This window comes from Gemmatimonadota bacterium (genome assembly GCA_041390105.1).
GTDB lineage: Bacteria > Gemmatimonadota > Gemmatimonadetes > Longimicrobiales > Gaopeijiaceae > JAGQIF01.
Genome location: JAWKQO010000002.1, coordinates 230,686 through 461,371 on the forward strand (window position 1 = coordinate 230,686; position 230,686 = coordinate 461,371).

A 230,686-nucleotide genomic window follows, 5' to 3' on the forward strand; every position below is an offset into this window, starting at 1 on the left:
TGCTCTACCGCCCGATCACCGTCGAGGGTAGCAGCCTCGTGGGACTCCCGGAGCGCGGTGCTCCAACCTCCGTTCTCGTGCCCCTCGAGGACGTCGACTTCGTCTATACGCCCGAGTTCTCCGGACGGCGGACGGCAGCGCTCCTGCTCAGCGCACCGTTCGTGATCATCGGACTGCGGAGTCTGTTCTACAACCTGCTCACGCCGAGCACCTGAGTTCGGGCAGGTAGCGCAGCGTCATCGCTGGTGTGAGCGCAGTTCCACGAGAAGTTGCGCTGGCGTGCGCGCCGGAACGGGAGAGTGCACGAAGTCCTGGGTATTCCGGGTGGCGATCACCCGTGCGCCGCACGCATCGGCGGCTGCGACCTGCAGTGCGTCCTCGAAGTCGGCCATGGGAAGCACAGCGGCGTAGCGAAAGGCATCGGTGTGTGTCGGTGCCACGGTCACGAAGCGGGTCAGCTCAGACAGGAAGTGGCGCACGCCATCGCGACCTACCCGCGGGCGCAGCAGATAGGAGAGGTTCGCCAGCGTGTGCCAGGCCACGAACGCCAACGGGGGTTGAGCTTCCAGCCAGCGCAACAAGGCGCCCGATGCCTCCACGTGCGGTGTGCGGTCCAGCGCAACGTCAATCAAGACGTCGGTGTCCAACAGGATCACAGGTACTTGGCGGCCAGCGCCCGGTAGCGCTCGTCATCGAGTTCGGAGAGTCGGAAAGCGCCCTGCCAGCGGTCCACGAACCCTCCCGGTGGGCGAGTGGTCAGCCGGTCCAAAGCGGTTTCGATCAGCGACGAGAGGGAGACGCCCCGGCTGGCCGCATAGCGCTTGGCCCGGGGGATCAGGTCCTCCTCCAGGGTGATGGTCACCTTCCGCTTCATTGGTCGGCCCGCAGCTCCAGAAGATACGTATCTTTATAATGATGTACGTATATTGAGCCCACGCCAAGTGGGCAGGGTCAGGAGTGGGGTCCCAGGCGAGCTACGCGGCGGACGTGCTACAGGCGCTGGGTGAGCGAAACTCCGCGCTCTGGTGGACGCCAACGATCTCGCCGCTGTACGTGATGCATTAGCTCGGTGTGCCGCCATGGAAATGATCCAATCCGCCACGCTCTGGCCCGGACGGTTCTTCCGGCGGGGGCGGATGGTGCGGGCGCCGCGGTAGCCGGTCACCGGCCCGCCTCCGGCTCCACCCGCCACCACCACTGGGTGGGCAATGCCCGCTCTCGGGGCCAAACCTCGGTGAGCGTGTCTCCTTCGTAGAGCCGTCCGTTCTTCATCACGTAGCGGATGGACGTGCTGTTCTTCAGGTCGTCCAACGGGTTCCGGTCCAGCACCAGCAGGTCGGCCAGCTTGCCCGCTTCGATGGAGCCGATGTCGCCCGCCAGGCCGATGGCGTCCGCACTGGTGAGCGTGGCCATGCGCAGCGCGTCGTGGTTGTCCATGCCGCCCGAGGCCATCATCCACAGTTCCCAGTGGGTGCCGATGCCCTGCACCTCACCGTGGGAGCCAAGACCGAGTCGGCCGCCGGCCGCCATCCATTTGGTCAGCTGCGTGGCGTGCAGTGGGTGCACGTACTGGTCCTCTCGGTAGAACTGCGCGGTCTGCCACTTGTCCAACTCGTCGTGCGGGGTGAAGAAGCGCAGCTTCTCCATCTGGTCCACGTCCGTGTGGGTCAAGTAGTACTCACGACCGGAGGGGCCGCCGTACGCCACGATCAACGTGGGCGTATAGGTGATGCCGCTGAAGGTGCCGAGCCGTACCACATCTTCGAAGAACGGACTGATGGGAAGCGTGTGCTCGAGGCCCGGATAGCCGTCCTGCATCAGCGTGAGATTCATGGTGAAGTTTGAGCCACCTTCGGTCGTGGTGGTGAGCCCCAGCTCGCGCGCGGCCGTGATCACCCACTGGCGCACTTTGCGGTCGCCCGCCAGGTACTGCTTGATGGTCTGGGTGTTGTAGTGCTCCGAGTAGCGGCGCAGCACGTCACGTGCTTCATCGAGGCTCGAGATGTTGTCGGCGGAGAAGACGCCGGGACCCGTCGAGTACAGTCGTGGCCCGATGAGCTCGCCCAGCTCCATGCGGTCCGTGTAGGTGAGCACGTCTTCGGAGGACGTCTGGGGATCCCGCTGCGTGGTGACCCCGTAGGCGAGCTGCGCCAGGAACTGCGAGACCTGGCTCCGGTGCACGCCCCAGGCCACCCAGGTGTGCGCGTGGATGTCCACCAGGCCCGGCATGATGGTCTTACCGGACAGGTCACGAACGTCGGCGCCTTCCGGGATGGCGACACTACCACGGGGGCCCACGGCCATGATGCGATTGTCGCGGATCACGATGTCGCCTGAGGGGAGGATCTCGTCTCCCCGCATGGTGATGACGCGGGCACCGCTCAGCACCACGGTGCCGCGCGGCTTGTCCTTGAGCGCGGTGATCTCGACGTCGACGCGGGCCGCTTCGTAGACGGGGCCCTTCTTGTCAGCTCGCCGGGCGGAGTCCGCCGCCTGCTCGGGAGCGTCGGCCGCGGGTGCGCCCGCTGAGTCGGACGCGGCGCTGTCGCTCGGCTGGTCCGCGGCTGCGCGCGCCGCGACCACCGAATCGGCGATCAACGAGTCCGCACGCGCCACGTCGTAGCGGAAGAAGCTCCGCCCGATCGAGTAGTAGGCGGTCGATCCGTCTTCACTCCATCCCACGAAGTCCCCTCCCACCCGCGTCAGCCGCCGCGTGGGCACCACGGATCCGGATGCAACCGACACCGTAGGTGCCACACCGCCCACTGGGGGCACGGTGATCAGGAACACGTTCCGGTTGGCCCGCACGATGGCGCGCTTGCCGTCCGGAGAGAGGACCACCTCGTCCGGGGTGGGCGGGCTGCCCGGACCAGGGCGGGCGGGAGCGGTCACTTTGACCAGCGTCTTGATGTCGGTGCCGTCCCACCGCATGGAGAGCAGCCCCTCCGAGCCCGCCCACACGTAGACGCGGTCGGGATCGGGGCCTGCGTGGGGAGCGTTCTGGGCTTCCTGCGTGGTGCCGCGTCCCACCCAGGTGATGCGGGTGGGCTGACCGCCCGTTGCGGGAAGCCACACGTACTCGAGCTCGGAGGCGGGCGAGTGCTGGCCGAAATCCTCCAGCGTGCGCATCCGGTGCATCCTGGAGCCGCGCACGGCCATGAGCCGCGAGCCGTCCTTCGAGTAGCTCAGCTTGTCGAAGAACGCCGACGTGGGGGTGAGCCGCTCGGGGTCGCCACCGGTGGTGCGGATGCGCCAGATGTCCCCGCCGGTCGAGTCGTTCCAACTCACGTAGGCGATGTAGCGGCCGTCCGGAGACCAGACCGGTGCGTGCTCCACGTCGACGGACCGGGTGAGGCGGCGGGCGTCCCGAATCGTCGGGTGCATCGCGTTCCGCATATCGCCGGCGGCCGATAGATCAGGTTCCTGATCTCCTCTGCCAGCGGGCGCCTGACGCTGTAGCTCAGGTTCCTGATCTCCGCCGCCGGCCGGAGATAGGTCCGGCAGATCGGCGATCCAGAGCCGGTCGAGCGCGGCGAACACCACGCGGCGGCCGTCCGGCGAGGGCCGTGCGCCGCGGATCTGCGACACCGTGAGCACCGAGTCGTTGATCGGGTATTCGAACTTGGCCAGCGGGCCGAGCTCCTGCTGGACGCGGGCCGTGAACGGGATCTCGGTGGCCTCGCCAGACGGTACCTCCACGCGCCACAGCTTGCCGCCGTGGCTGGTGATCACCGCCCGGGAGTCGGCCGTGAACGCCGAGCCGGGATAGACGTCACGGTCCCGGAGTCCGCCCCCCTGGCTCTCGTCCCTCGCCACGTCCATGAGCAGCCACGAATCCTGACCCGTCTCCAAGTCAAGGAGCTTGAGCCCCTCGCGGGCGTCGAAGCGGGTGGCGTACACCAACCATCTGCCGTCGGGACTGGGTAGCGGGCGGAACGCGCCCGCCAACTCGTGCGTGCGCACGCGCACCCGTCCGTTCTCACGGTCGAGCTGCCCGATCTGATAGGGCCCCACCCGACGAGCGGAGCTGCGCGGGGCGTGCTCCGGACCGAACTCGGGCTCCCAGTCCTCGGGACCCTGGCGCGCGACTTCGAACCCGCCGCCCAGGTCCCCGCGCAGGTTCACCCACACCATGCGCGGGTCGTCCCCGAAGGCGGCGCCGAAGTGCGTGGGCGGCGTGCCTTCACCGCCCTGACCGGTCACCTGCACGCCGGAGCCGCCGTCCACATGGTAGAGCCAGAGCTGGTTGCCCTTGTTGGCCATCACGTAGTCGCCGTCCGGCGTGAAGATGGGCGACATGTAGCTCTCGCGTTCGCCGGTGGTGAGCGCCCGGGCATTCTGCCCGTCCGCGTCCGCGATCCACAGGTTCTCCGAGCCGTTGCGGTCGCTTACGAACACCAGGTGGCGTCCGTCGCGCGAGTAGCGCGGCTGCATGTCGTACGCCTGCCCGCTGGTGATGCGTGTGGCCTCGCCCCCCGTCACCGGCAGCGTGTACAGGTCGCCCAGCAGCTCGAACACGATGGTCTGTCCGTCCGGCGACAGATCCAACGAGATCCAGGTGCCTTCGTTGGTGGTGAACTCCAGCGTACGCGTGGTGATCAGCGGCAGTGCCTTGGCCTTGGCCGCGGCGCTGGAGGCACTGTCGTCCTGAGCGGGGGTCTGGGCGACGAGGGGTGGAGGGGCACAAAGCAGCGCGAGCGCCAAGACGGCGGGGAGGGCCGTCGCGGTCAGGCGGGCCGCCGACACACGGAAGTCAGCCGCGGAGAGAAGGGCGGCCGACCCGCGCGTGGCAGTCGCGGGCGGGAGGTCGAGCAACCCGCGGAAGGCTGTCTCGGTCAGGGGGGCGGACGGTCGAGGCATGGATGGATCCGGGTGGCTGGGGCCTTGGCTCGGCACGGGACTGGGGCAGAATCGGGCCGCTGGAGTGAGGCGGCAAGCAAAGGGGTCTACAGCGGAAGGCCGAGAGCGCCCGTTACCTTTCACGTGTCGGACTCAAGGCCCTGCAACGGCGGACTACGCTGCGATGAAACCTCGCGTCGCCCTGCTTCTGGGGTTCACGGCATGCTTCGCTTGCTCCGCCCCGCGTGACGAGGCGGGATGGCCGACCCTACGCAGCCCACTTCCCGCGGATCCTGGCCTCGAGGCCCGAGTCGAGGAGCTACTCGCTCGGATGAGCCTCGAGGAGAAGGTGGGGCAGATCATCCAGGCGGACGTTCGTCGGGTCAGTGCCGAGGACGTGCGGACCTATCATCTGGGTTCGGTGCTGAACGGGGGCGGCGGGTTCCCCAACGACGACAAGCACGCCACGGTCGGCGATTGGCTCGCGCTGGCGGACATGATCCACGACGCCTCGGTGGACACCACGGGCGGCCGGGTGGGCATCCCCATCCTCTGGGGCGTCGACGCCGTGCATGGGCACAACAACGTCATCGGTGCCACGCTCTTCCCCCACAACGTGGGGCTGGGAGCGGCCCACGATCCGGACCTCATCCGCCGCATCGGGGAAGTGACAGCGCGTGAGATCCGAGTGACCGGTCACGATTGGAACTTCGGACCCACGGTCGCCGTGCCGCGCAACGGCCGCTGGGGCCGCGCCTACGAGGGGTACGCGGAGGATCCGGACCTGGTCTCGGCGTACGCGGACGCGTTGGTTCGTGGACTGCAAGGCGAACCCGGCTCGCCCCAGTTCCTGGACGACGACCATGTCATCGCCACCGCGAAGCACTTCCTGGGCGACGGCGCCACGGACGGCGGAACGGACCAGGGCGACGCGCTCGTGACGGAAGAGGAGCTCCGCACCATCCACGGGGCGCCCTACGTGACGGCGCTGCGGGCCGGCGTCCAGTCCGTGATGGCGTCCTTCAGCAGTTGGCATGGCGTGAAGATGCACGCCAACCGCGCGTTGCTGACGGACGTGCTCAAGGACACGCTCGGTTTCGATGGCGTGTTGGTGGGCGACTGGAACGCCCACGGTCAGATCCCGGGCTGTACGAACGAAAGCTGCGCGGCCACCATCAACGCCGGCGTGGACGTGTTCATGGTGCCGGACGACTGGAAGGCGCTCTACGAGAACACGCTGGCCCAGGCGCGCGCCGGACAGATCCCAGCGGAGCGCCTGGACGACGCGGTGCGCCGGATCCTGCGGGTGAAGCTGCGCGCGGGCGTGTTCGATCGGGGTCGGCCCTCGAGTCGCCGCTACGCCGGAGACGAACGCGTGCTGGCTTCGCCCGAGCATCGCGCCGTCGCCCGGCAGGCGGTCCGGGAGTCGCTGGTCTTGCTCAAGAACAACGACGGGCTGCTGCCGTTGGCGCCCGGGCAGAGCGTATTGGTGACCGGAGACGGGGCGGACGACATCGGCAAGCAGTCAGGAGGGTGGACGCTGACCTGGCAGGGCACGGGGAACGTGAACACGGACTTCCCCGGGGCCACCTCGATCTGGCAGGGCGTGCGCGCTGCCGTGGAAGCTGCAGGCGGCACGGCCCAACTCTCTCCCGACGGCTCGTTCGATCCCGCGCGGCCACCCGATGTGGCCCTGGTGGTCTTCGGAGAGGACCCGTACGCCGAGTTCCAGGGAGACCGTGAGAACGTCGACTATCCACGTCAAGGCAAATCCGAGTTGGACCTACAGCGTAGGCTGCGCACGGCCGGCGTGCCGGTGGTGGCCGTGTTCATCACGGGGCGGCCACTCTGGGTCAATCCCGAGCTCAACGCCGCTGACGCGTTCGTGGTCGCCTGGCTTCCGGGCTCCGAGGGCGGAGGCATCGCCGACGTGCTGTTCACGGACGCCGCCGGCTCGACCGTCCACGACTTCACGGGCCGGCTCTCGTTCTCCTGGCCGCGCACCCCGGACCAGTCCGTGCTCAACCGGGGAGATACGCTCTACGATCCACTGTTCGCCTATGGATACGGCCTGAGCTACGGAGAGGACGGGAACGTCCCCGAGCTCCCCGAAGACATCGGGACGGGGGTGGACACAGGGCCAGCGGTGCGGTTCTTCGCGGGCGGGCCGGTGGCCCCCTGGCGACTGGTGGTGCAGGCGGCCGATGGCAAGCGCATCGAAGCGTCGACCGGCACCACGGCCAGCCCCGGTAGCGAGCTGGTGGTGCGCGTCGAGGATCGCCGCGTCCAGGAGGACGCCCGTGGCGTGGAGTGGGACGGCAGCGGCATTGGGCGCGTGGCACTGACGGGGCAGTCGAGCATGGACCTGAGTCAGGCCGCTGATGAGTCGATGGCGCTGGCCTTCGACGTCCGCATGGACCGGGCGCCCGAACGACCGGTTGCGTTGGTGGTGGCGCATGACAGCGGCGGAGGCGACGTCGAGACCCGTCTGGAACTGACGCCGTTGCTCGCGGCCCTCCCGGTGGGCGAGTGGGCCACCCTGCGACTGCGGCTAGCCTGTCTTGAGGATGCAGGTGTGGACCTGCAGCAGGTCACGGTTCCCTGGGCGCTCGAGACGACGGGACCACTCGCGTTGGCGTTCTCGGACGTGCGCTTGGTCGATGAGGACGACGGTCTGGCCGAGTGTCCGGCGGTCTTGGAGAGGTAGGGCGGGGGCCACTGCAGCGGATCGGAGAGTCCGGGACCGGTCAAATAGCCACTACGAACACCGGTATCCTCGAGCGCCCCTGCCAGCAGATCGATCTGAGGACCGTCTGTGCTCTGAACGAAGCGAGTGTCTCCGGCACCGGGTGCCCAATAGTGTCTCAGCAGTACTGCTGGGAACGCGCCGATCGCGGCGCGCGGTCCCTGAGTCGGATCGGTCAGGTAGTCCCGCACCCGAAACGAGGTAGGGGCCCGGCGACTCCAGGCAGTTGAACTGCGAGGCGACCTGGAACGCACAGCCTCCAGGAGCGGTCGCTTGCAGCCAACCGATGTCCGTAAGTGGGCTCGCTCCTTCGAGCACGAACAAGCGGAGGCGGCCCTGTGGTGACGTGGACAGCGAGCGGTCGAGCGAGGCGCGCAGCTGGCCGACGGACGGCGTCTCTAGGCGGCCGGCGCACCAGCGTCCGGCGTCCACCTGGAGGGTGGCGTTGCCATCGGCGTCCAATCGAAAGCAAGCGTCCGCGTCCGCTCCCACTTCTGATTCCGCGCGGGCGACCAGCGTCCGGTCACCGCGGTCTCGCAGGGCCCGCAGTTGACGGTAGGCGTCGGAAGCGGCGCTGGTGGCGTGCGTGTCGGAGTCGTCGAGGAGGATGCGGGAGAGAAAGTCGGTCATGGCCGCCGCTACAGCGCTCCCATTCCGATCGCGCTCGCGACCTGTCCCTGGCGTGCATCCACCGTGGCGAACGTGAGCGCGGTGGGGTCAGGTGATACGAACAGCGCACAGGCGACGTGCCATAGATCAGCGCCACGCAGGTACCCTGCGTCGAGCACCGTGGCGTACTCGGTGGTGAGCGGGCGGTCGGGCAGGATCCAACTCAGCGACGTCAGGAGGGCGGGCTCGAACGGAACGTCCTCACGGACGAACGCGGCGCGCAGCTCGGCTTCCAGGAGATTGCTGGTCACGAGCTCGTCGAAGCCAGCCAACGTCCGAGCGAGTTCCTCGCCTCCACTTTCCCCGAAGGCGATGGCGACCAGCACCGAGGTGTCGAGGTACGCGAGCTTCACTCGTCCCGCTCGGAGAGGAAGCGCTTCAGAGCGCCCTTCTTGCGTCGGACCAGCCCCAGTGAGGCCGCCCCTTCCGGGGCCCGCATCACCACGCCTTCGCCGGCCAGGCGATCCAGGCGAGTCGACAGGTCCTCGCCCTCGGGCTGGTACGGTCGGATCTCGGCGATCGGCTTGCCGTGATAGGACACGATCACGGTTCGCCCCTCCCGCACTTTACGCAGGACCTCGGAGAACCGGGCCTTGGCCTCGTACGTGGAGTAGGAATCGGGCATGGGGATAATCTAACTAGTCAGACTAGTCTTGGCGACGCCAAGGCGGGGTGGCGGGCCCGTCCATGTCTGGGTGGGACGTGGGATCTTGATGACGCCTACACCCCGATCACCGCGAGCCCCACAGCTTGAGCTGCGAGGCCCAGTGCGTTGTCGTGCGTAGCCATGACCAGATCGGCCTCGGTCTCCTCACGCCAGAGCATTGCGGTGGCCAGGTGAATCGCATCCAGAGTGCCAAGGGTGGTGGGAAGCGGAAGTGACGCCCGGTTCAGAATCGTGCGAGTGGGGTCCACCACGTGCATGGACTCGAACATCCGGATCAGGGCGCTTCGTCGCTCGGCGAGCACCGCGTCATCCAGGCCCTCGAGGAGTCGGAGCCGATCAAGGGTCCGCAGGCACTCGACTTCGGCCAACGAGCTCGTCACGCCCGTCTCGATCGTCCTCCACTGGGTGAGCCGGCCGGGCTGCCCCAGCACCATGCGGAGAAGGACGGAGGCATCCAGGTAGGCGATCACCGCGTTCCGCGCTCCTCGATGAGGAGATCGACGATGTCCTTGCTCACTCGGAGCGGCTTGGGGAGCGGCACCGCCTTGAGCGCCGGGGCGCCCGGCAGGGGCTCGCGGATGGCCAAGCCGGGCCGTTGCTCGTACGGGACCAGCCGTGCCACCGGGCGATCCCGCGCGACCACCGTGATCGAGCGGCCCCCGCGAACGCGACGGAGGTAGTGGCTGAGTCGGGCCTTGAGCTCCGCAATGCCTGCCTGCTCGTCCATGACCTTACAATAGTCATAAGTGGTCATAATGGGGAGAGCGGGGGAGGCCCTGTGACGCGAATCCGAAAGCGCCGGAGCCTACCGCACGTTGGCCACCCCGAACATTCGAAGCGCGGGACGGGCGCGGGGATGGCCGCCTGAGCCACTCTCGACCACCGTCCGCCCCCAGGGGTAGAATCGACCGCTCCGTGCCCAGCCGGGGCGCTGCCATCCCCGTACCGGTCAGGCCCGTCCCGCGCCGACCACCGCCCGCGGACCACGGCCAGCCCATCACCACATCGAGCGATCCATGACCGACACGCCCTTGTTCGAGCCACTGACGCTCCGTGGAATCACGTTCCGCAACCGGGTGTTCGTCTCGCCCATGTGCCAGTACTCCAGCGTGGCCGGACTGCCGAACGACTGGCACCAGGTGCATCTGGGCAGCCGCGCTGTGGGCGGCGCGGGGCTCGTGCTCGCAGAGGCCACGGCCGTGGTCCCTGAGGGCCGGATCTCCACCGCCGACACCGGCCTCTGGAACGACGCTCAGGCTCAGGCGTTTCGCCCCATCACACGGTTCATCCGTGAGCAGGGCGCTGTGCCCGGCGTTCAACTCGCCCATGCCGGACGCAAGGCATCGACCCAGGTGCCCTGGGTGGGCGTGGGCGCCGTGGAGCCGGCGGACGGCGGATGGTCACCGGTGGCGCCGAGCGCGGTCCCGTTTGCGACAGGATATCCGCAGCCTCAGGCACTGACGATCGCCGCAATCGACCTTCTGGTGGAACAGTGGGTCGCGGCCGCACGGCGGGCCCATGACGCCGGCTTCGAGGTCATCGAGCTGCACATGGCACACGGGTACCTGGCGCATCAGTTCCTCTCGCCACTCAGCAACAAACGCACAGACGAGTACGGCGGCGCGCTGGAGAACCGCATGCGCTTTCCGCTGCAGGTGGCGGCGGCCGTGCGGGCCGAGTGGCCCGAGGACCTTCCGCTCTTCGTGCGCATCTCTGCGACCGACTGGACGGACGGCGGTTGGGACGTGGAGCAGTCGGTGCGGCTGTGTCGGGAACTCCGCGAGATCGGTGCGGATCTCATCGACTGCTCGAGTGGAGGGAACGTGGCCGCTGCGAAGATCCCGGTCGCGCCGGGCTACCAGGTCCCGTTCGCGGAGCGGATCCGAGCCGAAGCAGGGATTGCGACCGCGGCGGTAGGCCTCATCACCGATCCGGTCCAGGCCAACGACATCGTGGCCGGCGGCCGGGCGGACGCGGTGCTGCTGGCGCGTCAGCTGTTGCGGGATCCGTACTGGCCGCTGCACGCGGCGCGGGCGTTGGGCGTGGATGTGCCGTGGCCGAATCAGTATCAACGGGCGAAGGTGGCGGGGTAGGTGTTCGGGTCCAAGTAGTCGGGTGAGCCGCAGCGCGTTCAGAGCCCGCTCAACGCTCGACCTGAGTACTCGACCTCAGTACGCGACCGCGACCAGATCCGTCTGGCTGAAATCGTCGCCTTTGAAAAGGAGCGGCTCACCCGTCGCGGCGCACGCTGCGTAGGCGAAGCAGTCGCCGTAGTCGAGCCCCGCCACGTGCCGTCCCTTGCCGAAGCGCCGGTAGGCGCGCCGTGCCAGCTCGGCGTGGGCGGCGTTCACGTCCAGGGTCACGGCGGCCATCACGTTCAACCAGTGATCGAAGGCCCACACACCGGGTTCACCCAGCTTGGCCTCGAGGACGATGGACACTTCGACCGTCGTCGCTGCCGAGATCAGACGTACCGAGTCCGCCTCGACTGCGGCCTCCATCCGAGCGGCCTCCGGCTCGCCCAACAGCATGCAAGTGATGGCCGAGGTGTCGAGCACCATCAGGTCGGCAGCCCTCGGTCGTCGTATCCCAGGATCTCTTCCGGAGTGCGCCGGTCCCGCACGGGGAGCTCCGCGACCCGCTCCCGCACCATGCGCAGCTCGTCACGCAGCGGGGGCTGGGCGTACCGGCTCACCCTCTGGAGGCGCTCCTCGAGCGCCCGCCGGATGGCCTCGGTCAAAGACTCGCCGGTGCGCTGAGCCAATTCCCGCGCCAGGCGGTCGGTTTCGGGGTCTTTGATGCTGAGGGCCATGGCGAAGCGTGGTCGTGAGGGAGTCAGGAAGGAATATAGACTACAAGACGGATTCTATACGACGTACCGTCGAGCCTCAGAGGTCGGGGCGACCTGCAGCCCACCCCTACCGCAGCACCTCGAAAGCTCTCCTCCGCCCCGGCCCCCACCGATAGACTGCGAAGTCATCGTCGAACGAAGCCGCCCGCTCGAGGCCGAGCCGCTCCATGATGGCGAACGACGTTCGGTCGGCCAGAGAGAAGTCCTGATCCGGGAAGGCTTCTCCGATGCTCCAGGCTGCTTCCAGATCGGCGGGGCCCACACACTCCAGCGTGGCGACGCCACGTCGGAGCCCACCCCAGAACGCTTCGGCGGCCCGCCGGTGGATGCGCCACCGCAGCAGCGTGAACGTCTCGAGCAAGACGTGATCAGATGTGATCAGGGGCTCGCCGGAGAGCAGGATCTCCTGAGCTCGGGCGTTGCTCACGTCGGCGGAGTCTGCCGCCGCGTACCAGACCGAGGTGTCGACAAAGAGACTCACCGACCGCGCCGCGAGAACGCCGTGCCCAGCATCGCGTCCTTCGCCCTGGCCACATCGGACTCGCCGGAGGAGCCCAGGTCGAAGACCGTCCGCGGGTCCGCTCCGGTGCCGGGCCGGGAGAGGTCGTCCGCCACGAGCCGTCGCAGGTACTCCGCCAGGGAGATCCCGAGTTGGCGGGCCCTGTCCTGAGCCTTCCTGAGCATCTCTCGGTCGAATGAGATCTGCGTGCGAGTCATCATGATGCTTACATCATGATGTATACCGATGGTGAACTGCAAGTCCGAAGGAGGACGGAGCCGCTTGGAGGTTGGTCAAGGGGAATGGTCGAACGGCCAGGCGGGCGCGGGGATGGCCGGCTAAGCCTCTCTCGTCCGCCGCTCAGCCTCCCGATGCCGACTTCGGCGTCAGGAATCTGCACTCGACGCTTGGTGCCCGCGCCATCCGCCCGTCGAGGGTCGCCAGGTCGGCGTCGAGGAGCTCGGCCAGGGCGATGTACCAGGCGGCGTACGTCGTGAGGTTCTCTCTCAGGTCCCCCGCTCGGCTCGCCGCGGGGGCATAGGCGAAGAGATCCACGGGAAGGGCCCCCGAGCTCCGCGTGAGCCAACGTGGCGGCTAAGGCAACTGTTGATATGTGATGCGTGATCGCGGGAGGCGTGGGCGGTAGGGGTCAGCTGCGCTGATCCCGCTCCTCGAAGAGTCTCAGATATCGGTCGAAGGCGAACAGCCGGTACTTCTTGCGCCCGGTGGTTTCCCTCAGCATTCCGATCTCTTCAAGCGCATTGGTGAGCGCGTTCGCGGCCGGCTGAGATAGATCTGTGACGTTGCTGACCCTCTTGACGTTCACGATGGGGTTGCGGAAGAGATCGTCGAGAAGGAGGAGTCCTGTACCGGCTCGCCGTCCCAACTTCTGGCTGATCTCTGCGCGAGCTTCCTCGCGCAGGCCGACAATCCGCCGAGCCGTATTCGTAGCCTCCTCAGACACGACGGCTACACCCTCCAGGAAGAAGGCAAGCCATCCTTCCCAGTCACCCGCCTCCCGGATGGCTTGCAGTCTATCGTAGTAGTCCTGTCGGTTTCGTTTGAAGAAGATGGACAGGTAGAGGAGCGGCTCGCTGAGCACGTTCTCGTGCGCGAGGAGGAACGTGATCAAGAGACGCCCGAGCCTGCCGTTGCCGTCCAGGAACGGGTGGATCGTCTCGAACTGAGCATGGGCGAGACCGACACGGATCAAGATCGGCAGCGGAGAATCGGCGTGGAAGAAGTTCTCCAGCTCGTGGAGTGCCGACTTCATTGGGTCCAAGGGGGGCGGTACGAAACGGGCGGTGGCCGGGCTCGGACCTCCAATCCAGTTCTGCGACCGCCTGAACTCGCCAGGCGTCCTGGCCGGTTCACCTCCCCGTACGCCCGTCATCAGTCGCTCGTGGATTTCGCGGATGAGGCGAAGTGAGAGGGGCAGCTCCTCCACTCGTTCGAGACCGAAACGGAGCGCGTCGATGTAGTTGGAGATCTCGCGGATATCGATTGGCCGCTCGATCTCCTCAGCCTGGGCTTCGTACTCCAGGAGGTCGACCAGGGACGCCTCTGTTCCCTCGATCTGGCTGGAGAGGACCGCCTCCCGACGGACGTACATGAAGACAAACAGGTCTGGATTCGGGAGGACCTCTGCGGCGCCGACGAGGCGGCCCAGGGCGAGGGTCGCCCTCTCGAGCAGGTCTGCCAGTGGGCCGAGGTTCAGGTCGGACGGAGGGAACGACGCTGGAATGAAGGCGTTGAAGCCCCCCGGCTGCCGCCGAAAGACACCGGCTCGTTCGGATTCTGACTGGACCAAGCGGGACCTCGGGGGAGCGGGAAAGGGGACCGTGCTGCCCTTCACACATAAGAATAGTGTCTAAATCTTATTTGTCGGTAGTCCTCACATAAGGCAAGCTTCTTTGGCTCGAGGCCGGGGACGCCATCTAATCGCCACTCCGCGAGCTCGGCGGCCAGGTCGGCGGCGGCCTCTTCCAGCTGGGGCCGGTTCTGGAGTAGACGTGCGGGCGGGGTGACCGGCGACCTCCTACCTTACCCGCCCCGAAGGACCCACGCGGGAGCCCGCCCATTCCCATCCACGTCACCACTCTTGGCGGCCCGTCCATCCAGGCGGACGGCGTCGACCGGTCGGACCTGCTCAACCGGGCCCGACCGTGTTCGCTGCTGGCCTATCTGGCAGTGGAGCGCAGCGGCACCCGGGACGGGTTGGCGGGCCTGCTCTGGCCGGAAAGCCCGCCCAAGAACGCCCGGCATTCCCTGAACCAGGCGCTGCACGAGCTGCGCAAGGAGCTCGGTGAGGAGTGGGTGGACGGGGCACGGGAGGTGGTGCAGGTCACCCGCTCACTCGAATGCGATGCGGTACGCTTCACCGACGCCGTCGAATCGGGGCGCTACCAGGATGCGTTGGCCGCGTACGGCGGCCCGTTCCTGGGAGGACTGGTCCCCCAGAGTGCGGAGTTCGAAGGCTGGGTTGAGCGACAGCGTTTGCGCCTGGAACGCCTCCGCAAGAAGGCCTTCCGCGCCCTGGTGGACGAACACCGGGTTGCGGACCGCACGGCGGAAGCGTTGGAGACGGCCCGTGCCTGGGTGGACGCCGACCCGCTGGATGACGAGGCCAATCACGCCCTGATCGAGTTGCTCGCGGAGGCGGGGCGGCGCGCCGATGCGCTCCGGCAGTACGACCGCTTCGCGGACGTGTTGGCCCGCGAGATGGAGCTGACGCCGGTCGATGACACCAAGGCGTTGGTCGAAAAGATCCGGGCCGCCGAAGTGGTGGCGAAGGCGGAAGCACCGGCCGGGCGCCCCTCGACGTCGATGGCGCGCCGACCCATGGGCACCGAGCTGGCCGAGCTGCAGGAGCGCTTCAACGATGCGTTCCAGCTGCTGCGGCTGATCGGTGAGGGCTCCATGTCCACGGTGCACCTGGCCCGGGAACCGGCACTCAAGCGTTTGGTGGCGCTGAAAGTACTTCGTTCGGATCTGGCGCAGGACACCTCCGCGCTCAAGCGCTTCGAGCGTGAAGCGCAGTCATTGGCCGGAGTGCTTCACCCCAACATCGTGCCCATCTTCCGGGTCGGCCTGCTCTCGACCGGTCTACCCTATCTGGTGCTGCCCTACCTCCGAGGGGTGAACCTGGCGGAGCGCGTGCGAGCGTTGGGGCCTCCCGCACCTGCCGACGTGCGCCGGATGATGCGGGACCTGGCGTCCGCGCTGGCCGCCGCGCACCGGATCAACATCGTCCACCGCGACGTCCGCCCCGAGAACATCATGGTGGAAGACGAGACGGGGCGGCCCTGGCTCACCGACTTCGGCATCGCCGCGCTCATCGAGTCCACCGATCCCCGCGATCGGCTGACGCGCACCGGTGAACAGCTGGGGCAGCCCGGCTACATCAGCCCGGAGCAGATCCACGGCGCCGAAGTGTCCGGACGGACGGACGTCTACAGCCTGGGCGTGCTCGGGATCTCGCTGCTCAGCGGTCAGCCCCCTCGTCTGCCGGGTGCGTTGCCTCAGACCATGATCGCGTCCGCCCACAGCCGCGATGCGGAGCTGACGGAACTGCTGACGCCATGTCTGGCGGAGAACGCTCGGCACCGTCCCGATGCGGCCACGCTGGTACGGAAGATCGATGCGCTCACCACCGGCCAGCCGGCGGCGGCGCCCAACGTCTTCCAGGGCCTTCGCGAACGTCGCATGCCGCTGATCGTGGGGAGCGTCTTCGGCGCCAGCGTGGTGGGGATGGGCATCGTCGACCAGCTCGTGCAGAATGCCTTGCTGCCCCGCGTGGTCTATCCGCTGGGGTTGGTCACTGCCCTGGCCGGTCTACTGGCCGCCCTGGTGGTATCCTGGTTCCATGGGAAGCCGGGACCACAGCCGGTGCGGGCACCCGAAGTGATGTTGTTGGTGGCGGTGGGGGTGGGGTGGATCCTCTCGGCCATCGTGCTCCTGACCAGTTGAGCGACAACCGCCCGGCACCCACGCGCGGGTCCGGGCGGTTCGCGGCACCAGCTGGAAGGGGCGCCCGCACCGGGAGGGTACGGGCGCCCGCCCGGTCAGCATCGGCCGATCCACTCGATGGCCAGCCGGTCGTCGATTCCCCCACGGTCGCCGCCCCCCACTCTGCAGGGATGGATGGTATCGGCGAGCCGCGGCTCACTCGCGATCGCCGTCTCCGGCTCTGCGAGTGCAACCGGATCGGTGCAGGCCAGGAATCCAGGCGTCGCCAGGACCAGCGCCAAGGCCTTCCAGTAGCCCCGCATCTTCCTCGCTCCCTGCAGCGTGGCCAGCCTCCCCGAACGTGCCCGTCGCCGGAGCCTCAGCCGAGTGACGGCGAACAGGAACGAGGCGCCCAGCAATTCGCCGTTCCCCGCATCCACCACCGGCTTCATCAGGAAGATCACCGTCAGGCCGAACAGCACACCGGCGCCGGCGCCGCCAAGGGCAGGAAGGATCCACTCTCGATGGAAGCGGCGTGCGCGTCTCTTCAGATGGGTGCTCATGGGTTCGTTCCTCGCAAGAAGTGTGATCGTCGATCGTTCGGTTGATGTGTGCTCTGCCTCAGTCGTGCAGTCCCTTCTCGACGTAGGGCATCCACTGCTCGAAGTCGTCGATCTCGATGTGCACACGGGCGTCGTTGTTCTCGTTGACCATCTCGCCCCGGCTGACTCCCGCCTGCTCACCGAGCCTCGGCCCCACGGGGTCGGTGCAACCGCCCAGGCCCAGGGCCAGGCCGGCGATGGACAGGAGGGCCAACGACGCGTGTGCGTGATGGGTGCTGCTACGGGGGTGCTTGCTGCGGCTCGACATCGTCTCTCCTCGACCCGATCGGGTCCGCTCCGCGGGGTCGGTCCAACGCCAACCCGCTGCGTGTGGAAGGAGGATCGGGGGGAGGGCTCAAGGGGGGGTCAGGGGTGGGTCAGGGGGGGCGCGAGCGTCCGAAGCACAGGCCGATCGACCCAGCGGCGGGGTGTGCAAATCGTTTTCCGACAGCGCTTTGACTTCGGTTGATCCAACGCAGGCGTCGGGGTCTGGTCCGCGAATCGAGCGACTGTGTCCCTCTAGAGGTCAGCATCCACCGCGGCCGGACCCTCGGCCGCCTCGAGCAGGTCAGGGGGGACGACCGAGACCCGGAGGTACACGATGAAAGCGCTGCGCTTGAAGCGTTCCAGAGAGGCGGGAGTCACACGTGCCGTTCCGCTACTCGTTCTGCTCGCGATCGGCTGTTCGGACGGGCTGGGCCCGGAGCCAGGGGTCGACTCGGATGGAGACGGGATTCCGGACAGCGCCGATCGCTGCCTTGGCGTGGCGGAGAACTTCAATGGCGTGTTCGATGGAGATGGGTGCCCCGACACTCCGACCGACCTCTACCTGGCGGTCCGGGCAGATGTCGAGCCGTTCGCGGCCCAGGTCTTCGGACTGCTCACCGGGGGATTCCCCTACCAACCGCTCCGGGCCTTCATCCTGTTTCGCGGCGTTGCCCCGAGCTCCTGCCCCGGCCAACAAGCGTTCTACTGCGGCAGGGACCTGGGGGTCTTCCTGGACGAGGCCTTCATGCTGGATCAGCTCCAGCGGATCGGCGACTTCGCGCCGGCGGTCATCATCGCGCACGAGATCGGCCATCACATCCAATTCCAGACTGGTGCTCTGAGCCGGTTCCCTTCCATTGTCACCGAGCTTGCGGCGGACTGCTTCGCCGGCGCGTGGGCGTCCACTGCGGGCGCACGCGGTCTGCTCGATGCGGGAGACCTCCAGGAGGCTGCGACAACGCTGTTCGAAGTGGGCGACCCCCTCGGCACTCCCTGGTTCAACCCGGGCGCCCACGGATCATCCCAACAGCGCCAGCAGGCGTTCTTCGCCGGCTTCCGTCTTGGGGTGACGGCGTGCTGAGAGGGCGCGTGCGAGCGACCTGGAATCGGCGCGAACGCCGGCGGCGGTTCGTTTAGCGCTACCGAGGGACGGTTCAACTGGCGAGCGGGCGAACCCGCCCGAGACCCCGAGAGGTCCCGGGCGGGTTTCAGAATTGGGCGACCTCGACCTGCTCCATCCTGGCCCGAAGCACCTCAAGCAGCCTCGCGAGCTGCCGGTAGAGCGGCTTCTGGGGCCACCCCATGGTTCGGGCGATCTCCGAGACCTTCATGTCCTCCCAGAAGCGGAGCCGGACCAGCAGTTGCTCGGGGAGAGGGAGGGTCTCGATCGCGTGCTCGAGCTGACGTGCGCGCTCCGCCTGACGGCAGCCTTCCTCGCGCTGGAGCAGCTCGCTCTCCGGCGTTGGTCCTCCGTTGCCATGTGCGCGAAGCTCTTCAAGTCGCTCGAACCTGCGGTGAGGGCGGTGGGGGAGCTGCGCCGCGACTCGAGTGAGCGCCCGGCGCCGGTCGGGATCCGCGCCGGAAGGCGTAACCACCGCCACCGCCGCCGAGAGAGAGAGCCCGTCCCGGTTCATCAACCGGCTCAGCTTGACCGCCTGCGCGCCCAGGCGACGGGTGGCAGTGCAGGGGCGCCACTTGCCACGCTCCAGGTCCAGGAAGTCGCGGTAGAGGTTCCAGATCACCGTTCGCAGGTAGGTGCGCCAGGTGCTACGGCCGCCGAAGGCGCGCAGGATACGGGCGTCGTCCTCGAGCAGCCGGAGGCGGACCCAGGCGGCGAAGTCGTCGGCGTCGGGGCCGTGGAGGCCTCGGCCCCGGCAGAGCGCCGAACGGGTGAGTTCGTCGATCTCAGGGAGGCGCTCTATGAAGAGTCCGTCACGCGTGGCATCGCGAGCCGGCTCGGCTGCGCGGAAGCCTAGAGAGCGAGCGCTGCGTCGTTGTCCGCTCCTCCGCGGATGCGCGTCCGAGATGGATCCCGACTCGCATTCATGGGCAACGGGAAGGCCTGACATGATGCATCTCCTCGGCTCGTGTGGTATTCGAGATGCGGGTGCATCTCCGTCTCGAGTCGAGGTTGGTCGTTGGGGATCAACGGAGAGTCAGGGGCGAGTCATGAGGACGAGGAGGGGCTAACGCAAATTCATCTAATCCTGGAATGGAGTCTGCAAGTGACTGTCAAGCCTGCATTTGGGCCAAGCTTGAGCCTCGTAGGCAAGATCCCAGGCAAGCCGGCAACGAAGCCCACCCCGGAACGAGTCTGGAGTGGGCTTCGCCCCAAGAGCGCTGAACTGCGCAGACCCCGGCTCCTTCGAGCAGGACATGCCCAGGGACGCACCAAGGGCCCGGATCGCACTACTGACTCCTAGTCCTCGCAAGCCCAGAAGCAGAAGAAGTGCCAGATCCGGAACGGGACGTAGGCGTAGATCGACGCGTCGACGCAGTCGACGAACTTTGACTTGATCTGCCCTTCTCGGTAGGCTACCCCCGCGAATCGATACCCGACCGGGCATCGTGCGTTGGCCGCCCCCCTCGATTCGTCAAGGTCTGCCGTGAGTACGTCGGAATCTTCTGCAAGGAGGACGAGGAAGTCGTTGCATCGATTCTTGTCGGGCGGGTTTCCACAGATCTCGACCCCAGAATCGGGGCACTTGATGCAGGTCCTGGGATAGTCGTATTCGCTCACGGATCTAGCTCCTTGATGGGGGTGAATGATGCACGACTGGGCCGACAATTCAGGGGGGAGGCACGGCGTCGAGGCGCGCGGTGCCCAGGGCTCCCGACGGCGCTGGATCGGCTCCCACCCATGAGCGGGTGAAGTCGGCGAAGAGGGGTACGGCCTCTTCAGCACGATCCAGGGCTTCCAAGCTGATGGCGCGGAGCCGCCACGAACGAGTCCGCAGCCCCCACTCCTCGCGGAAAGACCCTATCCCTAAGGGCATCGAGTCCAGCAGTGCTAGCGTGCGGATCGCTGACTCGTGCTCGCCGAGGTTCTGAGCTAAAACCCCGGTCAGAAAGACGGACGTGGGGCTAGCGTTTCCCGCAACCACTGTCGCGAGGGCTGAGTCGAGTAGTTCACGCGACCTCGCAGGGTCTTCAACGCCCAGTTGAAGGCCGCGGAACTCCGGCGGCGGGGCCTCGAACGCCGAGCGCCACTTCCGAGTCACGGACGTTGAGTCCCCGAGCAGCGCCAGCCGTAGCTGCCCCGCAAAGCGCCGCCGGAGCAAATCCGCCTCATCAGGTGAATAGCCTTCCTCAGCCCACGTCGCTTCGATCTCACGGAGTGTCGCCGGCACCTGCAATCCAACGACTCCGACGCTTCCCAGAACACGGAGTCGAAAGAGAGACTCCTCCGCCTGGAACCGCAGCGGCATCCCGTCGGGCGAACGGACAGTGAGCTCCTCTTGGGCGGCCGCCGGAAAGCCGACCTCATAGGCGTCTCCATAACGACCGGCGGCGACATAGGGATTCGCCGCTGCGGTGGAAAGGACCACCCTCCGCACGGAAGCTCCGGCGATCGAGCGTGCTCGGTCCACCGCCGCCACGGCTGCTGCGACATCTCCAGCGGCGAGCCGTAGGTTGGCGACAGCGACGAGTTGGCCTGCTGTCGTATCTCTGGAAAGCTCGATTCCACGCTCAGCGCGGGCCAGCGCCGGAGCCAGGAGTTCGGACCAGGGTCGCGTAGACCCGGCGGTCGCTCGGTATTCTGCGTCGTCGACGAGCCAATCCGCCGACGCCATGTATGCCCGGGGGTTTGCGGGCGCGAAGTCGAGCCATCGTTGCAGGTCCGCCCCGACCTCCTGGTGGAAGGCTCTCGCTTGGTCGACCAGCGCTTGATGGCCTTCTTGACCACTCACCGGTTGAGGAATCCACACAATGCTATCTGCCACTCTTGGACACAGGTAGACTCGCTCCTGAGCAGGACCGAAGTCGCCAATCAGCAATGTGCGGCCTGGTCGTTGAAAGCCGTAACACACCTGAAACCTGAGTCCGTCCGCAACCCGTTGATACGCTTCGGCGAGGTGTCCAAAACCGAGGAAGAAATCGGGAGCCAAGCGGACCGTGGTGCGGAAGGCACGAAGCGCCGAGTTCCAGTTGCCCCGTGGAACAACGCTCCCGTCCGAGCGCTCTGTTACGAAAGGATCGCGGTATTCGACGGCGCCCAACATCACCCAGGCAAACAGGTCTGTCGAATCCGCCGCAATGAGCGTCGACAGGGAACGCCGCGCTGCATCGTAGTCCCCGTTGAAGAAGCCATGCATCGCTTCAACTGCTGTGCTATCGGATGAACCCAATACGGCCGAGCGGCGCCGCGCTGACGCAATGTGGCTGCGCATCTCTCCCTGCAACTCAGGTAGCGTCGCTGGATCCTCGGAGCCGGACCAGTACAGGGTCGTCGCGAGGAACTGGTGGGCCCGAGCGAAGGTCGAATCGAGCGCGAGAGCCGTACGAAAGTCGGCTTCGGCTCTCGTGAGCAGCCATCCTTCCAAGTGTGACTCCCCACTCAGGTATAGGCGCACGGCGGCCAAGTACCGGGAGTCGCGTTTGAGCTCCGACAGATCGGGCGCTGCCGCTGGAATGCCGAGGACCGCGGCCGCAACGTGGGCCATGAGGTTGAGCGCCTCAGTCTTGAGTCCGCCCACCTGGGCAACGAGAGCGGTCTTGGGGCTGCCGCCGAGTTCGGTCGTTCGTGCATCCGCGAACAGACTGTCACTACGAAAGCTGAAGTAGAGCTCGAGGATGTGGGTCGCACCGGCCTCGGCCGCCTGCGCTGGACGGCTTCGTTCCTGCTCTCCAGCCCCCGTAGCGCCCGGAGCTTCAACGCGTTGGGGCATACCCGGCAGCACGTCCACTTCGTCCCATCCTGAAAGGAGCCGAGCCAACTCGCTCCCGGCTGCCGCCACAGTAGCCTCGTCGCGCTGGTCCAGCGGAGTCGGGGCATGCAGGTTGATCGAGTAGACCGATGCTGGCAGCTCAGATCTTCCACTCTCAAGCCGATCGAGCGCCGTCCACGCCGCCAGACCGATCGCGCCGGCGAGCGCTAGCACTGCGGCGGAACGGCCGAACACGTTTAGGTGCAGTCGGGGGGGGGCTGCGTGACTCCGGGAAGTGCTTCGGAGGGCCGTGTAGAACTCGCCGGCCGTTCGGTACCGGGAGGTGGGTTGCTTGGCCAGGGCCCGTCCAATGCTTTCGTCGACTGCGGGGCCCAAGTCGGGGCGTTTCTGAGCCAGTCGCGGCGGCGGCGCACTGATCTGCTGAGCGATGAGCGACGGTGAGGTTCTACCGCCGAATGGCGGTTCCCCGGTTAGCATCTCAAACACGACACAGCCGAGACTGTATACGTCAGCTCTCCCGTCGAGTCTTGACTCGCCAAGCACCTGCTCTGGGCTCATGTATTGGGGCGTGCCGAGAGCTGGTCCGGTGATACGATGCTTGTCAGCCGCCTCATCGCCCAGAATTCGCGTGATTCCGAAGTCCGCGAGGATGGCGTGCTGAGCAGAAATGAGGATGTTGCTGGGCTTGATGTCGCGATGCACAAAGCCCAGCCGATGCGCGTAGTCGAGTGCATCAGCCACCGGGCCGACTAAGGCCAAGACTGTGTCGAGACCCATGGGCGCTGAGCTGGAGATCCTATCGCTCAGCGAGTCGCCCTCGATGAAGGGCGTTATGAAATAGGGAAGTCCTTCCCAGTCACCCGAGTCTATTAGTGGCAGAATGTGCGGGTGCCGGAGCGCGGCGAGGGCTTTGACTTCTTTCGCGAAGCGCGAACGCATCCCTGGAGTTGCGATCTCCGGCCGCAGCAACTTGATGGCCACAGATCTCGAGTGTTTCACATCGAAAGCGCGAAACACTCTCCCCATGCCACCGGCAGGCAGCTCCTCCTCGAGGCGATAGCGGGGCGCGAGAGCCTCCCCTAGCCCTCGCCAAATCTCATCCTGACGCGTTTGCGGCATCAGCAGTCTTCTGGTCAGCTGTGGCTGGGGCCAAACAAGTAGGGATTCTAGACCTCTGGGCGCGGTGCGGCGAGCGGGGTCACCAACGGGGAGGGCCCTGGGAGTCTGAGCGGGGCGGCTCCCCACCGTGAGAGAGCGGCCGCTGGACTCGCCCGCCCGGTCGAGGCAGGGCGAGCCCAGCGAGAATGGAAGGTTCTGGTGACCGCCGACAAGGTGTCCGGCCGCCATCCATGCCCCTTCACTCACCCCGAATAGTAAGCACCGACGTCGACTCATATCCCCGCAGCGACCACTGCACCACCAGGTGGTAGCGGTCCACGGGCACCGACCGAAGTTGGCTGCAGGACGCCGCAAGAACAGCGACCGAGCGAAACTGGGAGACATGCCTAGCCACGGCGGGGATTGGAAGGTCCGGGTCTCGCCACTGGGTAGATCTCTCTCCACCGGGCGAGCTTGCCAGGCTGCCCCGGCACGACGCGGAGCACAACAGAAGTGTCGAAGCAGGCTACTGGATGCACCACGGTCCCATCACATCATTTGGGCGCGCCTTGGTGGGTACCAATCTGGCGGGTGCCCACCATCCTACGCCTCGGCCCCTATCGCTTCTACTTCTACAGCGCCGAAGACGGTGAGCGCCCACACGTCCATATCGATCGAGACCTATCGAGTGCGAAGCTCTGGCTCGACCCGGTGGAGGTGGGCGCGTCGGAGGGCTTTCCTCGACACGAGCTCCGTCGGCTGCGAGCTTTGGTTGAGGCTCACCACGACGCCCTCGTCCGGGCGTGGGACGACTTCCATGGATCGTGAGTACAGAATAGGGGCCGTCGCGGTGGAGTTGTCCGAGGCGACGCTGGATGTAACGCTGGAGGACGGGCGAACCGTCTCTGTGCCCTTGTGGTGGTATCCCCGCCTCCACACCGCGACACCTGCTCAGAGGGCAAACTGGGTCCTGCTCCCGGGAGGTTATGGGATCCACTGGCCGGAGATCGACGAGGACGTCGGTGTTTGGGCGTTGCTGGAAGGCGGACCTGCGCCGGGTGCGTTGCCGCCCACGGAGGAAGCGCGGGCGTTATGAACCCGCCCCACTAGCGTCAGGTTACGCCTGCCACTCGGTCGGTGGGACTCAAGTCTACGAGCCTCTGATGGACCCCGGGGCGGCTCAATCTGGGCTCGCGCGCTACGCCCTGCGCGCCTCCGAGAATGCGCGCTCCAGAAGATCTGCGACTCCGAGCCGGGTGGCCCACTCATCGAGCCGAGCGTGATCCGCCGCCGCGGCGATACCACTCGAGCTTGCGACACTGCGACGGGATCGAGTGCTCCGCGATCACTCACCTGGAGACGGTGCGTGCGGGAAGCAGAGAGCGAATAGCTCCGCGCCCAAACGCTGACGCGCCAGGCGAAGCCTCAGCTGGCCTTCGCACTCTCCGGGGTGACGGGACATGAGTCCCGCCAGGGCAAGGCGTTCGGTGGCCATTGTGAGCGAACTGACGCGCCGGAGCTTCTCCGCAGGCGTCATGCGGCGGTAGAGCTCGCTCATGCGTGCGAGAGTGTCGACGTCGGTGTCCTCGGTCGCTGACTTCATCCTGGTACCATAGCCGGGTGATGCTGCCCTCGTCGAGGTTCGCGTCGGGGACGGGGCTAAGCGATGGCGGCGTGAGTCGGGTATCTCCCGCCCTCACCCCACCTCCCCCCACACCCCCTCCGGCACCCCAGCCTTGAGTGCCCACCACACCGTGATCGGCTTCTCCCCCTCCCAACGTTGGAAGACCAGCTCCCCCGCATAGCGGAACGGCTCGGTCTTCCCGCCCACCTTGGCCGCCTTCCGTACAAAGAGCCGCACCGCCACGCCCCGCTCCTCGTGGTGGCGTAGGGCCTGCCCGAGCTTGCTGGCCTGCGACGTCTTGTTCTGGCTCTGCCACTGAAACTCGGTGGGTGACAGGAACCGGTCTTCGTAGCGGTGCTCCTCCGGCTTCCCTTTCTTGTCCAGGGTCACAAACAAGAGGATCTGATCGGGTCGCGGGACCACACCGACTTGCGTCTCGAACCCCTTGGGCTGGACCCCCACGGCCTGGAACGCCTCGGCTCGCGTGTACTTCCGCCACAGCACCGGCCCCTCCGCCAACACCTCCTCAGCCCGGACCGGCTTCATGCGGTAGCCCTGACCCACCGCCTCGAACACCACACGGTCGGTCCGGCCGGGCTGGCCAGCCTGGGGCCCGAACCAGCCGCGCAGCACATCCGCCAGCACGTTCTCCGACCGGCCGGGCTCGTTCATGACGTTGACGGCCACCTTCACGAACTTGGCCTGGTACCAGCGGTCGTCGGCCACCACGTCCACGAAGCCTTCGGGCAGGCCGGGCTGAGCCTTCCGATCGGGCAGGAACAGGATGGGCGTCCCACCCGAGTGGCTCACCTTGCACACGAACCGGTCGGGGCCGCTCACGCCGCCGGTCCGGTGCAGGTACTCCATCAGTCGCCACTCCACGAGCTCGGCGGCCAGGTCGGCGGCGGTCTCCTCCAGCTCCTCAGGCACCGAGAACGTGGTGGAGAACACACCCTCCTCGTAGCTGAAGTAGGACGTTTGTCCGGTGCCTGCTCCGCTCACCCAGGCGGCGATGGGGTTCTTCTCGATCAGCTTCCGGAGGGCCGCGGCATCCTCCAGGGGGGCACCCAACTCGGTGCGGAGCGCCGTGTAGCGGCGCGCATGGTGGGCGAAGCGCTCCACCAACCGCTCGATGCCGATGCGGCCGGGCAGGGCACCTTCGCTCAGCATCGCCTGCAGCACGAGCATCTTGTAGCTCTTGGTCATGGGCGTGCTGTCGAGCTGATCCAGGAACGCGCCGATCCGCTCGCCGACCTGCCGCTGGGGCTCGCTCAGGTCCCCCATGGCCTGGACAAAGTCCAGCCAGCTTCCGTAGCCGCCCTTCTTGGTGCTGCGCGGGTTGTAGCCGTCCAGGAACGCTTCGCTGGCCAGCGGGCGCACACCGCGGAGTTCACGGAAGTCGCGGTAGTACTCCTCCAACTGCTCGCCCGCAGTCGTGGTCTTGAGCAGCGAGCGCAGGATGTCCCGGACCTCGAGCTCGTAGGTCACCGAACAACCGGGCGGCAGCTCCAGGGTGCCCGCCTCCTGCTGCTCCAGCATCATCGCCACGTCCCGGTCCGCGTTGCCCAGGTCGAACAAGGCCTGGGCCTTGGTGAGGAAGACGCGGTGGTTGCCGATGTAGTCGATGACCTTGAGGCGTTTGCCCTCCCTCCAGCGCAAGCCGCGGCCGAACTGCTGGAGCCAGAGGATGCGGGACTCGGTGGGGCGGAGCATGAGCACGGTGTCCACCTGAGGCAGATCCACGCCCTCGTTGAACATGTCCACCGAGCAGATCACGTCCAGCTCGCCCGCCTCCAGGCGTTCCAGGGAGTGGGCGCGAGGGGCGCTGCTGGACCCCGCGTGCACAGCCACGGCCCGGAGGCCCTGCTGGCTCAGAGACTCCGCCATAAAATCGGCGTGCCGCTGCGACACGCAGAACGCCACCGTGCGCTCACCGCCCCGCTTCTGCAGTTGCTCCAGGGCGTTCTCTGCACGCGCCTGGGTGGCCACCGCTCGAGTCAGCGCTTCCTCATCGAACCGGCGGCTCCGCCAGGGGATCTGGTCGTAGTCCACCTGATCCGGCACGCCGTAGTAGTCGAAGGGGCAGAGCAGGTCCCGCCGAATCCCGTCGGCCACGTCCGCGCGGTAGACCAGGTTGTCTCCACAGAGCGCCAGCAGGTCGGAGCCGTCCGTGCGCTCCGGTGTGGCGGTGAGCCCCAACAGGAACCGCGGCTCGAAGTAGCCGATCACCTTCCGGTAGCTGCGCGCGGCGGCATGGTGGAACTCGTCCACCACGATGTAGTCGAACTCCTTGGGGTCGAAGCGCTGCAGGTGGTTCCAGCGGGACAGGGTCTGGATGGAGGCGAAGAGGATCTCTGCGTCCGGTGCCTTGGCCTTGCCCGAGTAGTGCCCGAGCGTGGCGGTGGGCCGGATGCGCCGGAACGTCTTCATGGCCTGCCCCAGGATCTCTTCCCGGTGGGCCACGAACAGAATGCGCCTGGCTCCGAGGCGCTCGGAGTCGAACGCGCTCAGCCAGGTCTTGCCGAGCCCGGTGGCCAGCACCACCAGCCCGGCGCTGTTGCCGTCCGCTCGCGTGCGCTCCAACGCCTCCAGCGCACGCAGCTGGATCTCGTGGGGCACGGGCACCGGTTCGAGCTCGGCTGGCGTGCCGGTCACGAGCGGTTCCGCCGGCCGGCGCCTCGCCTGATACGACTGCACCCACTGCGGATCCACCGTGCGCACCTGCGGGTGGGTCCAGAGCTGCTCGAACGCGCGCAGCACCTCGCCGAAGCCGTGTTCGTCCACGCTCGGCACAACCTGGTAGTTCCACTCCACGCCCCGACGGAGCGCGGTGCGGCTCAGGTTGGAGCTCCCCACGAACGCGGCGCCGCTGCCATCCTGCTGGCAGACGATGTAGGCCTTGGGGTGGAAGCTAGTCCCCGCGCTTTCGAAGATGCGCAGCTCGAGCTGCCCCTTGGATTCGGCGCTCTGGAGATCCAGCAAGCGATGGAGCGCCGGCGGCTCGGTCACGCCCAGGTAGTCGCCCGCGATCACCCGCACACGCCCGCCCCGGTCCAGCACGTCGCGGAGGTGCTCCTCCAACTCGCTCACCCCGGACTCCAACGCGAACGCCACCGCGATGTCCACGCGCGTGGCCTGATCCAGGTGCGCAATCAGGTGGGGGAGCAGCGGATCGTCCAGACCCCCGGTGAGGAGCGCCTTCCGGTTCGGCCGGCCCGAGTGGCCCGGCGCGGGAGTGAGCGCGTCCGCGGGCGGGGCCAGGTAGTTGCCCCTCCACGGGATCACGTGGCGCACGCCGCCCCGCGGATCCGGTACGTCGCCCGGGTAGCGCGGAATCACGTGCACGTGCAGGTGGGGCACGGTCTGGCCGGCTGCCTCGCCCACGTTGATGCCCACGGTGTAGCCTGCGGGCCGGTGCTTCATTTCGATGTGGGCGCGGACCAACGCCGTGGCCCGGACCAGCTCGAGCTGCTCGTCCGGGTCAGCGTCGAACCAGGAGGCCACATGGCGGCGGAGGACCAGCAGCGCGTGCCCGTCGGAGACCGGGAAGGCGTCCCAGAGGGCCAGCACGCGCTCCCCCTCGTAGAAGACCCGCTCCGGGTCCGGGGGACAGAAGGGGCAGCCCATTTCGGTCACGCGTCGGCGGCTGGGTCGGGCGCGAGTCGAGTGATTTCCAGCCTGCCGTCCAGGCCTGCGGCTAGGCACTCCGCGCAGCGCCACTCCGGGACCGGTCGCCGGGCCATGCGCTCGGTGTGGCAGACCGGACAGCGGTGGACATACCGGGGGCGGGGGCCGGTGGGCCGTGAAGGCGCTGTCGCGGTCGATGTGGCCGGGGCCCGCATACGCGCGGGGTAGCCGGCGGCCTCCACCAGCTCCCGCCAAATGGGACCATGCGGTGGGGAGCCGCGCCCCTGGAGCTGATGCACCGCCACGTGAGCCACCTCATGACAGAGCACCTCCTCCAGCAGCGCGGCGGGCCCGTCTTGCAGGTGGGCCGCCAACCGCACCCGCCCGCTGGCCGGCCGGCAGCGACCCAACGACCGGGTCATCCGATCGCTGAACCTCACGCTCAGGTGGTCCGCCAGGTCGGGCAGGCCCCAGCGACGGCCCCACTGACGCACCAGCGGCTCGAGATCGGGTGGGATGGCCGTGGGGGGGTGGGCAGACATGGGTCTAGGTGGCTTCGCGGCGGTGGTTGGGTGCGTCCGCTCCGGCGGGAGGGGCACCCGGGTTGGGACGGCTTAGAAGCCATTCTGCGAAGCGACGGTCGCTTGGCGCCAGCTCGTAGCTCAGCAGCTCCGCCACGGTGGGCCAGGCCAGGGCGGAGTGCTCCAGGCACTGGGGCGCTCCCCGGGCCTCCACGTCCAGGAACTCGATCACGAACTCCGAGCCGGGGTCCGTGACTGAGAACGCCACCCCGCGGACGGCGGTCACATCCAGGCCGAGCTCCTCGGCCAGCTCGCGCTGGGCGGCCTCGAGGTCACTCTCGCCGGGCTCGACCTTCCCGCCGGGGAATTCCCAGAGGTCGCCGTGACGCTTGTGGGCGGGGCGGCGGCAGATCAGGACCTGGTTGGCCCGGCGGAGGACGCAGGCTAGGACGCGGGTTGGCATGGGCGATCCCAACCGTAGCCATCCGTCCTTCGGAGAGTAAAGGGTTGACCGGACTTGGGAGACCTGTCGTCTTGGCATTATGTACTACTTTTCGACAATAGGCACGTCTCATACTGACCCTGGCGGGCTGCTGGACCGCCGGGCAACAAGGTTCTGCGGTAGGGGACCGTCGAGAAGGAACAGGCATGGCGAAGAAGCGCGCGAAGAAGACCACCAAGAAGGGCAAGAACGGCGTCGCCGGCCTGATGGACGAGCTGTTCCAGGCCGCGGTGGCATTGCGCGGCCCTATCGAGACGCCGGATTACAAGCGCTACGTCCTGCCCCTGATCTTCCTGCGTTTCCTGTCGCTCCGGTACGAGCACCGGCGCGCCGAGCTCGAGGCGATGGTCGAGGACCCGAAGAGCGACTGGTACGCCGACGACCCGGAGACGCGCGAGGCGATCCTCGAGGACCCGGACGCCTACGCCGCGGTCGGGGCGTTCATCGTCCCGAAGCCGGCCAGGTGGTCCGAGCTTGTTGCGCAGGCCCAGGCCGACGACATCAAGCTCAAGATCGACGCCGCGCTCGAGCTCCTCGAGCAGACCTACCCCGAGCAGCTCCGCGGGCTTCTGCCCAAAGTGTTCGCCCGCTCGAACATGGCGCCCGAGGACCTCGGCCAGCTCATCGCTCTGTTCTCGAAGGACGTGTTCCGGGAGGACCACGGCGGCGAGGACCTGATCGGGCGCGTCTACGAGTACTTCATCGGCGAGTTCGCCAGCGCCGAGGGCAAGCGGGGAGGGGAGTACTTCACGCCCGGCAGCATCGTCCGGACCCTGGTCGCGATGCTGGAGCCGACGGAAGGGGTCGTCTTCGACCCGTGCTGCGGCTCGGGCGGCATGTTCGTGCAGTCCGACGTCTTCACCAAGCACAGCGGCCGGCTGTCGTTCGTCGGTCAGGAGGCCAAGGACTTCACCTACCGGCTCTGCCGCATGAACCTGTTCATCCATGGGATCGGCGGGCACATCGAGCAGGGCAACTCCTATACCGACGACAAGCACGCGACGCTCAAGGCCGACTACATCCTGGCCAATCCGCCGTTCAACGACGGCGCCAAAGGAGAGAACGGCTGGGGCGCCGATCGAGTCCCCGACAAGGACCCGCGTGTCGCCGTCGGCGGCGAGCGGATGCCGCTCGCGCCGCGGAACGCGAACACCATGTGGATCATGCACTTCCTCCATCACCTGAAGGAGGGAGGCACCGCCGGCTTCGTGATGGCGACGGGTGAGCTCTCGAACGGTGAGACGGCGCGTCTGGCCGTGCGCAAGGCGCTCGTCGACGCCGACTACGTCGACTGCGTGGTCCAGCTCTCGGGTCAGCTCTTCGCCAACACCCAGATCCCGTGTGCGCTCTGGTTCCTCTCGAAGAACCGGGGTGGCGGTAAGGCCTACCGCAAGCGCAAGGGCGAGGTGCTCTTCATCGACGGCCGCAAGCTCGGAACGCTGATCGAGGGCTCGCGCAAGCAGAAGGCGCTCTCAGCGGAGGAGGTGGAGCGGATCGCGGCCGTCTACCGCGAGTTCAAGCGCGAGCGGGCGCCCGAGACCGTTCCCGGCTTCGCGGCCGTCGCATCCCGCGAGGAGATCGCCGAGCACCGCTACGCATTGACGCCTGGGCGCTACGTCGGCAACGAGGAGGCCCTCGACGAGGACGAGCCGTTCGAAGAGCGCTTCCCAGCGCTTCTCAAGCGCCTCGATGAGCAGTTTGCTGAGGGGCGCGAGCTCGAGCGCCGTGTGCGCAGGGCCCTTCAGGGGTTCGGCAGATGAGTGGTCACGACTGGGATCAGGTTGCGATCCGCGAGGCTGCCCTCGGCATCTTCGACGGTCCACACGCGACCCCGAAGAAGACAACTTCGGGTCCGGTGTTTCTGGGAATCAGCTCGCTATCAGACGGGCGGCTCGACCTCGGCGCCTCGGCTCACCTGTCCGAGGAGGATTTCGTTCGGTGGACTCGACGCGTAACCCCCCGGCCTGGGGACATCGTGTTCTCGTACGAAACCCGGCTCGGGCAAGCGGCGATCGTTCCAGAAGGGCTGCGCTGCTGTCTTGGACGACGCATGGCGCTGGTGCGACCAGACCCAGCACGCCTTGACTCGAGGTTCTTCCTGTATCAGTACCTCAGCCCGGACTTCCAGGACTTCCTTCGCTCACGGACCGTCGCCGGAAGCACCGTCGATCGGATTCTCCTGACGGAGTTTCCGGACTTCCCGATCTCGCTGCCGCCGCTAGCCGAGCAACGGGCGATCGCCGGTGTGCTCGGCACCCTCGACGACAAGATCGAGGCGAACCGTACGCTGAACGAGACGCTCGAGGCGACGTGCCAGGCACTCTTTCGGTCCTGGTTCGTCGACTTCGATCCCGTGGTCGCCAAGAGCGAAGGGCGTCGGCCGGCGCACCTGACCGACGACGTCGCGACGCTCTTCCCCGACCGCCTCGAGGACTCGCCGATCGGCCCGGTGCCGGCAGGGTGGAAAGTAGGCTGCCTTGCCGACGTCGCGGACCTCACGCGTGACGGGCTCCAGCCGAAGGACAGTCCGCTTGAGACGTTCCTGCACTTCAGCATCCCTGCGTTCGACGTGGCCAAGACGCCGGTGGCCGAGCTCGGAGGCCAGATTCGGAGCAACAAGTTCCTGGTGCCATCGGGAGCGGTGCTCTTGTCGAAGCTGAACCCTCACATACCGCGGATCTGGCTGCCCGACGACGACAGGGAGATGCGAGCCGTGGCGTCCACCGAGTTCTTGGTCATGAAGCCCAGCGGCTCGATGGAGCGGTGCGTGCTCTATGGGCTCTTCTCCTCGCAGGCGTTCTTGGTTGAGTTTTCGTCTCTTGTGACTGGAACGTCCAACAGCCACCAACGAGTCAAGCCCGAAGACTTCCTTCGGATGCCGATAGTCGTGCCGGACGAAGAGGTTGTCCGGGCCGCAGAAGGGGCGTTCCTCCCAATGATCGAGACCCAGCTCTCGAACCTGCGGGAATCACACACGCTTGCCGCTCTTCGCGACGCGCTCCTGCCCCGCCTGCTGTCGGGCGAGCTGTGGGTGCGAGAGGCAGAGCAGCTCGTCGAGGAGGCGGTCTGAGTCATGGGCAAGCGAGGAACGGAGACCGAGTTCGAGCTCACCACGATCGACCGGCTTCAGCTCCTCGGATACGACTACTGCCACGGCGAGGAGCTCGGCCGCGGGTCCCACGCCGATGTCGTGTTGAAGGACCGTCTGCGGACCAGCATCGCGGCTCGCTATCCGACGCTGCCGGCGGCGGCCGTCGAGGAGGTCGTCGGCGCGTTCACGCAGCCGGAAGGCGCTGATCCGCTGCGCCGGAACATGGCGTTCCACCGCATCCTCACACGGGGCTACGAACTCCAGGTCGAGCGTGACGACGGCACGCTCGAGGACCACCTGGTCTACGCGATCGACTGGGGCGACCCGGCCGCCAACGAGTTCCTCGTCGCCAACCAGGTCACGGTCGAGGGCGCGAACACGCGCCGGCCGGACCTGGTCGTCTTCGTGAACGGCCTGCCGCTCGTCGTCTTCGAGCTCAAGAACCCCTACAGCGAGCGCCCGACGGTGGGGGAGGCGATCAACCAGATCGCGCACTACCGAAACGACATCCCGCAACTCTTCGAGTTCAACGCCCTGGCGGTCGTTTCGGACGGGGTCACCACGCTGCACGGCATGTGGACCGCCGCGGAGGAGTGGTACGCGCCCTGGAAGAGCATCGACGGCCACGACATTGAGCCCGGCACGACGGGCTCCATGAAGACCCTGGTCGCCGGCCTCTTGCGCAAGGACCGGCTGCTCGCCTACGTGAAGAGCTTCGTCCTCTTCGAGGTCGCCGGCGACAAGATCACCAAGAAGGGCGCGAAGTACCACCAGTTCTTCGCCGTGCAGACGGCCGCGGAGCGAGCGCTCGCGGCCTTCGAGGACGCCGGCGACAAACGCCTTGGCGTCATCTGGCACACGACGGGCTCGGGCAAGTCGCTCTCCATGGTCTTCCTGGTCGGCTTGCTTCGCCGGCATCCGGCGCTACGCAACCCGACGTTCGTCATCCAGGTCGACCGCACCGACCTCGACGACCAACTCCATGACCAGTTCAACGCCGCGCGCGAGCTCGTGGGCCCCGTCAAGCACGCCGAGAAGGTCGTGCAGCTTCGCGACATGCTCCGCACCGAAGGCGGCGAGGTCGTACTCACGACCATCGAGAAGTTCCGCCTGCGCGAGGAGGAGGGCGAGACCGAGCACCCCGTGCTCTCGGAGAGCGCGAACATCATCGTGATCGCCGACGAGGCGCATCGCAGCCAGTACGGCTTCCAGACCGGCTACGCGCGCTACCTCACCGAGGCGCTGCCCAACGCGAAGCGCCTGGGCTTCACCGGAACGCCGGTGAGCTTCAGCGGGGCCGACACCGTGGACGTGTTCGGCGACGTCATCCATACGTACGACATCCGGCAGTCCCAGGAGGACAAAGCCACCGTCCCGATCTTCTACGAGCCCCGGCAGATCAAGCTCGGCTTGGTCGCGGAAGGTGCGGACGCCGTCTACGAGAACCTCACCGAGGATCTCGATCCGTACCAGCGGCGGCGCAGCGAGCAGCGGTGGGCGGCGCTCGCCGCGGCCGCCGGCGCGAAAGACCGAGTGGAAGAGCTGGCCCGGGACCTGCTCTCGCACTTCCAGGCGCGCACCGCAACGCTCAAGGGCAAGGCAATGGCTGTGTGCATGACGCGCGAGAACTGCGTCCGGCTCTACGACGCCCTGACCGCCCTCGAGGGCTGCCCGGAGGTGAAGGTCGTCATGACGGGCGACCTCGGCAAGGACCCCGAGGCTTGGAGCAAGGCGGGGCACATCACGACGAAGATACAGCGCGACGCCATCAAGCAGCGCCTGATCGACCCCGACGACCCACTCCAGATCGCGATCGTGTGCGACATGTGGCTCACGGGGACGGACATCCCGTGCCTGCACACGCTCTACGTCGACAAGCCGATGCGGGGCCACAACATCATCCAGGCGATCAGCCGGGTGAACCGCGTCTTCCGCGACAAGCCGCACGGCTTGGTCGTCGACTACATCGGGATCGGCGACGACCTGCGCGAGGCCACGAACACCTACACCAAGGGTGGCGGGAAGGGAAACCCGGCGCCGAGCATCACCGACGAGGCGCTACCGGTGTTCTTCGAGTGCCTGGAGACCGTCCGGGGTCTCCTGCCGGAAGGCATCGACTACGGCGATTGGCGCCGGCTCACACGCGTCGAGCTCGAGGACCGTTACGCGCTCGTGTACGGAACCCTCAGCGACGACGAGGAGCGCCGGGACGAGTTCCTCCGGGCAGAACTCCGGCTCAGCCAAGCCTACCTGCTCGTCAAACACCTCGACGAGTGCCTGCCCTTCGCTGACGAGCTGATCTTCTACCAGCGGGTCCGCAAGCAGATCCTCAAGACCATCCCGGGGCGGAGGACTGAGCGCGAGATCGAACAGGCCGTGCGCGATCTGGTGGACGACAGCCTGGCCTCCGAAGGAGTCGTCGACATCTTCGAGTCGGCCGGCATCGAGCGGCCGGACCTCTCGATCCTCGACGACCAGTTCTTACAGACCTTCAAGGACAAGCCCCTCCCGAACCTGCGCCTGAAGCTGCTCGAGAAGCTCCTCGCGGACGAGATCAAGGAGCGCCAGGCCCGCAACGTTGCCAAGGCCAAGAGTTTCCTCGAGCTTCTCGAGGCGACCTTGCAGAAGTACCACAACCGCCTGATCGACGCCGCGGCGGTCATCCGCGCGATCATCAAGATTCGCGACGAGATGAGGGCGGACGACCAGCGCGCTCAGGAGCTCGGCCTCGAGGAAGACGAGCTCGCCTTCTACGACGCGATCGCCGCCAACTTCAGCGAGGTCTACGAGCAGGAGTTCCTGCGCGACTTGATCCACGACGTCGTGCTCTCGATCAAGCGCAACCTCAAGGTCGACTGGACGGAGCCGCACCGGCACGCCGTCAAAGCCGCCGTCCGCGTGGCAGTGAGGAACGTCCTACGACGGCGCGGAGTGAAGGCTACTGACCTCGATGGCTTCGTAGGGGCAGTCATGGAGCAGGCGGAGGCGAGCTTCAAGGACTGGCCATGGGCCGCATAAGGGGACCGCGCGAGGCGGCTTGTTCCCCTTTCTCAGGGGTTTTATACGGGATTAGACGCGTAGGCGAATAGCGGCCTTCGATTTGGGTGCGAGGATGTGGGGACCGTTCGGCTCGGTGGGCGTGCCGTCGTATCAAGACGCCCACGTGGCGCCTTGAGTGCACTCCGCGCACCCTTTGTAGAGGCGTCCGTGCCGTGCCCGATAGGCGATGGAAGATACTCGGGGCCAGGGAGAATCTAGGCAGCAGCAAGAGGGGAGACGCGCCCCGGGCGTGCGCGATCTCCCCCCGGATGCCGTTGGAGACTAGGGCCCCTGAACGAGTATCCAAGCTAGGTCTCGGCAGAGGTAAACCGTGCTTTCGTGGGAGCTTGGCCCGGAGGTGACAACCCTGACGTTGGAGCGGCCCGGCCGCCGTTAGGGTCTGCCCTCCAAAGCTCGTCCGCGTCAATCCCGGCTATCCGGAGTAGCGACCGCCGCTGTACGTGGCATCAGACGATCCGGCCCGGCGGTGCTTCCCTAGTCTGGCGTTGCGCTAAAACAGCTTTCCGGCGATTGCCTCGATTCTCATCACCTCCTCGGTTGGAGTCGAAGGGTCGGGGGGTCAGCCCTCACAACTACTTGGACGCGCGATACCTCAGAACCCACTCCAGCGTTTCCGGATCCTGCTCCATGAAAGCCTTGAGACGCCGTTTGCTCCGGGTAGGCGGCCAAACCGACCAGTCTGCCAGCATCTCATCCAGGAGATGCTGAAACTCCTCGGCCACCGCACCCTTGTTGGGTCCCCGCACCTCGCCCGAAAAGCCGCCCATGAACCGCGCTCCGGATTAGCTCTCTACCCCGGGAGGTTCTACGGGGCTCACGCCGCCAAGCTTCAAACCGTCGCAGCGTTGGTCGCCCACTGTTCACTCAAACGGATGAAGCCGTGCCAGAGCGACCCCGGCACGGCTCCATCGCACTACTATTCAACCGCCTCATCAATCGGGACGGCCGGATTGTCCTCAACCAGGAAGCCATCCCCAACGGTGCAGCTGGGCCGAACCACCGCCGGATTGAGTTCCGGTCGCCCTGACGGGTGATCTTCGCTCGGCTCGCGTAGACCACTTCTGGCCCGATCTGGGCATCCAAGACCGGCGCATCGCCCCGAACCGGCGACCCGTTCGCTTCGCTTCCCGGTTGCCGGCCCGCACCCGGCGGACCAGAAAATGCCACAGCCCCCGGAACCCCTGCGGGGCCTCGGGTGTTGCGTCCAATCGGGACGGCCGGATTGTCCTCGTTCGCGAAGCCCAAAGTGTCCCTGGTAGCTGGCCTCACCCACGACCGGATTGAGCTGCGGTCGCCCTGGCGGGCGATCCTGGCTCGGCTCGCGTAGACCACCTGCGGCCCTATCGGGGACACCCTGGACCGGCGGATCGCCCCGAACCGGCGAGCCGGTTGGCTCCCCCGTCGCCGGTCCGCACCTGGCCGTCCGGGCGCGAATAGGCCCCGGAGCCATGGATGGCCCCCCGGAGCCCCTAGAAATCGGGACGGCCGGATCGTCCTCAACCAGGAAGCCATCCCTAGCCGTGCGGCTGGGCCCGACCACGGCCGGATTGAGCTCCGGTCGCCCTGGCGGGCGATCCTCGCTCGGCTCGCGGAGACCCACCTGCCGCCCCATCAGGGAGCCCTTTTCCGGACGCATCGCCCCGAAGCACGGGGGCGAGGAGATTGACCACTACGAGTTCGGGGGAGTGTCGCGCAAGCGCGCTGGGAAGGGGCGGTCAGATAGCTAGCGTGTGCTAGGCTATGACCGCGCGCGGGTGCTACAGAACCTCCCGCAAGTTTCGGCGTCCTCGCGCGCGAGGACTAGAGCAGTGGCGACGTAATATCCGTGAACCCGGCCCTTCGTAGTGCCTTCTGAGTGGCATCTCGAAACTGAGCGTCCTGCGAGATGAGATTGAAGGTGCCGCCGTCGGCGACCCGCTCCTCAATCCACGCTTTCATATCCGACTCGCCGTTTAGCCCTCCCGGTGACGCCAAATACCCGACAAGTATTGTTAACTCTCGGTGTCCCCTCTGGCCCTCAATGATCCTCTCAAGTCGGGACACCAGTGCGTCCGCGTCGCGACGGCCCGTCTGGTGCGCGAGGTTGACTCCTTCGATGAGTACGGCGGCCGACGTTCCGACTGCCGCCCGCGCGACGACTTCATCGCGGCCTCGATAGGCTCCCATCGTCGGTCTGGCGAGCAATCGACTCCTAAGGGGCTTGCCCAGGGCTTCGTTGATATACCCCGCGATCTTCCGCCGCGTCGCTGACTTCCTGGGACGCGCCACTGCTTCAAACAGAAGCGGGAACTCCTCCGCTGGATCGTGCATGCGTTGCATAGCGGCCGGAGCGTCGGCGCGAACTCCCGACGAAAGAAACCTATGCACCGCGCTCCAGAACTCTCCGGTCCAAGGCTCTGCTGACGATGTCGAGTAGGGGACGCGCCTCTTTGACGCCCAAGTCTGCAGGTCGCGCGCGGCTACCTTGGCCAGTGCCAGCCGATTCTTGGGAACTCCGGGCGGCACTTCCTTCTGGTCAAGCAGCCGTACGTCAAACCACCTACGCGAACTATCCCAGGCGATCACTCCCACCGGTTCCGGTGGACTGAAGGCGTCACCGGGGATGACTCGGAGGATCGAAAACCCATAGTCGATGTCTGAGGCGCTCATGAGGACCCCTCCAGACCAAGGAGCAGGCTACCGTCCTCGACGATCCTGCATCGTTCGAGCCAGCCGGTTCGGTCCGCGATCCGAGCGAGGTTTTCGGCCCGATACTCAAGGAAAGCCTGAGCCCCATCGGCATCCACGCTTCCACGATCAATCCACTCGGCCGGCACATCGTTTACCAAACGGCGCAACTCCGAACTCAAGTTTACGATCTGGCTAAACATCTGTTCCACCGCCGAGGCGCCTGCGTTGACTGCCACCTGCTCGGCCTGAGGCAGGTACCTTGCCCACAGCCCATCTTTTCCCGCTTCCAGGCACCCCGCCTCCTGCAGGCAACTGAATGCCCTGAACGCTTCGCTTTGGTCGATAGCAACAGTCTCAAACTTCCCCCTCCCCACCGGCCTCAACAGCACGTTTCCGGCGGTTAGCCGGTCGTTGTTACCGATAAGGACGTCGGCCAAGTAAATCCTGAACAGGTCGAGCCGATCGGCCAACTCGTCTAAGCGGATGGACGACGGGTCAGGGCCGTAGGAGTCCGGGATGAAGACGGTGCCCCAATGGCGGCCGGGCTGGACGGGTGGGGACATCTCGAACTCAGCCGATATGCCCGACGCCAACTCCTCTTCGATGTGAACGACGGCGCCTGTGGCTACCGGAATCCCAATGCGTCGGAGGACCCCATGCGACACTGCCTCTGCAAAGCACATGGCCGCCGAAGGTCCCGACCGCTGAGGCTTGGTCCGCACGACCAGCTCGGCGCCCGTGGACGGGTCCCGGCAAAGCAGATCGATCGGGTCCCAGCGGGTGGCCGGTATCGGCCCCGTGGCGGCCGTTCTAACCGCATGAAGTTCCGCGAGCATGGCCCCTGGCTTCGATCGACCGGCTTGGCGCCGCCTTCTGCCAAGCCAGCAGCATGAGGCTCGACCTTGGCAGTCGCAAGGCACGTTGCCGAGGGGGGGCGAATTTCAAGAGTCACGCCGGTAGCGACCGCTGCTGGGCGAGCCGCGACCGCGGTCAAAACCCTGCAATACGCGCGCGCGACTCCGGCGCACCGTAGATGCGGTGCTGGGGGGGCCATGCCCTAACGTGGTTACCTGGTGGTCACTCGTGGTAGCGAGAAAGGGCCGCACCCCGCGAAGCGGGGCACGGCCCATCCCGTTGGCCGGTAGAACGTTAGCCTCAAATCGGGACGGCCGGATTGTCCTCATCCTTGGAGGTCAACCAACCTGGCAGCTGGGCCCGACCGCGGCCGGATGGAGCTGCGGTCGCCCTCGGGCGATCCTCGCTCGTCTCGCGTACACCAGTTGTGGCCCCATTCGGGAGCCCGGACCGGCGCATCGACACGAACCTGCGGTTCTCATCCAGCCTTCCGGAACGAAGAAGGCCCCGCGGACCCAAATGGGTCCACGGAGCCTCCCCCAATCGGGACGGCCGGATTGTCCTCACCCTGCAAGTCCACCCAACCCGCCGGCTGGGACCAACCACGGCCGGATGGAGCTGCGGTCGCCCTTTGGGCGATCCTCGCTCGTCTCGCGTACACCAGTTCCGGCCCTATCCGGGACACCGCGGCCGGCGCATCGACTCGAACCGGCGACCCGTTCGCTCCGCTCACCGGTCGCCGGTCCGCACCCAGCCTTCCGGAACGAAGAAGGCCCCGCGGACCCAGATGGGTCCACGGAGCCTTCACCAATCGGGACGGCCGGATTCGAACCGGCGACCCCCTGAACCCCATTCAGGTGCGCTACCGGACTGCGCCACGTCCCGTAAATATCGAAACAACAACGACTTCACTGCCGCGGTGCCCCGCGAGCCGCTTGCCCTCAGTGCGGATTGGCGATCCGCTCCAAGCGAGGGTAGGCCAGCGGGGCCCACAAGATAGGCGACCTCGCACACGGCGGGTAGCCCGATCCGCCCCTTCGGGTCGCAGCCGATGCAGGAGCCGTGGCCGTTTTGTACAGTAGGACGTGGTCGGAACGTATAATAGACAAGACAACGCCTTTTACGGCAACGTCTTAGGGGATCACGTCCAACCATGTCCCATGTCTTGTCTGATGTCGCAAACGGCGACACATCGATCGGACATGTCGCCAGAATCAAGAATCTGCGACACGTCACCCTCGGGACGTCGCCTCGCCACGCTGGGCGGCCCGTCCAACCGACCAGGGTGCGCACTATTTCACGTTGTGAGATGATATTTATCACGACGTGATACACCGCGAATCACCCGACAGCGCTCGGGGGCGTTGGCGACGCAGATGGCCTGCGTGCCTTCCGGGACGTGGTGGGTGCGCGCTTTCACGGGAGTGTCTTGCTTCACGGCGGAACGGAAACCCGGACGCTCTCGGAGGACATCGTCGCGTTGCCGTGGTGGCGAATCCTGTAGAGAGGCACAGCGGACCCGCCTACTCCTCCGCGATCCGCTTCCGCACCAACTGCAGGAACTCCTCGACGGGTGCCAGCCGATCCAACGCCTGCACCACCAGCTCGTAGTCGATCCCCACGTATTCGTGGACAAGGATGTTGCGAAAGCCAGGAAGCCGTGACAGCTCCGCCACGAGTTCCGGCGGGAACTCGTCGAACCAGGTGAGGTTGCGGACAGCCGTCGTGTAGTCTTCGAAGCGGTGTCCCGCCCGCGCCGACAGCTCCCCCGCGACATCGATGACCACCTGAGCGATCGTCAGCAACGAGAACAGCACGTCGTTGTGGAGCGAGAGATCGGCGGCCAACGCTCGAGCGTTCACTACGCGAGGACGCAATTCTGCCAGGTGATCGAGGTGCCTGCGTAGCTCGACCAAGCGCTCGACGAGGAAGGTCATCTGGCGAGTGCCGCAAGCTTGAGCCGGCGCGCACGCCGCAGAAACGGCTGGAGGTCCGCGGCGCGCAGTTGGACGTCCCGCCGGAAAGCGAAATCGGTCTCGTCATCGAAACAGACCAATCGCTCCCCCTCTAAGACGATCGAGCGTGCCAAGCCCGGGGGGACATCGTTGAGCACCACCAGATCGATGTCGTTCTCTCCGGTCGCTGCGATGAGGTCGGCACCTACGGTCACGCGCACTTGCGCCCGTGCCTTCGCGCTCTGGGCGTGGAGGCGATCCAACAGGAGCCCGATGTCCAGGTCGCTCTCGGAGTGGCGCTCACCGCGAGCGGTGCTTCCAAAGAGGTAGACCGAAACGACGCCGAGGTCGGGCTGAGCGCCGAAGAACGTGCGGATGCGGTCCCGCAGTTCGAGCGCTTCCGCGCTGGCGTGGGGATCTCGTAGGTGGATCTCGAGCTCCTGCCCAGCGGCACCCAGCAGATGCTCGAGCGTCGTCACTCGAGGACTGGCGGTCCCCGCTTCGATCCGCGCCACCACGGATTGCGCGGTCCCGGCCCTCTCAGCGAGCGCACGTTGAGACAGACCCGAGCGGCGCCGGGCCTCCTTCAACAGCCCCGCCGAGGTGGGATCGACCTTTCCGGTGGACTTGCTCATGGATAGATGATAGCGTTCTCGCTATCAGGGCCGCCAGGGGGCTTGCTCCTTCACTCCCCCAGTACCGCCTTCAGCATCCCTTCCGCATCCGGCTGCTGGTAGACCGTCTTCAACGTGTAGGCGTCCTTCCAGCCTCCCGCCGCCGCCACGTCCACGTCCGGCAGCGCCTTCCGCGCCGTGGCCCACCCGCGCCGGTACGCATGCCACAGGCTCCCCGGCTGGGGCTCCACCCCGGCCCGTTGCTCCGCTCGCCGCAGCCAGTCGTCCGCCAGGTGTCGGGACACCGGCCGCATGGGATCCGTGGGAGAAGGGAAGAGCGGAGTGGCGCCGGAGCCTGGTCGTTCGTAAAGCACCCGGTCGATCGCGGCGCGTGCAGCAGGCGAGAGCGGCACCACCATCTCACGGCGCCCCTTGTCCGTCGCGGCCGGCCAGTGGATGGATCCGTGCGGCCCCACCTTCAGCCGCAGGTCCTGGTACGTGAGCCGGCAGATGGCGGATAGTCTGCGGCCCGTGTGGTAGGCCAGATCCAGGATCTCGGACAGGTGCGACCGGGCCCGTTCCCGTCGGCCGCGCCACCGGATCTCCATGGACACCTCGTCGGAGACCGCCCGGATCCGACAGTAGCGCTCCGACCCCGCGGTGGGCCGCCTCGGATTTCGTTCGCGCGGGGCGCGAAGTCCGGCCAGCGGGTTGTCGTCGAGCAACCGCCGCCCCGTCTCATCCCGCCAGGTTAGCGCCCACCGAAGGACCCCGTTCAGCCAGAAGCAGTCGGCCTGCACGGTCCGAGGCCGGACAGGGCGCCGCGCCCCGACGGAGACCGACTGTCCCCGCGGGCCCAATTCTCCGGAGCCGCGTGCCTGCACGAACGCCTCCCAGTCCCGGCGGGACACCGTCTCCAACGGCCGTCCCGGCCCGAGCACCCGTGCCCACATCTCGGCGCGTCGGCGGTCCTCCGCCTGGGCGGGGGCCCCCTTCGCGGGGGAGACGTTTCGGAGATAGAGCGTGAGAAGGCCTTGGAGAGGCGGCACTCCGGCAGCATGAAGAGGACTGAGGCGAGGCGACGAGGGCGATGCCCGCGCTCTTGGTCGTCCTGGGACGTTCGAATCGACGCGCCGGGGTGGGGCGGAGGAATGGGCGGACCGGCCGGCCCCCTATGTCGTACAGCCTTCAACAAGGACGACTGCGCGGCGCCTTATCAAAGGCTGATCGCTCTAGCCCACCGCTGCCCGTCCCAAGCCGGCATGTCCCCGCCCGCCCGTTGCACCCACATTGCCGTACAACCATACGTACTGTATGGTAATCCATATGAAGACCACGCTGAACATCGACGACGGCGTCATGAAGCGACTCAAGGAGGAGGCGGCCCGGACGGGTCGGACCATGTCGGAGCTCATGGAGACTGCCCTACGCCGGCTCCTCGACGCGTCCCGGGAGCCCGTGGAGCTGAGTCCACTCCCCTCGTTCGACGGGGGCGGCGCCCTGGTCGATGTCTCGGACCGCGATGCGCTGTACCAAGCGATGGAGGGGCGCTGAGGACCCGTGTTCGTCGTCGACACCAACGTTCTGATCTACGGAGCCGACCGCAGGGCTCCGGAGCATGCCCGTTGTCGTGAGCTCCTGGACCGATGGCGCCACGGCAGCGGTGCCTGGTACCTGACCTGGGGGATCTGCTACGAGTTCCTCCGAGTCGTGACGCACCCGCGAGTCTTCAAGACCCCGTGGACCGCGGACGCGGCCTGGCGGTTCCTGGAGGCACTTCGTGAGTCTCCGGCGTTCGGAATGCTCACCCCCACGCACCGACACGCTGAGGTTCTCCGCGAAGTCCTGGATAAAGTGCCGGCGTTGTCCGGCAACCTCATGCACGATGTGGCCACGGCGGTCCTGATGCGGGAGCATGGCATCCGCCGGATCTGCACCCGCGACATGGATTTCCACCGCTTCCCCTTCGTCGAGGCGGTCGATCCTCTGGTTGGCGACCCGGGGGCCTGAGCGGAATGTCCCAGCGCCCGGATCTCACTCCCCGAGACGTGGGGGTTGAACGGCCGACATCGCCCGCCACCAGGGAGCCACCAGCACGCGTTCGTTGAGCCAGTAGACCTCCTGGCTGGAGGTCCCTCGTTACTCCGCGTCCTGGCATTACTCAGTTTATTGAGTAATTTTACTCACTATGTTGAGTAGCAATGGACTGCCCGCCTTCGTGCGGGCCCCAGGCCGGGTCCTCGAGGAGCGTCTGTCCGAACCCCGCCGTTTCATCCAAGTGGTGGCGGGCCCTCGGCAGGTGGGGAAGACGACCCTGGTACGACAGGTCCTGGCCGGGTGGGAATCGCGGGCCCGCTACGCTTCCGCCGACGAGCCCTCGTTGCGGGACCGGGGCTGGATTGCGGCCCAGTGGGAGGCGGCGCGCGCGGAGGCGTCGGGCGCTCGGAGCGCCGTGCTGGCTCTGGACGAGATCCACAAGATTCCGGGCTGGTCCGAAACGGTAAAACGACTCTGGGATGAGGACACGGCAGGTGCCCTTCCGCTTCACGTCATCCTGTCTGGCTCAACTCCGCTGCTCCTCCAACACGGATTGACTGAGAGTCTCGCTGGACGGTTCGAGCTCATACTGTTGGGCCACTGGTCGTTCACCGAGATGCACGAGGTCTTCGGGGTCACGCTCGACGAGTTCGTGTACTTCGGCGGATATCCAGGTGCCGCACCCCTCGCGAGTGACCTCGACCGCTGGATGCGCTACGTACGCGATGCGCTCGTCGAAACCACGGTCGCTCGCGACGTGCTCCTGCTCAATCGCGTGGACAAGCCGGCCCTGCTTCGTCAGCTCTTCGATCTCGCCTGCCGGTATTCGGGCCAGATCCTCTCATACAACAAGATGCTCGGGCAGCTCCAGGATGCGGGCAACACGACTACGCTGGCGCACTATCTCGAACTACTCGCCGCCGCCGGGATGGTCCGCGGGATCGAGAAGTACTCCGGTTCATTCGTGCGCCAGCGGGCGTCGAGCCCGAAGCTCCAGGTGCTGAACAACGCTTTGATGACGGTGTCGTCCGGGCGCACCCTCGTCTCTGCTCGCGAGGACTCCGAATACTGGGGCCGCCTGGTGGAGTCGGCCGTCGGTACCCATCTGGCGAACGCCGCAAGCGCGGGCCTCTGCGACCTTTGGTACTGGAGGGGCGGGAACCTCGAGGTCGACTTCGTCGTTGCCGCAGGGGAGGACCTACTGGCGATCGAAGTGAAGAGCGGCCGGAGATCGAAGTCGGTCCGAGGACTCTCCGCCTTTGCGGACGAGTTCCCCGACGCGCGCGCCCTGATCGTGGGCCAGGGCGGCGTGGGGATCGGTGAATTCCTGGAGTCGGACGTCCGCCGGTGGCTTCGAGGGCTGAACGGGAAGTGACCGAGGCGAGCTTCCTGATCCCTTTGCTCGCTTCTCGGCATCCGGAGCGCGGCGGACCTCGACCTGCACGTGTCACGAGGTGCGGTCTTCGAGTCCTTCGCGGTTGCGGAGGTGATCAACTTGCTAGGCTCTCCTGGCGGAGACGGCTTCGGAACCTACCCCACAGCCCCGCCCGTTTCGTGTATGGAGGCCGGGAAAGCTTTCGCACTGAGGGGGTCGACGTCTGGTCGTGGCAGGCGCTCTGACTCACCAGCGGCTCTCTCCGCGCCCTAACCCCACTCCCCCTCCCGCTGTCTCCTCACCCAGGCAGGGTCGCCCGCCGCGGGGGGCGGATCTAGGTTGGGCCGGTGGTGTGGGGATGCCCGGGCGGCCCTGCCGCGCCCCGGACGAGCCGCCGTCCGTGCTCCCCCCAGTCGCTCGAGCGTCGGCAGACAGCAGGACCCTTTGGACCATCCCTTCCTCAACGAGCTGAAGCGCCGCCGGGTCTACCGGGTGGGTGTGGGCTATGCGGCCTTCGCCTTCGTGGTGCTGCAGGGCGCCGATCTGGTCTTCCCGGCACTGGGTCTCTCGGACACCGCCTTCCAGCTGCTGGTCATCCTGATGATGGCCGGCTTCCCGGTGGCCTTGGTCCTGGCCTGGTTGTTCGATCTGACCCCCAAGGGGTTGGTGCGCACCCAGGGCGAGGAGGCGCCCACCCTCCCCGAAGGACGTCACTCCTGGGTCATGCTGTGGGCGGCCGCCCTGGTGGTGAGCATCGTGGCCATGGGCGCCACGGGCTGGTGGTTCCTCCATGCCGTGGAAGACGTCGAAGCGGAGGCCCGGCCCAGTCAGCGCGTGTTGGACGCCAAGTCGCTCGCGGTGATGCCGTTCGTCAACCTGAGCGGCGACGCGAACGAGGAGTACTTCAGCGACGGCATCACCGACGCCGTCATCACGGCGCTCACACGGGTGCGTGGGATCAAAGTGGCGTCCCGCACCTCCTCGTTCGCCTTCAAGAGCAGCGCGCGGCCGGTGCAGGAGATCGGCCAGGAGCTGGGCGTGGCGTCTGTGCTGGAGGGCAGCGTGCGCAAGGACGGCGAGACCGTACGTGTCGACGTCCACCTGGCCGACACGCAGGACGGCTTCGAGATCTGGACCGAGCGCTACGCGCGGCCGCTGACCGACGTGTTCGACGTGCAGGAGGAGATCGCGCAGGCGATCGTGCGTGTGCTCGAGGTCACGATTGCGGAGCGCCCGGACGAGCCGCTCGTGCACGGCACCACCGCCAACGCCATGGCCTACGACAAGTACCTCTGGGGCGAATACAATCGCAACAAACGGAGCCCCAGCGGCTACGACGACGCCATTGCCAACTACGAGGACGCCATCGGGCTCGACTCGACGTTCGCGCTGGCCTGGGCGGGCCTGGCCCGCACATTGATCGGGCGCTCGGCGTTCCCCGGTGCGGCGCGGGACGAGGTGCTCGCGCGCGCGGACACCTCCGCGGAACGCGCCCTGGCGCTGGATGCGAACCTGGCGGCAGCCCACGCCGCGCACGGCGCGGTGCTCTTCGAGTACTTCAACCGCTGGGACGAAGCGGAGAGCGAGCTCCGACGCGCCATCGAGATCGAGCCGCAGGCGGCCGAGCACCGGCAGGAGCTCGCGGTGATCCTGGCCGTGCGTGGGCGCATGGAGGAGGCCCGCGCCTTGGCGATGGAAGCAGTGCGCCTGAATCCGCTCTCGCCCGGCGCTCACGCGGATCGTGCGGCCGTGCTCCAGGCGGCGGGTGACGTCGCCGGCGCCGAAGCAGCCTACCGGCAGGCCCTCGACATCGACGAATCGTTCGGCTCGGGCCGCTTCGGCCTGGAGTTCCTGCTGGTGGCGGAGGGGCGGATCCGTGAGGCGCGGGAGCTCAGTGCCGACCGGCCCGACGCGGATCGGCCCGGACCGCGGACCGGGGTGCCCGTTGGAGGCGCGCCGGCCGGTCCACCGCGCGACGCGCAGACGGATGAAGCGTTCCTCGACGTGATCGAGGCGCGTGCGCTGGGAGAAGACGAGGTGTCTGCCACCATCCGCGCGCCGCTGCTCGCGGCCATCGGCAGGGTGGACGATGCCGTGGCGGCGCTCCGGGCCGCCCATGACGCGCGTGACCTGTCGCCGCTGGCGATCCTGCGCGCCATGGCCGTCCCCGCGTTTCGCGCCGATCCGGACGTGAAGACGTTCCTTCAGGAGATCGGCTTGGCGGAGGCGTAGGCCCCGGTCTGCGCTACATGCCCGGCTCGTCCGCCGTGGGTCCGTAGACCTGGGGAAGCGGTACGTCGAGCAAGCGTAGATAGACCGTCATCTGTCCGCGGTGATGCGCCCAGTGCCGCATCACGAAGCTTTCGAACGACGCGATCCTCGGGATACGGAACACCACCTCGCCGCCGTTCAGGAACGTCCACGGAGCCTGGAAGGCCGCGTCCGTGGTCTCCTTCAACGCTGCCGCTGCCATCCCCACGTTGCGGTCGAACGTCTCCAGCAGCTCGGCTCGCGACTGAGCCAGCGGAGGAGGCGTGTAGGCCGCTCCCCCGGGTGGATTGATGTCCAGCGCGTCCTGCTTGAGGATGCCCATCGCCCAGGTGGGGAGGTTGGCGATGTGCGTGGCGAGCTGTGCCGCGCTCCACGACTTGGCATGGGGCCGCCACCCGAACTTCTCCTCGGGGATCCGTTCCAGGACACGGCGCGTGCTGGCCGCCTCCTGCTGGAAGTCCATGGCTTTGACGTCGCCCAGATTCATGCGTAGCCCTCCTGTCGGGGTGGGGAAGTCCAACCTACTACGGTCGACGCGCGTGCGGCATCGCCGTCGGGCGCTCCCTTTCAGTCGCCCGACTCCGCCAAGGTCCGCAGCAACGCCGCCGACGGCTCATCGGCGGGGAGGAACGACTCCAGTCGCAGCTCCTCCAGTGCCACGTCGATGGCGGTACCGAAGCTGGCGATCAACGTCACGAGTCGGATGGTCTCACCGGTGACCAGCCGTAGCGACAGCGGCACCCACGGTCCGCTGGGTTCGGTGGGCGCCACCACGTCCAGGCGGCGTACGTCCGCGCGTCGGGACAGCTCCTCCAGAAGGAGAACGAGCCCGGGATGGGTGGGGCGCTCCGCCAGTTCCCTCTGCAGTCTGCGCCACAGCACCGCCGCCGCTTCTTCCCAGTTCAGCACCGCCGGCTTGAGGCCGTCGGCATCGAAGAAGGCCCGCACCAGGTTGGGCCGCTCCAGCGAGGGCAGCGGGGGCTGGCGCAGGCAGCGGGCGTGCAGGCGGATCTGCGCGCGATTGGCCATCAGGACGTTGAAGGCAGGGTCCACGACGACGGCGGGGTAGGGCTCCGTCCGCTCCAGGAGGAGTGCGAGCATCCGCTGCGTATGCGCCATGCCGGGCGCGTCCAGCGGCGTCTCGCGAAACTCACGACTGAGGCCTGCGGCCTCCAGCAGCGCATTCTGCTCCCGGAGCGGGACTTCCAGCGCATCGGCCAGTCGCAGGAGCACGCTGCGGCTGGGGCGGGAGCGGCCCGTCTCGATGAAGCTCATGTGTCGCGCGGAGATGCCCGCCGCATCGGCCAGCGCACCCTGGGTGCGACCGCGCACGGCCCGCCAGTGACGGAGCCGTTCGCCGAGCTGGGCACTGTCCCTCACCGTGCCCCCTCGCGTCGGCCCTCCAATACGTAGAGATAGGCGGGCAGCGCGCAGGAGAGGCCGATCAGCAGGTTCACCACGATGAACCCCCAGGGTCGCGGGCCACCCCTCCGGGTGGCCATCCAGGCCCAGAACGTGACCGAGGAGATCACCAGATCGGTGCTCAGCCCGCCGGCGGCCGGGTTGGCGAAGGCGGCGGCCAGGAAGCCCGGATCGCCCGGAGCCGAGCCGGAGAAGAAGCGGACGAAAAACACCATGGGGAGGGCGGCCCCGAGCAGGGCCAGAACGGCGTAGACGGGTCTCACGGGCACCTCCAGAAGGAGTGAAAACCGAGGATCTTCGACCCTCGCAGCGGCAGCCCCTTTCTTCCACTACGTCCGGGGTAATCTGGCGTGCCTGCGGCCTCCGGGAGCGCCTCTCAGGAGGGGGTCCACTCGGTTGACACCCCCTCCAGCCCTGGGTAAACTACCCTTCTTGCTGCGGGGTGGAGCAGTCTGGTAGCTCGTCGGGCTCATAACCCGAAGGTCGCGGGTTCAAATCCCGCCCCCGCTACTCGTGGAAGCGTCGCCGAACAGGCGGCGCTTCCGGCTGTAGGAAGGGCTCGATCTCTCCGAAGATCGGAAACGGGACCGAACGGATTTGACGACGACACTCTCTTCGAGCACGCACCGGCGGGATGCCGCCTGGGCGGAAGTCTCCTGGGGAACGTCGACGAACCCGTGGGCCCCTCGATCCGAGGGGGCGGGGGACGCGAGCCGCTAGGCGCGCAGCCGGCTTGGAGCCTGGAACCCGCCCTAGTCGGAAGGACTGGGCGGGTTTTTTGTCGGCCAGGTAGCTCAGTTGGTAGAGCACGTGACTGAAAATCACGGTGTCGGCGGTTCGATCCCGTCCCTGGCCACTGCGGACCTCCCGAGAGGGAGTGAACGCTAGGTCCGTAGCTCAAGTGGTAGAGCACCGGTCTCCAAAACCGGGGGTTGGGGGTTCGAGTCCCTCCGGGCCTGTACAGACAGGTGGAGTGCGAGCCCCCATCGTCTATCGGTTAGGACACCACTCTTTCAAGGTGGAGAGCGGGGTTCGATTCCCCGTGGGGGCATAGGGCAACACAAGGGGCTGTAGCTCAGTCGGTTAGAGTGCCGGTCTGTCACACCGGAGGTCGCGGGTTCGAGTCCCGTCAGCCCCGTTGCCGTGCTTGTTGAAAATTCGGGTCGTGTTCGAGTTGGGGCCGTAGCTCAGTTGGGAGAGCGCCTGAATGGCATTCAGGAGGTCAGGGGTTCGACTCCCCTCGGCTCCATCATGGAACTCGTGAGCTTCGCGCTCGGGTGGCGGAATTGGCAGACGCGCAGGATTCAGGATCCTGTGGGGGTTAACCCCGTGAGGGTTCGAGTCCCTCCCCGAGCATGGTTTCTTTCTGAAGAGCCAGCACCAGGAGCGCGAAGCTCACACTGGAATTGCGAACGAAGGCCCACGTGCTGGAATTGGTAGACAGGCTGGTTTGAGGGACCAGTGCCGGAAACGGCGTACAGGTTCGAGTCCTGTCGTGGGCATGTTTTCGGAGGCGCTGTGGGCGCAATGCTGCGTTGGGCTGCGGTCGCGCCTTCCTGCGGCGTATCTCGATACGCCTCGGTCGGCTTGCCTTGCCCGCCTTGCCTTGCATCCCACATCACCGCCGAAAACGTGGGAAAGAAACACCATCACAGTCGGTGCACTTGGGCCGAAGAGACCAAGTGCGCGATAAGCGCCCGTAGCTCAATTGGATAGAGCGCTTGACTACGGATCAAGAGGTTGGGGGTTCAAGTCCTCCCGGGCGCATGCAGGGCGCATAGCTCAGTTGGTTAGAGCGCTACGTTGACATCGTAGAGGTCAGAGGTTCGAGTCCTCTTGCGCCCATCACGGTGTGGCTGGAGGGCCTGGAACTTGCCATCTGCGGGTTCTCGGTCAGATTGGCATAGGGAGCGGGGCCGTAGCTCAGTTGGGAGAGCGCTTGAATCGCACTCAAGAGGTCAGGGGTTCGACTCCCCTCGGCTCCACTTGACCCGCCACCATAGCTCAGTTGGTAGAGCACGTCACTCGTAATGACGGGGTCGTCGGTTCAAGTCCGACTGGTGGCTCTGGTCCCAATGGGACATTTCCGGAGCGGCTCTGACGCGCGTGCTTCATTGAGCGCGGCTCGCGACGGGAGGCTGTTTGAAACGATGTTGGTCCTGCGGTGAGACGAAGCCGTTGGAGGCGTACCCCCAGAACCGGGGACGAGTCGACGGGCGCGGAAGCACCTGTCGGACGTGTCATCGAGAGTTGTGCCGGACGTGGTACCGCCGCAATCGAGCGGATGCACGTGACCGGGCTCACGCCGGACGCCTCCGGCGCCGCGAGCAGGGGTTCGAGCGGATCAGAGAGTACCTGGCCTGCCATCCCTGTGTGGACTGTGGTGAGTCGGATCCCGACGTCCTCGGGTTCGACCATCGAGCGTTGGCGGAGAAGTCCTTCAACGTCTCGACGTTGCTGAGTGCCGGCTACGCCTGGGACAAGGTGCTCGCTGAGATCCGCAAGTGCGACGTCCGCTGCGCGAACTGCCATCAGCGCCGAACGGCGCAACAGTTCGAGTGGCCTCGAGCAAAACAGTGATACTGCCCCGTGGTGTAATGGCAACACGTCCGGCTCTGGACCGGAAGACTCTAGGTTCGAGTCCTAGCGGGGCAACTTTGGAGGGGTGGCCGAGTGGCTTAAGGCGGCGCCCTGCTAAGGCGTTGGTCCGAAAGGACCTCGTGGGTTCGAATCCCACCCCCTCCGTTAGGTCTCAACGGCGTGGAGAGCTCAACGGGTGGAAAGGCCCTGGGTTCGAGCCGAGTGACCGAGCGCAGCGAGGGAGCGAGACGAGCGAGGATCGCCGCAGGCGACCGGAGCTCCATCCCACCCCCTCCGTCGAATCGCGAACGGTGAGGAAACCTGCCTGCTGAGGCGGGAAAGGGTTCGAGCCGGAGCGACCGAATGAAGTGAGGGAGCGGAGACGAGCGAGGATCGCCGCAGGCGACCGGAGCTCCATCCCACCCCCTCCGTTCAGTCTCAACGGTGTGGAGAGCTCGACGGGTGGAAAGGCCCTGGGTTCGCGCCGAGCGACCGAGCGAGGCGCCTGCCCCGCCGGAACGGGCAGAGCCGCACGGGACGGGTGGCCGAGTGGCTTAAGGCGCACGATGCTTCGCCCTACGGGCTCAGATCTCGCGACCTGACAGGGAGATCTTCGGGAGCTGGATGTCGCATCGGTTGGAAATCGTGTAGGCTCACGCCCGCGTGGGTTCGAGCCGAGTGACCGAACGAGGCGCCTGCCCCGCCGGAGCGGGCAGAGCCGCACGGGACGGGTGGCCGAGTGGCTTAAGGCGCACGATGCTTCGCCCTACGGGCTCAGATCTCGCGGCCTGACAGGACGATCTTCGAGTTCTGGATGTCGCATCGGTTGGAAATCGTGTTCGTGGTGGTGAAGGCGCCTGCCCCGCCGGAGCGGGCAGAGCCGCACGGGACGGGTGGCCGAGTGGCTTAAGGCGCACGATTGGAAATCGTGTGGGCTCACGCCCGCGTGGGTTCGAATCCCACCCCGTCCGTTTGAAAACCGGCGTGGGTTCGCGCCGAGCGAATGAACGGAGTGAAAGAGCGAGACGAGCGAGGATCGCCGCAGGCGACCGCAGCTCCATCCCACCCCGTCCGTTGAAAGCTGCGTGGGTTCGCGCCGGAGTGCCCGAGCCAGGCAGGGGCGAGGAAACGGAGACGAGCGAGGATCGCCGAAGGCGACCGGAGCTTCATCCCACCCCGTCCGTCAGGAATCAGCGTGGGTTCAGAAGCGAGGGGGGCCAGAAGTCGATGTGGCCTGAAGGTTGTTCGGGGCGTGGCTCAGTCCGGTAGAGCGCTGCGTTCGGGTCGCAGAGGTCCCCGGTTCGAATCCGGGCGCCCCGATTGGTGTCGAAGAGCAGTCAGGTAGTCGCACGGATCTGCGAGGATCGCCGGAGGCGACCGGAGCTCCATCCGGGCGCCCCGATTGGTGTCGAAGAGCAGTCAGGTAGTCGCACGGATCTGCGAGGATCGCCGGAGGCGACCGGAGCTCCATCCGGGCGCCCCGATTGGTTTGGTACGTTGTTTGAAGCGCTACCAGTTGGATGGGAGGCGTAGTCTAATTGGTAAGGCACCGCACTCGAAATGCGGCGGGCGCAAGCCCTTGGGGGTTCGAGTCCCTCCGCCTCCGTTGAAATCGAACACGACCTGAAGCAAACAGCCCGGCAAGGAGACTTGCCGGGCTTCGTGTAGGCGGAGGGCGAGGACCCCCACCGGGGTTCGAACCGATGCGCCGGTCGGGTGTCGCTAGACCCCAGGTGGTGTACGCGAGATCGAGCCGCAGGCGAGGCACCGATGCCCTTTGTGTCCCTCAGGCGCTCGTCCCTCCCGGCCGCGGCCCGTCGATTCCAAGTCCTCGCATCCAATCCCGGAACGCCAGCAGCGCGTCCCGGTCCCACTGCAGTCCGGCGGTCCTCCGCTCCTCCGCAGGTGGCCGTGCTGGGCTCCGGTAGGCGGCGAGGGCCGCGTCCACCGTGGGGCGGTGCGCGGGCGGGACGTGGTCTAGCGCCCACTGGCCGGCGCCCTCCTTGCTCGGCACCAGACCGGGCCAGGCCCCGGCCCGCACCATGAGGATCCTGCAGCAGTTGAGCACCGCGTAGAACGGACTCACCAGGATGTTCTCCGCCTTGAGGAGCCACTCGAGATCGGCGAGCACCGCCGCCTCGAAGTGGGCCGGGGCCACGGCGCCAAACACCGCGTGGACCGGAGGTCCCAGGAGCGCCACTCCGGACTCGCGCACGGACTGGAAATGCGCGGAGAGGTCGGGATCCACCCGCTGTCGCGCCCAGTCGAACGTGCTGTCGAGGATCTGCGCAACGTGTTCGTCTCCGTAGTGCACCTCGTACGGCACTGGATACATCGGGCGCGCGGCCGCGTCCCGGGTGACGACGCTCAGCTCGAGGCCGCCCACCGTCGGACGTCGGCGGCCGGAGACTTCGGCCAACGTGAGACCGAGGTCGCGCCGTACATCGGGAGGGAGGCTGCCTGCGCTCACCACCAACACGTCCACGTCGCTCTTGGGAGGGTGATAGCTGCCCTGAGCCAGCGAACCGTGTACGTACAACCCCACCAGCCGACTCCCGAGCGCCGAACGCACCGCATCCTGGACGTCGCCGATCCACGCCCGAACCAGGCGGTCACAGGTTTCCAGCGACTGGCCGCGTTCGGTCTCCATGGCTCCTTGCGGGTCGGGCGGGCACCGCAGCGTCCGCAGGCATTTGGCTTGGCGCACCGTACGGCGGCAGCGCAGCGGTGCTTACCCGCGTCCCCCTCGTCGCACGGTGCGGGGGGAATGTAGCTTCGTTCATGTCAAGCCAAGAACGCGGGTCCGCGATGGCTGGCCGACTGGGACTTCAGGTCCTCATCGGCGGAGCACTCGCGGCACTAGCCGCGGGGTGCGGAGAGCCCACTGTACCGCTCGACACCTCGTTCCTGACGCTGGAGGCGCAGGGCGCAGGACAGGTGGATACCATCGACGCCGACCTCCCCGTCCGCATCGGTGTCCGCGTGCTCGACGCGAAGGGTCGACCGGCGGAGGGGCTTCGCGTGACCTTGACGGCAATGCGGTCCAGCGGTCACGAGTTCGGTGGCGATCCCGTGCTCCTGGTGCGGAACGTCTCGCAGCCTGGCGGCTTCGCCACCGACGTTCTACGCCTGACCAATCCGCTGGGGCTGGCGGTCGTGGAGGCTCGCTTCGCCCGAATCGTGGGTGAGGCGGTGCTGGAAGCGCGCGTTCTGGACTACAATGCGGTGGATACCCTGCGGTTCACGGTCCTGCCCGGGAACCCCGTGCGCATCGAGGGTTTCCCCCAAGACACGACGGTCACGCTCAACGTCCCCTTCACGTTTTCGCCGGTTGCCCGGGATCGCCTTCGCAACGACGCCGGAGTGCCGGTCACGGCCGGCTCCGGGGACCCGAGCGCGGTTGCCGTATCGCCGAGGAGTGCAACGGGTTTGCGAATCGGCGAGGCCCACATGTTCTTTCACGTGGGACAGGTCTCCGAAATCGCGCGAGTACACGTCGTTCCCGATGCCACCCTGTTGGTGAGTGTCCAGAGCGGGGCCAACGTCGAAATGGCGACCATGAAGCTCCACGGCTCGGCGCGGACCACGCTTCGTCAATGGGTACAGCCGACCACGCCTCGCTGGTTGCCCAGTCCCGTCTGGTCGCCCGACGCAACCCAGGTGGCCTACGTCTCTCTCGACACGCTGGTCGTGTCCGACCTGCAGGGCGCTCGCAGCAACGTGACGGTGGCGCTTTCGTACGGCCGGCCGATCTCGTGGACCCGCGACGGCCAGTGGATCTACTTCAGTCGGGGTGGCGTCTGGCGCATCGCGCCCGACGCGTCTGCGCGGCAGCTGCTGGTCCCCGAAGATCGTGCTCGTGTGAGCCCCGATGGCCGCTATCTGGCCCTGCGTTCCCTGAACGGAAGCCTGGCGGTCCGCGACCTGACCAGCGGCGTGCAGGTGCCTCTTCCCTCCACGGACCCCAGCGAGTGGCTCCCCGTGTGGGCGCCCGACTCGTCGGAGCTGGTCTACAACGACCGTGGGGTGCTCCGCTTCTGTCATCCGGACGGGACGCTCATCGAAACGGTGGGCATCGGGTCCTCCGCCGCGGCTCCCCTGACGTGGTCGCCGGACGGTCACTGGATCGTTCTCGCCTATCGGGAGAGTTGGCTGCTGTTGGAGCGAAGCTCGGGCGCGTTCTTCCCGATCCTCCGCGAGATCTTCGCAACCGGCCTTCATCTCGCCGAACCGGACTGGAGACCCTGAACGGGTCTGCGAGGCGCCTCGGCCGCACGGTGTGCGAGGCAAGGCTCGCGGCGCTCCGCCGTATCTTGACGGGACCGGGGAAAGCGCGCGGACGTCGAGTGCAAAGGGGGGGGCGAGTGGGCGGAACAGCGGTGCGGGCGGATAGCGCGCGAACTCGGGCGGTGGTGCTGGCCTTGGTGGCGGTCGGCGTCGGAACAGCGTGTACCGAGCCCGAAGGTCGCTCGTTGCCCGTCGCCGCGGCGGCGGATGCCCTGGCCCAACTCCAAGGCACCTGGCAAGGCGAAGGCGAGCTTCTGGGGCGTCCCGCTCAGTTCCGCATGCGATGGAGCGAGCTGGCCGACGGTCGCTACGTGCGACTCGAATTCGAGAATCGCTTCGCCTCCGATGCGGAGGCCGCGCTCAGCGCGGTCGCCTACTACCCCACGGGGGAAGGGCAAGCGGCCGGCTGGTGGTTCGATTCCCGCGGCGAGCGACTGTCCCTGCAGATCGACGCGGGCGACTCCCGGTTGGCCGTGGAGTGGAGCTCTCCTACAGAGCGGGGCCGCACCATCTATCAACCGACGCAGGATGGCGTGCTCGTCGTCGACTCGGTGGTTCGGGGGGGTGTACTGACGGAGTTCGCCCGCGCGCGCTATACGACGCAGCCGGACCCTCGGCCTGAAATGGAAGGTTGGATCACGACGGAAGACGGTGCTCGCATGCACTACCGCGTCGTCGGCGAGGGCGAGCAGACCGTGGTGACGCCGATGGAGGAATTCCTCACGGCCGCGCTGGAGCCGCTGGCCCGCGATCGTCGGCTGGTGTTCTTCGATCCACTGGGGCGGGGCGCCTCCGACGCGACGCCGCTCGAGGCCGTCTCGGAGGACCGCCAGTTGCGCGACCTGGAGGCGCTACGCGTGCAGCTCGGCCTGGAACGCTTCACTCTGCTGGGCTGGTCGGGTCTGGGCAAGCTGGTGGCGCGCTACGCGATCGCCCATCCCGAGCGGGTCGAACGCATCCTGCTGGTTTCTCCGGTTGGCCCCTCCTCCGATCCCTGGCCGCTGGAGCCCGGCATCCCGACTCGGGACGAGAAGGTGGACCGCGTGGCCTATGAGCAGCTGCAGGCCGACCGCGCCTCGGGCGCCTTCGGTGCCGACTCGGCCTTGGCCTGCCGCACGGAGAACCTGATCCTGCTTCCCACCAGCTTCGTGGACCGGTCGATGGCGCACCTGGTCCCCGACGTGTGTCGATTCCCCAACGAGTGGCCGGAGCGCTTGTATCCGTACTTCGGAGCCCTGCTCGGTTCCTTTGGCACGTTCGACCACCGTCCGGCGTTCCGCGCCTTGGACATTCCCACTTTGGTGATCCACGGCCGAGAGGATGGCATCGCCGTCTCGGGAGGCCGGGCCTGGGTCGAGGGTCAGCCCGGGAAGCGTATGGTGGTGCTCTCGCCCGCGGGGCACTTCCCGTTCCTGGAGGCGCCCTGGGCGTTCCTGGATGCAGCGGAGGCCTTCCTGGCGGGTGACTGGCCAGAGAACGCCGAGCTGGTCCCGGCGGGCTCAGCCGCCTAGGCGATGGGCACCTCCCCGCGCCCGAGCACGGTGCGCAGGTAGGACGGCACGTCCACGGGTGCTCCGTCCACGTCCGCGAACGTCAGACCTTCGTCTGCGTCGCTCCAGACCTCGGCCAGCGCGCGGTAGTGCGACAAGGCCGCGTCCAGCGACGCCTGATCCTCCTCGATCCGGCCCAACCAGAATCGCGACAGCAGGTAGGGCTCCTGCGCCTCCCAGCCCAGCGCGTTCTCGCGCCCTAGCTGGGCGCATTCCTCGCGCGCTGTGTTCGTGTCTCCGCGCAGCAGGGCCAAACGGCACGTCCAGATGCGCGTCCGAGAGCCGGGGAACACATCCGCGGCCCGACGGGCCTGTTCAAAGGCACCCGCGGTGTCGCCGTCCGCGAGTTGCAGGATGGCCCGCACCAGGACCACGGCTCCCTGCGTCGCTGCTCCGGTGGCCAGCGTATCCGCCTCGACCCGTGCGAGAATGGCGGCGACCTCATCACGGTGGCCGAGTCGCTGATGGTACTCGGCCGCGTAGGCCAACCAACTGGGGTCGGTGTAGAAGCGGGTGCTGAGGGCACCGATGCGCTGGAGCTGCGCGGCTACGGCCTCGGGCTGACCGAGAGCGGAGTACACACCACTCAAGTACAAGCGGTCGCGCAGCTCACTCAGGCCTTGGTTCAGCGTCTGTCGCTGCCGGACCGCCTCCTGGAGCAAGGGCAGGGCGGCGCGATAACGGCCCTGGTAGAGGTTCAACAACGCCAGCGATCGCCGAGCGAAGGCCTGCTGTTCGACGGACCCTTCGAGTTGTCGCTCGAAGAGCATGCGCGCTTCCTCCGCACGCCCCTCCCCGACCAGGACGAAGCCGTACTCGTGGTTCAGGTTGGGGATCTGTAGCCAGGTGGGTTGTAGATCGAAGGCGACCTGGTATTGGGCCAGTGCGCTGTCCCGGCGACCGACGGTGGCCAGGCACGACGCGAGGTTGATGCGGGCGGGTGCGTTGGCCGAGTCCAGTGCCAGCACCCGCGCAAAGGCATCCCCTGCGTCATCGCAGCGTTGAGCACGGAAGAACTGAGATCCGAGGTTGTACCAGCCGGAGGCGTCGCCGGGCCAACGATCGAGATAGGCGGTGTACAGCGTGACCGCCTGGTCGTGATCGTCGCGACTTCCCGCCCAGGTCGCTTCGATCCAGAGCCGGTCGCGCTCGGCCAACCGCTGCGGGTCCTGCAGCGCGGCGCGGAAGTGGCGCTCGCCCGTGGGTCGGTCTCCCTGCCAGTAGGCCCAGTTCCCGAGGGCCGAGTGCGCGCGGGCGAACAGCGAGTCGCGCTCCAGCGCGGCCAGCATCAAGCGTTGGGCCTGCTCCAGATCGCCCCGATCCTCCGCGTCCAGGGCCAGCGTGTAGTTGCGGAGCGCCTCGAGCGACGGTGTGGTGACCACGGCCAGGGGACGATCGGCCTCGATCGAGGACAGGGATTCGCCCAGCGCCGCGCGCAGGTCCGAAGCCATGGCATCGATGGCGGTGAAGAGCTCACGATCTTCCCGGGCTTGGCGGGTGAGAACGGCCAGGTCCGTGGGCCCACGGGGCTCCGTCAGGCGCGCCGAGATCTGGTACCCCTCACCGATCGGCCGGATGGCGCAGTGGATCGCCACCTTGTAGCCGCCGCGAATGGCGATCTCGTTGGCGAGTGCTACATCGACCGTCACCGGGGGTTCGCGCTGCAGGTAGCGCACAGCGAAAGAGCGGGCCGCGTCGGTCGAGGTGATCTCCACGTAGCGGGATTGCCGAAGCACGGCGTCGAGGGCGGTGTTCAGCACCCGCCCCAGGTCGGGATCCGACGTGGCGTTCTCACACTCGCTGATGAGCGTGGGATCGCCGGGCTCGAAGTCGGGGACGGCAGCGCCGGTGGTGGGCCAGAGCAGGAAGGCCAGCAGGGCGCTGAGCGACAGTGCCGGCAGGCTGACCACCATCGCGTTGCGGCCGAGATGCTGGGCCTGCGGCTCGGGGTCCGGCGCTTCCAGGGAAGGTGTGGGCTCCGCATCCAGCCGCTCCGGGCGCAACTCCAACAGCCAGGAGAGAGCCAGAACGACGGGCGCGAGCGCGATGGCACCGACCACGACGAACGTGAGGACGCGCTCCGGCCAGCCCAGCGCCGGTGTGACCACATCGACCACTTGCCACACCGCCCAGGCGCCGATTGCGTAGGCGATGGCGGTTCGGGCGACCTTCCGCCGTCGCAGCTCCTGCCAGAAGCCGGACATGGGGGCTCGCTTGCCCCGCGTTGCACCGGCCGCGCGGTGGGGGCCGGTCGGCGGGGCGCTTCGGATTTCGTCCGAGCGGCAGAGCTCGTCGCTCTCCCGCGTGCTTCTATATGCGCGAGCGCGCCCCGGCAACGGACAGGGAGCGCGATCGCCTCGATCGAGGACGTTGCCCCCTGGCCCGACGGACCGCAAGCGTGGAGCGGCCCCGCTCTGGGGCACCGACCCGGCGGACCCTCGGGCACCCCCGGGCCTCTGGGCCAGGACTGAAGCCCGATCTCCGGGTTTTCCGTATATTGCACGGCCTGAGCGCTACGGCCCACCGCCGCCCGGAACTGCCCGATGACCGACATCCGACGTAGCCGTCTTCTGGCGCTTTGCTTGGCCGCGGCCCCGCTGATGGGCTGCGCGAGCGGCGGCAGCCCCGCCTCTGAGACAGCGCCGCCCCCCGATCCTTCGCTGTCCCGCCTGGAGGCCATCTACCAGGCCCGGGCCGACAGCGCCCGCATGAACGTGAGTCCGGCGGATGTGGCTTTCATGACGGGGATGATCCACCACCACGCCCAGGCGCTGGTGATGTCGGGCTGGGCTCCCACGAACGGGGCCAGCGCCTCCATCCGTACCCTGACGGCCCGGATCATCAACGCGCAGAAGGACGAGATCGGCATCATGCAGCGGTGGCTACGCGAGCGAGGACGTCCCGTCCCCGAGGTGGGTGCGGGCGGGGAGATGGAGATGGGCGGCCACGCCATGCACATGCCGGGCATGCTCAGCGAGCAACAGCTCGCCGAGCTGAAGGCAGCCAGGGGCGGCGACTATGACCGCCTCTTCCTCACTTACATGATCCAACATCATCAGGGAGCCGTGACCATGGTCCACGAGCTCTTCGCGACCGACGGGGCAGCCCAGGACGAGTTCGTCTTCAAGCTGGCCTCCGACATCCAGGTGGATCAGACCACCGAGGTCGCGCGCATGCAGCGCATGCTGGACGCGCTGCCCCCGGCACGCGACCGCTGACGACCCGCACGTCCATCACGCCAGAGGAACACGACATGACTTCATCCGCTTCACGGCGGCATCCCGCCTCCTCCACCCGGTCGCCGCGCGCAGGTGCGCTGGCTCTGACGGCCGGGCTCCTGACCCTCGCCGGCTGCGCGTCGCAATCGCCCTCGATGGACACGAGCATGTCCATGGCGCCGCAGATGGCCATGCAGCCGCTGCGCGTGACGCCCCCCAGTCCCGATCCTCGGGTCGGGTTGAGCCCGGGCCTGTTCGATGCGGGCGAGGCGATCTGGAATCTCGAGAAGACGTCGGCCACGCCGCCGCCGGAGCAGTTCGTGGGGGTCACGAACTCGGACCTGGCCTTCAAGGGACAGTACGCGATCCAGGGCAACTACAACGGCGTGCAGATCTGGGACATCTCCAATCCCCGCGCGCCCAAGACGGTCATCACCTACGTGTGCCCGGCGTCCCAGAGCGACGTGTCCGTGTACGGCAACCTGCTCTTCGTCTCCGGCGAGGGCATGACCGGACGGTTGGATTGCGGCACGGGGGGGGTGCGTGAGGCGGTCAGCCACGACCGGCTGCGCGGGATCCGCATCTTCGACATCACCGACATCAAGAACCCCAAGTACATCGCCAACGTGCAGACGTGTCGCGGATCGCACACGCACACCGTGCTCGCGGATCCGAACGACAAAGACAACGTCTACATCTACGTCTCCGGCTCCGCGCCGGTGCGGCCGTCGGACGAGCTGCCGGGCTGCTCCGGTGGGATGCCGGACGAGGACCCCAACTCGGCGTTGTTCCGGATCGAAGTGATTCGGGTGCCGCTCGCCCATCCGGAGCAGGCGGCCATCGTCAGCTCGCCCCGCATCTTCAACGACCTGGTGGCGCCACCCACGCACGGCCTGGCGCCCGAAGACCTGAAGATGGTCGAGGAAGCCAAGGCGCGTGGCGCCTTCATCATCGAGTTCGGCGGCCAGGCGCAGGTGTTGCCGGACCGCTATGCGCGCAACCTGCTGGACAGCATCGTCACCGCGCGCGGTGGCAGCGGCGACCCCACATCGGCGGACAGCACGGCGCTGCGCGACTATCTGCCCAAATGGGTGGCCTCCATCGTGGGCGCCAACGATGAGCGCGCCAACATGGGCCCCACGCAGTGCCACGACATCACCGTCTACCCGGCCATCGGCCTGGCCGGCGGTGCCTGCGAAGGCTACGGGCTGTTGCTCGACATCAAGAATCCGACCGATCCCAAGCGCCTGGCGGCGGTCTCCGACTCGAACTTCTCCTACTGGCACTCCGCCACGTTCAACAACGACGGCACCAAGATCCTGTTCACCGACGAATGGGGTGGAGGCGGCGGTCCCAAGTGCCGAGCCAGTGATCCGAAGGAGTGGGGCGCGGATGCCATCTTCACGCTGAACGGCCAGCGCATGGACTTCAAGAGCTACTACAAGCTCCCTGCGCCGCAGACCGCGCTGGAAAACTGCGTGGCCCACAACGGCTCGCTGATCCCGATTCCCGGTCGGGACGTGATGGTGCAGTCCTGGTACCAGGGCGGCATCTCGATCTTCGATTGGACGGACCCGTCGAATCCCGTCGAGATCGCGTTCCACGATCGCGGTCCGGTCGATGGCAGCCGCATGGGCAACGCGGGCAGCTGGTCCGTCTACTGGTACAACGGACTCATCGTGAGCTCCGAAATCGGTCGCGGTCTGGACATCTTCCAACTGGTGCCCAGCGAGGCCCTCTCCCAGAACGAGATCGACGCCGCGCTCTCGGTGCGGCTCGAGCAGCTGAACTCGCAGGGGCAGCCTCAGTTCGTGTGGCCGCACACCTTCGCGCTGGCCGGTGCCTACGTAGACCAGCTCGAGCGCTCGCACGCGATGAGTGCCGACTGGGTGCGGCAGGTCCGAGCGGACCTGGCCGCGGCCGAACGCCTATCCGGCGCCCAGCGCCAGGCGGCCCTGCGCGCGCTGGCCACCCGGCTGGACGGGGAGGCGAGTCGATCCGCGGATGCGGCCAAGGTTCGCAAGCTGGCCGACGCGGTGGTCGGATTGGTCGGCTAGCAGGTCGCTCGACAAGGAGGGTGCCCCCCGCGTTGCGCGGGGGCCGCCTGCAGCCGGGCCCGGTGGGAACGTTCCACCGGGCCCGTCGGTTTCTCAGGAGCTCAGCGGTAGGAAGCGGCGCGCTCCGGTTGCCCCAACGCCGTATAGATCTCCACCAGGACGCTGCGCACGTCCTGGGTCTGGCTGTGATCGTCGCCGAAGGCGGTGCGGAAGATCCGCAGGGACTCCAGGGCGGCCTCCTCGGCTTCCCTCAGCTTCTCCCGGCGGATCAGGAGCCGTGACAGGTTCTTCAGGCCCAACCCCAACAGCGGATGCTCGGGACCCTGCAGCCGTCGCTGGAGGGCGATCGCTTCCTGAGCGTAGGCCTCCGCTTCCTCGTAGCGTCCCAACCGACTCATCACCTGGGCCAGGTTGTTGAGCGGAGCCCCCACATCCGGGTGGTCCGATCCGTAGAGTGCGCGTCGACGCCGGAGCACATCCTGAAGCAGCGTCTCTGCTTCCTCGTAGCGGCCCTGTCGGAAGTAGAGCGTGGACAGGTTGTTCAGGTTGGTGGCGATGGTGGGGTGAGCGTCCCCCAGCAGAGCACGGTTGATGTCCAACGCTTGTTGCAGGTAGGGCTCGGCGCGCTCCAGCTCATTCAGCCGGACCAGGGCCAATCCGAGGTTGTTCAGCGCTCCCGAGTAGTTCTCGCGGTCCGCCTTCTCCAGATCCTCGGGCGCGACGCCGTCATAGGCGGCGATCACCTCTTCGAAGAATGGTAGGGACTCGTTCAACTCTCCGCGGGCGGCGCGGGTCGCTCCCAGGGACAGGACCGAGGCGATGGCCTTGGAACTCCGCGGCCCCTCCAACGCGGTATACAGGTCGCGCAGCGCTTCGTACTCACGTTGGGCCCCGTCGTAGTCGCCTTGCCCGAAGCGCAGAAGCGCCAGCTGCCCCTGCGTCTTCGCTACATCGGCGCTGGCGTCTCCGTACAGCTCCCGACGCAGGTCCAACGCGTGTCGCAGGAGCGAGTCGGCCTCGGGGAACTGCCCGAGATTGCGGTAGGCGGAGCCGATGGTGGTCAGCATCTCCGCGTACACCTCGGGCTGATCGGCCAGGGAGTCGGCGCGCTCCGCTCCGCGCCGCAGCAAATCCGCCGCGCTCAACCGGTCCTGCTCCTGGGTAGGGTCGCTCGCCTGGAACAGCCCCACCAGGAACTCCTGCACCTCCTCGGCGCGAGCCAGGGCCACCTGCGCCCGGTCGCGCTCGGCGGTAACGCGAGCCGATTGAAGCGTCATCAAGGCCGCGAACGCTCCCAGCACCACCACGAACCCCGCCGACGCCCCGACGCCCCACCGATGTCGGCGGACGAACATGCGCGTGCGGTACCGTCGCGAATCGGGTTGGGCCCACACGGGCAGCCCGTCCAGATAGCGTCGGATGTCCTCGGCCAAGGCCCCCGCCGAGGGATAGCGCCGCTCCGGCTCCTTGCGTAGCGCAGTCAGCACGATCTGATCGAGATCCCCGCGCAGCGCATGGTACAGACGCGCTGGACCCACGCCCCGCAACGTGGCGATGTCGGTGGCTTGATCCGAAGGAGGCCGCCGCGTGAAGGCCAGCACGCCGTCGCTGGGCCGGGTGGGCGGCTCTTCACACACGCGGCGGTGGAACTCGAGGGGGCTGCCCGCGCCGGCGCGGAAGGGCGGCTCTCCCACGAGCAACTCGTAGAGCAGGATGCCCAGAGCGTAGACGTCGGTACTGGTGGTGATGGCTCCGCCGGTGATCTGTTCGGGTGCTGCATACTCGGGCGTGAGCATCTGCACGTCGCGCGTCTGGGGCGCCGACTCGAGCGCGGCGTTCTCCAACAGCTTGGCGATGCCGAAATCCAGCAGCTTGGGCCGCCCCTCGTCGTCGACGACCACGTTCGACGGCTTGATGTCGCGGTGCACCACCAGGTTGGTGTGGGCGTATTGGACCGCGTCGCAGATGGTGGCGAACAGCTCCAGGCGCCGACGGATGGTCAGCCCGTGCTCGTCGGCGTAGGTGGTGACCGGGAGGCCGGCCTCGAACTGCATCACCAGGTAGGGCCGGCCGTCCTCCGTCGCGCCGCCGTCCAACAGGGTCGTGACGTGAGGGTGCTGCAAGGTGGCCAGGATCTGGCGTTCGGTGCGGAAGCGCGCCGCCAAGGCGGGAACGGCCAGGTCGCCGCGCAGCACCTTGATGGCGACCTGCTGGCGATACTGGTCGTCCACGCGCTCTGCCCGGTAGACCTCACCCATCCCGCCGGTGCCGACCTGTTCGATGATCTCGTAACGCCCGACCCGCTCGCCCCGCGTCAGCGGACCCCGCCCCGAGCGCTGGGCGAGGGGCAGGCGCTCCAGGACGCGCAGCTCGTTCGGCGACTCCTCGCCGGCGAGCATGGCCTCTACCTCGGCCCGCACGTCCGGGACGTCGCAGGCACCGTCCAGGAAGGCTGCGCGCTCTCCCGGGGGGAGCTCCAGTGCCTGGATGAACAGCTCCTGGATCTGGGTCCAGCGGGGATTCGACATTCGCTTGTGCGTCCGTGGGATTCCGCAGGGGTCCGCCCGCGGAGAGTAGGACGAGGGCCGCCCCGACCGCGAGGCACCCCTCGATCCTCATCGCGACGAAGCGGCCGCGGACGGGTCGAGGGGCGCCCGAGCGGCCGTCTCAGGGCGGACAGTCCCTACGGCCCCAGCGGATCTCGAAACCGCGGGCCCCATCCAACGTCTCGGCCCGGACGCCCAGGGAGTCCCTCGCGATCCTGAAGTAGCGCAGGCGCTGCGGGAAGTCGTGCTCCGGGTTCTCGAACGTGATCGAGTCCCCCCCCGCCTGCACGGCCGGGAAGGCCGTCAACGCTTGGCCCGACGGTAGAGCGTAGTAGGTGAGGCCGTCTTCGCCGGGGCCGATCCGGAGGAGCTCCCAGGCCCTCAACTCATCGCCCACCATGGTGTGGGACAGCCCGAACAGGGTGTTGCCGAACGCCGGGGTCCAGTCTTCCCCGGTGCTGCGCTCTCCGGCCCGGCGTTCCCAGCAGCCGCTCATCCAGGTCGGCAGGGCCAACGGCTGCGGGGCGAGCCGCCGCCCCAGGAAGGGAAGAACCGAATGGGTGAGGTGGGCGCGCACCCCCTCCACGTGCCCTCCTGGGAACTCGACGACCGTCGCCGACACGTGGAGTGAATCGAAGGCCTGTGCCAGGGCCAAGGTCTCCGCCCGCACCGGGTCTCCTTTCCCCACATCGAGGCGGACGCGGGCCTCGCGCAGCGCGCGCTGCCGCGCGGTCTCAGCCAGCAGTCCGCGAATGGTGTTCTGCTGCCAGCGCTCCCACAGCCCCGGCACCAGGTGCACCTCATTGCCCGCGGTTTCGGCGGGGAGGCGTGCGAAGAACGGGCCGTTGGGGTCCGGCGTGAACGCGGCCGCCTTGGACCAGAGCACCGCCGAAAGCGGAGAGGCGTTGGGTAGGTCGGTGGGTGAATCCACCTGAAGCGCAGCGCGCAGCGCGCCGATACCCAACGGGTTGGGGTCGACCAGACTGGGCCCACTGACGGCCACGACCGTTCCGAACACGCCCGGGTTACCACTGGCTACACGCAGCGCTCCGTACGCGCCCATGGACTGCCCGACCAGCGCCCGCTGGCCGGCCCGCGCCGACGTGGCGAAGCGACCGTCGATGGCGGCGATCAGATCGACTCCGATGAAGCGCTCCCAGTCGCCGATCGTCGGCGAGGACGCATACCAGCTTCCACCGTAGCGGGTGCGGGCGTCGGGCATCACCACGAGCAGAGGAGGGATGGATCCGACCGCGATGAGGCTGTCCAGAACGGCGGCGAGGTCCATGTCCTCGTACCCGTTGACCCCTCGCCAGCTCTCCGGCCCGCTGCCGAAGGCATGCAGCAGATACACCACCGGGTAGCGACGGCCCTCCGCGGCGTGGTAGCCATCGGGTAAGTAGACGAGCGCCGCTCGCGCGGGGCCCTCACCGATACGGTTGCCGGCGAGACTCGGCGCCTCGACCTCGATCTCGATCACGTCCCCCGACTGGGCTGTGCCCAGCGTCGGAAGACCGATCACCATCGCGGTCAGCCAGACGCTCGACCGGAATCTCACGCGCCGGCCCCTGACGGCACGTGCTCCGGCGTCACCTCTTCCCCGAAGAGCCGCCCCAGGTCGACGAGGTAGGAATCCATGGTCCCGTGATAGCCCATGAGGAACCTCGAGACGAAGCGGTAGATCGGGTTGTAGATCTCGCCGTCCTCCGTGACGGTCAGCGTGGCGCCGCCTCCGGCCGGAGAGATCTCGTAGGTCCACCGCCCTCCGAAGGGCAGGCCTTCGCCGATGCGTGTAACCAGGCGGTGCGGCGGCTCTTCGCTCTCGATGTGGATGGGCAGGCGGCCCACCCGGGGGCCCTCTTGGATCCACGTCTCTCCCGACGCGCCCACTTCGCGCTCGGAGGACGAGAGCTGCGACCACCAGGACGGGTAGGTCGCCATGTCACGGACCAACGCCCAGACAGAGTCCGGCGGCTGCGAGAGGCGGGCGCGGCTCTGGGCCACGTGGTCCTGCGGCAAGGAGAAGCCGATCAACGCCACCAGCAGTGTGAGGGCGATCAGGCCGCCCACTCCCAGCGCGATCCAACGGATCATGTCGATGCTCGAGGGTTGGAGTCCGGAGGGCGGCCCCGCCGCTCGCGCCGTCGCCGTTCCGGGTCAGGACGGGGGGAAGACCAGGCGATCGGGGCCCAGGAGCTTGTGAATGTGGCAGCGGCAGAGGTCGGTCGCCATCACGAAGTCTGCGGACACTGAATGGACTCCGTCCGCTGCAACGAAGCGGACCCGCTCCCCCGATGCTGCCACGTCGAACCGAGCGCGGTCGTCGAGGACCATGTAGGTCCCGCTACCGCCGTTTTCCCGCGAGCGCAGCACCAGCCCGTCCTGGAGGCGTGTGACCACGACCGACAGCCCTTCGACCGGTGCTCCCGAAGGATCCACCACTTCTACGGTGACCGAGCGGAACTCCTCCGTGCAGACGCACTCGGTCACGGAGGCTCCGTCGCACGCCGCAACCGCCAGGGCCAGAACACCCAGGAGAGCCACTCCCGCCGGAGCGGGCCTCCTCCGAGGCGGGCCCTGTGGAAAGGAGTTGGCCAGAGGAGCCTCCTTGTCGGTGATACCCCCCGGAGAACGAATGAGCGCGGCCGGATGGGACGGAGTCGGGGGGGCGCTCGCGTGCGCGCCGGATCTTCCGGTCCGTCCCGTCCTGACGAAATCCTCAGGAAGATTTGAGGTCTTCGGCATGGAGCCCGGGCCTCCCGGAGAGCATCCTCGGCTGTCCAGGCGGATGGCCCATCACCAGGGAGGCAGGGATGAGGATGCTCGCGGGCGTGCTGGCCTTGGCCAGCTCAGCGCTGTTCGTGAACCACGGGTCGCGGTCGGCGCCGGCGGCCCAGGAAGGCGTGGGTGGCGAACGGTCGTCCGTCCCAGGCCCGGCCGCCACCCGCACCCTGGAGGAGCACAAGGCCGAGTTGGCGGCGCTCTCCGGAGGGGTGTGGATCGCCTCCAATGCCGACTACCGGGAGGCGGACGGCGGCATGGACGAGTACGGGCTCGCCTGGTCGGTCCAGCCGGGTGGGGTCTCGGCCAGCGGCTGCCTGTGGGGCCTCAAGGGCGGCGAGGTCACTCAGGTCTTCTGGCAGTTCTTCCAGGGGTGGGACCCCACCCGCGAGGTGGCCATCGTGTATCAGAGCCACCCCGCCGGTCTGATCGGCATCGGCACGCTCGAGGACCGCGGTGAGGGGGAGCCGGAGCTGGTGCAGGACTTCTGGACTCCGGGGAGCGGGATGGCCCGCAACGGCCACTTCGAGCGGTGGGACGGCACCGATCGGCGGATCTCGCAGAGCGTGGAGTGGTCCGACGATCGCTGGGTTCCGCGGCGCTCCTACACGTGGGTGCGAGACCGGAATCGCAGCAGCCCCTGCTGACCATGGCTGCTCGAACGATGGTCACTCCGGCTCAGGATCGTCGGGTTGGCCCTGCCGACGAGTCCGTGGACCGTGCGCCCCGCTCGACCTGATCGAGAAGCTGCCGGAAGGCTGGCTGGTCGCGCAGGGGTCGAGACGAGGGTCGGAGCCGGCGGTCAGCACGCCGAAATCGCGCAGGTCCGCGGCCCGACGGAGGGCACCAGCGCCTCCGCCTGGCGTCCCTGGGCCACGTAGGCCAGTGCCAAGCCGAAGGGGAGGCCCCCGGGCCACCGCGGCCTCCCAGCGATCGAGCCGCCATGCTTCCACAGCCGCCACCACCGCTGAAGGCGACGTCTCGGGCAGCGCGGGGACGTGGTCCCCCTGCTGCGCGAACAGGCGCCGGCCCCAGCGAGCCGCCTTCCGTGCGCCCGGCCAGAACCATCACATCGAAAAGGCAGTCGGTGGCCCATTCCGAGTCGGGCTGGAAGCGCAGCGTCTCGGTGCAGTAGCGCTCCGCCTGCTCGAGGTCTCCGGACAGCAGGTAGATCAGCCCCGCGTCCTCGTACAGGAAGGCGGCCAGCGGGTCGACCGCCAACGCCTGCTGGATGAGCGTATCCGCAGCGTGAGGGCGGCCTTGGGTCACGCGCCAGTAGGCCAAGGTGGACAGGGTGCGGGGATCGTTGGGCGCCAGCGCCAGGGCCCGTTCCAGCGCGACGTCCGCGGCCCGCCAGTCCCAGCGACGCATGGCCAGTAGGCCTCGGGCCCGATGAGCCACCGGATGGTCGCGGTCCAGGGCCAACGCCCGCGAGACCGCATCGGCTGCCGCCTCCAGGTCCCCCGCGTAGATGCTGAGCTCGGCCCATTCGGCGAGGATGGAGGGCTCCCGCGGGTAGCGAATGCGCGCACTGTCGAGCACGGCGCGCGCGGCCCGACGATCATGGGTTTCCTGGGCCAGATAACGCGCTCGCTCCAGTGTCTGCTCCACCGAGCGGTGCTCGGCAGTGGACCCGGCGCCCCGCACGAGCAGGGCCGCCGCGACCATGGCCAACGCCAGCGCGACCCCGCCCCCGTAGGCGAGCTGCCTGTGCCCGAAGCGCCGCGCCGGGGTGGGTCCGGCGCCGCCCACACGCAAGCGATACCCGCGTCCGCGCAGCGTCTCCAGCTGCACCGCGCCGGCCGCTTCGGTCGACAGCGCCTGCCGGATCTGGTGAACGCAAGTATTCAGGGACTGTTCGGCCGCCCCGGGGAGCCTGGGCCATCCCAACTCCAGGAGCTCGCGCCGCGAGACCATCGTGCCCTGCCGCTCGGCCAGACAGAGCAGGATACGCGCAGGAAGGGGCTCCAGGGGCAGCAGGCGCGCACCACAGCGGAGCTCCAGGGTCCGCCCGTCGATCGCGAAGGGGCCGAAGCGTACGGATGGGGCGTCGTGCGGGGTGGCGGTCATGCCCGTTCCTACGAATCCGGAAGGGTGGCGTTGCGGGCGCCGGAAACGACGAGGACCCGGCGGAGCGGCCGCCGGGTCCTCGAAAGATCGTTGAGCAGGGGCTCGCGCGCCTCAGCCGCCGCGCGGCTTGGCCTTGCGTCCGGTGGACGAGCTGCTGCCGCTGCTTCCACTGCTTCCCGCCGCCGAGCCGGATCCCGAGCCGGAGGGGCGCGAGACCTGCCCGCCGCCGCCCGCCGAGCCGCTGCTCCGCGTGTACCCGCGCCCCCGCACGACGCGACCGCGGCTGCCCGAGCTGGGCGTCGGGTCCACGACCACCACGGTGGGGCGGTAGCCCCAGTAGCCGTAGCCGCCGTAGTAGCCGTAGCCGCCACCGTAGTAGCCATAGCCATACGGCGAGTAGTCCCAGTAGCCGTAGGGGCTCCAGCCGAACCATCCACGGTAGCCACGGTAGCCGAAGCGGTCGTAGCCGCGGCGGCTCTGTTCGATCTCGCGCTGCTCGGCGGACATCTCGCCCCGACCGCCCGTCTGGATCGCGAAGATCTCCGGGTAGCTGGTGGCCACCACCATGTCGATGACGCCCTCGCTGACTCCAGCGTCGGCCAGGCGCACCAGGCCGTCCGCATCGATGTCGAAGCCGCCTCCAGTCTCCACGATCCACGCGGAAAGGGCTTCGGGATCGAGGGTGGCACTGGCCGCCACCACATCCTCCACCGTGAGCGGCTCCGAGGCCGCGATGCGGGCCAGGCGCAGGGCGCGCTGCCGCTCGGCGTTCAGCGCCCCGTGGCCAGCCGCCTCGGTGGCTGCCTCACTCGCGATCTCGTAGCGCATGACTCCCGTCATGCGGTCCTCAGCGCCGGAGACCACCTGGACGTGGATCCATTCGCTGGGGCTGACCAGGGCCATGAGGCCCTCGACGGTTCCGGAGGCTCCGCCCTCGCACGTGTAGCGGGAGCTGCTGGAGATCCAGCGGCCGTCGAGACCGACGTCCAGACGGTCCACACTGTCGCAGCCGTCCTCGCGCACGGTGCGCTCGCGACCGTCGGCGACGAGCAGCTGCGTATCGACCAGCGCTCCGTCCTCGAAGCTCTGCATCTCGACGCCCTGCCCGGACGGTACCACGCACAGCAGTGAGGGTTGACCCTCGGTCGGCTGCTGCAGGGGCTGCCAGCAGCCTGTGAAGGGCAGCCAGCCGTCGGCCACCTGCGCCTGGCCGGCCGCCGGGGCCATGAGGGCAGCGCCAGCCAGGAGACCGAGCGCCGCGCCGAAGATCCTGTTGCGTCCAATCATCGTCCTGTCCCTCTCGAGGCGTTCTCGAGGATACCTAGAAGCGGAACTTCAAGCCAGCAGTGACCTGGAAGCCTGCCAGGTCCAGGTCGTCGAAATCCACGAAGTCGGCGCCCATGGGGCCCTTCGCGTATTGGTAGCGTGCCTCCCCGGTCAGCGCCGCGCGAGCGCTCAACGAATAGTCCACGCCCGCGAGGGCGTGCACGGTGCCGGAGTGACCTTCGGAGATGAAGTTATCGACGAAGATGTCCAGCGTCTCGAAGTCGACGAAGTCACCCACCTGACTGAAGCGATACCAGATGATGCCGGCCCCGGCACCCACATACGGGGTCCATTTGGCGGGCACCCAGGCCAGAGACGAGATGCGGCGACCGGTGTCGCCGAGGTAGTACTTGAAGCCGAGCGAGACCGGCACGCGACGGAACATGGTGCGTTGCTCGATCGGCAGATCGTTGGTGTCCGTCCAGTCGCGAAACTCGGAGTCGCGCTCGCTGCGGCTGTACGCCACGTCGAACAGCACATCGACGCGGTCGCTGACACGCACCCCGATCTCTCCTTCGAACCACGGTGCGTTGAAGTCTCGCTTGCTCAGCGTCAGCTCGTCGCTGACGAAATCGAAGATCTGGCTGCCCGCGGTGGGCATCGCATATCCCGCCTTGAACGCGATCGAGCCACGGGGGCTACCGAAGAGGAAGCCCTCCCCGCTCTGCCCTGCGGCCGGTGCCGGGAGCAGGAATGGGAGCGCCACGAGCGCGGGGGCCAGCCGGCGAAGAACGCTAGAGAAGCCAGTGCTCACGAGGAGCCTCCCGTTGGGGGTGGTCACGTACCCACTGGAGGGCAAGGTCCGGACCGACCGGAAAACGCCGCCGTTGTGGGATGTTTCCCGAATCGGGGGCCCCTGGGGAGGACAGGCGCCGACCTCCTGGGTGGACAGCCACGCCCCACCCGGGCCAGGGCTTCCTAGCCGAGGAGGGCCAGGATCGCCTCGGGCGGCCTCCCGACCACGGCACGACCCTCATACACCGCGATGGGGCGTTGGATCAGGGTAGGATGCGCGGCCATGTGCCGGATCAGGTGGGCGTCCGGCTCCGAGCCGGTCAGGCCCAGCTCCTTGGCCACCTTGTCCGTCCTGCGCAGCAGCTGCTGGGGGCCGATCCCCAGGGCCTTCAGAACCCGTCGGAGTTCGGCCGCGCTGAGCGGCTCCTGCCGGTAGTCGCGGTAGCGGTAGGGCACACCGGCTTCGTCCAACAAGGCGACCGCCTTGCGACACGTGCTTCAGGTTCGCGTGCAGATCAGCTCGATCATCGTCCTAGACGGTCTCCAGCTCGCTCATGATCCACGCCCGCGCCCAGCGCACGTCGCGTTTGATGGTGCTGGCCGACAGCCCGGTCAGCTCCGCGATCTCCGCCACGCCCAACCCGGCGAGGTGACGCAGCTGCAGCAGCTCGGCCTTGCGGGGGTCGAGCGCCTCCAGGCGCACCAACGCATCCTCGAAGGCCACCAGGTCGAGCGGGACACCGGTGGCCGCGACCATCCGGGGGTCCAGCGTGACGTGGCGCGCCTGGCCCCCCCGCTTCTCGCGGCGTCGACTGCGAGCCCAATCGATCAGGACCTGGCGCATCACCCGCGCGGAAAGGGCCAGCAGGTGCCGCCGGTCATTGACGTCCATCGGGGAGGAGGCACCGAGCCGCAGATAGGCTTCGTGCACCAGCGCGGTGGGCTGCAACGTGTGCCCGGCGGGCTCCCGCCGCAGCACATGGTCGGCGATCTCGTGCAATTGGTCGTAGATCCGCCGAAAGAGCGCGTCCTCCGCCTCTCGGTCCCCTTCCTGCCAACTCCTCACGAGGGTGGTGATGTCGATGGCGTCACCGCTCATGCGGCCTTCCTTTCGGGATCGAGGCTTTCGCGGCACGATGAACCTACAGCCATGGGGGTTGGCGTGCTCGGGCCCGGTCGCCGGCCAGGGGCCCCCTCCCGGACCGCGCTACGCGCACGACCCTCGCACGGTCGGCTGGAGCGCGGCCCCGACCGAGGCCGAACGACGCTCTAGGGGTGTCCAGCCGGGTCCCCGCGGGAAAGAGCAGGAGGCAGAGGGAAGCCAATGGAGCGCTACTCGGAGCTGGAGCGCCTGTTCGCGCGCATCGGAGAGGTGCCGGAGCGCGAGCGGGAGGTGTGGCTGCGGCAACAGTGCGCCGGTCGTCCGGAGTTGATGGAGCGCGCCCTCGCCCTCCTCGCGCACTACCACGAGACGGAGGAATGGACCGCCCTGGATTCCGCGGTCCGCGAAAGCTCCGGGGGGGCCACGGCCAGCGGCGGGTCGGACGGCTTCCCCGAGTTCGTGGGGCCCTATCGCGTGCTGGAGGAGTTGGGCCGAGGTGGCATGGGCCGTGTGCTACTCGCGGAGCGCGAAGGACTGGGCAAGCGTGTGGCGCTCAAGGTGATCAGCAGCCCGTTCGCAGGCGCCGACGCACAGCGTCGCTTCGATGAGGAACAACACATCCTCGCTCGTATGGAGCATCCGGGCATCGGCGCTCTGGTCGATGCCGGGGTCACGAAGCAGGGTCTCTCCTGGTTCGCCATGGAGTTGGTGCAAGGGCTGCCGATTACGCGCTACGCCCGGGAGCGAACGCTCGGCGTGGAGGGCCGGGTGCGCCTGATCCTCGAGTTGTGCGCGGCCGTCGAGTACGCCCACTCGAACCTGGTGGTGCACCGGGACATCAAGCCCAGCAACGTGCTCGTCACCGGCGACGGGCGCTTGAAGCTGCTCGACTTCGGTGTGGCCAAGCTGCTCGACGTGTCGGAGACGCAGTCCAAAGGTGCCCACACGCGCGTCTTCACGCCCTCCTACGCCTCCCCCGAACAGGTTCGCGGAGATCGCATCACGGCGGCCACGGACATCTACCAGGTCGGTGCGCTCCTCTACGAGCTGCTGTGCGGGGTGACGCCCTTCGATGTCGACACCCTCACACCAGCCGAGGCGGCCCAGCGCATCACCGACGAGGAACCCCGGCCTCCGTCGGAGAACCCCCGGGCGGGGGAGCGAGGTCGGGAAGACGACCTGCGCCGCCGCGCTCGCGGCGACCTCGATCGCATCGTGCTGAAATGCCTGGAGAAGGAGCCGGATCGCCGCTATGCCTCCATCGCGGCGCTGGCGGACGACCTGCGTCGCTATCTCGAGGGGCGCCCCGTGTTGGCCCGGCCGGGAGGCCTGGGCTATCGGTCGCTCAAGTTCGTGCGGCGTAACCGCACCATGGTCGCGGCCCTCGTGCTGGGAGTGGCCTATCTGGGCACGCTGGCAGCGCAGAACCGGCGCGTGGCCGCCGAACGGGATCGGGCCACCGAGTCTGCTGCGGTGGCGCAGCGCGAAAGCGCGCGACTGCGGACCGTGACGGACTTCATCGTGGGGCTCTTCCAGGCGAGCGATCCCGAGGTGGCGCCGGACCCTCAGGTCTCGGCACTGGAGCTGTTGCGCCGCGGCGCTGAGCGCGTGGATTCACTCAGCGACGATCCCGCCACCCAGGCGACGGTGCTGCTGGCGATCGCGCAGAGCATGCACAATCTCCAGATCAGCGCCGATGCGGAGGTGCTGCTGCGGAGAGTGCTGGCGTTGGCAGAGCGATCCGATATGGAGCTACCCCAGGGCGCTCGATTGTCCGACCTGCGCCTGGCCTTGGCCCAGAACCTCAGCCTGCAGAACCGATTCGAGGAGAGCGCGGCGCTCTACCGACGACTCGCGGATCCGGATGCCGAGTCGGTCGATCGCGGAACCGCGCTGCAGGCGCTCGAAGGGTTGGCGAGCGTGCTGCACATGGAAGGGAAGCCGCAGGCTGCGGATTCCGCCCAGCAGAGGTGGGAGGCCCTGCTGGTGTCGACCCCGGATCTCTCCGACCGCGAAACCGTGCGCCAGTTGGGGCTGTTGGGGCGTACGTACCTCTTCCGCGGGGAGATCCGCAACGATCACGCTGCCTTGGAGCGGGCTCGCGACCTGCTTACGCGTAGTGTATCCGCATACCGAAGCCTGGTTCCCGCCAGCAGCCCCGAGTTCCGCGGAGTGCTGGCCAATCTCACGCGCCTGGCCCTGGACCTGGACGACACCGTGGCGGCCGACTCCCTGTCGGCGGAGGGCCTGCGCCTGGTCCGCGAAGACTACGACGCCACCGGAGATCTGTTGAGTTGGCCACTCACGTTGCGCGGGCTGTCGCTGGAGCAGCAGGGCCGCTATCAGGAAGCCGAGCCTCTCTTCCGGGAGGCCGTCGCACGCGAATTCGAAGCGCAGGGCGAAAGCATGGCCTGGGCCACCCGCGGAGACGAATACGCGGGCTTCCTACGCAGGCGGGGTCGCTTCGACGAAGCCGTGGCCGTGCTGGAGGGAATGCTCCCGTTCAACCAACGCCAGTTCGGGGCGGATCATGTGATGACGCTCACTGCCCAGGCCCAGATCGGGGTCACTCTCGGCGAGGCCGGACGGTATGCGGAGGCGGAGGGCTACCTGCTGGAGGCGTACCAGAAGCTCGCCGCCGACCGACCGCTGACCGACGGCATGGTCCAACTCCAGCTGAGGCATCTGTGTCGGCTGTACCGACTGTGGGAGCGCACCGAAGACGCAGGCCGCTGCGAGGCCAAGATGACGGCGGACACCCGGGCCGGATACGACCCCGAGCCACGGCCCGGCCGCTGAGCGCGGCCGGGCGCCGTGGACGTCGAGGGGGCTATTCCGCCCGCAGCGCTTGGTTCGGCTGGACCGAGGCCGCGCGCCGGGCCGGCAGCAGCACCGCCAGCGCCGCCACGGCGAGCAGCACCAGCGGCACGCCGACGAAGGCGACCGGGTCCACGCCACTCGTGTTGTAGAGCAGGCCCTGCACCAGGCGTCCCGCGCCGAAGGCGGCGAGCATCCCGATCAGGGCGCCCACCGCGACCAGGCGCAGTCCTTCGCCCATGACCATGCCCACCACAGTGCGGGACCGGGCGCCCAGCGCCATGCGGATGCCGATCTCCCGTCTCCGGCGTGAGACCGAGTACGCCATCACCCCGTAGAGCCCCACGGCCGCCAGCGTCAGTCCCAACAAGCCGAAGATCCCGAGCACGGATCCGCCCAGGCGGGCAGGCATGAGGGCGATGCCCATGTGGTCTTCCATGGTGCGCACGTCGTAAAGCGGCATGTCCGCGTCCATCTGCTGCACGAGTTGTCGGACCCGGCCCAGAGTCACCATGGGATCGGCGCTCGTGCGGGCCAACAGGGTCATGCCGGAGCTGAAGCGCTCGCGGAAGGGAAGCCACATGAACTCGGTTTCTTCCTCACCCAGCGATCGATACTTGCCGGTGGCCGCCACCCCGATGACCGTGCGCTCCTCCCCTGCGGTCTGCACCACCTTTCCGAGCCCCGACTCGCCGGGCCAGAACCGATCGCGGAACGCTTCGTTGACGATGATCACCGGAGCGGCGTTCTCGTCGTCGCGCCGCTCGAAGGAGCGCCCTTCCACCAGTTGCACGCCGGCGGCCTCGAGGTATCCCTCCGTCACCGTGGCGTACATCAGACTGCGAAGCTCGCCCTCGGCGAACTCGTATCCCGGAATCTCGACCCCGCGGTCGGAGCCGCCGAGACCCAGCGGGAGCGCGTCCGTGAGACCCACCGCCTCCACGTCGGGCTGCGCGGCCAGCTCTGCGAGGAGACGATCGAAGAACTCACGCGTCTGCGCCTCGCCGTAGCCACGCAGCGCTGGATCCAGGGAAGCCGTGACCAGGTGACTGGGGTCGCGGATCCCGGGGTCGATGGCCGAGGCGCTCTGCAGGCTGCGCAGGAACAGGCCGGAACTGATCAGCAGCACCAACGAAAGCGCCATCTGCACGGCCACCAGCACACGGCTCGCACGTGATCTTCCGGCGCGTTGGCCTTCGGCACCCTTGACGGCGGCCGCCAGATGGGGGTTGGCCGACTGGAGTGCCGGGGCCAGGCCGAACAGGATGGCGGCCCCGATCGCGACTACGAACGTGAACAGCAGGACGGTCCGATCCATCTGGACGTCGAAGTTCCAGGGACCGTCCATGGGCGGACGGATCTGGCCCAGGAAATGGAGGGCGACCCAGGCCAGGCCGAGTCCGGCCAGGCCGCCGGCGACGCCGAACACGAGGCTCTCGGTGAGAAGCTGCCGCAGGATGTGCCGGCGCCCGGCTCCCAGGCTCATGCGGATCCCCATCTCCCGCCGCCGATCCTGAGCGCGCGCCAGGAACAGGTTCGCCACGTTGACACACGCGATCAGCAGCAGGAGTGCCACCACGGCCATGATGACCGCCGACATGCCGAACTGCGCGTCGCGCAGCGTGGGGTGGAAGCCGGCTTCGTTCTGCGGGACGATCGACGTGCCCAACTGTGTGTCGTACTGGTCCGGATACTCCTGCCGCAGCTCGGCCAGAACGGCGTCGAGGCGCTGCTGGGCCTGATCGATCGTGACGCCGGGCCGCAGGCGCGCGACGACGTTGGAACTGTTGCTGCCGCGCGACTCGAGCGCGTTGAACCCCCCCGGTTGCAGCTCGCGCTGCATCATCAGCGGCGCGTAGAACGGGATGTCCGCGAACGTGGCCGGTCCTTTGAAGTCGGGGCGCACCACGCCCACGACTTCGAAGGGGTGCCCGTTGATGTCCAACGTGCGGCCGATCACCGAGGGATCCGCGCCGAAGCGGCTCTTCCAGTAGGCGTTGCCCAGCACCACCACCGGGTGCCCTCCGGGTCCTCGATCTTCCTCGCCGGGAATGAAGGCCCGTCCGTGCAGCATCTCCGCGCCGTAGGTCTGAAAGAAGTTGGCGCTCACCATCAGACCCATGAGCCGTTCGGGCTGCCCACCCGCCGACAGGGCGGTCTGCACGAACGTCCAGTCGGCCACGCCGGAGAACACATCGTCCGTCCGGTCCCGTAGGTCCTGGTAGTGGGGAAGGGAGTTGGAGCCGTAGTCCATGCCGGGCCACTTCCGGTAGAGCTGCACGAGCTCCTCGGGATTCTCCGTTCCTCCGAGCGGTCTGAGCAGGATGCCGCGCACCGCGGAGAAGGTGGCGGCGTTGAGTCCGATGCCCAGCGCCAAGGTCAACACGGCCGCAGCCGTGAAGACCGGGCTCTTGACCAACATGCGGAGGCTGTAGCGGAGATCTCGGGTGAGTTCGCCCATGGGCGGCCCTCCGGGGCGGTGGTGGACAGTCCGACCCCCTACGGAGGGGGGTCGGACGTGGATTCAGGCCGCACCGTCGGCACGCGGTCGCGCCCTCCCCCGGCGCGCGCCTCATCCACCCGCCAGCCAGGCGAGCGCCTCTCCACGCGCGCCGAAGTAGGCGGTCAGGTACTCCGCCGGGCCCTGCCGGACCGGGGGCGCTCCGACCGGGGGCGCGTGCGGAGGGACCAGGAAGGCGAAGCGCTCAACCCCGGCCGCGTTGTAGCGCGGCACGATGTGCAGATCCCTCCAGGCTCCATCCATCCGCTCCGCAGGCAGGCCGAAGTGCGCGGTGTCGACGAGGACCCTCGGGCGCCGCGTCGCCTCGACCTCGGCCGCGAAGCGGGTGAGCCATTGGTTGAATCCCTCGCGCGACATGTGGCGGGTCTCATCGAACCAGCGGATCTCGAGGATCTGTGCGGCCGGTCGGTCGATCACCTCGCCCCAGGCATCGGAGTGCAGCACCCTGTCCCCGGTCATCGGCCGGTCGCCATGGCGGCCACGATCTTCTCGGGCGGGGTCGCATAGCCGAACGCCTTCTGGATCGTCGCGATGCTCCCCAGGTGGTAGCCCTCATGGAAGGCGTCGAACGCCAACCGGTCCAGTACGGTCTGCTCGCCGTGCGGCCCGGGGAGCGAGCCAGCGAGCTGCCCGGCGCTAGCTTCGGACAGTGCCGCATGGAGACGCTGGCTCAGGGCCTGCCAGGCTGCACGCATCTCTGCCACCGAAGGGTAGTCGGCGCCGTCGCTGGCCGGCTCCTGGAACGCCTGCCAGGGGTTGTCGGCCTCGACTCCCAGTCGGGTCAGGGCCGCGGCGCGGTGGGCGAGAAGGTGGCCGAGGTGCCATACGATGGAGGGCCCTTCGTTTCCGCGGACCCTCCGTCGAGCATCGGCGTCGGAGAGCCCATCGAGGATCAGCGGGACCAGCTGGTCCGAGGTGCGAAAAATGCCGGCGAGCGGTGCGGCGCTGTTCATGGGTGCCTCCAGGCGAACAAGGTGGGTACACCTGGAACGACGGTCGAGCGCTCCCAAAGGATACGGCCGCATCCTCGCGGGGGGCCCGCTCGTCGTAGTGTTGAGACCTCCGCGACCGGCGCGGGGGGCGCAGCACCCGACTGCACACAGCGAGAAGCCCGATGGTCGATCCCGTACAAAGCGCCGCCCGGGGCGCCTTCGACGAACTTGTTCGCGAGGTCCGACCCGACCTGCACCGCTATTGCGCCCGCATGGTCGGCTCCTCGATCGAGGGTGAGGACATCGTCCAGGACGTGTTGGCCAAGGCGTTCTACCAACTCAGCGAGCTCGATCAGATCGACAACCTGCGCGGGTGGCTGTTCCGTTCGGCGCACAATCGCGCCCTCGATCACCTGCGCAGTTACGGGCAACGCTTCGCGGAACCGCTCGACGACGGGCTTCCCGCCCAGGAGGAGACCGCGGCCTTCGCGCGGGCCGAGGCGGCCGCGATCGGTCTCCCCTACTTCGCGAAGCTGACCCCCTTGCAGCGCGGCGCGGTCATCCTGAAAGACGTCCTGGGGTACACGCTCGCCGAGATCGCGGAGGTGCTTGACTCCTCCCTCCCGGCGGTGAAGGGTGCCCTACACCGTGGTCGCGGCGGTCTCCGTCGACTGGTGGTGGGCGCCAGCGAAGGGGGGAAACCGATACTCGACGGCGGCGAGGTGGCCTTGCTGCAGCGCTACGCAGAGCGCTTCAACGCTCAGGACTATGACGGGCTCCGTGAGATGCTGGCCGAAGACGTCCGCCTCGACCTGGTAGGGCGCTTCCAGGCGGCGGGCGCACGCTCCGTGGGACAGTACTTCACCAACTATGCAAAGGCGCCCGAGGTTCGCGCTCGGATCGGACACGTCGAGGGGCGGGCGGTGCTCCTGCTGTCCGACACCGTAGGCGAAGAACCGAGCTACTTCGTGCGACTCGCGTGGCGAGAGGGCCGGTTGGCCTCCATCCGCGACTACCGCTACGCGCGACACGTGTTCCGCGAGGCCAGCGAAGTCTTCGCGCCTGAGTGAAGGCCGCTCCCGGCGCCGTCGGGATGCCACTCCGCGGCGCAGAGCGCAGCGCGCTTTCGGTAATGCCGGTTCCTCGGGGAACGTAGGCTCGGGCGTCTCCAGGCACTCCCACACGTCCAGCCCAAGCCCGCCCGATGCCGATGTCCATCGTCTCCAATCGCCTCCACCGGGGAGCGCTGCTGCTCGTCACAGCGAGCGGCGCCGCCCTGTCCCCGCTCTGCGCCCAGACCGCCATCCCCCCGGACTCGGTGGTCACGGTATTCACGTCCGACACCCTCTCCGAGTTCGGGGCAGTCGGAGGTGTGGCGGTCGATGCGCTGGGCTTCGTGTACGTGGCGGACTTTCGCAACGCGGTCTGGCGCATCACCCCGGAGGGGCACGTCTCCCGCTTTGCCGACGGGCTGTATGGGGCCTCGGGCAACGCGGTCGGGCCCCGTGGCTTCCTGTTCCAGTCCAGCTTCAACGGCAACTACGTGTCTCGCATCTCCCGCGACGGACGCGTCGAGACCTGGGCATCACAGGGGCTGAGCGGGCCCGTGGGGATCGCGGTGGACGCCGGAGGCGATCTCTTCGTCTGCAACTGCGTGGCCGGGACCATCGGTCGCATCGGTGCCGATCGAGTGGCCCGCACCTTCTCCGAGAGCGAGCTGTTCGCCTGCCCCAACGGGATCACCTTCGACGACCGGGGCGACCTCTACGTGGTCAACTTCAACAACGATCAGGTAGTGCGGATCACGCCCGACGGGACGGCCACCTCGTTCGCTCGCGTCCAGGGTGCTGGTGGCAACGGCCACATCGCCTTCGCGCGGGGGGGCTTCTATGTGACGCAGTTCCGCGGCGAGCGCGTCTTTCGGCTCGATCGCGACGGGGCCGTGTCTCGGGTGGCGGGCACGGGAGAGCGGGGAGAAACGGACGGAAGTGCCCTGGAAGCCACGTTTTCTTCGCCCAATGGGATCGCGGCCTCGCCCACCGGCAACCAACTCTGGATCAACGACTATGCAGGACCCCTCACGCGGGGAACGGGGGCGTATGTGGCCATGCGGCGCATCGATCTCGTCTCCCTGCGCGAGGTCCTGGGTCGCCTGCCGGCGGGAGGAACGGACGCAGTCCGTTCAGCGTACTCAGCCTACAGGGAGAGCCGCCCGGGCGTCGACACACGCAGCGACGCGATCGCGCTCGGGTTCCTCTGGCTCTCGACGGGCCGCTTCACCGAGGCACTGACGTTGTTCCAGTTGAACGCGGAAGCCCATCGGGATGATCCGTCGTCCCAGTTCAATCTCGGGGAGGCCTATCGGCACCTGGGCCAGCCGGAGCAGGCTGCAGCGCAGTACGAGCGGACGCTGGAGCTGGACCCCGATCACCCCCAGGCCCAAGCGCGGCTGGAACTCGTACGAAGCGGTCCACCGGCCCTTTGACGGGAGGAGGATCATGAAAGCCCTCTGCACGACCTTGGCGAGCGTGCTGGTGTTGGCATTGGCCACACCGGCCTCCAGCCAGATCGTCACGCTGGGATTGAAGGGTGGCGCCACGTTCGCGAGCGTCTCCGACCCCGATGGCGCCTTTGAAGACGTGGGTGGTCGCACGGGGAGCGTGTTCGGTGCCTCCATCCAGCTGGGTGGGCGCCCGATCGGCCTGCGCGGTGAGGTGTTGCTGGTCCAGAAGGGGTTCGATGCCCGTGAAGCGGGTGACGACTACGCGTACAAGGTCGACTACGTCGAGATCCCGGTGCTGTTGGTGGCGCGACTTTCCTCCGGGCCCATCGCACCCTCGCTCTACGGCGGCGTGGCCGCCGGCTTCGAGCGGAGCTGCACGGTCTCGGTGAGCGGAAGCCAGGCCAGCGCCAGCGGCGACTGCGACGCGCCCAGCCTGGAGCTGGAGCGCGAGACCATGGATGCGGGCGCCGTCTTCGGGGCGGAGCTCGCCTTCGGGCTGGGCGGGATCCAGCTCGTGGCGGATGGCCGCTACACGGTGGGTCTGACCACGCTGGACGCCAGTGATGACCCCGACAGCGTGAAGAACAGGGCGTTCATGCTGATGTTCGGTCTGGGGATCCCGGTCGGCTGAAGCGGGCCCCAGCCCTCAGTCTGAACGTAGCGACGAGATCGGATCGACCCCGGCGGCCCGTCCGGCCGGTATGACGGACGCAAGCAGGGCGGCCGCCGCCAGGGTGAGGGCCACGATCGCGTAGGTGAGCGGTTCGCTGGGGCTGACGCCGTAGAGCAGGCCCGTCAGCCCCCGCGCCGCCCCGTAGGCGACGACCACTCCCACGCCAACGCCCAGCGCGATCATCCGGGCCGCCTCGCCCAGCACCAGCACGACCACGTCGCGTGGGGTAGCCCCCAGCGCCAGGCGCACGCCGACCTCACGCCTGCGTTGGCTGACCAGATAGCTGAGCACGCCGTGCACGCCCAGCAGAGCGAGCAGCACGGCCACTCCGGCGAACACCGTGAGCACCAGTGAGGCGAAACGCTCCCGCGCCAGAGCCTCGGCGTGCGCGTCCTCCATGGTGGAGAGGTTGTAGACCGGGACCTCGGCGTCCAGAACGTGGACGACGTCGCGGACGCCGTCTGCGAGTGCCAGCGGTGGGGCGCTGGTGCGCACCAGCAGGGTCAGGTGACCGCTCCGGGGGGGATTCTGCAGCAGGCTGATGTACATGGCGGGCGGCGGGTCGACCGTGATGCCCTGGATCCGTTCGTTCTCGACCACTCCCACGATGCGACGGGAGCTCCCCCAGAACGAGATCCGACTGCCCAGCGGGTCTGCGCCGGGGAAGTAGCGGTCGGCTGCTCGTCGGTTGATGACCACGACGGGTTCGCTGTCGCTACGGTCCGACGGATCCAGCGCGCGACCGCGGACGCGCGCCAGGCCAACCGCCTCGAAGTAGCCCGACGTGACCATCCGTACCGACATCTCGCCTTGCTCGGGGTCGTAGGGGCGTCCGTCGATGAGGAACGAGTTGGTGAAGCCGGGATCCAACGGATGGTTGAGGACCACAGCGCTGGCCTGGGCTCCCGGCAAGCGAGCGGTTTCCGACTGCAGGCGGCTGAGGAACCCCGTCATCACCGGCCAGTCGGGCCACGCGTCCATGGGGCCGAAGTAGCGCGACGTCGGCAGGGCCAGCTCCGCTTTCAGCGTGTGGTCGGGCTGGAAGCCCAGGTCCACCTGCTGGAGATGCAGGAGTGTGCGGATCAGGAGTGTGGCGCCGAGGAGCAGCGCAACGGCCAGCGAAAGCTGCGCGGCGACCAGGCCCCGTCGGAGCAGCGCACCGCCCCTGCCTCCGGAAGCGCGGCTCCCCTCTTTCAACGGGTGCTGCAGATCGAGGCGGCGGGTCTGGAGCACGGGGAGCAATCCAAACAGGCTGCTCACCAACACCGCGATCGCCAGCACGAAGCCGAGCACGGAGGCGTTGAGCTGGGGTGACCCGAGGGCGCTGGCCTCGGGAGGTGCCGCCGCCAGGAGCGTGCGTACGCCGATCAGGGCCACGAGCACACCTCCGATCGCGCCCGCCGCGGTGAGCAGCGCGCCCTCCACCACGAATTTGCGGGTGAGCTGCGGACCCGCCGCCCCCACCGCACTCAGCACCGCCAGCTCCTGTGTGCGACCGGTGCCGCGCGCCAGCAGGAGGTTGGCGACATTGACGCAGGCGATGGCCAGCACCACCAGGACGGAGGCGAACAGCACCCAGAGCGTGGAGCGCAGCTCTCCGCGGCCTACATCGGTGAGGCGCTCCACGAAGGCTCCCCGATTCACGTTGGCTTGCGGGTATTCTGCCTCCAGCTCCGCCATGATGCGGCTCAGATCGGTCTGAGCGTCCTCGACCGTCGCACCCGGGGCGAGGCGCCCCACGACTTCTACCCAGTGCGAATAGCGGACCGCGGTGGACTGAGCCTCCTGCAGCGGGATCCACACGTCCGTGCCCGCGTCGGGGTACTCGACATCGGGCGGGAGGATGCCCACGATCTCGTAGGGCCGCTCGTCGATGCGTAGCGCGCTGCCCAGCACCGACGGGTCGCCTCCGAGCTGTGTGCGCCAGAAGCCATCGCTGAGGATGGCCCGGGCCGGTCCACCCGGCACGTCGTCGGCGTCGACGAAAGGCCGGCCCATCTGCAGCTCGATCCCCAGGACTCCCGGGAGCGAAGCGGTGACGGCGGCGACGTCGATCTGGATGGGGTCACTCGCGGAACGGGTGAGCACCGCGGCCCGCTCGGCCACCATGGCCAGGTCGGACAGCGTGCGTGCCCGCGCACGGAAGTCGAAGTAGTCCGCCGGTGAGGCCAATTCCCTCGTGGTGCCGGTGGCCCGGTCGTTCTCCCAGATCACGACCAGGCGGTCCGGCTCCGCGAAGGGCGGTGGCCGCAGCAGGACGCTCTCCAGAACGCTGAAAACGGCCGTGCTGGCGCCGATCCCGAGCGCCAGGGTGACGATCACCACGGTGGTGAAGCCCGGGCTACGCCTCAGGCTCCGTGCGGCCCAACGGGCCTCCCGTACCCATGCCTCCACCATCCACCGCCTCCCCCGGGCTGACACCCGCTGTTGATCGTAGTGCTGACACGCGGCCTCGATGGACCCCACGTCCCCGAACTGGCGCAGGACCTCGGCCCGCGCCTCCGCATCGCTCCACCCACGGTCCTTGAGCTCACGGATCCGCTCCTCGATGTGGAACGTGATCTCGTCGTGGACGTCCGCTTCGATGTGCCTGCGAGGGAAGAGCGCCCTCCAAGCGTCCCGCCACTCCATCCCCTCCTCCTCCCGCCCCTGGGGAAGCGCTGCACACGGGGGGCACCATGCGCTCAGGCCTGGGCGGTCACGCTCCCAGCAGTCGTGCGACCACCTCGGTGTGGCGGACCCAGCGCTCGGTCTCACGCTCGAGATGACGCCGCCCCGTGCGGGTGAGTCGGTAGAACTTGGCGCGGCGGTTCTCGGGGGTTCGGCCCCACTCTCCCTCGATCCAACCGTCCCGCTCCAGGCGATGGAGTGCGGGATACAGGGCGCCCTCTTCGATCTTGAGCGCTCCTCCGGCCTCGTCCACGATGCGGCGGATCACCCCCAGCCCGTGGAGGGGCCCCGCCTCCAACGCGCGCAGGACCAGCAGGTTCAGCGTCCCGTAGAGAGAATCCGCCTCGATCCCACCCACCGTGCCTCCCGTAGTCTAAACAGCTTAGGTTAGTCTAGCCCGAGAGCGCGCTGCGGGCAATCGGGGTGGAAGGGCCGGTCGACGGATGGCTGGCCGGTGGGTGGGATGTACGTGCGGGGCGGCGCCACCGGGCCGGTGCGCCTGGGTTGGCGGCAGGCTCGCCTCAGAGGGCCATCGACACGCGCAGGCCCACCAAGCGCTTCTGCGAGTAGAGCAGTGACACGGAGGCATTGAGCCCCGGATCCGGATCCCACCAGGTATGAAGGGTCTCGTCGCCTTCCTGTGTCACTTCGTACGAGTCCCACTCCACGTGCAGACCGCGCTCCGACGCGTAGCGCTCCAACAAGCTCCGCGCCTCCGCGTCGGCACCCAGTCCCTGGGGAGCCCGCAGGGTCAGGATGCTCGACTCCGGTGGAAGCGTGGTGAGCTCCAGCGAGGCACCCTCGGCGAAGCCGAGTCGCACCGTCCCGAACACAGCGCCGGCCTCCTCCATTCCGATGCTGCCTTCGCAACGGAGCGGAGGGCCGAACCGTTGCACTGCGTGTCCGGCCAGCCGGTCCTCGGCGAGCAGGCGATCACGCGTCTCGACGAGCCAGGGATGGGCGCCCGGCCCGTCGCAGGGCTCGACGCGCGCGAGAAGGTCCGCGGAGGCGTCTCGGGAGGTCTCCGCCCGGACGGGTCCGAGCCCGAACAGCGTCCAGAATGCGCAGGTGCGGTAGACGAAGCGGCGCCACTGCACCGCCTCCCGGCGCCCCGCGGACGACGGCCGGCCGGCCGCCGGGCCCGCCTCGCCCCCTGGCCGACGGTTGGCTAACGTGAGCGTTCTCACCTCCTCCAGTACCCGTGATCCAGACGATGATCCGATTCGCAACTGAGATGATCTGCTTCCGGAGCGGCCGGGCCCTTGGCCGCCGCTCTCGCTCCGCGGCCACCCGCCTGGTGCTCCCCTGGCTGCTCTGGTGCGGCGCGGCGCCGGTGGCCGGGCAGGGGCTCGGCCTGGACCGACGCATCACCTCCGCCCTCAACCAGGTCTCTCCGGAGCGGCTGGCGGAGTACCTCGAGACCCTGACGGACTTCGAGACCCGGCATTCCCTGTCGCTCTCGGACCGTGACGACTGGGGAGTTCGCCCCGCACGCGAATACATCCTCGAGACGTTCCAGAGCTTCAGTCCCCGCCTTCAAGTGGACCTCGACTGCTACCAGGTGACACCTCAGGGGCGGATTCCGGAAGAGGCGGAGCTGTGCAACGTCGTGGCGGTGCTTCCTGGCCGCAGCGCACGCCGCATCTATGTGAGCGGTCACTACGACTCCGTGGCGCGCCGAGGCGACGGCAGCTTCGATTGGGGTCGCTGGGACAATCCGGCGCCGGGCGCGAACGACGACGGCTCCGGCACCGTGCTGACCATGGAGGTGGCACGCGTGCTGTCGCAAAGCGGTCTCGACTTCGACGCCACGTTGGTCTTCGTGGCCTTCGTCGCCGAGGAAGAAGGATTGGTGGGGGCCAGCCTGCACGCCGCTCGCGCGCTGGAGGAGGGCTGGAGCATCGACGCGGTCTTCAACAACGACATTGTCGGGAACAGCACAGGTGGCAACGGCATCCAGGACTCCCGCACCGTACGCGTCTTCTCTGAAGATCCGATGGACTCGCCCTCACGGCAGTTGGCGCGCTACATCCGCCGCTACGCGTCGCTGTACGTGCCGGGACACGAGGTACGGCTGATCGCCCGCGAAGACCGCTTCGGGCGGGGCGGGGATCACACCGCGTTCAACCGACAGGGCTTTACGGGCGTGCGCTTCTCGGAGTCCCGGGAGAACTACAGTCGCCAACACATGCCGGAGGACACCTTCGACGGCGTGGACTTCGCCTACCTGGCGCGCAACACCCGGGTCAACGCCGCCGCGGTGGCCAGCCTGGCACTGGCGCCTCCTGCACCCGACGTCATGGGGCGCGGCGGTCCGCGCCTCACCCGAGGCGAGAGCGGCTACGACGCGGAGCTCGCCTGGGCGCGCTCCCCTGGCGCAGTCGGATACCGGATCGTGTGGAGGGAAGCGTGGACTCCGGACTGGCAGTACGAGGTGTACGTGGGTGACGACGACGGCCTCACGCTTCCAGACATCTCCATCGACGACTACGTATTCGGAATCGCCGCCGTCGGTTCGGACGGACACGAGAGTCTCGTAGCCGCCTATGTGCGACCCCCCCGTCCTCGCAACGACGTTCAGACCCGATGACCCATCCTTGGCTCGACTACGATCCACACGGAGCTTCTCGATGATCCGCATCCGGCACGCGGTAGCCGCCGTTCTGCTGCTTCTGCCCCTGCTGCCGACCTCGGGCGCAGCGCAGGGGACCCGCTTCCTCCGGCAGCCGTCGGTCGGTGCCGACCAGATCGCCTTCGTGCACGCCAACGACATCTGGGTCGTGGGTCGCGAGGGTGGACTGGCTCGGCGCCTGACCAGTGACGACGGGGCCGAGACCGACCCGGCCTTCAGTCCGGACGGCCGCTGGATCGCATTCAGCGGCGAGTACGGTGGCAATGTCGACGTCTACGTGGTCGCCGCCGCGGGCGGACAGCCGACGCGCCTGACCTGGCATCCGGGTGCGGATGTGGTACAGGGTTGGACGCCGGACGGGCGGGTCATCTTCCAGTCGGGGCGGGAGGGTCAGCCCACCCGGCTGTGGCGCTTCTTCACCGTGGCGCGCACCGGCGGCTTCCCGGAAGCCTTGCCCGTGCATCAGGCCTATCTGGGCGAGATGAGCGATGATGGCCGCATGCTGGCCTATCAGGAGATCGGGTACTGGGACCCCGAGTGGCGCAACTACCGCGGAGGACAGGCCCAACCGATCCGCGTGGTGAACCTCTCGAATCTGGAGCTGACCAACACGCCCTGGCAGGGCGAGCGTCACATGGATCCGACGTGGATGGACGGCGTCGTCTACTACATGTCGGAACGGGATTGGGCCAGCAACGTGTGGTCTTTCGATCCGAGCACGGGGCAGGAGCGACAACTCACGCATCATGCCGACTTCGATGTGAAGAGCCTCGACGCGGGGCATGGCGTGGTCGTGTACGAACAAGCGGGCTACCTGCACGAGTTGAATCCGGCCACCGGTGCCACGCGGCAGTTGGAGATCCACGCGGCCGGCGACCAGAACTGGGCGCGCGCGCGTTGGGAGGAGGTGCCCGCGACTCAGCTCTCCAACCCACAGGTCTCCGCCGACGGGAAGCGGGCCCTCTTCGAGTACCGGGGTGACGTGTTCTCGGTGCCGGCGGAGCACGGGAGTTGGCGCAACCTCACCCGCACGTCCGCAGTGGCTGATCGCTACCCGGCCTGGTCTCCGGACGGCGCACGCGTGGCCTGGTTCAACGACGAGGGCGGTGAGTACGCCCTGGTGATCGCCGACGCCGATGGAGGGGCACAGCGACGCGTGGCGATCGCCGATCCCACCTTCTACTTCCGCCCCACCTGGTCTCCGGACGGCTCGCACATCGCGTTCACGGACACCGATTTCCGCGTCCGGATCCTGGATGTGTCCAGCGGCCGCACCTCCGATGTCGACGGAGAGTTGTACGCGGATCCGCGTCGCAGCATCGAGCCCGTGTGGTCTCCGGATTCCCGCTACCTCACCTACACACGCCGGCTCGAGAATCTTCTGCGCGCCGTGATCGTCTACGACACCCAGGACGGCTCACTCCATCAGGTCACCGACGGCATGGCCGACGCCCTGAGCCCGGTCTGGGACATGTCGGGCAAGTACCTCTACTTCCTGGCGTCCACCGATTTTGCGCTCAATTCGGCCTGGCTGGACATGACGGCCTATGACCGACCGGTCACACGCAGCCTCTACGTGACGCTCCTGCAGGCGGACGGGGCCTCGCCCTTTCTCCCACGCTCCGACGAGGCGGGGACGGCCGCAGAGCCCAAGGCCGATACCACCAGCGGGCCGATGCGCATCGACTTCGACGGCATCATGGGGCGCGTGCTTTCTGCACCCGACCTTCCGGCGCGCGACTACTCCGGGCTGCTCGCCGGACCCGCCGGTATGGTGTTCGTCACCGAGAGCGTGGCCAATCAGCCGGGATCCGTCTTACACCGCTACAGCCTGAAGGACCGCAAGCCCACGACCTTCGTGGAGCGCGTGAACACTGCGGTTACGTCCGACAACGGCAAGAAGCTCCTGTTCCGCACCGGCTCCAACTGGAGCATCGTCGACGCCGGAGCAGCACCGCCGAAGAACGGGGACGGTCGACTCTCCCTGGGAGACCTGCGCATCCACATCGAGCCTCAGGCCGAGTGGGGGCAGATGCTGCGTGACGGCTGGCGCTTCATGCGCGACTTCCTGTATGTGGACAACACGCACGGGGCGCCCTGGGACGACGTATGGACCTGGTACTCGGCGTGGCTACCGGATGTCGAGCATCGGTCGGACTTCAACCAACTGCTGGACATGGTCTCCGGGGAGATCTCCGTGGGGCACTCCTACGTGCGCGGGGGCGATTACCCGGAGTTGGCCAATCCAGAGACCGGACTGCTGGGTGTCGACCTGCAGTTGGACGGCGAGTACTACCGTATCACGCGCATCTACAGCGGCGAAGCGTGGAACCCGGGTCTGCAGGGACCGCTTTCCGTACCTGGCCTGGGCGTGCGCGAGGGGAACTACCTGCTCGCCATCGACGGCCAGCCGCTGCGGGCGCCCACCAACCCCTATGCGCTCCTCGAGGGCACTGCGGGTAGGACGATCACGGTAACCGTGGGCGACCGCGCCGACCTGGCGTCGGGCCGTGAGATCGTGGTGGCGCCCGTGTCCAACGAGGGACAACTGCGCACGTGGGCCTGGGTCGAGGACAACCGGCGCAAGGTCGACGAGATGAGCGGGGGACGACTCGCCTACGTCTGGCTGCCCAACACGGGGCAGGGGGGCTATACCTACTTCAACCGCATGTACTTCGCGCAGCAAGACCGCAAGGGCGCGGTGCTCGATGAACGCAACAACGGAGGGGGGTCGGCCGCCGACTATATCATCGAAGTGCTGGACCGCGAATTGACGGGGTATTTCAACTCCCGGACACCGTCCCACAAACCGTTCACCCAACCCATGGCGGCGCTCTGGGGCCCCAAGGTGATGGTGATCAACGAGCGGGCGGGCTCGGGCGGGGACCTCATGCCCTATCTGTTCCGCTTCAAGCAGATCGGTCCGCTCGTGGGCATGAAGACCTGGGGTGGCCTCGTACACACCGCGGACACGCCGCCCCTGATCGACGGCGGGCGCTTCGTGGCGCCGCGAGGCGGCTTCTACGATGTGAACGGCGAGTGGCGCGTGGAGGGGGAGGGCATCGCTCCCGACATCGAGGTGGCCAATACGCCGCGGGAGGTCAGGGACGGAAGGGACCCGCAGCTGGAAGCCGCCGTGCGCGAAGCGTTACGCTTGCTGGAGACCCAGGCGGTGACGCTGAAACCCGAGCCACAGGCGCCGGTCCGCTACCGGAGGCCGGGAAGCCGCTAGGGAAGCGTCCGCCCCCAACGCGGGCGTCTGAGCGCTCCTTGGACTGCTGAGCGGGGCCGTCCCGGTGGGGACGGTCCCGCTTTCTATCCTCAGGGGGTCGTAGCGGGCGAGTCTGCGGTGGCGAGAGGGAAACACACCCGCTCGGCATCGGCCCCCGATCCTTCGATCCACCGCGAGCGCTTCCCGTTCTGACGCGCGATCTCCCTGCTGAAGGCGTCACGCTCCGTGCCCAGCACGTGGGCAGAAAAGATCCAAGCGCACCCGGTGCGGGCATGGGCACGGATGCGGGTTACCTCGCTGGATGCCCAAGCAGGGTCGAGAAGGTGGCCCCGGTCCGGTGGGACGGTGTGATTGATCCGGAACCCGCTCGAGCGGCCCATCAGGACGGTGCGTCCGGCGGAGTCATGGCGCGTCAGCAGCGCCAGCTGCGGCTCCGTGACCGGACCCATACCCCAGGCGTTGACGTAGATCGGGCCTCCCGGCCTTCCCAGCTCGAACAACTCGGCAAGATCCGCGGGTGGAGCCGACCAGTCCGTTGTGTAGAGGAGCCAGGCCGGCGCGCTGCGCGCGAACACGTAGGTGATGTCCTCGCGCTCGATCTGCGCCTTCAGGTCGTCGATGACCGGTCTGGAGTGCTCGCCCAGCTCGGGATGGCGCGCCAGGTAGAAGGCCTCTCGCCCGCGCGTGCCCAGCACCACCAGGGACAGTAGCACGGCGACGGCGGGCTTCAGGATGGCGGGCCGATGGGTCAGGAGCAGGTAGACACCCGCCACCGCCAGCAGGCTGAAGGTGGGTAGCGTCCACAGCCAGGTGCGGCCGGCGAACGGGTATTGGCGGGCCATGGTGGCCGCGGTCGCAGTGAGGAGCGGGACCACCACCAGAGCCACGCCTCGTTCCCCCGCGGTGCGCTTCACCTGCACCACACCCAGGAGGAGCAGCAGCACGAAGGCACCGATCTGGACCAGGTCGCCGCCCGGGAGCGGGATCAGGGTCACCCGGCTGAATCCACGGAGGACCTCCTGGGCATACGACCATTGGGCTCCAGGGTCGATGAGGAAAGTCCCCTGCCAATACCGGAGCATCTCGGTCTTGGTGGCGGCGTCGCTGCTGAGCAGGACCGAAGCACCCGTTCCCGCCATCCAGGCGCCGCCGGCCAGCAGCGAGGATCGATCGATGCGAAGCGTTCCCTCGCGCAGGAGCAGCGCCGTCACCACGCCGGCACCGACGAAGGCTGTGGGAAGGGAGAGGAACGGAAGCAACAAGAGCGCCCAAGCCAGCCGCACGGCCGTGCCTTCGCGCTCCAAGGCCCTCAGCGTCAGCACACACAGGAGCACCGCGCTGAAGACGTCGAAGATGTACGGCTTGGCCTCGTTCGAGTAGCGGACCAGGATGGGCATGCAGGCCAGGGAGGCCACCACGGGCAGAGCAGCCGACGGGTGGATGAGTCGGCGCGCCACCGGGATCATCAACCACAGGACCGCGATGCCCAGGAGGAGGGGAACGATGCGGAGCGCCCATTCGGAGGGACCGGCCAGGGACGTGACCACGCGTTCGATCCAGAGAAAGCCGGTCGGAGCGACCTGGAGCCAGTCCAGAGGCGGGCGCAACTCCCGGAGGTCGCGGCTCAGGATGTTGAGCGCGAGGAAGGCTTCGTCGATCCAGAGCGAACGACGATACAGGTATTGGACGATCCGTAGGCCCGCCCCGAACAGCACGGCGAGCAGGAGTGCCATCTCCAACACACGCGCGACCGGGTCGCCCGAGGGGGGCGTCCGGACGTCGGGGGGGCGCTGTGTAACAGCGCTCGCGGGGCGGTTGGCGGCGGTCTCAATCATGGCGCAGTCGGTTGGCCTAGTCGCGCAGGCGCTGCGCAAGACGGGACACATGCGACACGATGGGGCGAGATTCCCGACCCGATCTCCCCCACCCAGGGCCGAACTCCCGGCGCGATCCGCTCCGAATCCATGTGGTCCTCGGCTGAGCCCTTGGCTCTAAGTGGTTGTAGCACAACTTCTTACGAAATTGCTCCCGCCCGGCACACGCTCTGCCCCCCACTCCTGCGGACCTACAACCCCGGAGGACGCATGATCGAGAGGGGCAAGTTGGGGGCCGCCGTTCTGAGTTGCGCCGCGGTCGCGGCCCTGGCGGCATGGACGTCGGAGACACCGGTACGTGCCTGCGAGGCGAGTTTCACCCCGTCGGCGGTGCGCGTTTCTAGCGATCCCGTGTCGGTGCTCGTCGAGATGAGCGAGCCGATCGGCATGATCCAGGAGGTGGCGGCGGAGGATGGCAGCGGGATCGAGCCCGGCGGCTATGACGCGCAGATGAACGCGCTGGAGTTGTCGGTGGCCGAAGCTCATGCGGGCGACTGGGAGATCACCTTCCACGGTGCCGAGGAGATGACCTGCACCGGCTCGCTCACGGTGGAGGAGGGCGACTAGTGCGCCTGGCCCGGACTCGAGCTTCGGTCGCGCCGGCGACGGGCTCGTTCGCTGAGATCGTACGACTTGAGCTTGGTACGTACGGTCTTGACATCCATGCCGAGTCGGCGGGCGGCTTCGGTCTTGTTGAAGCCGGTCTGCTCCAGCGTCGCGAGGATGAGCCGACGCTCCGCGTCGGCCGCCGTGATCCCGATCGGGATCACCAGGCGTGCCGGGGGGGAAGCCGAGTTCGGGCCCTTCACTTCGCCCGGAAGATGGTGCGGTCGGATCCAGCCGGAGCGGGCGCGGATCGCCGCGTGCTCCACGGCCCGACGGAGCTCCGGGATGTTGCCGGGCCAGGGTGCGCCGCGCAGGCACTCCGCCGTGGGTTCGTCGAGCCCGTGGACGGTGAGCCGATGAAGGGCATTGGCACGGGCCACGACGTGCTGGGCCACTGCCAGCACATCCGTGGGGCGCTCACGCAGGGGCGGAACGCCGATCACGAACACCCCCAAGCGATAGTACAACTCTTCACTCAACTCTCCGTCCTCCACCAGCGCCAGGGGAGGATCCGTAGCCACCGCCAGGACCCGCGGGATCTGGTGGGACTGGTCCGCGCCGACGGAGTGGAATCGATCCAGGAGCACGATCAGTTGTTCCTGCGCGAGGGCGGGAAGATCGGAGAGGCCCTCGAGGAGAAGCGTTCCCCCCGGTCCATCGGCGATGAGCTCGGCCAGTCCTTCCGCAGACATCACACGAGCTGGGCCATCGGCGGGGAGTGTTTCCACCGAGAAGGCCGGCGCGCGGGGCTCCTGCTGGGCAACCGCACGGACACGCAGCAGGGTCTGGGCGCGCCGGCGGCTGAGCGCATGCACCGCCAGGGCCAGCGTGCGCCGACCCGTGCCGGGTTCCCCCCAGAACACGGCAGGTGCCTCCGTGGCACTGAGCATTTCGAGGTCGCGCAGCACGCCGAGCATGGGCGAGTCGGGACCGACCGCGATGGAGGGGCCCCCCGCCTCACAGATGCTGCGCAGTATCGCTGGACGAGGCTCCTCACCCGTGGGGGGAACCGGTCGCTGGGTTTCCGAAAGCATGGACGACGCCAGGGGGACGGTACCAGATCCGACGGGGGGTGTGGACTCTTCTGCTTCAACGCACGATGCGTTCCGGATGGGACAGCGCGTGGTGAGGAGGTCTGTCGGGAGGGGCGGCGACAGGTGAATCGGCCCGAGGTTCGGCCGCTTGCCAGGGGTAGGGCCTCGGCCGCCCCTGGAGTGCGGCGCGCAGCGTAGACGGCACAGGTGGACCGGGATAGCGCAGCGTCGTTTCAGAATCGCTACAGCGAAAACACGACCGGGGGCCGGGTGGGACTCCGGTGGCACCGATGAACGTAAGGAGTGTGCGATGAAAGGGGTGGTGATGCGATGGGCGCTGATCTTGACGGCGCTCACCTGGGGAGTCGGAGCGTGCGACGATGAAGGACCGCTGGAGCCCACGACCGGCACGATCCGGGTGACGACGGTCACCTCGGGGGCCGATCCGGACACGGATGGGTACACCGTTTCGGTCGATGGCGGCGCGGCCTTGGCCATCGACACGACGGCAGGTTTCCTGGTGATCGGTACTGTGGACCCGGGCTCCCATTCGGTGGAGCTGGGGGGAGTGGCAGCGAACTGCAGCGTGGATGGCTCCAACCCGCTTTCGGTATCCGTGGTGGCTGGAGATACCGCCCTGGCCGCGTTCTCTGTGACCTGCACCGCCCTGGGCGGCACCGTACAGGTCCGCACGGTCACCACAGGGGACAGTCTGGATGCGGACGGTTATCTGGTCCGTCTGGGCGGTGACAGCGCGACTGTCGGCGCCAACGATTCAGTGACGTTCGCGGATGTACCCGCCGGTGATCAGGCCGTCACGATCGAGGGGATCGCGCCCAACTGTACGGCGGCAGCGACCTCGCAAACCGTGTCGGTGAGTGCGGGCGCCACGGCGACAGCGGACTTCTCGGTCGCTTGCGTGGCGCCGGTGACCGTGACGGGCACGGTGATCGTGGCGACCACGACCACGGGTGACAGCCTGGACACGGATGGCTATTCGGTGACCATCGGGTCGCTTTCCGATAGCATCGGCATCAATGACACGCTCACCATCGAAGGCGTGCCGGCGGGCCTCAGCCTCGTGCAGCTGGGGGGCGTGGCAGCCAACTGTAGCGTGGCCGCGGCGGACACGGTGTCGATCACCCTCCTGGGCGACGACACCGCCAACGTGTCGTACGCCGTGACCTGTACAGCGCCCGCTCCTGTGAGCCCGGACCGGATTGCCTTCACCAGCGACCGGGACGGCAACGACGAGGTCTACATCGTCCAGACGGATGGGAGCGGCGCCTTCAACCTGAGCAACGACGCGGCGGCGGACGGACAGGCGGCCTGGTCGCCTGATTCGACGCGCGTGGCCTTCCGATCGGACCGCGATGGCAACGGTGAGATCTACGTGGTCAATGCGGATGGCACCGGGCTGATCAACCTCACCAACGACGCGGGCGACGACCGGCAGCCGGCGTGGTCGCCCGACGGCACCCGGATCGCATTCGTGACCGACCGTGACGGCAACGACGAGGTCTATCTCATGAATGCCGATGGAAGTGGGTTGGCCAATCTGACCGGAGATACCGCAAGCGATTCAGCGCCGGCCTGGTCGGCCGACGGCACCCGGATCGCGTTCGTGACCGAACGCGACGGCAACGCCGAGGTCTATGCAATGGATGCGGACGGCCAGAATCCCACGAATCTCACCAACGATGCGGGTGCGGACAGCGCACCGGCGTGGTCACCCGATGGGACCAAGATCGCCTTCTCCACCGACCGCGACGGCAACGCCGAGGTCTATGTGATGGATGCGGACGGCCAGAATGCCACCAACCTGACCAACAACGCGGGCGCGGACTCCGCGCCCAGCTGGTCGCCGGATGGCCTCGCGATCGCGTTCGGGTCCGATCGCGACGGGAACGCGGAGATCTACTGGATGAACGCGGACGGGACCGGGGCTGTGAACCTCACGAATGATCCCGCGTCCGACCGCGATCCGTCCTGGGGAGCACAGCGATAGGAGGGGATCCACCGGCTCGATGCCGGCCCAACCCGAACAGGGAGCGCGGGGCCCGCGGAGGGGAAGCACCACCCTCGCCCATCGTGGCGTCCGACTCGACCCCCCCTTTGTGGAGGTCCCGCCTCCCGATCGGTCTCCTCGCCTTCGGGCGAGGAGGCCGATTGCGTTCGCGGTACGGGTGCCACGCACCGAGGAGCCGTGCTATCCTGCGTGGTCGGGCCGCACGAACCATTGGAGAGGCGGGCATCATGGCAGAGGATACGATCTTCGCGCGCATCGTTCGGGGCGAGATCCCGGCGGACATCGTCCACCAGGATGAGCTCGTCACTGCCTTCCGGGACATCCATCCGCAGGCACCCACGCACATCCTCATCGTCCCCAACCAGATCGTCCCCACCGTCAACGACGCTTCTTCCCACCACGAGGCGGCCCTCGGTCGCATGTTCACGGTGGCCGCCGACCTCGCTCGCCGAGAGGGGATCGCCGAGGACGGATACCGCCTGATCGTGAACTGTGGAACGCACGGCGGTCAGGAGGTCTTCCACGTACACATGCACCTCCTGGGAGGCCGTCCACTGGGCGCCATGCTGGACCGACGGGGCCTCTGAACGGGCAGGAGAGGCGGGGCGGCTGCCCGCCACCCCCCGTGGTCCTCAGCTGACCGGGCGACGTTCCGTCCGTGGGGGCACGACGATCGGGTCGATGCCCAACTCCCGGATCAGCCGATTGAAGGCGGCGACGTCGTTGGCCAGGAGCGACTCCAGCGCAGCGCGGTGTCCCGCCCATTCGCGCTGAACGTCCCGCAGACGCGTCTGCGCTCCCTGCGTGAGGGGAGGCTCGGTGCCGTCCACCGACGCGATCAACTCCAGGACCTGGGCGTCGAGGCGGTTGGTGAAATTGATGACGTCCTGGAACGTCTTCTGGCGTCGTTGCACCAGCGGATCCTCCCAGCCCGTGATCTTCTCCACCAGCGCTTCGCCCGCGGTCCGGATGGTGTCGGCGCGGGGATGCTCCCCGGTGCTGGCGATGAGCGCATCCACCTGCTCCGAGACCGTCGCCAGGCTGCGCACCGACTCGTAGAGCTCGCCGACCAGCGCCTGGGCCTCGGCCAGGAACCGGTCTTGTGCCACGAAGTCCGACGTGGTCACCTGCCAACGTGGGTCGGGCAGCAGGTCGAACATCGCGGTCTGGACGTCGGGTCCGTGCGTGAGTCGCACCTGGTAGGAACCGGGTGCGGCCACTCGACCGTTCAGGCTCCCATAGTGCTGGTAGCCCTCCAGGGCTTCGAGGCCTTGGTGGCGGAAGTCCCAGGCGAATCGGTTGAGGCCGGCGTGCGGCGCCGGCAGGCTGTCCCGCTGGGAAAGCCCCGCGCGTTCGGGATCGGTGGCCCAGGCGCGCACGATCCGTCCCTCACCGTCCAGGATCTCCAGGGTCAGGAGGCTGTCGGGCGCGTTGGCGAAGTGGTAGAAGATCTGCGGTCCGGTGGGCGGATTCTGGCCAGCACGCCCGTCACCGCCGCCGCCCCACGCCACCAGCGCTGCGGGCCGCGGGGCCAGCAGGGTCATGGGCGGTAGCGGCTCGCGTCCGCCGAGCTGCTGCAGGGGCGAGAGGTCGTCCAACACCCAGAACCCACGTCCCTGTGTCGCCGCGATCAGATCGTTGCCCTGGAAGGCAAGGTCGGTCACCGGCACGATCGGGAGATTCAGCTGGAAGCGCTCCCAGTGCTCGCCATCGTCCAACGACAGGAACATCCCCATCTCGGTACCCGCGTAGAGCACTCCCGCGCGCAGCGGATCCTCCCGCACCACGCGTACCCAATGCTCGTCGGGGATCCCGCGCACGATGCGGTCCCAGGACCGTCCGTAGTCCTCGGTGCGGAAGATCAAGGGGCGGAAGTCGTTGAACTTGTAGCGTGTGGCCACGACGTAGGCACGCGCGGGGTCGTGACGGGAGACCTCGATCGAATTGATGATCCCCTCTCCGATGTCGTCCGGGGTCACGTCGACCCAGTTCGCCCCTCCGTCGCGCGTCAGGTGCACGAGGCCGTCGTCCGAGCCTGCCCAGAGCACGCCCACCTCATGGGGCGACTCGATCACGTACATGATCGTGTTGTAGTTCTCGCCGCCCGCGCCCTCGTTGGTGAACGGCGCGCCGCCCGCGCCTTGCTTCTCCAGCTCGTTGCGCGTGAGGTCCGGAGAGATCTCCTCCCAGCTCTGCCCCCGGTCCGTGCTCTGGAGAAGGACGTTGCCTGCGTGGTAGAGCACACGCGCGTCGTGAGGAGAGGAGACGATGGGCGCGTTCCAGTTGAAGCGATACTTCTGGTTCTGCGGATAGGTGCCCAACCCAAGGAAGGGGTAGGCCATGACCGGCTTGGAGCGAAGCGTCTGGCGGGACCAGCGATCGATCAGTCCTTGATAGCAGCCCCCGAAGACGTCCCTGGGATCGTCCGGGTCGAACGCCAGATAGGCGCTCTCGCATCCCGACACCGAATAGAAGTCGCTCCAGGTGATACCACCCGGTGCGGCGCTGGCGATTCCGATGGCGGAGTTGTCCTGCTGCCCGCCATAGATGTGATAGGGGAACTGATGGTCGGTGATCACACGGTAGAACTGTGCGGTCGGCTGGTTCTGCTGCGTCGACCACGAGCGGCCACCATTGAAGGTGATGTTGGCGCCACCGTCGTTGGCGTTGATCTGGATGTCCGAGTCGTTCGGGTTGATCCAGAGATCGTGGTTGTCGCCGTGCGGCACCGGCACGTTGGAGAAGTGCTCCCCCGCGTCGACCGAGCGCAGGAAGGGTGCGTTCAGGACCACGACGGTGTTCTCGTCGTTGGGGTCGGCGAACACCTCCATGTAGTACCAGGAGCGTGTCTGGATCTCGCGACTGGCGTTGACGTGACGCCAGCTCCGGCCTCCGTCGTCCGAGCGGTAGAGTCCGCCCTGCTCCGACTCGGCCTCCACGATCGCGAAGACGCGGTCGGGATTCGCGCGTGAGACATCGACGCCGATCTTGCCCATGAGCGCGGGGAGTCCGTTGCCCAGGCGCTCCCAGGTGTCGCCTCCGTCGCGGGATTTCCAGATGCCGCTGCCTTCACCGCCCGACCGCATCTGCCAGGGGAGACGCAGGTGGTCCCAGTACGCTGCGTACAGGATGCGGGGATTGGTCATGTCCATGGCGAGATCGGCCGCGCCCGCCGTCTCGCTCACGAAGTGGACCCGCTGCCAGGTGGCGCCTCCGTCCCTGGAGCGATAGATGCCGCGTTCTTCGGTTGGTGCCCCGGGGGCGCCCTGTGCGGCAACGTACACGAGGTCCGGATCACGCGGATGCACCCGGATTCGTGAGATCTGGCGGGTGCGCTCCAGGCCGAGGTGGGTCCAGGTTCGGCCGGCGTCGGTCGAGCGGTAGACTCCGTCCCCGTGCGAGTTGGCGACGCCGCGCACGGCGTGCTCCCCCATGCCCACGTAGACCACGTTGGGGTCCGACTCCGCGACGGCGACCGCTCCGACCGAGCCGGTGCGGAAGTATCCGTCGGAGACGTTGCTCCACGTCTCGCCTCGGTCGGTGGTCTTCCACAGGCCGCCCCCCGCCGCTCCGAAGTAGTAGACCGCAGGGTCCGCGGCGACGCCGGAGACCGCCACGGAGCGGCCGCCCCGGAAGGGGCCCACCAGACGCCATTGCATGGCCCCCAGACGCTCCGCCTGTGGACCGTCCGGGGGTTGCTGTGCCGACACGGGAGGCGGCGCGGCGAGCCACAGGAGAGCAGGGATGACCACTGCGTACAGCCCACCGACCACGCGGCGGGAGCAGGGCGCGGCGTTCGGGACGGAGCGGATCATGGGGACCTCCACCTCGGATTCCGGAGCGACGGGGCGCTCAGCCTACCGAGGTGGGAGTCGTGCTGGCAAACCGGCGGAGGCGCCGGCTGGGTCGCTCAGACGGTGCCGGGCCCTGGGCTGATCCGCCCGTTCCCGCCGTCCGGCCGCCCTCGCGGTTGCTCCGAGCGTCTCTGCTGCCCGGCGGCCCGTGCTGCGTCCACGTCCAGGATGCGACGGATGGCCTCGAGCTTCGCTTCGACTTCGCCCGGCGTGTCATCCATGGAGCCACGGCCGGTCAGCAGCCAGTGGCCGTTGATTCCGAGGGCTTCGGGGAGACGAAGAAGCTGGTCCGCCTTGGGCTCAGAGGGATTGGTGCGGCTGAGCCATTGGCTCACAGTGGCCTGTCGCACGCCGATGCGTTTTCCGAGTTCCGTCTGGGTCACGCCACGGATGCTCATGGCGAGACGCAGACGGTCGCGAAAACCGGCGAGGACGTCACCGTCGGGGGCGTTGGTCAATTCCGGTTCGTCCTGATCCGATACTCCAGCAACAAGCGGGGCGGTCTTGGACGACCGAACCGCCAACAACTTACACGACGCAACAACCTAGACCCCTTTCCGGCCGCCTCGCAAGCGACAGGAAGAGCGTTCGCATCGACCCGGAGAAACCCTTGGGCTGGCTCGACATCCTGCTGCCGATCGCCCTGGGTCTCGGGGGAACACCTGACGTCGCCGGGGCCTGGCGAACGCCCCGGATCGTCCTGGCCGGGGACGGCTACCATTGCCTGGCTGAAAACGTCGTTGTCCTGATCGAGCTCGAAGCCGAACAGGGGCTGGGCGGCCAGTACTGGGCCGAAGTGCGCTGCAGTTACCTGGGCGCCGTCCTGTATCAGGAAAAACGCAACGGAGTGATCGAGGGCGTCATGCGCGCGGACGGCTCCCTGGAGTTCACCGTGGAGGGCGGACCCGTCTACCGCGGACGTGTGCTCGGGAACTCGCTCCAAGCGAACGGAAACTGGGAGGTCAATGGCGTGCATCTGCGGGGGCGGATCGAAGCCATCCGACCCGCGGAGCACCGTGGGGCCACCCTGCGGATGCGAGCCCAGACCGGCACCAGCGGGGGCAACCCCCCGCGCTGAGCCCCGCCGGGCCGGGACCCCCCGCCATCCCCGGGGACCGCTGCTGGCCGGGTCCCTCCGGCTCCAGTGACCTGCCCCAAGGGGGCGCTGTGCCCGTCCGACGGCCCCCCGCCTTGTCCCCCCGGGGGCGCCGCGACTACCTTTCCAGGCTCGAAACCACTGGAGCCCGGATCAGAGCGGTATGGCCAAGAAAGGCAAGATCGAAAAGAACGACAAGCGTCGCGAGCTGGTACAGCGCTTCGCGGACCGGCGGCGCGAGTTGGTCGCGGTGCTGAAGGACCCCAACGCCACGCCCCTCGAGAAGCGGGAGGCGCAGGCCAAGATCCGACGCATGCCCCGCGACGCCTCCAAGGTGCGGATCCGCAACCGCTGCCAGTTCTCCGGGCGTCCCCGGGCCTACCTGCGGCGGTTTGGACTCTCCCGGATCGCGTTCCGCGACAACGCTCTGGAAGGCCTGATCCCTGGAGTCCGGAAGTCGAGCTGGTAACCAGACCTCCGCACCCCGCATCACAGAAGAGGCCGCCGGCTCAGGGAGCCGGCGGCCTCTTTCGTTCGGTACCGCCGGGTGAGCCGGCAGCCCCTGGTCTCAGAAGTTGGCCACGATCGCGACCGTAAAGACCGAGTCGGTCTTGCCCAGAGGGGCCAACACCGTGCCGCCGGCGCTCAAGGGCACCGAGACCAGGGCCGGCTGGTTGTCGAACAGCAACTGCAAGCTGGTCTTGAGGGCGAGGCGCTGCGACATCGCCACGGTCAACGAGTTGACCCAATCGGCGCGCAGGTCGGACGTCTCGTTCAGGTTCTCGTCCATGGTCAGAACGCTGGCGAACGCGGTCGTCTCGGTGAGCTTGCGGAAGGCGTCGTAGGAGGCTCGCAAGCCGAGGAAGGAATCCTCCACGCTGGGGTCGGCCACCACGTCATCCTGGATGGTGTAGGTGACACCAAGATCCGTCTTGAAGCGGCGCTCCTCCGAGTCCACCCAGGCCTTGCCCGCGCCGGACACGAATCCGTAGCGGTTCTGGATACCCGCGAAGGTATTCCGGTCCCAGCCCGCCCCGCCGAAGAGGTACGCTCCGTCGAGCTTGTGGTCGTAGCGCGACCGCACGAAGTAGTTCTCGGCCGTGAGTTCCTTGTCGGTGGTCTCCTGGATCTGGAAGCTCTGCTGCGAGCCCGTCGCCGTGCGCGTGGTGAGTCCCGACTCGGTGCGGACCCCGCCCGCCGACAGCTGGAACGACGAGGTGGGCCAATAGTGCGTCAAGGCGTTCTTGAGTCCGAAAGTGCTCGAGGAGGCGTTGCCTGCGGTCATCACGAACGTGAGCTCGGCCTGGTCTGTCCACCCGACCGGCCGGTCGTCCTGGGCCGCTGCGGAACCGGTCCCGAGCGCGAGGATGGCGACGACCATCAGCCCGGGAGTGCTGCGCCTGAACCCTGCCATGTCCTGACTCCTTCTCCACTGTGTTGGACCGCAGGCGCCACGTCCGGCGCCCAGCGGTTCAGAAGCACATCATGGGAAGAAAGTCACATTCGGCAGGGTGCCTGAGAAGGGGAATCGTGCCCTACCCCTGCTTCACGACCTCCTCCAGAAACGTGGAGTTGGCCACTGCGACCGTGCGACCGGCCTGGTCGAGGATGGTCTGCGTCGGTGTGATGGCGGTCAGCACTCCCCGCTCGCCACGGATCTCCATCTCCTCGCCGATCTGGAAGGTCTTTCGAGCGTAGAAGCCGGCGATGATGTTGCGCGTGACCTCACGGCTTCCCAGGCCGAAGGAGAGTCCGAATCCCAGGACCATGGCCGCGAGCAGGGAGGTGACCACGATGCGCACGATGTCGGTCTCCACCTGGAGTTGGCCGATGGCCATGATTCCGACGATGGCCAGCACCACCCCACTGACCATCCCGCCCAGCGAACCGGCGAACTCGATGCCTGAGTTGGTGGCGGCTTGGGTGACCGCCCGCCCCGCGAACTGGGCCGCGGCGCTGCCCAGCACCAGGATCACCACGGCGGCGAAGACGTTGGGCAGATAGCCCATGAAGGTGCCGATGGCCTCGGAGACCGACGTCAGCCCTAGCCCGTCGGCGGCGGCCCGTGCCAGCAGGACGAGGAGCAGGTAGTACGCCACCTTGGGCAGGATCACGCTGAGCGGCGCCCCCACGCCCAGGCGCTTCAGGGTCTGGTCCAATCCGGCCCGCGCGATCAGCGCGTCGATGCCCACGCGCCGCAGCACCGTTCCCAGAATCCAGGCCACGACCCGGGAGACCACCACTGCCAGGATGAGGAGGAGCAAGGCCACGACGGCCTTGGGTACTCCGGCTGCCAGCGCCAGTCCCAGATCGCGGAAGGCCTGGATAAGCTGTTCACGCATTTCGTTCATCTTGCCCGCTCGCTGTGGTTCACGGCTGGAAGGCTAGCTGGACTCCTGATCGGGCCCGGAGCCCGGTTTTGGCCCGAAGGCCTCGAAGAGCACGGTCAGGTACTCGAGGAGCACGAGAAAAGGGGTCCAGAGCGAGAAACGCGTTACGTCCGCGGCCAACTCGCGACGTCGGATCGAGTTGTGCACGCGCCCCAACAGCGTCGATGGCACCGGGTCGCGCAGGGCGCGCAACTCCCCCACGGGGGCCCCGAGGGCGTCCTCTCCGGGATCCTCGTTCGCGTCGCTCGTGTCGTCCACCATCCGTCCCTCAGCTCGCCATCGCGGTGACGTGGTGCAACTCCTCGTAGCGACGTCGGAACTCCTCCCGCCCGCGCTTGATCCGCATCTTCACCGCGGAGAGCCCGATCCCAAGCTCATCGGCGATCTCCTGATACGAAAGCTCGTCCATATCGCACATGACCAACGGGACCCTCAAGGTGTCGTTCATCTGATCCAGCACCCGGCGGATCGTGTGCCGCTCGGACTCCAGCTGCAGCGTACGCTCCGCCTGCGGTGCGACGTGCAACGCCTCGGATGCTCCGGTCGGGATGTCGTCCAGAGGCTCCAGCCGTTGGCGGCGGCGGCGTTTCATGAAGTTGAGGCAGTGGTTCACCTTGATCCTTTGCAGCCAGGTGCTGAACTGCGACCTCTGCTCGAAGCGCTGCAGTCCGAAGTAGGCCTTGACGAACACTTCCTGGGTCAGGTCCAGGGCATCGTCGGGCGAGCCGGTCAAATACCGGCAGTTTGCCGCGGTACGCTCCTGATAGCGGTGGACCAGCTCGTCGAAGGCGCCCAGGTCTCCCTGGCCACCTTCGCGGCTACGTTGCACCAACTGGTCGTCCGTCAGGGAGGAGAGGCCAGTCCGATCGTCCTGCATCGGGCGTGTAGTCCTCGGGGGGTGGGGTCCAGGGTCGGCATCCAAGGCGCCGATCGTGTCCATTGCGGTGGAGCAAACAACGCAGATGGGACCGGAGGCGCAAGGACCGAAGTGTGGTGGGGCGTGGCGGGCCTGCAGCGACCAGCCTAGGTTGCCCGCACGCTCCAACGCAGGGGAGTCGGGCACCGGCGGAATCGCCGGGCTCGGCTGGACACTGGCACCTCAGAAGGGAGGTTCAGGTGCTCAAGGAGTTCAAGGAGTTTGCCCTGAAGGGCAACATGTTCGACATGGCGGTCGGCATCATCATCGGTGCCGCGTTTTCGACCGTCGTGGGTTCGTTGGTGGCCGACGTCGTCAGCCCCGTCGTCGGGCTGGGGGTGGGAGGCCTCGACTTTTCCCAGTTGTTCCTGGTCCTCAAGGAGGGGACTCCCGCCGGACCGTATGCGACGATGGCCGCAGCGGCGGAGGCCGGGGCCGTCACCCTCAACTGGGGCAAGTTCATCAACGAGATCATCACGTTTCTGATGGTCGCCTTCGCGACGTTCATGCTCGTCAAGGGCTACAACGCCGCGAAGCGCAAGGAGGAGGCTGCGCCGCCCCCGCCGGCAGAGCCTCCTGCGGACGTCAAGCTGTTGACGGAGATCCGCGACCTGCTGGCCAAGCGCTGATCACAGGCTCGCGCTCCAGAAGGAAACGGGGTGGAGGATTGTTCCTCCACCCCGTTCGTGTTTCAGGGGCGCCCGCGTTCGTGCTCAGGGTCGCCCGCTGGCGTCCAGGCGCGTTCGTGGAGCAGGCGCGCCCGCCGGCTTCGGCCCGCCCCGTGCCGACCCCTGCGGTCCTAGGCGTCCTCCCGTGCTCGCTTCTCTGCGTTGGCCACCGCCACGCGCACCCGGATCAGTGTGTCCGGAGTCACGGACATCGAGGTGATCCCAGTCTCCACCAGGAAGGCCGGGATCTCGTCCGGGTAGTCCGACGGAGCCTGGCCGCAGATGCCGATCTCCAGGCCGCGCGCCTGGAAAGCCCCCACCGCGCTCCGGATCATGGACTTCACGGCCGGCGAGCGGGCGTCGACCGGGTGCCGGTAGTGCTCGAGGTCGTCGCGTGACACCGCGTACACGGTCTGGACCAGGTCGTTCGATCCCACCGAACCGCCGGCGAGCTGCATCTCGTCGATGAAGCGCTCCGCCTCGATGACGTTGGACGGGAGCTCGATCATCAGGAACAGGGGCACGCCGGCCCGATAGGAGAGGCCGCGTTCGTCCAGCAGCTGGACCACGGCCTTGCCCTCCTCGGGAGAGCGGCAGAAGGGCACCATCAGTTGCAGGTTGTCGAGCCCGATCTGTTGGCGGACGAAGCGGAGGGCGTCACACTCCATGTCGAATGCCGGAGTAAAGGCGGGATCCAGGTATCGTGACGCACCTCGCCAGGCGATCATGGGATTCTCTTCGACCGGCTCGAACAGGCGGCCCCCCAGGAGGTCGCGGTACTCGTTCGACTTGAGATCGGAGAGTCGGACCAGCACGGGACGTGGATAGAAGGCCGCGCAGATCAAGGCCACACCGTAGCGGACCTGGTCCACGAAGAACTCGCGCCGGTCGGCATAGCCCGGGGTACGCCGCTCGATGGCTCCCACCAGAGCGCGCAGCTCCTTCCTGCCTTCCCGTTCCAACCGTTCGCGGTAGGGCTCCAGCTCGGGCGCCAGGCTTCCCCCTCCCGCATAGTCGCGCAGCTCCTCGAAGTACAGCAGCGCCAGCGGGTGGATACCCACCTGTGCGGTCAGGATGAACTCGAGGCGTGCCAGACCCACGCCGTCGGAGGGCAGCATGGCATCGTGCAGCGCCTTGTCCGGAAAGCCCACGTTGAGCTTGACCTGGGTGTCGAGCTCTCCGATGTCGCCGATGTCCACTTCTTCGACCGTGAAGGGGTGACTTCCCTCGTACACATAGCCCGTCTCTCCCTCCGCGCAGGAGCCGGTCACCGTCATCAAGGGCTGCAGGAGCTTGGTGGCGTCCTCGCAGCCGACGATGGCAGGGATCCCGAACTCACGGGCCACGATGGCCGCGTGCGAGGTTCGCCCACCCTTTTCAGTGACGATGAGGGAGGCCTCCTTCATCAGAGGTTCCCAATCCGGCGTGGTCATCTCGGTGACCAGAACGTCCCCGGGATCGAACACATGTTGCTCGGGCGGGATCTCCGACAGCGCGCGACCGTCCTTGATCTGATTGCGGAGAGCACGCTTGCGGACGATGACCTCCTCGTAGCTCTTGTAGACGCGCACCTTGCCGGATGCGATCCGGGTGCCCACGGCGCTTCCGGTCGCCAGCACCTTGCCGTGGCTCTTGAGGGAGCGCACCAGCGCCGCATCCATCTTGTAGGTGCGCAGCCGGCTCCGCCCGTTCTCGCCGTGCACGGTCTCGGGTCGGGCCTGCACGATGAACAGCTCGCCCGTGTAGCCGTCCTTGGCCCATTCGATATCCATGGGCCGCCCATAGTGCTCCTCGATCAGCAGGGCCATGCGCCCCAGCTCCACGACCTCCTCGCGGCGGAGCGACCACTGACGCCGGCGGCTGGCCTCGACGTCGACGCTTTCGGTGGCCGTGCCCCCCTGCATCGAGTAGACCATCTTGCGGTCCTTGGCCCCCAGGGTGCGGTGCACGATGGGGAAACGGTTCTTGCGCAGCGCGTCCTTCCAAAGCAGCACGGTGTCCGGCGACACGCTGCCCTGCACGACCAGCTCTCCCAAGCCGTAGGTGGAGCTGACATGGATGATGTTCGGATTCCCCGAGTCGGGATCGATCGTGAACATCACGCCGGAAGAAGCCAGGTCCGAGCGGACCATCTTCATGATCACGACGGAGAGGGCGCCCTCGAGCGGGTCCATGCCTTTGGAGAGCTGGTAGCCCACGGCCCGCTCCGTGAAGGCGCTGGCGGCGCAGCCCTTCCAGGCGTCCAGCACCGGCTGCATGCCGCGGATGTTGAGGAACGATTCGTATTGGCCGGCGAAGGAGGCCATGGTCGAGTCTTCACGCGTGGCCGAAGAGCGCACGGCCACATCCACATCCGGGCCGTACTCGTCGATCAGCCGTTGGTAGCCGTCTCCGATGGCCTGGCGCACCTCTTCCGGTAGAGGCGTAGCCCGCACGAAGGCACGGGCCAACTCCGTGCGGCCGTGCATGGCCAGGTGATCGTCCGTCGGTGCATCGTGGAACAGCAAGCCGAGGGCCTCGCGCAGCGTACCCGCGCGCTGCGCTTCCAGGCGCGGGCGGCCTACATGCTCCACCTCGGGCACCGCGTCCCAGGTCCCTCGAGGCATGGGAGCGTCCAGGAAGCGGCGGTAGGCCGCCACCGTGGTTGCGAATCCGTTGGGTACCCGGAGCCCCTTCGCCACCAGCGCCGTGTACATCTCGCCGAGCGATGCGGCCTTTCCCCCCACCACTGCGGTGTCGTTCATCCCCACCTCCCGGAACCAGAGGGTGAGACGTTCGGCGTCGCGGCTTCGGGCCTTGGCTGAGACCGCCGCTGTCTCGGCGAGGCTGGAATCGGGGGAGGGGTGGGCGGCGGTCGTGGCGGTCGGGCCCGCGGCCGGCCGGTCCGAATCGGGGATCTGGCTCATGGGGCGCCCTTGGCACGGGGATGGTGCGGTCCTGCAACACGCTCGGGCGGTCGCTCCCCAGGATCAACCCTCAGGTGGGGGGGCAACGCCCGCGGCAGCGTTCGGGTGCAAGCCGCGTTCCGTCCGTAGCGCGCCTTTCGGGGCGGGGATCGGACAGGTGGGAGGGCAGCGGGCAGGGGCCCCGGGCGCCCAGTCGCTCGACCGCGTACGGAGCGGTGGCCCCGTCGAGCTCGGCTAGGCGGACCGCTGGAGGCTCACCCGGGCCCGAGCCGCCTCCACCACCGCCTCGGCCGTCACCCCGAATCGGCGGTAAAGCTCGTCTGCCGGTGCGGAGGCGCCGAAGTGGTCGATGCCGATGCTGGCGCCTTCCGGGCCGACCCAGCGCTCCCAGGCCAGCGTGGTCCCGGCCTCCACCGATACTCGTGCACGCACTGCGGAGGGCAGGACCGATTCCCGATAGTCGGCGCTTTGCTCCGCGAAGAGGCGCCAACTGGGCATGGAGACCACGCGGGTGGGGATCCCCTCCCGCTCGAGCTGGGCGCGGGCCTCGATCGCCAGACCGACCTCCGAGCCGCTGGCGATGACGAGTGCGTCCGGGGTGCCTCCGGAGGCCTCGACCAGGATGTACGCGCCCCGCCGAAGCCCTGCTGCCGCGCCCCCCTCGACTGCCCGATCCAGGATGGGAACGCTCTGCCGGGTCAGCGCCAGGAAGGTGGGACCCTTTCGCTCCACGGCGACCCGCCACGCTTCCAGCGTCTCCGGCCCGTCGCAGGGGCGCAGGTCCACCAGTTCCGGAATCGACCGCAGAGCCACGAGCTGTTCGATGGGTTGGTGCGTGGGACCGTCTTCGCCGAGCCCGATGGAGTCGTGCGAGAAGACGTAGACGACCGGAAGCTCCATGAGCGCGGCCAGGCGGATGGACGGCCGCATGTAGTCGGAGAAGATCAGGAACGTGCCCCCGAACGGCCTGAGGCCGCCATGCAGGGCCATGCCGTTCATGATGCCGCCCATAGCGTGCTCGCGGACGCCATAGTGGACGTTCCGTCCAGCGGGAGAAGCCGGCAGCAGCGGTTGCGTATCCTTGATGGTCGTCTTGTTGGAGCCGGCCAGGTCGGCGGAGCCGCCCACGAGATTGGGGATGCGGGCCGCAAGGCCCTGGATGATGCGACCCGAGTGGTTGCGGGTGGCGTCCGGCTTGGCCGAAGTGCCCAACCCTTCGAGCTCGGCGTCCCAGCCGGCGGGTAACTCACCAGCCATCAAGGATTCGAGCTCGGCGGCGAGCTCCGGATGCTCGGCGCGGTAGCGCTCGAAGCGAGCGCTCCAGTCCGCCTCGGCCGCGCGGCCGCGCTCCGCGGTCTTGCGCCATTCGGCACGGGCTCCTGGATCGACCCAGAACGGCTCGGTGCTGGGATACTCGAGGTTGGCCTTGGTGGCGGCGATCTCGGCCTCGCCCAACGGCGCGCCGTGCGTCTGCTCGGAGCCGGCCAGGTGGGGGCTGCCGAATCCGATCACCGTCTGGAGCGCGATCAGGGAAGGCCGACTGGTTTCGTTGGCGGCCGCGGTCAGCGCCGCGTCGATGGCCGCCAGATCGTTCCCGTCCTCGACCCGCTGCACGTGCCACCCGTATGCGGCGAAACGAGCCAGTTGATCGGTGCGACTGGCCAACGTGGTGGAGCCGTCGATGGTGATGCCGTTGTCGTCGAAGATCCAGATCAGCTTGCCCAGCTCCTGGTGACCCGCGATGGCGCCGGCTTCGTGGGAGATGCCCTCCATCAAGTCGCCGTCGGAGCAGAAGACCCAGGTGCGGTGGTCGATGATCGTGTGGCCCGGTCGGTTGAAGCGTGCGGCCAGCCACCGCTCCGCCAGAGCCATCCCCACCGAGTTCGAGACTCCCTGCCCCAAGGGACCGGTCGTGGTCTCGACGCCGGCGGTGTGCCGGTACTCGGGGTGGCCGGGGGTGAGCGATCCCCACTGCCGGAAGTGCTTCAGGTCCTCCAGGGACAGGCCGTATCCGGTCAGGTGAAGCAGCGAATACAGGAGCATGGAAGCGTGACCACAGGAGAGCACGAAACGATCGCGGTCGAGCCAGGCGGGGTTCCCTGGATTGTGCTTCAGGTGCCGCGTCCAGGTCAGGTAGCCCAGCGGTGCCAGGGCCATGGGCGTCCCCGGATGCCCGGAGTTGGCGCGTTGCACCGCATCCATCGAGAGGACGCGCACCGCGTCGATCATCAGTCGTTCGAGGTCGGGGGCGGGACGGGACGCGGGCTGCTGGCTCATTTCGGAGTCTGGACCGGTTCGGCGGAACGGGGGGGGCGACGCGCGCTAAGGTACGGGCGCGAGCCGGGTGGGGGGAGGGTTCGGTCTCCCATCGCCGTCCGAGCCCGGTCCGGTCGCGCAGTCCGGCGTTCCCCACGCACCGCGTACCGCTCCCAGGTGTTGCCGCGCGCGCCAGCGGGACCAGTTCCAGCCGCGCCACCCGTCGGTGGCGGCGTGGCCCCAGCGCTCCTGCAGGCGCGTCCTCACAACGCAGGCCTGGTCGGGAGGGAGCGACGGGAGGACAGACAGGAGCGCCGGGACGGCATCGGCGCTGAGCGACGCGGCGTAGTCGACGTCGAAGCCGGTGGGGTCTGACGAGATCGCGAGGCCCTGGACGCTGCCCGGGCCGCGTCGGGCGTTCGCACGCACGAGGACCGCATCGGGATTGGCAACCGTCACGGCGCCGAGCAATACGAGGGCGCTCCACGCGCACACGGGCAGGAACGCAGAGCGACGGCCTCGCGCGATCGTAAGACCCGTCCACACGAGCACGAGCGCCAGCCACGCCATGAACACCTGCGTGTAGAACCGCAGTTCCGTGAGACCGAAGAAGCTCTGGTACAATCGCATCCGCGCGAACGCCGAGACCAGCATCACGCCTGCGGAGGCGAGCAGCAGTGCAGAGAGCGTGTGCACCCGACTGCGGCGGTCCGGCGCCCTCGCCCCGGCCACCCAATCCGCGGCGACCAGCAGGGGCACGCACAGAGCCACGACCGCGACCAGCTGGAAGAATCCGCTCCGTGCGTACGCCGAGTAGGTGAGATCCAGCGTGTGGAGCACGTAGTCGGCGCCACCGAACAGCGCGCTCGCCTGTACTGCCAGGAAGGCGGCGAACAGCAGCTGGAGCAGCGACAGCGCCACCACGATCTCCGTGCCGCCCAGCCGGGGCGTCGCGGGCTCGGGCGGCGGCCCCTCCTGCCGGGACGACCAGAGCGCCATCAGGGTCCCGGCGGCCAGCCAACCGAACACGGTGATGATCCAGCCCCGGCGCAGCAGCGCATCGAGATCCCAGGTGAACAGCCCCTGGACGTAGTAGTTGAAGACGGGATCTCCGGAAGCGAGGAGAAGACCGAACACCGCCACCAGAGGAAGCCCGAGCAGGATCCCACGCAACACGGAGGCGCGTCGGGCGCGGACGGCTGGGGGGGTCCGACCGCTCGCCTCGCGACCTCCCTGCCACAGCACAGGAAGCATGGGGAACGCCCCGGCCGCACTCGCCCTCGTCAGGCGGCGGACTGCGCCCAGGAGCGCGGCCGAGCCGCTCGCCAAGGGTCGGCCGGTCCCGGCACCGGACACCGCCAGTGCCATGCCGCCGGCGATCAGGCCCAGATAGGCGAGGCGGAGGAAGTCTGAATCCCGCCACATCACGCCCAGCCCCGCGCCGACCACGAGAAGCAGCGGCCACAGAGGCGCCGGTGGGGCGGTGCCCGCGCGCGCCTCCAGGCGGGCGGCCAGCGCCCACGCCAGCAACCACAGCAGCACATTCAGGCCGGGCGCTTGCGAGCGGAGAAGGAGGTCGGCCAGCACGCCCAGCGCCAGCGCTGAGCGGGCCAGCCGCGCCGCCTCCCGGAACGAGGGACGGGATCGGGGGGACGGCCAGGGGTGGGTACCAGGGCCAGCGACGTTCGCCATGGGGACCTCGCAATGTAGAGTACTCTACAACACAAAGTATCGTCGTCGGGAGGTTCGTCAATCCCGGCGATTCCACTCCGCCCCCTCTGTACCTAGCTTCTCTGCGCTCCACGAGCGGGATGTCCCCGTCTCGGAGGCGGGCAGTCCGACTCCATGCGTCTCGTCTCCTTCGATCCCCTGCGCACACTGGGCCTACCGGGCGTGCGTGCGCTCAAGCCCGAAGCCTGGTTCCGCGAGCAGGAGATCGTGCGCGCGGCGGAATGGGTGTTGTTTCCTGCCTATTGGCAGGTGAACGCGCTCGCCTATGCGTGGAAGAAGCGCATCTTCCCCAACGTGGCCACCTACCATCTGGGGCACGACAAGGTGGAGATGACCCGCGCCTTCGAGGCGGCCTTTCCTCGGCACACCCCTCGTACATTGATCCTCCCCAACGAAGCCTGGGCACGGGAGCAGGTCCTGGACGAGCTGTCCTTTCCCTTCGTCGCCAAGGACCGCAGGAACAGCATGGGGCGGGGCGTCTGGCTCGTGGGCGGACGCGCCGATTGGCGTGCCTACCATGAGCATCGGGACGAGCTGTACGTGCAGGAGCACCTGCCCATCGACCGTGACCTGCGGGTGGTGTGGGTGGGCGATCAGGTGCTGACCGCGTATTGGCGGGTGGCTACCGAAGGTGCCTTCTACAACAACGTGGCCCAAGGTGGAGCGGTGGTGTTCGGCGGTGTGCCTGCTGAAGCGCTCTCCTTCGCGGAGCAGGTGGCCACCACACTGGGTCTCGACCACGCCGGATTCGACATCGCCTGGGTGGACGGGTACCCCTACCTGTTGGAGTTCAACGTCCGCTTCGGCACGCGGGCCCTGGAAGAGCAGGGCATCTCTCCGGTGCCGGCCATGCTCTCCTGGCTGGAGCGCCGTAGCGACTCCCCCATCGAACCGGACCGACCCCTCTGGCCCCGGGCGGGCTGACCGCACCGCGGCGGCCCCTGGCCCCCGCCTATGCCGCGGCTTCCAACCCCCGCGGTGTGAGGTAGCGCTCGAGCCGGCCCAACAGCGCATCCGCAAGCAGGGCCAGCACGGCGGCCGGGAGTGCGCCCGCCAGGATCAGCCGGGTGTCGTTGAGATAGAGGCCGGTGACGATGGGCTCACCGAGGCCGCCTGCACCGATGAACGCCGCCAGCGTCGCGACTCCGATGCTGATCACGGTCGCGGTGCGGATGCCCGCCAGGATGGTGCGGGTGGCGATGGGCAGTCGGATCCGGAGCAGGATCTGCCGCTCCGTGAGTCCCAGGCCGCGCGCCGCGTCGACCAGCACGGGGTTCACGTCCCGAATTCCGGTGAAGGTGTTCCGCAGGATGGGGAGCACCGAATACAGGAACAGCGCCACGATCGCCGAGCGAGCCGAGAGGCCCAGGCCTGGCACCGCGATCATGAAGGCGAGCAGCGCCAGGCTCGGGACGGTCTGGACGGCCCCGGCCGCGCCGAGGCTGAGACGCTGGCTGAGCGGGTGGCGGGTGATCCAGATCCCCAGCGGCACCGCCAGGAGGGTCGCCAGCAGAACGGAGATCAGCGTGAGCTGAAGGTGCTCGAGGCTCAGGCGTCCAGTCTCCCGCCAGCGGGAGAAGAAGAACTGCAGGAAGCTCCCCTCAGAGCGTGACTGTCGGGCTTCCTCGGAGGCGGCCGTCGCATCGAGAAGGCCCTCCTCTTCGAGGAACTCCCGCGCGACGTCGGCAGCGTCCGCACCCTCCGCTTCGACGGCGTCGTTCAACGCCATGATGCGGTCGTTGGGGAGCCTGAATGCCAGCAGATCCAGCACGCCCCGAATCTCGGGATGTCGCTCGAGGGTAGCCGCGCGAATCAGCGGCGCCGCGTTGTACGGCGGAAAAAAGCCGCGATCGTCCTCCAGCACTCGGAGATCGTATCGCAGGAGCTTCCCGTCGGTGCTGTACGCGTCGATCAGGTCGACCGCTCCAGTTCGGATCGCCTCATAGGCGAGGCCATGCTCCAGGGAGCGGGCACTGCTCAACTCGAGACCGTAGAACGGGGCCAGACCCAGCCACCCATCCTGACGGCTCATGAACTCGATGCTGAACCCCGCTGCGACTCGGTCACCGACACGCGCCAGATCCGAGATGCGCTGTACCCCGAGCTCGTCGGCACGCGCAGGAGACATGGCCAGGGCGTAGGTGTTGTTCAGCCCGAAAGGGGACAACCAGGTGAGTTGGTAGCGGTCGGCGAAGGCCTCTTGGACCTCGAGGAAAGTGCGGAGGCGGTCGGAGATCCGCTCCTGGCGCTCGAGGATGATCGACCATCCGGTCCCGGTGTACTCGGGATAGAGATCCACTTCTCCACTGCGCAGCGCCTGGAAGCACACGAGCGTGCCACCGAGGCCGCTGCGGTGCACGACCTGCAGGTCCGTGCGGGCCCGCAGCAGCTGCGCCATGATCTCCGCGAGCACCGCCGATTCCGTGAAGTTCTTGCTCGCGATCGTAATCGTGGATTCCTGGCCCTGCAGATCCACCGCGCGAAGCGGAGTGAGGGCCAGCGCCAGCAGCGCCGTCAGGGCGGCCCTACGCGGTGACACCCGCTTCCTCCAGGTGACGCACGAGGAAGCGGTGCACCTCGCGCGTGGCGGGGGAGTGCCGGAAATCATCGATGGTACCGGTTTGCAGCAGCTGACCTCGCGCCATGAGCGCGACGCGATCGCCCAGGAAGAACGCCTCGTTCAGGTCGTGGGTGACGATCACGAACGTCTTTTGCACGGTGTGCTTGAGCGCATGGAACTCCTCCTGCAGCTCCCGTCGCGTGAGGGGGTCCAGCGCACCGAACGGCTCGTCCATCAGCAGGATGTCCGGATCGAGGGCCAGGGCGCGGGCAACGCCTACCCGCTGGCGTTGACCGCCGGACAGTTCGGACGGAAACCGGTGCCCGAAGTCGCGCGGCGAGAGTCGAACCAACTCGAGCAGCTCGTCCACCCGTGCACGGACCCGTGCCCGTTCCCATCCCTCCAGTCGCGGAAGCAGACCGATATTGGCCCGCACCGTCAGGTGCGGGAAAAGGGCCCCGCTCTGGACCACGTAGCCCATGCGTCGCCGCAGGGCGATGGGATCCACGGTGGCCGTGTCCTTCCCTTCGACGAGAACCCGGCCCGCGGTTGGCTCGAGCAGGCGGTTGATCAAGCGTAGGGTGGTGGTCTTGCCGCAGCCGCTTTCTCCGATCAGGCAGAGGCTTTCCCCGGCAGCGACGTCGAGAGAGACATTGTCGACGGCGGTCGTCTCACGCCCATCCTGCGTGAAGGAGCGGGAGAGCCCGTCCAACCGGATCACGCGGGTGCGTGCTCCGGCACGATCTCGTTCAGCGAGAACCAGCCCCTCCGGTCGAGCCACTGCTTCCGGAGCCGCATGCCGGCCACCGCGGCCAGCCGCCGCAGCGCCGCCGGCGTGAACTTCCTGGAAATCCCCACCTGGATGGGGTGCCCGGGCTCCAGCCGCACCTCCTCGCCGAGCGCCCGAATCCAGCTGCTCTGCGCCGACCGTGGTGCCACTCGCAGGTTCATGCGGCGCGTGCCGATCCCCTCGTACTCCGCTTCCTCGACGTACGTGGAGGCCAAGTCGAATGCGCGGGGATCGAAGTCGGCTCCCAGGTGACGGTTCACCCGCCGGATCATGTGGACGAAGAACTTCCGGCAGGCCTCGTTCTGGTTGTAGGCGGCGTCCAGCACGCTCGAGTCCTTGTCCAGGTCGACGCCCACGATCAGGCGATCCTCGTGCCCCATCCGATCCCGGATACTACGCAAGAACGCCACGGTCTCCTCCAGCGACTCCAGGTTTCCGAGCGAGGATCCCAGGAAGAACAAGAGCTTCTTGGGGCTCTTGGGAATCGCGGAGAGCACGTCCTCGAACATACCCTGCCGCGGTTCGACGCGGACCCGGGCCCCGTACCGCCGCCCGATCTCCGCCCGAGTCGCAGCCAGTGCGCCGTGCGAGACGTCGATCGGCATGTACCGCACCGGCGCCGCCGAGGCCTCTGCGCATACCGCCAAGACATGGGAGATCTTGCGGGCCGAGCCACATCCCAGCTCGATGAGGAGGGATTCGTCCTCCCAGATCTCTTTGGCGTGATCGCGTAGGATCTCTTCCTCGCAGTCCGTCAGATAGTACTCGTCCGAGCGAGTGTAGCGCTCATACAGGCGGGACGCCGTCGAATCCCAGATCCATGCGTGGTCGAAGTGGACCACGTCCGAGTCGGGGTCGAACGCTTCGCGAGCCGCGTCTTCGAAGGCATCCCCTGGTGGAGGAAGCACCGCACCCGTGACGCGATAGCACCAGACGGAGAAGGTGGCGTCGGGGTCCTTGCCGGGCAGGTAGGGGGCAGGCTCGGTCCGTTCCACCAGCGTCCAGGCCCCGAGCTCCTCGAGCTGGTGCATGTGGGTGCGGAAGCCCATCGCGTCCTCTTCGTAGAAGTCGGAGCGCATCGTGAAGGTGATGAGACCGCCGCGGCGAACCAGGCGCAACACCTCGTCCAGCGCCGCCGCCGGTGCCTGCCCATAGGAGAACACACCCACCAGGACGGCGGCGTCGAACGCCCCCGCTCGGTATTTGTCCACCGGTAGACTCAGATCGGCCACACCGAGCTCGGAGTAGACGCCCTTTGCGCGCGCGACCTCCAACATCTCGCTGGACAGATCCAAGGCGTGGATCTCCTGGAAGCCCACCTCCCGGAGGGCCTCGCCGCCGGCGCCGGTTCCTGCGCCGGCATCGAGCACGCGCGCGACATCAGGCCGGGTCAGGTGGCGCGCGAGGACATCGGCGGTCCTGTGATGGCCGAAGAAGCCTATCGCTTCGTGGTCCTCGTCGTACGTCGTGGCCCACTTCGCGTAGAGGCGCTTGAGGTCGTCTTTGGTCCGGGCTTGGTAGGCCATCGACCAGATCTGGTCGACGCGCGCTGCGACTGCAGGAGAGAGGTCGGTGGTGGAGATCGGAGTGGTGTCGGCTGGTCGGTTCATGACTCCCTTTGATCGACACGGGCCACCGCATTGTCGGCAGCGCCACGGCTCGATTGCCTTCGAGGATGCGCACTCGGCAGACTTCAATGTCTACCGCAAGTGTCCGGCATTGTCCACTCGCAGCATAGAAGCCTCGCCTCGTTCCGTGTTTCCGCTCCAGCGCCATATGGCCCGGGTGGGCCGAATTCTCGACGGCGCATCCTGGTGTCGGATCAGCGCCGCCCTGGGCGCATCACGACACGGGCCGCCGGCCGAACTCGAACTCCTTGGGTGGTTCTGCTCCCAGCAGGTGCTTCACGAAGTAGTCCCAGCGCCGTCGCATCATGTACGGCTCCATGGCGAACCCATGACGACGGTTCGTCATCATGATGAGATCGAAGTCCTTGTTGGCCGCGATCAGGGCGTCTGCGACCACCAGGGTGTTGGACGGGGGCACGTTGTCGTCCATGGTGCCGTGGGCAAGCAGCAGCTTGCCCTTGAGGTTCCCGGCCAGCAGCTGGTTGGCCTGGTTGTCATAGGACGTGGTGCTGTCGGAGAGGGTCTTCAGCAGGCCCTGCCACTTCTCACCCCAATCGTCTTCGTAGTTGCGATTGTCGTGATTGCCCGCCTGCGAGACCGCCACCTTGTAGAAGTCGGGAAAGCGCAGAATGCCCGCCGTGGACGCGAAGCCACCCCCGCTGTGGCCCCAGATGCCCACGCGGTCGAGGTCCATCCAGGGCCGATCGGTAGCGAGCTGGCGGATGCCGGCGACCTGATCGGGCAGACCGTTGTCACCCATGTTGCCGTAGTAGGCGGTGTGGAACGACTTGGACCGCATGGGCGTGCCCATGGCATCGAGCTCGACCACGATGAAGCCCAGCTCGGCCAATGCCTGATGATCACGACGCGCCGAGTTGAAGGTCCGACTCCCGACCGAGCCCGTCTGCGGGCCCGGGTAGATGTAGTTGACGACCGGGTACTTCTTGGCCGGATCCAGGGTGCTGGGCGTGTACATGAGCCCGTACAGATCGGTGACGCCGTCGCGCGCCTTTACCGTGAACGGGATGGGGGGCTTCCAGCCCGCCGCCAGGAGGGCCGCGCTGGACGGTCGCTCCAGCACCATCCGTTCGCGCCCGCGTGCGTCCCGGAGCACCACCCGCCCAGGATCGACCGGGGTCGAGCCGGAATCCACGAACCAGCGACCCGTGGGTGAGGTGGCGATGTCGTGGTGCAGGCTGTCCGGCGACAAGAGCGAGACCCGTCCGTCGTCCAACCCGACGCGGTAGAAGTACTCGAAATAGGGGTCACCCGGCTCACGACCCGCCCCGGTGAAATACACCTGACGTTGATCATGGTCGATGTGTCTGACCTGGAGCACGTTCCAGTCACCGGAGGTCACCTGTCGCTTCAAGCGGCCGCTGGCCAGGTCGTACAAGTAGAGGTGGCCCCAATCGTCCCGCTGCGAATACCAGAGCACTTCGTTGGACTCCGGGAGGACATGCCAGTTGACCATGTCGTTGCCGGATTCGAAGAACGTCTCCACCCGCTCCATCAGGACCTCGCGGACCGCACCCGTCTCCGGGTCGGCCATGCGAAGGCGGGCTTCCTTGTGGTCCCGGGTGCTGGAGACGAACGCCAGTTCTTCGCTGTCGGGCGTCCACTCCACGTCGGAGAACTCGCCGCCACAGGAGATATGGTCACAGATGGTGGAGCGATGCACGTCAGGGGGGATCTGCAAACGGACTACGCGGCCGTCATCGACATGCAGCACCACCCGCTGGATGCGGAAGACCACCGAATCCTCAGGGAGCGGGTACTTCCAACGGTCGAGCTCGGGGTGCCCCACGCCCGTGCTGACGAGATACATCTCGCCCACACCGCGGGCGTCGTGTTGAAACGTGGCGATCTTCTTGGAGTCGGGCGACCAGGCCAGGACAGGTCGGTCCGAGCGCACCCAGCCCGCGTTGTTGGTGGCGTAGCCGAAGTCTTCGACACCATCGCTGGTCAGTGCGCGCTCACTGCCGTCGCTCAACTCGCGGACCCACAGGTTGTGGTCGCGGATGAATGCAGCGCGCCGTCCGTCGGGGGAGACGATGGAGTTGGGCGGCACGCTGGTGCGATCCTCCCGACAGGGTCCCTCGGTGGGGCAGAACCAGAGCTGACGCTGCAGGGAGAAGCGAATGCCGCCTTCGGCGTACTCGAAGCTCCCGAAGGGGAGGTTGTAGGGATCGATCTGGAAGCGAGTGGCCGCCGACAGCGCACGGGCCAGGGCTTCCTGATCGAACGCGGGTGTCTTCCGGCGCCGTTCGGCATCCACCCGCAGGAACTCCCACCCCCGCTCCGTGCGTCCGCGGTACCAGAAGCTGTTGTCGCTGATCCACGTGGGTCGGATGGAGCCCGAGACCATGGCGGCGCCGAGGCTCGAGCCCAGCAAACTCTCGGCGTGACGGTAGTCGTCGGCGGTGAGCGAGTCAGGTGCGTAGGCCGCCGGGGCCGGGGTCTGGGCCGACAGGTCGCTCACGCCCAGGCAGGTGGAGAGGGCGACGACCGGTAGCAGGCGCGTGCACTGGAGCTCGAGCGAACTGAACATAGCTACCCCACCACGAAGTTGAGGAGACGCTCCGGAACATAGATGACCCGCCGCACGTTCGTTCCTTCCAGGTGTCGTGCCACACCGACGTCTGCCCGGGCGGCGGCCTCAGCCGCTGTCTGGTCGGCCCCGGCGGGCACCTGGATCGTCGCGCGCGTCTTCCCATTGACCTGAACGGCCACGGTCACCTGCGTCTCGCGGGCCTTGTCCGAGTCGAAGGTCGGCCAGTTGCCACCATCGAAGATGCTGGTGCCGTGGCCCAGGCGGGACCACAGTTCCTCGGCGATGTGCGGCGCGAAGGGGGCCACCATGACGATCAACGGTTCGATCTCCGCACGGCAGGAGGCCCGACCGCCGGCGCGCACGACATTCAGGCACTCCATCATGGCCGCGATGGAGGTGTTGTACTGGAGCTGCCCGAGCTGATCGGTGACCTGGGCGATGGTCTGGTGCAGCTTGCGCTCCACGTCCGGGTCGGCTGCGGGAGCGACGCCGTTGGCTTCCGACTCCGCGACGGAGACAGCGGTGTCCCACAGCCGGTGCAGGAAGCCGAAAGGACCCTGGATGCCCTCGTCGCGGTAGTCGCCGCCCTCCTCGAAGGGGCCCAGGAACATCAGGTAGAGTCGGAACGTGTCTGCTCCGAACTCCTCGATGATCGGATCGGGAACGATGACGTTGCCCTTGCTCTTGGACATCTTGGCGCCTTCACGGATGATCAGTCCGTGCGCGCGGAAGCGTGTGAAAGGCTCCTCGAACTCCAGGTGGCCCAGGTCACGCAACGCCATGGTCACAAAACGCGAGTACATCAGGTGCAGGACCGCGTGTTCGTTGCCGCCGATGTAACAGTCGACGGGCAGCCAGTTCTTCGTCACGCGCTCATCGAAAGGGCGGTCGGCGAAGTCGGTGGACGGATAGCGCAGGAAGTACCACGCGGAATCCAGGAACGTGTCGGAGACGTCCGTTTCGCGACGCGCTTCGGCTCCACAGGACGGACAGGTGGTCCGGTACCAGCTCTCCACACGCGCCAGCGGACTCACACCGGATTCGTCCGGCTTGAAGTCGTCCACCCGGGGCAGGATCACCGGCAGTTCCGACTCCGGCACGGCCACGGGTCCACACGCATCGCAGTGGATGACTGGAATGGGCGGGCCCCAGTAGCGCTGGCGTGAGATGCACCAGTCGTGCAGCCGGTAGTTGATGCGACGATCGCCGAGATTCTCGTCGACCAGCCAATCGATGATGGTGGCCTTGCCGTCCGCCACCGACAGTCCGTCGAAGCGACCCGAGTGGACCAGGCGCCCATTCTGGTTGTCCACGTAGGGCTCGGTGAGCGGGTCGTCCGCCGACCCGTCCGGAGGGGCGACCACGCGCACGATCGGCAGCCCGAATGCCGAGGCAAACTCGAAGTCGCGCTGGTCGTGTCCCGGCACCGCCATGATGGCGCCACTGCCGTATCCCATCAGCACGTAGTCCGCCACCCAGATGGGGATGTCCTCGCCGGTCGCCGGATTGCGGCAGTGTCCACCCGTGAACACGCCCGTCTTCGACTTGTCCGTCTTCTGCCGCGACACCAGGTCGGTGCGCCGTGCCTCGTCGCGGTAGGCGGACACGGCCGCGCGCTGCTCCGCCGACACGACCTGATCGACCAGTGGATGCTCCGGAGCCAGCACCATGTAGGTGGCGCCGAAGATCGTGTCGGGCCTCGTGGTGAACACCTCGATGCGAGCGTCGCTGCCCACCACGGGAAAGTGGATGGTGGCCCCTTCGCTACGCCCGATCCAGTTCTGCTGGGCCTTCCGTGTGGTGTCCGACCAGTCCAGCGTCTCCAGGTTGTCCAGGAGTCGACCGGCGTAGTTCGTGATCTTGAAGAACCACTGCGCGATGCGGCGCTGCTCCACCGGGGTGTCACAGCGCTCGCAGCGGCCTGCGATCACCTGTTCGTTGGCCAGCACCGTCATGCAAGACGGGCACCAGTTGACCGGCGCCTCCTTGCGTTCGGCCAAGCCTGCGTTGAAGAGCTGCACGAAGATCCACTGCGTCCAGGCGTAGTAGGCCGGGTCGGTGGTATCGACGGTGTGCGTCCAGTCGAACATCCCGCCGATGCGACGCAGCTGGCGCGTGAAGTTGGCCACATTCTTCGGGATCAGGTCCATCGGGTGCACGCCCACTTTGAGCGCGAAGTTCTCCGAGTGGATCCCGAATGCGTCGAAGCCGATGGGCTCGAAGACCCGGTGTCCGAGCAGGCGGCGGTAGCGGCCGTGCACGTCCGCCCCTGTGAACGCATAGATGTTGCCCACGTGCAGCCCCTCGGCGGAGGGGTAAGGGAACATCATCAGGTTGTAGTAGGGCCTCTCGGGCGTGCCGCTCAGTTCCGCCAGGGTGAAGCGGTTGGTGCCGCGTTCCTCCCAGGTCGACTGCCACTTGTGTTCGACGGCGGAGGGGGAGTAGGCCGTCCGGGTCTCGCTCGCCATGGGGTCATCCGAGTCGTTGGGGCTGAACCAATCCGTAACCTAAGGCGGCGGTCCAGAGGCGCGAACCCCCGTCAGGCTGCGTGAGCCCGCGGCGCCCGGCCGCGGAAATCAGCGGCCCGTCGGCAGCAGCTCCCAGGGGTCGGCGACGGTCGCTGCCTGGGCCCGCAGCGCACGCAAGACCCCAGGGAGGTCCTGATCCATCCCTCGCCACAGCTGGTCGAAGTCGCCGAGGCGGTGGTAGTACCGCATGCGGCCCAGTAGGGTCGCGTTGTTCAGAGGCTGGTCCAGGAAGCTCTGGTAGCGGCCCGCCTCGAAGGTGGGTTGGACCTCGGACGCGAAGCGTTCGCGGTGGCGCTGGAACACCGCTTCGCGACCGGACAGCTTCTCCGCTTCCGACAGGTCGGTGCGGCCGTAGAGCGTTTCGAGCTCGGCGACCAACCCATCGATGAACTGCGAGAAGCGGATCTCGTCCCGCCAGCGGGCCTGGGCGCGTCGGCACCACACGGTGTCGGCGCCTCCCCCCGGACGTGTGCAGAAGAACCGCATGGCGCCCACGTTGCCCACGAACTGCGCGAAGCTCTCGTTGAAGGTGACCTGGCCCGGAACGAACAGGTGGTTGTGGGAGAGCTCGTGCAGCACCGTCTCGACCAGCGACACCTCGTCCGCGCGAGCGGTGGTGGACAGGAGGGGGTCGGCGAACCAGCCGAGCGTGCTGAACGCCGAGGTGGGGCGGAGGAGTGCGTCGAAGCCCTCCGCTTCCAGCTTGGCGCGTTCTCGGGCACCTGCTTCGAAGTCGAAGTAGGCGCGGTACGGTACGTGTCCCACGATCGGGAACCACCAGGTCCTGGCGGCCAGCCGCGTGCGATAGGCCGCCGAGACGACCATGGCCAGCGTATCTCGCTCGAGCGCGGAGTAGCTCGTGAACGCGTCTCCAGCGTCGAGGCCGAGCTCCTCGACGGCATAGATGCGCGCCTCACGCGTCAGGGTCAGCTTGCCTTGCAGCCGCGCATCGGTCTGGCCGTCCAGGATGACCTCGGCCAGGGGCCGCCGCGCGGACAAGATGCGAGCTTCGGCCAGTCCGGCCCGGATCACGTAGAGGGGCGAACAGGCTGAGGTCCCCAGCCAGAAGGCGAGCCCCACGAGCAGGCGGCTCCCGTGGCGCCGGGCGGAGTCCGTGCACGGGCCGCGCCGGAGTGCCGCGCTGCCCCCCGCGCCGGGACGGTCCATGGCGCCTACGCGCTCATCTCGCTGCGGATCTCCAGGTAGCGCCGCTCCTGGGCCTCCGGGGTCGGATCGCGGAACCGGATGAGGCCGGCCGGAAAGCGCTGGGTGGACAGGCCCAGCACGCGACTCATCTGCACGGAGGATTGGTCCAGGATCTCGGCCACCATGCGCACCGAGGTCGGTGTGCTGCCGTCGCGGAGGGACCGAAGGCCGAGGAGCTCGGTCAGTCCGGCGCGCAGCGCGGGAGAGAGCGCCAGCGTGCGGGGCTCCTTGTCCATGAGCTCTTTGCTGCGATGTCCGAGGTGGACCAATAGCGCCTGTGCGCTCTCCGACGGCTTGTCGTCCGCCTCGATGGAGGAGATCAGCCCGAGCAGCTCGTCCGTCTCCATGCCCGGCGGCCCGCCCTGCCACACACGCACCACCCGCTCGATGTCGTGCAGGAAGCTCCAGGCCAGCTCCCGCGCGCGGTCATGCAGGCGTCGGCGCTCGAATAGCCAATCCACCACCGCTACGGTCACCACGATCCCGAAGAACTCGGTGCCGAGGTTGACCAGAATGGAGCGAGCTGTCTCGAGATCCGGCCGGCCGCGGAGCAGCCAGGCGATGGCGATGGTCGACCCGGAGAGCAGCAGGGTCGCCAAGGCCAGAGCGGTTCGCACCACGGCCGGCCGGTCCTCCGCTACCGCAGGTTGCGGATGAGCGGGATCCCGCCTTCGGTGGGCACATAGACCACGTTGCCCTCACCGAGGCTGGAAAGCTGCTGGATGTAGAAGAAGGTGAGGTATTCGGGGGTCAGGCCCTGTGAGATGATCCGTTGGGCTTCCGCGATGCCCTTGGCCTCTTCGGCCTGCTGGCGTGCCTTCTCCTGGATGATCTCCGTCTGGAAGCGCTCCGCGGCCACCTGCTGCTCGCGCTGCAGCTTCTCCTCGATGGCGGACCGGACCAGGTCGGGCGCCTGGATGTCGCGCACGAAGACGTCCAGTACCTCGATGCGGTCACCGGCTTTGGCCTGGATGGCCGACTTCATCTCGGTGGCGATCTCCCTCCGGTTGGGCGAGAAGATCTCGTTGATGGACTTGGTGGCCACTGCGTCGCGCACACCGTTGCGGACGGCGTTCAACACGATGCTGCTCTTGATCTGTTCCTCGGTGCCCAGGCGCTGGTACAGATCCGGCGCCCGCGCACCGTCCAGCTTGAAGAGGATCGAGACCTCCAGCATCACAGTGAGCTGCTCCGAGGTCTGGGCCTCGATCCGCTCCACGCCTCCGTCCGACGGGAACGCCTGCTCGCGGACGGACATCTTGGTGATGTTGGCGAAGGGGTTGATGACGTGCACGCCCTGGAAGAGCGGATCGGTGTCCACCCGCCCGAGGAAGTGCTTCACCCCCACCTCACCGACGTCCACCATGGTCACGGTGTTGGCGAAGGCCAGGAACAGCCCGAAGAGCATGATCAGATAGCTCGCGACCTTGGTGCTCCCCGGTGCCTTGGTTCGCGTCCCCGCCAGGCGCACCAGGCCGCCTACCAGGATCACCATCACCGCCAGGATCATCAGGCCCATCGTCGACTCCTTATGATTCGGTCAACCCTTGGGAGCGCGCCCTGCCGCCCCGCGGGTCCGTCTTGTTACGTGGTACACTAGCTACGGGGCACGGGCCGGGGGGCTTCACGCGCCCTCCAGCATGGGGCGGCTATCGGGGTCGGGCGCTTCTCTCACCTCGGCCAGGTCGGCGCTGGCGACCAGCTCAGCCGGGAGGGCCCGGACGGCCGCCTCCAAGGCAGCGGCCAGATCGGGCGCCTCCAGCTCCAGGGTGTGGTACAGGTGCCTGGGACGACCGTGGCGGATCACGACGCGGTAGCGCACCCGAGCAAGGTAGGGCGGCGCCACTCGGCCGGGAACCGTCGGGCGGGGGCGGGCCACCCGTTACAATGGGGGGTTGCCAAGTCCAGCCAGGGCAGGCAGGGTCATGCACCTCGCCGACGAAAGGTCTTCCGCAGCCGATGAGCGACGCCGCCCGCCTTCCCGAGATGACTCCGACCGAGCTCAAGGAACGGCTCGATCAGGAGCAGCCCGTGGTGCTGGTCGATGTCCGCGAGCCACACGAGTGGCAGATCGCGGATCTCGGCGAATACGGTCCAGTGCGAATGCCCATGGGCGAGTTCCTGGAACGCATGCGCGAGCTGGATCCGTCCGCAAACGTGGTGGTGTACTGTCGTTCGGGGGGCCGCAGCGCCTGGGCGGTGCGCCAGCTGCTCCATGCCGGCTACTCGAAGGTGTTCAACCTCAAGGGTGGGATCCTCGCCTGGCGGGACGAGGTCGACCCTTCGCTGTCGGCCTACTGAGGGCGTGCGCGCGCCGGCGCCTGCAGCGTATCAAGCCGCAGACCGCACGAACTGCAACTCGTAGAGTCGGGCGTAGAGCCCTTCCTGCTCCAACAGCTCGGCGTGGCTTCCCTGCTCGACCACCTGCCCGTGGTGCAGGACCAGGATCCGGTCTGCGTTCTGTACGGTGGAGAGCCGGTGGGCGATGACCAGCGACGTGCGCCCGGCCATGAGGCGATCCGTGGCAGCCTCGATCTTTGCCTCGATCTCGGAGTCCACCGAGCTGGTGGCCTCGTCCAGAACGAGTACGCGAGGGTCGAACGCCAGCGCCCGGGCGAAGGAGATGAGTTGTCGCTCGCCCACCGAGAGCGACGCGCCCCGCTCTCCCAGCTTCTGCGAGTAGCCTCCGGGTAGGCGCTCGATGAAGGGCGCCGCCCCGATCTGTTCGGCGGCGAAGCGCACCCGCGCGTCGTCCACGTCCGGGGATCCCAATCGGATGTTGGCGTGCACGTCGTCGCTGAAAAGGAATACGTCCTGGAGCACCAGTCCGATGGAGTCCCTCAAGTCCCGTTGCCGCAGTTCGCGAATCGGGATGCCGTCCAGGAGGATCTCGCCGCGTTGGGGCTCGTAGAAGCGCATCAGCAGGTTGATGATGGTGGTCTTGCCTGCCCCGGTATGGCCGACGATGGCGAGCTTCTCGCCGGGCTCCACCACGAAGCTCACATCCCGCAGCACCCAGTCGGGCTCTGCGCCCTCCGCCTCGTACGCGAACCATACCCCCTTGAACTCCACGCGCCCTTCCACCTGAGTGGGGAGCGGGGTCGGATCGGGGACATCCCGCACGGCGGGTCGCCGGTCGAGCAACTTGAAGATGCGCTCGGATGAGGCCATGGCGCCCTGCAGCAGGTTGTACTTCTCGGACAGGTCCTGGATGGGGCGGAAGAAGCGCCGTGCGTACTGGATGAAGGCCACCATCACGCCGACCTGGATGGTTTCTGCCAGAACCTGGCCGCCTCCCCACCACAGGATCAGCGCCAGGGCGGTGGCCGTGAACAGCTCGATCAGAGGAAAGAACAGTGCGTAGTACGTGATCGAGCGGAGATGCGCTTCCAGATAGGCCCGATCCAAAGCCCGAAACGCGTCGGAGTCCCGCTGTTCCCGATTGAAGAGCTGGACCACCCGCATCCCGGTGAGGCGTTCGTGCAGGTAGGCGTTGATGCGAGCCAGGCGCAGGCGGATGTCCCGGTAAGCGACGCGGACCTTGGCGCGGAACACGAAGGCGGTCACGAACACCAGGGGGAGCACCGCGAAGGTGATGAGCGCCAAGCGCCAGTCCATGCGCAGCATGGCCACCACGATGAACACCAGAGTGAAGACGTCGCCGAACACCGTGACGATCCCGGAGCTGAACAGCTCGTTCAGCGTCTCGACGTCGCTGGTGATGCGGGTCATCAGCCGCCCGACCGGGTTCTTGTCGTAGTAGCGGAGGTCGAGGCGTTGCAGATGCGCGAAGATCTCCCGCCGCAGGTCGAGCATCACCTTCTGGCCCAACCAGGTGGTGAGGATCTGCTGGACGTACTGAGCCAGGAACACACCGACCAGCGAGCCGAGGAAGAGCAGCGCCAGTACCGCCAACTGGTGTCGGTCGCCGGCGGGGATGGCCTCGTCGATGGCCATCTGGGTGAGCCAGGGTCCCACGACCTCCAGGGCGGCGGAGGCCACCAGGACCGCGATGGCCAGTGCCACCAACGCTGCGTGGGGATGCAGGTAGCGGAGCAGGCGTCGCATCAGCGCGGCGTCGTACGCCTTGCCGAGCGCTTCTTCTTCCTGGATCGGGACGGGGTCAGCCATGGCAGAAGGGTCCTCGCTACCCGGGGCCGGGGAAGCCAGTTCCGAAAGCCAACCCCGCGCTGGGGCACATGGCTCTAACTTCGAGGAGCCCCGCCTGCGACCAGGAGAACGACATGCTTGCCCGACCCGCGCTGGTCTTCTCGTCCGCACTGCTGCTGGCCGCTTGCGGCACGGGGGACTCTCCCGGCCTCCCCGTCGTGGTCACGGACTCCGCTGGCGTGAAGATCATCGAGAATCCCGCTCCCACCGAGCTCGGCCCCTGGACCCGTACGGTAGGAGCGACACTCCTGCGCCACGCGCCCGGCGCCGATGCGCCCGAGCCTCCTCTCTACCGCATCTCGGGAGCCCGACGACTGTCGGATGGTCGACTCGCGGTCAGCGACCAGGGGGCCAAGGGAGTGCGGTTGTACAGCGCACAGGGGGTGTGGGAGCGCACGATGGGAGCGGAAGGGCAGGGCCCCGGTGAATTCCAGAATCCGGTGCTCCTCGGTCTGGTCGGAGAGGATTCGCTCGTTGTGGGCGACGTGGACAACCGCCGCATCACGATCCTGCATCCCGACGTGGGGCTGGTCCGCACTGCGGCGATTCCTGACGCGGCCGGCGGCTACCCGATTCCACAGGGCCTGTTGGACGACGGCAGCGTGCTGGTGGGCGGCGGGTTCTTCTTCTCGTCCGGCCAGGGTCGCCAGATGCAGAGCGGTGTGTCGAGGGGCCCGACCACGTTTGCCGCGTTGTTCCCGGACGGAGCATTGCGTGCGGCCCTCGGTGAGTTCCCCGGGATCGAGATGTACTGGGAGGTCAGCGCCTCGGGACTGCGGGGCCGCCTGATCCCCTTCGGCAAGATCCCCGTGGCGGCGGCGGGTGCGTCGAGGATCTACCTGGGGACTTCGGACCGCTACGAGATCCTCGCGTTCGACCAAGAAGGAGCGTTGCGTGAGATCATCCGCAGCCGGTATCAACCGCCCGCGGTCAGTGCCGAAGATCTGCGGCACTACCGGGATGAGCGGCTCGAGGATGCGGATGACGCGGAGGAGCGCCGCCAGATCGAGGACGATCTGAACCAGACGCCTCCGGCCGAGCGTTGGCCGGCCTACCAGAGTTTTCTGGTGGACGGCGCTGGCCGTCTGTGGGTCGGGGCCTATCGCGGTCCCGGGGACGACGATCCGGTGTACGCGGTCTTCGCAGCCGACGGCAGGATGCTGGGTACCGTGGCGTTTCCCCCGCGCTTCCGGCCCTTCGACATCGGGGACGACTACGTGCTGGGGAGTCGCTTCGACGAGCTCGATCAGGAAACGCTGGAGATGGTCGCGCTGCAGGGCGGGTGACGGTCGGCGCTGGGTCGCCGCTTGCGATGCCACGCGCGCCCTGACGACAATGGGCCGGCCGGGCTCCTCCGCGGAGCAGGGCACCCACTCCCTCCGTCGGAGCGCACCCATGAAACGCACCTTGCTCCAGAGCGCCTGCGTCGCGGCCGCGGCGCTGTGCCTGGCTGCCCCTCACGCGACGTCGGCGCAGCAGACCGGTGGCTACGACCCCGAACAACGACTGGTCGAGTTGGGGATCACCCTCCCGCCGGCACCGAGCCCCGTGGCCAACTACGTGAACGCTGTCCGCACAGGGAACCTGGTCTTCCTGGCTGGGAAGGGACCGAGGCGTGCGGATGGATCCGAGATCCATGGCAAGCTCGGAGCCGACGTCTCCATCGAAGAGGGATACGAGGCGGCACGTCTCACGGCCATCAATCAGCTGGCAGTCCTCAAGTCCATGCTGGGTGACCTCAGCCGCGTGGAGCGGGTGGTGAAGGTGTTGGGCATGGTCAACTCGACTCCCGACTTCCTGGAGCAGCCCGCGGTGATCAACGGGTTCTCGGACCTGATGGTGGAAGTGTTCGGGGAGCGCGGCCGGCACGCCCGGGCGGCGGTGGGGATGGCGTCGCTGCCGCGGGGGCAGGCCGTGGAGATCGAGATGATCGTGGAGGTCCGGGACGGGGCGCCTCGGCCAGCGGAGACCGCCGAGCCCATCCTGTTGAAGTACTTCGGTGCCGCCGGATGGGAGATCCGGGACGGAAACGTCGTGGTGCTGGTCGACCCCTACATCTCTCGCTTGAAATACGCCGGGGAAGGACATCCGGACGACACCCGGACTCAGTTTCCGCGGACCGGCCCGGGCCAACCCGACACGGCGTTGATCAACTCACTGGTCACCGAGGCCGATTTCATCCTGGTGCACCATTCACACTACGATCACCTGGGTGACGTGCCCTACATTGCGGCCCGGACGGGGGCCAAGGTCATCGGCACCGAGACCACCACCACGATCCTTCGTGCCTATGGCATCCCCGAGGAGCAGCTCTACGCCGTGCGTGGCGGGGAGGACTACCAGTTCGACGACTTCTCGGTGCGGGTGGTCCCGGGGATCCACTCGGCCCTGAACGACAAACACTACTACGACGGCCGCCAGTACTCGGCGGCCAGCGGCCTGAGGGCGCCGCTGAGGATCGATCAATTCATCGAAGGAGGCTCACTCCAGTTCCTCGCGCGCTTCAAGAACCACGAGGTGCTCACCATGGGATCCATGAACTTCGTGGAGCGCGAGCTGCAGGGCCTCCGCCCCGACATTCTCCTGGCCGGGATCAACGGGTCACGGCTGGGGCTCTACCAGTATGACGAACGGCTGCTGAAGGTGACGGGGTATCCGCGCGTGGTGATCCCGACTCACTGGGACAACTTCCAGTATCCCTACGGCTTCTCGCAGCAGGCCAACTACGAGAACAACCTCGTTCCGTTCATGGAGGCGGCGAGGATGATCTCTCCGGGCACCACCGTGCTGCCGCCCACCCACCTCGAGACGTTGGTGGTTCGCTGAGGCTTCGGCCGGCCCCGCCGGCACGCAGGTGCCGGCCGGGGCGGTGGCGCTGCCGACGCGGAGTGCCCCGTGTTCAGGGGTCTGCTACGGCCGTTCCCTGCGGCTCAGCTCCTCCAGGACGCCGGCGAGCGGGCGACCGGCACCCACCAGTGCGACCAGCACGTGATAGAGCAGATCCGCGGCCTCCTCGTCGATGCGGTCTCTCTCACCACGTGCCAGCGCCACGACCAACTCGGCACACTCCTCGCCCAGCTTCTTGAGCCTCCGGTTCTCGTCCGCCAACAGCTCCGCCGTGTAGCTGGTGGCCGGGTCCGCGGTCCTGCGCGACTCCAGTCGCCGCCACAGCCGGTCCACCACCCCGGCGGTCAGGTCGTTTCCGAAGCAGGTCGCCGCGCCCGTGTGGCACACGGGACCGGCGGGCCGGACCTGGGCCAGCAGGGTGTCCCCGTCGCAATCGGCCTTGAGCGCGTGGACGTGCAGCACGTTTCCCGACGTTTCCCCCTTCCGCCACAGCTGCCTGCGGGCACGCGACCAGAAATGCAGCTCGTGCGTCTCCAACGTGCGTTCGACCGCCTCACGGTTGGCGTGCGCCATCATGAGCACGCGGCCCGTGTCGTAGTCCTGGGCGACGACGGGGACCAGCGCGTCGGCACCACCGAAGCGGAGTTGGTCCAGATCTTCGAGAGCGCGGATGGGCGTAGGCAGATTCATCGGATGGCCATTCCCCGGTCGAGAAGTTCGCCCTTGAGTGTGCTCACGGTGGTGAGCCCGTCGTGCAGGACGCCGGCGAGCAGTACGGCGGAGGCGCCGCCGAGTGTCAGGCCCTCCGCCAGATGAGCGGCGTTGGCGGCCCCGCCCGAGGCGATGACGGGTACGCGGACGCGGGCGGTCACCGCCTGCAACAACTCGATATCGTATCCGGAGCGGGCGCCGTCCTGGTCGATGGACGTGAGGAGGATCTCCCCGGCCCCCCGCTCGGCGCAGGCCGCGCACCAGTCCACGGCGTCCAGGGCCGTAGGCCGAGTGCCCCCGTGCGTGAACACCTCCCAGCGCACCGGCCCCTCCGACGGGACGCGCGCGGCGTCGACGCTCGCGACCACGCACTGCGCGCCGAACGCGTCGGCGGCGGCCGACAGAAGCTCGGGGTCGGTCACGATTGCGCTGTTGAGGCTGACTTTGTCCGCGCCGGCCCGCAGCAGCCCGCCGATGTCCGCGACCGAGCGTACGCCACCACCCACGGTGAGGGGAACGAAGAGGGTCTCCGCGGTGCGCGTCACGGTGTCGCGGAACGTTCCGCGTTCTTCCAACGAGGCACTCACGTCCAGGAACACGACCTCGTCGGCTCCGTCGGCCTCGTAGCGGCGCGCCAGCTCCACCGGATCGCCCACGTCACGCAGCCCCTGGAAGCGCCGGCCCTTCACCACGCGCGCGTCCCGTACATCCAGGCACACGATGAGTCGCGGTCTCAGCATGCTCGCCGCCCCCTCAAGGCTCGTCCCGCCGGATGTGGACGGCGCCCTTGGTGGAGAAGAGCTGGTCGCCCTCGGCGATCGCTTGCCGCAGCGCCATGCCGGTGGCTTTGATGGCCGCTTCGACGATGTGGTGGCGGTCGAAGCCGCGAACCACCTGGACATGCAGGGTAGCGTCCATGGCGAAGGCCAGGCTGCGCAGGAAGTGCTGGTAGAGGCGGGAGGGCAGCTTCCCGCCGTACCAGGCCCGTCCCCCCAGATCGAGGGCCGCGTCGACCCAGGCGTCGTCCATGGGGATCGCGGCCCATCCGTAGCGGGCGGCCCGGGCGGGCGTGAGGTCTTTGAGCGCGAGTCCCAGTGTGATGGCCACGTCCTCGACGATGTGGTGCTTCAGATCGCCACGAGCATGCACATCCAGCTCGAGTCCAGCATAGCGCCCGAACGTATCGAGCATGTGACGGAAGAACTCGTCTTCGACATCGATGCGCGAGGCGCCGTTCCCCACGGCCACGCCCACGCGGATCGTGGTCTCCTTGGTGGAGCGCTCCACGCGCTTCATCGGCCGAACTCCTCGAGGAGCGCGTCGACGTCGATCGCTCCGGTATAGATGGACATCCCCAGCACCAGTCCGTCCGCCCCCGCATCGTGCGCCGCCCGCACGTCGGTCAGGGATCCGATGCCGCCCGCCACCCACAGGGAATGGCGGGTGGCCTCCCGGGCCTGGGCCACCCGCTCGGTGTCGAGCCCTTCCAGCCGCCCCTCGCGGGAGACATCGGTCACCAGGACGCCGGCCAGCGGCAGATCCTGCCACCGCTGCAGCACGTCCTCGAGCGCCTGCCCGCTCTCGCGCGTCCAGCCCTGCACGACCACCGTGCCGTCGCGCACGTCGGCGGCAGCCACGACCCGACCCGGGTGGGCGCCGGCGAGCGTCTCCAGCCAGGTGGGATCGCTCAGCGCACGCGTGCCCACGATGATGCGGGCCGCACCTGCGCGTAGCAGCGCACCGGCGCGGCGATCGTCACGCACGCCGCCTCCGACCTGCACGTCGTCGCAGAGCGGGAGCAGCGAGTCGACCACGGCATTGTTGTCGCCCTCGGCGAACGCAGCATCGAGATCCACGACGTGCAGATGACGGAACCCTCTGCCGATCCAGGAGCGGGCGGCTTCGAGGGGGGACGGTAGCGAGATCCGCTGTACGTCGGGATCTCCCCCGACCAACTGCACACAACGTCCTTTGCGGATGTCGACGGCGGCAGCGACGATCAACGTGCCTCCTCCAGAAAGCGCTCAATCAGCGCGAGCCCCGAGCGGGAGCTCTTCTCCGGGTGAAACTGCACCCCCCAGGTGCGCGCGTGTCGAACGGCCGCGGCGAAGCGATCGCCTTCGTACTCGCTCCAGGCCACGACGCAACGGGGGTCTTCTGGTTCGCACACATACGAATTCGCGTAGTAGGCGACCAGGGGCGAGGGGTCGGGGAAGAGCGGGTCCGGATCGGCGCGCACGTCGTTCCAGCCCATCTGGGGCACGATCTCGGCGCGCAGTCGCCGCACCGTACCCGGGATCAATCCGAGGCCGTGCCCGGCGCCTTCCTCGCTGGCATCGAACAGGAGTTGCATGCCCAGGCAGATCCCGAGGCAGGGGAAGCCCGCGGACAGGGCGGCGCGCACCGGGGTCACGTCGGCCGGCAAGCTCCGCACTGCGGACTGGAAGGAGCCGACGCCCGGAAGCACCAGGGCGTCGGCGTGCAACGCCTGGCCCCAGTCGCGGGTGATCTCGACCGCGGCTCCATGACGCACGATCGCCTTCTGCAGCGAGTGCAGGTTCCCGGCCCCGTAGTCCAGGAGCGCGATCCTCATGGTGCCTCTCCCAGCTCGGCCAGCAATCGCTCCATCCAGGGCCAGGGACCGACGGTCAAACGCATCCAGCGGCTCCCGTCCGGGAAGCGTACGGCTCGCACCCCGATTCGGCCCCGAGCCAGGCGGTCCGCCACTTCGGACCACAGTGGCTCGGCGACCGGGATCAGCACGAAGTTGGCCTCGGAGGGGAGCGGTGCCCAACCGCGGCTGCGCAGCTCGGCGTCGAGGCGCGCTCGGTTGAGCAGGGTCTCGTGGATGATCTCGTCCAGCCACGACGACCCATCCGCCAGGGCCGCAGCGGCCGCGGCCTCCGCGGACCGGCCTACCTTGAAAGGCCCGCGGGCCTTGTTGAGCTCGAGAAGCACGGCAGGCGCGGCCACGCCGAAGCCCACGCGCAGGCCCGCGAGTCCGTACGCCTTCGACATGGTGCGCAGCACCAGGAGTCGGCCGTGCCCGGGTGCGCGCTCCAACCAACTCTGGTCCGTGAAATGCGCGTAGGCCTCATCGATGAGTACGATCGGAGCCTCCGCCAGGGTGGCCACGCGGTCGAGCAAGGCGTCGACCCAGGGCGCGGGCAGACCCGTTCCCGTGGGGTTGTTGGGTGTGCACAGGTAGACGAGGGCAGGCGCTCCCTCGAGCACTGCCTCGGGAGCGGGGAGGGCGCCCCCGCCCGCGTAGTCCACGAGGTACGGCCGACGCTCCAGGCTGTTGGTGAGGGCCGCGTGCTCGACCATGCTGAACGTGGGAGCCAGGTAGGCGAGGGCCTCCCCTGGAGCGGCCAGACCGCGAAACGCCGCGTCGATGAGATCGTCGGAGCCACAGCCGGTCGTCACGCAGTCCATGGGCACGCCGAACCGGGCAGCGACGGCTGCGCGCACCGCGTCGCCATACGCGGTGGGATAGCGCGCCACGGAAGCGGCGCTCTCCGCGAGCGCCTGCAGCGCAGCCGGATGGGGACCCCAGAGGTTCGTGTTGTCCGAAAGGTCGAGATCGACCGGTGTCGGATCCTGCGCGTAGGGCGCCAGGTCGCGGAGGTCGCTTCGGGGGAAGCTCATGAGTGGCCCCCTGCCGCCCAGGCCGCGGTCGCGTGCGCGGGGAGGCCTTCCAGCTCTGCCAGCCGGCGCACGTCGGCGGCCAGCGCCGCGGCCCCGACGGGGTCGATCCTCTGCACCGTGAACGAGCGCATGAAGTGGTCGGTGGCGAGTCCCGAGAACGAGCGGGCCCGGCCCGCGGTCGGCAACACGTGGTTGGCGCCCGTCATGTAGTCGCCGAAGGCCACCGAGCTGGTGGCCCCTACGAAGACGGTACCCGCGGTGCGCAACCGGTCGATGGCCGGGCCAGGCTCGTCCACGAGCAGCAGCAGGTGCTCCGGCGCGTAGGCGTTCGCGAACAGGAGAGCCTGCTCCGGATCCGTGGCCAGGAGCAGCGCGCCGTTCGCCGCCAGCGCCGCCTCCGCTACGTCGCGCCGGTCTGCGGCCGCGACCCGCGCCTCCAGGCGGGCCCGGGTGCTGGAGAGCAGCTCCGCCGCGGGCGTCACCAGGACCACGGCCGCATCGGGATCGTGCTCGGCCTGGGCGACCAACTCGCGAGCGATCACGTCGGGATCGGCACCCGCGTCGGCCAGCACCAGGAGCTCCGACGGCCCGGCCGGAGAGTCGATGCGCACCCACCCGGCGACCTGCTGCTTGGCTTCGTTCACCCAACGGTTGCCGGGGCCAACGATCACGTCCACCTGGGGGACGCTCTCGGTTCCGTAGGCCAGCGCGGCGATGGCACCGGCGCCGCCGAGGGCGAACAGCCGATCCGCTCCACCGAGCCAGGCCGCTGCGAGCACCCCGTCGCTCACCCGGCCGTCCGGCGACGGAGGTGAGCACACGATCACCTGGTCCACCCCTGCGGCCCGGGCCGCCACCACGCCCATGAGCACGCTGCTCGGATACGCGGCCCGCCCTCCGGGCGCGTAGACGCCGGCGCGCCCCACGGGAACCCAGCGCCGCTCCAGGGAGACGCCGGGTTCGCTGATGTGTCGGGTCGGCTCCGGCAGGAGCGCCTTGTGGAAGCGTTCGATGTTGACGGCGGCACGCTCGAGCGCGGCGCGCTCCGGTGCGGCCAAACGCTGCGCGGCCCGCTGCCATTCGTCGCGGGGCACGGCCAAGGTGTCGAGATGTGCGCCGTCCAGTCGGCGGGCGAGATCGAAGAGCGCGGCGTCGCCTTCCCGACGAACGCGCTCCAGCAGGCTGCGCACCGTGTCCTGGACGTCTTCCTGGTCCGGCAGCGCCCGGGTGAACAGATGGGCCTGCTCTGCCTCGCTCAGTCCGGCGATGGGTCCTGCGATCGCGACCTTCACGGCATCAGCCTCTCGATCCGGGTGACCAGGATTCCTTCGGCACCCAGCGCCTTCAGGCGAGCGATCGTCTCGAAGACGTCGTCGGCATCGACGACCGCGTGGGCGGCCACCCACGACCCCCGATCGAGCACGTCCACCACCGTGGGTCCGGAGATGCCGGGCAGGAGCGCTCGCACCTGCTCCAGACGCGACCGCGGCACGTTCGCCATGAGGTAGCGCTTCTTCTCCGCGCGCAGCACCGACTCCAATGCGGCGACCAGGGTGTCGATGGAGGAGCGTGTGGCGAGCCCCTCGGCTGCGGCACGGTTCGCGACCAGGCGCGCCGTCGACTCCAGGATCGTCCCGATCTCACGCAGCCCGTTGACGCGCAGTGTGGAGCCCGTGGACGTGAGGTCCACGATCACGTCGGCCACACCCAGGTGAGGCGCGATCTCGGCGGCGCCGCTCACCGGCGCGATCTCCACCGACACGCCGATCGAGTGGAAGAAGCTGCGGGCCAGGCGCGGAAATGACGTGGCCACGCGGGTCCCCGGCGGTAGGGCCGCCGGAGCGTCGGCAGTCGCGTCGTCCTTGACCGCCACCACGAGGCGACAGCGACCGAAGCCCAGGTCGAGCAGCTCCGTGATCTCGCGCCCGGACTCTTCGATCAGGTCCGCACCGGTGATCCCGAGCTCGGCGGCACCGTCCGCGACGAACTCCGGAATGTCCTGCGCGCGAACGAAAATGGCCTGATACCCTTTTCCCAGGCCGGCGACCAGGGCGCGCTCGGCGCGAAAGCTGGGCGGCAGGCCCGCCTGTTCGAAGAGGGCCAGGGCGCGCTCGGCCAGGCGTCCCTTGTTGGGCAGTGCGATCCGCAACGTCTGCATGCGTGTCTTGGGTTGTGGGCGTCGGGTACAAAAAGAACGAGGCCCGTCCTTCGGGACGGGCCTCGTGGTCGTCAGGTGAGCGGTCCGCGAGCTAGCGGCGCACCTCCACGACCCTCGAACCCGCCCGGGTCCAGGGATGGCCGTGGTGATGATGGTGCTGTCGCTGCGCGAGGCTCATGTAGGAACGGTTAGCCGTTCCCGCTGGACGGGTCAAGACGCGCGCGAAGCGGAAACCGTCGCCCCGGGCTTGCCCCTCACGCTGCGGAAGGGACTACACTCGAAGGGGGCCGCGAGTCGATGGAACGGGGCCGCGAGTCGATGGCCTGGGGCCGCGAGTCGATGGCCGGGGAACAACCGAAGAGGAGTGGATCATGGCTGGTGTGGAGCGAGTCGAACGCCGGGGCGAGGTGACCCTGAGGGGGACGGACGCCTGGCGCTTCGCGTCCGAATGCGCCGGGGTCGACTTCGAGATCCGGGTGGCTGAGCCCACGCCCGGCCCCATGTCGCCGCCCGCGGACCGCCACGGGGTGCTGTACGTCCTGGACGGAGACCTGTTCTTCGGGACGGCCACCGAGATGACCCGCCTGCAGAGCATGTTGTTCGGAGAGCTTCCTCCCCTGCGCGTCGTGGGCATCGGATACGGCACCAACGACCCGCGCATCCAAGGGGAGACCCGGAACCGGGATTTCACACCGACGGCCGACGCCCGCTTCGAAGCCATGGGGCGGCAGATGAGGCCGGACTGGGAGCCGCTGCTGCCGGAGGGGCAACGCATGGGCGGCGCCGATCGCTTCCTGGACTTCCTGGAAAAGGAGTTGAAGCCGTTCATCGAGGGCACCTACCCGGTGGACGGTCAGGACAGCACGCTGTTCGGCTCATCCATGGGGGGGCTGTGCGCTACCTGGGCTCTGCTGACGCGCCCGCAGGCGTTCCGGCGCTATGTGATCGCGAGTCCGGCTCTGTGGTGGGACGACGGCGTGGTGTTCCGCGCCGAGGAAGCGCGGGCCGAGCGCGGCGGAGACCTCGAGGCGCGGGCCTACTTCGGCGTGGGATCGCTCGAAGAGGGGGCCGGGATCCCGGGGCTCGACGCCTGGAAGATGATCAGCAACCCTCGACGCCTGGTCGCGCTCCTCGAGTCCCGCGCCTATCCATCCCTCGTTGGGACGTTCCAGGTCCTGGACGGCGAGTCCCACACGTCGGTGGTCCCAGTAGCGCTGACGCGCGGGCTCCGCCACCTCTACCGCCGCTAGCAGGTCGCTGAGGCACAGGGCCACTGCGGGCGTAGGGTCGCGGCGACACCGGTGTGGGATGGGCGCGGCGCTCGGGTCAGGGAGCGGGATGGCCGGTCCCGGCGCGGACGGCGCGGAGAGGTCCCCTAAGTACAATCACATCAATATCTTGAATGGCTTCGCTCCGCCCGGCCTTTGCCGGGTCCCTTGCAGAGTCCGCGATATTGCAGTGCATGGATGACCGATTCCGGGCCCCGACGTCGCATTGGTGGGTCCAGGCTGCCCATCACTCCCAGCAGGTACGATGCCCCGCAACGTCGTCCTCGGTATCTCAGCCTTCTATCACGATAGCGCGGCCTGCCTCGTCGTGGACGGGCGGGTGGTGGCGGCTGCCCAGGAGGAGCGCTTCACGAGGCAGAAGGGCGACGCGTCCTTCCCCGAGCATGCGGTCCGCTTCTGCTTGCAGCAGGGAGGCGTGGGCGTCTCCGACTTGGACGCGGTCGCGTTCTACGACAAGCCACTCCTGAAGTTCGAGCGCATCCTCGAGACCTACCTGGGCGTCTCACCGCGTGGCTTTGGTTCGTTCCTGAAGGCCGGTCCCCTCTGGGTCACCGACCGGCTGCGCATCGAGAAGCAGATCCGCGACGCGCTCGAGTTCGACGGGACGGTGCTGTACGCCGAACATCACGAGTCCCATGCGGCCTCCGCCTTCTTTCCGTCTCCCTTCACCGATGCCGCCATCCTCACCATGGACGGGGTGGGGGAATGGGCGACTGCGTCGTTCGGCGTGGGCAGCGGCAGCGAGATCGAGATCCAGAAGGAGTTGCACTGGCCGGACTCGCTGGGCTTGCTGTATTCGGCCTTCACGTACTTCACCGGCTTCAAGGTCAACTCGGGCGAGTACAAGGTCATGGGACTCGCTCCCTATGGCCGCCCCAAGTACGTGGATCTCATCCTCAGCGAGCTGCTCGATCTCAAGGAGGACGGCTCCTTCCGGTTGAATCAGCGCTACTTCAACTACCTCACCGGTCTCACCATGACCAGTGAGCGCCTCGGTGAGATCTTCGACGGACCCGCGCGCCGCCCGGAGAGCCCGCTGACGCAGCGCGAGATGGACCTGGCGCGCTCCGTCCAGGACGTGACCGAAGAGGTGATGCTACGGATGGCGCGCACTGCCCACCGCGAGACGGGCCAGAAGAACCTCTGTCTCGCGGGTGGCGTCGCGCTCAACTGCGTCGGAAACGGCCGCCTGCTGCGGGAAGGGCCCTTCGAGGGGCTTTGGATCCAACCGGCCGCCGGGGATGCCGGGGGAGCCCTGGGCGTGGCGCTGTTGGCTTGGCACCGACACTTCAGCCAACCCCGCACGGTGCAGGCCGGCCGCGATTCCATGCAGGGGTCCTATCTGGGCCCCGGCTACAGCGAGACGGAGATCCAGCAGACGCTCGACGGCCTGGGAGCGCACTACACGAAAGTGGACGACTGCGCGCTGTTCGACCGTGTCGCGCAGCTCCTGGCGGACGAGCAGGTGGTGGGCTGGTTCCGCGGCCGCATGGAGTTCGGCCCCCGCGCGCTGGGAGCGCGCAGCATCCTGGGCGATCCCCGCTCGCCCCGCATGCAGGCCCAACTGAATCTGAAGATCAAGTTCCGCGAGAGCTTCCGGCCGTTCGCGCCGAGCATCCTGGCCGAGCGCGTGTCGGAGTACTTCGAGCTGGAGCAGGAGTCCCCGTACATGCTGCTGGTGGCTCCCGTGCGAGAGGATCGGAGACTTCCCCTGCCGGAGGGTACCGAGACGCTCTGGGGCATCGATCTGCTGAACGTACCGCGCTCCGACGTGCCTGCCATCACGCACGTCGACTACTCGGCGCGCGTCCAGACGGTCGATGGCGTCGCCAATCCGGACTACTACGCGCTGTTGAAGGCGTTCGAGACGCGCACCGGGTGTGCGATTCTCGTCAACACGTCGTTCAACGTGCGTGGGGAGCCGATCGTGTGTTCCCCCGAGGATGCGTATCGCTGCTTCATGCGCACGCACATGGACTATCTGGTGGTGGGCCCCTTCCTGTTGCGGAAGGAGGACCAGCCGCCCTGGACCGAGGAGGTCGATTGGCGACGGGACATCCCGCTCGACTGAGCGCCCGCGACGGGCGCCGCTTCGGCGTCACGGTGGGCAGTGCCTTCCTGGTCTTCGCGGGCGTGGCCTGGTGGCGTGGCCACGTCAGGTCGCCCGTGGTCCTGGCCACATTGGGTGCCGTGCTGTTCCTCGCCGGTCTCGTGTTGCCCACGCGGCTGGGCCCGGTGGAGCGGGCCTGGATGCGGATGGCCCATGCCATTTCCAGGGTCACGACACCCATCTTCATGGGGATCGTGTACTATGGGGTGGTCACTCCCGTGGGAGCCGTGATGCGCGCCCTCGGTCGCAATCCCGTGAAGCACCAGGCCAAGGACGGCAGCTACTGGGTCGTCAAGGACCAGGAGCGCCGCGGTACCATGTTGCAGAAGTTCTGAGAAGGAGATCCCCCATGGCTCAGCAGTCTCTGTTCCGCGACCTCTGGGAGTTCCTGCGCGTTCGCAAGAAGTGGTGGCTCCTTCCCGTGCTGATGGTGCTCGTGTTGCTGGGCGTGGTGTTGGTGTTCGCCCAGGGCTCCGCGCTCGCACCGTTCATCTACACCATCTTCTGAGCTTCAGGATTCACCCCCATGACGGCTCCAACGCAACACCGGCGTTTCCGGTCGCTACTTCTCAATCTCCTGCTTCTGGGCGCCACCACGGTGGTGGCCCTGGCGCTGGCGGAGGGTGCGCTCCGCTTCTCCCGCCGCACCACGCCCTCCGAGGAGGTCGGAGGCCGCAAGCTGGAGCCCGACACGCTGTACGGTTGGGTCAAGAAGAAGGACTATGTGGGGCGGCGTACCTCGACGGAGTTCGACGTGGAAGAGCGCTTCAACTCCCGTCGCATCCGCGGCCCCGAGTACCCACTGGCCAAGCCCGAGGGAGAGTACAGGATCCTCCTCCTGGGCGACTCCTTCGCCGAAGGCTACACCGTCGAGTTCGAGCAGGTCTTGAGCGAGGTCATGAAGCGCCGCCTCAACGAGCGTACGGACTTCCCCGTTCAGGTCATCAATGCGGGTACGGCCGGATGGTCGACGGACCAGGAGTTGCTGTGGCTGCAGCAGGAAGGCCTCGCCTACGAACCGGACCTGGTCGTCCTGCTGTTCTATATCAACGACATCGTCTCCAATGCCAGCAACCGCTACTGGCGGGGCTACAAGCCCTACTACGCGGCGGTCGATGGCGAGGCGGGGCCGACGCTGGAGCTTCGCGGTGTCCCCGTTCCAGGGGCAGATCCTCCCGAAGAGGGCCCCGAAGCGGGGGATCCCACCGCGGCTCCGGCGCCACCGCCGAGCACGACCGGGCTGCGTGGTTGGTTGCTCGCGCACTCGATGCTCTACCGCGACATGAGCCGCCTGGTGAAGACCAGCGAACCGTTGTTTCGGGTGGCGCGTGCGCTGCGGCTGACCAAGGAGTCGGAGCCCCTGCGCCTCGCTCCCCCTGGCGAGTGGGCACCCTGGCGCAACGAGCCGGAGCCGCGCATGGAGCGCGCCTGGCGCATGAGTCGGCTGTTGATCGAGGGCGTGCAGGAGGAGGCCCGCAAGGGCGGGGCCGAGTTCCTATTTGTCCATGCCCCCTCACGCGAGGCGATCCACGCGTGGTCCTGGGAGAACGCACAGGCCATGTTCCACTTCGATCCCGAGGAGTGGACGCCGGGTGCCGAAGAGGACGTGCTTCGCACCATCTGTCAGGAAGACGGCATGCCATGTCTCTTCCTGCGAGAGCCGTTCGAGCTGGCCATGGCGGAGGGCGGTGCAGCGCAGGGACAGGACCTGTACTGGCGCTGGGACCGTCACTGGAACGTGCTTGGCAACCGCGTGGCCGGTGAGTCGATCGCCGATCGGATCTTCGAGACCATCCTCACGCACGGGTCACCCACGGCGGAGCCGGCCCGCGCGGCGGCGCTGACCGCGATGCCGCTCACGCCCTCAGCGCCGCGCAGAGCCGCGTCAGCGCGGCATCGAGGTCCGGACGGAGGGCAGCGAGACGCACGTCGGCGTCCGCTGCCCAGCTGGTGACTCGCAGGCCCAACGTGCGCGCCTGTGGCCCCGCGCCGAACGCCTTCAACTCGAGGGCGCCGTCGATTTCCTCCCAGGAGACGGAGACTTCGTGTGCGGTCTTCGTGAGGACGTTGCCGCTCAAGCGGGCGGCCGGACGAAGCTGGAGGCGCACCCTCCCTGCGGCGTGGATCGGCTCCTGGCCGTCGGTGAGCCACTGCCCCAAACCGTGGGCGCTCGTGTAGAAGTGCTCGAGGAGGCGGGCGTATTCGAACGCCTCGGATCGAAAGAGGCTGACCGACGCCTTGGCCTGGCCGAAGTAGCGCTCCACGTACTGCTTCAGGAGCGCCAGGGCCATGGTCCAACCGGAGTCGATCCCCTGCGTGATCTCCGAATCAGGGTCGACGACGCCGAACCCGGAGTGCACCAGCCGGAGGACGGTGGAGCCCCCGGAGCGCTCGATCCGCACCTCCTGCCGGAAGGCGAGCCCGTCCATCTCTCCTTCGAGCACGAGCGAACGAGGAGCATCCACGGAGACCACCCGATACCGATGTTCGCCGTGGCCGTGGAATACATGCACGAGCTCGGAGCCGGGCGAGAGCGTGCCGTGCGCTTCGTCGGAAAACCAGTTGGCCACGTGCGTGGGCTCGGCCCACGCGGCCCATACCTGCTCGGGCGTGGCGTCGATCCGGACCTCGCGTTCGTCCTGCCAGTGGGACTCGTTCGTCATGGGACCGTCGGGTGCAAGGTGAGCGTGAGCCGGAACGGGTCGCCGGAGGCGGCCGCGCCGTCGGAGTTCTGAAAGGGCCCACTGTGGGCACCCACCACCTGCGTGAGCGCGTTCACGAGCGCCTCGGCGAAGGCACCACGTTGGGCGGCGCTCTGGAAGCGCAGCTCGGTGGAGAGGGTCAGCGTAGGGACGCGCGTTCCGGCCGAGGTGTGCTCGAGCACGCCGGCCAGGTCGGTCTGCACCTGATGAACGGCACCGAGCAAGTGGGTGACGCTCTCGCGGTCCGCCGAGCTCTCCAGCCGTGCGGCCAGGGGTCCCAACAACTCGGGCGAGAGTGTGAAGGCGTCGGCCGTGGCGCTGTACTGCTTTTCGACCATGGCGCCCCGGCGGGTGCCTTCCGTCTCCTCCAGCAATCCCACCTGCACCAACTGCCGCACGTGGTAGCCGATGCGCTGCCGGGTCTCGCCGAGGCGCTCGGCCATTTCCACGGTGCTGATGGGCGAGCGGGCCAGGTCGAGGATGCGCCGGCGCGGCTCCTTCAGGAGGGTGACGGCGGTGTCGGGGTCGCCAATGAAGCCCAGGGGGTCAGGACGCGTGCTCATACGGACAAATTATATTGTCCGTTGCTGTGCGCAAGGGTGCGCGCCTTGACCGCGATCCGGCACCACCCCCACCCTCGTCGCCGGGAGTCACCCTACCCGCCCCGCGTGCGCGCTGTGGTCCGCCAGGGGGCGTGCCTCGGGGTGGGGCGCGCCCCCGCGACTCGGCCCATCAGGGAGGAATTGCCCATGCCCACGGCGATTGTCCGGACCCAGGCTCTGCCCCTGGCCGCCCTCACGCCCCTGGTTCTCCTGGCAGCCTGCGCCGGGGGGCGCGCTCCCGGGTCCTCCGGCCCGGCTCCCACCGAGTCCACACTGCGGATCGGCTCTTCCGGCCGCATCGAGATGCGGACCGAGGTGAGTGTGGGCGAGCGTTCCTTCGGGGTTCCCGCCGACGGGGTGTGGGAGGTGCTCCCCGAGGTCTTCGAGCACCTGGATGTCCCGGTCACGATCCAGGACCGGGCCGCACTGCAGACGGGGAACGCCGGCTATCTGGCCCGCCGGGTGGAGGGGAAGCGTCTGTCCACCTATCTCGATTGCGGGATCAGCCTCTCCGGCGTCTTGGCGGACGTCTACGACGTCACGCTCCAGTTGCTGGTGCAGCTCCGCCCCACCGGCGCTTCGGATACCGACGTGGTGGTCACCATCGACGGCCTGGCCGAGCCGCGCAGCACCAGCGGGACCCCGGTGCATTGCACGTCCAAGAAGGTGCTGGAAGAGCGCTTCACCGAGCTGGTGGCCGAGGCCCTGCTGGCCCGCATCCCACGCGCCTGACCCACCGGGACCCTCCCGGGTATCCCAGGTGGATGGAAGACGCGATTCGCATCCGGGGTGCTCGGCAGCACAACCTCAAGAACCTGGACCTCGATCTCCCCCATCGGACGGTGACCGTGGTCACGGGGCCGAGTGGATCGGGCAAGTCCTCGCTCGCGCTCGACACCCTCTTCGCCGAGGGGCAACGGCGCTACGTCGAGTCGCTGTCGACCTACGCGAAGCAATTCCTGGAGCGGGTGGAAAAGCCGCAGGTCGATCGGATCGAGGGTCTGGCGCCCGCGGTCGCCATCGAACAGAAGAACCCCACCAAGAGCAGTCGCTCCACCGTCGGTACCGCCACCGAAGTCTACGACTACCTGCGGCTGTTGTGGGCGCGCGTGGGCGTGACGCACTGCCCGGCCTGCGACCGCGTGATCACACCGGACACGCCGGCCTCCGTAGCCGAGCGGCTCCTGGCCCTTCCCCGGGGAACCCGCGTGGTCCTGGGGTTTCCGCTCGCGATCAGCGCCAAGGTGCGCCACGACACACTGGTCCAGAACCTCCTCGCGATGGGGTTTGTGCGTGTGCACGCCGGACAGCAGATCCTCGACCTCACCACTGCCGATGCCGCGGATCCCGCGGTGTTGGGGATCGATCTGAGCGAGGTCCCGGAACCGATCGTCGTGGTGGACCGTCTCAAAGCCGGATCGGCGGATCGGGCGCGTGTGGTCGACTCGGTGCAGACCGCGTTCACGGAGGGCGAGGGCGAAGCCATCGCGCTCGTCGAAAGGGGAGAGAGTCTGCGCTTCACCGAGCGCTTCCGCTGCCCCCAGCATCCGGATCTGAGCTTCCTCGACCCGACGCCCCGACTCTTTTCCTTCAACAACCCCTACGGGTCGTGTCCCAAGTGTACCGGCTTCGGCGCCACGCTCGAGTACGATCCCGCCCTGATCGTTCCCAACCCCGCCCGCTCCATCGCTGAAGGAGCCGTCGACCCCTGGGAGAAGCCTCGCTACGACAAGGAGCGGGACCGGTTGCGCCGCTACGCTCGCTCCCAGGGGGTGTCCGTGAACACGCCTTGGGAGCGTCTGACCCAGCGCTTCAAGAAGGCGGTGCTGTACGGTGCGGAGGGATTCGAGGGCGTGGTTCCTTTCCTCCATTCCCGCGAGGCGAAGCGCTACAAGCAATACATCCGCGTCTTCCTGCGGCAGTATCAGACGCCGCGCACGTGTCCCGCCTGCAAGGGGACGCGGCTGCGTCCGGAAGCGCTGCGCGTGCGCGTGGGTGGCCTGAGCATCGCCGAAGCGTCGGAGCGGGTCGTCGAGGAACTCGGTGGCTGGCTCCGCGACCTGAAGTTGGAGGGGATGGCCGCCGCAGTGGCGACGACCATCCTACGGGAGTTGCACGCCCGACTCGCGTTCCTGAACGACGTCGGCCTCGGCTACCTCACGCTCGCTCGGCAGATGCGCACGCTCTCCGGCGGCGAAGCCCAGCGCATCCATCTCGCGAACTCGCTGGGCGCCAGCCTGGTGGACACGCTGTACGTGCTCGACGAGCCGACGATCGGCCTGCATCCGCGCGACACCTCCGCGCTGCTGGACCTGCTGACGCGCCTGCGCGCGGCGGGCAACACGGTGCTGATGGTCGAGCACGACAGTGAGGCGATCCGCCGGGCCGATCACGTGGTGGAGCTCGGTCCGGCCTCGGGCGAGCGGGGCGGGCAGCTGGTGTTCCAGGGCACGCCGGAGGAGCTGGAGTCCGCGGATACCGTGACCGGCCGTTTTCTCTCGGGTCGCAGCGCCGTCGACGTGCCGGAGCGCCGACGCCCGGTCAGGCATGCCGTCATCGAGCTCAACGGGGCGCGCCTGCACAACGTCGACGGGATCGACGTGGTCTTTCCGGTCGGCGCCCGCACGGTCGTCACGGGAGTGTCGGGTTCGGGGAAGTCGACCCTGGTGCACGACATCTTCTACCGCGCGCTGGAGCGGGAGCTCAGCGATGGCGACACCTCGGCCAAGCAGCATCTGGGCGAGGTGGTGGGTGAGTACGAGAAGCTGCGCGGCCTCCAGCACGTGCACGAGGCGGTGCTGGTGGATCAATCACCCATCGGCCGCACTCCACGCTCCAACCCCGTCACCTACATCGGGGCATGGTCCGAAATCCGGCGGATCCTCTCGGAGCAGCCCCTCGCGCGCCAGCGCGGATACCAGGCCAAGGACTTCTCCTTCAACCTGGAAGGGGGCCGCTGCGAGGAGTGCAAGGGTGCGGGCCAGGTGGAGGTCGAGATGATCTTCATGGCCGATGTGTTCGTTCCCTGTGACGCGTGTGGTGGGAGTCGCTTCAAGCGCGAGATCCGGGACGTGCGCTACCGTGGCCTGGACGTGTCGCGGATCCTCGACCTCACGGTCGATGAGGCCATCCGCTTCTTCCTGAAGGAGGACCGGCTCGGCGAGACGATGTGGCACCTGCAGCAAGTGGGGCTGGGGTACCTCCGGCTCGGTCAGCCGGCGCCCACTCTGTCCGGGGGCGAGGCGCAGCGACTCAAGATCGCGCGGGAGTTGGCGGGTTCCGGCGGGCGCAAGAACCAGCGTCGGCTGTACCTCCTGGACGAGCCCACCACCGGCCTGTCCGGTGACGACGTGAAGAAGCTGCTGCGTGTGCTCGACCGGCTCGTCGACGCCGGGCACACCGTAGTGGTGATCGAACACAATCTGGATGTGATCAAGACCGCCGACTGGGTGATCGATCTCGGTCCCGGAGCCGGTGCGCGGGGCGGGCAGTTGGTAGCCATGGGGCGCCCCGAGGACATCGCCGGTGTTCCCGAGAGCGTGACCGGTCGTTACCTGGCAGCGGTCCTTCCCACGGGAGCTCGCTCAGCATGAATCGGATCCTGGTCACGGCGGCGCTCTGTGCGCTCTGGATGCCTCCTGCGCTGCGGGCTCAGCAGCCGCCTCCGTTCTGGTTGGAAACGGGAGGTGCCTTGATCGGGGGAGCGCTCGGCTTCGGGGCGGTGGCGCTCGCGCACGACCCCGGGAACTGCGAGCTGGAGTGTCAATTGCGCGAAGCGGGGTTCGCGCTCTCCATGGGGTGGGTCGGGGGCGCGGCCGGGGCGTGGTTGGCGGGCCGAGCCTTCGACACGAGGCCGTCGGCCCTGGGCGCCCTCGTGGGCTCGCTGGCCGGCGTCATGGCAGCGGTCGGGACCGCCCACCTCCTGTCCGAGGAGGCGAACGTCTCGACGACGGCGCTGGTGGTCGTCCCGGTCGCGTCCGTGCACGCGCTGCTTACGGCCGCCGGGAGTCGTTTGCATAGCCGCTGGCGCGGATCCCACTAGAAGTTTGCTGCAGAAGGGGGGCACCCGCGCTCGTGGCGTGGGCCTGCCCTCTGGACGGGGGCGTCGGCCGGCCCGAAGATGCCGCCATGCCGGCTGTCTCCGTCCTGCTCCCCGTCCGCGACGGCGCCCCCCATCTGGACGCTGCGCTGCGCTCCATCCTGGACCAGTCCCTCGTCGACTTCGAGCTGATCGTGGTCGACGACGGATCCCGCGACGCCACGCCCCGCATCCTGGCCGCTGCGGCCGCGCTGGACGCGCGCATCCGCGTGGTCCGAACGGAGCCCCTCGGCATCGCGGCTGCCTTGGAGCGAGCCCGTTCCGAAGCCACCGGTGCGTATCTGGCGCGCATGGATGCGGACGACATCGCGCCGCCGGACCGTCTCGCCCGACAGCGTGCGCATCTCGACGCACATCCGCACATCGCGCTCTGTGGCACCGCCGTCCGCTACTTCCCCCGTGAGTTGCTCAAGGACGGGCGGATCAAGTACGAAGCCTGGCTCAACTCCCTGACCACGGCAGACGAGATCGAGAAGGACCTGTTCGTCGAGTGTCCTCTGGCCCATCCGACCTTCATGGCGCGCGCTTCCGCCGTGGAGCGTGCGGGAGGATACCGCGAAGGCCCCTGGCCCGAGGACTACGATCTGCTCCTGCGCCTGTGGGAGCAGGGAGGGCGCTTCGCCCGCGTCGAGGGAGAGCCGCTACTGTGGCGAGACCACCCGGGACGCCTCTCCCGCGTCGATCAGCGGTACTGGATCGACGGCTTTCGTCGCTTGAAGGTCGAGGTTCTGGCGCGCACCCATCTGCGAGAGGGTCGCCCCGTCGTGATCTGGGGGGCCGGACCCACTGGAAAGGCCTTTGCCAAGGAACTCTCCGCGCTGGGGATCGGCGTGAAGGCCTTCGTCGAGGTGGATCCACGCAAGATCGGGCAAACCGTCCATGAAGCGCCCGTGATCGCCCCCAAGGACCTGGCGGCCTACGCCGGGGCGTTCTGCCTGGCCGCGGTCGCCGGCGCGGCGGCCCGCGCGGAGATCCGGGACACCCTGCGCCGCCTGGGCTGGATCGAGCTCGAGGACTTCCTGGCCGTCGCCTGAGCGGCGCTCTGGGGCCCTCCTGCCTGCGGCGTCGCAGGGTCCGCGAGGGCCGTCGCTCCCCCCCCGCCGACCCCCGCCCGCAGAGCACCAAAACGGTTGCTCAGAAGGGCCGATGAGCGTTATTTTTCAAGGGCTTTCGGCGGTTCTCCACGAGTGGCGCGCGCGCCGTAGACCCACCTGTTCGCCCGCCTCGGGCCGGGGCGTTCCAAGGCACCGAGGACCCCGGGCACGCCCCTTCCGGCGGTCGCGGGCGCTTCCCCAGACCGGACAGTAATGAGCGAGAACGGCGAGAACGAAAACGAGTTGGTCGAGAACGGCTCGGCCGGCGGTCCGCGGGTCCTCGAACGGCTCCTCGAAGACGAGATGCGCGATTCGTTCATCGACTACTCGATGAGCGTCATCGTCCAGAGGGCCCTTCCGGACGTTCGCGACGGGCTGAAGCCGGTCCACCGCCGCATCCTGTACGCGATGTCGGATCTGGGCCTGGGCCCCGGGCGCCCCCACAAGAAGAGCGCGACGGTGGTCGGTGAGGTGCTCGGCAAGTACCACCCCCACGGAGACTCGGCGGTCTACGACTCGCTCGTCCGCATGGTGCAGGAGTTCTCCCTGCGGTACCCGCTCATCGATGGCCAGGGGAACTTCGGGTCCATCGACGGAGACTCCGCAGCCGCCTACCGCTATACGGAAGCTCGCCTGACCCGGTTGGCGACCGAGCTGCTGGAGGACATCGAGAAGCGTACGGTCACCTTCGCGCCGAACTTCGACGGACGGCTGGAGGAGCCGACGGTTCTGCCCTCCAAGGCGCCCAACCTGCTCATCAACGGCAGCTCGGGCATCGCGGTGGGCATGGCCACCAACATCCCACCCCACAACCTCCGCGAGGTCGTGGCCGCCACCACCGCCCTCATCGACAATCCGGAGCTTCCCCACGCCGAGCTCCTGCGCCTGATTCCCGGCCCCGATTTCCCCACCGGGGGGATCATCATGGGCCGGCGCGGCATCCAGGAGGCGTACTCGGAGGGTCGCGGGCGCATCGTGATCCGCGCGCGGGTCGGCAAGGAGGAGACACCGCAGGGGCGGGAGCGGATCATCATCACCGAAGTCCCCTTCATGGTGAACAAGTCGCGCCTGGTGGAGCAGATCGCCCAGTTGGTGCGCGACAAGCGGATCGAAGGCATCGCCGATCTGCGCGACGAATCGGATCGCGACGGCATTCGTGTGGTGGTGGAGCTCAAGCGCGACGCCATCTACGACATCGTGCTGAACAAGCTGTTCAAGCACACCCAGATGCAGTCCACGTTCGGGACCATCCTGCTGGCGCTGGTGGACGGCGTGCCCAAGGTCATGGGGCTGCGCGAGATCCTGCTCCACTTCATCGACCACCGTCACGAAGTCGTGGTGCGACGGACCGAGCACGATCTGGAGAAGGCCAAGGATCGGGAGCACATCCTGGAAGGCCTCAAGATCGCCGTCGACAACATCGACGAGGTCGTGGCCATCATCCGGGCATCGCAGGATACGGAGCAGGCAGCGGCGCGGCTGCAGGAGCGGTTCGGGCTTTCCGAGCGGCAAGCGGCGGCGATCCTGGACATGCGCCTGGCGCGCCTGACGGGCCTGGAGATGGAGAAGCTGGACCAGGAGTTGGTCGAGGTCCGGACGCAGATCGCCGAGCTCGAGCGCATCCTGGGAAGCCGCGACGTGCGCATGGGGCTGATCAAGGACGAACTGGCCGACGTGGCCAAGCGCTTCGGCGACGATCGGCGTACCGAGATCACCGACTGGGTCGGCGATCTGGACATGGAGGACCTGATCGCCGATGAGGAAATGGTGATCACGGTCACGCGTCAGGGCTACATCAAGCGCCTGCCTATCGACACCTATCGAGCCCAACGCCGAGGTGGGCGCGGTCTGCAGGGCATGGGCACCAAGGAGGAGGACTGGGTCGAGCATCTGTTCGTCGGCTCCAGTCACGACTACCTGATGGTGTTCACCCGTGCGGGCCAGTGCTACTGGATCAAGGTGTGGCAGCTCCCCGAGGCGGGGCGCCACTCCCGTGGCAAACCCATCGTCAACCTGCTGGAGATGCGGGACGACGAGGCCATCGCCGCGGTGGTTCCCGTGCGAGACTTCAGCGACGATCGCTACCTGTTCTTCTGCACGCGCAACGGTCAGATCAAGAAGACCGCGCTTTCGGCGTACGGGAATGTGCGGGCCGTGGGTCTCAACGCCATGAACGTGCGTGAGGGCGACGAGCTGATCGACGTGCACATCACGTCCGGAGAGGACCAGATCATTCTGGCCACGAGGGACGGGATGGCCATTCGTTTCGACGAGCAGGACACCCGACCCATGGGCCGCGCGACCGAAGGCGTGCGCGGCATCGCCCTCCGTGACGACGACCGCGTCGTCGGCATGGTGGTGGTGTCCAAGGGCGCAGAGGAACCCACGTTGCTCGTGGCGACCGAGAGCGGCATGGGCAAGCGCAGCAGCGTCGACGAATACCGGCTGCAGGGCCGCGGCGGATATGGTGTGATCAACATCAAGACCTCGACCAAGACGGGGAAGGTGGTCTCCATCAAGGCCGTGGAGCCCGGGAATCAGGTGATGATCATCACCCGGGGCGGCGTGGTGAACCGTCAGCGCGTGGACGAGATCCGCGTCATCGGCCGGGCCACCCAGGGGGTCCGACTCGTCAACCTGGACGAGGGAGACTCCGTGGTGGATGTGGCTCGTCTGGTCGTGGAGGACGAAGACGAGGACGAAGCGGGCGGTGAGTTGGCGGAGGGCATGGAGGTGACTGCCGAGGCGCCGGCCGCGGAGGGTGAAGCCTCCGGGTCCCCGGAGACGGAGGAGGAATGACGTCCGAGACCAGCGTGCTGGTCGGCTTGGAGGACGTGCGGGCCGCCGCGGAGCGTCTGAGGGGGGTGGTCGAACGCACGCCGCTTCTGCATTCGGAGACCCTGTCCGAAGAGGTCGGGGCAGAAGTGCGCTTGAAGTGCGAGTCCCTGCAGCGGGCCGGCGCCTTCAAGATCCGCGGTGCCTACAACTTCCTCTCCAAGCTCTCCACGGAGGAACTGCAGCGCGGGGTGATCACCTACTCCTCGGGGAATCACGCGCAGGCGGTGGCGCTGGCCGCCCGACTTCTGGGTACGCGCGCCGTGGTCGTGATGCCGATCACCGCTCCTGCCATCAAGCGCACCGGCGCAGCCCGCCTGGGGGCAGAGGTGATCCTGGAAGGCACCACCTCCCTGGAGCGGCGCGACCGGGCCCTGCAGATCCAAGCCGAGCAGGATCTCACCATGGTGCCTCCCTTCGACCATCCCGACATCATCGCCGGGCAGGGCACGGTAGGGCTGGAGATCGTCGAGGAATGGCCGGACGTCGATGTGGTGCTCGTCTGTGTGGGAGGAGGAGGCCTGGCCTCCGGGTGCGGGGTGTCCCTGCGTGCCCTCAAGCCCGAGGCGACGCTCTATGCGGTGGAGCCCACGGGGGCCGCGGCGCTCCGTGCCGCGCTGGATGCGGGTGAGCCGGTCACCCTCCCACGGATCGATACGATCGCGGACGGGCTGGCTCCCGTTCGGGCCGGAGATCTGACCTTCCGTCACATCCGAGCCCTGTATGACGACGTGGTCCTGGTGGAGGACCACGAGATCCGGGCTGCGGCCTCGGTCTTGCTGACCCGAGTCAAGCTGGTGGTGGAGTTTTCTGGGGCCGCGGGCGTGGCTGCGCTCCGCTCGGGCCGGCTACCCCTCGCCGGACGGCGTGTCGCCGTGGTCCTGAGCGGCGGCAACCTCGATCCCTCGCTGCTGTCCCAGCTCTCCTGAGACTCTCGAGCGCTCCGGCGCGGCACGTCCCTTCGTGCCGCTCCGGGCAGGGACAGACCCTTGAAGCACGGTTGCATCACCGACGTTCCGGGCATCCGGGTCGGACACGCCGAAGTCGCGGGTGGCGGGTCCGGATGCACCGTCATCCTGGGGCCCTTCCGGGGCGCGGTGGAGGTCACGGGGATGGCCACCGGGAGCCGGGAGCTGGACGCCCTGTCCCCCCAACATCTGGTGCCGCACGCGGACGCCGTGGTGTTGACCGGCGGATCGGCCTTCGGACTCGCGGCTGCCGACGGCGTCATGCGTTGGTTGGAGGCCAAGGGTCGAGGATTCCTGGTCCGTGATCAACGTGTCCCCATCGTACCGGCTGCTGTGATCTTCGACCTCAAGCGCGGCGTGCCGCGACCCGACGCTGCATTGGGCGCCAAGGCCTGCGAGGCGGCCAGCGACGGCCCGGTCGCCATTGGTGCCGTGGGCGCCGGCGCGGGGGCGAGCATCGGCAAGATCGCGGGCCCGGAACACGCCATGCGCTCCGGCCTCGGCACGGCCTCACGAAAAGTGGGCGGCATCACCGTCGGGGCGCTGACCGTGGTCAATGCCTTCGGAGACGTGCTGGACGCTTGGGGAGGCGTGCTGGGCGGCGCTCGCGGGCCACAGGGGGTGTTCCTCAATACCGCCCGCGAGCTCCAGGACCGCCTGGCGGACGGGGACCTGAGCGCCGGCATGGGCGCGGGAGAGAGCACGACGCTTTCCGTCGTCGCCACAGACGCCCCGCTCTCCAGGGTCGCCCTGCAGCGCCTGGCACGCATGGCGGCGACAGCGCTACCGCGCCGCATCTCTCCCGTGAACACGCCGTTCGACGGCGACCTCACCTTCGCGCTTTCGACCGGTGAGGTCGCGGGGAACTTCCCGGCCCCGGCGCTCGTTGCCCTGGGCGCGGCGGCGCGCGATTGTCTGGAGAGCGCGATCGAGATCGCCGTGACTTCCGTGGGGTGAGGCGCCGTTGCGTACGCTGGTCCTCTTCGACATCGATGGAACGCTCGTCCGCGGCGGACCCGCCAAGGACGCGTTTCGAAATGCCCTGCTGCGGGTCTACGGCACCACCGGGCCGATCGAAACCCACTCCTTCGCCGGCAAGACCGATCCGCAGATCGCTCGTGAGTTGATGGTGGGCGCCGGGATCGACGAGCAGGACGTCGATCGTGGACTGCCCTCCCTCTGGGAGGACTACCTCGACGGGTTGGAGGCCGGCCTGATCGGGCGCCCCATGGATCTGCTCGCCGGCGCCCGTGAGCTGGTGGCGCGGCTGTCCCAGGACCCCGAGGTCGCGCTGGGGCTGGTCACCGGCAACGTGGAGCGCGGAGCTTTCCTCAAGCTGCGCTCGGTGGCCCTCGACACACACTTCACCGTTGGGGGCTACGGCTCCGATCACGAGCACCGGAACGAGCTGCCCGCGATCGCCGTGGAGCGCGCCCGCCGACAGTGGGGAAGGGCCTTCGGGCCCGACGCCGTGGTCGTGGTGGGGGATACGCCGAGGGACGTGGAGTGTGGCCGTTGGTTCGGAGCCCGAACCGTCGCCGTCAGCACAGGAAACTTCACCGCCGAGGAGCTGGCCTCCTCCGGCGCCGACGCCGTGCTCGAGAGCTTCGCGGACATCGAGACCTCGTCCAGGGCGGTGGTCGGCCGCTAGGCCGCCGCGCGCTCGCCCGCTAGGGAGCAGCGCGCTCGCCCGCTGGGCAACGCCGAGGGCGTCCCCGTCGTAGTGGAAGCGGGCCCGGACCTCGGTTGCCGGCGACGGGGTCCTGCGGACACCTTTAGCGCTTCGGTGGGACCAGGGTGCGGGCTCGAGGCCCGACCCTCCAGAGCAAACCCAGGAGCACAAGGCAGTGGCAAGAGCACAACAGGGTGGGATGAACCGCTTCTACGCGATCCTGGCGGTGGTGGCCGTGGCCGGCATCGGCCTGCTCGTCTACCAGGTAGGTGTGAAGGGGCAGGCCGCGTCGGCCCCGGTCGAGGTACCGGGACTGGATGACCAAGCCAACCTGATCCAGATGGCCCAGGGCATGGTACTGGGCAACCCGGACGCCCCCATCACCATCTGGGAGTTCGGCGACTTCCAGTGTCCCTCCTGCCGCATCTGGTTCCAGCAGGTGAAGAACCTGGTGGAGGTCAACTTCATCCAGAACGGGAAGGCCAAGTTCGTCTACTACGACTGGCCCATCATCCAAGCTCATCCCAATGCCTTCCTGGCGGCGCGGGCCTCACGCTGTGCCGCGGAGCAGGACATCTACTGGGAGTACCACCGGTCTCTGTTCGACAACCAGGGCGTGTGGTCGAACCTGGCTTCTCCCATCGGTCAGTTCACCAGTTTCGCGGAAGCGCTGGGAGCGGACGGGGGCGATTTCGAGTCCTGCCTGAACAGCGAGAAGTACGCGGATGTGATCACCGCCGAGATGCGGCTCGGTCAGGAACTCGGCGTGGGCGGGACGCCCACCATCCTGGTCAGCGCCGGCGGCGGTAAGGCGGTTCGTCCGGGATCCCTGGACTACGCCGGCATTGCGGCGGTCATCGAGGAGCTGTCGCCGGAGTCATGAACGAACCGCCCAGGAATCGCATGGCCATCGCCGTGCTCGCCCTGGTCGGTCTCTTCGTCGCGCTCTACCTGCTCGCGCATAACCTGGGCCTGACGGGACCCATCCAGTGCGGTGTCGGGGACTGCGCGACGGTGCAGGCCAGCGAGTACGCAAAGGTCGCCGGGATTCCCGTTTCGGGGATCGGCGTGCTCGGGTACATAGCGTTGCTGGTGACGGCCCTCCTGGGCGTGCAACCGGGCGTCATGGAGCGTCCCTGGGTGGCGCGCGCCCTGTTGGGGGGCAGTCTGTTCGGTGTCGTGTTCTCGGCGTGGCTGACCTACCTGGAGGCATTCGTCATCCATGCCTGGTGTCAGTGGTGCGTGATCTCCGCGATCATCATCACCCTGATCTTCCTGAGCGCATTGCCCGAGGCGCGGCGGCTCACCAGAAGGACTCCTTGAGCGCTCGCTCGAGGTCCCACTCCTTGACCACACCGGGTGGCCACGTTCCTTCGTTCGCGGCCGCCCGGATGCGCTCCACTTCCAGTAGAGCACGCTCCGCGACATCCCGTGCCATGTGCCCCCGCTGCACCGCCTCCAGGAACTGATCCTCGTCCAGTACGGTGACCTGGCCCTCCGGGGACATCCAGACGTCGAGAAAGAGGTCGGTCGTCGTCCACTCGCTGCCCGTCCCGAAATCGGCGGGCGTGAGGATGTTGGCGTAGAAGCCCGCGAACGAATGGTCGGTCAGGTAGAACCGGCCGATGTCGTGCCAGCTACCGGGGAAGGTGAACCACACCACGTCGGACCCAGGCTCCATCGCCAACTGGCCGCGCACGCGCTTGGGCGGTACGTCGATCTCCTCGGCGAGGGTGATCTTCACTTCGTCGCCGTCGTAGACGAGGCGTTGCTCGTACACCTGCTCATGATCGGGCAAGCGCAGGTAGTGGATGCGAACCATGTCGGAGTCCGACATGCACTCCCTCCCAGGGAAGCTCTACACGAGTGGGGCGCTCCGCGCTCGGCATACCCGCTGGGGCGGCAGGCGCGGAACCGGTCGTTCGGGCGGGGGGAGGAACCGAACAACGGTTAGTTAATCGCTTCAGCGCCCTGCGTCAACGAAGTGCTGGGCTGCTGAAAAAGCGAAGCCGGAGTCCGCACGGGGCGGGCTCCGGCTTTCGTCTTCATGGTCTCGGAGAGGAAGCCTCCCCGATCCAGGCGCGCTTCAGCTAGCGGCGTCCTTGAGCTTCTTCAGCGGACGCACCTTCACCTTGACCGACGCGGGCTTGGCAGCGAACCACTGCTCTTCCTTCGTGAAGGGATTGATGCCCTTGCGACGTGGCTTGGCGGCAACGTCGGTCACCTTCACCTGGAACAGCCCGGGCCAACGGAAAGAACGGGCGCCCTTCTTGTGCACCGAACCCGCAACGGCGTCCTCGACAGCACCGAGCACGGCGCGCACGTCCTTGGCCGCAACGCCAGTCGTCGAAGCAATGTGTGCCACGAGACCGGACTTGCTGAGCGACTCCTTGATGGGCTTGGGAGCAGCGGCCCGAGCGGGCGCCTTCTTCGCCGCCTTTTTGGGTGCCTTCTTCGCAGCCTTCTTGGCGGTCTTCTTCGCGGCTTTCTTCATCGCCATGTGGATGTGTTCTCCGGGTCGAGCGTGTGGGTTCCGACGTGGACCGGTCGCTCCGGTCGCGGAACTGTAGGGCAATAGGACCGCTTCGCCAAGCCCCAGGCCCCTATTTTTTCAGGGGTTTCTGCCGCAATCTGTTTCCCCGCCACTGGGTCGCCGGGGGTCGGAGCGCGCAATTCGCAACCCGAGAAGACCCCGTCGGAGGGTGATGCGACCCGCGTGCTGCTTCCCTAGGGGAACGCTGCGTAGAACGTCCGATCCTCGCGCGCGAGCTCGACCAACAGGGGCGCGGGCTCGAACCGGGGGCCGATCCGGCCGGCCAGCTCCTGCAGTCGATCCACGATCGCGCGGGGATGAAGCCGATCGGCGTGACGGAGCAGGCCCCCGCGGAAGGGCGGGAACCCCGTCCCCATGATCATCCCGAGATCCACGTCCCCCGCGCGCCGCACGATCCCATCCTCCAGGATCCGAGCCGCCTCATTGACCATGGTGAGGACCAGTCGGGCCGTGATTTCTCCGTCCTCGTGGGGACGCCGCTCGCCGGGGACGCTGGAGCCGAGGGCGCCGTAGATCTCCGGGTCGACGCCTTTCTCCCGGTCGCCCTCGTAGGCGTAGAACCCCACGCCCCCCTTCCGTCCCAGGCGACCGGATGCTGCCACGGCTTCGAGCACGGGCGAGGGCCGCATGCGTTCTCCGAGCCCCTCGAAGAGCGCGCTCCCGGCATGCCGTGCGATGTCGATGCCGACCTCATCGATGAGGCGGAGCGGGCCCATGGGCATTCCGAAGGCCTTGGCAGCGCGATCGATGCCCTCCACGGACGCCCCCTCCCCGAGCAGGAAGCCTGCCTCATTCAGGTAGGGCCCCAGGATCCGGTTCACCAGGAATCCCGGGCCATCCCGCACCACGACCGGCACCTTCCCCAGACGGACGGCCAGGCGGTAGAGCGTAGCCACCGTGCGGTCGGATGTGGCGGTCCCTCTCACCACCTCGATGAGCGGCATGCGATGGACCGGGTTGAAGAAGTGGAAGCCACCGAAGCGGTCTGGGTGCGCGAGTGCTGCGGCCATCTCGTCGATGGAGAGCGAGGAGGTGTTGGAAGCCAGCACGCTCTCCGCCTTCATGCGCTGCTCCACCTCCGCCAGGACGCTCTTCTTGACGTCCATGCGTTCGACGACCGCCTCCACCACCAGGTCGGCCTGCCCGAACCCGTCGTAGGTGAGGCCACCGGAGATGCGCTCCATGCGCTGCGCCGCATCCCGCCGATCGAGTGAGCGGCGTTTGACGGCCTTCTGGAAGAGCCCATTGGCGTGGTCGAGCGCGTGCGCGACGGCCTCGTGCCGGATGTCCTTGAGCCGGACCTGGATGCCGTTGTAGGCCGCCAGCTGCGCGATGCCGCCCCCCATCACGCCCGCGCCGAGGATGCCCAGGCGCTCGACGGACAGCGGCTCCACCGGGCCCTCCGTGCCCGTCCCTTTGCGGGCGGCCTCACGCAGGTGGAAGACATGGATGAGGTTCTTGCTCACCCCGCTGGCGATCAGCTCGCCGGCGGCGCGGGCCTCGTGCTCCAACGCGTCCGCGAGGGAACGTCCGCGCGAACTGCGCGCCACATCCAGGATGCGAAGCGGCGCCGGGTAGTGCCCTCCGGTCTGGGCCATCACCCGCTTGAGTGCCTGCGAGAAGACGATGGCCGCTCCGGGTCCGTCCAGAATCCGCGTCAGCAGGCCGGGTCGGGGCCGCTCGGGTGCCGGTGCGCCTTCGATCCGCTGCTCCAGGAAACGACGGGCCTCGGCCAGGAAGGGGGCCGCGGGCAGCACGGCATCCACCAGGCCGCGGCGTTGCGCACGCTTGGCGTCCAACGTCTTACCGGTCAGCAGGAGGTCGAGCGCGGCCTGCAGGCCGATCAGGCGTGGCAGTCGGGTAGTGCCGCCCCAGGCGGGAAGGATCCCCAGCTGAACCTCGGGCAATCCGATCTTGGTGCGTTTGTCGTCCGAGGCCACCCGGTAGCGGCAGGCGAGCGAGAGCTCCGTGCCCCCGCCGAGGCAGACGCCGTCGATGGCCACGACGGTCGGGACGGGAAGCAGATGGACGCGCTGGAAGAGTGCCTGACCGAAGCGTGCGGCTTCCTGGCCCGCTGCCGGATCCTCGACGGACGCGATCGCTTCCACATCGGCGCCGGCGATGAAGGTGCCAGGTTTTCCGCTGTAGATCAGCACTCCCCGCAGTGCACCCGAGCGTGCCGATCCCTCCAACTCGTCGAGCACGGAAGCGAAGCCGCGCAGGACGTCCTCGGTGAGGACGTTGTGGGATCGCTCGGGGTCGTCGAAGCGCACCTCGGCCAGGCCGCGACCGTCGATGCTCAGAAAGGGTCCGGAAGCCACGCCTGTGCTGGTCATGTCGGAACCTAGCGCAGTCTCTCGCGAAGAAAAGAAGACCGGCCCCGGGATTCCTCCCCGGGGCCGGTCTTTGTACTGCGCTGGAAACCGAGCGCTACATGTTCGGCCGGCGCTGCGCGTTCGCCGGTGTGAGCGTCACCGTCACCGGGTCTCCGCCCTCGATGGTGAACGGCATGTTCCAGTAGAGCTCCTCGAAGGGGAGCGACTCACGGGCGCTGGCCCACCACTGTCCCTTCTTGAGTTCGGTAGTCAGGCTCCCGTTGGCGTCGGTGGTGTCCGTGACCATCTCGCGGCCGGCCGCGGTGGACTTGGCCAGGAAAACCGCCCCCGCCTCTGCGAAGGCCTCGTCGGCCCACTGCTCGCGCACGAGCCGCACCGAGTCGGCCCGCCGGATCGTGGCCTTCTGGAGCTCGTCGAAGCGAGAGAACGCAGCCTCCATGGCGCGCTGGGCACCCCCCACGCGACGATCCGCCTCCTGGAACTCGTTGTACAGCTGGACGTAGCGGGTCTCGCCCCGGTTCAGTCCCTGCAGCTCCTGGTTGATGCGTGTGAGGTCGTCACGGAGCGTCTGCCATTCGGTCTCGGCGGCTTTCCATTCGTCCTGCGCCGAAGCCACTTCAGCCTGGGCGTCGAGGAGGTCCTGCGGGATGGCAGGTTCGGGCCGCTCGGCCGCTTGTGTCAGGGAATCGAAGACCAGGTCTCGGTCGAACGGATAGAAGCGCACCTCGAGGTTGGCGAGGGGTCGGTTGACCGTGCCTTGCTCAGGATCCTCGACCTCGGTTTCAGCCGTCAGCACCACCTGGGTGGGCCCACAGGCCGCCACCGTCAGGGCCAGCAGAGCGGCGGGGAAAAGCTTCCGCACCATTAGCGATCTCCATGCTCCGGTTCCGGGAAACAGGGTGGCGAAGGTATCAGTGGCCCGGAAGGGGATCAAGGAGAGGCCCGCGCCGCCCGTGGCGGGTCCCGAAGCGAGGAGTGGGGTCAGGACTGGCCCAGAACCGGGCCGTAAACCAGCACACGGGCGGGTCCCACCGCGTCTCTCAGGGCGCGCAGGGAGCCCGCCTCCAGGTGGGCCGTCTCGGCCAGGGGGTCCCTGGGGGCGTGCCCGGCGGCCAGGTCCCTGGCGATCCGCTCGGCGGCTCGCTCGGGGCTGGCCTCCCGGGTGAGCCAGGCGTTGCGGAAGCGGCGCCGGAGCCAGGAGAATTGGCGCTCGTCCGTCCAGGCCTCGAGATCCTCCAGGCGAACGGCGTCCTCGAGGCGGGCGGCCCAGCGCTCGGCGGCTTCCGGCGCTACCGCGGCGGTGACGGACAGGACAGGCCCTTCCGGCGTTCGCAGGACCTCGACGTCCGCCGAGTAGATGCCGGGGTCGGGCGGCGTGGGAGAGAGGATCTCCTCCAGGTGGTGCACCAGCAGGTCCACCGCCGTGGGATCGAGATCCGCCCGAACCGGAGCGTCCACCGTGACCCAGGCGTGGGTGATCGAACGTTCCAGCCGTTCGTGACGGGCGTCGTCCCACGCCCAGCGGACCGCGGAGGCCGACGGGGGCGCCGATCGCACCGGGCCCTGGGCGAGATCCGTGGCCGGAAGCGCGAGGCCGGGAGGGGTCACCGCCACGAAGGTGATCTGCGCGCGATCGAGTCTGGCGATCCAACGCTCGAGCGTCGCGGCCTCGAGGGCCTCGACCTCTTCGAGTCGACCCTGCAGCGTCCCTCCCCAACGGCGGTCGTACATCAGAGAGGAGCGTTCTTCCTCGAAGGTGAAGACCGGCGCGCCTCGCTCGAAGCGGAGTTGGCGCGCGAGGTCGGCCTTCACGCGCTCGAAGTCCTCGAGGTCGAAGCGCCGCTGCCCAACGGCCTCTTCCACCTGCCGCAGATCGCGAGCCGCGCTCTCAGGCGGGCTCAACAAGGTGACCACCGTCTCGAACCGTCGAACAGAAACGCGCACGGTGGCGGCCGAGAACCGGAGCCGCCTGCTCAGCTCCGCCTCGAGCAGACGCCCATAGACCCAGGCGGTTCCGCTCCCGCCCGCAGGATCGGACGCGGCCCCCGCGGGGAGGACGGCCGCTGCGCCCAGAAGCGGCGCAGTGCCCTGGATCCGTAGGTGGATTCCGGGTGCCGCGACCAGGGCGCTGTCGCTGGGCTCTGTGCGGGGTGGAAGCGAGTCCGTTTGCAGAGCCACCAGAAGCAGCGCGGCGCCGAGGGACCCGGTCATTGGGATCCCAACTCGGCCCGCACGGGCGGAGTGGCCAGGAGAGCGTCGAAATACTCGATCATCGTCTGGCGGTCGATGCGCACGAGGATCCCGAGGTAGCTCTCGGCATCGCTGCCCCGCCCATCAGACTCTTCGAAGCCACCCACCAGCTCGGCCACGCCCTCCGGCGTGGCGCTCCGTCGCACCCAGCTCCTGCGAATCTCCAGCGCCACGTCGGTGACGTCGCCCTCCGTGATGCGGTCGCGGGTGTTGGTGATGAGGGTCTCCACCGCTCGGCGGAGACGGGGTGCGCTCTGACGGTAGGCGCCGCCCAGGATCACGAGTGCGGTCGTGCAGCCGGCGTCCACCAACTCCAGGGTGAGCTCGACGCCTGAGTCCATGCGGCCGATCTGGCGCCCCAGCAGCCGGGCGGCCACGGCACCCCGGGGATCGGCCGCCGAGCCGGCGGGCCGCGACTCTCCATACCACTGCCGCAGAACCTGGGGGCGCCCCGGCTGGTTCGGCTGGGCGGTGCCTGCGTAGAGGCGGCCCGGTCGAGGTTGCATGAGGTCGTTCCCATCCGCTCGGGGAAGGGCGGCGAGGATCACCTCGATGGGAAGGTCACCCACCACCACCAGCTGGGTGGCGGCGGGCGTCTGGTGCGTCCGTTCCCATAGCGGCTGCAGGCTGGACCCGTCGAGCTCGGCCAGGGTCGCCCGCGTTCCGTGGATCGGGGGGGACCCGGGACAGACGGATCCGGCAAGGCGCGACGCGAGGTTGCGCTCCGCCGATTCGAGGTCGCGATCGATCTGCTCGAGCGCGGAAGCGCGCGCTCGCCGGGTCAGAACCGGGTCCGACTCGGGCGGGCCCATCGCCACTCTCAGAACGTCGAAGAGATGGTCGAGATCGAGCCGGGATCCGGCCACGGAGTAGGCGATTCCCGCTGGCGTCCGGCGCACCGTCAGCGTCGCGCCCAACCGCTCCCCGTACGACTCCGCCCTACGCTGCGCGAGGAGAGCCAGGACGCGGCCGGCTCCAGCCTGCGCTTCCTCTTCGTGCACGGGAACGAACCAACGCAACGCCACCCGGGGGTCCTCGGGACGCCGTATCAGCGTGATCCGGGGATGGTCGGGGAGCACGACGACCGTATCGGCCCTCAGCCAGGGGGCCGGGTCGTGCTGCAACATCAGCGCGAGTGCGAGCAGTACCGGTTTGGCGACCATGTCGGAAGCAAGAACGGGCGCCCTCCAAGAAGGCGCCCGTCCCGGAACAGCGGTGTGCGAGGCGACCCTAGGGGATCGCGTCCATCACGTAGTCCATCGGGTTCACGGGCGTCCCGTTGACGCGCACTTCGTAGTGCAAATGTGACGCCGTCGCGAGCCCCGTGTTCCCCACCAGGGCGATGACGTCACCACGCGAGACGGTCTGGCCCTTGCGCACGAGCAGCTCGGAGGCGTGCCCGTAGCGGGTTTCGTATCCGTACCCGTGGTTGATCACCACCACCAACCCGTACCCGGTCATGCGGCCGGCGAATTCGACCACGCCGTTGGCGGCGGCCGTGATGGGGCTGCCCTTGGGCGCGACCAGGTCCACCCCCTTGTGGGGCAGCACCTCATTGTGGATCGGGTGGCGTCGCGCCTTGGAGAAGCTCGAGGACACCATGCCATCGGCGGGCAGGATCGAGGGCACGGACTGCAGCAGGTCATGATACGCCTGCAGGGAGTCGGTGGCCTGCGAAAGGCTCTCGCTCAGAAGTCGGGCTCGGCGCTCCAGGGCGTTCAGATCGTAGGAGACCGTGAACAACTCCTTGCTCGCGGTCGAGTCGGCGCTCCAGAGCGGATGCGAGGCTGGATCGCTGGTGCCGGGGCCCCCGACGCCCACCTCGAGCACTTCCGCGTCGATGGGGTCGAGACCGGCGAGCAGGCGGTACTCCTGGTCCTGGCTGGCCAGGCGCAGGAGCTCCGAATCCAAAGAGGAAACCTGCGCTCGGATGGAGCTCAGCTCGGCTTCGAGAAGGGAGTTGGTGCGGGCCAGTTGGGAAGCTCGGACCCAGGCGGCTCCGCCCAGCCCGTTGAGGCCGAGCAACACCGCCAGCACCACCAACAGCGAACCCAGACCCCCAGCGATCCACCGGAGCTTGCGCTCGGAAAGGCTGAACTGACGGACAGAGGTGTCCTCCCCTGCGACGAACAGGATTGTCCACTTCTTTCCGCGCATTCCAACCCTCCGGCCCCGGTCGCTTGTCTGCGGCAACTGGCAAACGTACCCGCCTCGGCAGGGGACGGTCAAGCAAGTACTGCACCCCGCCGGCCCATCTGCGGAGGCCCGGCCACGTGGCGTCCGCGCTACGCGAGAGGGCTCATGGGAGTCGCCCGCCGGCCCCCCTGGGGAGGCCGCTCCCGGACTCGAGCCGCGTGGGCCCTCAGCGCTTGGGGAAGAGGGCCTCGCCCTTCCGGACGCGCGTTCCCTCCCGGGCCCGGGCGCCCGCCTCCTCGAGGGTCGGGACCCGCTCCAACCCCAGTTGCCCCACCAGGAGGGACATCTTTTCCGGCATGACCGGCTCCAGAAGCGCCGCCAGCCAGACGAGCACCGCGTGCAAGCTGGCCAGGGTCTCGTCGAGCGGGGCTGGGTCCTCCGACTTGGCCTGTGCCCAAGGCTGACGCTCCTCGACGTACACGTTCGCCGTGCGCGCCAACTCCATGGCCACCCCCAGGGCGTCATGCACACGCAGGGTCTCGAAAGCCTCCCGGTAGCGGGCCACGGTCTCGGCGGTGTCGGCCGCCAGACCGATCGCCGGAGCCGAGGGAACGGCCCCCTGTCGGTAGCGCTCGATCATCGAGGTCACGCGCGAGGCCAGATTCCCGAGGACGTTGGCCAGCTCCTCATAGCGCATCAGGAACCGGTCTTCCGTGAACGAGGCGTCCTGGCCTACGGTCATCTCGCGGAGCAGGTACCAGCGCACCGCATCGGTCCCGTACTCGTCACGCAGCTCGAGCGGATCGATCACATTCCCCAGCGACTTCGACATCTTCCGGCCGCCGGCTACCCACCATCCGTGAGCCAGGATCTGCTGCGGCAGCGGAAGATCCGCGGCCATCAGGAGAGTGGGCCAGTAGACGGAATGGGTGGTCAGGATGTCCTTCCCCACGATGTGCAACTGACAGGGCCACCAGGAGTCGTGCGTGGTGTCGCCGAACCCCTGCTGCCCCTCCTCCGCCAGCGGCCGGATCCGTCCGGAACCCGTGACGTAGTTGAAGAGCGCATCGACCCAGACGTACGCGACGTGCTCGTCGTCGAAGGGGAGTGTGATGCCCCACTGCAGGCGGGACTTCGGTCGGGACACCGAGAGGTCCTCGAGGGGGCCCTTGAGAAAGCCCAGGATCTCGTTTCGGCGTGAGGCCGGCACGATCCATTCGGGGTTCTCTTCGATGTGGCGGATGAGCCGCTCCTGGTACGCGCTCATCCGGAAGAAGTAGTTCTTCTCTTCGATCAGCCGGGTGGGTCGTCCACAGTCGGGGCAGGTGTGATCCGGCCCCAGGTCCTTCTCCGTCCAGTAGCGCTCCTCGTGGATGCAGTACCAGCCCCGGTAGTCGGCGGCGTAGATCTCACCTTTCTCGTAGAGTCGGCGGTACACCGCCTCCACCACCGCGATGTGCTCGGGCTCGGTGGTCCGGATGAAGCGGTCGAACGAGACACCCAGTCGCTCCCAGGCGGCCCGGAAGCGAGCGGCCATGTCCTCGGCCAGCTCGAGCGGGGTGATGCCGCGGCGCACGGCCTCTTCCTGCATCTTCTGCCCGTGTTCGTCCGTGCCTGTGAGGAAGAGCACGTCGCGGCCCGCTTGCCGGTGATAGCGCGCCAACGCATCGGCGAGCAGCGTGGTGTACGCGTGCCCGATGTGCGGATCGCCCGAGGCGTAGTAGATGGGCGTGGTCAGGAAGAAGCGATCATTCACAATGTAAGATCCCGGGTCCGGGTCGATGGGCAGCGCGCCCGGAAGGCGCCTGTCAGTCCGCTGTTCGTCCAGAGCGATCCGCCACCTCGCTCTTCAACTGCTCCAAGGACAGCGTCCGCCGTCCACCTTCGGCGCTCTTGAGCGTCACCGTATCGGACCAGATGTCGATGGCGATGACGCGCTCGCTGCCCAACGACGTCTTGAGGGTGCGGCCCTCGCGAGGGAAGCGCCGACGGGCCTGCACATAGGTCTCGTGTTCGTACATCAGGCAGCACATCAGCCGACCGCAGCATCCGGAGATCTGCGCGGGGTTCAAGGATAGATGCTGGTCCTTGGCGAGTTGCAGGCTTACGGGTTTGAGCTCGGAAAGCCAGCTGGAGCAGCACAACTCCCTCCCGCACCGCCCCACGCCGCCGAGGAGCGCCGCCTCGTCGCGCACTCCGATCTGCCGTAGCTCGATGCGCGTGCGGAACGTGCGAGCGAGATCACGGACGAGGTCTCGGAAGTCGACCCTGCGCTCGGCCGTGAAATAGATGATGAGCTTGTTGCGATCGAGCTGCCACTCCGCCTCCGTGACCTTCATCTTGAGCTCGTGCTTCTGCACCAGCTCCTTGGTGGTCGAGCGCACCCGGCTCTCGTCTTCGCGCAGAGCGCGGGCCCGTCGGCGGTCGTCGTCGCGGGCGAGCCGTAGGATGCGCTTCTCGGGCGCGGGCGTCGCGCAGCCGTCGGACCCGGAGCACTTCCGTTCGGCGATGGAGCCCAGGGCCGACACCACGCCCAGGTCTTCGCCCCGGTCCGCTTCCACGATGACATCGCAGCCCACGCGCAACGGTAGGTCACGGAACGCGAAGTAGCTCTTGCGCGTGCCCTTGAACCGCACCTCCGCGAACGGCTTCACCGGAGCGCTCCTACTCCACCCAGTGACCCATCGCCTCGAACTTGGCCCAACGCCGTTCGAGGAGGGTGTCGATCGGTACAGCTTCCAACTCGCGCAGATGACGATCCAACACGTCCGCGAGGTTCTCCGCAGTCTGATCGGGGTCCGCATGGGCGCCGCCGGCCGGCTCCGGGACCACCTCGTCGGCGATCCCCAGGCGGAGCAGGTCGCCCGAGGTCAGCTTGAGGGCTTCGGCGGCTCGCTCGCGTTGATCGGCGGACCGCCAGAGGATGGCTGCGCAGCCTTCCGGTGTGATCACCGAATACACCGAGTTCTCGAGCATCAGGATGCGGTCGGAGACCCCCAGCGCCAGCGCCCCTCCCGAGCCGCCCTCGCCGATCACCGCACTGACGACCGGCGTGCGCAGGCGGGCCATCTCACGGAGGTTCATGGCGATGGCCTCCGCTTGCCCGCGCTCTTCCGCTCCCAGGCCGGGATAGGCTCCGGGGGTATCGATCAGCGTGATGATGGGCCGATGGAACTTCTCGGCCTGACGCATCAGACGCAGCGCCTTGCGATACCCTTCCGGATGGGGCATCCCGAAGTTCCGGCGCAGATTCTCCTTCATGTCCCGGCCCTTCTGGTGGCCGATGAACATGACCGAGCGACCCGCGAAGGTTCCCCATCCTCCCACGATGGCTTCGTCGTCGCGGAAGGCACGATCTCCGTGCAGCTCGATCCACTCGGCGGCGATCCGCTGGATGTAGTCGAGGCTGTAGGGCCGACGGGGATGGCGTGCCACCTGAACCCGTTCCATCGGCGAGAGCTCGTCGAACGTCTCGGCGCGGAGCTGCTCCAGCTTGCCCTTGAGCGCCGCGATCTCCGCCGACAGGTCGAGACCCTTGCCCTGGGCGGCGTCCGTGAGCTTCTGGATCTGCGTCTCGAGCTCCGCGATTTCCCGTTCGAAGTCGAGGTGCGGGGGTGAGGCCACGCGTTTCTCCTGCGTTCCGTTTGGGCGAGGGCGGGGATCAGCGCGATCCCGCCCGCAACTCCTTGAGGATCCATCCGTCGGGGTCCACGACCAGCTCCGTCGGCGGACCCTGGGCCTGAAAGCGCCCCTCCGTGATTCGACCCTCCACCTGGATCCGGTGCCGTACCGGGCCGGAGGTCGTTCGAGCCTCGAGCTCCATGGGCATCCGAAACGCCGGCCAGGTCGGCTTCTGGATCTGCTCGACCCGATACACGACCTCGCCGCTGGCCGCGTCGAAGCTCCAGGCGGTCTGGAAGATCGGGTATCCGGGCTTGCGCAGCCACTGATCGAAGAACCAGCCCAGGGGTTGGCCGGCGTGCCGCTCCATCACTTCCTGCAGGTCTTCCGAGCGGGCGACTCCACCGCCGAAGGCGGCGTAGTAGTCCCGGATCGCGCCGAAGAAGGCCTCGTCGCCCAGGAGTCCCCGGAGCATGTGCAGGACCCAGCCGCCCTTCGGGTAGTTGTTGGCGTTCAGCAAGGCGAACAGGTCGGCGGAGGGGGCCAGGATCGGCTGATCCACCACGTTCGAGCCCACGTACGAGCTGCGGCTTTCTTCCATCCGTCGGCGGAAGTCCTCGACTCCGTCGGCGTGCTCGAAGAAGAGGTGGCCGAAGTAGGTGGCGAATCCTTCGGAGAGCCACAAGTGGCTCCACTCGGCCTCGGTGGCTTGATCGCCGAACCACTGATGGGCGATCTCGTGTGAGACGGTGCCCTCGATGTTGGCCCCCCTCGCCAGGGCGTTCTCCGCGTAGAAGATCGCCGAAGCGTTCTCCATGCCGCCGAAGCGGGTGGAGGACTGCACGTTCATGAGCTTCTCGTAGGGGAAAGGGCCGACCAGCGACGAGAAGTAGTCGACCATCTCGGCGGCTCGCCGGAAGCTCGGCGCTGCCCGAGCCGTGTCCTGGGGGAAGACCCAGTAGCCCACCTCCACACAGCCATCGGAGCGAGGCGAAGCGGGGGCCCGCCCGCAGGCGGCGGTTCCCACGGAGCGCGCCACCAGGGGTCCTGCTCCCACGACCATCGTATAGGCTGGAATCTCGACCTCGGTCGACCACACCCAGGTGCGGTGGGCCGCGGCCCCAGGGTAGCCCAGCGCCTCGAGACGGGCAGGCGCAGTGGCCCGGGGGCCGTCCTCCAGTCGCCCGTTGGCGATGACCGACCACGCCTCCGGGGCATGAACGGTGAACCGGACGGTGGCGCGGTCCGAGGGATGGTCCACGGACGGGAACCAGAAGCGGGCCCGATTGGGCCAGTTGTCGGCGAACACCGTGGGCTCTCCGTGCACATTGGCCTGCTGGATGAGGCCGTCGTCCGGTGTCCCCGAGTACTCGATCACCACCACCCGGGACGCGTTGCCCGGGTCGGAGAGGGGCAGTCTCAGCTTGCCCCCCTCGAGGGTGGCCTGCACCGGCGTCCCGTCCACGAGCGCGCGCTGAACCGCAAGCCCGGTGAAGTCGAGGGTGATCTGCGGGGCCTGGCCGCTGGGCTGCAGCGTGAGCGTGGCGCGGGCTGCGATGGGCCCGCCATCCGGAGACAGGGCCAGCTCGACGTCATAGTGCTGGACGTCGGGCGCGGAGGCGTACTCCTGGGGCGTGGGCGCTCGTCCCGCCGGAATGGGGGCGGTCTCCGGGATGCCCGCGGCCACGGCGGCCGGCGCCGGGCCTGAGCTCGGGGGAGCGGGCGCAGAGCAGCCGGACAGGGCCCAGGCGATCAGAACCGCCTGCGGCCGAAGGATCGTGCGGCTGGATCGAATCATGCAGACTCTCCCTGGGCGCCGTGGTGGGGGTGCGACGGAAGATCCGTCGTCCCGACCACCCGGAGCAAGGCAATGTCAGGCTGGGACGAAGGTTGGGCGGAATCGCCCGACTCCTGGGGTCCCGGCGAGGCGACGGACATGGAAGCGACGAGACCCCCCGAGGCTGCGGATCGGGATGCTCTGGCCACGGAGTTCACCGAGCCCGTGGTGGTGAAGGTCGACCCCGTGATCGCGGACCTGGTCCCTGGCTACCTCAAGGCGCGGCGGGAAGAGGTGCAGCGCATTTCCGCGGCGGTCCAGAACGCCGATCTGGGCGAGCTCCAGCTGATCGGTCATCGACTGAAGGGATCGGGGGCCGGCTACGGCTTCCCCGACATCACCCGTCTGGGTGCCGCCATCGAGGACGGGGCTGGGGCAGGCGATCTGGCGGCGGTGGTGCGTGCAGTGCGAGGGCTGGTCAGCTACCTGGACGCGGTCCGGCTGGTCATGCCCTGAGTCCGTCCCGGCGAGGCTGCGCGATACCGGAGCGCGGCTCGGCCCACAGGCCGGTTCACCGTCCCCCTCGTACCACCTCCATCGGCTCCACCTTCCCGAATCCAGCGAAGCGACCCCAATAGGTCGCACAGGCCTCGATGAAGCTGGGCTTCAGGTACGGTCGATTCGCATCCGCGGTCTGGAACAAGGAGACCATTTCCTTCTTCCTCTCGACGTACTCGGACACCTCGATGAAGAGCGAGGGCTTGAAGTCCACGGTGCTGGTCTTGGTCGAATAGCTGTACAGGGTCGGCGCTTCTCGAGCGGCGATCAGAGTGGCCCGGTAGGCACCACGGTGGTCGGAGTGCAGGTCGTGCGGGGAGTGGGTATAGACGATTTCGGGCTCGAAGGCGTGCATCACCCGCTCGATCACCTGGATCGTGTCCTCGCCGTCGGTGACCTGCGAGGCAGGCAGGTCCGCGATCACCACACGCGCTCCCAGCAGGCGCGCCGACAACTCGGCCTCTCCGGTGCGTTGGGAACGCGTCCCGTCCTCTTCGCCCTGCGTCAGGACGAGAATCACGACCCGATTGCCGAGATCCAGGTGGCGGAGGAGGGCGCCTCCACATCCGCACTCGACGTCGTCGGGATGGGCACCGATCGCGAGGACGGTGGGGCCCGCCGTGTGATGGGCCGTCCCTCCCGTGCGCAGGAGCTGCTCGGCCTTCTCCACCAGTTCGCCCCGCTCGAAGGGCTTGGGGAGGAAGCCGTCGGCGCCCTCACGGATGGCCTGCGCCGCGAACGACTGGTCGCGGTAGGCCGTGACGACGAGCACCGGCGCGTCCGGGTGGAGCGCCTTGCTGGCCCGGATGACCTCCAGCCCGTCGCTGCCCGGCAGGTTCAGGTCGGTGACCACGAGATCCCAGCGACGCTCCTGGGCCAGGGCTGCCCCCCGCACGCCGTCCTGGGCGTGCGTGATGCGGTAGTCTCCGGAGAGCTCCAGCCAGCGCATCATCAGGTTCGCCTGATCGAGGCTGTCCTCGACCAGGAGAATCCGCTTCTGACCTTCCTCCGTCATCGCTGTACCGCCACCATCTCTTCAGGCCCATCGGCGAACGGGATGTCCACCCCTGCCGGGATCCTTGCAACCTTGGGGCCGTGGCCTCTGTCCCACACGTGGAAGGCGTTCGCGCCGGGGGGCGTAGGTCGAAAACCCCCGCTGGAAGGGCTGGATGGCCAAGGAGGCTGGATTCATGCGGATGGACCGAGGGTTGTTGGGGGCAGTCGCGGTGGCCGGGATGGCCCTGGGGGTGGGCGGGCTTTCCGCGCAGCAGGACCGGGGGCCGGAGTGTCGTGAGCGATGGGGCGGTGATGCCGAGCGGGCCTGCGAGGTCCGCCAGCTCGGAATCGACCGGGCTCCGGGTCGCCTCGAGGTGGACGGCGGGATGAACGGAGGGGTCCGGGTCATGGGCACCGACGGAAACGACGTCCGCATCGAAGTCGAGGTCTGGGCCCAGGCCCGTTCGGACGCCCGTGCCCAGGCGCTCATGGACGAGGTTCGGATCATCACGGACGGTGGGAGGATCCGCGCCGAGGGCCCCGAGACCGGGCGACGGGAGAGCTGGGGAGCCAGCTTCTGGATCTGGGCGCCGCACCGGACGGATCTGCGGGTGGAGACCCTGAACGGGGGCATCACCCTGGACGACCTGCAGGGCGACCTGGAGTTCCGGGCGCAGAACGGAGGAGTTCGCCTTTCCCGTCTGGCGGGGGATGTTCAGGGCCGCACCACGAACGGGGGGCTGCACGTGGAGCTCAGTGGGGACGAGTGGCGGGGCCAGGGGCTCGACGTCGAGACGACCAACGGCGGGGTGCGGCTCGAGATTCCGGAGGGCTACTCTGCGGAGTTGGTCACCGGGACCACGAACGGCGGGATGGACCTGGACTTCCCCGTCACCGTGTCGGGGCGCATCGACAGACACATCCGGGCCACTCTCGGGGACGGCGGGCCGCGGGTGCGCGTGATGACCACCAACGGCGGCGTTCGCATCCAGCGGCACTGACCGAGCGGGGTGCCCTAATCCGGGCGAAGGGGTGGGGAGGTCGGGAGCGAAGGAACGGGCGGGGGCGTGGAGCGCCTCCGCCCGTTCGCGCTCAACGAGAGCGGCTCCGCCCCGGCTCCGGGATGAAGAGCCACACCACCACGCCCATCAGCAGCACCGAAGTGGCGGCCAGGACAGTGCTGGTCTGGTAGCCGCGGAACGCGTACAGCGGGCCCGCCACGGCACCGCCGATCGCGAAGCCCACCTGTCCAAGCGCCACGGTGAGACTCATGAGGGAGCCTCTGCGCTCGTCGGAGACCAGTGCGGTCAGCAGCGCCGAGTAGGGGCTTACCCGCATGGCCACCAGGATCATGACCATGAAGTAGACGGGATACGCCATGCGCATGCTGTCCACAATGGGGACGGTCGAGATCATCACCGCGGAAAGTCCCACACACGAGGCCAGCACCATCACCTTGCGCCCGATCCTATCGGACAGTCGACCCGCCTGCGGCCCCGTCAGCACGTTGGCGATGCCGCCCACCAGAAACAGCGTGGCGATCTGCGTGGTGCTGGCGCCGCGCTCGGCTTCCAGCCACGTGGGCAGGTAGACCACGTACACCGACACCCCGAGGAACATCAGCCAATAGCCGACTGCGGCGGCGGCGATCTCCCGTCGCCGCAGCATGGCCCAGTAGTCCGACACGGCACGGCCGAGCGTGAGCTTGTGGTTGGAGCGTTCGACGGAGGGCTGGGGCACCCGGTAGAGGATGAGCAACCACGTGAGTGCCATCGTGACCGCGAATACGTAGAACGGTGCCTTGAACCCGAAGGGCTCAGCGAGCTCGATGCCGATGGGGATGCCCAGGATCTGACCCACGGCCGCGCCGCTCATGACCCATCCGGTGGCCCACCCGCGGCGGTGGTAGGGGAAGTAGTCGCCGATGTACGAGACCGCCGCGCCGCTCAGGACGCCACCCGCGATGCCTGACGCGACGCGCACCAGCAGGAACGAGGCGTAGCCGACGACGAGCGCGTGAAGGACCAACGCGACCGTCATGATCCCCGATCCGAGCAGCAGGATACGCCGGCGCCCGACCTTGTCCGAGATCGGACCGGAGATGATGGCGAACAGGCCCACCATGGCGCTGTAGGCCGTGACCAGCGTTCCGAGCAGCGCCTCTCGGATCGCGAGCTCCTGGCCGATCTTGGGGAGGATGGGTGAGATGATCATCGTCTGGCTGCTCGCTGAGAACACCAGCAGCCAGAGCGCGAAGACGATCAGGGTGGGCGAGCTGTCGGGACGTTTGCTCGACGACACCGACGGGGTCGCGGCGGGCGCGGCCTCGTCGGCGGGCGGGTGGGTCACACGGCTTCCTTGTGGACGAGGAACGGGGCGGGTGGGCCGGCCGGGGATGCTCGGGACACGTACGCTGGGGTCACGGTTTGGCTTCAGTCGGTCGGAATCGGGGTGAGCGCCGGGGCCAACATGGGGCCGAACGGCCCAGGGGGCCACGTCGAGTGGGTGAGAGCACAGCGAGCCGGAGGCGAGCCACTCGAGCCACCCGATCGCGAGAGCACAGCGAGCCGGAGGCGAGCCACTCGAGCCACCCGATCGCGAGAGCACAGCGAGCCGGAGGCGAGCCAAAATCGATCAGCGTGGGTCGAATCGAAACAAGGCGGCGACGGCATGGAGGCCACTCCCGGCGCCCCGGGCCGGTGTGGATGTTTCGTGGGAAACCGTCGGAAAGCGCACCGTTGGGCGGGCGAGGCCACGGCCCCGCCACCCCGGACCCGCCCTGGTCCCCCCGCGGCACCGGACCTGCTCCCCACCGGCCGCTGGTGAGGGGTCACCGCGCTCGGACCCGGCCACGGGTCGCCACGAGCCGGGAAACGAACGGAAGCTCAGGAGGCTTCGATGAGGGTGACTGGAACGACCGTGAAGGGACTCGCGGTCGCTGGAGCTATGGGCGTCTCGCTCATCGCGAGCGGCTGTGCCCACGTGAACCGCGAGGAGCTCGGTGTCGAGCTCGCTACCATCCGGCAGGAGATGACTGCCGGTGACCAAGCTGTCGAGCAGCGTTTGGCCGGTCGGATCGACGGCGTCGAGACGCGCGTCGATGGCATCGAGGGCCGGGTAGATCTGCTGGAGCAGGATCTCAGCGCGCTCGAGAACCGTTTCAACGTCACGGTGGAGCGGATGGCCGCTGCCACTCGCGTGAACACGCCCATCTACTTCGACTTCGACAAGGCTGATCTGAAGACGGCCGATCGCGAGTTGCTGGGCGAGTTCAGCAGCATCGTCATGCAGCACTTCCCGAACGCGCTGGTGACGGTGGAGGGCTTCACCGATCCGGCCGGCAGCCAGGAGTACAACCTGCGCCTGGGACAGCGTCGTGCGTCCGCGGTGCGTGAGTACCTGGTCTCCGAGGGCGGGATGAATCCCGACCGCGTCCGCGCCGTCAGCTACGGCGAGGATACGCGTCGTCAGGTCATCCCTGGCAAGATCCGCGAGGAGGGTCAGCAGAACCGCCGCGTGGTGATGGTCATCGACCACTCGACTGCGTCGACCGAGGTCGCGAACCGCTAAACGGGAGCGCAGCCGGACGCACGTCCGGTACAGGAACTGAGTAGCGCGGACGACAAGACCGTTGCTGCTCGTAGAAGGGGTAGGGCACCGGGGGTTGCCCTACCCCTTCGCCTTTGGTTCCGGCCGGCCTGTGGCGGGTTGGGGGACCCACCGTGCTGCGTCGGGGGTCAGGCCGACCGGAAAAGCGCTTCTGGTGCGGAAAGTGATTCCTCTTCGCGCTCCAACACTGCGCGGTACGCATCCAGGTGGAGCGAGACGCTGCGGTCAGAGCCGAACGTCTTGGTGACGTACGCTCGCCCCAACTCGCCTCGCGTCCTCCAGCGGTCGTTTTCCAGCAGGTGGGTCAGGCCTTCGGCCAGGCCGTCCTCAGGCGCCTTCGCGCCGAAGTTCGATGCAAAGTCGTCCGGGTCGATCGAGCTCAGGATCGCGGTGCCGTGGGCGGCCGCGTCCAGAAAGGATGCGGGTAGGCCGGTTCGATGCGCCGGGTTGACCAGGATCCAGCTCCTGGAAAGCAGGTCTTGGTACTCGGCGGAGAACGGGTCGACGGGGGGACGGAGCTCCAGGTTGGGCACGTGGTCCCACGCCCGCTGGATGCGCTCGGTCTCACTCGCGTCCGATGCCGAGCCGGCAGCGATGAACTGCACGTTGGGAAAGCGAAGCGCCAGCTCGAAGAAGGCCTCGGGGCGCTTCTCCGAATCCCAGCGGTCCAGCATGAAGACCGTCGGGCGCGGTGCCTTCACCAGGGCGGACGGGACCTCGATGGGGCGCGGCAAGAAGGCAGGGACCTCAGCGAGCCCGTAGAGCTGCCGGACGGTTTCCCCGATGTGGCGCGCACCGATGACTCTGAGGTCGGCCGAACGCACGGCGTTGCGCACCCGTCGACCCAGTCGGTAGTAGCGTCGATTCAGCCAGCGGCTGAGCGAGACCGGCTCGCTGCGTGGCGCCCCGATGCAAGGCCCATCCAGGGTCGGGTCCAGCAACGTGACGACGTGGCGTCGCGCCGGGCGGGCTCGCTGCGCGAAATACGTGAGCAGTGAGGGATCGATCGAGTGATAGACATCGGCGTCGATCTCACGCAGCCATCGGTACGCCTCGGCCGGACGCGCGCTGGGGAATGAGAACACCTCGATGCCGTCGAGCTCGGCGCGCTCGGGCTGGTCCGGCTGGCGTGGGACCACCGCGGTCACGCGGACACCTTCGGCGGTGAGCGCGCGCCCGAGGGCGCGGCTGGCGCGCCCGAAGCCGCACCCGCTCTGGCACCCCCAGCCGTGAAACTCGAGGGTGACGAGACAGACGTTCACTGTCTCGTCACCCGGTCAGGTGGTGACCGACGCACGCCTCCGAGACCCACGTGTCGGGGTCGGGTGGAAAGTGTGAGCTCGAAGACGTGCGCGGTCATCGGTTCTTTCTGTGCTGTCCGACCGTAGTCGGGTTACGGCCACTCCATCGAACCTCGGGATTCGCAGCGGGACCAAGGTCTCGTCCACGACTCCGCTGGGCTCGACGTGCAGATCAGGGGTGCAAAGCGGGTGCCCCCTGCCGCGGGGGCGTGCCCACGGTCGGATCCCGGGCCGGAGAGGACTTCTAAACCGTTGTACCACATACGGTTGAGTGACGCGATCCTGTGGGCGCCCCGTGTTGGAGCGGTCGTATCCTCGAGGTGTCCGGCCGTGGCGATGATGCATCTTCGCCACGAGCTTCCACCGCACTCGGGCCCGAAACCGGCCCCTTCCCGACCGCGTAGAGAGCGGTGGGCGGACCGTCCCGCCCGCACACCACAGGGAGTCGTCCGATGGACTGGGAAATCATCGCTCCGATGGTCGTCTCGATCCTCCTCATCCTCACCACCGGTGGGGTGCTGATCCTTCGACCGGTCCTGAAGCCCCTGGTCCGCCTCTTCGAGGCGATGATCCGCGAGAAGGAACGGACCTCGGCTCCCGAGCTCGGCCGGATCCGCGAACTCCTGGAGAACATGGACGCGCGCATGTCGCTGCTCGAGGAGCGCCAGCAATTCTACGAGGCTTTGCGGCGCCCCGACCGAACCGAGCTGGAGAGCGATCCGGTGGCGGGCGCGCTGCCGAGGGCGTCCGAAGGGCGCCGCTGAGGGTCGTTCGCCGCGCTGCCGACGGGCCGAGAGCGCCCGGCTGCGGCGGATCCGCCGGGCCCCACCCTGGATGGCACCCTCCGTCCAGAGGCCGTATGCTCACCCGGACCCGCGAAGCGATGGGCCGGGCCCGCATCCGACGGGTGCCGCTGCCCGGGCTCGCACGCCCGCAGTCGACCCCGGATCAGGAGCCCCGTCCGTGCGCCACCGTCCCACGCGCCCTGGAAGCCCCCGCACCCGCGCTCTACTCGCCCTCTGGATGCTGGGAGCCGGTTCGGCTCCCCTCCTGGCCCAGACCCCGATCAGCAGCGCCGACCTGGCCGATCTGAGGCCACGTTCCATCGGCCCCGCCACGACCGGCGGACGGGTACACGACATCGAGGCAGTGCCCGACGACCCGTCCACCCTCTACGTGGCCGCGGCCTCGGGTGGTCTCTGGAAATCCACCAACCGCGCCCACACCTGGGTCAACGTCTTCGATACGATGGCGGTGAGCACGTTTGGCGACGTTGCCTTGGCGCCGTCGAACCCGGACATCGTCTACGCGGGCACGGGTGAGCAGAACAACCGCCAGAGCAGCTCCTGGGGGAACGGCGTCTACCGTTCGGACGATGGCGGGAAGAGCTGGCGCCACCTCGGACTGTCCGAGACCCGCCACATCGGCAAGGTGGAGATCCACCCGAGCAACCCGGACATCGCGTGGGTGGCGGCCGTGGGGAACCTCTGGGCGGCCTCTCCGGAACGCGGTGTGTTCATGACCCGGGATGGCGGCCGCACCTGGGAGAAGACCTTGTATGTCGATGAGTACACGGGGGCGATCGACCTCGTGCTCGACGCCTCCAATCCGGATGTGCTCTACGCCGCCACCTATCAGCGTCTCCGTCGCGCCTGGGGCTTCAACGGTGGGGGACCGGGGAGCGCGATCCACAAGAGCACCGATGGTGGGCGCACCTGGACGAAGCTCGGCAATGGGATTCCTGCGGAGGACCTGGGTCGGATCGGGCTCGCGATCAGCCGCTCCAACCCCAGGGTGCTGAACGCCCTGATCGAAACCGCGGACCGGCAGACCACCGGAACCTACCGCACCGAGGACGGAGGTCAGAGCTGGACCCGCGTGAGCGGTCTGAACGGCCGCCCGATGTACTACTCCGAGATCTTCATCGATCCGACCGACGAGAACGTCGTCTACTCGCTGGCCACGGAGTCGAGCGTGAGCATGGATGGGGGGCGCACCTGGCGCCAGATCGCGGACGCCCCCACGTACGACGTGGGGGTGCATGCGGACCACCACGCCCTCTGGATCGACCCCAACGATCCCGAGCACCTCTACCTGGGAGGAGATGCCGGACTGCACGAGACGTATGATCGGGGCGTGAGCTTTCGGAAGCTGAACAACTTCCCGATCGCCCAGTTCTACAACGTCGCCGTGGATATGAGGGACCCCTACTGGGTGTACGGCGGATTGCAGGACAACCACTCGTTCTTCGGACCGTCGGAGACCCGGCGCTGGGCCGGCATCCTGAACGACGACTGGATGCAGAGTGGGTTCGGCGACGGCATGTACTGGCAGGCCGATCCACGCGACCCCCGCTACACGTACGGGAGCTCCAACGGGGGAAGCCACTTCCGGTATGACGCCATCACGGGGGACATGCTGGACATCAGCCCCGAGCCTGCGATCGGTGAGGAGCCCTACCGTTTCGACTGGACGTCGCCGTCCCTGCTCTCCCAGCACGACCCGGACGTGCTCTACGTGGCGGGCAATCGGCTCTTCATCTCCCGGGACCGCGGTGAGTCCTGGGAGCGCACCGAGGATCTCAGCCGCCAGATCGACCGCGACCGCCTCGAGCTGATGGGGGTGCGGGGCGCCGACCTTCGCATCTCGGCCAACGACGGGACGACGAGCTTCGGGGAGGCCACCACGTTGAGCGAGTCGCCGCTCGACCCCGCCGTGCTCTGGGTCGGCTTCGACGATGGCAATCTACAGGTGACGAGGGACGGCGGGCGCACCTGGTCGGAGGTCTCGCGCAACGTGCGGGGCGTGGCCGACGGCACGTACGTGAGTCGCGTCACCGCCTCGGCGCGAGGCTTGGGCGTGGCCTTTGCCACCTTCGACGGGCATCGCGACGGGGACTTCCGGCCCTATGTCTTCCGTACGGACGACTTCGGTGCCACCTGGGTAGCCCTGCACGCGGGGCTGCCTGCGCTTGGTGCGGCCAACGTGATCGTGGAGCACCCCGACAACCCCGACCTGCTGTTCCTCGGAACGGAGAGTGCGCTGTTCACCAGCAGCGACGCCGGGGCCCACTGGGCGAAGATGCCCAACCTACCCACGACCGCGTACGACGACGTGCTGATCCACCCCCGGGAGAAGGACCTGGTGATCGGGACGCATGGGCGAGGGATCTGGATCCTGGACGACACACGCCCCTTGGTCGAGTGGGGACATGCCGGGCGGCCGGCGCACCTGTTCTCCATCGCAACGGCGACCATCAAGAACTACAAGAAGGACACCTCTTACCGGGCCAACGCCGAGTTCGCGGGCGAGAACCCGCCGGATGGCGCGCTCATCACGTACAAGCTCGACGCGGGGAGCGGGCCAGCCGTGCTGCGCATCGCACGCGGTCACCAGGTGATCCGCACGCTTACGGTTCCGGGCGAAGCGGGGACGCACCGCATCAACTGGGACCTCCGTCATGCTCGGGCAGGTTCGGAAGACGTCTGGACGAGGCACACCGCTCCGGGCTTGGCGCGCCCCATCGAGGAGCGCGGGCCCTACGTCGCGCCCGGCCGCTACACGCTCACGTTGGAGGCGCGGGGGGTACAGTCGTCGCAGACGCTGGATGTGCTGGGCGACCCTGAGATGGCGGTCACACAGGCGCAGTACGAGGCACGCGAGCGCTTCCTGCTCGATCTGTTGGCGTTCAGCGACGAGGTGCGGGAGGCGATGCGCACGGCCGGGGTGCAGGGTGGCGGCTTCGGGCGGCCCCAAGGCTCCCCGAACGATCCCGCCAATCGCCTGCGCGCCGTGTTCCGCACCGTGCAGGGCGTCTACGGCGCGCTGAACGGTGGTCAGGTGAGACCCGGCACGCTCTACCCGCCCACAGCAGCGCAGCGCGAGGCGGTGGCGGACGCGAAGCGGGTGTTCGCGGAACTGCGTCGGTAGACACGACGCGCGCGGGTCCGGCGGCCGTGCTCGCCTACGGCCGCCGGAACGCGCCTCCCGCCTCTCACCGGTCCAGCGGGGACCCTTCCAACAGCCCTTCCAGCCGGGGTGCCTCCGATCCGTGCGCGGTGCACAGCGCGTAGGTGCTCTCCCCGCTGCCATACAGGGCGACACCTGCGTGCCGCCCCTGTGCATCGATCACGAAGAAGCGGATGTCGAAGGCGGGCAGGCCGCGATCGTTGAGCAACCGACTCTCCACGGTGTTTTCCTGGATCCGCCTCAACGCGAACATGCCAGCGTCCTTCGGGTGCATCCCCTGTCGGAGCTGCTCGACGATGAGGAAGGACGAGAGGTTGTAGAGGTTGGCCTCCCCGCGCCCGGTGGACCCGGCGGCCCCCACGCCGTCGGCGACGTAGAGCCCCGCTCCCAGAATCGGTGAATCGCCGACTCGTCCGGGGATCTTCCACGCGAGGCCGCTGGTCGTGGTGACGCCGCACAGGGAGCCGTCCGGGCCCAGGCCGTTGCAGTTGATCGTGCCCCAGAACGAATCGCCGTCCAGGAGTCCCTCGCGCACCATGTCGAGACCCGCCTCGTAGCCCACCCGCCTGCGCGATTCCGGATCGGGATAGTGCTCGGGATCCACCCGGCGCTTCCACTCCAACCACAGTGCCCGGGATCGCTCGGTGTTCAGGTCCTCCTCGACGGTGAAGCCGAGCTTGCGCGCGAACTCCTGCGCGCCCCGGCCCACGAGAAGGTGGTGGTCGGTCAGCTCCATGACGGCCTTGGCCACCTTGGACGGCGTGCGGATGCCCTCCAGCGCGGCCACGCCTCCCGCTTGTCTGCGCGGCCCGTGCATGCAGGAGGCGTCCAGTTGGACCACGCCCAACTCGTTGGGAAGGCCGCCGTAGCCGATTCCCGTTTCCTCGGGATCGAGTTCTGGGATGTTGACCCCGGCGATCAGGGCGTCGAGAACGTCTTCTCCCCGCTCGATGCGGAGGAACGCCTCTTCCACGGCGTTACGCGGCCCTCCGTTCTTGAACTTGTAGCCGCTGGAATCCGCGATGACGATCGGATCCACCGCGCGACGCACGAGCACCTCGGGCGCTTTCCGTTCGTGCGCATAGGGTGTGGTCGGAAGCGCAGCTCCCAGACCGAGAGCGGTGGTCGAAGTGAGAAAGGTTCTGCGCCGCATGGTCGTCTCCGTTCTGCCGGGGCCGTTCCCGGCATCATTGACGGAGGACGCAGGCGCGCACAACCCTGGATGGCTGACGCTGTGGCAGGGAAGCCATGTCGCGCACGTTCGGGGTGGCATGGTTCTGGGGCCCGTACAGGACCGTCCCTCCCGTGGGAAACAATGCCGGGCCCGCGGGTCGGGCCCGGGGGAACCTGCATCCCCCGAGCCCACGGCGGACGCTAGGAGCGCCCCCCGCCCTGGCCGCAGACAGGCAAGCCTGTACCGGTAACCGGGTCATACGCACCCGTGACGGTACAGCCGTCCGACAGCACTCCGGCGCCCGACAACGTCAGGTTCCGGAAATCCCCCAGCTCCTTGAGAACTGGCTTTTGGTACGTCCCGCTCACGTGATGAAACCTCCTGCTGAGCGTGGATGGGCGCCTCGAGACGGGGGGGGGCTGTCGTTGTCGTGCTGACGCAACCCACCCCGGACTCGCGGGCCGGTGCGCAGCTCGGGGCAATGGCCGTACCGCCCCCGCCTGGCGCCTCGGCCATGCGGGTCCCACCTTGCGACCCCCTTCCAGCGGAGGTGGCGAACGTGGAAGCAGGAGCCTGGCGGACCCGCGTGGCTGGCGTGCTGGCGGGCCTGGGGACCCTGGCGCTCAGCCTGGCGCTGGCCGGGTCCTGCGCGCCTACGGGGCGCACGGCGGACCTGGTCCTGACCAACGGGCATGTGGTGACCGCGGATGACGAGCGGCCCGAGGTGCAGGCCGTGGCGGTCTCCGGACACACGATCCTGGACGTGGGCTCCAACGAGGAAATGGCGGCCTACGTCGGGGACGGCACCGAGGTCGTCGATCTCCAGGGGCGACTCATGATCCCCGGCTTCATCGAGGGCCACGGTCATTTCCTGTCGCTGGGCCGCTCCCGGATGATCCTCGACCTCACCAGCGCGACCAGCTGGGACGAGATCGTGGCGATGGTGGCGGCCGCGGCCGAACGCGCCGCTCCTGGGGAATGGATCAACGGACGTGGCTGGCATCAAGAGAAGTGGACGTCGGTGCCGACGCCCAACGTGGATGGTGTTCCGCTTCACACGGCATTGAGCGCGGTCAGCCCCGACAACCCCGTACTGCTCGGACATGCCAGTGGCCACGCCGCGTTCGTCAACGCACGGGCGCTGGAGGCCGCGGGCATCGATGCGACTACGGCGGATCCCGCGGGAGGCACCATTGTGCGGGATGCGGCGGGCGAGGCGACGGGACTGCTGCGTGAAACCGCGCAGAGGCTGGTGAGTGGCGCGCAGGCGCGAGCGGAGTCGGGCCGCAGTGACGACGAGCGCGCCCGTGACTTCGCGGAGCGCGTACGGTTGGCCGGGGAGGAAGCGCTGGCCCACGGCGTCACCTCGTTCCACGACGCTGGATCCAGCTTCGCGGAGATCGAAGCGTTTCGACGAATGGACCGGGAAGGCACGCTGCCCGTCCGCCTGTACGTGATGGTCCGGCGCGAGTCCAACGAAGACATGGCCGCCCACCTCGCCGAGTACCGCGTCCTGCCGGAAGGGAACGGGCACCTGACGGTACGGGCCATCAAGCGGCAGATCGACGGCGCCCTCGGCTCGCACGGTGCCTGGCTGTTGGAGCCCTACGAAGACCTTCCCTCGTCGACGGGGCTGGTGCTGGAGGACGTCGAGGAGATCCGGCGCACGGCGGAGATCGCCATCCAGAACGGCTTCCAGGTCAACACCCACGCCATCGGGGACCGTGCCAATCGGGAAGTCCTCGACATCTACGAGGACGTCTTCGCGCGAAACCCGACCGCCACCGACCTGCGCTGGCGCATCGAGCACGCGCAACACCTGCACCCGGACGACGTGCGGCGCTTCGCGGACCTTGGCGTGATCGCTTCCATGCAGGGCGTGCACGCCACTTCGGACGGTCCCTGGATCCCCAGACGACTCGGGGAGTGGCGCTCACGCACCGGCGCCTATCTCTGGCGCTCGCTCATCGACGCTGGTGTGGTCGTGACCAACGGCACCGATGTTCCGGTAGAACGCATCGATCCGGTTGCCAACTTCTATTCGAGCGTGTCGCGCATGACCGGCGAAGGACAACGCTTCTATCCCGACCAGAAGATGACGCGCATGGAAGCGCTGCGGTCCTACACCATCAACAACGCCTTCGCTGAGTTCGCTGAGGACCGCAAAGGAACGATCACCCCGGGGAAGCTCGCGGATCTGACCGTGCTCTCCGGCGACCTCATGACCCTCCCCGAGGAAGACATCCCCCACGCAAAGGTGGATCTGACGATCGTGGGAGGGGAGATCCGCTACCGGCGACCGGGAGCCGACCGATGAAGAACGCGGGTGCATTGCTCGCTGCGTGCGTGGTGTTGCTGGGGGCCTGCACCGTGGAGAGGCGGGAGGAGGTGCCCGGCGCCACGCGCACGCCCCCCCGCGCCGAAAAGGAGATCATCCAGGTTCCAGGCGTGGCTCGGCTGCCGGTGTTCTCTCCGGCGGTGCGCGTCGGCGAGCTGCTGTTCCTGTCCGGACAGATCGGCACGGCGGGAGGCGAGCTGAAGGTCGTGGACGGGGGCGTCGGTGCCGAGACGCGGCAGACCCTGGAGAACATCCGGGCCGTGCTGGCTGCCGCCGGTGCCACGATGGAAGACATCGTCAAATGTACGGTGTTCCTTGCCGACATCGCGGACTACCCTGCGATGAACGAGGCCTACCTCGAGTTCTTTCCCTCCGATCCGCCGGCGCGCTCCGCCATGGCGGGCAGCGGGCTGGCGCTTGGTGCCCGCGTGGAGATCGAGTGTATCGCGCGCGCGCCCTGAGCCAGCTCCGAATGCGAGGGTGCCCTACGTGTGCAGAGCTTCCCTAGGGTCGGGGCAGCGAGCCGCGCAGCGCCGGATAGCGGGCCAGCTCCAGCAGCACGGGTACGGCAGCAGGGTCGTCGACCCGTAGCGTATCCAGCTCGGGGCAGCCGGCTCCGCTGCCGCTGGCGGAGATCAGGTTGCCCAGGAAGGCGTTGAGCGTCCGAACCGTGTCCGCGCCCTCGATGGCACACCCGGACACGAGGAAGAGGTTGTCCACGACGACTACGTCGGCGCCCGTGGCTGCCTCGACACCGGTGACTCCGCCGTCGAAGATGCTATGACGAACACCAGCGCGACCGGCGGCCTCCACGAGGACGCCGGTCGGGATGGCGTCCAGAAGGATCCCGTCGGCGGTCAGAGAACCGCCGGTCACGGCGATCCCCGTCTCGGTGCCTGGGCCCGCCTGGAGGCGCACGTCGTCGAGCTCGACGACCCCACTCTCCACCCGCACGACCTCCTGGGCGGAGGGGGCGCCGCGCACCGTCAGGTGCTCGATTCGACACCCGAGGCATTGGCGGACCGTGACGCCGCCCTCGAGAACGGTGGAGTCAGCTCCGGCTCCCGTGAGCACGATCCCGTCTCCGTGCAGGACCGCTCCGCCCTCCAGATGGTAGTCTCCGGCCGACAAGACCAGCCGCACGGGTGTGCGGGCGGTGTCGATGGCGTCCTGCAAGCCAGCGGCTCCGCCCGTCGCGATCGCTTGCACCGGGAGGGGGGCCGACTCGACGCGCTCAATCGCGGGCGCCGGGCCTTCACCGCCACAGGCGGCAAGGGTCAGCAGAAGCAACTCGGCGCGGAGCGGGACGTGGCGGCGTCTCCTCGAAGTCATCATGCGTCACCTCCGCCTCGACGGAACGGTAGTCGCGGGTTCACCACCGTGTTGTAGATGGACCCGAATGTGAACTCCACACCCACGAACGTCGAGAACTCGAAGTCGGTGGCCAGGGCGCGTCGCCGCAGCAGGATCTCCTCGGGGGTGGCCTCTCGCTGCGGGAGGTACAGCTGGTCACGCACCCACTCATAGGATGCTCCGGCCCGCAGGGTGAGGCCACGCACGACCCGAAAGTTGAGGTTGCCGCGCGCCGCGATGGAGTACTTGCCGGGTTCGCTGAGGAACTGAAAGGCTCCGAGCGACGCGTTGGCGGACCCCCACGGCTCGCGCTGTTCCAACACCGCCACCAGCGCATGATCGACCAGAAACTCCTCGGTCTTGTCGAACAACGTGACCTCGGAATAGTCGAAGCGGTCCAGACCCACGGAGTATTCGATGGTGAACTGGCGACGCGTCGACTCCGGCCACGGATAGACGTTGTACTCGACCGCCGGAGCCAGTCGCAGCGTGAGGTCCTGATTGCGGCGGCTGTCATGGGCAGCGGACGCCTGGGCTCCGGCGGACCAATGCGTGCTCAGCGAGCGCACGGCCGAAACTTCGGCACTGTAGGAGCGCGTGAAGCTGAGCACTTCGGTGCTGTCGACATCGAAGCGGCTCTCCTGGTAGTTGCCGAACAAGCCAGTGACAATCTTCCACTCGTCAGTCAATCGTCTACCGATGAAGCTGCCGCGGGCGGAATACGACCGGACCGACGACTCGCCCGAGAAGGAGCCGTTGGCACCGGTCGTGAACACCCAGAAGTTCCAGGGATCGTCCTGGGGCCGCACCAGCCCTCGGCGCTCCAGCGAAGGGGATTCGGTGAGGCCGATGCGGAGTCGTGCGACCATGGAGGTGGTGGCTGCGTAGCGGACCAGACCCGCTGCCAATACACGTGTGAACCCTTCCCGTGTCTCGACGTCCGTCTGCGTCTCGAGCGCCGTATAGCGTAGCGTGTCCGCCTGGCCCTGAAAGCGTCCCTGACCCAGAAACGACACCTCCATGAGCTCCGCCCGCCCGCCCGTCCGCTGCGACGTGACCAGGACGTGGACGTCGGCCACCGCGCGATCTCGCACCCAAGTGACGAAGCCGACCTGCTCACGGTAGAAATCGAAGTCGCGACAGGATGCGCGTTGACAGTCCAGGAACACGCGGATCACGTCTTCCGTGCTTTCTGCGCTCTGCCCGCGGAGGGAGGCGGGCAGCACGAACAGCGAAACGATCAGTCCCGTGCGAAACGCACGGGTCATCGAACCGGCACGATCATGATGTGCGCACCCGGCGTGCCTCCGAACATGAGCCAGGGGCCGCCCGCCACGGGACGATCGGACAGGCCGGTCGATTCCGCAGTGGCCCAAGGCACGTAGATGTTCCAACGCAGCGACGCACCGGGCGCAGTGCCGGTCGCCACGTCGAAGGCGCCACCGCTCAGGACGTAGAGGGACGCCGGCTTGTCCGGCATGGAGAGCCGACCCGCATCGGCCTCCGACCAACGAACGCGGTTGATCTCGTTTCCGTCCGTGGTCCCGGCTTCGCGCAGTGCGCGGCCCCGGGCCATGTAGGGCTCGAGCGATTCATGGTAGCAGGCCACGCTGAAGGTGTCGTCTCCGGGCGTGTCGGCCAGGCAGACCAGGTCTCCGCTGCCCTGTCGTAGCGTGACGAGCGCCCCGGAGCGGTCGAACCCGAGCACGGTGGCCGCGTCCCGCTTCTCCTCGGGCGCCGCCAGCAGGGCCGCCGTGATCTGCTGGGCGGCAGGCGGGACCTGGGCCGCCAGGCCGGAGGGAAGCAAACACAGGGCGCAGGCGATCGAGGAGAGGGCGCGCATCGAGGGTCGTGCTCCAAGGAAGGGGGACGGGGTGAACAGGTGCTTCGAGTGGCTCACCACCCCTCCCGCTCACGGAGGGCAGTGATGTGCGCGATGTGGTGTCGACCGTGCCATTCGTAGAGCTGCAGCGTGACGCGCACCGAGATCTCGTTCCACTCCGGATGTCGGAACGTGCGGCTCAGCTGCTCCGGGGCCAGTCCGCGCAGGAAGGCGATCCACCGCTCGTGCAGAACCGCCAGCAGGCGTAGCGACACGTCGATGGGGAGCTGGCTGTCGGGCAACTCGGCCCAGCGCGCCTCCTCGTACGTGCTGATCAGCGGCGTGTCTTCCGTCACGGCCTTCTTCATGCGCACATAGGCGTTCAGGTGACTGTCCGGTAGGTGATGCACCACCTGCCGCACCGTCCATCCCCCTGGGCGATAGGGAGTGTCGAGCTGTTGCTCGTCGAGTCCGGTCACCGCGGAGGCCACGGCCGCCGGCTGAGCGGCGAGCGCATCGATCAGGGAGCGTTCGGCGGAAGCGTCCAGCGCGCGGGGCGCGAACTTTCCGACCGGGTAGCGGAGTCGTTCGAGGTCGTCGGTCATGTCGTCGGGTAGGGGTGGTGGAAGGTCAGGGCGCCTGGGAGCCTACCGGTCGACGCCCGCGGGCGGTCCGTTGTTACGCGTCCCGGCCCTCTCAGAAGTCGATGGCGAAGGAGACCGCCCAGTAACGGATGTCGCCAGACCGGAACTGCCCGTGAGGCTGGGGTCCATCGTAGAAGTCCAGGGTCCACCGCACGGATCGCTCAGCCTGGAAAAAATCTCCGTACACCAAGCCGGCCGCCAGGTGCACCCAGGGCGTGCGGACGGGCGCGGTGGTGGCGTAGCGCGACCGGTTGGCCACGTCCCCGGCCAGGTAGAGGAGCTGCGGCTTGACCATGTGGTCGAGGAAGGAGTCGCGGACGCGCGCCGGATGGTCGTCGTCGGGGAAAAGCCGCCAGAATACCTCGAGGCCGCCTTGCGCCTCCCAAAGGCTTGCCAATCGCAGCGGGGGCTTGTCCGGCTCGAAGGCTGGGAAGGTCCCGTCCCAGTCCTTCGCGAATCCCTGCACATAGCGCCGCCCCCCACCATAGATCCGGCCGTAGACCGGGACGATGGAGGTCACCTGATCCGGGGAGTAGCGGTCATAGGCCAGGAGGGCTTCGTGGGCCTCGTAGCTGACGTTGTAGCGGATGAAGGTGGAGTCGACCACGGCTCCCAAGGTGAACTCGTCCCCGAGGTGGGTGCTCTCGTGGAAGAAACGCCACAGGAGCGACCAGTGCGTCAGCGGTCGGATGACCAGGGCCGCGCCGACCCTGAAATCGGTGTTGACCACATCCGAAGAGCGCGTGTCGAGATCGATCAGCGTGTGCGCCGACGCCTCCAGTGCCAGGGCCAGGCCCCGCACCTCCATGCAGTTCTCGGGCGGGTCTCGGTAGAAGTTGGCGCCCAGCACGGGGAAATGTTCGCCGAGCGAGACGTCGAAGAACCGATGGTCCCCATCGGCGGTGCTCGAGGTGAAGGGCAGGGCCTCGTCCCGGTAGGCGCGCGCCGAGAATTTCGGCGATCGCACGTCCGCAATCGGTGGCTTGAAGTACTGGTAGTCCTGGAACGCGTAGATGCGCCGGTAGTCGTGGGTCGCCGTGCAGTGCTCGGCCGGCTCCTGGGCGGCCGCTGGGACGGCAAGGCACAGCGAGGCGGTGCACACGAGAAGAAATGCGGTCTGGCGACTCATAGGCGTCGGGTGCGGGGAGGGCACGTCGCGACCTGGCAAGCGGCCCCGATCGCCAGCGTTTCCCTCGTGGCGACCTCGGTGGGCCGGGTATGGTCGGACGGTCGCCCCGGGTGGGGCCCTCGTCAAGGAATCGCTATGTTGAAACCTTCCCGTCCCGGCCAGGGGTAGGGACAGGGCGGAACCGGGGTCGCTCCGGCCGCCCGCCGTTCTTCAAGGAGGACCGAGCGCTTTGATCGGCATGACGCCCTGGGTGATGCGACTCCTGGTCGCCAACGTGGTGGTCTTCTTCGCCACCCAGGCCGCTCCCCAGCTCCGCCTCGTCCTGGCCTTCCAGCCGCTTGCCTTCGCGTCCACGCCGTGGACCCTGTTCACGTACATGTTCGTGCACGCGAACGGGTGGCACCTGCTGTTCAACATGATCGGCCTGTTCTTCTTCGGACCTCGGTTGGAGCTGCGACTGGGGAGCCGAAGCTTTCTGTGGCTGTATTTCCTGGCCGGGTTGGGTGGCGCGCTGTTCTCCTTCCTCGAGCCACGGGCGGCGGTGATCGGCGCCTCGGCGGCGGTGTACGGCGTCCTTCTGGGCTTCGCGTACTTCTGGCCCCGGGAATTGATCTACATCTGGGGCGTGTTGCCGGTACAGGCTTGGATGCTGGCCAGCTTCTTCGTTTTCGTGAGTCTCTGGAGCGGGGTATCCGGTGTGCGGGACGGTACGGCGCACTTCGCGCATCTGGGTGGGCTGGCCACCGGCTTCCTGTACCTCTGGTTCGCGGAGCAGCGGCGCAAGGCGCGGGTGAAGGCCTTTCGGCCGGATCCGGTCAACCACGGGTCGCGCTTCCAGACGCCTGGCTCGCGGGAGCGGGACGCGTTGGTTCGTTGGCGGGCCATCGACCGCAGCCAGCTGCACGCCTTGAACCGGGACGAGGTGGAGCAGCTCCTGGACCGGGCCGAGAGCGAGGGAGTGGGCAGCCTCTCGTCCGACGAGCGGGCGTTCCTGGACCGGATGTCAGGCGTGCCCTGAGGCCCGGCCGACTCGTCGCCTCACTTCCTCGAACAGCGCGCCGCTCGGCGCGGCACGCCGACTCGGGCGGCGCGTCCCCTAGGGGATCTCCGGCACTCGGGTGCGCGGCCGGTCGGTCTCGAAGGTCAGAGGGTCGATCTCGGACCAGGTCCCGCCCCGCTCGGCGTAGATCAGCGTGCGGCTTCCGCCCCCCTGGAGCGGGTAGGCAAAGAAGAGCCGCCCGCCCCGCGTGTAGAAGTTCCCGCCACCCGCGTAGTCGAAGAGATCCTCCCTCCCGAGCTCGGAGAGGCGGAACTTCCTGAGGGCGGTCCCGGTGGACTCGAAGGCCCGGATCCGCGGGGGCGAACCGCTGCCGTCTTCGTGGCCCACGACGATGTCCTCGCTCCCGTTCTCACTCAGGTCCACCACCCAGAGGTCGCTGGGATAGCCCATGCCCTCGACCTCCAGGGTCTCACGACGTCCGGCCGTCCATTGCACGCGCAGGGTCAAGGTGCCGTCTTCGCAGGCTTCATCATCCTCCAGTACGGCGATGATCTCGAGGCTGGACCCTTTGGCTTCGACACGCCGTTGGCAGTTGGGGACGGCTGTGACCATCGCCTCTTCGACCATCGTGTCAGGCGTTGCCTCGCCACGGTCCCGGCCGCAGCCCGCGGCGAGCAGGGCGGCGCAACCGACCTGTAGAAGTGGGGAGCGCCTCACCGTGGAGCCCCTGAAGGCCAAGGCTTCTTCTCGATGCGCGGCAGAGGTTGATTGCGCACCGCGGGACGCGCGGCCAGTCGAGCGGCCAGATCGAAGTGGTCCCCGGGCGCCAGGAAATAGAACTCTCCACCCGTGTCGATCTGACTCTGCCGATCGTAGATGGCGACGTACCCGCGTCCCATGACCTCGAATTCGTCTCCCTGGACGACAATGGCGGTGTTCTCGTCGATGCCGATCCCCAGGAGCTCGGGCTTGGCGCGGATCACCTCGATCAGATCGAAGTGCCGGTTGCGGCGCAGGAGGTGCTGGTCGATCCCCGCGTTCCGCAGGAAGCCGAAGCCCACCTCGTGGTCCCCCATCATGATCTCGTTGCTCTCGGTGTCGCCGCGTACCAGGTAGGAGCCCTGGATGGTGGCGCCTGCGGAAGAGCCACCGATCACGCCGCCCCGCTGCAGGAGGCGTTCCAGCTCCTCCTGGACCCGGGTGCCGAGATAGGCGTCGGCCAGGCGCCACTGGCGTCCGCCCGGGAACCAGACACCGGTGGCTCGCCTCAGGGGCTCCACGAACGTCTCCTGGTCCGCTTCGCTCCGGTCGTAGGTGTGCAGGACCGTCAGGTCGTTGGCGCCGGCGGCGCGTAGCGGGTCCAGCCCGGGATAGTACTGGTCGTAGTCGTCCTCCCCGCCCGCCGTTGGAATCACCACGATGTGGGACTGCGGGCCCCCGGCCAGCTCCACGAATCGCTGCCAGATGGCGGGGTCGGTCAGGCCCCCACCGACGATGACGAGCGAGCCGTGCTCAGGGCCCACCGTCTGGGCCGTCAGCGGCCCGGTGCCCATCCCCGCGATCAGCCCCACCGGGAGGGCGGCGATCGACAGGGCCCCTCGGAAGCGGTCAGTCGTCGTTCGGCACATCGGGACTCCACGGCGCTGGGGGAGAGGGCGTCGGAGGTGGAGAGGCACGGAACGGAAACATGAACGGCATGCCCTTCATGAACATGTTTCCCTTGAAGAACATGGTCATCATCCCCATCCCCATCATCTTGGGGGAGACCTGGGCGGACGCGTGGGTAGGCGCGGCCAGCGTGCGGATGATGGGGGCCGCGTATGCGCTGGTCTTGGCGATCCTGCGCAGGAATTCCCGGCGATCGGATGGGTCGCTCACGGTGTCTCCTCCTCCGGGAAGATATCATCGAGCGCTGCCGGCTCCGAAGCGAATTCGTGGCCGCTGCGGCACACCGCGCCGCTCCGTGCCTCCCAATGCAGCCATCCAGGGGCGCCGTCTCTCAGGGGCTGGGGAGCCACGGACGCGATGCACGGACTCCCCGCCGCAACCGCCAACGGCTCGGCGAACGGGAGGAAGACCTGGCCCCAGGGACCACAGGCCGGTCCCGGGCGGTTGCTGACCCGGTGCCCGGCCGCGACCTCCAGCTCGAACCAGAGCGCCAGACCGTGCACCGAACAGGGAGCCTCGAACGCCCAGGTGGCCGTGCCCCCCAGCGCCGCGGCCGAGGGCACCGGAAGCAGGGAGGGGGACGCGATCCGCACCGGTGGGGCGGCCAGCTCCTCGGGAGTCAGCGACACCGCGTGCGGCGTGTTCTCAGCGTAGGAAAGGGTGGGGGCCCAGTCGATGCCGTAGGCCTCGAAACGGTCGCGGCGCAGAGGCAGGAGAGACTCCCACAACCGCGCGGACGACACCGGAGCGAGAAACAACTCGGCTCGATCGGGGACCATCTGTCCCTCGGGGGCCAGGTAGCGTGCCTGGGCCCGTGCCAGCATACGCCAGGTGTCGCAGTCCAGCAGCCGGGTGGAGAAGTCCTCGAACACCAGGAGGTCCACCGGCTCCGGTAGGGTGACGTCCGGCACACGGCCGCGCAGCCACTGGATCGAACCGGCAAGCCCATTGTGCGCCGCTACGGCCTCAGCGACGTGTACGATGGCCTCGGTGTCGACGGCCCACACCCGGCTCGCGCCCGCCCGGACGGCGAAGAGCGCGAAGGTGCCGAGCCCCGTGCCGATCTCCAGAACCCGGTCGCCCGGGTGCACCCGCTCTGTGAGCGCAACCTGGAAGGCCCGGATGCGGGCTTCGTCCGCGAGCAGACTGTGATAGTAGCCGACGCTCATCGCAGGAGTCCCTGGGCGTCCAGGTTCGCCAGCGCGGCGTCCACGTCGGCGCGTATGCCCTCGAGCGAAGGTCGACCGTCGAAGTCCTCCCAGATCGCCCGAGCGATGGCGTCGCGGGTGCGCGTGCCGTCGCAGCAGAGCCATACCATGGCCGCCGCGAGGTTGAGCACGTGCACCCGGTCCGTGGTCGGATCCAGGATGACCCACTCGTCCTTTAGGGGGCGGAAGACCACATCGGAGCGGCCCCGCGGACGGGCATCCGGCTCCGCTGCGGGATGGGAAGGCGACGACATGGCGCCAAGATGGGGGCTGCCGGGCCCTCCGTCACCCCATTGCTGCACCCGACGCGTCCCCCGCGCTGGAGTCCAGCCACGCGCGCAGCGTGAGGAAGGCGGCGGCTGCGCTCCCTGCGCGCAGCAGAGCTGGAACGGCACCTTCCAGCAGGTTGGCCAGTGCGGCCAGGGCGCCGGCACGGGAAGGCCCCGAGCGCGCGTGCAGCAGTCGCTCCAGCGCGGCGGGCGGGCCGAGGGGCTCGAGGATGGCCTTCCCGCCGGGGTCGGGCTCCAGGAACACGACCCGACGCACCCGCGTCGGTTGCCGGGCCCAGCCCCCCCAGCCGGCGGGATCGATCCATACCTCGGCGGCGTCCGCGGACCAGAACGGCGTCTTACCCAGATCGAGCCCGAACTCGCGGGCGGATTCGCGGTCTACTTTGAGGTAGCGACGGAGTCCGGAGACGCGACCGTCCTCCCCGACGAAGAGCTGGTCGTCGGAGAGGAGCGGCAACCCGGCAGCGCTCAGCCGCAGCGCCAGCGTGGACTTGCCGACCCCCGACGCTCCTACCAGCAGGAGGCCGCCGTCCTTCCCCGCCACGCCGGCCCCGTGGAGTCGGGCCGGGTGCGGATCCGACTCGACCAGGGCGCAGGCCAACGCGTACTCGAGCGTGGCGGGGAGGTCGTCCAGAGAGCAGGGGCGTTCCCAGGTCGGACTGCGCACCTCGAATCCGCCCCCCACGGCATCGACCCGCAGGCGAACGTCCGCGCTCCCGGGCGGCGTGGCGACCTCGGCATACTCGGGGAGCAGCGCGGGCACCTGACGGATCACGAGTTCCTCTGCGCTCTCGACCACCACGCGTCGGTCGGCGTGGCGAAGCCAGGCCTGCAACATCGGTCCCTCGCCGTGACGATGGGCGGTGATCAGCGCTTGATCAGCTTGACCCGCCGGGCGCCCAGCAGCTCGCGGAGCGCTCGCAAGGTATCCAGGTCGGGGCGCACGGTCAGGGAGCGCGAACGCAGTCGCGGAGCCGGTCGGCCATTGTCCTCCCCGAGGCGGAACTCGACGGGTGCCTTCCCGGGGTGTCGGGTCAGAACCTCACGCACGCGCTCGAAGTCCGGGGAAGACGTGTCGGAGAACTCGAGTTCGATCTGGACGGCCAGCCGCTCGGAATCGGAGAGGTCGTCCAGGAGTTGCACGCCGTCGAGGAACACGGGCGGATCCTCCTCGTCGCGCTCGCGACCGGAGACCTTTCCCGAGATGAGCACCAGTGCGTCTTGCTGCAGCAACGCCTTGTTCTGCTCCCAGGCATCCTTGAAGGCCAGGATGGTCGCCGAACCGTGGAAATCCTCGATCGTGACCTTCCCCCACTCGGAGTTGTCGCGCCTGGAGATCTGGCGGGCCACGGCGGTGACGACACCGGCGAGCTCCACCGACTGCCCCACGCGCTCGCGCAGCGCGGTGCTGTTGGTGGCCCCGAAGGCCTCGACCACATCGCGCATGCGCTCCAGCGGATGCCCGGAGATGAAGAAGCCCAGCGCCTCCTTTTCGCGTGCCAGACGGTCCGGCTCGGTCCATTCCGGCACCCTGGGGAGGGGAGGCGCGTGGCGGGCCACGGCCGTCTCGCCACCGAAGAGGGACGCCTGACCCGCAGCCTCCTCCGCCTGACGGGCCTGCACCTCGGCGAAGGCCGTGTCGAGTCCCGCCAACAGCTGGGCGCGGTGCCCGAAGTCGTCCAATGCCCCCGCCGCGATGAGCGCTTCGGTGGCGCGCTTGCCCAAGGCCCTGAGCTCCACGCGTTCCAGGAAGTCGAAGAGACTCTTGAAGGGGCCGTCTCTGCGGGCGCGCAGGATCGAGTCCACGGCGGCCGAGCCGACGCCCTTCACCGCTCCCAGGCCGAAGCGGATGCGGTGGGGGTCGACCACCGTGAACTTCCAGCGGGACTGGTTCACATCGGGAGCCAGCACCTCGACCGGCTCTTCGAGGCGCTCGACGCTCTTCGGCAGACTACGACACTCACCGATGTAGGCGACCACGTCGTCCGTCTTGTCCAGTACCGAAGAGAGCAGCGCGGCCATGAACTCGGACGGATAGTGTGCCTTGAGCCAGGCCGTCTGGTAGGAGATCAGCGAATAGGCGGCCGCGTGGCTCTTGTTGAAGCCATAGCGACCGAACGTCTCGATCTGCTGGGCCAGGTCCTCCGCCACCCGCTTGTTCACGCCACGCTCGACTGCACGCTCGACGAACTTCCCCAGCTCCTTCTCGATCAACTCCTGGATCTTCTTGCCCACCGCCTTGCGGAGCACGTCGGCTTCGGCCAACGAGAAGCCAGCCAGCACGTTGGCGATTCGCATCACCTGTTCCTGGTAGACGATCACGCCATAGGTGGGCTCGAGCGTCTTTTCCAGGTCCGGATGCGGGTAGCGCACCGGCTCCTGACCGAGCTTGCGGCGCACGTAGACGTCGGCCATGCCGGAATCGAGCGGTCCCGGCCGGATCAGCGCGTTCGTGGCCACCAGGTCTTCGAAGCGGTCGCAGCGCATGGCGCGCAGCTTGTCCGTAGCCAGCGACGACTCGAACTGGAACACTCCCTGGGTCCCGCCGTGGGACAGCATCTTATACACAGCGGCATCGTCCAGCGGAACGTCGTCCATCGACTCGTACACGTCGCCACTGACCGGGTGGACGAGGGCCCCGTGCCGTTCCTTGACCATCGTCACCGCGTCGGAAATGACGGTCAGGGTCTTCAGGCCCAGGAAGTCCATCTTGAGCATCCCGGCGTCTTCGAGGCAGTTCATGTCGTACTGCGTCACGACGTCGGGCGCCTCGTCCCCGTTGTCCCCATTGCTACGCCCGCCCCGGCTCTGGATGCACACCGGCACGTACTCGTCCAGCGGCCCGGGAGCGATGACGACACCGGCGGCGTGGACCGACGCGTGGCGGGAAAGGCCCTCCAGCGTCATCGAGTAGTCGAACAGCTTCCGGTGGCGGTCGTCGGCCGTGTAGAGGTCTCGTACCTCCTTCAGGTTCTTGACGGCCTCTTCGACGGTGAAGCTCTGCCCCGGCGCGTTGGGGATGAGCTTGGCGATCCGGTCGGTCTCGGAGGGCTCGAAGCCCAGCGTGCGACCCACGTCGCGGATGACCGCCCGGCTCTTCATGGTCCCGAACGTGATGATCTGGCCGACGGCATCCCGCCCGTACTTCTCGCGCACGTGCTCGATGACCTCGCCCCGGCGTTCGAAGCAGAAGTCGATATCGATGTCGGGCATCGAGATACGTTCGGGATTCAGGAAACGCTCGAACAGCAGGTCGAACCGGATCGGATCGAGGTTGGTGATTCCGAGCGCATAGGCCACCAACGAACCCGCGGCCGAGCCACGACCGGGCCCGACGGGGATGCCCTGCTCGCGTGCCCAGGCGATGAAGTCCCAGACGATGAGGAAATACCCGGCGTACCCCGTCTGCGTGATCACGCCCAGCTCGTAGTCCAGGCGCTCCCGGGCCGCGTCGGGGAGCGGATCCCCGTAGCGCTCACGTGCCCCCTGCTCCGCCAGGAAGACCAGATAGTCGTTGGGGTCGGAGTAGGGTTCCGGGAGTGGGAAGTTGGGCAGGTGATAGGTTCGCTCGAACTCGAGGTCCACCTGATCGGCGATGAGGAGCGTGTTCTCCAACACGTCCGTTCGCCCGGGGAAGAAGCCCCCGATCTCCTCGGCCGACTTGAAGTACAAGCCCCCGTCGTAGCGCATGCGAGCGGGGTCCGAGAAATCCTTGCCCAGTCCGATGCAGAGCAACACGTCGTGCGCGTCGTGATCCTCGGGCTTGAGGAAGTGCGCATCGTTGGTCGCGACGACCGGAAGCCCAAGGTCCTCAGCGAGGTGGAACACGCGCTCGTTGAGCAGGAGCTGCCCTTCCGACTCGTGGGCCTGTACCTCGAGGTAGTAGCGGTCCTTGAAGACCTCCGCGTACCAGGAGGCCGCCTGGCGGGCGCCCTCGTAGTCGTCCGCCAGGAGATGACGGGCCACTTCGCCGGCCATGCAGGCGGAGCTGACGATCAGCCCCTCAGAGTGTGCTTCCAGGATCTCCCGGTCCACGCGGGGACGGTGGTAGAACCCTTGCGTGTATCCGAGCGAGCTGAGCTTGACCAGGTTGCGATACCCCGTGATGTCTCGCGCCAGCAGCACCAGGTGGTAGTAGGCGCGCTCACCCTGTCCCGAGCGTCCGCGTTCGCGCCGATCTCCCGGCGCCACGTACGCCTCCATGCCGATGATCGGCTTGATCCCTGCTTTGCGCGCTTCCTTCTGGAAGGTCCAGGCGCCGAACAGGCAGCCGTGGTCGGTCAGAGCGAGCGCGGGCATCTCGAGCTCGCCCGCGCGCCGCACCAGATCACGGATACGGTTGGCGCCGTCGAGGAGGGAGTATTCGGAGTGGGTGTGGAGGTGGACGAAGCTCACAGTTCCCGCACTACCGCCTCTGCCGCGTGTCTCAGCCGCAACGGAACGAGTTCAGAATGGTCTCGAGTTGGATCATGTACTCGTACTTCTCTTTCCCCGGCGCATACAGCCAGGCATCGAGCAGGTACAGGCGATCCTGATCCTCGCACACGATGGCCCGCATCAGGATGGGTCCGCCAGCCGGCCACCCTCCAGGGGGATTCTCCCAGGTTGCGCGGATCTCGTAGGCCTGATGCCCGGCGATGGTGCCTGGCCCGCCCTGGACGCCCTCCAACTTCACGACCTGCTCATCCTGGTAGTACTTCTTGGCGATCTCGTCCCGCCAACCGAGCAGCGTCTCCGGCTGGACGTTGGGAGGGACGGGGCTCCACCAGGTCACGGCGACCTGCCGGATCAGCTCCGAGGGGTCGGGGTTGTCGTTGCGGAAGACATAGGTGCTGTCCTGATGCTGCCAGCGATAGACTTCGGGAAGCAGTAGCTCGAAGCCCGCCTGCTGCCGGAGCGTATCGGCGAGCGCCGTGTCCCGCCCGGTGAGGAACATGCGGGCCACCACGTACGCCCGGTACTGCTCCTCGTAGAGCGAGGACAGCTCGGGGAGCAGCCGCTCCACCTGCGCGGATGGGTCGCCTTCGTTGAGCAGCACGATCGTGACCAGCTGGCTTCGGGCCCAGACGTCGTGCGCCTGCAGGATCTGGGGGGGAGCGAGTGCCACGTTGCCCTCGCGGCGCTCCAGCGCCTCCTGGATCCAAGGCTCGTTCTCGCCCCCCATGAGGAGCACCTGCTTGAACTGGCGGAGGTTGTTCCAGTCCGCCTCCCGCGGGTCGATCTGCGTGACGGTGAACGCCTTCTCGTCCGCGACGGTGAAGACCCGGCGCTCCAGCGCTTCGCGCGTCGACCCCGACACGACCTCCCAGAGCTCATTGGGGACGCCCACGATGATGCTGTTGGCGTCTCCATAGGCGCCGCTCTTCCCGCACGCGACGGGGGCGAGGCACGCAAGCAGGGTGACAACGGTGATCCTGCGCAAAGCGGTCTCCGGCTGAGCGGCAGTGTTGAGCCAGCGATTCCTCAGGGGGATACGCCGGGAGTCTCCGATTCTATCCACTTCGGGCCTCGGAGGCCACGCTTCAGGACGCTTCCGACGAGGCTCTGCCCGGCGCTCCGTGGCCCTTCGGTGGCGTGGTCACGGGAACATCCGGCGGCCCCGCGACCTACACCGGCGGACTGAGGGCGCTTGACACCCCCCGAGCGGCGACCTATAAGGGCGTGACAGGCGGCAGGCCTGCTGTGCGGCGCGAGACGATTCGGGAGTTTCGGGCCGGTCCACCTTCTCCAACACGTTTAAGGGAGGCACCCGAGGGCGATGGACACGCTTACGTGGTCGGTCGTGGATTCCGTCGATGAGATCCGGATGCGGGACGATTGGGACGAGGACGAGGAGAGCTTCGAGGGTGACCTCGACGACGTGGAAGAAGGGGACGAGGACTTCGACTGGGACGAGGACGACGACGAGGACGACGACGAGGACGAAGAGTGGGACGAGGAGTGGGAGGAAGAAGAGGAGGAGTGGGAGTAGCCCTGACGGACTTCTCCAGTCCCGCCCACGTTGCGGAGGGAGGCGGGTTCCAGGCCCCGCCTCCCTCTTTGCGTTCGGGCGCCGGAGCCGGACGCGGGGCGAGGCGGAAAGCCCGCGGCACCGCTGCCGGCGGCATGCGCTGGGCCGGGCTCGCTCTCGCCTATCTGTTCGGCTGCACCACCTTGCTGGCCGCTCAGTCCGACCCCGAGGCCCGCGGCACGCGCCCCGCTGAATACCGCGTCTACGTCGCCAACGAGTCCTCCGACCTCGTCAGCCGCGTGGTGTTCGCTCCAGGAAAGGGGGCGCGGGTGGAGAAGGAGATCCCGGTCGGGATCATGCCCGCTGACAACGACGGGGCCCACGGCATCACCGTCTCACCCGATGGCGATTTCTGGTATGTCACCGTAGCCCATGGAACGCCGTACGGCTCGTTGTGGAAGTTCCACGCAGGTCCGGACACGCTGGTGGGCCGCGCGACGTTGGGCCTGTTCCCGGCCACCATGGGAGTGACGCCGGACGGCCAGTTCATGTTCGTGGCCAACTTCAATCTCCACGGCGACATGGTGCCTTCGGACGTCTCCGTGGTCTACACCCCGCAAATGATGGAGGTGGCCCGCATCCCCACCTGCCTCATGCCGCATGGAAGTCGCCTCGATCGGACCGGGAACCGACAGTACTCTGCGTGCATGCACTCCGATCAGCTCGTGGAGATCGATCTGGGAACATTCGAGGTGAGTCGCCGGCTGTCGGTCACTCCGGGCTCGGAAGGGGCCTTGGCGCTGGAGGATCGTGGCCAGCATATGGGCCAAGATGCCGCCATGGATCACGCGGCCCACCGCCAGCGGGCGGCGATGGCCGCGGGGGAGGTGTGCTCCCCGACCTGGGCGGAGCCGGGCGCCGGTGGGCGCGCGGGGTTCGTCTACGTCGCGTGCAACAAGCACGGTGAGATCCTGGAGGTGGACGTCGAGTCCTGGTCGGTGCGCCGCCACATTCCCACGGGCAAGGCGCCCTACAACCTCGAGGCCACCGAAGACGGCCGCTTGCTGGTCGCTACGCTCAAGAGCGAGCAGGCGGTGGCCCTCATCGATCTGGAGAGCGGGCGCGAAGTGGCTCGCATCCCGACGAGCCGACCCATCACCCACGGCGTGGTCGCCAGCCCGGACAGCCGCTACGCGTTCGTCACCAACGAGGCCATCGGGTCGGTGAAAGGCACGCTCGACGTATTCGACCTCGAGCGTCGAGAGCGCGTTGCCAGCGTGGACCTGGGTCATCAGTCGGGCGGCATCGGCTTCTGGAGGATGACGCCGGTGGGTGTGCGGCCCTGAGCGGCGCCAGCGAGCAGCGCGCCGGCGCCGATCCAACTCGCCTTGAGGGACACGTCCGCGACCTCGAGGGCGTACGGCATCCGGAGCGCACCCCGGAAGCGCACGCCAAGGCCGCCCACTACATCCGCCGTCAGCTGGAGGCCGTAGGGCTCGCGCCGGAGCTACGACCCTTCGTCTTCCGGGAGCGGACCCATCACAACGTGGTGGCGGAGATCCCGGGCACCGATGCCGGCGCCCCGCGCGTCGTGATCGCCGCCCACTACGACACCGTGGCCGGTAGTCCCGGCGCCGACGACAACGCCAGTGGAGTCGCGGGCGTGCTGGAATGCGCCCGACTGCTCGCCGGGCGCCGACCGCGGGCGACGGTCGAGCTGGTGGCGTTCGATCTCGAGGAGTCGCAGCGTACCACCTACCGCGTGGGGAGTCGTCACCATGCGCGCGAGGCCCGTCGCGCGGGGGTGCGCTATGCGGGAGCCCTGGTTTTCGAGATGATCGGCTACTCGGACGAGCGGCCCGGGTCCCAGCGGGTGCCGGCGTTGATCGCCTGGAAGCGCATACCTCGGGTGGGAAACTTCCTGGCCGTGACGGGTGACGGGCAGTCGCGGCGTCTGTTGCGGACGTTCCGGGAGGCCGCGCGGGTGGCGGCGCCTGAGCTGCCGCTGGTGCCGCTGGTGACGCCCCTGCGTGGCTGGCTGGTGTGGCAGACCCGCCTGTCGGACAACGCCAGCTTCTGGTCGGAGGGCTATCCGGCCTTGATGGTCACCGACACCGCCTTCCTGCGGAACCCACACTACCATCGGCCCACTGATGTGGCCGCCACGCTGGACTACGCGTTCATGGCGTCCGTGGTCGACGCCACCATGGAGACCGTGGTCCGCCTGGCCGGCTGCTGATGCCGACGATCAGCCGGGCTCGACCTCGTCCTGGACCCGGCCCCGGAGCGCGTCCACGACGGGACGATCCAGGTGCACGTCGAGTTGCGGGAACGCCACCGTGATCCCCGCGTCCCTCAGGTAGCGCCAGATGACGTGGTTCAACTCGGACCGCGTGATGCGGGTCGTCCAGACGTCGCGCACCCAGATGGAGACGTCGAAGTCGAGGGACGAGGACCCGAAAGCCCAGAAGAGGATGCGGGGCTCACGCTTCTCTTCCTGGTGGGAGACGGATTTGGCGGCCTGCCTGAGGACCTCGAACACCTCATCCACGTCAGAGCCGTAGGCCACTCCCACCTGGGTGCGGAGCCGGTACAAGTTGTCCCGCAGCGTGTAGTTCTTGACGCTGTTCTGCACCAACTGCGAGTTGGGGATGATGATCTCCTCTTCATCCAACGTGCGCACGATGGTGGACCGGATCCGCATATCGACCACGCGTACGATCTGTCCATCGATGTTCAGGACGTCCAGCGGCGTGATGCTGCGCTCCAACAGCAGGATGATCCCCGCCACGAAGTTCTGCAGGATGGTCTGGAGCGCGAACCCGATGGCCACGGCCGCGATGGCACCGGCCGCGAACAGCGTCGAGAGGTCGATTCCAACCTGGTCGAGCGCCATGAACAGCACGATGACCAGGATCGCGTACTTCACCAGGCGCTGGACCGTACCGATCAGGCCTTCGTCGTACACGCGGCGGGCTCGGAACAAGCCCGCCACCACGCGGCGGCTCATGCGTGCGAGGAGCCAACCCAGGGCCAGCACCAGCAGGCCCGCCAGGACGTCGGATACGGCGATGTCCTGACCGCTCAGGGTGATGAGATGGGTGTCCAGCCACCCCCGCACGGTGCGTACCGCACCCTGCGTGATCTCGGCCAGGGCGGTGGAGTCGCCCGGGACTTGCATTAGGGACGCTCTGCACCAGTGGGGTACCCCGCGTTCGGAGCGCCACGGCCCCGAGCCCAAGGCGGCGCGACGATGGCATAGCCGTCGCTACGTCGAGGAGCACCAACGAAGGGGGCGGGGCCGTGCCGCCCGAACCCACGTCCTTGCATGGCTTTCACTCGCAACGTGGCGGGCGCAGGGGGGTCGCAGGGTTGATGCATCGTCTCTCCTCCTCGCCGTAGCCCTGCTACGACTCGTCGTCGTTCCTTGCCTGAACGCCCGCGAGCCCCCTGCGCGCGGGGTACCCCACTGGTGCAGAACGTCCCTAGAGCCATCGCTTTCGTCGGAAGAAGACCAGCATGCCGATCACCACGCTCACCATGACCCCGAGCAGGGCGGGATACCCCCAGCGCAGGTGCAGCTCGGGCATGTCGTCGAAGTTCATGCCGTAGAGCCCGGCCAGGAAGGAGAGCGGAATGAAGATGCTGGCCATGATGGTCAGCACCTTCATCACCTCGTTCATGCGATTGCTCTGGATGGAGAGCTGGAGGTCCATGGCGCCGGTGAGTACGTCACGCATGGTCTCGATGGCGTCGATCACCTGCACCGTGTGGTCGTAGACGTCCCGCAGGAACGTGCGCGTCTCGCGCTGGATGAGAGGCGACTCATCGCGGTACAGGGTACTCACGGCGTCGCGCAGCGGCCAAACGGCCCGCCGCAGGATCAGGGCCTCGCGCTTCAGGTGGTGGATGGCTCCCCCGCTGTGGATGCCCGCCTCGTCCAGGAGCCCTTCCTCCAGCACGTCCGCCTGGTCGGAGATGACCTCCACCACATGGAAGTAGTGGTCGACCACGGCGTCGATGAGCGCATAGGCCAGGTAGTCGGCCCCGCGCGTGCGGATGATGCCCCGTGCCGACTTGAGACGGTCGCGCACCGGGTCGAAGACGTCTCCGGGCGTCTCCTGGAAGGAGAGCACGTAGTCGGGTCCCAGGATGAGGCTGACCTGTTCGTCGCTGACCTCCATGGCCTCCGCATCGATGCGCAACATGCGCAGCACGATGAAGAGGTGGCCTTCGTAGGCCTCCGCCTTCGCCCGCTGCGTCGGATGCACGATGTCCTCGAGGACCAGCTTGTGGATGCCGAACCGGGTCCCGATGGCCTCGATCAGGGCGGTGTCGTGCAGCCCGTCGACATTGATCCAGGTGATCCCGGGCTGTGCCACCAGAGCCCGGCAGGCCTCCGCGTCCGGAAGGGTCTTTTCGTCGATGCGGGTCCCATCGAAGTCCAGTGCCGTGATGGTGACCGGCCCCTCACGGGCCACGCCGGTGTGGACGAGCGTCCCCGGAGCGGCGCCGGGCGCCTTCGCCTTGGCTCGGCCCCGCAAGCGGCGCAGGGCGCGCCGCCGGTTCCGCTTCGACTTCGGCTTGGAATTGGCCATGTCCCCACCTTCGTACGAAGGTGCCGGCCTCGCCAGTGCCAGCCGATCTTGACGGCGTCCGCCCCGGCCCCTATCCCTTCGGCCATGACTCGGCACGGCAGCTCCGCGACGGCGTCCTGGCGCCACCAGTCCTGGTGGTGGTCACACCCGTGTGTCGCGGAGGAGGTCCTCACCGGCCGCTAGGCCCAGGATCTTCAGGGTCTTCAGACGCCCGCCTCCGCGAAGGAGGCGGGCGTTTTCGTTTTCAGCGCACGGACGGGACATGCGATCGTTCTTCGACATCACCGCGGACCTGGATACGCCGGTGTCCGCGTACCTGAAGCTGAAATCCCTCGAGCCGCGCTTCCTGCTCGAGAGCGTCGAAGGCGGAGAGCGCATCGCGCGCTTCTCCTTCATCGGGCTGGGCGTCGGCTTGGAGGTCCGGTTGGACGGGGACGGGATCACGGTGGATGGCGAGCGCCGTCCGCTGCCGTCTGGTCGGAACGAGCTTCTGGCCGAGATCCGGGCCGCCGTGGAGCGCGCTCCCCGGCCCCGACCGGCCCCGCCGGGGGTGCCCTTCACGGGGGGACTGGTGGGCGCGCTCGGCTTCGGCTTGCACCGCTGGTTCGAGGAGGTGGTCGAACGCGGCCCTGCGCCGGAGCCCCCACGGGGACGGTTCTTCGCGCCGCGTTCGGTGCTGGTCTTCGACCACATGACGCGGCGCGCCGGCCTGCTGCACGATGGATCCGAGGAGGAGCGCGCGGCCCTGCGGCAGCAGGTGGTGACAGCGCTGCGGGGAGCGCTTCCGGAGCCGGCGCCCGCCGGCACGCACGAGCCGCCGGTCGGGAGCTTGTCTCCCGACGCCTTCACCGAAGCGGTGCTGCGCGCCAAACGGCACATCGAGGCGGGGGACATCTACCAGATCGTGCTGTCCATCGGCTTCAGCGGCCGGACGGATCTGCATCCCTTCGAGGTGTATCGCGCGCTACGCCTGCTCAATCCTTCGCCCTACCTTTACTACCTGGACTTCGGCGACCTCCAGATCGTGGGCTCCTCGCCCGAGGCACTGGTCACACTCAGCGGCCGCGAGGCCAGCCTGCGACCGATCGCCGGTACCCGGCCGCGCGCCCCGTCGGAAGCGGAGGACGAAGAGCGCATCCGCGATCTGCTGGCGGACCCCAAAGAGAACGCCGAGCACGTGATGTTGGTGGACCTGGCGCGCAACGACCTGGGGCGGGTGGCGGTACCGGGCAGCGTGCAGGTCACGCCCTACCGCACCATCGAGCGCTACAGCCACGTCATCCACATGGTGAGCGGCGTGCGCGGGGTGCTGGCTCCGGGAAGAGATGGTCTCGATCTCTTCGCCGCGGCGTTCCCAGCGGGAACCGTGGTAGGGGCGCCCAAGATCAGGGCCGGCGAGATCATCCGACAGTTGGAGCCGACGCCACGCGGGTTCTATGCGGGCTCGGTCGGATACTTCGGGGCGGGCGGCACGCTCGACCAGGCCATCGCCATCCGCACGCTGGTCTTCGAGAACGGACGCTACACCTATCAGGCGGGCGCCGGCATCGTGGCGGACAGCGATCCCGTCCGCGAATACCAGGAGGTTCTCGCCAAGAGCGAGGCGCTCAGGTCCGCGCTGGCCTGGGCCCAGGAGGGACTATGACCACGTCGGCGCGCGTGCTGTTGATCGACAACTACGATTCCTTCACCTACAACCTCGTGCAGGCCTTCCAGGTCCTGGGCGCCGATGTCGACGTACGCCGCAACGACGAGGTCGGGGTCGACATTCTCGATCATGCCCGTCCGACCCATCTGGTGATCTCACCCGGGCCGGGCCATCCCGCGGACGCGGGCGCGTCGGTGGACGTGATCCGGGCCGCGGCCGGCCGGGTCCCGGTGCTGGGCGTTTGTCTGGGACATCAGGCCATCGCGGTTGCACACGGCCTGGAGGTGGGCCGCGCCGGGCGTCTCATGCACGGGAAGACCTCGCGCGTGTACCACGACCACCGCACCCTGTTCGAGGGGTTGCCCAATCCCTTCGAGGCGGGCCGCTACCACTCGTTGGCCGTGGCCGAGCCGCCGGAAGAGAGCGGGCTGGTGGTGTCCGCCTACACGTCGGACGGGGAGGTGATGGGGGTGCGACACCGGCAGCTGCCCATCGAAGGGGTCCAGTTCCACCCCGAGAGCATCCTGACGCCCGAAGGCGGGCGTCTCCTCAAGAACTTCCTGACCCAGCGCTGAACAAAGGAGGATCGTTCCGATGGCCGACGTCCTGGACCGGCTGGTGAGGGGAGAGGATCTCGAACAAGGAGAGGCGAAGGAGCTGCTCGACCGGCTCACCGATCCTCGCACCGACCCTATCTGGTCGGGCGGCGTGCTGGCGGCGCTTCATGGCAAGGGAGAGACAGCCGCGGAGGTCCGAGGCTTCGCGGAGGGGCTGCAGGCGCGCGCGCACCGGGTCGCGCTGCCTGCGGACCTGCCTGCCGTCGACATCGTGGGGACGGGCGGCGACGGGTCCGGCAGCTACAACCTCTCGACCGGCGCGGCGCTGCTTGTCGCTGCCGCCGGCGTGCCCGTGGTCAAGCATGGCAACCGCTCCATCTCCAGCGCCTCGGGAGCGGCGGACGTGCTGGATCGCCTCGGGTACCAGCGGCCGCAGCGGGCCGACGAGGTGGTCGCCCGCCTGCGTGCCCAGGGCTTCGTGTTCCTGTTCGCGCCCGACTTCCATCCGGCCATGCGTACGGTGGCGCCGGTCCGGCAGGCCTTGGGCATTCGCACGATCTTCAACATCCTGGGTCCGTTGGCCAATCCCGCTGCGCCGCCCTTCCATGTGATCGGCGCCTACAGCGCCGACATGGCGCGCCTCATGGCGGACGCCCTTGCGGGTATGGAAGTGGCGCGGGCGTTCGTGGTCCACGGTGAGCCGGGTTGGGACGAAGCCACTCCCGTGGGTCCGTTCCTGTTGCTGGACGTGCGATCCGGAAGCGTCCGCGAGCATACGCGCGACCCGGAGGAGGTGGGCATCGGGCGCTGCGATCCGGCGGCCCTGCGCGGGGGCGACCCGGCCTACAATGCCAACGCCCTGCGCAGTGTCTTCGAAGGCGAAGCGGGCCCGCACGCGGACGCCTTGGTGTTGTCCGCCGGCCTGGCGTTGGAGGTGACCGGTGTGGCGACGTCCTGGCAGAAGGGAGTCCAGCGTGCGCAGGAGGTGTTGGAGACGGGGCAAGCACGTGCCTTCCTGGACCAGCTGACGCAGGCATGAGCGGCTTTCTGGAACGCATGGCGGCGTCGAGCGCGCAGCGCGCCCGCCTTGCCCGCGACCACACCTCTGCCGCGGAGCTGCTGCGACGGGCGGAGGCTCAGGCCCCGCCACGACCGATCCACCTGCACGAACGCTTCGATCTGATCAGCGAGATCAAGTTCCGCTCGCCCGCCGAGGGCGCGCTCGGCCAGAGCGGTGGGGGGAGCGCGACTCCACTGCAGCGGGCGGGCGCGTACGAGCAGGGGGGCGCGGCCTGCCTCTCGGTGCTGACCGAGCCACTCGAGTTCCACGGGTCGTTGGAGCACCTGGAACAGGCGGTGGCCGCGGTGGACGTTCCCGTGATGCGGAAGGACTTCCTGGTGGACGTCCACCAGGTGCTGGAGGCCCGCGCGGCCGGCGCCTCCGGGGTTCTGCTCATTGCGCGTATCCTGTCGGATGCGGCCTTGGACGAGTTGTGCGCGGCCGCCCATGCGCTGGGCCTCTTCGTGCTGGCGGAGGCGTTCGACGAAGTGGACCTGGAGCGCATCGGCCGCGTGCTGAGCCCGGCGCGCTCGAGCGGGTCGGGTCCCGTGGACCTGCTGGTGGGTGTCAACACGCGTGACCTGACCACCCTGGCGGTGGATCCTGCCCGATTGAGTCGGGTACGCCCGGCCCTTCCGGCGGACTGGATCACAGTGGCCGAGTCGGGCATCACGCATCCTGCCGACGCAGCCGAAGCGGCCCGACTCGGATACCGGATGGCGTTGGTGGGCAGCGCGCTCATGCGGAGCGACGATCCGCGGAGCACGGTCGAGGAGCTGCTGGCGGCGGGACGGGGGGCCACGACATGAGGGTGCGGGTCAAGATCTGCGGCGTGCGCTCGACCGAGGCCATCCGGGCGGCGGTCGACGCCGGGGCGGACGCCCTGGGACTGGTCTTCGCCATCTCGCCCCGTCAGGTCGAGATTCCCGAGGCTCGGGCCCTGGCCGACGAGATTCCGGCGTTCGTGTCGACGGTCGGCGTGTTCCGCTATCCGTCCGTGGAAGAGGTCGACGCCGTGCTCGCCCAGGTGCCGCTCGACCTGGTGCAGACCGAGCCCGGGCGTGGCATCCTGGGGAAGGTGCCGGGTCCCCGCTTGCTGCCGGTCTTCCACGACTCCGACGACCTCATCGAGCGCGCGAACCGGTTCCGTGAGGCCTACGGGTTCCATCGGCCCCTGTTGTTGGAGGGGCCGGGCCGAGGCGGACAGGGCGTGCGGCCCAACTGGATGCGCGCGACCGCGCTGGCGCGGGTCGGGCGACTGGTCCTGGCGGGTGGACTCGATCCGGACAACGTGGCCGACGCAGTGGAGCGCGTGCGTCCCTACGGTGTCGACGTCTCCAGCGGCGTCGAGGAAGGCGGTCGTAAGGATGCGGGCCGCATCCGCGCCTTCGTGCAGGCAGTGCGCGCTGCGGAGAATGCATCCAGCCCATGATGAGCACATGATCGAGACCGAAGGGGTGGGCCTGGAGGCCCTGCTGAGTGGTGCGCTGCCGGACGAGCGCGGTCGCTTCGGACGCTACGGGGGACGCTTCGTTCCGGAGACCCTGATGGGCGCCGTGGGGCGCCTGGAGGCAGGCGCGCGGGAGGCGTTCGCGGAGCCGGCGTTTCGTGCCGCTCTGGCCGCCGAGCTGCGCGATTGGGTCGGTCGGCCCACCGCGCTGACGCACGCCGCGCGCCTGTCGGAGGCCTGGGGGGCGCAGGTCTGGCTGAAGCGCGAGGACCTGACGCACACCGGCGCGCACAAGATCAACAACGCCATCGGTCAGGCACTACTGGCCCAGCGCCTGGGTGCGCGCCGCGTGGTGGCCGAAACGGGTGCCGGACAACACGGCGTGGCCAGCGCAGCAGCGTGCGCACGGCTGGGTCTGCCCTGCACGGTGTACATGGGCGAGGTCGACGCGGCCCGCCAGGCGCCCAACGTGCTGCGCATGCGAACGCTCGGTGCCGAAGTCATCGAGGTGAAGACGGGAGACCGGACGCTGCGGGCCGCGATCGACGAGGCCATCCGCGACTGGGTGGCGGATCCGGAGGGCACCTACTACCTCATCGGCTCCGTGGTGGGACCCCACCCCTATCCCTGGATGGTGCGCGAGCTCCAGGCGGTGATCGGCCGCGAGGCTCGGGCGCAGATCGTCGAGCAGGCCGGGCGGCTTCCCGATGCCGTGGCCGCCTGTGTTGGGGGAGGCTCCAACGCCATCGGACTCTTCCACGGGTTCCTGGCCGATGCGGACGTGGAGATCCTGGGCCTGGAGGCCGGCGGACACGGGCTGGGGCTGGGCCAGAACGCGGCCACGGTGGCGTTCGGGCGTCCCGGCGTTCTACACGGCGCCCACACGCTGCTGATCCAGGATCCGCACGGTCAGATCGTGGACACCGAATCGATCTCCGCGGGTCTGGACTATCCGGGGGTCGGGCCCGAGCATGCTTTCCTGCACGAGATCGGCCGGGTGGTCTACCGGCCGGTCTCCGACCGCGAAGCGCTCGAAGGGGTGAAGGCGCTCTGTGCGCTGGAGGGCATCCTGCCCGCGCTGGAATCGGCGCACGCGCTGGCGGGCGCGGCCGCGTGGGCCCGCGAACACCAAGGAGGGATCATTCTGGTGGGGTTGTCCGGTCGAGGCGACAAGGACCTGGAGACGTTGGCCCGAGTGCTGGGCGGGAGCGGCCGGTGAGCCCCCTCAGCGCACAGGGTGGTGAGCGCCTGGAGGCGGCCATCCGCGGCGCCCAAGCCGACGGGCGGCCGGCGCTGGTCGGCTACGTCACCGGCGGCTTCCCCGACCCCCAGGCCTTTGCGGACCTCCTTCCGGACCTGGCCGCGGAGGTGGACATCCTGGAGGTCGGCATCCCGTTCTCGGATCCGATGGCGGATGGCGTGACCATCCAGCGCGCCAGCGAACGGGCACTGTCGGCCGGAGCCACCCTGAGCGGCATCCTGGACACGCTGGCCGCGGCCCGCCTGGAGCGGCCGGTGGTGCTGATGAGCTATCTGAACCCCGTGCTGCAGATGGGACTGGACTCGTTCGCCGAACGTGCGCGCGCGTCGGGTGTGAGCGGGTTGATCGTCCCCGACGTGCCCTTCGAGGAGTCGGGTCCGCTGCGGCGGGCCTTGGGAGGGCAGGGCGTGGCGCTCATCCAACTGGTGACGCCGTTGACGCCGGACGAGCGCTTGGCGCGGCTGTGTGCGGCGAGCGAAGGCTTCGTGTACGCGGTGACCATGACAGGGACCACCGGTGCGGCCGTCGCGTCGCAGCACGACCAGGTGGCGGCCTATCTGGACCGGGTGCGGGCGCGTTCGCCGCGGCCCGTGTTGGCGGGATTCGGCATCCGCACGGCGGAGGACGTGCGCCGGCTGGGTGCGCACGCCGACGGCGCCATCGTGGGAAGCGCGGTGGTGGAGGCGATCGAACAGGGCGCGGACGCCGCTGCGCTCCTGAGGGCTCTGCGGGGAGCGGCGGCATGATCGCGGTGCTGGATCGATCCTGTTCGCTCAAGCAGAAAGCAGACCTGCTGCGCTTCGTCGAGAACGCCGGGTTCCGGGTGCAGATCTCCGAGCTCCCCAACGAGACGCTGGTCGGCGTGATCGGACCGGGCGCGGGCTCCCTCGCCGCCGAGCTGGCGACGTTTCCCGGTGTGCGGGAGATCCGGCGTGAGGCGCCGCCCTATCCACTGGTCTCCCGCGAGAGTCACGGCGGACCGGGGCGGGTGCGGGTCGGAGAGGTCACCTTCGGTGAGGACGCGGTGGTGGTCATCGCCGGTCCCTGTGCCGTCGAGTCACGAACGCAGATCCTGGAGGCTGCGCGCGCGGTGCAGGCCGCTGGTGCGGCCATGCTGCGCGGCGGTGCTTTCAAGCCCCGTAGCTCTCCGTACAGCTTCCAGGGGCTGGGTGTCGAGGGACTGGACCTGCTCGCCGAGGCTCGCGCGGAGACCGGCCTGGGCATTGTCACCGAGGTCGTCGCGCCCGAGGATGTGCCGCTGGTGGCGGAGCGGGCCGACATGCTGCAGATCGGTGCCCGCAACATGCAGAACTTCCGCCTCCTCTCTGCGGTGGGGGAGCTCGGCACGCCCGTGCTGCTCAAGCGAGGCATGATGGCAACCACCGACGAACTGCTGCTGGCCGCCGAGTACGTGGTGGCAGCGGGCAACTCGCGCGTGGTGCTCTGCGAGCGCGGCATCCGCACCTACGAGACGGCGACGCGCAACACGCTGGATCTCGCCGCCGTGCCCGTGCTGAAGGAGCGCACGCACCTTCCGGTCATCGTCGATCCGAGCCATGCCGCGGGGCGCAGGGAATGGGTGGGCGCGCTCTCGCGTGCCGCGATCGCGGCGGGGGCGGATGGATTGATCGTCGAGGTGCATCCCCGACCGGAGGAGGCCCTGTCGGACGGACGCCAGTCGCTGACGCTTCCGTCGTTCAGCACGCTCATGGACGAGCTGGAGCAGGTGGCGCGCGCCGTAGGACGGACCTTGCCCAGGACGACCGGAATCCGGCGGTGAACCCGGGCCGACTCCTGCGTGCGGCACCACTCCTCGTGCTGCTGCTGGCGGGTTGCTCCCGGACCGCAGCGCTCGCACCGCCCACGCTGCGGGTGCTCGTCTACAACATCCACGCGGGCAAGGACGCTCAGGGTGTCGAGAACCTCGAGCGCGTGGCCGCCGTCGTCCGGGACGCCGACGCAGACCTGGTGCTGCTTCAGGAGGTGGACCGGGGGACGGCCCGGTCGGGGGGCGTGGATCAGATCGCACGACTCGCGGAGGCCACCGGACTGCACGCCGCCTTCGGCCGCACGCTCGACTATGACGGAGGCGAGTACGGCATCGCCCTCCTCTCACGGTTTCCCCTCGCCAGCGATACCCTCGTCCACCTCCCGGTCGACCCCCCGCAGGCGCGAGCGGGCGGGTCGTACGAGCCGCGGGGCATCCTGGAGGCGCGGGTGTCGACGCCCTGGGGTCCGTTGCTGGTGCTGAACACGCACCTGGACGCGTCTCCCGACGACGCCTACCGCTGGCAGGAGGTTCCTACGGTGTTGGCGCGAGGGCGCGACGCGGCAACGGCCGCGGACGACGCGGTGCTACTCGGTGGCGACTTCAACGCGGAGCCGGGCACGCGCGTGATCGACGCCCCCGCCGCAGCAGGATGGGTGGATGCGTTCGCAGGCTGCGGCCGCGGGGACGGGCTCACCTATCCGGCCAACGGACCCATCAAACGCATCGACTACCTCTGGCTCGGCGAAGCGTTCGAGTGCGTGGAGGCGGAGGTGCTCACAGGGGAGGCGTCCGACCACCGAGCGTTCCGAGTGGACCTGCGTTGGCGCGGGCGTGCGGCGGGGACGTGAACGCGAGCGCGGGCCAGGTCCCCGTCGGGAGCGGCGAGGCTCGTCGGACCTGGGACGCGATCGTGGTGGGCGCCGGACCCGCGGGATCGACGGCGGCCTGGCACCTGGCCCGGGCCGGGGCGGCGGTGTTGTTGTTGGAGCGAGCTGCGTTTCCGCGCGACAAGGCCTGCGGCGACCTTCTGATTCCCGACGCGCTGGCGGCGTTGGAACGGTGTGGGGCACGTGGGGAGGTGGACCAGCTGGGCCACCGCGTCGACACGCTCCGGGTGGCCAGCCCCCGAGGCGTCACCTTCGACGTTCCGACGGAGATGGTGGGGCTGCCCCGGGTGCAGCTGGACGAGCTGCTGGCCCGGCGGGCGTCCGAGGCCGGCGCCCACCTGGCTCGCGGGAAGGCAGGCGCGGTGGGTCTGGGGGCCGACGGACCCTTCGTGGATCTGGAGGTCCGACCGGGCCAGGCCAGCCTCCGGGTGGGCGGGCGCTTCGTGCTCATCGCCACCGGTGCCGACACCTCCTTGTTGGAGCCGCTCGGCATGCTGGAACGTACGGCACCTTCGGCGGTGGCGCTGCGCCGCTATGTCGTCTCCGACACCCCCCTCGCCCAGCCTCTGATCTCCTTCGACCGGTCCGTGCTCCCGGGCTACGCGTGGATCTTCCCGGTGGGGCCGGGCCGCTTCAACATCGGCGTCGGGCTGTTCTTCGAGCAGGCCCGCAAGCAGGACGTGGCGGGAGCGGCCGCCTCGCTCCGGGATCTGCTGCAGCGCTTCGAGGCGCACAGCCCGGAGGCGCGCCAGCTTCTGGCCGGGGGGCCCGAGGGGGCGGTGCGCGGCGCCCGGCTTCGCACCGGGCTCGAGGGCACGCGGCCCCTGCATCCCAGCGGCAAGGTCCTGGCCGTGGGGGAGACCCTCGGCACGACCTATCCCTTCACGGGAGAAGGGATCGGCAAGGCCATGGAATCGGCCGAGATCGCGGCCCAGGTCCTGGGTGAAGAGCTGGGACGGGGGGACGCGGGGGGCGGTCTCGGCAAGGCCACCGGGGTGGCCGGTTACGCAGAGCGCATCGCGGGGGAGTTGGGGCCCCGCTACGGGGGGTATCACACCGCCCAACGGTGGCTGCGCCGGGCCTGGGTCGCGGATCTGGTGTCCTGGCGCGTGGCCCGGAGCCCCCACCTCCGCACCCTTGCCGCCGAGGTGCTGGCCGAGCGGGCCGACCCGGGCCGGATCTTCTCGCTGGGCACCCTGTTCCGGTCCCTGATCGGCTAGGCAAGAGGCCGGCTCCGGGGGGGGGAGCGTGGCCAAACTGAAACACTCTTGCGGGACCAGCGAATGCACTAGTATTGAAGACAGCTTGTCCCGACATCGGGGGCTCGCCCGTTCACTCCCAAACCTCTGGGATGCGGGCGATCCGGCGGCGAACCAGAGGGTTCGTCGCGGGGCCATCCGGGCACCCAGCGGGGCATTCCTTCCTCATCCTTGTAGGAGGCGTCATGCACACACGCCTTGTGTGTACGTTTGTGCGCCTGTGCGTCCTCGCGCTCGCTATCGCCTTCGCGGGTTCATCGACCGCGGCGGCGCAGCAGGCGACAGGCAATATCCGGGGGCAAGTCACCGATGCGGTGACGCTGCGGCCACTCCCCGGCGCGCAGGTCCTCGTGGTGGGTACGGGCCGAGGAGGCCTGGCCAACTCGAGCGGGCAATACCTCGTCCTGAACGTTCCCACCGGCTCGCACGTGGTGCGAGTCGAGATCCTCGGGTACGGCACGGTCGAGCAGCAGGTGACGGTGGCCGCGGGGCAGACGGCCGCGCTCGATTTCGCGATGAGCCAGCAGGCGCTGGAGCTGGACGAGATCGTGGTCACCGGCACGGCGGGCCAGACGCAACGGCGCGCCATCGGCAACGCGGTCCAGAAGTTCGAGGCCGCCGAAGTCACGGAGGCGGTACCCGTCGCTAGCGTGCAGGAGCTCCTGCAGGCGCGCACTCCCGGCCTGACGCTGGTGTCGAACGGCGGTGGCGCGGGTGACGGCTCGCAGATCCGCCTGCGCGGGTCAGGCTCCTTGTCGGGCCGCTTCGAGCCCGTCGTCTTCGTCGACGGCGTGCGCATCGAGAGCGGCAACCAGAACGGGCAGTGCAACAACGTTGTGCACTGCACCAACGCGCTGGACTTCCTGAACCCGAACGACATCGAGTCGATCGAGGTGATCAAGGGCCCGGCCGCGGCGACGCTGTACGGCGCCGAAGCCGCGTCCGGCGTGATCCAGATCATCACCAAGAAGGGCCGCCCCGGCACGGGCATGCAGTGGACCGCCAGCATGGACGCCGGCACCTCCGACTGGGTGCTGGACCGGCCCCAGACCTACTGGCAGTGCACGCAGGCCAACGTGAACGACGCCGTGCGCTTCCCCGGCTGTCAGGGTGTGACCGCCGGCACGGTGCTGACGGACGACCCCATGACGCGCCATCCCAACGCGGTGCGCGGCAACGAGGGATCGAGCGACGCCAACGGACCCGGTCAGTACGCCTTCAACATCTCGGCGCGTGGTGGTGGTGAGCTGTTCAACTACTTCCTCTCGGCCGAGAAGGGCGATGAGGAAGGGATCTTCCTGAACAACTTCGCCAAGCGCCAGGGTGGGCGGGCCAACTTCGGGTTCGTGCCGAGCGAGAAGCTCAACTTCAACGTGAACGTGGGCTACGTGCGGCAGCACATCCGCCAGCCCCTGTCCAACAATTCGTCGAACTCCGTTCTGCGCAACGCCTATCGCGGGCAGACCCTGGCGGTCAACCCGCAGTGGGAGCCGGGCTTCCGGGGCTTCGGGCCCGAGCTGGCCAACCAGTACGACCTGCAGACGCGCACGGAGCGCTTCACGCTGGGTGCCACGGTCAACTACGAGCCGTTCTCCTGGCTGTCCAACCGCCTGACGCTCGGGCTGGACAACAACGATCGCAACAACACGCAGTTCTATCCCATCGACCAGACGGGTCAGGCACCCTGGGGTGCCACCAACGCCACCGGCGCCATCTCGATCTTCCTGCCGGACGTGCACACCTGGACGGTGGACTACTCCGGGACCGTCAGCACGGACCTGAGCGAGAACTACTCGAGCGCCTTCAGCGCGGGCATGCAGCTCAACGCCCGCAAGTACGAGTCGTTCACCACCATCGGTGAGGGCTTGGTGGCTAGCCAGATCAACCTGGTCGGTACGGCCGCGAACACGCGCGCCAGCCAGGATCTGGAGGAGCAGACCTCGCTGGGCTTCTACTTCCAGGAGCAGGTGGGGTGGCGGAACCGGCTGTTCGCGACCGCTGCCGTGCGCATCGACGACAACTCTGCGTTCGGTCGTGAGTTCTCGCTGGTGGTCTATCCGAAGGCTCAGCTCAGCTACGTCATCTCGGACGAGGACTTCTTCGACGTGGGCTGGGTGGATCAGCTCAAGCTGCGCGGTGCCTGGGGACAGGCCGGCAGCCCGCCCGAGCCCTTCACCGCCGACCGGACCTACACGGCCGGCGTCACGACGACCGCGGACAACGTGGTCAACCTGCTCCGGCCGTCCTCCTACGGGAACCCGAACCTCAAGGCCGAGACGGGCTCCGAGCTGGAGCTGGGCTTCGAGGCCTCGTTCCTCGATGGTCGGATGGGGCTCGACTTCACCTACTACAACCAGAAGACGCGGGACGCCCTCATCGAGGTGCCGGACCCACCGTCGTCGGGCTTCAGCGGCACGCACTTCGCCAACGTGGGCGAGATCGCCAACAGCGGCATCGAGGTGCTGCTGACCGCGACGCCGATCTACACGCGCAACCTGCAGTGGGACGCCACCGTGGCGCTGTCGACCAACTCCAACGAGCTGGTCACCTTCGGTGACGCCCCCATCACGCAGATCGAGTTCGGCCAGTTCGCCACCGTGCAGCGTCACATCCCGCGCTATCCCATGGGTGGCTTCTGGAGCACCGACGTGGTGCGGGATGCCTCGGGTGCGCCCGTGCTGACGGGGAGCGGCGGCGTGACGGTGGCCAGCGACAAGGAATACGTCGGTCCGTCGCTCCCGACCCGCGAGATCGGCTTCACCAACACCGTGACGCTGTTCGACAACGTTCGGCTGTTCGCCAACCTGGACTACAAGGGTGGCCACTATCAGTGGTGCGCCATCTGCTCGGTCCGGAGCCGCATCGACCTGAACACCAAGCTGGTCAATGATCCCAGCTCGGATCCGGTGGACGTGGCCGTGGCGAAGAGCCTGCAGACCAAGACGTGGATCCAGAACGCGGACTTCATCAAGCTGCGTGAGATCTCGGCGACCTACGACCTGCCGTCCGCCGTGACGGAGAAGGCGGGTGTCGACAACGCGGCCATCACCCTGTCCGCGCGGAATCTGTGGATGTGGACGAAGTACAAGTTCGACCAGGAGGGTCTGGGCTCGCCCGATCCCGAGGTCAACTTCGACTCGCTGTCCGGCTTCAACCGTACCGACTACGCATCCATTCCCATGCTACGGACCTTCGCGCTCAGCGTGCGGTTCGCGTTCTGAGCCCACTGGAGGAATACCTTCGATGAACAGGATCACTCGCAATCGCGGACGGTGGGTGGCTACCGCCACCGCCGCGCTGGCTTTGGTGGGTTCGGCCTGCTCCGTCAACGACCTGCTGGAGGTGAACAACCCGGCGGAGTTGAACGAGGAGCTGCTGCAGGACTCCACCTTGATCAACGTGCTGTTGAACGGTGTGATCGGCGACTTCCAGGTCGCGTACTCCGACCCGTTCGTGTGGCGCGGTTCGATGTTCACGGACGAACAGATCACGGGCATCAACTGGGAACAGACCGCTCGCCTGAGTCAGCGCATCGTGCGCTACGACGAGGGTGACGCGGATGACATGTTCTCGCAGCTCAGCCGGGCGCGTTCCCAGGGGGACAGCGTCTCCGGCCGCTTCCGTGAGCTGCTGGCCAACCCCAGCAGTGATGTGAAGATGGCCACGGCGCTGGTCTATGCAGGGTATTCGTACATCCTGCTGGCCGACGCCATGTGTGAGGCCACCGTCAACGTCGGCTCGGAGATCTATCAGCCGCTGCAGCTCTATCAGTTCGCGGTGGACCGCTTCGACGAGGCCTTGAGCGTGGCGCAGGCGGCGGGCTCGTCCGAGATCGCCAACCTGGCCCGGGTGGGCCTCACGCGGGCGCACCTCAACCTGGGCAACAACGCCCAGGTCCTGGCCATCGCGCCACAGGTGCCGGCGGACTACCGCCGTTGGGTGGAGTACTCGGCCACCGACCCGCGCACCTACGATGTGCTGAACGACCGGGTGACCGGCGCCAACCACTCGCTGGGCATGCACCCGCACTTCCTGGCCGGCGGACCGAGCAACTTCGGTACGCAGGACCTGGACGCGTTTCTGACCGACCCGCGCGTGCAGCACCTGCCGGATTGGCGGCTCGGCCACAACCGGCTGACGCAGCTCTACACGCCCAAGCAGGGGTTGATGTTCTCCGAGTACAACGGGGAGACCTTCGCCACGGGTGGCAACCCGCCGGACTTCGGGCAGGGCACGGACATCACGTTCGCGTCCGGCCTGGAGGCGCAGCACAACTATTACGAGGCCCTGGGGCCCACGCCCGAGACGCTGGCGTTCGTCAACGATCGCCGCGCCTTCGGCAACCAGGCGCCGGTGACGCTCAGCGGCGACGCGCTGATGATGGAGCTGCGTGACCAGCGCGGCCGTGACCTGTTCCTGAACGGTTCACGCCTGGGTGACCTGCGGCGCTGGCTGCGGCAGGGCGACGACATGTTCCCGTCGGGGGTCCATCCCACGTCGCAGTGGGGTGACTACGGCACGGCGACGTGCTTCCCCATGCCGCTGGAGGAGTACGAGGGCAACCCCAACATCCCGAAGCCGTAAGCCGGTCTCGGAGGATCGGGAACCGGGTCCGTAAGGCGGTCCCGGGTCCAGCAGTAGCGCGGGGGTGCGGTCTTCGGACCGCACCCCCGTTGTCGTTCAGGGGCCCCGCGAGGGCTCGATGGGGGAGTGCGGACCAAAGCGCGCCCAGCCGATCCGCCGCTGGACCCTCCGCGTGCCGCCCTCAGAGCTGAGCCAGGAAGCGCAACAGCGCTTCCTGGACCACCCGGTCCAAGCCGTCGAAGGCGTCCCGTGCAGCTTGGGCCTCCCCGCCATGCGCGAGGATGGCGTCCCGGACGCGGCCGATTCTTCCGTCGTGCAGCAGGGTCCGGCGGTAGCGCAGCCCCATCAGCGGCTCGGTGCGCACCTCGGTGGGAGACGCTCCGGCGGTGCAGGGCCCGGCCAGGTCGGGTCCCATGTCATGCAGCAACAGGTCCGAGTAGAGGGCGATCTCGCGTCCTGCCAGCGGAGGCGGAGCATCGGCGCGCGTCCGCAGCGCGGGGACGTGACAACTCGAGCACCCGAGGCCCTCGAACAGCGCCCGCCCCTGCTCCACCAGCGCCTCGTCCTCCGGGCGCGGTGTGCCCGGCTCGGGTGGCGCCAGGTAGCGCACGAAATCGACGATCAAGGCCACGCGCTCTGCGTCCAGCTCCGGATCCGCCACCTGGTCCGAGCCGTCCGGCACGGCCGGCAGGGCGCCGGCGGTGGCCTCGTCTGGATGGGCTGCGGTGGTCAGGCCCATCTCCAACCGGGCCGCTTCGTCCACGAAGTCCGCCAGGGTGGCCACCGCGGCCTTCCGACCAAAGCGGGCCGGGCGCCCATCGGCGCTGCGGCCCACCCGTCCGGAGATGCCGTCCCCGTTGCGGTCGTCCGGGTCGGCCAGCCCGTCCAGGGTGGCCTGGGGGATGGCGTCGATCATGCCCATTCCGAACAGGAACGGTGTGTTGATCCGGCCCCGATGGCTGGCCTCCGCCGGGGCACTCGCCGGCACGGCCCCCAGGGCGCTCGCCTCCGGCGTGAGCTTGCCGCGCAGGTTCTCGCCCCCCTGGGCCGCAAAGGTCTGGCAGGTGCCCTCGTCATCGAAGTGCGAGGCCTTCAGGACCAGCTGCTCACCGGTGCCCCCATCGGCCGGGTCGGTGTGACACGCGTTGCACGCATTCTCGTTGAAGCGGGGGCCCAGGCCCTCCTCCGGACTGAAGACATGGGAGAACAGGGCCTGGCCTTGGGCGAAGCGGTCCGCCTGGTCCTGGCTCAGCCCCGGCAACGGCTCGCCGATCGGGGCGTACAAGGGACGTGGCGTGGGTTCGGGTGTACACGCCAGAATTCCGAGGGCGCTCGCGCCCAGGGCGAGCCCCGCCCGAGCCATCCTGCGACGAGGAGAGAGTGTGGACATGACGGAACGTACGCGCTTGACGCGGGCCTTGTCAGGGTCGGCCTGGGCAACCGCGGTGTTGGGCTTCGCCTCGGTGGGTGGATGCGGACTGGTGGAGGCGGACAAGCAGCCGGAACAGGCGCGGGTGCAGATCGAGGTGACGGCGACGAATCCGCTGCAGCTCGTGATCTCGACCGACTTCTTCGAGTTCATCGAACCCGTCTCGGGCGAGATCCTGGCCAGCTTGAACGATGCGGACACCTTCGCGGTCACCGGCACGTTCGATCAAACGATCGCGCTCGGGAACGCGTCGGCCATCCTGGCCCGCCTCACCGAGACCGACAGCCTGCAAGCCACCGTCCGTATGCGGGTCTTCCTGGACGGAAGCCTGGAGTACGATCGTCAGGGAACGATCCAGGACGCGACGCTGGAGTACCGCTACATCTTCAGCCGGTTCGGCTTCTAGCGTCCCGCGGGAAGCCGAGCGCCTAGCGCGTTGGATCCTCGGGGTGGCGGAGGCGGCGGAACAGCCGATCCGCACCCGTGACGATGATGGGCACCGCCGCGAAGAGGAACGTGTAGCCGACCGCGTTGGCGATGTCCGCCTCCGCGGCACCCTCGGTGGTGAGCGCGAATGCGTAGCCAGGCAGCAGTCCCAGCGCAGCCCCGAACGCCGCCGGTGCGAACCGCCCCACCGAGGTGTCGGTGGCGCCGCTCCAACGGGCTCCGAGGGCGCTGGTGACGGTCGGGATCAACAGAGCCGCTACCGCGACCGTCCCGGTCTTGCCCGCACTGCACTCCGTGACGATCTCATCCTTGGCGTCGATGCCGATGCAGGTCTTGGCCACCGAGACTCCGGCGGCGATACCCAGCGCGTTGCCCACGAACGCACCGAGGAAGGCGCGTCCGGTGTGGTGTCCCTGCGGTTCCTGGGACCAATCGAAATGGCGACTGGACGGGCTGGTGACCGGGTAGCCTCCGATCACCGGTTCCGCTCCGTCCCCCCGCTGTACCCCGGGCGTGTGCGTGGTGATCAGAATGACACCGTACAGGGACCCGCTCCCGTAGCGCGCGCCGGCCTCGCCGGGCGGCACCACTTCCAGCCGTTCGATGGTGTGCAGCGAGAGCATGCCGTAGAGGAAGTTGGGATTCGAGACCGGCACGCCGTCCAGGTACACCTGGGGCGACTGGCATCCGCGATTGAGCATGGAGATGCTCTGGGCCGAGCGGAACTCGAGGCACACATCGGCACCGCTGACGTCGTTTCGCTGACGCATGCGGATCCCGGGCACCGTCTGGCGCAGGAGATCGCCCAGATGGCGGCTCGTGCCCAGCGCCCGCTGGATCATCTCTGCGTCCACGACGTGGGTGCTGGAGCCACGGGCTCGTTGGGCGCGCTCCTCCGGGCGCACGCCCTCCACCACCAGCTCCTCGATCGCGATGGCGGTCGGTGAGAGGCGGATCTCGAGTTCCAGGCCCTCGTCGCCCACGTTGACCACCTGTTGGTGCTCGCCGTAGGCCAGATGCTCGAAGGTGAGCAGTCGCTCGCCCGTCGGGATCCCCTCCAGGCGGAACAGCCCCGCCGCGTCGGTCACCGCCTCCCGGGTCAGTCCCCCCGCGCGCACGACCACATCGGGGATGCCCGCTCCGGACTCCATATCCACCACACGACCCACCAGGTCGGCGGTTGCCTGCGCGGCGACGTGGGGCACAGCCGCCAACAGGAGGCAGAGCCCGAAGAGCAGGGCAGGGACGCGGCGGCTGACGGCGGGGACGGGCATGTTCGAATCCGGGTGAGGCTGTCCAGACCAAAGCGGGGGGCGTCATCGCCGCCCCTGCGTCCCTCCATACGATGGCAGGGAAGAGGCGCTGTCGCTCTGCAGTGAATGTGCGACCGGGCCAGCGGTCACGCGAGGTGTCCGCTGGCCCGGTGCGCTGCCCTGGGGACGCTGGGGTCTTGGCGCTCAGCCCCCCGGATTCGCGGGTGGCCCCGCCGTGTCCGGCGCCGGCCGGAACCGACCCGGAGCGCGTGGTCCGATGGGAGCGCCCTCGGGGCCTCCCGGTCCGCGGAAGCTGGGGCCGTCCGGCCCGCTGCGACCGCGGAATCCCTGGCCCTGCGGCCCCGGTCGGCGGCCGCGCAGGCCCGGGCCCTGGGCGCCGCGCTGCCCACGGGCACCCCGGCGTGCCTCCAAGCGGCCTTCACGCAGCTTGGTCTGCTGCTCCTCGCTCAGGATCCCATTGATCTGCGTACGTACCTGGTCCTGCCGCTCGTGCATGCGATCGAACGCCTCGTGCAGCTTCGCCTGCGCGTCGGCGCCGGTGATCTCTCCGGCGGCCATGTCCGAGCGGAGCCGACGCAACTCGGCGGCTCCGGCCTCCGACTGCTCGAGGTGCTGGACGCGGATCTGATTCAATCGGGCGACCTGATCCTCGGTCAGCTCGAGGCGCTCGCGCTGGCGGAGCACACCCTCGACGCCGCCGCCGCGGGGACCCACCACGCCGACGCGTGGACCGTCACGCCCCGGACGTTGGGGCCCACGCTGCGCCAGCAGCGGGGTGGCCGCCCATCCAGCGCTCGCCACCACCGCGATCAACACTCCCATTCTAGCCTTCATGACGACCTCCATTGCCGTGCGATGTCCTGCTCCGTAGACGCCTCAACCGGTCTGTTCGTTAGGTCCGGAGGGAGGGCACCGGGGGCGGGCCCCATCCGGCGGGGTGGCTCAGACTGGCGTCGCGCGAAGGCGCCCAGCAGCTTCCCGGGCATGACTACCACGCCAGCGATCCAACGACTGCGGCGGCCGGCCTGGGGAGCTCTGCTGCTCCTCGCCGCTGCTCCGCTCGGTGCCCAACAGACCTGGCCGGCGCCGGTCGAGGGCGACTTCACGGTGACCGACTTCGTCTTCGACAGCGGCGAGCGCCTTCCCGAGCTCACGCAGCACTACCGCACCTTGGGCGCGCCGCGTCGCGGGCCCGACGGGCGTGTGCGCAATGCGGTGTTGGTGATGCACGGCACCACCGGGAGCGGAGGCGGATTCCTGTCTCCCCGCTTTGCCGGCGAGTTGTTCGGGCCCGGCAAGCTGCTGGACGCCGCGGAGTACTACATCGTGCTGCCGGACGGCATCGGGCACGGCCAGTCCAGCAAGCCCTCCGACGGAATGCACGCCCGCTTCCCCGCCTACACCTACGACGACATGGTGCGCGCCCAGTACCGGCTCCTCACCGAGGGACTGGGCGTCGATCACCTGCGCCTGGTGATGGGGACGTCCATGGGCGGTATGCACACCTGGGTCTGGGGCTACACCTATCCCGACTTCATGGACGCGCTCATGCCGCTGGCCAGTCTTCCGGTCGAGATCGCGGGTCGGAACCGGATCCAGCGTGCCATGATCCTCCGTTCCATCAAGGACGACCCGGCCTGGAACGGAGGCGACTACACCCAGCAGCCGCCCGGACTCACCGCGGCCATCCACTCGCTCATGTTCATGGTGTCGAGTCCCAGGCAGTGGCAGAAGGACGCGCCCACCCGGGAGGAGGCGGAGACCATGCTGGAGCAGATGGTGGAGCGCTACCGGAGGAGTCTCGACGCCAACGACATGATCTATGCCTTCGACGCGTCGCGCTTCTACGATCCTTCCCCTCATCTGGAGCAGATCCAGGCACCGCTCCTCGCCATCAACTCGGCAGACGATCAGGTCAACCCGCCGGAGCTCGGGATTCTGGAGCGAGAGATCCAGCGCGTGCCGAAGGGCCGGGCCATGGTGTTGCCCATCACCGACCAGACCCGCGGGCATGGTACGCACTCCATCCCGGCCATCTGGGGACGCTACCTGAAAGAGCTGCTGCAGCGCGCGCCCGCCCGCTGAGGGCCGATTGCCCCCGCGTCAGATCGAGTGGGTGTGAGAGCGTGCTGTCGGCGCGCGCCTCACGCCGTCGCGACGGCGGGCTCCAGGGCAGCCGGAAGGTCTTCGGGGACGAACACGCGGATGGGCTCGGGAACGCCCGCGTTGCGGAACGAGTCCACGCGCGCCAGGAAGCTGGCCGAGATGGTGTAGCCGCGCGGAGCCACCAGCGCCCCGTCCTCGGTATACAAGTCGTCGGCGAGGTGGAGGCCTACTCGTAGCGCAGCGAACTCCAGTTCCAGGATGCGCTGATGGCTGACGGTGAAGCCGAGACGCTGCGCGAAGGTGTTGAGGAGGGCGGAGTCGTAGAGCGTGCGCCCCCACATGGTGTCGACCGCTTCCTGGACGGACACCCCCCTGGCCTGAAGTACGTCGAAGTCGACCGCCATGCGAAGCATGTGTCCACCGGGTGTGCTGGGCGGGGCGTCTTCCATCATGGACCGGTAGAAGTCGTCGACCACTTCCACGACGGGACCGAGGCGCGGAATGTCCTTCAAGACCTGCCTCAACACGAGCGGCATCCGACCGAACTCGTGCTCCCCTTCTTCGTCCAAGGTGTGTCCGTAGTACAGCTTTTCGAGAGTCGACTCGGATAGGGCGATGGTCCCGAGCTGTGACATCATGGCAGCGACTTCGATGTACCAAGCGCCGTCCATGCAGCAATCCTGGCTCAGCATCCGAACGTGCTCGCGAATGCGAGTGGCTCGCCCGAACGCGACCGGGTGGACCAGTGCCAGCACGTCGACCAGGGCCTGGATGCTCCCGCGTAGCGTATCTTCGAGCAGTTCGCGCTCTGCCGTGCGCAACTGGTGGATCTCGAGTGCGGCGAGGCACGCCGGGATCAAGCGATCAGGTGGGCAGGGCTTGGTCAGGAAGCGGAACACCTGGCCCTCGTTGACGGCCAGGCTTGCCGACTCCACGTCCGCATACCCCGTCAGAAGCATGCGCGTGGCGTCCGGATGGCGTTGACGGGCGTGGGAGAGGAATTCGGCTCCCGACATTCCGGGCATCCGCATGTCCGACAGGATCACGGCGATGCGCGGCTCCCTCTCGAGAACCTCCAAGGCTTCCTCGCCCGAGGTCGCCTTCAACACCCGAAAGGTCTTGCGGAGATGCGGCTCCAGGCTCTCGAGGATCACCGGGTCATCGTCCACACACAGAATGGGTGGCTTGAGGGGCAGCACGTCGGTCACGATACGACTCCAGGTAGCGCGGCGTCGGCCAACTCCACGGCGGCCCACTCCCACTGTTCGATGTTCGCGGCCACTCCGGCGGCCTCTAGATACTCGACATCGAGCGGCTCCGGCTTGAGTGGCATCCCGTCCTTGGGCCCGAAGGAGCCTCCCACGATCCGCTCGGCGAGTGCGGCCGCAACGTGGACCGCGCCGGCAGCGCCGAACTCGGTGCGCGACACGCGCCCCGGTTGATGATGATTTCGCACCGCCTCGACGACTTTCGCGGGCAGGTTCCAGCGCCCCAGGAGGAAGGCGGCGATCTCGGCATGGGTGGTGCCGAAGGTCCGACGTTCCGCTTCGGGTAGCGCGATATCGGAGACCCGGGCCAGGTTGCGTGCTTGACGGAAGCGACCGGGCAGGTACACCGCCATCACGAACTGACCCAGGTCGTGAAGAAGCCCCGCCGACTGGGCGATGGCCTGCTGGGCGGGATCGTCCAGGAGGCGGCGCGCAAGACGGGAGGCCAGAACGCTCCGGCGGTCCAAGGTCTCCACCGAAAAGCCGTCGAAGAGCAGGCCCGGCTCCATCGCGTCGAACAGGCCGTGCGAGAGGACGAGCCCACGCAGGGCTTCGATGCCCAGACAGCCGATTGCAGCATCCACGGTGGCAATATCGCCGCCCGAGGCGGCGGCATTGCCCACTTGGAGGATGCGGGCGGTCGCGAAGACGTCATGTCTGACGGCGTCGGCGATCTGCTCCGACGTCACGTCTGGATCCTCGAGCAGCGTCAACAGGGTGCTGTGGACCTCAGGCGGAATCGGAAGCGCGTCCAGCCCGCCCACCACGCTCTCGACCTCCGGGTCGGTGATCTCGCGGCGCAGGTGGTGGCCGTGATCGATGGCCTCTTCCAGGGTATCGGCTTCGCAGGGCTTGAGAAGAATGCGATGGGCCGCGGGCAGGGCTCTGAGGAGCTGCTGCTTCTCGGCATGGCCGGTGAGCAGGATGCGGACGACCTCGGGCTGATTCAGGCGGGCCCACTCCAGCAGTTGGTTGCCATCCATCTCAGGCATGCGCATGTCGGTGATCAACACGTCGTACGCGTTCTGTTCCATACGTTCGATGGCCTCGCGCGCGCGCGTCACGAACTCCATCTGCCAGCGCTTGCGCTGCCGACGCAGGCCGTTCTCTAGGCCTTCGAGCACTGCCGGCTCGTCGTCGACGAAGAGCACACGGATCATCGCGGGCCTCCCACGCGGCCCTGGATCGGCAACCGCACGACGAACGTGGTTCCCTCTCCGGGCGTGGTCTCGAACCTCAGCGAGCCCCCGTGTTTCTCCACCACGACGGCGTACGAGATGGCCAGACCCTGTCCCGTTCCCTTTCCGACCGGCTTGGTGGTGAAGAACGGCTCGAACAGGCGATGGTGGATCGATTCGGGGATGCCGCCCCCGGTGTCCGTGAAGGAGATGACCACGCATTCGCCATCCACCTGCGAGCGGATGGTGAGCAGGCCCCGGGCGTCGGTGCCCTCGTTGTGCTCTTCGATGGCCTGGGCGGCGTTGACCACCAGGTTCAGGAACACCTGGTTGATGTCGCCGGCGTAGCAGGGGACCAGGGGCAGCTCACCCAGTTCGGTGACCACGTCCGCAACGTACTTCACCTCGTTGCGGGCCACGGTGAGGGTGGTCTGGATGGCCTGGTTCAGGTCGGTGGGCACCCGTTCGTGTCCGGGGTGCGCAAAGGCTTTCATGGCCGAGACGATGGTGCTGACACGGTCCACGCCCTCCAGCGTGCGCGCGAACGCCTTGGGCACCCGGGCCTGCAGATACTCGAGGTCGACGTCGTCTTCGGCCTCCTGCATGCGCGTGCGGTCGGCTTCACTGAGCTCGGTGCGCTCCAGCAGCTCGCGATAGGCGGCCAGCGCGGAGAGAAGGTCGTCGAAGGAGTCACGCAGGAAGCGGGCGTTGTCGCCGATGAACTGCATCGGGGTATTGATCTCGTGTGCGATGCCAGCTGCGAGTTGGCCCACCGACTCGAGCTTCTGGGCATGGCGCAGCTCCATCTCCAGTTGCCTGCGCTCGCGCATGTCCGCGGCTGCGATGACATAGATGGGCGCGCCCAGCTTGTGCTTGGCGGTGGCGATGGAGAGAAGCACCGGGATGGTCCCCTGCGCGCTCTGCCACTCGTCTTCGAAATGATCGACGCGCGCGTCGTCTCCCGCGCTGCGTAGGAACTCCGATAGACGGGGGGAGATCGTCTCCACCGTCCGGCCGAGCAGGGTCTCGCGCTCTCGTCCGATCAGCTCCACCAGCGCATCGTTGACGTCCCGCACCACGCCGTCGTGCTGGACCACGCAGAGCGCCTCGGGCATCACCGAGTACAGCTCCATCAGATAGGCGTTGGCGCGCTGCAAGCGCTCGTTGGACAGGAAGAGAGCGCGGGTCCGGTCCTCGATCATCTCTTCGAGGATGGCCACACGCCGCTCCGCCCGCTCCAGACGGCGCGCTTCGACGGTGGCGGTGGTCATTGGTGGAGCACCGCCCCCGCCGGGGGCGTGACCAGGGGGGCGCGCACTACGACCTCGTACTCACAGCTCACCGCGCCCTCGTGCATGCAGGAGTGCTTGGCGTAATCGATCTCACACTCGAAGTGGCGAGCGGCGCCCACCAGCAGCCCTTCCATGAAGGCGCATAGCTTGCGCTCCGAGGTGTACTGCAGTCGAGCCTGCCCGGGGCCGGTGGGCTCGACCAGAAAGGAAGGGGTGACCGCCTGCGGAATGAGCTTGGTCACCTCCACGTGCAGCACGGTGTCGACGCTCTCCAGAAAGGAGATCAAGTCGGGGTGATCGTCGACCAGGTCGGGGACCCGGCCGGCGAGCTTGGGGAAGCAGAACTCGCCGAAGGCCCGCAGAACCTCGGGGACGGGGAGGTCCAACAGCTCGGCGGCGCTCTTCACCAGGGCGGTCAGGTCCGCGTCCGGGTAGGTACCCGGTCCCACGAAGGGGTCGCCGGTCACGAGCGTGGTGCGGTCCAGAAGGGACTCGTACGCCTCTTCACCCCAGCGTTCGCAGACGAACGCCTCCAGGAGGTTGAAGATCACGCCCTTCATACGGACACCGTCCCCCGCTTCGGCCCCGGAGGGCCCGAAGGGGGCCTTCCTGGCTCAAGTGTCGGCGGCGGGCAGGCTCGACTTGAGAGGGGCGCTCCACTGGGGAGGGGCCAGGACGCCCAGGGACATGATGGTCTTGACCGCGTCCTCGACGGACCAGTCCAGGCGGACCGCCTCGCCGGCCGGGACCACCTGCAGGAAGCCGGTGGTGGGGTTGGGTGTGGTGGGGATGAACACGGTGCTCCAGGCCCGGCCGTCCGTGTCCTCGACCGTGTTGGTCAGGAAGCCCACGGCCCTCATGCCCGGGCGGGGAAACTCCACCATCACCACCGTCTGGAAGTCCGACCGGGGCGCGTTGAACGCCTCGACCACCTGCTTGGCGGCCTGGTAGATGATCCGCACGATGGGGATCCGCAGCACGACCTTCTCGAAGAGGCCGATCAGGCGGCTGCCCACCACGTTGGTGGCCACCTGGCCCACGAGCAGGAGGATGGTCAGGAGCAGGCCCAGCGACAGCAGCGCGCGCGCCCAGGGCGGTAGGTGCCCCAGCAGCGGGTCCAGGAAGGGCAACAGCAGCGCCGTCGCCGCGTTGTACAGGAAGCGCAACGCGAAGATGGTGATCCCCAAGGGGATCAGTACCACCAGTCCCGTGACCAGACGCTTGCGCACGTGCTGGATCGCCACCGAACCGACTCCTTGTCTTCCGGGCAGGGGGAGCCCAAGAACTTCGGGCAAGAATCTAAGGCGAGGCGGAAGGGTGCTAGCGGAACGTGGTGGTGAGGCTGAGCACCAGCTCCCCGTCGTTGTTGGAGCGGGCCCCGCGGTTCCTGGCCCCCGAGTCGAATGAGTCGACGAAGGAGAGCTTGAGGTGGAGCGTCTCCGAGACCCGGAAGGCAGCCGAGGTCACCGATTTCATGGTGTAGTCCTCGAAGCGACCCACCCGCGGTCCGTAGGAGGTGTTGTTGCTTAGCCGGACGCGGTCCTCGTCTCCGACGCGGCGCTGGAGGTTGAGCTCGATGGAGCCCCGGGCCACGGTGCGGACCGGATCGATCTGCTCCTCCAGCCTGGGGTCGGTGCGCTCCGCCAGGACGGCCAGGCGCACGCCGGCCTTGGTGCGCTCCGAGTCGGCCATCTGGATACGGGCCCCCACGCCCGCTCGCACCCGCAGGTCGATGCGCTTTTCGTAGCTCCCTTCCAGCTGGGAATGCAGGAACGAGGAGATCACGTCGTGGCCCCGGTAGTCCAGCGTGGTCTCGGCGGCCCAGGACCGGCGGCTGACGTCGCGCTCGCCGCTGGGCTCGGATGCCTCGCCGTACTGGAAAGACGCGTCGGTGGCAAACGTGAAGTGCGCGGTCTCGGCGGCCGTGCCGGTCCGGGTGAGGATCAGGGCCTGGGCGGTGTTGCCGAAGAAGAGGCTGGCCCCGAGCTCGGCTTCGGAGGTCCAGTCCACCGTGGGGACCGGAACCGGCACATCGCTGCCGGGGTCCGGCGGGCGGTTGCCGGGCGCGGGGTTCTGGGCGCTCAGGCCTGCGGGGAGGAGCAGGGCCGCGAGAGCGCTCGCAAACAGGGGGACGGGGCTACGGTGCGGTCGGTCCATTCCCTCGGGTTGTGGGGTGGCGTCCGAGTGGGAATATCGCAAGAAGGAGGCCGGGGACCAACCGATGCTCTGGACGTGGGGCATGCGCGCGCGGCCGGCCCCAAAGGGCCCGAGGGGCCCCGCAGCGGGTTGAACCGGCTCCCCGCTAGCCTTATCCTACTGAGCTTTCCGCCGCCCGTCCGGGCGGCGTCTTTATCGGTAGGTGCAGGGCCTGTAGCTCAGGTGGTTAGAGCGCACGCCTGATAAGCGTGAGGTCGGACGTTCAAGTCGTCCCAGGCCCATGGGTCCGAGAGCCCCCCAGGACGGGGGGCTTCTCAGGACTCAGCCCCCCGCTTCCTCGCGAAGCGCCCTCGGCACGTCCCCTTTTCGTCCCGCGCAAAAGAGCTGTGGGCTGAGAACGCACTCGCGCTCTACCTGGCGAGAGAGCGACAAGAGCGTCTCGCGACGTTTGCGGTCTGCCCAGGCGGCATCGAGGTCAGGGACCTGCCAAGCCGGACCCATGACGCCCAAGCAGGGCTCGCAGTTGAAGCCGGCCGCGGCCATCTCGTCGGTCAGCTCGGTGGGGAGATGGAAGTAGGCTTCCGGCAGGGTCTTCACGTCCGGAGGTGGATCTCTCCTGACCCCAGTGGACAGCTCACGAACGGTCATCTCGAAATACTCCGGGTCGAACACCAGCCCACGGGTGAGCCCATACACCGCGCCCGCATAACGATTGATCGCGATGGCCAGGAGTAGGCCACCACCACGAAGGACACGGTGGCACTCCCGCAGCGCCCGGAGCCGGTCTATGCGGTCGATCAGGTGATAGAGGGGGCCTGCCAACAGGACCACGTCGACCGAGCCGTCGGGGAACGACAGCGTACGAGCATCGCCCACAGCGACCGAGGCCAGACCGGGTCCCGGGCGCGTCTGCCGAAGGATGGCCGCGTCGATGTGTCTGGGCACCACGTCGATCAGATGAACGCGATGCCCGAGGCTGGCGAGCCAAAACGAGTATGCACCGGTCCCGCCTCCCACGTCCGCGACCTCGAGGGGCCCGTTCGACAGATGGCGGAGGATCAGCTCCTGGACGCGGGCGAACTCGAACTCACCGAACGCACCGGTCAAGCGAGTAGACTCGTCGAACTGGAGATAGTGTGACTGAACCAGATCCGAGGATTGCATAGTCGCATTTGAAGAGGTGATGTCCCGCCCTGGCCCTCGGCGTGTCACTCACACCCCCTGCACGCCCGCCATCACTCTGAATTAGATGTCTTCCAGCGTTGGCGCCACAGCTTTGACCCGGCACCGGGAATCGGGTTCGTGAAGCAGGGCTACGGGCTGAATCGGGGTCCACCCGGTCTGAGCCCGAGCGCCTCCGCCATGACCGCGACCTCGGCCGCTGTCCTGCGCTTCAGCGGCGGCACGTTCGGGACCGGCCTTCCGGTGGGATCGTAGAACGTCGCCCTACCGTCGTTGGCCAGCTCTACCCGGTACCCGCCCTCGTGCAACAGGCGGTGATGCTGCCGGCAGGTCAGGATCAAGTTGGGCACCGACGTGTGGCCCCCGTCCGCCCAATGCTGGATGTGGTGCGCGTCGGTGAACCGACGTCCGCAGCCGGGGAAGCGGCAGCCCTTGTCCCGGGCCTCCAGCGCACGTCGGATCGATGGTGGAATGGACCTTGTCTTGCGGCCGACATCGAGCACTCGGCCGTTCGGGCTCTTTGTGATCTGGACCACGCTCGCGTCGCAGGCGATCCTGTGTGACGTTGCCGCGGCAACGCGAGTACCGTCCTCCAGCTCCGACATCCCGGGCTCTGCGTCAGCGGTGAGCGTGTCGGCTTCGACGTGGAGGACGACCTGGTAGCGCTCGGCCCGGCTTCCGCTCACCGGCGCGTCGGGGCCCCCTCCCTCCTGGACCAGCCCTGCCGCCAGCGCCCGCTCGGCCAGCAAGCCGATGGCGTCCGCGCGGCGCTGTTCGGGCGTCACCCCATCGCCGCCCTCCAACTCCGGGCCCTTCCAGAACAGCGCATCGCTTGCCGCTTCGAGCGCTCGCATCAGCAGGGCACCTACCTCAGGGTCCAGCCGGCCCTTGAGCACCATCATGCCGTCCTCGTCCGGAAAGACCGACAGGCACCGGCTCAGGTGCCGAAGCCGCTCGCTCTCCTGTTCGTCCAACCGACTGTGCCGCTTCCAGCCGCGCACCACGCGCTCGAGCTGATGGGCGGTCGAGGTCAGCGCGATCTCCAACAGCTCGGTCTCGTTGTGCTCAGCCGCCACCCGTGTGAGTGCGCGGACCTTGGAGAAGGAGAGCTCGCCCTGCCTCATCGCGGAGCT

The 230,686-nt window shown here is 68.0% G+C and carries 195 protein-coding genes, 19 tRNA genes and 2 pseudogenes (2 of these 216 running past the window's edge); 95 read left to right on the forward strand and 121 right to left on the reverse strand.

Annotated features, from left to right (window positions below):
- Positions 1 to 215, forward strand: partial view of a hypothetical protein gene (locus R3E10_10275; protein ID MEZ4416136.1) — the 3' portion only. Its footprint begins 193 nt before the window's first position; 215 of the gene's 408 nt are visible here — the last part of the coding sequence; its start codon lies off the left edge, out of view; the stop codon is at positions 213 to 215.
- Between the two features lie 21 nt (positions 216 to 236).
- Here the strand turns inward: R3E10_10275 and R3E10_10280 are convergent, their stop codons facing one another.
- The 3 genes from R3E10_10280 to R3E10_10290 all read right to left on the reverse strand — a co-directional run bounded on the left by R3E10_10280 (position 237) and on the right by R3E10_10290 (position 4,860).
- Positions 237 to 656, reverse strand: coding sequence for a PIN domain-containing protein (locus R3E10_10280; GenBank protein ID MEZ4416137.1), 420 nt, complete (start codon positions 654 to 656; stop codon positions 237 to 239).
- The gene (locus R3E10_10285; protein MEZ4416138.1) at positions 653 to 874 is read right to left on the reverse strand and encodes a DUF6364 family protein; all 222 of its coding nucleotides are present in this window, start codon (positions 872 to 874) and stop codon (positions 653 to 655) included. The genes R3E10_10280 and R3E10_10285 overlap by 4 nt, the downstream gene beginning before the upstream one ends.
- Positions 875 to 1,161: 287 nt before the next feature.
- Positions 1,162 to 4,860 carry an amidohydrolase family protein gene (locus tag R3E10_10290; protein ID MEZ4416139.1) on the reverse strand — a complete coding sequence of 1,233 codons (3,699 nt, stop codon included), beginning with the start codon at positions 4,858 to 4,860 and terminating at the stop codon, positions 1,162 to 1,164.
- Between the two features lie 163 nt (positions 4,861 to 5,023).
- Here R3E10_10290 and R3E10_10295 point away from each other — a divergent pair, with 163 nt between their 5' ends.
- Positions 5,024 to 7,546 carry an exo 1,3/1,4-beta-D-glucan glucohydrolase gene (locus tag R3E10_10295; protein ID MEZ4416140.1) on the forward strand — a complete coding sequence of 841 codons (2,523 nt, stop codon included), beginning with the start codon at positions 5,024 to 5,026 and terminating at the stop codon, positions 7,544 to 7,546.
- Between the two features lie 677 nt (positions 7,547 to 8,223).
- Here R3E10_10295 and R3E10_10300 read toward each other — a convergent pair.
- From R3E10_10300 to R3E10_10315, 4 genes are all read right to left on the reverse strand, one after another.
- A complete protein-coding gene (locus R3E10_10300; GenBank protein MEZ4416141.1) occupies positions 8,224 to 8,607 on the reverse strand; it encodes a PIN domain-containing protein in 384 nt (127 codons plus the stop codon).
- On the reverse strand, positions 8,604 to 8,879 hold the full coding sequence (locus R3E10_10305; protein MEZ4416142.1) for a type II toxin-antitoxin system prevent-host-death family antitoxin: 276 nt from the start codon (positions 8,877 to 8,879) through the stop codon (positions 8,604 to 8,606). The genes R3E10_10300 and R3E10_10305 overlap by 4 nt, the downstream gene beginning before the upstream one ends.
- A 95-nt stretch (positions 8,880 to 8,974) precedes the next feature.
- Entirely contained in the window at positions 8,975 to 9,391 is a 417-nt protein-coding gene (locus tag R3E10_10310) for a PIN domain-containing protein (GenBank protein MEZ4416143.1), read from the reverse strand.
- Entirely contained in the window at positions 9,388 to 9,648 is a 261-nt protein-coding gene (locus R3E10_10315) for a type II toxin-antitoxin system prevent-host-death family antitoxin (protein MEZ4416144.1), read from the reverse strand. The genes R3E10_10310 and R3E10_10315 overlap by 4 nt, the downstream gene beginning before the upstream one ends.
- Positions 9,649 to 9,937: 289 nt before the next feature.
- Here R3E10_10315 and R3E10_10320 point away from each other — a divergent pair, with 289 nt between their 5' ends.
- Entirely contained in the window at positions 9,938 to 11,014 is a 1,077-nt protein-coding gene (locus R3E10_10320; protein MEZ4416145.1) for an NADH:flavin oxidoreductase/NADH oxidase, read from the forward strand.
- Positions 11,015 to 11,089: 75 nt separating this feature from the next.
- Here R3E10_10320 and R3E10_10325 read toward each other — a convergent pair whose 3' ends face one another.
- The 6 genes from R3E10_10325 to R3E10_10350 all read right to left on the reverse strand — a co-directional run bounded on the left by R3E10_10325 (position 11,090) and on the right by R3E10_10350 (position 14,081).
- Entirely contained in the window at positions 11,090 to 11,482 is a 393-nt protein-coding gene (locus R3E10_10325; protein ID MEZ4416146.1) for a type II toxin-antitoxin system VapC family toxin, read from the reverse strand.
- Positions 11,482 to 11,733 (reverse strand): type II toxin-antitoxin system VapB family antitoxin, encoded by a 252-nt coding sequence (locus R3E10_10330; GenBank protein ID MEZ4416147.1) that lies wholly within the window; start codon positions 11,731 to 11,733, stop codon positions 11,482 to 11,484. The genes R3E10_10325 and R3E10_10330 overlap by 1 nt, the downstream gene beginning before the upstream one ends.
- Positions 11,734 to 11,839: 106 nt before the next feature.
- Entirely contained in the window at positions 11,840 to 12,253 is a 414-nt protein-coding gene (locus R3E10_10335) for a PIN domain-containing protein (protein MEZ4416148.1), read from the reverse strand.
- Positions 12,250 to 12,492: a hypothetical protein gene (locus tag R3E10_10340; GenBank protein ID MEZ4416149.1), complete on the reverse strand. Its 243-nt coding sequence runs from the start codon at positions 12,490 to 12,492 to the stop codon at positions 12,250 to 12,252. The genes R3E10_10335 and R3E10_10340 overlap by 4 nt, the downstream gene beginning before the upstream one ends.
- Positions 12,493 to 12,631: 139 nt before the next feature.
- Positions 12,632 to 12,826 carry a hypothetical protein gene (locus R3E10_10345; protein MEZ4416150.1) on the reverse strand — a complete coding sequence of 65 codons (195 nt, stop codon included), beginning with the start codon at positions 12,824 to 12,826 and terminating at the stop codon, positions 12,632 to 12,634.
- A gap of 94 nt (positions 12,827 to 12,920) precedes the next feature.
- Complete coding sequence (locus tag R3E10_10350) at positions 12,921 to 14,081, reverse strand: Fic family protein (GenBank protein ID MEZ4416151.1); 1,161 nt, start codon at positions 14,079 to 14,081, stop codon at positions 12,921 to 12,923.
- A gap of 380 nt (positions 14,082 to 14,461) precedes the next feature.
- On the opposite strand from R3E10_10350, the gene R3E10_10355 reads away from it, so the two are divergent.
- Positions 14,462 to 16,240 (forward strand): protein kinase, encoded by a 1,779-nt coding sequence (locus tag R3E10_10355; protein ID MEZ4416152.1) that lies wholly within the window; start codon positions 14,462 to 14,464, stop codon positions 16,238 to 16,240.
- 95 nt (positions 16,241 to 16,335) lie between these two features.
- Here R3E10_10355 and R3E10_10360 read toward each other — a convergent pair whose 3' ends face one another.
- Together R3E10_10360 and R3E10_10365 are read right to left on the reverse strand one after the other, a co-directional pair.
- On the reverse strand, positions 16,336 to 16,782 hold the full coding sequence (locus R3E10_10360) for a hypothetical protein (protein MEZ4416153.1): 447 nt from the start codon (positions 16,780 to 16,782) through the stop codon (positions 16,336 to 16,338).
- A gap of 58 nt (positions 16,783 to 16,840) precedes the next feature.
- Positions 16,841 to 17,089, reverse strand: a complete 249-nt coding sequence (locus tag R3E10_10365; protein MEZ4416154.1) for a hypothetical protein — start codon at positions 17,087 to 17,089, stop codon at positions 16,841 to 16,843.
- Between the two features lie 333 nt (positions 17,090 to 17,422).
- Here R3E10_10365 and R3E10_10370 point away from each other — a divergent pair, with 333 nt between their 5' ends.
- Positions 17,423 to 18,169, forward strand: a complete 747-nt coding sequence (locus tag R3E10_10370; GenBank protein ID MEZ4416155.1) for a neutral zinc metallopeptidase — start codon at positions 17,423 to 17,425, stop codon at positions 18,167 to 18,169.
- A 127-nt stretch (positions 18,170 to 18,296) separates the two neighbouring features.
- On the opposite strand, the gene R3E10_10375 is transcribed toward R3E10_10370, so the two are convergent.
- The 3 genes from R3E10_10375 to R3E10_10385 all read right to left on the reverse strand — a co-directional run bounded on the left by R3E10_10375 (position 18,297) and on the right by R3E10_10385 (position 23,480).
- On the reverse strand, positions 18,297 to 19,157 hold the full coding sequence (locus tag R3E10_10375) for a sigma-70 family RNA polymerase sigma factor (protein MEZ4416156.1): 861 nt from the start codon (positions 19,155 to 19,157) through the stop codon (positions 18,297 to 18,299).
- A gap of 350 nt (positions 19,158 to 19,507) precedes the next feature.
- Positions 19,508 to 19,828 carry a hypothetical protein gene (locus R3E10_10380; GenBank protein MEZ4416157.1) on the reverse strand — a complete coding sequence of 107 codons (321 nt, stop codon included), beginning with the start codon at positions 19,826 to 19,828 and terminating at the stop codon, positions 19,508 to 19,510.
- Positions 19,829 to 19,877: 49 nt separating this feature from the next.
- Complete coding sequence (locus tag R3E10_10385; protein ID MEZ4416158.1) at positions 19,878 to 23,480, reverse strand: serine/threonine-protein kinase; 3,603 nt, start codon at positions 23,478 to 23,480, stop codon at positions 19,878 to 19,880.
- A 186-nt stretch (positions 23,481 to 23,666) separates the two neighbouring features.
- Between R3E10_10385 and R3E10_10390 the strand changes: the two genes are divergently transcribed.
- Together R3E10_10390 and R3E10_10395 are read left to right on the forward strand one after the other, a co-directional pair.
- Positions 23,667 to 23,903, forward strand: a complete 237-nt coding sequence (locus tag R3E10_10390; protein MEZ4416159.1) for a DUF4160 domain-containing protein — start codon at positions 23,667 to 23,669, stop codon at positions 23,901 to 23,903.
- The gene (locus tag R3E10_10395; protein MEZ4416160.1) at positions 23,893 to 24,171 is read left to right on the forward strand and encodes a DUF2442 domain-containing protein; all 279 of its coding nucleotides are present in this window, start codon (positions 23,893 to 23,895) and stop codon (positions 24,169 to 24,171) included. The genes R3E10_10390 and R3E10_10395 overlap by 11 nt, the downstream gene beginning before the upstream one ends.
- 249 nt (positions 24,172 to 24,420) lie before the next feature.
- Here R3E10_10395 and R3E10_10400 read toward each other — a convergent pair whose 3' ends face one another.
- The 4 genes from R3E10_10400 to R3E10_10415 form a co-directional block, all read right to left on the reverse strand.
- On the reverse strand, positions 24,421 to 24,678 hold the full coding sequence (locus R3E10_10400) for a hypothetical protein (GenBank protein ID MEZ4416161.1): 258 nt from the start codon (positions 24,676 to 24,678) through the stop codon (positions 24,421 to 24,423).
- 93 nt (positions 24,679 to 24,771) lie between these two features.
- On the reverse strand, positions 24,772 to 28,326 hold the full coding sequence (locus tag R3E10_10405) for a DUF3427 domain-containing protein (GenBank protein ID MEZ4416162.1): 3,555 nt from the start codon (positions 28,324 to 28,326) through the stop codon (positions 24,772 to 24,774).
- A gap of 5 nt (positions 28,327 to 28,331) precedes the next feature.
- Positions 28,332 to 28,868, reverse strand: a complete 537-nt coding sequence (locus tag R3E10_10410; protein MEZ4416163.1) for a SprT family zinc-dependent metalloprotease — start codon at positions 28,866 to 28,868, stop codon at positions 28,332 to 28,334.
- A 4-nt stretch (positions 28,869 to 28,872) separates the two neighbouring features.
- A complete protein-coding gene (locus R3E10_10415; protein ID MEZ4416164.1) occupies positions 28,873 to 29,310 on the reverse strand; it encodes an NUDIX domain-containing protein in 438 nt (145 codons plus the stop codon).
- A gap of 185 nt (positions 29,311 to 29,495) precedes the next feature.
- On the opposite strand from R3E10_10415, the gene R3E10_10420 reads away from it, so the two are divergent.
- From R3E10_10420 to R3E10_10430, 3 genes are read left to right on the forward strand one after another with little or no spacing between them, the layout of a single operon-like run.
- Entirely contained in the window at positions 29,496 to 31,109 is a 1,614-nt protein-coding gene (locus R3E10_10420) for a class I SAM-dependent DNA methyltransferase (GenBank protein ID MEZ4416165.1), read from the forward strand.
- Complete coding sequence (locus R3E10_10425) at positions 31,106 to 32,419, forward strand: restriction endonuclease subunit S (protein MEZ4416166.1); 1,314 nt, start codon at positions 31,106 to 31,108, stop codon at positions 32,417 to 32,419. Before R3E10_10420 ends, R3E10_10425 begins: the two co-directional genes overlap by 4 nt.
- Positions 32,420 to 32,422: 3 nt before the next feature.
- Complete coding sequence (locus R3E10_10430; GenBank protein MEZ4416167.1) at positions 32,423 to 35,458, forward strand: type I restriction endonuclease subunit R; 3,036 nt, start codon at positions 32,423 to 32,425, stop codon at positions 35,456 to 35,458.
- Positions 35,459 to 36,072: 614 nt separating this feature from the next.
- On the opposite strand, the gene R3E10_10435 is transcribed toward R3E10_10430, so the two are convergent.
- From R3E10_10435 to R3E10_10465, 7 genes are all read right to left on the reverse strand, one after another.
- Positions 36,073 to 36,267, reverse strand: a complete 195-nt coding sequence (locus R3E10_10435; GenBank protein ID MEZ4416168.1) for a hypothetical protein — start codon at positions 36,265 to 36,267, stop codon at positions 36,073 to 36,075.
- A 1,033-nt stretch (positions 36,268 to 37,300) separates the two neighbouring features.
- Positions 37,301 to 38,149 carry a hypothetical protein gene (locus R3E10_10440; protein ID MEZ4416169.1) on the reverse strand — a complete coding sequence of 283 codons (849 nt, stop codon included), beginning with the start codon at positions 38,147 to 38,149 and terminating at the stop codon, positions 37,301 to 37,303.
- Complete coding sequence (locus tag R3E10_10445; GenBank protein MEZ4416170.1) at positions 38,146 to 39,006, reverse strand: hypothetical protein; 861 nt, start codon at positions 39,004 to 39,006, stop codon at positions 38,146 to 38,148. The genes R3E10_10440 and R3E10_10445 overlap by 4 nt, the downstream gene beginning before the upstream one ends.
- Positions 39,007 to 39,836: 830 nt before the next feature.
- A tRNA-Pro gene (locus tag R3E10_10450) sits at positions 39,837 to 39,910 on the reverse strand.
- Positions 39,911 to 40,548: 638 nt separating this feature from the next.
- A complete protein-coding gene (locus R3E10_10455) occupies positions 40,549 to 40,962 on the reverse strand; it encodes a HepT-like ribonuclease domain-containing protein (GenBank protein ID MEZ4416171.1) in 414 nt (137 codons plus the stop codon).
- Positions 40,959 to 41,615 (reverse strand): helix-turn-helix domain-containing protein, encoded by a 657-nt coding sequence (locus tag R3E10_10460; GenBank protein ID MEZ4416172.1) that lies wholly within the window; start codon positions 41,613 to 41,615, stop codon positions 40,959 to 40,961. The genes R3E10_10455 and R3E10_10460 overlap by 4 nt, the downstream gene beginning before the upstream one ends.
- A 50-nt stretch (positions 41,616 to 41,665) precedes the next feature.
- Complete coding sequence (locus R3E10_10465) at positions 41,666 to 42,202, reverse strand: tyrosine-type recombinase/integrase (GenBank protein MEZ4416173.1); 537 nt, start codon at positions 42,200 to 42,202, stop codon at positions 41,666 to 41,668.
- A gap of 718 nt (positions 42,203 to 42,920) precedes the next feature.
- Between R3E10_10465 and R3E10_10470 the strand changes: the two genes are divergently transcribed.
- From R3E10_10470 to R3E10_10485, 4 genes are all read left to right on the forward strand, one after another.
- Positions 42,921 to 43,148: a ribbon-helix-helix protein, CopG family gene (locus R3E10_10470; GenBank protein MEZ4416174.1), complete on the forward strand. Its 228-nt coding sequence runs from the start codon at positions 42,921 to 42,923 to the stop codon at positions 43,146 to 43,148.
- 6 nt (positions 43,149 to 43,154) lie between these two features.
- Positions 43,155 to 43,604 carry a TA system VapC family ribonuclease toxin gene (locus R3E10_10475; protein MEZ4416175.1) on the forward strand — a complete coding sequence of 150 codons (450 nt, stop codon included), beginning with the start codon at positions 43,155 to 43,157 and terminating at the stop codon, positions 43,602 to 43,604.
- Positions 43,605 to 43,782: 178 nt separating this feature from the next.
- A complete protein-coding gene (locus R3E10_10480; protein MEZ4416176.1) occupies positions 43,783 to 45,006 on the forward strand; it encodes an ATP-binding protein in 1,224 nt (407 codons plus the stop codon).
- Between the two features lie 444 nt (positions 45,007 to 45,450).
- Positions 45,451 to 47,238 (forward strand): hypothetical protein, encoded by a 1,788-nt coding sequence (locus tag R3E10_10485; GenBank protein MEZ4416177.1) that lies wholly within the window; start codon positions 45,451 to 45,453, stop codon positions 47,236 to 47,238.
- Positions 47,239 to 47,251: 13 nt separating this feature from the next.
- Here R3E10_10485 and R3E10_10490 read toward each other — a convergent pair whose 3' ends face one another.
- The 3 genes from R3E10_10490 to R3E10_10500 all read right to left on the reverse strand — a co-directional run bounded on the left by R3E10_10490 (position 47,252) and on the right by R3E10_10500 (position 48,962).
- Entirely contained in the window at positions 47,252 to 47,764 is a 513-nt protein-coding gene (locus R3E10_10490) for a DinB family protein (GenBank protein ID MEZ4416178.1), read from the reverse strand.
- A gap of 80 nt (positions 47,765 to 47,844) precedes the next feature.
- On the reverse strand, positions 47,845 to 48,657 hold the full coding sequence (locus R3E10_10495) for a helix-turn-helix transcriptional regulator (protein ID MEZ4416179.1): 813 nt from the start codon (positions 48,655 to 48,657) through the stop codon (positions 47,845 to 47,847).
- Entirely contained in the window at positions 48,654 to 48,962 is a 309-nt protein-coding gene (locus R3E10_10500) for a DUF2834 domain-containing protein (GenBank protein MEZ4416180.1), read from the reverse strand. The genes R3E10_10495 and R3E10_10500 overlap by 4 nt, the downstream gene beginning before the upstream one ends.
- Positions 48,963 to 49,135: 173 nt before the next feature.
- On the opposite strand from R3E10_10500, the gene R3E10_10505 reads away from it, so the two are divergent.
- From R3E10_10505 to R3E10_10590, 18 genes are all read left to right on the forward strand, one after another.
- Positions 49,136 to 49,209: transfer RNA gene (locus R3E10_10505), tRNA-Met, on the forward strand.
- A gap of 273 nt (positions 49,210 to 49,482) precedes the next feature.
- Positions 49,483 to 49,555, forward strand: a tRNA-Phe gene (locus R3E10_10510).
- Positions 49,556 to 49,585: 30 nt separating this feature from the next.
- A tRNA-Trp gene (locus R3E10_10515) sits at positions 49,586 to 49,658 on the forward strand.
- A 20-nt stretch (positions 49,659 to 49,678) separates the two neighbouring features.
- Positions 49,679 to 49,750 (forward strand) — tRNA-Glu (locus R3E10_10520).
- A 13-nt stretch (positions 49,751 to 49,763) separates the two neighbouring features.
- Positions 49,764 to 49,837, forward strand: a tRNA-Asp gene (locus R3E10_10525).
- Between the two features lie 38 nt (positions 49,838 to 49,875).
- Positions 49,876 to 49,948: transfer RNA gene (locus tag R3E10_10530), tRNA-Ala, on the forward strand.
- Between the two features lie 22 nt (positions 49,949 to 49,970).
- Positions 49,971 to 50,055, forward strand: a tRNA-Leu gene (locus R3E10_10535).
- Positions 50,056 to 50,117: 62 nt separating this feature from the next.
- A tRNA-Leu gene (locus R3E10_10540) sits at positions 50,118 to 50,201 on the forward strand.
- Between the two features lie 191 nt (positions 50,202 to 50,392).
- Positions 50,393 to 50,466, forward strand: a tRNA-Arg gene (locus R3E10_10545).
- Between the two features lie 4 nt (positions 50,467 to 50,470).
- Positions 50,471 to 50,544: transfer RNA gene (locus tag R3E10_10550), tRNA-Val, on the forward strand.
- A gap of 67 nt (positions 50,545 to 50,611) precedes the next feature.
- Positions 50,612 to 50,684: transfer RNA gene (locus R3E10_10555), tRNA-Ala, on the forward strand.
- Between the two features lie 8 nt (positions 50,685 to 50,692).
- Positions 50,693 to 50,765 (forward strand) — tRNA-Thr (locus R3E10_10560).
- A 184-nt stretch (positions 50,766 to 50,949) separates the two neighbouring features.
- Complete coding sequence (locus R3E10_10565) at positions 50,950 to 51,279, forward strand: hypothetical protein (GenBank protein ID MEZ4416181.1); 330 nt, start codon at positions 50,950 to 50,952, stop codon at positions 51,277 to 51,279.
- Between the two features lie 3 nt (positions 51,280 to 51,282).
- Positions 51,283 to 51,354: transfer RNA gene (locus R3E10_10570), tRNA-Gln, on the forward strand.
- Positions 51,355 to 51,358: 4 nt separating this feature from the next.
- Positions 51,359 to 51,444 (forward strand) — tRNA-Ser (locus R3E10_10575).
- A gap of 722 nt (positions 51,445 to 52,166) precedes the next feature.
- Positions 52,167 to 52,250 (forward strand) — tRNA-Ser (locus R3E10_10580).
- Positions 52,251 to 52,525: 275 nt separating this feature from the next.
- Positions 52,526 to 52,599: transfer RNA gene (locus tag R3E10_10585), tRNA-Pro, on the forward strand.
- Between the two features lie 203 nt (positions 52,600 to 52,802).
- Positions 52,803 to 52,885: transfer RNA gene (locus R3E10_10590), tRNA-Ser, on the forward strand.
- 180 nt (positions 52,886 to 53,065) lie between these two features.
- Here the strand turns inward: R3E10_10590 and R3E10_10595 are convergent.
- The gene (locus R3E10_10595) at positions 53,066 to 53,929 is read right to left on the reverse strand and encodes a DUF4111 domain-containing protein (GenBank protein MEZ4416182.1); all 864 of its coding nucleotides are present in this window, start codon (positions 53,927 to 53,929) and stop codon (positions 53,066 to 53,068) included.
- 158 nt (positions 53,930 to 54,087) lie between these two features.
- Between R3E10_10595 and R3E10_10600 the strand changes: the two genes are divergently transcribed.
- Both R3E10_10600 and R3E10_10605 read left to right on the forward strand, forming a co-directional pair.
- Positions 54,088 to 55,527, forward strand: coding sequence for a hypothetical protein (locus R3E10_10600; protein MEZ4416183.1), 1,440 nt, complete (start codon positions 54,088 to 54,090; stop codon positions 55,525 to 55,527).
- Between the two features lie 131 nt (positions 55,528 to 55,658).
- Positions 55,659 to 57,077, forward strand: coding sequence for an alpha/beta hydrolase (locus R3E10_10605; protein ID MEZ4416184.1), 1,419 nt, complete (start codon positions 55,659 to 55,661; stop codon positions 57,075 to 57,077).
- Here the strand turns inward: R3E10_10605 and R3E10_10610 are convergent.
- A complete protein-coding gene (locus tag R3E10_10610) occupies positions 57,074 to 59,320 on the reverse strand; it encodes a tetratricopeptide repeat protein (GenBank protein MEZ4416185.1) in 2,247 nt (748 codons plus the stop codon). The two genes, R3E10_10605 and R3E10_10610, sit on opposite strands and share 4 nt — an antisense overlap.
- Positions 59,321 to 59,659: 339 nt before the next feature.
- On the opposite strand from R3E10_10610, the gene R3E10_10615 reads away from it, so the two are divergent.
- Positions 59,660 to 60,334 (forward strand): DUF305 domain-containing protein, encoded by a 675-nt coding sequence (locus R3E10_10615; protein MEZ4416186.1) that lies wholly within the window; start codon positions 59,660 to 59,662, stop codon positions 60,332 to 60,334.
- A gap of 167 nt (positions 60,335 to 60,501) precedes the next feature.
- Positions 60,502 to 62,391 carry a hypothetical protein gene (locus R3E10_10620; GenBank protein ID MEZ4416187.1) on the forward strand — a complete coding sequence of 630 codons (1,890 nt, stop codon included), beginning with the start codon at positions 60,502 to 60,504 and terminating at the stop codon, positions 62,389 to 62,391.
- A 101-nt stretch (positions 62,392 to 62,492) separates the two neighbouring features.
- Here the strand turns inward: R3E10_10620 and R3E10_10625 are convergent, their stop codons facing one another.
- The 4 genes from R3E10_10625 to R3E10_10640 form a co-directional block, all read right to left on the reverse strand.
- On the reverse strand, positions 62,493 to 64,919 hold the full coding sequence (locus R3E10_10625) for a serine/threonine-protein kinase (GenBank protein MEZ4416188.1): 2,427 nt from the start codon (positions 64,917 to 64,919) through the stop codon (positions 62,493 to 62,495).
- 139 nt (positions 64,920 to 65,058) lie between these two features.
- A complete protein-coding gene (locus R3E10_10630) occupies positions 65,059 to 66,495 on the reverse strand; it encodes a DUF6265 family protein (GenBank protein ID MEZ4416189.1) in 1,437 nt (478 codons plus the stop codon).
- Positions 66,492 to 67,031: an SRPBCC family protein gene (locus R3E10_10635; protein ID MEZ4416190.1), complete on the reverse strand. Its 540-nt coding sequence runs from the start codon at positions 67,029 to 67,031 to the stop codon at positions 66,492 to 66,494. The genes R3E10_10630 and R3E10_10635 overlap by 4 nt, the downstream gene beginning before the upstream one ends.
- A gap of 63 nt (positions 67,032 to 67,094) precedes the next feature.
- Entirely contained in the window at positions 67,095 to 67,427 is a 333-nt protein-coding gene (locus tag R3E10_10640) for a hypothetical protein (GenBank protein MEZ4416191.1), read from the reverse strand.
- A gap of 323 nt (positions 67,428 to 67,750) precedes the next feature.
- Here R3E10_10640 and R3E10_10645 point away from each other — a divergent pair, with 323 nt between their 5' ends.
- A complete protein-coding gene (locus tag R3E10_10645) occupies positions 67,751 to 68,365 on the forward strand; it encodes a hypothetical protein (GenBank protein ID MEZ4416192.1) in 615 nt (204 codons plus the stop codon).
- A 31-nt stretch (positions 68,366 to 68,396) separates the two neighbouring features.
- On the opposite strand, the gene R3E10_10650 is transcribed toward R3E10_10645, so the two are convergent.
- From R3E10_10650 to R3E10_10670, 5 genes and pseudogenes are all read right to left on the reverse strand, one after another.
- Positions 68,397 to 69,788 carry a winged helix-turn-helix domain-containing protein gene (locus R3E10_10650; GenBank protein ID MEZ4416193.1) on the reverse strand — a complete coding sequence of 464 codons (1,392 nt, stop codon included), beginning with the start codon at positions 69,786 to 69,788 and terminating at the stop codon, positions 68,397 to 68,399.
- 111 nt (positions 69,789 to 69,899) lie between these two features.
- Positions 69,900 to 71,075, reverse strand: coding sequence for a hypothetical protein (locus tag R3E10_10655; protein MEZ4416194.1), 1,176 nt, complete (start codon positions 71,073 to 71,075; stop codon positions 69,900 to 69,902).
- A 34-nt stretch (positions 71,076 to 71,109) separates the two neighbouring features.
- Positions 71,110 to 71,868 carry a hypothetical protein gene (locus R3E10_10660; protein MEZ4416195.1) on the reverse strand — a complete coding sequence of 253 codons (759 nt, stop codon included), beginning with the start codon at positions 71,866 to 71,868 and terminating at the stop codon, positions 71,110 to 71,112.
- Positions 71,869 to 72,032: 164 nt separating this feature from the next.
- A pseudogene (locus R3E10_10665) lies at positions 72,033 to 72,329 on the reverse strand (ArsC/Spx/MgsR family protein).
- A 52-nt stretch (positions 72,330 to 72,381) separates the two neighbouring features.
- The gene (locus R3E10_10670; protein ID MEZ4416196.1) at positions 72,382 to 72,948 is read right to left on the reverse strand and encodes an ECF-type sigma factor; all 567 of its coding nucleotides are present in this window, start codon (positions 72,946 to 72,948) and stop codon (positions 72,382 to 72,384) included.
- A gap of 225 nt (positions 72,949 to 73,173) precedes the next feature.
- Between R3E10_10670 and R3E10_10675 the strand changes: the two genes are divergently transcribed.
- Positions 73,174 to 75,750, forward strand: a complete 2,577-nt coding sequence (locus R3E10_10675) for a serine/threonine-protein kinase (protein MEZ4416197.1) — start codon at positions 73,174 to 73,176, stop codon at positions 75,748 to 75,750.
- Between the two features lie 31 nt (positions 75,751 to 75,781).
- Here R3E10_10675 and R3E10_10680 read toward each other — a convergent pair whose 3' ends face one another.
- The 3 genes from R3E10_10680 to R3E10_10690 all read right to left on the reverse strand — a co-directional run bounded on the left by R3E10_10680 (position 75,782) and on the right by R3E10_10690 (position 79,242).
- The gene (locus R3E10_10680; GenBank protein MEZ4416198.1) at positions 75,782 to 78,229 is read right to left on the reverse strand and encodes an ABC transporter permease; all 2,448 of its coding nucleotides are present in this window, start codon (positions 78,227 to 78,229) and stop codon (positions 75,782 to 75,784) included.
- Positions 78,230 to 78,340: 111 nt separating this feature from the next.
- Complete coding sequence (locus R3E10_10685; protein MEZ4416199.1) at positions 78,341 to 78,748, reverse strand: hypothetical protein; 408 nt, start codon at positions 78,746 to 78,748, stop codon at positions 78,341 to 78,343.
- Entirely contained in the window at positions 78,745 to 79,242 is a 498-nt protein-coding gene (locus R3E10_10690; GenBank protein ID MEZ4416200.1) for a DinB family protein, read from the reverse strand. The genes R3E10_10685 and R3E10_10690 overlap by 4 nt, the downstream gene beginning before the upstream one ends.
- Before the next feature lie 161 nt (positions 79,243 to 79,403).
- Between R3E10_10690 and R3E10_10695 the strand changes: the two genes are divergently transcribed.
- From R3E10_10695 to R3E10_10705, 3 genes are all read left to right on the forward strand, one after another.
- A complete protein-coding gene (locus R3E10_10695) occupies positions 79,404 to 80,291 on the forward strand; it encodes a sigma-70 family RNA polymerase sigma factor (GenBank protein ID MEZ4416201.1) in 888 nt (295 codons plus the stop codon).
- A gap of 134 nt (positions 80,292 to 80,425) precedes the next feature.
- On the forward strand, positions 80,426 to 81,706 hold the full coding sequence (locus R3E10_10700; GenBank protein ID MEZ4416202.1) for a tetratricopeptide repeat protein: 1,281 nt from the start codon (positions 80,426 to 80,428) through the stop codon (positions 81,704 to 81,706).
- A gap of 13 nt (positions 81,707 to 81,719) precedes the next feature.
- Positions 81,720 to 82,355 carry a porin family protein gene (locus tag R3E10_10705; GenBank protein ID MEZ4416203.1) on the forward strand — a complete coding sequence of 212 codons (636 nt, stop codon included), beginning with the start codon at positions 81,720 to 81,722 and terminating at the stop codon, positions 82,353 to 82,355.
- A 15-nt stretch (positions 82,356 to 82,370) separates the two neighbouring features.
- On the opposite strand, the gene R3E10_10710 is transcribed toward R3E10_10705, so the two are convergent.
- The 3 genes from R3E10_10710 to R3E10_10720 form a co-directional block, all read right to left on the reverse strand.
- Positions 82,371 to 85,028, reverse strand: coding sequence for an ABC transporter permease (locus R3E10_10710; GenBank protein MEZ4416204.1), 2,658 nt, complete (start codon positions 85,026 to 85,028; stop codon positions 82,371 to 82,373).
- Positions 85,029 to 85,095: 67 nt separating this feature from the next.
- Positions 85,096 to 85,425 (reverse strand): PadR family transcriptional regulator, encoded by a 330-nt coding sequence (locus tag R3E10_10715; protein ID MEZ4416205.1) that lies wholly within the window; start codon positions 85,423 to 85,425, stop codon positions 85,096 to 85,098.
- Between the two features lie 163 nt (positions 85,426 to 85,588).
- Positions 85,589 to 86,164: a hypothetical protein gene (locus tag R3E10_10720; GenBank protein ID MEZ4416206.1), complete on the reverse strand. Its 576-nt coding sequence runs from the start codon at positions 86,162 to 86,164 to the stop codon at positions 85,589 to 85,591.
- 116 nt (positions 86,165 to 86,280) lie between these two features.
- Here R3E10_10720 and R3E10_10725 point away from each other — a divergent pair, with 116 nt between their 5' ends.
- Together R3E10_10725 and R3E10_10730 are read left to right on the forward strand one after the other, a co-directional pair.
- Complete coding sequence (locus R3E10_10725) at positions 86,281 to 87,657, forward strand: M20/M25/M40 family metallo-hydrolase (GenBank protein MEZ4416207.1); 1,377 nt, start codon at positions 86,281 to 86,283, stop codon at positions 87,655 to 87,657.
- Positions 87,658 to 87,697: 40 nt separating this feature from the next.
- Entirely contained in the window at positions 87,698 to 90,931 is a 3,234-nt protein-coding gene (locus R3E10_10730) for a PDZ domain-containing protein (protein ID MEZ4416208.1), read from the forward strand.
- An 89-nt stretch (positions 90,932 to 91,020) separates the two neighbouring features.
- Here R3E10_10730 and R3E10_10735 read toward each other — a convergent pair whose 3' ends face one another.
- Complete coding sequence (locus R3E10_10735; protein MEZ4416209.1) at positions 91,021 to 92,766, reverse strand: glycosyltransferase family 39 protein; 1,746 nt, start codon at positions 92,764 to 92,766, stop codon at positions 91,021 to 91,023.
- A gap of 249 nt (positions 92,767 to 93,015) precedes the next feature.
- Here R3E10_10735 and R3E10_10740 point away from each other — a divergent pair, with 249 nt between their 5' ends.
- Positions 93,016 to 93,372 (forward strand): hypothetical protein, encoded by a 357-nt coding sequence (locus R3E10_10740; GenBank protein ID MEZ4416210.1) that lies wholly within the window; start codon positions 93,016 to 93,018, stop codon positions 93,370 to 93,372.
- Here R3E10_10740 and R3E10_10745 read toward each other — a convergent pair.
- Positions 93,369 to 94,328: a sigma 54-interacting transcriptional regulator gene (locus R3E10_10745; protein ID MEZ4416211.1), complete on the reverse strand. Its 960-nt coding sequence runs from the start codon at positions 94,326 to 94,328 to the stop codon at positions 93,369 to 93,371. The two genes, R3E10_10740 and R3E10_10745, sit on opposite strands and share 4 nt — an antisense overlap.
- A gap of 427 nt (positions 94,329 to 94,755) precedes the next feature.
- Between R3E10_10745 and R3E10_10750 the strand changes: the two genes are divergently transcribed.
- Positions 94,756 to 96,453, forward strand: coding sequence for a hypothetical protein (locus tag R3E10_10750; protein ID MEZ4416212.1), 1,698 nt, complete (start codon positions 94,756 to 94,758; stop codon positions 96,451 to 96,453).
- Between the two features lie 248 nt (positions 96,454 to 96,701).
- The gene (gene hinT / locus R3E10_10755; GenBank protein MEZ4416213.1) at positions 96,702 to 97,061 is read left to right on the forward strand and encodes a purine nucleoside phosphoramidase; all 360 of its coding nucleotides are present in this window, start codon (positions 96,702 to 96,704) and stop codon (positions 97,059 to 97,061) included.
- A 45-nt stretch (positions 97,062 to 97,106) separates the two neighbouring features.
- Here hinT and R3E10_10760 read toward each other — a convergent pair whose 3' ends face one another.
- Both R3E10_10760 and R3E10_10765 read right to left on the reverse strand, forming a co-directional pair.
- Positions 97,107 to 100,289: a glycosyl hydrolase gene (locus tag R3E10_10760; protein MEZ4416214.1), complete on the reverse strand. Its 3,183-nt coding sequence runs from the start codon at positions 100,287 to 100,289 to the stop codon at positions 97,107 to 97,109.
- 95 nt (positions 100,290 to 100,384) lie between these two features.
- Entirely contained in the window at positions 100,385 to 100,786 is a 402-nt protein-coding gene (locus R3E10_10765; GenBank protein MEZ4416215.1) for a helix-turn-helix transcriptional regulator, read from the reverse strand.
- Positions 100,787 to 100,938: 152 nt separating this feature from the next.
- Here R3E10_10765 and R3E10_10770 point away from each other — a divergent pair, with 152 nt between their 5' ends.
- Entirely contained in the window at positions 100,939 to 101,406 is a 468-nt protein-coding gene (locus tag R3E10_10770) for a hypothetical protein (protein MEZ4416216.1), read from the forward strand.
- Between the two features lie 181 nt (positions 101,407 to 101,587).
- Positions 101,588 to 101,893 carry a 30S ribosomal protein S14 gene (gene rpsN / locus R3E10_10775; GenBank protein ID MEZ4416217.1) on the forward strand — a complete coding sequence of 102 codons (306 nt, stop codon included), beginning with the start codon at positions 101,588 to 101,590 and terminating at the stop codon, positions 101,891 to 101,893.
- A gap of 99 nt (positions 101,894 to 101,992) precedes the next feature.
- On the opposite strand, the gene R3E10_10780 is transcribed toward rpsN, so the two are convergent.
- From R3E10_10780 to R3E10_10795, 4 genes are all read right to left on the reverse strand, one after another.
- A complete protein-coding gene (locus R3E10_10780) occupies positions 101,993 to 102,838 on the reverse strand; it encodes a DUF481 domain-containing protein (protein ID MEZ4416218.1) in 846 nt (281 codons plus the stop codon).
- A 121-nt stretch (positions 102,839 to 102,959) separates the two neighbouring features.
- Positions 102,960 to 103,766, reverse strand: a complete 807-nt coding sequence (locus R3E10_10785) for a hypothetical protein (protein MEZ4416219.1) — start codon at positions 103,764 to 103,766, stop codon at positions 102,960 to 102,962.
- A 42-nt stretch (positions 103,767 to 103,808) separates the two neighbouring features.
- Positions 103,809 to 104,075 (reverse strand): hypothetical protein, encoded by a 267-nt coding sequence (locus R3E10_10790; protein ID MEZ4416220.1) that lies wholly within the window; start codon positions 104,073 to 104,075, stop codon positions 103,809 to 103,811.
- A gap of 7 nt (positions 104,076 to 104,082) precedes the next feature.
- Positions 104,083 to 104,691, reverse strand: a complete 609-nt coding sequence (locus R3E10_10795; GenBank protein ID MEZ4416221.1) for an RNA polymerase sigma factor — start codon at positions 104,689 to 104,691, stop codon at positions 104,083 to 104,085.
- A 239-nt stretch (positions 104,692 to 104,930) separates the two neighbouring features.
- Here R3E10_10795 and mscL point away from each other — a divergent pair, with 239 nt between their 5' ends.
- Entirely contained in the window at positions 104,931 to 105,359 is a 429-nt protein-coding gene (gene mscL / locus R3E10_10800) for a large conductance mechanosensitive channel protein MscL (protein ID MEZ4416222.1), read from the forward strand.
- 170 nt (positions 105,360 to 105,529) lie between these two features.
- Here mscL and ppsA read toward each other — a convergent pair whose 3' ends face one another.
- The 3 genes from ppsA to R3E10_10815 all read right to left on the reverse strand — a co-directional run bounded on the left by ppsA (position 105,530) and on the right by R3E10_10815 (position 112,252).
- Complete coding sequence (gene ppsA / locus R3E10_10805; GenBank protein MEZ4416223.1) at positions 105,530 to 108,142, reverse strand: phosphoenolpyruvate synthase; 2,613 nt, start codon at positions 108,140 to 108,142, stop codon at positions 105,530 to 105,532.
- A 396-nt stretch (positions 108,143 to 108,538) separates the two neighbouring features.
- The gene (tkt, locus tag R3E10_10810) at positions 108,539 to 110,581 is read right to left on the reverse strand and encodes a transketolase (GenBank protein ID MEZ4416224.1); all 2,043 of its coding nucleotides are present in this window, start codon (positions 110,579 to 110,581) and stop codon (positions 108,539 to 108,541) included.
- A 45-nt stretch (positions 110,582 to 110,626) separates the two neighbouring features.
- A complete protein-coding gene (locus R3E10_10815; protein MEZ4416225.1) occupies positions 110,627 to 112,252 on the reverse strand; it encodes a DUF4173 domain-containing protein in 1,626 nt (541 codons plus the stop codon).
- A gap of 153 nt (positions 112,253 to 112,405) precedes the next feature.
- Here R3E10_10815 and R3E10_10820 point away from each other — a divergent pair, with 153 nt between their 5' ends.
- Complete coding sequence (locus R3E10_10820; protein MEZ4416226.1) at positions 112,406 to 113,215, forward strand: hypothetical protein; 810 nt, start codon at positions 112,406 to 112,408, stop codon at positions 113,213 to 113,215.
- 28 nt (positions 113,216 to 113,243) lie between these two features.
- Here R3E10_10820 and R3E10_10825 read toward each other — a convergent pair whose 3' ends face one another.
- The 9 genes from R3E10_10825 to R3E10_10865 form a co-directional block, all read right to left on the reverse strand.
- Positions 113,244 to 114,830, reverse strand: coding sequence for a glycine betaine ABC transporter substrate-binding protein (locus R3E10_10825; protein MEZ4416227.1), 1,587 nt, complete (start codon positions 114,828 to 114,830; stop codon positions 113,244 to 113,246).
- Entirely contained in the window at positions 114,817 to 115,572 is a 756-nt protein-coding gene (locus R3E10_10830; protein ID MEZ4416228.1) for an ATP-binding cassette domain-containing protein, read from the reverse strand. The genes R3E10_10825 and R3E10_10830 overlap by 14 nt, the downstream gene beginning before the upstream one ends.
- Positions 115,569 to 117,251: an L-histidine N(alpha)-methyltransferase gene (locus tag R3E10_10835; GenBank protein ID MEZ4416229.1), complete on the reverse strand. Its 1,683-nt coding sequence runs from the start codon at positions 117,249 to 117,251 to the stop codon at positions 115,569 to 115,571. Before R3E10_10835 ends, R3E10_10830 begins: the two co-directional genes overlap by 4 nt.
- Before the next feature lie 232 nt (positions 117,252 to 117,483).
- The gene (locus tag R3E10_10840; GenBank protein MEZ4416230.1) at positions 117,484 to 119,820 is read right to left on the reverse strand and encodes a DPP IV N-terminal domain-containing protein; all 2,337 of its coding nucleotides are present in this window, start codon (positions 119,818 to 119,820) and stop codon (positions 117,484 to 117,486) included.
- Between the two features lie 2 nt (positions 119,821 to 119,822).
- Complete coding sequence (gene leuS, locus R3E10_10845; GenBank protein ID MEZ4416231.1) at positions 119,823 to 122,291, reverse strand: leucine--tRNA ligase; 2,469 nt, start codon at positions 122,289 to 122,291, stop codon at positions 119,823 to 119,825.
- A gap of 108 nt (positions 122,292 to 122,399) precedes the next feature.
- The gene (locus R3E10_10850) at positions 122,400 to 123,518 is read right to left on the reverse strand and encodes an aminopeptidase (GenBank protein MEZ4416232.1); all 1,119 of its coding nucleotides are present in this window, start codon (positions 123,516 to 123,518) and stop codon (positions 122,400 to 122,402) included.
- 5 nt (positions 123,519 to 123,523) lie between these two features.
- Positions 123,524 to 124,177 carry a hypothetical protein gene (locus tag R3E10_10855; protein ID MEZ4416233.1) on the reverse strand — a complete coding sequence of 218 codons (654 nt, stop codon included), beginning with the start codon at positions 124,175 to 124,177 and terminating at the stop codon, positions 123,524 to 123,526.
- A 17-nt stretch (positions 124,178 to 124,194) separates the two neighbouring features.
- Entirely contained in the window at positions 124,195 to 125,076 is an 882-nt protein-coding gene (locus tag R3E10_10860; GenBank protein MEZ4416234.1) for a prohibitin family protein, read from the reverse strand.
- A 105-nt stretch (positions 125,077 to 125,181) separates the two neighbouring features.
- Positions 125,182 to 125,403, reverse strand: a complete 222-nt coding sequence (locus tag R3E10_10865) for a hypothetical protein (GenBank protein ID MEZ4416235.1) — start codon at positions 125,401 to 125,403, stop codon at positions 125,182 to 125,184.
- A 113-nt stretch (positions 125,404 to 125,516) separates the two neighbouring features.
- Between R3E10_10865 and R3E10_10870 the strand changes: the two genes are divergently transcribed.
- A complete protein-coding gene (locus tag R3E10_10870; GenBank protein MEZ4416236.1) occupies positions 125,517 to 125,858 on the forward strand; it encodes a rhodanese-like domain-containing protein in 342 nt (113 codons plus the stop codon).
- 30 nt (positions 125,859 to 125,888) lie between these two features.
- On the opposite strand, the gene R3E10_10875 is transcribed toward R3E10_10870, so the two are convergent.
- Positions 125,889 to 127,688 (reverse strand): ABC transporter ATP-binding protein, encoded by a 1,800-nt coding sequence (locus R3E10_10875; protein MEZ4416237.1) that lies wholly within the window; start codon positions 127,686 to 127,688, stop codon positions 125,889 to 125,891.
- Positions 127,689 to 127,801: 113 nt separating this feature from the next.
- Between R3E10_10875 and R3E10_10880 the strand changes: the two genes are divergently transcribed.
- The 3 genes and pseudogenes from R3E10_10880 (at position 127,802) to R3E10_10890 (ending at position 130,553) form a co-directional block, all read left to right on the forward strand.
- A complete protein-coding gene (locus tag R3E10_10880) occupies positions 127,802 to 129,013 on the forward strand; it encodes a hypothetical protein (GenBank protein MEZ4416238.1) in 1,212 nt (403 codons plus the stop codon).
- A gap of 109 nt (positions 129,014 to 129,122) precedes the next feature.
- A pseudogene (locus tag R3E10_10885) lies at positions 129,123 to 129,674 on the forward strand (RidA family protein).
- On the forward strand, positions 129,654 to 130,553 hold the full coding sequence (locus R3E10_10890) for an MBL fold metallo-hydrolase (protein MEZ4416239.1): 900 nt from the start codon (positions 129,654 to 129,656) through the stop codon (positions 130,551 to 130,553). The pseudogene R3E10_10885 and the gene R3E10_10890 overlap by 21 nt, the downstream one beginning before the upstream one ends.
- Positions 130,554 to 130,637: 84 nt before the next feature.
- Here the strand turns inward: R3E10_10890 and hisIE are convergent, their stop codons facing one another.
- The 8 genes from hisIE to hisG are packed head-to-tail and all read right to left on the reverse strand — an operon-like array spanning position 130,638 to position 137,082.
- Positions 130,638 to 131,264, reverse strand: coding sequence for a bifunctional phosphoribosyl-AMP cyclohydrolase/phosphoribosyl-ATP diphosphatase HisIE (gene hisIE, locus R3E10_10895; protein ID MEZ4416240.1), 627 nt, complete (start codon positions 131,262 to 131,264; stop codon positions 130,638 to 130,640).
- Positions 131,261 to 132,025, reverse strand: coding sequence for an imidazole glycerol phosphate synthase subunit HisF (gene hisF / locus R3E10_10900; protein ID MEZ4416241.1), 765 nt, complete (start codon positions 132,023 to 132,025; stop codon positions 131,261 to 131,263). Before hisF ends, hisIE begins: the two co-directional genes overlap by 4 nt.
- Before the next feature lie 13 nt (positions 132,026 to 132,038).
- The gene (locus R3E10_10905; GenBank protein ID MEZ4416242.1) at positions 132,039 to 132,581 is read right to left on the reverse strand and encodes an imidazoleglycerol-phosphate dehydratase; all 543 of its coding nucleotides are present in this window, start codon (positions 132,579 to 132,581) and stop codon (positions 132,039 to 132,041) included.
- Positions 132,578 to 133,288: a HisA/HisF-related TIM barrel protein gene (locus R3E10_10910; GenBank protein MEZ4416243.1), complete on the reverse strand. Its 711-nt coding sequence runs from the start codon at positions 133,286 to 133,288 to the stop codon at positions 132,578 to 132,580. The genes R3E10_10905 and R3E10_10910 overlap by 4 nt, the downstream gene beginning before the upstream one ends.
- A complete protein-coding gene (gene hisH, locus R3E10_10915; protein MEZ4416244.1) occupies positions 133,285 to 133,878 on the reverse strand; it encodes an imidazole glycerol phosphate synthase subunit HisH in 594 nt (197 codons plus the stop codon). The genes R3E10_10910 and hisH overlap by 4 nt, the downstream gene beginning before the upstream one ends.
- Complete coding sequence (locus tag R3E10_10920) at positions 133,875 to 134,933, reverse strand: aminotransferase class I/II-fold pyridoxal phosphate-dependent enzyme (protein ID MEZ4416245.1); 1,059 nt, start codon at positions 134,931 to 134,933, stop codon at positions 133,875 to 133,877. Before R3E10_10920 ends, hisH begins: the two co-directional genes overlap by 4 nt.
- Positions 134,930 to 136,225 (reverse strand): histidinol dehydrogenase, encoded by a 1,296-nt coding sequence (gene hisD, locus R3E10_10925; GenBank protein ID MEZ4416246.1) that lies wholly within the window; start codon positions 136,223 to 136,225, stop codon positions 134,930 to 134,932. Before hisD ends, R3E10_10920 begins: the two co-directional genes overlap by 4 nt.
- Positions 136,222 to 137,082, reverse strand: a complete 861-nt coding sequence (hisG, locus tag R3E10_10930) for an ATP phosphoribosyltransferase (GenBank protein MEZ4416247.1) — start codon at positions 137,080 to 137,082, stop codon at positions 136,222 to 136,224. Before hisG ends, hisD begins: the two co-directional genes overlap by 4 nt.
- A gap of 380 nt (positions 137,083 to 137,462) precedes the next feature.
- Between hisG and R3E10_10935 the strand changes: the two genes are divergently transcribed.
- The 5 genes from R3E10_10935 (at position 137,463) to R3E10_10955 (ending at position 142,444) form a co-directional block, all read left to right on the forward strand.
- Positions 137,463 to 138,341, forward strand: a complete 879-nt coding sequence (locus tag R3E10_10935; GenBank protein MEZ4416248.1) for an alpha/beta hydrolase-fold protein — start codon at positions 137,463 to 137,465, stop codon at positions 138,339 to 138,341.
- A 283-nt stretch (positions 138,342 to 138,624) separates the two neighbouring features.
- The gene (locus tag R3E10_10940; protein ID MEZ4416249.1) at positions 138,625 to 140,451 is read left to right on the forward strand and encodes a carbamoyltransferase; all 1,827 of its coding nucleotides are present in this window, start codon (positions 138,625 to 138,627) and stop codon (positions 140,449 to 140,451) included.
- Positions 140,424 to 140,825: an SxtJ family membrane protein gene (locus R3E10_10945; GenBank protein ID MEZ4416250.1), complete on the forward strand. Its 402-nt coding sequence runs from the start codon at positions 140,424 to 140,426 to the stop codon at positions 140,823 to 140,825. Before R3E10_10940 ends, R3E10_10945 begins: the two co-directional genes overlap by 28 nt.
- Positions 140,826 to 140,839: 14 nt before the next feature.
- On the forward strand, positions 140,840 to 140,998 hold the full coding sequence (locus R3E10_10950; protein MEZ4416251.1) for a DUF5989 family protein: 159 nt from the start codon (positions 140,840 to 140,842) through the stop codon (positions 140,996 to 140,998).
- Between the two features lie 18 nt (positions 140,999 to 141,016).
- A complete protein-coding gene (locus tag R3E10_10955; protein MEZ4416252.1) occupies positions 141,017 to 142,444 on the forward strand; it encodes an SGNH/GDSL hydrolase family protein in 1,428 nt (475 codons plus the stop codon).
- Here R3E10_10955 and R3E10_10960 read toward each other — a convergent pair.
- The gene (locus R3E10_10960) at positions 142,347 to 143,153 is read right to left on the reverse strand and encodes an SRPBCC domain-containing protein (protein ID MEZ4416253.1); all 807 of its coding nucleotides are present in this window, start codon (positions 143,151 to 143,153) and stop codon (positions 142,347 to 142,349) included. The two genes, R3E10_10955 and R3E10_10960, sit on opposite strands and share 98 nt — an antisense overlap.
- Positions 143,150 to 143,755 carry a winged helix-turn-helix domain-containing protein gene (locus R3E10_10965; protein MEZ4416254.1) on the reverse strand — a complete coding sequence of 202 codons (606 nt, stop codon included), beginning with the start codon at positions 143,753 to 143,755 and terminating at the stop codon, positions 143,150 to 143,152. The genes R3E10_10960 and R3E10_10965 overlap by 4 nt, the downstream gene beginning before the upstream one ends.
- A 186-nt stretch (positions 143,756 to 143,941) precedes the next feature.
- On the opposite strand from R3E10_10965, the gene R3E10_10970 reads away from it, so the two are divergent.
- The 10 genes from R3E10_10970 (at position 143,942) to R3E10_11015 (ending at position 155,785) form a co-directional block, all read left to right on the forward strand.
- Entirely contained in the window at positions 143,942 to 144,526 is a 585-nt protein-coding gene (locus tag R3E10_10970; GenBank protein ID MEZ4416255.1) for a hypothetical protein, read from the forward strand.
- A gap of 32 nt (positions 144,527 to 144,558) precedes the next feature.
- Positions 144,559 to 147,387, forward strand: coding sequence for an excinuclease ABC subunit UvrA (uvrA, locus tag R3E10_10975; protein ID MEZ4416256.1), 2,829 nt, complete (start codon positions 144,559 to 144,561; stop codon positions 147,385 to 147,387).
- A complete protein-coding gene (locus tag R3E10_10980; GenBank protein ID MEZ4416257.1) occupies positions 147,384 to 147,836 on the forward strand; it encodes a hypothetical protein in 453 nt (150 codons plus the stop codon). Before uvrA ends, R3E10_10980 begins: the two co-directional genes overlap by 4 nt.
- Before the next feature lie 86 nt (positions 147,837 to 147,922).
- Positions 147,923 to 148,927 carry a glycosyltransferase gene (locus R3E10_10985; GenBank protein MEZ4416258.1) on the forward strand — a complete coding sequence of 335 codons (1,005 nt, stop codon included), beginning with the start codon at positions 147,923 to 147,925 and terminating at the stop codon, positions 148,925 to 148,927.
- 273 nt (positions 148,928 to 149,200) lie between these two features.
- Positions 149,201 to 151,786, forward strand: coding sequence for a DNA gyrase subunit A (gyrA, locus tag R3E10_10990; protein MEZ4416259.1), 2,586 nt, complete (start codon positions 149,201 to 149,203; stop codon positions 151,784 to 151,786).
- Positions 151,783 to 152,751 carry a threonine/serine dehydratase gene (locus tag R3E10_10995; protein ID MEZ4416260.1) on the forward strand — a complete coding sequence of 323 codons (969 nt, stop codon included), beginning with the start codon at positions 151,783 to 151,785 and terminating at the stop codon, positions 152,749 to 152,751. The genes gyrA and R3E10_10995 overlap by 4 nt, the downstream gene beginning before the upstream one ends.
- Positions 152,752 to 152,811: 60 nt before the next feature.
- Positions 152,812 to 153,747: a P1 family peptidase gene (locus tag R3E10_11000; GenBank protein MEZ4416261.1), complete on the forward strand. Its 936-nt coding sequence runs from the start codon at positions 152,812 to 152,814 to the stop codon at positions 153,745 to 153,747.
- A 7-nt stretch (positions 153,748 to 153,754) separates the two neighbouring features.
- On the forward strand, positions 153,755 to 154,441 hold the full coding sequence (locus tag R3E10_11005) for a haloacid dehalogenase-like hydrolase (GenBank protein MEZ4416262.1): 687 nt from the start codon (positions 153,755 to 153,757) through the stop codon (positions 154,439 to 154,441).
- Positions 154,442 to 154,637: 196 nt separating this feature from the next.
- The gene (locus R3E10_11010) at positions 154,638 to 155,345 is read left to right on the forward strand and encodes a DsbA family protein (GenBank protein MEZ4416263.1); all 708 of its coding nucleotides are present in this window, start codon (positions 154,638 to 154,640) and stop codon (positions 155,343 to 155,345) included.
- Positions 155,342 to 155,785, forward strand: coding sequence for a vitamin K epoxide reductase family protein (locus tag R3E10_11015; GenBank protein MEZ4416264.1), 444 nt, complete (start codon positions 155,342 to 155,344; stop codon positions 155,783 to 155,785). Before R3E10_11010 ends, R3E10_11015 begins: the two co-directional genes overlap by 4 nt.
- On the opposite strand, the gene R3E10_11020 is transcribed toward R3E10_11015, so the two are convergent.
- The 11 genes from R3E10_11020 to R3E10_11070 all read right to left on the reverse strand — a co-directional run bounded on the left by R3E10_11020 (position 155,766) and on the right by R3E10_11070 (position 169,157).
- Positions 155,766 to 156,299, reverse strand: coding sequence for a DUF402 domain-containing protein (locus R3E10_11020; GenBank protein ID MEZ4416265.1), 534 nt, complete (start codon positions 156,297 to 156,299; stop codon positions 155,766 to 155,768). The genes R3E10_11015 and R3E10_11020 overlap by 20 nt on opposite strands.
- 249 nt (positions 156,300 to 156,548) lie before the next feature.
- Positions 156,549 to 156,956, reverse strand: coding sequence for an HU family DNA-binding protein (locus R3E10_11025; GenBank protein MEZ4416266.1), 408 nt, complete (start codon positions 156,954 to 156,956; stop codon positions 156,549 to 156,551).
- A gap of 233 nt (positions 156,957 to 157,189) precedes the next feature.
- The gene (locus R3E10_11030) at positions 157,190 to 159,352 is read right to left on the reverse strand and encodes a 3-hydroxyacyl-CoA dehydrogenase NAD-binding domain-containing protein (GenBank protein ID MEZ4416267.1); all 2,163 of its coding nucleotides are present in this window, start codon (positions 159,350 to 159,352) and stop codon (positions 157,190 to 157,192) included.
- Positions 159,353 to 159,446: 94 nt separating this feature from the next.
- Positions 159,447 to 160,217: a hypothetical protein gene (locus R3E10_11035; GenBank protein ID MEZ4416268.1), complete on the reverse strand. Its 771-nt coding sequence runs from the start codon at positions 160,215 to 160,217 to the stop codon at positions 159,447 to 159,449.
- 116 nt (positions 160,218 to 160,333) lie between these two features.
- Positions 160,334 to 161,563, reverse strand: coding sequence for a hypothetical protein (locus tag R3E10_11040; protein ID MEZ4416269.1), 1,230 nt, complete (start codon positions 161,561 to 161,563; stop codon positions 160,334 to 160,336).
- Complete coding sequence (locus R3E10_11045; protein ID MEZ4416270.1) at positions 161,560 to 162,765, reverse strand: hypothetical protein; 1,206 nt, start codon at positions 162,763 to 162,765, stop codon at positions 161,560 to 161,562. The genes R3E10_11040 and R3E10_11045 overlap by 4 nt, the downstream gene beginning before the upstream one ends.
- A gap of 67 nt (positions 162,766 to 162,832) precedes the next feature.
- Entirely contained in the window at positions 162,833 to 163,759 is a 927-nt protein-coding gene (locus R3E10_11050) for a M23 family metallopeptidase (protein ID MEZ4416271.1), read from the reverse strand.
- 205 nt (positions 163,760 to 163,964) lie between these two features.
- The gene (metG, locus tag R3E10_11055; GenBank protein ID MEZ4416272.1) at positions 163,965 to 165,494 is read right to left on the reverse strand and encodes a methionine--tRNA ligase; all 1,530 of its coding nucleotides are present in this window, start codon (positions 165,492 to 165,494) and stop codon (positions 163,965 to 163,967) included.
- Positions 165,495 to 165,546: 52 nt separating this feature from the next.
- Complete coding sequence (ricT, locus tag R3E10_11060) at positions 165,547 to 166,392, reverse strand: regulatory iron-sulfur-containing complex subunit RicT (GenBank protein ID MEZ4416273.1); 846 nt, start codon at positions 166,390 to 166,392, stop codon at positions 165,547 to 165,549.
- A gap of 10 nt (positions 166,393 to 166,402) precedes the next feature.
- A complete protein-coding gene (locus R3E10_11065) occupies positions 166,403 to 167,362 on the reverse strand; it encodes an acetyl-CoA carboxylase carboxyltransferase subunit alpha (protein MEZ4416274.1) in 960 nt (319 codons plus the stop codon).
- Positions 167,363 to 167,399: 37 nt separating this feature from the next.
- On the reverse strand, positions 167,400 to 169,157 hold the full coding sequence (locus R3E10_11070) for a M1 family metallopeptidase (protein ID MEZ4416275.1): 1,758 nt from the start codon (positions 169,155 to 169,157) through the stop codon (positions 167,400 to 167,402).
- A 138-nt stretch (positions 169,158 to 169,295) separates the two neighbouring features.
- Between R3E10_11070 and R3E10_11075 the strand changes: the two genes are divergently transcribed.
- A complete protein-coding gene (locus tag R3E10_11075; GenBank protein ID MEZ4416276.1) occupies positions 169,296 to 169,652 on the forward strand; it encodes an Hpt domain-containing protein in 357 nt (118 codons plus the stop codon).
- 55 nt (positions 169,653 to 169,707) lie between these two features.
- Here R3E10_11075 and R3E10_11080 read toward each other — a convergent pair whose 3' ends face one another.
- Positions 169,708 to 170,709, reverse strand: a complete 1,002-nt coding sequence (locus tag R3E10_11080; GenBank protein MEZ4416277.1) for a response regulator — start codon at positions 170,707 to 170,709, stop codon at positions 169,708 to 169,710.
- Between the two features lie 175 nt (positions 170,710 to 170,884).
- Between R3E10_11080 and R3E10_11085 the strand changes: the two genes are divergently transcribed.
- Positions 170,885 to 171,691 (forward strand): hypothetical protein, encoded by an 807-nt coding sequence (locus R3E10_11085; protein MEZ4416278.1) that lies wholly within the window; start codon positions 170,885 to 170,887, stop codon positions 171,689 to 171,691.
- Between the two features lie 91 nt (positions 171,692 to 171,782).
- On the opposite strand, the gene R3E10_11090 is transcribed toward R3E10_11085, so the two are convergent.
- Positions 171,783 to 173,039 carry an MFS transporter gene (locus tag R3E10_11090; protein ID MEZ4416279.1) on the reverse strand — a complete coding sequence of 419 codons (1,257 nt, stop codon included), beginning with the start codon at positions 173,037 to 173,039 and terminating at the stop codon, positions 171,783 to 171,785.
- A 549-nt stretch (positions 173,040 to 173,588) separates the two neighbouring features.
- Between R3E10_11090 and R3E10_11095 the strand changes: the two genes are divergently transcribed.
- Complete coding sequence (locus tag R3E10_11095; protein MEZ4416280.1) at positions 173,589 to 174,260, forward strand: OmpA family protein; 672 nt, start codon at positions 173,589 to 173,591, stop codon at positions 174,258 to 174,260.
- A gap of 167 nt (positions 174,261 to 174,427) precedes the next feature.
- On the opposite strand, the gene R3E10_11100 is transcribed toward R3E10_11095, so the two are convergent.
- Positions 174,428 to 175,561, reverse strand: coding sequence for a glycosyltransferase family 4 protein (locus tag R3E10_11100; GenBank protein ID MEZ4416281.1), 1,134 nt, complete (start codon positions 175,559 to 175,561; stop codon positions 174,428 to 174,430).
- 491 nt (positions 175,562 to 176,052) lie between these two features.
- Here R3E10_11100 and R3E10_11105 point away from each other — a divergent pair, with 491 nt between their 5' ends.
- Positions 176,053 to 176,364 (forward strand): hypothetical protein, encoded by a 312-nt coding sequence (locus R3E10_11105; protein ID MEZ4416282.1) that lies wholly within the window; start codon positions 176,053 to 176,055, stop codon positions 176,362 to 176,364.
- A 199-nt stretch (positions 176,365 to 176,563) separates the two neighbouring features.
- The gene (locus R3E10_11110) at positions 176,564 to 179,530 is read left to right on the forward strand and encodes a hypothetical protein (GenBank protein ID MEZ4416283.1); all 2,967 of its coding nucleotides are present in this window, start codon (positions 176,564 to 176,566) and stop codon (positions 179,528 to 179,530) included.
- A 64-nt stretch (positions 179,531 to 179,594) separates the two neighbouring features.
- Here R3E10_11110 and R3E10_11115 read toward each other — a convergent pair whose 3' ends face one another.
- Positions 179,595 to 180,722, reverse strand: a complete 1,128-nt coding sequence (locus R3E10_11115) for a N(4)-(beta-N-acetylglucosaminyl)-L-asparaginase (protein ID MEZ4416284.1) — start codon at positions 180,720 to 180,722, stop codon at positions 179,595 to 179,597.
- Between the two features lie 580 nt (positions 180,723 to 181,302).
- Between R3E10_11115 and R3E10_11120 the strand changes: the two genes are divergently transcribed.
- A complete protein-coding gene (locus tag R3E10_11120) occupies positions 181,303 to 183,060 on the forward strand; it encodes an amidohydrolase (GenBank protein MEZ4416285.1) in 1,758 nt (585 codons plus the stop codon).
- Entirely contained in the window at positions 183,057 to 183,542 is a 486-nt protein-coding gene (locus R3E10_11125) for a RidA family protein (protein MEZ4416286.1), read from the forward strand. Before R3E10_11120 ends, R3E10_11125 begins: the two co-directional genes overlap by 4 nt.
- Before the next feature lie 43 nt (positions 183,543 to 183,585).
- Here the strand turns inward: R3E10_11125 and R3E10_11130 are convergent, their stop codons facing one another.
- The 5 genes from R3E10_11130 to R3E10_11150 all read right to left on the reverse strand — a co-directional run bounded on the left by R3E10_11130 (position 183,586) and on the right by R3E10_11150 (position 188,029).
- Positions 183,586 to 184,416: a hypothetical protein gene (locus R3E10_11130; protein ID MEZ4416287.1), complete on the reverse strand. Its 831-nt coding sequence runs from the start codon at positions 184,414 to 184,416 to the stop codon at positions 183,586 to 183,588.
- Positions 184,413 to 185,702 carry a hypothetical protein gene (locus tag R3E10_11135; GenBank protein MEZ4416288.1) on the reverse strand — a complete coding sequence of 430 codons (1,290 nt, stop codon included), beginning with the start codon at positions 185,700 to 185,702 and terminating at the stop codon, positions 184,413 to 184,415. The genes R3E10_11130 and R3E10_11135 overlap by 4 nt, the downstream gene beginning before the upstream one ends.
- Positions 185,699 to 186,277, reverse strand: a complete 579-nt coding sequence (locus R3E10_11140; GenBank protein MEZ4416289.1) for a hypothetical protein — start codon at positions 186,275 to 186,277, stop codon at positions 185,699 to 185,701. Before R3E10_11140 ends, R3E10_11135 begins: the two co-directional genes overlap by 4 nt.
- 53 nt (positions 186,278 to 186,330) lie before the next feature.
- The gene (locus R3E10_11145; protein ID MEZ4416290.1) at positions 186,331 to 186,861 is read right to left on the reverse strand and encodes a putative metal-dependent hydrolase; all 531 of its coding nucleotides are present in this window, start codon (positions 186,859 to 186,861) and stop codon (positions 186,331 to 186,333) included.
- A gap of 91 nt (positions 186,862 to 186,952) precedes the next feature.
- A complete protein-coding gene (locus R3E10_11150) occupies positions 186,953 to 188,029 on the reverse strand; it encodes a DUF1207 domain-containing protein (protein MEZ4416291.1) in 1,077 nt (358 codons plus the stop codon).
- A 238-nt stretch (positions 188,030 to 188,267) separates the two neighbouring features.
- On the opposite strand from R3E10_11150, the gene R3E10_11155 reads away from it, so the two are divergent.
- On the forward strand, positions 188,268 to 189,047 hold the full coding sequence (locus R3E10_11155) for a rhomboid family intramembrane serine protease (GenBank protein ID MEZ4416292.1): 780 nt from the start codon (positions 188,268 to 188,270) through the stop codon (positions 189,045 to 189,047).
- A gap of 78 nt (positions 189,048 to 189,125) precedes the next feature.
- Here the strand turns inward: R3E10_11155 and R3E10_11160 are convergent, their stop codons facing one another.
- The 8 genes from R3E10_11160 to R3E10_11195 all read right to left on the reverse strand — a co-directional run bounded on the left by R3E10_11160 (position 189,126) and on the right by R3E10_11195 (position 197,617).
- Positions 189,126 to 189,641: a hypothetical protein gene (locus R3E10_11160; GenBank protein ID MEZ4416293.1), complete on the reverse strand. Its 516-nt coding sequence runs from the start codon at positions 189,639 to 189,641 to the stop codon at positions 189,126 to 189,128.
- Between the two features lie 101 nt (positions 189,642 to 189,742).
- The gene (locus R3E10_11165) at positions 189,743 to 190,657 is read right to left on the reverse strand and encodes a cyanophycinase (protein MEZ4416294.1); all 915 of its coding nucleotides are present in this window, start codon (positions 190,655 to 190,657) and stop codon (positions 189,743 to 189,745) included.
- Entirely contained in the window at positions 190,638 to 190,907 is a 270-nt protein-coding gene (locus R3E10_11170) for a hypothetical protein (GenBank protein ID MEZ4416295.1), read from the reverse strand. The genes R3E10_11165 and R3E10_11170 overlap by 20 nt, the downstream gene beginning before the upstream one ends.
- Positions 190,904 to 191,866 (reverse strand): class I SAM-dependent methyltransferase, encoded by a 963-nt coding sequence (locus R3E10_11175; protein MEZ4416296.1) that lies wholly within the window; start codon positions 191,864 to 191,866, stop codon positions 190,904 to 190,906. The genes R3E10_11170 and R3E10_11175 overlap by 4 nt, the downstream gene beginning before the upstream one ends.
- Positions 191,863 to 192,159 (reverse strand): PqqD family protein, encoded by a 297-nt coding sequence (locus R3E10_11180; protein MEZ4416297.1) that lies wholly within the window; start codon positions 192,157 to 192,159, stop codon positions 191,863 to 191,865. The genes R3E10_11175 and R3E10_11180 overlap by 4 nt, the downstream gene beginning before the upstream one ends.
- A gap of 31 nt (positions 192,160 to 192,190) precedes the next feature.
- Positions 192,191 to 193,033, reverse strand: a complete 843-nt coding sequence (locus R3E10_11185; GenBank protein MEZ4416298.1) for a hypothetical protein — start codon at positions 193,031 to 193,033, stop codon at positions 192,191 to 192,193.
- Between the two features lie 29 nt (positions 193,034 to 193,062).
- Entirely contained in the window at positions 193,063 to 196,590 is a 3,528-nt protein-coding gene (gene dnaE, locus R3E10_11190; GenBank protein MEZ4416299.1) for a DNA polymerase III subunit alpha, read from the reverse strand.
- Between the two features lie 31 nt (positions 196,591 to 196,621).
- Entirely contained in the window at positions 196,622 to 197,617 is a 996-nt protein-coding gene (locus tag R3E10_11195) for a DUF4837 family protein (protein ID MEZ4416300.1), read from the reverse strand.
- 336 nt (positions 197,618 to 197,953) lie between these two features.
- Here R3E10_11195 and R3E10_11200 point away from each other — a divergent pair, with 336 nt between their 5' ends.
- The 3 genes from R3E10_11200 (at position 197,954) to R3E10_11210 (ending at position 200,384) form a co-directional block, all read left to right on the forward strand.
- On the forward strand, positions 197,954 to 198,166 hold the full coding sequence (locus R3E10_11200) for a hypothetical protein (GenBank protein MEZ4416301.1): 213 nt from the start codon (positions 197,954 to 197,956) through the stop codon (positions 198,164 to 198,166).
- Complete coding sequence (locus tag R3E10_11205; protein ID MEZ4416302.1) at positions 198,157 to 199,491, forward strand: YncE family protein; 1,335 nt, start codon at positions 198,157 to 198,159, stop codon at positions 199,489 to 199,491. The genes R3E10_11200 and R3E10_11205 overlap by 10 nt, the downstream gene beginning before the upstream one ends.
- Before the next feature lie 200 nt (positions 199,492 to 199,691).
- Complete coding sequence (locus R3E10_11210) at positions 199,692 to 200,384, forward strand: M28 family peptidase (GenBank protein ID MEZ4416303.1); 693 nt, start codon at positions 199,692 to 199,694, stop codon at positions 200,382 to 200,384.
- 9 nt (positions 200,385 to 200,393) lie between these two features.
- Here the strand turns inward: R3E10_11210 and R3E10_11215 are convergent, their stop codons facing one another.
- Both R3E10_11215 and corA read right to left on the reverse strand, forming a co-directional pair.
- Positions 200,394 to 201,326: a mechanosensitive ion channel gene (locus R3E10_11215; GenBank protein ID MEZ4416304.1), complete on the reverse strand. Its 933-nt coding sequence runs from the start codon at positions 201,324 to 201,326 to the stop codon at positions 200,394 to 200,396.
- 304 nt (positions 201,327 to 201,630) lie between these two features.
- Entirely contained in the window at positions 201,631 to 202,743 is a 1,113-nt protein-coding gene (gene corA, locus R3E10_11220) for a magnesium/cobalt transporter CorA (GenBank protein ID MEZ4416305.1), read from the reverse strand.
- Between the two features lie 262 nt (positions 202,744 to 203,005).
- On the opposite strand from corA, the gene R3E10_11225 reads away from it, so the two are divergent.
- The 12 genes from R3E10_11225 (at position 203,006) to R3E10_11280 (ending at position 217,220) form a co-directional block, all read left to right on the forward strand.
- The gene (locus R3E10_11225; GenBank protein ID MEZ4416306.1) at positions 203,006 to 204,388 is read left to right on the forward strand and encodes an anthranilate synthase component I family protein; all 1,383 of its coding nucleotides are present in this window, start codon (positions 203,006 to 203,008) and stop codon (positions 204,386 to 204,388) included.
- Positions 204,385 to 204,966: an aminodeoxychorismate/anthranilate synthase component II gene (locus R3E10_11230; protein MEZ4416307.1), complete on the forward strand. Its 582-nt coding sequence runs from the start codon at positions 204,385 to 204,387 to the stop codon at positions 204,964 to 204,966. Before R3E10_11225 ends, R3E10_11230 begins: the two co-directional genes overlap by 4 nt.
- A 19-nt stretch (positions 204,967 to 204,985) precedes the next feature.
- Positions 204,986 to 205,987, forward strand: coding sequence for an anthranilate phosphoribosyltransferase (gene trpD / locus R3E10_11235; GenBank protein ID MEZ4416308.1), 1,002 nt, complete (start codon positions 204,986 to 204,988; stop codon positions 205,985 to 205,987).
- Positions 205,984 to 206,817 (forward strand): indole-3-glycerol phosphate synthase TrpC, encoded by an 834-nt coding sequence (locus tag R3E10_11240; GenBank protein MEZ4416309.1) that lies wholly within the window; start codon positions 205,984 to 205,986, stop codon positions 206,815 to 206,817. Before trpD ends, R3E10_11240 begins: the two co-directional genes overlap by 4 nt.
- Positions 206,814 to 207,440 carry a phosphoribosylanthranilate isomerase gene (locus tag R3E10_11245; protein MEZ4416310.1) on the forward strand — a complete coding sequence of 209 codons (627 nt, stop codon included), beginning with the start codon at positions 206,814 to 206,816 and terminating at the stop codon, positions 207,438 to 207,440. The genes R3E10_11240 and R3E10_11245 overlap by 4 nt, the downstream gene beginning before the upstream one ends.
- A 7-nt stretch (positions 207,441 to 207,447) precedes the next feature.
- Complete coding sequence (gene trpB, locus R3E10_11250) at positions 207,448 to 208,677, forward strand: tryptophan synthase subunit beta (protein ID MEZ4416311.1); 1,230 nt, start codon at positions 207,448 to 207,450, stop codon at positions 208,675 to 208,677.
- A complete protein-coding gene (gene trpA / locus R3E10_11255; GenBank protein MEZ4416312.1) occupies positions 208,674 to 209,465 on the forward strand; it encodes a tryptophan synthase subunit alpha in 792 nt (263 codons plus the stop codon). Before trpB ends, trpA begins: the two co-directional genes overlap by 4 nt.
- Positions 209,462 to 210,499: a 3-deoxy-7-phosphoheptulonate synthase gene (aroF, locus tag R3E10_11260; GenBank protein ID MEZ4416313.1), complete on the forward strand. Its 1,038-nt coding sequence runs from the start codon at positions 209,462 to 209,464 to the stop codon at positions 210,497 to 210,499. The genes trpA and aroF overlap by 4 nt, the downstream gene beginning before the upstream one ends.
- Positions 210,496 to 211,338, forward strand: coding sequence for an endonuclease/exonuclease/phosphatase family protein (locus tag R3E10_11265; protein MEZ4416314.1), 843 nt, complete (start codon positions 210,496 to 210,498; stop codon positions 211,336 to 211,338). Before aroF ends, R3E10_11265 begins: the two co-directional genes overlap by 4 nt.
- Positions 211,335 to 212,597: a geranylgeranyl reductase family protein gene (locus R3E10_11270; GenBank protein ID MEZ4416315.1), complete on the forward strand. Its 1,263-nt coding sequence runs from the start codon at positions 211,335 to 211,337 to the stop codon at positions 212,595 to 212,597. The genes R3E10_11265 and R3E10_11270 overlap by 4 nt, the downstream gene beginning before the upstream one ends.
- A 224-nt stretch (positions 212,598 to 212,821) precedes the next feature.
- Positions 212,822 to 215,857 (forward strand): SusC/RagA family TonB-linked outer membrane protein, encoded by a 3,036-nt coding sequence (locus tag R3E10_11275; GenBank protein MEZ4416316.1) that lies wholly within the window; start codon positions 212,822 to 212,824, stop codon positions 215,855 to 215,857.
- Between the two features lie 22 nt (positions 215,858 to 215,879).
- Entirely contained in the window at positions 215,880 to 217,220 is a 1,341-nt protein-coding gene (locus tag R3E10_11280; GenBank protein ID MEZ4416317.1) for a hypothetical protein, read from the forward strand.
- A 181-nt stretch (positions 217,221 to 217,401) separates the two neighbouring features.
- On the opposite strand, the gene R3E10_11285 is transcribed toward R3E10_11280, so the two are convergent.
- Entirely contained in the window at positions 217,402 to 218,505 is a 1,104-nt protein-coding gene (locus tag R3E10_11285; protein ID MEZ4416318.1) for a di-heme oxidoredictase family protein, read from the reverse strand.
- A 103-nt stretch (positions 218,506 to 218,608) separates the two neighbouring features.
- Here R3E10_11285 and R3E10_11290 point away from each other — a divergent pair, with 103 nt between their 5' ends.
- On the forward strand, positions 218,609 to 219,055 hold the full coding sequence (locus tag R3E10_11290; GenBank protein MEZ4416319.1) for a hypothetical protein: 447 nt from the start codon (positions 218,609 to 218,611) through the stop codon (positions 219,053 to 219,055).
- Positions 219,056 to 219,077: 22 nt separating this feature from the next.
- On the opposite strand, the gene R3E10_11295 is transcribed toward R3E10_11290, so the two are convergent.
- Positions 219,078 to 220,370: a TonB-dependent receptor plug domain-containing protein gene (locus tag R3E10_11295; protein ID MEZ4416320.1), complete on the reverse strand. Its 1,293-nt coding sequence runs from the start codon at positions 220,368 to 220,370 to the stop codon at positions 219,078 to 219,080.
- 183 nt (positions 220,371 to 220,553) lie between these two features.
- Complete coding sequence (locus tag R3E10_11300; protein MEZ4416321.1) at positions 220,554 to 221,204, reverse strand: hypothetical protein; 651 nt, start codon at positions 221,202 to 221,204, stop codon at positions 220,554 to 220,556.
- Positions 221,205 to 221,354: 150 nt separating this feature from the next.
- On the opposite strand from R3E10_11300, the gene R3E10_11305 reads away from it, so the two are divergent.
- Positions 221,355 to 222,455 (forward strand): alpha/beta fold hydrolase, encoded by a 1,101-nt coding sequence (locus tag R3E10_11305; GenBank protein MEZ4416322.1) that lies wholly within the window; start codon positions 221,355 to 221,357, stop codon positions 222,453 to 222,455.
- A 59-nt stretch (positions 222,456 to 222,514) separates the two neighbouring features.
- Here the strand turns inward: R3E10_11305 and R3E10_11310 are convergent, their stop codons facing one another.
- From R3E10_11310 to R3E10_11335, 6 genes are all read right to left on the reverse strand, one after another.
- Entirely contained in the window at positions 222,515 to 223,684 is a 1,170-nt protein-coding gene (locus R3E10_11310) for a response regulator (GenBank protein ID MEZ4416323.1), read from the reverse strand.
- A complete protein-coding gene (locus R3E10_11315) occupies positions 223,681 to 224,904 on the reverse strand; it encodes an HDOD domain-containing protein (GenBank protein ID MEZ4416324.1) in 1,224 nt (407 codons plus the stop codon). Before R3E10_11315 ends, R3E10_11310 begins: the two co-directional genes overlap by 4 nt.
- The gene (locus tag R3E10_11320) at positions 224,901 to 226,193 is read right to left on the reverse strand and encodes an ATP-binding protein (protein ID MEZ4416325.1); all 1,293 of its coding nucleotides are present in this window, start codon (positions 226,191 to 226,193) and stop codon (positions 224,901 to 224,903) included. Before R3E10_11320 ends, R3E10_11315 begins: the two co-directional genes overlap by 4 nt.
- Positions 226,190 to 226,774 (reverse strand): heme NO-binding domain-containing protein, encoded by a 585-nt coding sequence (locus R3E10_11325; GenBank protein MEZ4416326.1) that lies wholly within the window; start codon positions 226,772 to 226,774, stop codon positions 226,190 to 226,192. Before R3E10_11325 ends, R3E10_11320 begins: the two co-directional genes overlap by 4 nt.
- A gap of 54 nt (positions 226,775 to 226,828) precedes the next feature.
- Entirely contained in the window at positions 226,829 to 227,458 is a 630-nt protein-coding gene (locus R3E10_11330) for a DUF502 domain-containing protein (GenBank protein MEZ4416327.1), read from the reverse strand.
- A 76-nt stretch (positions 227,459 to 227,534) separates the two neighbouring features.
- Positions 227,535 to 228,371 carry a DUF481 domain-containing protein gene (locus R3E10_11335; protein ID MEZ4416328.1) on the reverse strand — a complete coding sequence of 279 codons (837 nt, stop codon included), beginning with the start codon at positions 228,369 to 228,371 and terminating at the stop codon, positions 227,535 to 227,537.
- Positions 228,372 to 228,578: 207 nt separating this feature from the next.
- Between R3E10_11335 and R3E10_11340 the strand changes: the two genes are divergently transcribed.
- Positions 228,579 to 228,652 (forward strand) — tRNA-Ile (locus R3E10_11340).
- Positions 228,653 to 228,692: 40 nt separating this feature from the next.
- Here the strand turns inward: R3E10_11340 and R3E10_11345 are convergent.
- Positions 228,693 to 229,535, reverse strand: coding sequence for a class I SAM-dependent methyltransferase (locus R3E10_11345; protein MEZ4416329.1), 843 nt, complete (start codon positions 229,533 to 229,535; stop codon positions 228,693 to 228,695).
- Positions 229,536 to 229,684: 149 nt separating this feature from the next.
- Positions 229,685 to 230,686 carry the 3' portion of a DUF222 domain-containing protein gene (locus tag R3E10_11350; protein ID MEZ4416330.1) on the reverse strand. It continues 339 nt past the right edge of the window, so 1,002 of the gene's 1,341 nt are visible here — the last part of the coding sequence; its start codon lies off the right edge, out of view; the stop codon is at positions 229,685 to 229,687.

Coding starts and splice junctions, on each gene's coding strand:
- R3E10_10285 (MEZ4416138.1), bottom strand. CDS start 874: ATGAAGCGGAAGGTGACCATCACCCTGGAGGAGGACCTGATCCCCCGG.
- R3E10_10290 (MEZ4416139.1), bottom strand. CDS start 4,860: ATGCCTCGACCGTCCGCCCCCCTGACCGAGACAGCCTTCCGCGGGTTG.
- R3E10_10295 (MEZ4416140.1), top strand. CDS start 5,024: ATGAAACCTCGCGTCGCCCTGCTTCTGGGGTTCACGGCATGCTTCGCT.
- R3E10_10305 (MEZ4416142.1), bottom strand. CDS start 8,879: ATGCCCGATTCCTACTCCACGTACGAGGCCAAGGCCCGGTTCTCCGAG.
- R3E10_10315 (MEZ4416144.1), bottom strand. CDS start 9,648: ATGGACGAGCAGGCAGGCATTGCGGAGCTCAAGGCCCGACTCAGCCAC.
- R3E10_10320 (MEZ4416145.1), top strand. CDS start 9,938: ATGACCGACACGCCCTTGTTCGAGCCACTGACGCTCCGTGGAATCACG.
- R3E10_10325 (MEZ4416146.1), bottom strand. CDS start 11,482: ATGGTGCTCGACACCTCGGCCATCACTTGCATGCTGTTGGGCGAGCCG.
- R3E10_10330 (MEZ4416147.1), bottom strand. CDS start 11,733: ATGGCCCTCAGCATCAAAGACCCCGAAACCGACCGCCTGGCGCGGGAA.
- R3E10_10340 (MEZ4416149.1), bottom strand. CDS start 12,492: ATGATGACTCGCACGCAGATCTCATTCGACCGAGAGATGCTCAGGAAG.
- R3E10_10360 (MEZ4416153.1), bottom strand. CDS start 16,782: ATGAGCACCCATCTGAAGAGACGCGCACGCCGCTTCCATCGAGAGTGG.
- R3E10_10365 (MEZ4416154.1), bottom strand. CDS start 17,089: ATGTCGAGCCGCAGCAAGCACCCCCGTAGCAGCACCCATCACGCACAC.
- R3E10_10370 (MEZ4416155.1), top strand. CDS start 17,423: ATGAAAGCGCTGCGCTTGAAGCGTTCCAGAGAGGCGGGAGTCACACGT.
- R3E10_10375 (MEZ4416156.1), bottom strand. CDS start 19,157: ATGTCAGGCCTTCCCGTTGCCCATGAATGCGAGTCGGGATCCATCTCG.
- R3E10_10385 (MEZ4416158.1), bottom strand. CDS start 23,480: ATGTCTCCCAGTTTCGCTCGGTCGCTGTTCTTGCGGCGTCCTGCAGCC.
- R3E10_10395 (MEZ4416160.1), top strand. CDS start 23,893: ATGGATCGTGAGTACAGAATAGGGGCCGTCGCGGTGGAGTTGTCCGAG.
- R3E10_10400 (MEZ4416161.1), bottom strand. CDS start 24,678: ATGAAGTCAGCGACCGAGGACACCGACGTCGACACTCTCGCACGCATG.
- R3E10_10405 (MEZ4416162.1), bottom strand. CDS start 28,326: ATGGGCTGCCCCTTCTGTCCCCCGGACCCGGAGCGGGTCTTCTACGAG.
- R3E10_10410 (MEZ4416163.1), bottom strand. CDS start 28,868: ATGTCTGCCCACCCCCCCACGGCCATCCCACCCGATCTCGAGCCGCTG.
- R3E10_10415 (MEZ4416164.1), bottom strand. CDS start 29,310: ATGCCAACCCGCGTCCTAGCCTGCGTCCTCCGCCGGGCCAACCAGGTC.
- R3E10_10420 (MEZ4416165.1), top strand. CDS start 29,496: ATGGCGAAGAAGCGCGCGAAGAAGACCACCAAGAAGGGCAAGAACGGC.
- R3E10_10425 (MEZ4416166.1), top strand. CDS start 31,106: ATGAGTGGTCACGACTGGGATCAGGTTGCGATCCGCGAGGCTGCCCTC.
- R3E10_10430 (MEZ4416167.1), top strand. CDS start 32,423: ATGGGCAAGCGAGGAACGGAGACCGAGTTCGAGCTCACCACGATCGAC.
- R3E10_10435 (MEZ4416168.1), bottom strand. CDS start 36,267: ATGGGCGGCTTTTCGGGCGAGGTGCGGGGACCCAACAAGGGTGCGGTG.
- R3E10_10440 (MEZ4416169.1), bottom strand. CDS start 38,149: ATGAGCGCCTCAGACATCGACTATGGGTTTTCGATCCTCCGAGTCATC.
- R3E10_10445 (MEZ4416170.1), bottom strand. CDS start 39,006: ATGCTCGCGGAACTTCATGCGGTTAGAACGGCCGCCACGGGGCCGATA.
- R3E10_10455 (MEZ4416171.1), bottom strand. CDS start 40,962: ATGACCTTCCTCGTCGAGCGCTTGGTCGAGCTACGCAGGCACCTCGAT.
- R3E10_10460 (MEZ4416172.1), bottom strand. CDS start 41,615: ATGAGCAAGTCCACCGGAAAGGTCGATCCCACCTCGGCGGGGCTGTTG.
- R3E10_10465 (MEZ4416173.1), bottom strand. CDS start 42,202: ATGGAGATCCGGTGGCGCGGCCGACGGGAACGGGCCCGGTCGCACCTG.
- R3E10_10470 (MEZ4416174.1), top strand. CDS start 42,921: ATGAAGACCACGCTGAACATCGACGACGGCGTCATGAAGCGACTCAAG.
- R3E10_10480 (MEZ4416176.1), top strand. CDS start 43,783: ATGTTGAGTAGCAATGGACTGCCCGCCTTCGTGCGGGCCCCAGGCCGG.
- R3E10_10490 (MEZ4416178.1), bottom strand. CDS start 47,764: ATGAATCTGGGCGACGTCAAAGCCATGGACTTCCAGCAGGAGGCGGCC.
- R3E10_10595 (MEZ4416182.1), bottom strand. CDS start 53,929: ATGGAGACCGAACGCGGCCAGTCGCTGGAAACCTGTGACCGCCTGGTT.
- R3E10_10600 (MEZ4416183.1), top strand. CDS start 54,088: ATGGCTGGCCGACTGGGACTTCAGGTCCTCATCGGCGGAGCACTCGCG.
- R3E10_10610 (MEZ4416185.1), bottom strand. CDS start 59,320: ATGTCCGGCTTCTGGCAGGAGCTGCGACGGCGGAAGGTCGCCCGAACC.
- R3E10_10615 (MEZ4416186.1), top strand. CDS start 59,660: ATGACCGACATCCGACGTAGCCGTCTTCTGGCGCTTTGCTTGGCCGCG.
- R3E10_10620 (MEZ4416187.1), top strand. CDS start 60,502: ATGTCCATGGCGCCGCAGATGGCCATGCAGCCGCTGCGCGTGACGCCC.
- R3E10_10625 (MEZ4416188.1), bottom strand. CDS start 64,919: ATGTCGAATCCCCGCTGGACCCAGATCCAGGAGCTGTTCATCCAGGCA.
- R3E10_10635 (MEZ4416190.1), bottom strand. CDS start 67,031: ATGATCCGTTGGATCGCGCTGGGAGTGGGCGGCCTGATCGCCCTCACA.
- R3E10_10645 (MEZ4416192.1), top strand. CDS start 67,751: ATGAGGATGCTCGCGGGCGTGCTGGCCTTGGCCAGCTCAGCGCTGTTC.
- R3E10_10650 (MEZ4416193.1), bottom strand. CDS start 69,788: ATGACCGCCACCCCGCACGACGCCCCATCCGTACGCTTCGGCCCCTTC.
- R3E10_10655 (MEZ4416194.1), bottom strand. CDS start 71,075: ATGATTGGACGCAACAGGATCTTCGGCGCGGCGCTCGGTCTCCTGGCT.
- R3E10_10670 (MEZ4416196.1), bottom strand. CDS start 72,948: ATGAGCGGTGACGCCATCGACATCACCACCCTCGTGAGGAGTTGGCAG.
- R3E10_10675 (MEZ4416197.1), top strand. CDS start 73,174: ATGGAGCGCTACTCGGAGCTGGAGCGCCTGTTCGCGCGCATCGGAGAG.
- R3E10_10680 (MEZ4416198.1), bottom strand. CDS start 78,229: ATGGGCGAACTCACCCGAGATCTCCGCTACAGCCTCCGCATGTTGGTC.
- R3E10_10685 (MEZ4416199.1), bottom strand. CDS start 78,748: ATGACCGGGGACAGGGTGCTGCACTCCGATGCCTGGGGCGAGGTGATC.
- R3E10_10690 (MEZ4416200.1), bottom strand. CDS start 79,242: ATGAACAGCGCCGCACCGCTCGCCGGCATTTTTCGCACCTCGGACCAG.
- R3E10_10695 (MEZ4416201.1), top strand. CDS start 79,404: ATGGTCGATCCCGTACAAAGCGCCGCCCGGGGCGCCTTCGACGAACTT.
- R3E10_10700 (MEZ4416202.1), top strand. CDS start 80,426: ATGCCGATGTCCATCGTCTCCAATCGCCTCCACCGGGGAGCGCTGCTG.
- R3E10_10705 (MEZ4416203.1), top strand. CDS start 81,720: ATGAAAGCCCTCTGCACGACCTTGGCGAGCGTGCTGGTGTTGGCATTG.
- R3E10_10710 (MEZ4416204.1), bottom strand. CDS start 85,028: ATGGAGTGGCGGGACGCTTGGAGGGCGCTCTTCCCTCGCAGGCACATC.
- R3E10_10725 (MEZ4416207.1), top strand. CDS start 86,281: ATGATCCGATTCGCAACTGAGATGATCTGCTTCCGGAGCGGCCGGGCC.
- R3E10_10730 (MEZ4416208.1), top strand. CDS start 87,698: ATGATCCGCATCCGGCACGCGGTAGCCGCCGTTCTGCTGCTTCTGCCC.
- R3E10_10735 (MEZ4416209.1), bottom strand. CDS start 92,766: ATGATTGAGACCGCCGCCAACCGCCCCGCGAGCGCTGTTACACAGCGC.
- R3E10_10740 (MEZ4416210.1), top strand. CDS start 93,016: ATGATCGAGAGGGGCAAGTTGGGGGCCGCCGTTCTGAGTTGCGCCGCG.
- R3E10_10745 (MEZ4416211.1), bottom strand. CDS start 94,328: ATGCTCGGCGTGCTGCGCGACCTCGAAATGCTCAGTGCCACGGAGGCA.
- R3E10_10750 (MEZ4416212.1), top strand. CDS start 94,756: ATGAAAGGGGTGGTGATGCGATGGGCGCTGATCTTGACGGCGCTCACC.
- hinT (MEZ4416213.1), top strand. CDS start 96,702: ATGGCAGAGGATACGATCTTCGCGCGCATCGTTCGGGGCGAGATCCCG.
- R3E10_10760 (MEZ4416214.1), bottom strand. CDS start 100,289: ATGATCCGCTCCGTCCCGAACGCCGCGCCCTGCTCCCGCCGCGTGGTC.
- rpsN (MEZ4416217.1), top strand. CDS start 101,588: ATGGCCAAGAAAGGCAAGATCGAAAAGAACGACAAGCGTCGCGAGCTG.
- R3E10_10780 (MEZ4416218.1), bottom strand. CDS start 102,838: ATGGCAGGGTTCAGGCGCAGCACTCCCGGGCTGATGGTCGTCGCCATC.
- R3E10_10785 (MEZ4416219.1), bottom strand. CDS start 103,766: ATGCGTGAACAGCTTATCCAGGCCTTCCGCGATCTGGGACTGGCGCTG.
- R3E10_10790 (MEZ4416220.1), bottom strand. CDS start 104,075: ATGGTGGACGACACGAGCGACGCGAACGAGGATCCCGGAGAGGACGCC.
- R3E10_10795 (MEZ4416221.1), bottom strand. CDS start 104,691: ATGCAGGACGATCGGACTGGCCTCTCCTCCCTGACGGACGACCAGTTG.
- ppsA (MEZ4416223.1), bottom strand. CDS start 108,142: ATGAACGACACCGCAGTGGTGGGGGGAAAGGCCGCATCGCTCGGCGAG.
- tkt (MEZ4416224.1), bottom strand. CDS start 110,581: ATGAGCCAGCAGCCCGCGTCCCGTCCCGCCCCCGACCTCGAACGACTG.
- R3E10_10815 (MEZ4416225.1), bottom strand. CDS start 112,252: ATGGCGAACGTCGCTGGCCCTGGTACCCACCCCTGGCCGTCCCCCCGA.
- R3E10_10820 (MEZ4416226.1), top strand. CDS start 112,406: ATGCGTCTCGTCTCCTTCGATCCCCTGCGCACACTGGGCCTACCGGGC.
- R3E10_10835 (MEZ4416229.1), bottom strand. CDS start 117,251: ATGAACCGACCAGCCGACACCACTCCGATCTCCACCACCGACCTCTCT.
- R3E10_10840 (MEZ4416230.1), bottom strand. CDS start 119,820: ATGTTCAGTTCGCTCGAGCTCCAGTGCACGCGCCTGCTACCGGTCGTC.
- leuS (MEZ4416231.1), bottom strand. CDS start 122,291: ATGGCGAGCGAGACCCGGACGGCCTACTCCCCCTCCGCCGTCGAACAC.
- R3E10_10850 (MEZ4416232.1), bottom strand. CDS start 123,518: ATGGACCGTCCCGGCGCGGGGGGCAGCGCGGCACTCCGGCGCGGCCCG.
- R3E10_10860 (MEZ4416234.1), bottom strand. CDS start 125,076: ATGGGCCTGATGATCCTGGCGGTGATGGTGATCCTGGTAGGCGGCCTG.
- R3E10_10870 (MEZ4416236.1), top strand. CDS start 125,517: ATGAGCGACGCCGCCCGCCTTCCCGAGATGACTCCGACCGAGCTCAAG.
- R3E10_10875 (MEZ4416237.1), bottom strand. CDS start 127,688: ATGGCTGACCCCGTCCCGATCCAGGAAGAAGAAGCGCTCGGCAAGGCG.
- R3E10_10880 (MEZ4416238.1), top strand. CDS start 127,802: ATGCTTGCCCGACCCGCGCTGGTCTTCTCGTCCGCACTGCTGCTGGCC.
- R3E10_10890 (MEZ4416239.1), top strand. CDS start 129,654: ATGATCGTGGAGGTCCGGGACGGGGCGCCTCGGCCAGCGGAGACCGCC.
- hisIE (MEZ4416240.1), bottom strand. CDS start 131,264: ATGAATCTGCCTACGCCCATCCGCGCTCTCGAAGATCTGGACCAACTC.
- hisF (MEZ4416241.1), bottom strand. CDS start 132,025: ATGCTGAGACCGCGACTCATCGTGTGCCTGGATGTACGGGACGCGCGC.
- R3E10_10905 (MEZ4416242.1), bottom strand. CDS start 132,581: ATGAAGCGCGTGGAGCGCTCCACCAAGGAGACCACGATCCGCGTGGGC.
- hisH (MEZ4416244.1), bottom strand. CDS start 133,878: ATGAGGATCGCGCTCCTGGACTACGGGGCCGGGAACCTGCACTCGCTG.
- R3E10_10920 (MEZ4416245.1), bottom strand. CDS start 134,933: ATGAGCTTCCCCCGAAGCGACCTCCGCGACCTGGCGCCCTACGCGCAG.
- R3E10_10935 (MEZ4416248.1), top strand. CDS start 137,463: ATGGCTGGTGTGGAGCGAGTCGAACGCCGGGGCGAGGTGACCCTGAGG.
- R3E10_10940 (MEZ4416249.1), top strand. CDS start 138,625: ATGCCCCGCAACGTCGTCCTCGGTATCTCAGCCTTCTATCACGATAGC.
- R3E10_10950 (MEZ4416251.1), top strand. CDS start 140,840: ATGGCTCAGCAGTCTCTGTTCCGCGACCTCTGGGAGTTCCTGCGCGTT.
- R3E10_10955 (MEZ4416252.1), top strand. CDS start 141,017: ATGACGGCTCCAACGCAACACCGGCGTTTCCGGTCGCTACTTCTCAAT.
- R3E10_10960 (MEZ4416253.1), bottom strand. CDS start 143,153: ATGACGAACGAGTCCCACTGGCAGGACGAACGCGAGGTCCGGATCGAC.
- R3E10_10965 (MEZ4416254.1), bottom strand. CDS start 143,755: ATGAGCACGCGTCCTGACCCCCTGGGCTTCATTGGCGACCCCGACACC.
- R3E10_10970 (MEZ4416255.1), top strand. CDS start 143,942: ATGCCCACGGCGATTGTCCGGACCCAGGCTCTGCCCCTGGCCGCCCTC.
- uvrA (MEZ4416256.1), top strand. CDS start 144,559: ATGGAAGACGCGATTCGCATCCGGGGTGCTCGGCAGCACAACCTCAAG.
- R3E10_10980 (MEZ4416257.1), top strand. CDS start 147,384: ATGAATCGGATCCTGGTCACGGCGGCGCTCTGTGCGCTCTGGATGCCT.
- R3E10_10985 (MEZ4416258.1), top strand. CDS start 147,923: ATGCCGGCTGTCTCCGTCCTGCTCCCCGTCCGCGACGGCGCCCCCCAT.
- gyrA (MEZ4416259.1), top strand. CDS start 149,201: ATGAGCGAGAACGGCGAGAACGAAAACGAGTTGGTCGAGAACGGCTCG.
- R3E10_10995 (MEZ4416260.1), top strand. CDS start 151,783: ATGACGTCCGAGACCAGCGTGCTGGTCGGCTTGGAGGACGTGCGGGCC.
- R3E10_11015 (MEZ4416264.1), top strand. CDS start 155,342: ATGAACGAACCGCCCAGGAATCGCATGGCCATCGCCGTGCTCGCCCTG.
- R3E10_11020 (MEZ4416265.1), bottom strand. CDS start 156,299: ATGTCGGACTCCGACATGGTTCGCATCCACTACCTGCGCTTGCCCGAT.
- R3E10_11025 (MEZ4416266.1), bottom strand. CDS start 156,956: ATGAAGAAAGCCGCGAAGAAGACCGCCAAGAAGGCTGCGAAGAAGGCA.
- R3E10_11030 (MEZ4416267.1), bottom strand. CDS start 159,352: ATGACCAGCACAGGCGTGGCTTCCGGACCCTTTCTGAGCATCGACGGT.
- R3E10_11035 (MEZ4416268.1), bottom strand. CDS start 160,217: ATGGTGCGGAAGCTTTTCCCCGCCGCTCTGCTGGCCCTGACGGTGGCG.
- R3E10_11040 (MEZ4416269.1), bottom strand. CDS start 161,563: ATGACCGGGTCCCTCGGCGCCGCGCTGCTTCTGGTGGCTCTGCAAACG.
- R3E10_11045 (MEZ4416270.1), bottom strand. CDS start 162,765: ATGGTCGCCAAACCGGTACTGCTCGCACTCGCGCTGATGTTGCAGCAC.
- R3E10_11050 (MEZ4416271.1), bottom strand. CDS start 163,759: ATGCGCGGAAAGAAGTGGACAATCCTGTTCGTCGCAGGGGAGGACACC.
- R3E10_11070 (MEZ4416275.1), bottom strand. CDS start 169,157: ATGATTCGATCCAGCCGCACGATCCTTCGGCCGCAGGCGGTTCTGATC.
- R3E10_11075 (MEZ4416276.1), top strand. CDS start 169,296: ATGGAAGCGACGAGACCCCCCGAGGCTGCGGATCGGGATGCTCTGGCC.
- R3E10_11080 (MEZ4416277.1), bottom strand. CDS start 170,709: ATGACGGAGGAAGGTCAGAAGCGGATTCTCCTGGTCGAGGACAGCCTC.
- R3E10_11085 (MEZ4416278.1), top strand. CDS start 170,885: ATGCGGATGGACCGAGGGTTGTTGGGGGCAGTCGCGGTGGCCGGGATG.
- R3E10_11095 (MEZ4416280.1), top strand. CDS start 173,589: ATGAGGGTGACTGGAACGACCGTGAAGGGACTCGCGGTCGCTGGAGCT.
- R3E10_11105 (MEZ4416282.1), top strand. CDS start 176,053: ATGGACTGGGAAATCATCGCTCCGATGGTCGTCTCGATCCTCCTCATC.
- R3E10_11115 (MEZ4416284.1), bottom strand. CDS start 180,722: ATGCGGCGCAGAACCTTTCTCACTTCGACCACCGCTCTCGGTCTGGGA.
- R3E10_11125 (MEZ4416286.1), top strand. CDS start 183,057: ATGAAGAACGCGGGTGCATTGCTCGCTGCGTGCGTGGTGTTGCTGGGG.
- R3E10_11130 (MEZ4416287.1), bottom strand. CDS start 184,416: ATGATGACTTCGAGGAGACGCCGCCACGTCCCGCTCCGCGCCGAGTTG.
- R3E10_11135 (MEZ4416288.1), bottom strand. CDS start 185,702: ATGACCCGTGCGTTTCGCACGGGACTGATCGTTTCGCTGTTCGTGCTG.
- R3E10_11140 (MEZ4416289.1), bottom strand. CDS start 186,277: ATGCGCGCCCTCTCCTCGATCGCCTGCGCCCTGTGTTTGCTTCCCTCC.
- R3E10_11145 (MEZ4416290.1), bottom strand. CDS start 186,861: ATGACCGACGACCTCGAACGACTCCGCTACCCGGTCGGAAAGTTCGCG.
- R3E10_11150 (MEZ4416291.1), bottom strand. CDS start 188,029: ATGAGTCGCCAGACCGCATTTCTTCTCGTGTGCACCGCCTCGCTGTGC.
- R3E10_11155 (MEZ4416292.1), top strand. CDS start 188,268: ATGACGCCCTGGGTGATGCGACTCCTGGTCGCCAACGTGGTGGTCTTC.
- R3E10_11160 (MEZ4416293.1), bottom strand. CDS start 189,641: ATGGTCACAGCCGTCCCCAACTGCCAACGGCGTGTCGAAGCCAAAGGG.
- R3E10_11165 (MEZ4416294.1), bottom strand. CDS start 190,657: ATGTGCCGAACGACGACTGACCGCTTCCGAGGGGCCCTGTCGATCGCC.
- R3E10_11175 (MEZ4416296.1), bottom strand. CDS start 191,866: ATGAGCGTCGGCTACTATCACAGTCTGCTCGCGGACGAAGCCCGCATC.
- R3E10_11180 (MEZ4416297.1), bottom strand. CDS start 192,159: ATGTCGTCGCCTTCCCATCCCGCAGCGGAGCCGGATGCCCGTCCGCGG.
- R3E10_11185 (MEZ4416298.1), bottom strand. CDS start 193,033: ATGTTGCAGGCCTGGCTTCGCCACGCCGACCGACGCGTGGTGGTCGAG.
- R3E10_11200 (MEZ4416301.1), top strand. CDS start 197,954: ATGGACACGCTTACGTGGTCGGTCGTGGATTCCGTCGATGAGATCCGG.
- R3E10_11215 (MEZ4416304.1), bottom strand. CDS start 201,326: ATGCAAGTCCCGGGCGACTCCACCGCCCTGGCCGAGATCACGCAGGGT.
- corA (MEZ4416305.1), bottom strand. CDS start 202,743: ATGGCCAATTCCAAGCCGAAGTCGAAGCGGAACCGGCGGCGCGCCCTG.
- R3E10_11225 (MEZ4416306.1), top strand. CDS start 203,006: ATGCGATCGTTCTTCGACATCACCGCGGACCTGGATACGCCGGTGTCC.
- R3E10_11230 (MEZ4416307.1), top strand. CDS start 204,385: ATGACCACGTCGGCGCGCGTGCTGTTGATCGACAACTACGATTCCTTC.
- trpD (MEZ4416308.1), top strand. CDS start 204,986: ATGGCCGACGTCCTGGACCGGCTGGTGAGGGGAGAGGATCTCGAACAA.
- R3E10_11240 (MEZ4416309.1), top strand. CDS start 205,984: ATGAGCGGCTTTCTGGAACGCATGGCGGCGTCGAGCGCGCAGCGCGCC.
- R3E10_11245 (MEZ4416310.1), top strand. CDS start 206,814: ATGAGGGTGCGGGTCAAGATCTGCGGCGTGCGCTCGACCGAGGCCATC.
- trpB (MEZ4416311.1), top strand. CDS start 207,448: ATGATCGAGACCGAAGGGGTGGGCCTGGAGGCCCTGCTGAGTGGTGCG.
- aroF (MEZ4416313.1), top strand. CDS start 209,462: ATGATCGCGGTGCTGGATCGATCCTGTTCGCTCAAGCAGAAAGCAGAC.
- R3E10_11275 (MEZ4416316.1), top strand. CDS start 212,822: ATGCACACACGCCTTGTGTGTACGTTTGTGCGCCTGTGCGTCCTCGCG.
- R3E10_11280 (MEZ4416317.1), top strand. CDS start 215,880: ATGAACAGGATCACTCGCAATCGCGGACGGTGGGTGGCTACCGCCACC.
- R3E10_11290 (MEZ4416319.1), top strand. CDS start 218,609: ATGACGGAACGTACGCGCTTGACGCGGGCCTTGTCAGGGTCGGCCTGG.
- R3E10_11295 (MEZ4416320.1), bottom strand. CDS start 220,370: ATGCCCGTCCCCGCCGTCAGCCGCCGCGTCCCTGCCCTGCTCTTCGGG.
- R3E10_11300 (MEZ4416321.1), bottom strand. CDS start 221,204: ATGAAGGCTAGAATGGGAGTGTTGATCGCGGTGGTGGCGAGCGCTGGA.
- R3E10_11305 (MEZ4416322.1), top strand. CDS start 221,355: ATGACTACCACGCCAGCGATCCAACGACTGCGGCGGCCGGCCTGGGGA.
- R3E10_11315 (MEZ4416324.1), bottom strand. CDS start 224,904: ATGATCCGTGTGCTCTTCGTCGACGACGAGCCGGCAGTGCTCGAAGGC.
- R3E10_11320 (MEZ4416325.1), bottom strand. CDS start 226,193: ATGACCACCGCCACCGTCGAAGCGCGCCGTCTGGAGCGGGCGGAGCGG.
- R3E10_11325 (MEZ4416326.1), bottom strand. CDS start 226,774: ATGAAGGGCGTGATCTTCAACCTCCTGGAGGCGTTCGTCTGCGAACGC.
- R3E10_11335 (MEZ4416328.1), bottom strand. CDS start 228,371: ATGGACCGACCGCACCGTAGCCCCGTCCCCCTGTTTGCGAGCGCTCTC.
- R3E10_11345 (MEZ4416329.1), bottom strand. CDS start 229,535: ATGCAATCCTCGGATCTGGTTCAGTCACACTATCTCCAGTTCGACGAG.